The following is a 230686-nucleotide window of genomic DNA, read 5'->3' as shown; positions in this document are numbered from 1 at the left end:
GACGACCGGAAACCACTTGCATTGGATCATCGCCGCGCAAAGCACCTACACGAATGCTTTGCGCGGCCAAGCCGATTTCCTGTTCTGGAAACAGCCACTCATGCCAATCCAGCAATCGTTCAAGTGTCAGCGGCTCGGCGAAATGCTGGGTAGCATCGAGTATTAATTGCGCGAGCCCTTCACTGCGCTTGCTGATGTTGTCGCCATCATTGAGCTCCAACCCCAATCGCCGCGCCAATGAAGAACGAACTGAACCGACATTCAGCTGTTCTCCTTCAATGGCCGATGAGGTGACGATGTTTTGCAACAGTGCATCCAGCTCACTTTGCGCGCTCAGCGAACTGCCCACGGAACTGGCCATGCCCATTAGCCGACCTTGTGCTTGAACGCACTCACGTAACATGGGCGCCAGTCGTTCGGCATTCCAGGTGAACCCCGGCCAATCAGGCTGCTGCCATATCCATTGAGGTGTCATGAACTTGATGCTCTAAGTAGGGGTGAGCCGATTAGATGGGCTATTCGGCTCACATAATGAGCCGAATATGGCGCGTATTCGGCTCACCGTCCACCCGTTACCGTGATTCCCGCCGCAATTTCGGTGCCATCCGATTGTTAAAAAACACCCGAATGGCTAACCTTCGAGCCCTATACGACCCGCCATTCACGGGTCTTTCAGACGAAACGCAGCATCCACATCTGTAACGCGCTCAGGATCAGGCGCATGGTTTCGTCATGCATGGCAGGAGGCGTCGCATGCGCTCATTACTTTTGCTGCTGATCGGGTTGGCTATCGTGCCCGTGATTCTGGCCGCGCCGGATGCCGCGTTGTCGGAACCGGTGGGCGGCTGGCGTTACAACGGTTTGCTGGACCGTAGCGAAAACCCGCAAGTCGCCTATCCCACGCCGCCGATCGACCGGGGTGTGCAGCGCAATCGCACGATGATCGAAGGCCAACTGAAGGCCCTGGGCACCCAGCGCGGGCCGCACACCTTGGCGGTCAACGGCAATCCGCTGAATCTCTATACCGACGAACAAGGGCGTTTCGCCCGACCCTATGCGTTTGGCGCCGGTTCCAACAGCGTCGAAGTGCGCAGCGCCGAAGGCCAGTCTCTCAAGCGTGTTCAATTCTATGAAGCCAACAACCTGCGCACCCCGGCGCGGATTCGCGTGGTGCTGGGTTGGGACGATCCGAAAGCCGAACTCGACCTGCATATTGTCACGCCTGATGGTCAGCATGCCTTCTGGGCGCATTCGGCCTTGACCAATGGCGGCGGCCTCGACCCCGACGGCGTCGATGGCCCGGGTCCGGAAATGTTCACCATGACCGCACCGCTGCGTGGCACCTATCTGGTTTACGTGAACTATTGGGGCAACTTCGGCAGCGGCGGCTATAACTTCGATGAGACCAGCAACCAGAACGAGGTGATTACCTCGCAGATCAACCTGGTGCTCAACGAAAACACCGTCGATGAAAAACGCGAGACGTTCATCGTGCCCCTGCGCGCAATCGGCGACCTGCTGCTGGTCAAGACTTTCAACTACTAAGCATCCCCGCTCCACGGATGAACATCGGGTTTTGTGAACATGAGTGATAGCACTGTTACTCCGGCCGCTGGCGCACCCGCGGCCAAACCTCCCCTGCATTGGCCGACGCTGCTGATCGGGTTGTGCCTGGTCGTTGTCGTGGCCGGTGGGTTGGGGTGGTTCATGCACAAGCCCAAGGCCCCGGCCCCCGTGTTGGCCAGTGACAAACTGGGCATGAGCCGCCCGGATGGCCTATTGGAAACCCACTCCCTGAGCCAGTTGCCCAAGGACTTGCTGGCGGTGCCGTTCCTCAAGGAAACCCTGACCGAAGATTTCGTCTTCTATTACGAAACCCACGCCGATCGCTTGGGCTTGATCGGCAGCTTGCGGCGGATCATCTACGAACACGACCTGAAACTGCAGGACACCTTGATCGAGCAGTTGTTCGATCAGCCTGCCGATGTAGCGTTGTGGCGCGGGGCGGATGGGCGGCTCAAGGATTTCCTGCTGGTGATGGATCGCGGCGGGCTGGCCAAGGTGTTGGAGCCGCTGGCCAAAGTGGCGCTGGACGACTCGCAGCTGAGTAAGGTCGCTGACGTGAAGGTCGGTACCGACGACGTGGCGCTCTATCAACTCAACTACAACGCGAGCAAGGCGCTGCTGTTCGCGTCCCATGGCGACAAACTGGTGGTGTTGTCCAATCCGGCGAAACTCTACGATCCGCAAAGTGGCGCAACGGAAGAATCGGGCAGCGTGTCGACCACGGCCATTGCTGCGCTGCTCAATGGCGACAAACTGTTTCCCGAAGCCTTCGGCCTGGCACCTCGTGAGCCGCAAGTGAAACAACGCCTGTCGGTGAATGCCAGCGTGCTGGCCATGGGTTACCAGCGTTTCATCCCTACCTTCGCCGGCCTGCGTTTTGACATGGACGACAAGGGCTGGCACAGCTTCCTGGCCATGGATGAACTGGAGAATCAGCCAGACTTCGATTTCAAACCGATCTGGCAAGCCATGCCCATGGGCGCCAGCGCTTGCGTGGCGTTGCCGCTGGCGGCCGAACAACAGACACCGCTGCTGGTGAAGCTCGGTGCGCAGGAGAAGGTGGCCCAGGCATTGACCGAACACATGGCCGGCGCGGCAGGCCTGTGCTGGTATGCCGATTCGCGGTTGTACACGCCCTTGCTGGTGGCCAGTCTCAACGATGATGACAGCGGCAAACTCGATGGAGATCTGGGCAGCCTGTTTGGCTCGATGGTCGGTGCCTACGAGAGCAAAGTCGAAGACGGTGCCTTCCCGGTGGTGGAAAAGCAGGAAGGCCAGAGCCATCAGTGGCAACGCCAGGTCAGCTCCAGTTTCGGTCCCTATGCGGCCAAGGAGGCCGAAAACCCCGACGCGATCACCGGCAAGACGTTCATGAAAGTCAGCCTGGCGCGGCATGGCTCGACGTTGCTTTTCTCCCTCGACGACAAGCTAGTGGACAAGGCCCTCGGTACCCTCGACAAACGCTTCCCGCCGATGGCCGACGTGGTACCGAAAGACCTGCTGATGCCGGTCTATTTCGGCCCGGACTCCATGGCCCAACTGATGCAGCAGGAAACCCTCGACAGCCTGCCCCAGGATATGGAACCGGTGTTCTATAACGCCGCGCAAACCTGGCTGATCCCGAAACTGCGCAAGCTCGGCGGCTACGGCAAATACGCCCTGACCTTACCTGAAGGCAGCGAGCCAGACGGCCACTGGCAGTGGCTGCCGCTGGAGTGGAAAGCCCTGTGACGGCATTGATCCGAAGTCTCGGCCTGCTGGCGTTGTTGCTGAGCGCAGGTGCCCGCGCTGTCGAGGCACCGTCGCTCGACCCACAGCAATCCCAGGTGTTTCGTGCCTGGTTCGTGCGCATTGCCCAGGAGCAACTGAGCCAGGGCCCAAGCCCGCGCTGGTATCAGCAAGACTGTGCCGGGCTGGTGCGCTTCGCCGCTAACGAGGCTCTGAAAGTCCATGACGACAAATGGCTGCGCAGCAATGGCCTGTCCAATCGTTACCTGCCGCCGGAACTGCAATTGAGCGACGCCCAGCGCGGTCTTGCCCAGCAATGGCAGCAGGGCGGCGGCAAGGTCGGGCCATACGTCAATGCGATCAAATTGATCCAGTTCAACAGCCATCTGGTCAGCCGCGATGTGTCTCAAGCGCGCCCTGGCGACCTGATGTTTTTCGACCAGGGCGACGACCAGCACCTGATGATCTGGATGGGCCGTTACATCGCTTATCACACCGGCACCAGCACCCCCACCGACAACGGCATGCGTTCGGCAAGCCTGCAGCAACTCATGACATGGAAGGACACCCGATGGATACCCGACGCAGCCAACCCCAACTTCATCGGCGTCTATCGACTGAATTTTCTTTCCCAATGACCGGTGCCCGCATGCTGCGTTTTCTGTCTCTGATGTTGGTATTGGTGCTGCCGTTCTCGGCGGTAAACGCCGAAGACTCGGTCCCGGCCAGCGGCTATGCGCCAGTGGCCGGCGAGAGTTTTTTCCTGCTGGCCGACAGCAGCTTTGCCAGCGATGAACAGGCGATGGTGCGCCTTGAAGCGCCGGGTCGCGACTATCGCCGGTTTCGCATGGAGCCCTACGGCGGCGCCGACGTTCGGGTGTATCGCATCGACAAACCGCTGGACTTCCTCAAGCGCCAGAAGAACCTGCATCGGGTGGTCAGCGATGGCCAGTTCAAGGGTGAAGGCCTGTCCAATACCCTCGCGTACCTGTGGGACAACTGGTATCGCAAATCCCGTCGGGTGATGCAGCGGGCGTTTTCCTACGAGTCGCGTAAACAAGTCACCGAGGAAGTGCCGGAACTGAAGATGGGCAACGCGATGGCCGCGCCAACGCCCTACGATGCGCAGCCGCAATTTGCACTGATACCGGGTTTGCCCGTGGTCAGCCAGTTCCGTTATCCGTTGTGGCAGGCCAAGCCGATCCAGCCACCTGCGGGGGTGAACCTGGCCGGCTCTTCCAGCGAGTTCGTCAGCGTCGCGCCGGGCAACGTGTACATCCCGTTGGGCAATCTGAAACCGGGTCTTTATCTGGTGGAAGCGCTGATCGGCAAGTACCGCGCCACCACCATGGTGTTCGTCTCCAACACCGTGGCGGTGAGCAAGATCGCCGGTGACGAGTTGCTGGTGTGGGCCGCGCGCAAACACGAAGGCAGCTCGGTGCCGAAGGTCAATGTGCTGTGGACCGATGGCCTGGGCGTAATGAGCAGCGGCGCCACCGATACCGATGGCTTGCTGCGCTTGAAACACGTCAGCCCCGAGCGTTCGTTCGTGATCGGCGAAGACGAAGAGGGCGGGGTGTTCGTCTCCGAGAATTTCTACTACGACAGCGAAATCTACGACACCAAACTCTATGCCTTCACCGACCGGCCGCTGTATCGACCGGGGGATTGGGTGTCGCTGAAAATCGTCGGGCGGGAGTTCAAGAACGCGCGGGACTCGGTGCAGCCAAGCGCGGCCGACGTCAATGTGACCGTGCTGGATGCGACCGGCACGGCGCTGCAATCCCTCGATCTGAAGCTCGATTCCAAGGCTGGCACCCAGGGCCGATTCCAGTTGCCCGATAACGCTGTGGCCGGTGGCTATGAACTGCGTTTCAACTACAAGGATCAGGCTTACAGCAGCGCCTTTCGCGTCGCTGAATACATCAAGCCGCACTTCGAGATTTCGCTCAACCTGGCCAAGCAGGATTACCGCACAGGCGAACCGGTCAAGGGCAGCCTGGTGCTGCTGTACCCGGATGGAAAACCGGTGACCAATGCGAAATTGAGCCTGAGCCTGCGCGCCCAACAGCTGTCGATGGTCGACAATGAACTGCAATACCTCGGGCAATTTCCGGTGGAGCTGACCAGCACCGAATTGACCACCGACGCCAAGGGCAGCGCGTCCCTCGACTTGCCGGCAGCGGACAAGCCCAGTCGCTACATGCTCTCGGTGTTTGCCAGCGACGGCGCGGCGTATCGGGTCAAGACCACCAAGGAAATCCTCATCGACCGTGGCGCGGCGAATTTCCGCTTGAGCGCGCCTCAACGCTTCAGCGCGGTGGGTGACAAGGTTGCCTTCAGCTACGCCCGCGAAGGCGAGCAAGCCGATGCCGTTACGCCAGGCAGCTATGGCTGGGTGCGTTTGGAGGACCAGAGCACCGGCGAAGGCAAGCTCGCGGCAACCGACAAAGGTTTCACCCTGGCCTTTGACCGCCCAGGCACCTACAACCTGACGCTCAAGGATGATCATGGCCGGGCGGTCGGCGCCACTGGCCATTCGGTGACCGGCGAAGGTGTCAAAGCTGTACCCTGCACCGTGGAAATCGTCCTCGACAAGCCCGAGTACATCGCAGGCGATGAAGCGCTGGCGCTGATCACTTTCCCCGAGCCAGTGAGTGATGCGCTGTTATCTCTGGAACGCGACAAGGTCGAAGCCACTGCGCTACTTTCCAAGGGCGGCGACTGGCTGACGATGGAAAAACTCAGCGATACCCAATACCGCGCGCGCATCCCGGTGAAAGACGGTTTCGCGCCGAACCTGACCTTCTCGGTGTTGTACACCAAGGGTGGCCAATACAGTTTCCAGAACGCCGGCATCAAGGTGGTAACGCCACAGATCGACGTGGCAATCGCCACCGACAAAGAAACCTACCTGCCGGGTGAAACCGTCTCGGTGGACCTGACCACCCGGTTCGCCGGCAAAGCGATTCCCGCGCACCTGACGGTCAGCGTGGTCGATGAAATGGTCTACGCCCTGCAAGCGGAAGTCGCGCCGAGCATCGACCAGTTCTTCTATCACCCACGGCGCAACAACGTGCGCACCAGTGCCAGTTTGTCGTTCATCAGCTATGACGTTGCCTTGCCGGGCAGCCCCGGTGCGCCGGGCAAGGCCAATCGCAGTGAGCGCGGTGTGAAGGTGCTGGAGCGGCCGCGTCGCGAAGACGTCGACACGGCGGCGTGGCAACCTGAATTGATGACCGATGCCAACGGCAAAACCCGCTTCACCTTCAAGATGCCCGACTCCCTGACCCGCTGGCGCATCACCGCCAAGGCCATCGCCGATGACGGTCAGGTCGGGCAGAAGAAGCAGTTCGTGCGCTCGGAAAAACCGCTGTACCTGAAGTGGAGCGGGCCGACCCGATTCCGCGCCGGTGACAAACCGGACCTCGGTGTGTTCGCCTTCAGTCAGGCCGAGAAACCGGTCAAGGCCGAACTGGTGACCCGTTACGCCGGCAACGAACAGCGCGTGCCTGTAACTCTGAACAGTGGCATCAACTACATCCCGTTGCCGACCTTTGAGCTGGTCAATGGCGAGTGGAGCGCCGAGCTGATGCAGGATGGCAAAACCGCTGATGCCCTGGCGGTGCGCCTGAGCGCAACCGGTGAAGGCTGGCAGATGACTCAAACCCAGAGCCTTGATGTGGGTGAGGGCGATACGCCGCTGACGTTGCCGACAGACGCCAGTGATATCCGCCTGCGTCTGGACGACAGTCCGCAAGCGTTGTTCCGTTCTGCACTCGACGATCTGTTGAGCTACCCCTACGGTGGCGTCGAGCAGACCGCCAGCGGCCTGCTGCCATTGAGCATTGCCTACCCGACGCTGGCGGCGAATCCGCAGATCCGTGATCGCCTGCGTCTGATCATGCAAAACAGTCGCTTGCGTCTGGTACAAATGGCCGGCCCTTCGGCGAGCTTCACCTGGTGGGGCATGGATGGCGAGCCGGATGCATTCCTCACCGCCTACGCCTATTACGCCGACTGGCACGCCAGCCAGGTGCTGGAGCTGAGCCTGCCGCCGGAGCATTGGCAGCGGGTGCTGGAGGTCTACGCCAAACAGGCGAAGAACACGCCGTTGTTGCAGCGGGCGCTGATCCTGTCGTTCGCCAAACAGATGCAGTTGCCGGTCAACACCTTGCTCAGTGGCTTGATGGACGACCTGGCGAAAGCGGGCGAGGGCACCGCCGCGAACCTGATGGAGAACGGCGAAGACAGCCTCGTCATGAGCGATCCGGATTCTGCCTTGGGGTTGGCGGCTGCACGCGTGCTGACGGCATCGTTGGCCAGGCAAGCGAAGGTCGCTTTACCGGACGCGTTCAATCGGCAATTGGCCGACGCGCAGCAACGTCTGGCGGTCAGTTCCCAGCCGTTTGCCGAAGCGCTGAACCTGTCGCTGCAACCCTTCGATCAGGCTCACGCCCAGGCCTTGCTGCAACGTTTGCTGCCGCGGCAATCGACCCTGGAACGTGCGTTGGCGTTGATCTGGCTGCAACGCAGCATCGAGCAGGCATCGCCCACCATTGCATTGGCGCCGGGTGAGGGCTGGAAGAAACAGTACGGGGTTTCTGGTGAGATGTACTGGACGTGGCAGGGGTCTGCGCCAGTGCCGACGGTATTGACGCTGACCGGCGCGCAAGAGCGTCCGCTACGCGCTGCATTGAGTTACCGCAGCCAACAGCCGGCGGTCGATCCGATGGCCGTGACCATCACCCGTCGCCTGTCGCGATTGGTGCCGGGGGATGCGGCTTTCACCTTCAAACTTGAAGCGGTCGGCAACGCGCCACTGTCCAGCGACAACCTCTATCTCGATGAGGTGATCGTCACCAGCCAAGCCGCCAGACCGTTGCGTTACGGGATGCTGGAAGTGCCGCTGCCACCGGGCGCCGATGTCGAGCGCACGACCTGGGGCATCAAACTCATGGGCAAGGCCGGCACCGAGCCGACGTCGCTGGAGAAGGCGCGTTTCGAACCGGGGCAAATGGCTTACGCCATTCCGGTCGATGCCTTGAGTGGTGAACTGCGCCTGCGGCATTTGGTGCGTTTCTCGCAGAAAGGGCAGTTCAACTTGCCGCCGGTGCGTTTCACTCAGGTTTATGCGCCGCAGCATCAGGCGATGGAACAAAAGGCAGCCCTTGGCCAGGTCACGGTTCACTGACGTGCACAGGCGGCTGACAGCTTGGTTGTTGTGTTTGATCCCTGTGCTGGCAACGGCGCAGGACGAACCTTTGCGCCTGGCCTTCAAGGGCGATTTGTTGTCGCTGAGTCGAACGCAGGTGATCACCCGCGAGCCGTTGCCGCAGACGCTGCAGTCGCCATTGGGCAGTGTGTGGAAGTTGTTCGTCTACGCCTGGCTGGTGGACACCGGCGCGCGTGAGCCGGCTTATGAATGCCGGGGCCAGTCGAAGGAAGAGGTTTATTGCTGCACGGCGGGCGGCAGGATCGAGCGTGATCAGGCGTTGGTGAAGTCATGCGGTCTGTATTTCGAACCCGCGCGGTTGGGCATCAGCGATGCCGACTGGCGAGCCTATTGGCAGACGCGGCAAGCGCCGCAATGGCTGCTGGATTTGCCTTCGTTGCAACCGGCTACCCGAGTTTCGGTGGCGGAACTGTTGAAGGTGCTGTCGGTACTGCCGGCACAGGAACAAGCCCGGCGTGTGTTGCTCGATGTGGTGCTCAACGCCGCCGATGGCCATGTCGTCGGCGATCTCGGAAGCCGCCTGCGAGTAAAGACCTGGAGCTGGCTGGCAGATCAGGATGCAACATCGCGCCAGGGCGGGTTCGCCGGTTGGACGGCGGATGGCACAGCGGTCTGGGCCGGAGGACGGGGCACCAGTCAGCGGGTACTGCGGGATTACGCGCAAGCACTGTCTACGGCGATGCCTGTTTCATGGCCTGCGGATGCAGGGCAATGCGTAGAGGTCGACCTGTTCTCCCGCTACCCACTTCGGCGCGTGCTGTCGGAGGGCACCGCGGTGACTTCCGGAGCGTTGCAGGGCGACTACCGTGTTGAATTCGCCAATGGTAATGCGCTGGATATCCACAGCGACGGCGAACTGTTTCTGCTGAACGACAAGCTCGTGGCTCGCCTGGATCGCGAAGAGTACGTTGCCCGTGTGCTCCAGCGCGAAGCCAGTACCGAACCGGTCGAAGCCGCCAAAGCCCTGGCCGTGGCCATCCGCACTTACCTGCTGCAAAACGCCACGCGCAGCGGTGACTGCCTGAGCATCGACGACAGCAGCAGCCGTCAGCGAGTCGCGCCGCGTCCGGCGTCGCCCGAGTCTCGCGACATCGCCGCATGGACCAGCGACCTGGTCCTGGCTGGCAGCACCGTCACCTATCACTCCGATCAACCCGGCCCGGACAAACTGTCCTGGCAGCAAGCCGTCGAACAGGCCCGTGCCGGCCAGCGCTACGACGCCATCCTGCTGCACGCCTACCCACGCGCCAGTCTCAGTCGCTGGGACAACCCGGTCGCGTCCTGCGAAGCGTTGCCCGCCGCACAAGAATGGCTGCAGAAACAACGGCGCGGCTGGCGCCAAAAACTTGAAAGCGAAACCGGCTACAACGAAGTCAGCACCTTCGCCGTATGCCGCCTGGCATTCGGCCGCCCCTATGTCGACCGCGAACGCCAGCGCATCTACGTGCGTGGCGCGCAGACACTGCAAGACCGCCTCGACCTGACCCACGAATACCTGCACCTGGCCTTCGAAGCACACCCCAATGGCCAGGATGAAACCTACATCGAAGGGCTCGCCCGCCACCTCTTGCTGGAATAGACCATGAAACTCCGTTATCCACAGGTCTTGCTGTTGCTCTGTTCGCTGGTGGCGTTGCCATCGGTGATGGCGGCTGACAGCGTCAAACTCGACACCCCCGCAGGCGGCTGGCGCACCGGCGCGCCCGGGGGCGAAGGGGAAAACTTCCGGCAGACCGTCAACTACCCGGCTTCATCGGTGAATACCCCGACAGGGCAGGCCAACACGGCTCGCATCAGCGGGCAGATCAAAGCTACAGCCAAATCCACAGAGCCCGGCCGACTGATCGTCAACGGGGTGAGCATGCCGCTGAAAATCGACCCGGCCGGCCGTTTCGATCGCCCGTTTTCATTCCCCAACGGCAGCAACAGCATCGAGGTTCGCAGCCCCGATGGCCAACAACGTCATCGCACGCAATTGCTCAACAGCAGCGGCGGCGCGACCCCGGCCAAATTGCGCGTTTTGCTGTCCTGGGACAGCGACAACACCGACCTCGACCTGCACCTGATCACCCCCGACGGCGCGCACATCTGGTACGGCGAGCGCGTCGTCCCCAACGGCGCAGCGCTCGACGTCGACGTCACCACCGGCTACGGCCCGGAAATCTTCGCCATGCCTGCGCCGATCAAGGGGCAATATCTGGTCTACGTGAACTACTTCGGCGGCGGTTACAGCAGTGATGAGGAGGGGCAGGAAGACGCGGTGCAAGCGCTGACCACGGCGCAGGTGACGGTGATTACCGAGGAAGGCACGCCGAACGAGAAGATGGAGACGTTCCTGGTGCCGATGCGCGCGGTGGGGGAGTTGACGTTGGTGAAGGCGTTCAGCTATCCGTGAGGGGGAAGTGACAGCGCTGCTGAGACAAATGCAGGTTCTGGGCAGTTAACTTTTTTCAGGCATTAAAAAGCCGGCTTGTGGCCGGCTTCTCGGGGACTGGCTTGGATCATTTTTGGTAAACCGCGCCAGCCTTCAAAACGTACACCCGGATCTTGCGTCCGGCTGTGGGACCTGGTGAGAAAGTCATCTGCCAGGCCAGTGCATCTGAGCCGCAGGGCGGGTCGATGCACAAATGTGGGGCGCAGCATACTCAGGTTTGACGGAAATTCCCAGCGGGAAGTGCCGGGCAGAGCCTTTGGCCACCGGGGTGGGTGGCCGATGGGCGTTCTGGAGCGCTTAAAGAAAGGGCACCGTCGGCCGTCGTTTGTTCAGGGTCGACCACCAGAACACCCAGCCCAGCACCCTGATGTTCTGCTCTTCGATCTGTGCGGCCCTGAAGATTTCATCCGGATATTCGGCGCGGTTGTGGCTGCGCAGTCGCAGGGAGTTGCCCGGTAGTCGGTGCAGGTACTTGATGCGCAGCATGCCGTCGTGTTCGATGGCGTAGATCTCGCCATCGACAATTTGGGTCAGGCCACGGTCAATCGCCAGGGTCGAACCATCCTCGATTTTCTCACCCATGCTATTGCCGCTCATCAGGGTGCAGATGGCGTCGGCGTGGTTGATTTCCAGGGAGTCGAGGTGGCTGCGGGGCAGGCGGATGGATTTCTCGGGATCTTCTATGACATGGGTTTTGTTGGATCCCGGGGCGGTGACAGCTTCTTTGAGGAATGGCAGTTCGACGTCGACAGGCTCTATGACCGTGTAGACACCGCGGATGGTCTGGGCATCGAAGGTGTTGCCGGACTCGTCGAGCAGGCGCAGGTGTTGGGCGTCTTTCGAACCTTCGCCGGTTTTTAGCCAGTCGCTGCTGACGGAGAGTTTTCTGGCGACTTCTTCCATGCAATGGGCAGGCACACCGCGGGTGTACCAGTTATGTACATTTTGCGGAGCCGTATCCAGGAATTCGGCAAATCCGGTGGTCGTGATGTTCGCTGCTTCGAGGAGCGCTTTGAAGCGTGGGCCGCTAGTGTTCTTTTTCATGAACGCGAGTCTACTGGCGGCTAACAAGGGTTTGAATAAACGCCTCGTTCAAATTTTGCGGGAAATTTACGACCGGATGTAAGACGCTCCAGGGGAATTTTAAACAAGCAAAAACCATGGGAAGGTGTGTTTAAACGTAGTGTTTGGTGTGCTTTTCAGGCACCCACAAAAAACCCCGGATCATCCGGGGTTTTTCTTGCCGCTTGCAGCTAAAAGCCTGCAGCCGGGCTTAGCCTTTGTAGGCAGCAACCGACTTGGTGATCGCTTCGCGGGCGGCGTCTGCGCCGGCCCAGCCTTCGATCTTCACCCATTTGCCTTTTTCGAGATCTTTGTAGTTCGCGAAGAAGTGCTCGATCTGCTGGATCAGCAGCGCTGGCAGGTCGGTGTATTCCTTCACGTCGACGTACAGCTGGGACAGCTTGTCGTGTGGGACTGCGATGACTTTGGCATCGCCGCCGCCGTCGTCGGTCATGTTCAGGATGCCGACCGGACGGGCGCGGATCACCGAACCTGGAGCAACCGGGTAAGGGGTTACGACCAGCACGTCGAGGGGGTCACCGTCGTCAGCCAGGGTGTTCGGGATGTAACCGTAGTTGGCCGGGTAGAACATTGGGGTGGCCATGAAACGGTCAACGAACAGGCAATCGCTGTCTTTGTCGATTTCGTATTTGATCGGCGCGTGGTTGGCCGGGATCTCGATCGCGACGTAGATGTCGTTCGGCAGGTCTTTGCCAGCCGGAATCTTGCTGTAGCTCATTGGGCGTTGCCCCCGTTAGTTGACCAAAAACACTTGGCCGGATTGACCAAAAAGTGGCGGCGATTATAGGCATATTCCTGTGTCGACGCCATGGACCAGAAGTCGTATGGCGCTCACTGGTGTGCCTGATAGACAGGGTCATGCGCCTGAAGTTGCTTCAACCTCGCCAGCGGATCCTGGCGATAGAACAGCTTCAACTGCTGGTACACCTGTGGATAAGCCTCGTGCAGCAAATCCGGGGCGCTGAAGAAGTATTCGCTGGTGACGGCGAAGAACTCGGCAGGATTTTCGGCGGCATACGGATCGATGGCGGTTTCGGCATCGGGATTGCGTTCCAGTTGCCGGTCGAGGTCGTCGTAGGCCTCTTGCATGACGTTGGCCCAGTCGCTGACGCGCATATCGGCATGCAGCGGCGGCAGGCCGTTGGCGACGCCGTTGAGCATGTCGAGCTTGTGCGCCAGTTCGTGGATCACCAGGTTGTAGCCTTCCCAGCCTCCGCTGGCCATTACGCCGGGCCAGGCGAGGATGATCGGGCCTTGCTGCCAGGCTTCACCGCTGTGCTCACCGTCCCATTCGTGCTCGACACCGCTGGCATCGCGATGGCGCTGGGGGCTGAGGAAGTCGTCTGGGTAGAGGATGATTTCGTGGAAGCCCTGATACCAGTTCAGGTTGCCGAGGTGCAGCAGCGGCAATTGCGCCTGGGCGGCGAGCAGCAAGCGTTGTTCCTGATGCAGTTCGACACCGGGCAGGGCGCTCAGGTGCTTGTCTTCGAGGAACAGCACGCTGGCTTCGCGCAGCCATTGGTCTTCGGCGGCGCTGATGCCATCGAGAAAACTCAGGTGATGGCGCACCCGTTGCCACATGTCGTCGGCAATCGGGTGTTTTGCCAGGGTGCGCCGGCGACGCCAGGCGCTCAGGGACCACATCGTGTCAGCGCGATTCGGCTTTGGAATTCGAACCGGCAAGGCGGTTACGCACCATGCCAATGATCATCGGCACCAGCGAGAGCAGGATGATGCCGACTACCAGTAGCGACAGGTTCTTCTTGATGAACGGCACGTTGCCGAAGAAGTAACCGAGCGTCACCAGGCCGCCGACCCATAGGATGGTGCCCAGCACGCTGAAGGCAAAGAAACGCGGATAAGGCATTCTCCCCACGCCGGCGACGAACGGTGCAAAAGTACGGATGATCGGCAGGAAGCGCGCCAGGGTCACGGTTTTGCCGCCGTGCTTGTCGTAGAAGTCGTGGGTTTGTTGCAGGTAGTCACGACGGAAGATCTTCGAGTCCGGATTGCTGAACAGCTTTTCACCTGCCGTTCGTCCGATGATGTAGTTGGTGCTGTCGCCCAGGATCGCCGCCAGCATCAGCAGGCCAGCGAGCAGTACCGGATCCATGCCGCCACCGGCCGCCACGGCGCCAGCGATGAACAGCAGGGAGTCGCCCGGCAGGAAGGGCATGACCACAAGGCCGGTTTCACAAAAGATCACCATGAACAGAATGGCGTAGATCCATGCCCCGTAGTTGGTTACAAGCATGTCGAGGTAGACGTCGAGATGCAGGACAATGTCGATCGGGTTGAAATCCATGGAAAGCACCTGTGGTGACGGTCCGACTCAGCAGACCTGTGCGGATGACTTCGCGTAAGACTACAGATAGGGGTAGTTTTTCTTACAAGCCGGGAATATCGGGATTATACGAGGCGAGTGGTGAAAATCGCGTCGAGATTGTAGCGGGGAATGTCATGACAGGGCTGATGTTTGATAACGAACAGGTGGGAGCGAGCCTGCTCACGATGCCGTTACTTCGTTGGACCATTGTAATCCAGTCGATGCCATCGCGAGCAGGGTGCAGGTGATTCAGAGTTCGTCGCTGATCGGCAGCACGTAGTTCTTGAATTCGGTGTCTTCCTTGAATCCGATGGACTCGTAGGTTTTCTGCGCGACTTCGTTGTTGCTGCTGGTGGAAACACGCATGCGCACGGCATTGGTTTCCTTGGCCATTTTTTTTGCGGTGCGGATCAGGTTGTCGGCCACCAACTGGCGGCGGGCGTCTTCGGCGACATAAATATCGTTGAGGATCCACACGCGTTTGAGCGAAAGCGAGGAGAAGCTCGGGTACAGCTGGCAGAAACCCATCAGTTTGTTGCTGTCATCATCGGACAGCGCCAGGTAGATCACCGACTCTTTGCGACGCAGGCGTTTTTCGAGGAACGCCCGGGACGAGTCCGGATACGGCAGGGAACCATAAAACTCGCGATATTTGACGAACAAGGGGGTCAGCAGGTCCAGGTGTTCGAGGGTCGCTTGAATAATCCGCATGGTAGGTCTCGTCTTCAAGTGGCTGTCTTACGTCTCTGACGGCGATGGGAAACCCTTGGCGGCCGCGCAACGATCCTGCCTGAAACTGGTACGAATGTGCAATGCGCAAGCGATTCAGGCATTCGGCGGTCCGAGCAGGAAATTTCCTTTCATGTCGCCTCCCGTGTCCGAGTCCAGTGTCTGAACCTGCGCTTCGTCCTTCAGATTGACCCCTGACAACTGCCGCCGGCAGGCTTCGCGCATCAAATACAGCAAACGGTGTGCCGCCATGCCGTAGCTCAGGCCTTCGAGCCGGACATTGGAGATGCAATTACGGTAGGCATCGGTAAGGCCGACCTTGGGATTGTAGGTGAAATATAATCCCAGGCTGTCCGGGGAGCTGAGACCAGGGCGCTCGCCGATGAGGATCACGGTCATTTTTGCGCCAAGCAACTCACCGATCTCATCGGCGACGGCCACCCGGCCCTGTTCTACGAGTACGACTGGCGCAACAGTCCAGCTGTCGCCGGTCATTTGCTCTTCGAAGCGCGCCAGAAACGGCAGGGTATGGCGATGAACGGCCAATGCCGACAGGCCGTCGGCGACCACGATCACCAGGTCCACGCCTCCCGGATGAGCCGCCGCGTAATCACGCAGGGCCTGCGCCGAGGCATCACTGAGTTTTCGCCCCAGGTCGGGGCGTTGCAGGTACGTGTTGCGATCCGTCGCCGCACTGTGCAGCAAAAGGTACTCGCGATCACGCTCGGCCAATTGCGCGCTGAGGGAGGCATGGTCAAACGGCAAGTGCACCGCATCCCGCGCTTGAGCGTGGGCGTATTGGAAGTCCAGTTGTGCGCGGGTGGGAATGCTGGTGCCGGTGCGGCCCAGGGCAATTCGTGCCGGCGTCAGGCGTCGTAGCTCCAGCCAAGGGTTGTGTGGATCGAAGGGTAATTTATCCATGTCAATGCTCATCCCAGTTGCGCCAAGGCCTGCCGGAAGGCTGGCGGCAGGCTGTCGCCGAAGAGAACCCTGCCATCGGCTTGAGTGAAGATGCCCATTCTCGCCAGCCACTGTTCGAATTCCGGTGCGGGCTTCAACCCCAGGGTCTGTCGGGCGTAGAGCGCATCGTGGAACGAAGTGGTCTGGTAGTTGAGCATGATGTCGTCGGAGCCGGGGATGCCCATGATGAAGTTGATCCCGGCGACGCCCAGCAGGGTCAGCAGGGTGTCCATGTCGTCCTGGTCGGCTTCGGCGTGGTTGGTGTAGCAGATGTCGCAACCCATGGGCACACCGAGCAATTTGCCGCAGAAGTGGTCTTCGAGGCCGGCGCGGATGATCTGTTTGCCGTTGTACAGGTATTCCGGGCCGATGAAGCCGACGACGGTGTTCACCAGAAACGGTTTGAAATGCCGCGCCACGGCGTAGGCCCGGGTTTCGCAGGTTTGCTGATCGACGCCGTGATGGGCGTTGGCTGACAGCGCGCTGCCCTGACCGGTTTCGAAGTACATCAGGTTCTGGCCCAGCGTGCCGCGATTGAGGCTCAAACCTGCGTCGTAACCTTCCTGCAATATATTGAGGTTGATGCCGAAACTGGCGTTGGCCGCTTCGGTGCCGGCGATCGACTGGAACACCAGGTCCAATGGGACACCGCGATTGATCGCTTCGATCGACGTGGTGACATGGGTCAGCACGCACGCCTGGGTCGGGATTTCGTAGCGCTGGATGATCGCGTCGAGCATTTCCAGCATGGCGCAAATCGAGGCGATGCTGTCGGTGGCCGGGTTGATGCCGATCATGGCATCGCCGTTGCCGTGCAGCAGGCCGTCGAGAATGCTTGCGGCGATACCGGCCGGTTCGTCGGTGGGGTGGTTCGGTTGCAGGCGCGTGGACAGTCGCCTACGCAGGCCGAGGGTGCCGCGGAATTTCGTGACCACACGGATTTTCTGCGCCACCAGCACCAGATCCTGCACGCGCATGATCTTCGATACGGCGGCAACCATTTCCGGGGTCAGGCCGGGGGCGAGGGCGCGCAGAACCTGCTCGTCGGCGGCATCGCTGAGCAGCCAATCGCGAAAGCCGCCGACGGTAAGGTGGCTGACGACCGAGAAGGCTTGTTTGTCGTGGGTGTCGATGATCAGGCGGGTGACTTCATCGGACTCATAGGGAATCAAAACATCTTGCAGGAAGTGGGATAGCGGAATGTCGGCCAAAGTCATCTGTGCCGCGACGCGCTCGCCGTCATTGAGGGCCGCGACGCCGGCCAGAAAATCCCCGGAGCGCGCCGGGCTGGCCTTGGCCATCACATCCTTGAGGCTGTCGAAGCGATAGGTCTGGGCGCCGACGGAATGGGCGAATGCGGCCATGGGGCGGAGTCCTCCAATAATTACTGCGATCTGCTTTTCCTGTGGGAGCGGGCTCGCTCGCGAATGCGGTGTGTCATTCAAAATAAATGTCGACTGACACGCTGCCTTCGCGAGCAAGCCCGCTCCCACATGGGAACTGCGTGCACTTCAATATGGCCGGCACCGGGCAGTGAGCCCGGTGCCGGTGCATTTAGATACCTTCGAGCATAGCGTCTGCCGGTGCCTCGGAACGTTGCTTGGCAGTCAACTGGAAGTACAGGTACCCGGCAACCATAAAGCCGAGGAAAACCAGGCCGATCAAGGTGTTGAACCAGGCCATCGCCACCAGGCACACCACCGCCAGGAACAGCGCGATCCCCGGCACGATCGGATAGCCCGGCGCGCGGAAGGTGCGCTCCAGGTTCGGTTCGGTCTTACGCAGCTTGAACAGGCTCAGCATACTGATGATGTACATCACGATGGCGCCGAATACCGACATGGTGATCATCGCCGCCGTCAGGCTCATGCCTTGCAGGTTGACCAGGCCGTCGCTGTAGATCGCCGCGATGCCGATCACGCCGCCGGCCAGAATCGCCCGATGCGGCGTCTGGAAGCGCGAGAGTTTGGCCAGCCCCTTGGGCAGGTAACCGGCGCGAGCCAGGGCGAAGAACTGCCGGGAATAGCCAAGAATGATCCCGTGGAAACTTGCCACCAGACCGAACAGACCGATCCATACCAGCATGTGCATCCAGGTCGAATTATCGCCGACCACGGCTTTCATCGCCTGGGGCAGCGGATCGTTGATGTTCGACAGTTGACGCCAGTCGCCGACGCCGCCGGCCATCACCATCACGCCGATGGCCAGGAACACCAGGGTCAGAATGCCGCTGACATAGGCTCTGGGGATCGTGCGTTTCGGGTCCTTGGCTTCCTCGGCGGCCATGGCCGCGCCTTCGATGGCGAGGAAGAACCAGATCGCAAAGGGGATCGCCGCAAAAATCCCGGGAATCGAGCCCATCGTGAACTCGTTCGAACCCGACCAGCCATTGAGCACGAAGTTGCTGAAGCTGAAGCCCGGGGCGACCACGCCCATGAATACCAGCAACTCAGCGACCGCCAGCACGGTGACCACCAACTCGAAGGTGGCCGCGATGCTGACACCGAGGATATTCAGGCCCATGAACACGAAATAGGCGCCAACGGCGGCGATCTTCGGGTCCAGTTCCGGGTATTGCACGTTGAGGTAGGCGCCGATGGCCATGGCGATTGCCGGTGGCGCAAAGACGAATTCGATCAGGGTGGCGATGCCGGCGATCAACCCGCCTTTCTCACCAAAGGCCCGGCGGCTGTAGGCAAACGGCCCGCCAGCGTGGGGAATCGCCGTCGTCAGTTCGGTGAAGCTGAAGATGAAGCAGGTGTACATCGTCGCCACCATCAACGCGGTGACGAGAAAACCCAGTGTGCCTGCGGTGCCCCAGCCGTAACTCCAGCCGAAGTACTCGCCGGAAATCACCAGGCCGACGGCAATGCCCCATAAATGCAGGGTGCCGAGTGTGGGTTTGAGCTGTGTGGAAGAAATAGTCATAAGTCCTCTCTAATTTTTATTGTTCGATCTTTTGGACTTTCGGGTGCGACGGGTTGGGTGCAATTCCTGAATGACGGGTACGCAAGGCCCGTGCCAGAGCGGCCAGCCTTTTGTGTTGTGTCATTTAAGTCGCTATCGCGAGCAAGCTCGCTCCCACAGGGTTCTGTGTCAGGTCTCAACAGCTGGATTCACCACAAAAACCTGTGGGAGCGGGCTTGCTCGCGAAGGCGGTAGAAAGGGCGACACAGAGTTAACTGTGTCGCCCCCGGTTTTAGAAGAAGCCCAGCGGATTGATGTCGTAGCTCACCAGCAGGTTTTTGGTCTGCTGATAGTGGTCGAGCATCATCTTGTGGGTTTCACGACCGACGCCGGACTTCTTGTACCCGCCGAACGCGGCGTGCGCCGGGTACAGGTGGTAGCAGTTGGTCCACACCCGACCGGCCTTGATGGCGCGGCCCATGCGGTAGGCGCGGTTGATGTCGCGGGTCCAGAGGCCGGCGCCCAGGCCGAACTCGGTGTCGTTGGCGATGGCCAGGGCTTCGGCTTCGTCCTTGAAGGTGGTGATGCTCACCACCGGGCCAAAGATTTCTTCCTGGAACACGCGCATTTTGTTGGTGCCCTTGAGCAGCGTCGGCTGGATGTAGTATCCGCTCGCCAGGTTGCCCTCGAGTTTTTCCACCTTGCCGCCGGTCAGCAACTCGGCGCCTTCGCCCTTGGCGATTTCCAGGTACGAAAGGATTTTGTCGAATTGCTGTTCGGACGCCTGGGCGCCGACCATGGTGTCGGTGTCCAGCGGGTCGCCACGTTTGATTTGCAGGACTTTTTTCATCACGACGGCCATGAACTCGTCGTAGATCGACTCTTGCACCAGCGCCCGGGAAGGGCAGGTGCAGACTTCGCCCTGGTTGAAGAATGCCAGCACCAGGCCTTCGGCGGCCTTCTCGATGAAGGATGGTTCGGCTTTCATGATGTCTTCGAAGAAGATGTTCGGCGACTTGCCACCCAGCTCCACGGTGGACGGAATGATGTTTTCGGCCGCGCATTTCATGATGTGCGAGCCGACCGGGGTCGAGCCGGTGAAGGCAATCTTGGCGATGCGTTTGCTGGTGGCCAGGGCTTCGCCGGCTTCTTTGCCGAAGCCTTGCACGATGTTCAGCACGCCCGGTGGCAGCAGGTCGCCGATCAGTTCGACCAGCACGGTGATGCCCAGCGGGGTTTGCTCGGCGGGTTTGAGCACCACGCAGTTGCCGGCAGCCAGCGCCGGGGCGAGTTTCCAGGCGGCCATCAGGATCGGGAAGTTCCACGGAATGATCTGCCCGACCACGCCCAGCGGTTCATGGATGTGATAGGCCACGGTGTTGCCGTCGATTTCGGCGGCGCTGCCTTCCTGGGCGCGGATGCAACCGGCGAAGTAGCGGAAGTGGTCGGCGGCCAGAGGGATGTCGGCGTTGAGGGTTTCGCGAACGGCTTTGCCGTTGTCCCAGGATTCGGTGATCGCCAGCAGTTCGAGGTTCTGTTCGATGCGGTCGGCGATTTTCAGCAGCACCAGCGAACGTGCCTGGGCGGACGTGGCGCCCCAGGCATCGGCCGCCGCGTGGGCAGCGTCCAGGGCCTTGTCGATGTCTTCGGCCGTGGAGCGGGGGAATTCGGCAATCGGTTGGCCATTCACTGGCGAGGTATTGGTGAAGTACTGACCTTTGACAGGCGCGACGAACTCGCCGCCGATGTAGTTACCGTATTTGGCTTTGAACGAAACGATAGCGCCTTCAGTACCGGGGTGAGCGTAACGCATGGTGGTCTCTCCTTGCTTTTGTGCTTATAGGGAGTCGCGCATGTGCGCTTGCTTTAAGCGTAGAGCAAGGGGCGGGCCAGTGCCTTGCATGTCAGGTAAATCAAGGCCTTGCGAGGTTTTTGTCGGACGGGCGGGTAGCGCCTGTGACGCTTTCGGTACAGCCTGGGTGACACTTTGTACCCTTTGTGGCACAGCTTGTGACCAGCCGGTCTTGCAGGCATTGCAATGCGGGCCGGGCTGGAGGATGCTCGGCATCACCTCATGCACGGGTCGCCGAGCCCCGGGGAGAATAATAAGAAATGCAAGACAACCATTTGAGTCGCCATGCCCAGCAAGTATTGACGGTGACCCAGGGCAAGACCCACCTGCACGGTCCGGGTAGCGATCCGTCCATCGCCCGTTCCTGGCTGCGCTGCCTTGAGGACTATCACCTCGATCCGGCCCTGAGCATCGCGCCGACGGTGCTGGAACATGGTCGTGTCCTGGAAAGCCGCGAGCGCTTGCAGCAAGTGCTGCACATCGCCGGCAATGAAATGACCAGCCTGCATCAACAGCTCTCCGGCGCCGGCCATGCAGTGCTGCTGACCGACGCCCGCGGCGTGATCCTCAACTGCGTCACCGCGCCCGCCGAACGCCAGATCTTCGAGCGCGCCGGCCTTTGGCTCGGGGCCGACTGGAGCGAGGCCTGCGAAGGCACTAACGGTATCGGCACCTGTCTGGTGGAGCGTCAGTCGCTGACCATCCATCAGGACGAACACTTTCGCGGCCGCCACACCGGCCTGACCTGCTCGGCGAGCCCGGTGTTCGATCCCCATGGCGAATTGCTGGCGGTGCTCGACGTGTCGTCGGCGCGGCGCGATGTGTCGCGGCAAAGCCAGTTCCACACCATGGCACTGGTCAATCTGTCGGCGAAGATGATCGAGAGCTGCTACTTCCTGCGCTGCTTCGACAACCAATGGTTGTTGCGTTTTCACTTGCAAGCCGAGTCCGTCGGTTTGTTCAGCGAAGGGCTGCTGGCGTTCGACGGGGAAGGGCGCATTTGCGCCGTCAACCAGAGTGCGCTGAACCTGCTGGGACATATTCGCGGCGGCTTGCTGGGTAAGCCGGTGGAGGCGTTTTTCGATTGCTCGCTCGATGAGTTGCTCGGTCGCGCAAGCACCAATGCCGCCGCCAGTTGGCCGTTGCGCACCCGTGATGGTCGCAAGCTGTTCGCGGTATTGCGCGGTGAGGCACGGCGGCCGCTGCCAACTCCGTTGGTGCCAGCGGCCAAGGTCGCACAAGCACCGCGCCTGTCGGGCATTTGCCTGGATGACGCGACGTTGCAGGCGGACTTCCGCAAAGCCTTGCGCGTCTACGAGCGCGACGTACCGCTGCTGATCAACGGCGAAACCGGGTCCGGCAAGGAGGCCTTTGCCAAAGCGGTGCACCACGCCAGCCAGCGGGCGGAGAAAGCCTTTGTCGCCCTCAATTGCGCGGCCATTCCCGAAAGCCTGATCGAGAGCGAGCTGTTCGGATATCGCGGCGGCAGCTTTACCGGTGCACGCAAGGAGGGTATGCGCGGCAAGTTGCAACAAGCCGATGGCGGGACCTTGTTCCTCGATGAAATCGGTGACATGCCACTGGCCTTGCAGACGCGTTTGCTGAGGGTGCTCGAAGACCGACAAGTGGTACCGATCGGCGGCGAGCCGGAATCGGTGAATGTGCGGATCATCAGTGCCACTCACCGTAAGTTGCTGGATCGTGTGCAGGACGGCAGCTTCCGTGAGGATTTGTATTACCGGCTCAACGGGCTGGAAGTCGCGTTGCCGGCCTTGCGTGATCGTAGCGACAAATCCCGGTTGCTCGACTTTTTGCTGGCCGAGGAGGCGGGCGGAGAAACCGTATTGATCGACGGGCCGGCGCGGGAGGCCTTATTGGGGTTCGCCTGGCCGGGTAACGTGCGGCAGTTGCGTAATGTGCTGCGTACGTTGGCAGCACTGTGTGAGGACGGGCGGATCGGCCTGGAGGATTTGCCGGCGATGATTCGCCAGGCGCGGCCGGTAGTGTCGACGATTGAAGAAGCTTCGGAGCATCCGCTGGAAGATGCCGAGCGGCTGGCGCTACTCACGGCGCTGGAGCAGACGCGCTGGCATATGACGCACACAGCGGAGCAGCTGGGGGTCAGTCGCAATACCCTCTATCGGAAGCTGCGTAAACACGGTATCGCCCGGTAATCCGTGTCGCGGCCACTCGCGAGCAAGCCCGCTCCCACAGGGTACACGCGGTCCCTGTGGGAGAGGGCTTGCTCGCGAAGGCGCCCTCAACTCTGAAACATCAGGTGCGATTTTCCCCTCCCTAAGCTAACCTGCGGCCATGTTTTACGAGGTCGACTATGCACATTCATATTCTTGGTATCTGCGGCACTTTCATGGGGTCAATGGCGGTTCTGGCCAAAGAGCTGGGCCATCACGTGACGGGCTCCGATGCCAACGTCTATCCGCCGATGAGCACTCAACTGGAAGCCCAGGGTATTGAATTGACCCAAGGCTACGACCCGGCGCAACTCGATCCGGCCCCTGATCTGGTGGTGATCGGCAACGCCATGTCCCGGGGCAACCCGGCTGTGGAGTATGTGCTGAACAAAGGCCTGCCCTACGTCTCCGGCCCACAATGGCTGGCCGATCACGTGCTGCAAGGTCGCTGGGTACTGGCGGTTGCCGGTACGCACGGCAAGACCACCACCAGCAGCATGCTGGCCTGGGTGCTGGAACACGCGGGCATGAGTCCGGGCTTCCTGATCGGTGGCGTGCCGCAGAATTTCTCGGTGTCGGCGCGCCTGGGTGGCACGCCGTTCTTCGTCATCGAAGCCGACGAATACGACAGCGCCTTTTTCGACAAACGCTCCAAGTTCGTGCACTACCGCCCGCGCACGGCAATCCTGAACAATCTCGAATTCGATCACGCGGACATCTTCCCGGACCTGCCGGCCATCGAGCGGCAGTTCCATCACTTGGTGCGGACCATTCCGAGCGAAGGCCTGGTGATTCATCCGACCACCGAGCCGGCGCTGCAGCGTGTCATCGAGATGGGCTGCTGGACTCCGGTGCAGACCACGGGTGCCGGCGGCCAGTGGCAGGTCAAGTTGCTCAGCGAAGACGGCTCGGTCTTCGAAGTGATGTTTGAAGGTGTTTCCCAAGGCGTGGTCGAGTGGGACATGACCGGTCAGCACAATGTCGCCAACGCACTGGCTACCCTGGCCGCGGCGCGCCACGTCGGCGTCGTGCCGTCCATGGGCATCGCCGCGTTGAGCGCCTTCAAAAGTGTGAAGCGCCGGATGGAAAAAGTCGCGGAAGTGGGTGGCGTCACCATTTATGACGACTTCGCTCACCACCCGACCGCCATTGCCACCACGCTGGATGGCCTGCGCAAACGCATCGGCGATGCGCCGTTGATCGCGATCATCGAGCCGCGTTCCAACTCCATGAAGCTTGGCGCGCACCGCGACGGATTGCCGGAAAGCGTGGTCGATGCCGATCAGGTGATCTGGTATGCCCCGGCCAACCTCGGCTGGGACCTGGCGGCCACGGCGGCGCTGTGCACCGTGCCGTCGATTGTCAGCGACTCCCTGGAAGGCATCATCGAACGCGTGAAGAGTCAGGCGCAACCAGGCACTCACGTGGTGATCATGAGCAACGGCGGCTTCGGCGGCCTGCACGGCAAACTCGCCGAGGCGCTAAAATGAACAACGGCCCGGACCGCATCATCCTGGCGATGACCGGCGCTTCCGGTGCTCAGTACGGTTTGCGCCTGCTCGACTGCCTGGTGCGGGAAGATCGTGAAGTGCACTTCCTGATTTCCAAGGCAGCGCAATTGGTGATGGCCACCGAAACCGACGTCACGCTGCCGGCCAAGCCGCAGATGATGCAGGCGTTCCTCACCGAATACACGGGGGCTGCCGCCGGGCAGATTCGCGTGTATGGCAAGGAAGACTGGATGTCGCCGGTGGCTTCGGGCTCCGGTTCGCCGGCGGCGATGGTGGTGGTGCCGTGTTCCACCGGCACTCTGTCGGCTATTGCCACCGGTGCCTGCAACAACCTGATCGAGCGTGCCGCCGACGTGACGCTTAAAGAACGTCGGCAGTTGATCCTGGTACCCCGTGAAGCGCCGTATTCGAGCATCCATCTGGAGAACATGCTCAAGTTGTCGAACATGGGCGTGACGATTCTGCCGGCATCGCCGGGCTTCTATCATCAACCGCAAACCATCGATGACCTGATCGACTTTGTCGTGGCGCGGATCCTTAACGTGCTCAATATTCCTCAGGACATGTTGCCGCGCTGGGGCGAGCATCATCTGACCAGCGATGAATAAGCTACTGGTGATGTTGCTGGCGCTGCAATTGGCCGGGTGCGCCACGGCGCGCACCCTCGATGCGGCCAAGCCGGGGGCGCCGGTGGTGTACGCCGGGACTCGCCTGGATTTGTACGCAATGAACGGTGGGTGCTGTGCGATGGACCGATTCGGCGCCGAAGCACCGAGCTATCCGGGTGTTGATCTGCCGGCCAGTGCGTTGCTCGACACGCTGCTGTTGCCGCTGTCGTTGCTGACGGTGATAGGGGTGAGTTTTCAGGCGACGGGTGGATTGTAAGAGGGCGTTGTGGCGAGGGGGCAAGCCCCCTCGCCACAGGTTCGCGGTTTACTTGCCCAGCTTCCTCAGCTCATCCGACTCGACAATCCTGATCCCGTCCTGCTCTTCCAGCGCCAGGCGCCACATCGCGCGAGCCAGTTGACAGGCCTCGATACCATGGTATTTGCCAGGGATCAGCCGAGATAACGGGCCGGCGACTTTCTCGCCCAGTCGCGGCTCGGTGCGATCACCCAGCAACAGCGAAGGGCGGCAGATGGTCAGCTGCGGCCAGTCCTGCGCGCGCAGTGCGTACTCCATCTCGCCTTTGACCCGGTTGTAGAGAATCGAGGATCTGCGATCGGCTCCCAGGGCACTGATCACGATCAGGTGCCGTGCGCCCATCTCCCGTGCGCGTTTGGCAAAGGCCACGACCATGTCCAGGTCCACCGCGCGGAACGCCTGTTCCGAGCCTGCCTGTTTGATGGTGGTGCCCAGGCAACAGTAGGCGATGTCGACACGGCCGTTCAGCTGCGGCAGAAACTCCGCCGGGTCGCCGACGGGGTTTTCAAGGTGCGGGTGCTCGGCCAATGGCCTGCGTGAGGGGGCCAATACCCGTGTAATCGTCGGCTCGTTAAGCAGGCGATCAAGCAGATGTTCACCGGTCAGGCCGGTGGCTCCGGCAAGCAATACGTGCTGAGGCGTCAAGTACATAGTGTTTCTCCCTTGATACTATTCAGCTTAGTTGCTGTTTGCATCCTTGCTTTCAATGGACGCACTTTGCAGCGCTTTTCGTGCCTGCTGTTTGCGCAGGAGTTGCCAATGCGAGAGGACGGTTTTCGGTGCCCAGATCTGTGGTTCGGACGCTTCGAAACCGTCCGCCAGTTCACGTTCGGCGACAGTGGCCTTGGCCAGTTTGAAGGCTTGTTCCAGGTCATCGGTCTGGTTCAGGGCCCGGGCGAACAGAGCATCTCCGAAATAAGTGAAGTTGGCTTCCTCCGAGCAACCGAAGGACACTCGGTCGGCCCGCGAGGCCGTCATGATCAGAGTCCGCTCATCCTTGAGGGCGGGAATGAAACCGCCGGAGTAGCAGGACGAAATCACGATGATCTTGTCGCGGTTTTTCAGGGGGGCGAGAACAGCGGCCAATTCGTCGGCTGGCAGATCGGCCAATTCCATGCGTGGCTGGTCAAGCACCAGTTCGTGTTCGCTGGTGCCGTGGCTGGTCAGGTAGATGAAAATCAGGTCCTCCGGACCGCTGCGTTCGGCCAGCGTCAGGGCAGCCCGGCGCAGGTTTTCCCGGGTAGCCATCGGGCGGTCGGCGAGGTGGTCACGATGGTTCACCAGGCGGATCTGGCCAAGGGTGCCAAATCGGGTGGTGAGCATGTTGGCGACGTAGTCGGATTCGCGCAGAAACACGCTTTGCTTGCCATCACCCCCCAGGCTCAACGAATACAGCTCCACCGCCGGCGTCGAGTGTGGAACGTTGGCCAGCGCTGCGTCGAGCAGGCGGCCCTGGGCCAGCAGGCCGAGCTCCAGGGTGTCGGGCAATAATTTGCCCTCGGTGTCGCGTACGCGCTGGCCGTTGATCCAGGTGCCGCTGAGCACGGTGCCATCGGTCAACACCAATGTGCCGCGCCCTTGGTAACTGTCGTTGTCGAACTGGCCGGTGTAAAAGCTGCCGTCGGACAGGTTCAGGCGGCCCAGGCCGGAAAAACGCCAGTCATTGAACTGGCCGATGTAGTGGCTGCCGTCAGTGCCGATCAACTCGCCCTTGCCGTTCAGCGAGCCTTCCTTGAACTGTCCCAGCCAGACATCGCCGTCGGCGTTTTCGTAGCGGCCTTTGCCGTGCAGTTGATTGTTCTTGAAGCTGCCGACATAGATGTCGCCGTCGGCGCTGTTGAAAGTCCCGTTGCCTTCCAGCTGACCGTCGACGAAGTGCCCGGTGAACTGATTGCCGTTGCCGTCGCCGCGCTGGCCTTCGCCATTGGGTTTGCCGTGGGCGAACTGGCCCTGATAGGAGCTGCCGTCTTCGAGTTCGAGGCGACCCAGGCCGGCGTATTGATCGGCCTTGAACTCTCCACGATAGCTCATGCCGTTTTCTTTGAGGGTGCCTTCGCCGTTGCGCCGGCCGGCCTTGAAGCCGCCGCTGTAGCTGCTGGCGTTGGTGGTCAATGCCCCCTGGCCGTCGAACAGTCCCTGATTGAACTGACCGCGATAGACTTCGCCATTGCTGCCATGCCATTCGCCCTGGCCCTGCCACTGGCCCTTGTCGAATTCGCCGGCGTACCAGCTGCCGTTCGGGTAGTCGATACGCCCCTTGCCTTGCAGCAAGCCATTGACCAGGTCACCGCGATAGCGTCCGCCGTCCGGCAGGCGGGCGTCAGGAGGAAATGGCGATTCGCCGTCGCCGCAAGCGGTGAGCATCAAGGTCAAGGCAAGGAGTGCAAGTGGGCGCATAGCGGATTCCGGGCAATTAGGCGAGGGAGTATGCCGCAGCTATGTGTCCTTAATATAGGGTGAGGTTCCGCGTGAGGGCGCGAAACAGCATGAGCTGCTTCGCATCCGGCAAGGTTTATACGAAGCACAGAGACAGGGGTTCGGCGATGTACGCCGGTTTGTCCGAACCTTCGATTTCCAGGGTGGTGGTGGCCTTGAGCAGCCATTGGCCGGGTTTCTTCTCGATGACTTCGGTCAGGTCGACTTTCAGGCGCACTTTCGAATTGACCTTGACCGGCTGGATGAAGCGCACGCTGTCGAGTCCGTAGTTGACCACCATCTTCAAGCCTTCGGGCATGACGAGGATGTCTTCCATCAGTTTCGGGATCAGCGACAACGACAGGAAGCCGTGAGCGATGGTGCTGCCAAATGGCGTTTGCGCGGCCTTGACCGGGTCGACGTGGATGAACTGAAAATCCCCTGTGGCTTCGGCGAACAGGTTGATGCGGTCCTGATCGATAGTGAGCCATTCGGAACGTCCAAGTTCCTTGCCGACATAATCTTTGAGCTCCGCAACTGGAACATAGGGCATTGAGACTCTCCTTGGGTTCATCGGTTTTATAGTTTTGGCTTGCGGGGATCTGACCTCCCGGCTTACTACTTTAGATCAACATGGCCAAACGCAGCGGTCAACTGACAATGCTTTTGGCGAATGCCGGTCTATAGCGCGAGCATGCTTATAATGCCCGGCCAATGCGGGTGATGGATTTTGCGGGAGAACTTTGATGTTGTTACGGGGCCTGACGTGGCTGGTGCTGTTCCAATTGCTCGGCACTGCGCTCAATCATTTGTTCTTGCCGGTGCTGCCGGGGCCGATTGTGGGGTTGCTGCTGTTGCTGGTGTACCTCATCTTTCGCGGGCAGGTTGGCGAGCCGCTGAACCTGGCGGCCAGTAGCCTGTTGCGTTACCTGCCCCTGTTGCTGGTGCCGCCGGCTGTGGGGGTGATGGTCTACGCCGCTGACATCGCGGCGGATTTCTGGGCCATTGTCGGTGCGCTGGTATTGTCGCTGCTGCTTTCCATGGCCTTCGCCGGGGTGCTGATGCATCGTATGGTCAAGGGGCACGCTCACTCCGAGGACAGCCAATGATCTTCGACTGGCACGGCGCCTGGACGTCGGTGATTCACCATCCCCTGTTTGGTATCGGCATTACGCTTGGCGCCTATCAACTCGTCCTGGCGGCATTCGAGAAAACCCGCTGGATCTTTTTGCAGCCGGTGTTGGTCTCCATGTTGTTGGTGATCGGCGTGCTGGTGGGCTGCGGCCTGACCTATGCCGAGTACCGCAAGAGCACCGAGATTCTCAGCATCCTGCTCGGCCCGGCCACTGTCGCGCTGGCGGTGCCGCTTTATCTCAACCTGCGACGGATTCGGCAGTTGTTCTGGCCGATATTTACTACGCTGGTGATAGGCGGGGTGGTGGCCACGGGGATGGGCGTGTTGCTGGGCTGGTCGTTCGGTGCCGAGCACATGATCCTGATGACCATGGCGCCGAAATCGGTGACTTCGCCTATCGCAATGTTGGTGGCCGAGCAGATCGGTGGTGTCGCGGCGCTGGCAGCAGTGTTCGTCTTGATTACGGGTGTGATCGGCGCGATTTTCGGCCCGGCGTTGTTGACCCGGCTGGGCGTGCATAGCCCGGAAGCCAGGGGTATGGCACTGGGCATGACGGCCCACGCGGTCGGCACGGCAGTGGCGATGCAGGAAAGTGAAGAGTGCGGCGCCTTCGCGGCGCTGGCGATGAGCCTGATGGGTGTGGCCACGGCGGTGCTCCTGCCGTTGGCGGTGTCGATGGTGGTGTAAGGAAATGTCTATGAGTCTGCCGCTTTTTCCGTTGAACACAGTGCTGTTTCCTGGCTGCATCCTCGACTTGCAGATCTTCGAGGCGCGCTATCTGGACATGATCGGCCGCTGCATGAAGCAGGGCGGCGGGTTCGGCGTGGTGTGCATCCTCGAGGGTGAGGAAGTCGGGATCGCCCCGGCGGGTTACGCCTTGGTCGGGTGTGAGGCGCTGATCACCGATTTCAAGCAACAGGACAACGGCCTGCTGGGGATTCGGGTTCAGGGCGGACGGCGTTTCCATGTATTACGAACGGAAGTCCAGCGCGATCAGTTGACCGTCGCCGAGGTCGAGTGGCTGGAAGACGAACCCGAGCAACCCTTGCAGGACGAAGATGCCGACCTGGTTGCGTTGCTCAAGGCCTTGGCTGAGCACCCGATGGTCGAAGCGTTGAACATGGGTACTGAGGCGACCGGGCAACAATCACTGGCCAATCAATTGGCGTACCTGTTGCCTTTCGCGGAACTGGACAAGATTGATCTGCTGCAACTTGATGATCCGCAGCAACGACTGGATGCGATTCAGGCGTTGCTGGATGAGTTGCAGGGGGAGTTGTTTGCCTGAGTGATTTTGGCGAACTTCCGATGGCTTGGCTGTATGTTGTTTTTAATGGCATTGTTTTTGAAGTTTATTGTAGGTTCGCTGGCTGAGTCTGTATTTATTTCTAATAACTAAAAGTGATGGCTTGTATTGAGTGTTCACGCAGTGGCGATTATATTTGCTGCGTCTGCATGAGGCGGGCGTTACATATATAAGGAGCTGTTATTATGAAAAATTTTACTGGTGCTGAGCGTGCTTTGTGGGAGTTGTGTTTTTCTCGAATCATGGTCAACTATGTTTCTGCGCAATCACCGCAGGGCGAAGTTCAGTTTGCCGCGGACTCTGCATTCAATGCGGCCAATGCGTTGATCCTGGTGCGCCGTTCGGGCCTGAATGGTGATCGTGATAATTATGAGCAGCGGCTTTGGGATAGTTATGTAGGGGACGCTATGATCAAGTTTTCGACAGAGGTTCGTTGGAAACGTGAAGACTATGTTGTCATTGCCGGCCGCGTTGCCAAAAATGCCGACACAGCCGTTGCGAAGTATCGCGGCACGGAAGGTTCGGAACTGCCAAGCTTTCCATTCGGGAGCTAAGTCGTAATATGGTTTTCTGGTAGTTGATGGTAAAGCGATTCCTTGAATGACGTGTTGTGGGCTGATGTTCCATTTGCGTCAAGGGACGAATGCAGGCTTCAAAAACTCCATAACACCCTGTGGGAGCAAGCTTGCCCGCGAAGAGGCTCTTTCGGTCGATACTGATATCGCCTGACTCTCCGCCTTCGCGGGCAAGCCCCCCCCCATACACAGGATTCGTTTTTACTTCAGGTCCGACTCAGTCAGCTCAACACAAAGTAATCGCGATCTTCGAACGGGCTAGTTCGACCTGCTGCAACTCGATGATCCGCAGCAGCGACGGAGTGCGATTCAGGCGTTACTGGATGAGTTGCAGGGGGAGTTGTTTACCTGAGCAGCATTTGGCAAACATTGCACACGATTGCCAGCATTGCTGGGTGCCGGTGTTTTGATTAATTTGGGATTGCCTGCATGAAGCGGGTTACTTCAAAATATCAAAAGGATTTAAATGATGACTATTTTCTCCAATGAGCGCGCGGCATGGGAAGCGGCCGCTGTAGGTTACCTGCTCAAACATGCAAGTATGGGGCAATCCTTCGAGGATACTGCAATTGCAGCAGGCCGGCTCGCTGATGCACTGATTCTGGAAATGCGTAAACGTCAACGTGCCTGATTGCAATTAGCTGAACGCGTTCAAAAAGAACCCCGTCATATTGGTCGGGGTTCTTTTGTTATGAGAGGTCGAGATAAATCTGCACTCTTTTTAGTAGGCATACCGCAACATCGTATGGGGCAAATGCCGCAATACGAAGAAGCCGAACAGGGCCACCAACGCCGGTAGCAGCAGCCACCAGACCTTGGGCGGCATTGCGTTCAGTGGTGCCTGACGTTGATTCAGCCAGAGGCTGGCTGCGCAGACGCAGGCCGCCAGCATTGCACCCGCCAATACATCCGTCGGCCAATGCGCGCCGAGGTAAACCCTGGAGAGGGCAATCGCCAAGGCTGGTATGCAACCCAGTAGTAACCAGGTCAATCGCATCCGTGGCGGTTGTCCACGCCCGGCAAGTACGGCGAGGGTTAGAAACAGCGCGAAAGAACCCGAGGCGTGACCACTTGGCATGCTGTAACTGGTCAGTGGATCGCTCAGGACTTCTGGACGTACGCGAGCGAAGAAGTGTTTGGTCGCGGTGTTGGCCAGTGCCGTGCAGAGCAAGGTGCTCGAGGCGAAGATCGCTTGCGACCATTGCCTGGCGATCACCAGTAGCACTACGAGCAAAGCACTGAACGCCAGCATGTTGCGGAATTCGCCGATCAGTGTGAAGACTACGGCTACTTCATCGAGCATCGGATTGCGATGCTCTTGCACCAGTGTCATCACGCCCTGATCGAGCGCGCTCAGATGCGAATAGCCGATAAACAACCCTGCCAGAATCAGAAAACTCATGCCAGTGATGAACATCGTGGCATTGCGATGCCGGCGCAGGCTACTGGTTGCGCTCAAGCCGACCATCACAGCAATGCTGCCGACAACAACTCCGGCCTGGAGCCAGAAGCCTTCGGGCAATGGCAAGCGGATTGCCGCGCCCGTGGCCCAGCCAGGCATCAGATAAGCTAACGACCAACCCGCGCCAGCCAACAGGCTGACAGCGAAGAAGCGCGGGAAAGGCATGTCGCACATTCCGGCCACCATCGGCAGCATTGGCCGCAAGGGGCCGATAAAGCGCCCAACCAGCAGGCTGGCGATGCCGTAGCGCTGGAAGTATGACTCGGCTCCGGCGATCCATTCCGGATGATGGCGCAAGCCCGGCAGGCGCCGGATGTTCTGATGGAAGTGCCGTCCCAGAAAATACGAAATGACGTCACCCAGCACCCCGGCGACGAAACCCAGCAAGAGCGTCTCACTGAGCGTCAGTGCGCCACTGCCTGCCAGTACCGCCACGGCGAACAGCAGCACCGTGCCGGGAACGATCAGCCCGGCAATCGCCAGGCATTCCACAAAGGCCACGATGAATACCGCTGCCGCCAGCCATTGCGGGTTGGCCGCCAACCATCCGGTCACGCTATCGAGCCATGGGCCCATAAAAACCACTCCATCAAATGTTCAATTTTCTACTTGTAGGCGCGAGCCTGCTCGCGATAGCGCACTTTGAGTCAACGGTGATATTGATTGTGCTGACCTCATCGCGAGCAGGCTCGCTCCTACAGGAGATTCCTACAGTTTCAAAATCCGGATCGGTCTCAGGACAGTACAAAATAATCGCGACCTTCGACCTGTCCCCGTCGTAGCGGGTTGCGCGTGCAATAAGCCGCGTAGGTCGCATCGACGAAGCGGTACATCAGGTGTTCATCGCGCCCGTGGGGAATGCCCAGACGCGTGGTCTGGATGATGTGGGCGGGCGTTTGCCCCACGTGTTCTACCAGCAGCACTTCATGGTCGAAGCGTTTGGCGTCCCATACCGGCACTTTCAGGCCCAGCGCCTTGCAGAGCAGGGTTTGCCCGGCACAGAGTTTTTGTGACGGGCGAGGGTGGCCCTGGGAATCGGGATTGTTCAGTAACATCTGCGCCAGGCTGGCCGGCCCGCTCAATTGATCGACCCACGGGTAGGCGGATTTGATCAGTACCGCGTTTCCCGGCCCTTGAGCACTGAAGTTCAGTGAGTCGCCGCCCCGAGCGTAATACATATAGATGTGGCCGCCATCCAGAAACAAAGCCTTACGCTTTTCTGTATAGCCGAGGGATGCGTGGCTGCCCTTTTCCGCGCAGTAGTAGGCCTCGGTCTCGATAATTCGGGCGCTGAGCCACAGGTCGCCCACTCGATGGCGAATGACTTTGCCCAGTAAATCCCGGGCCAGAACTTGCGCGTCACGGTCGAAAAACGCGTCCGGGAGGCCCGTGGGCAGGCTCGCGGCGGACGCTCGAACAGTCAGATTGGACATGATGACCGGCATTTGTCAGGGCTGAATGAGTCGTGATGATAACAATTTGCAGCTTAATCCCGGCTGAACATCGGCAATTTGCCCTCCATTTCGACCATCCGCCCGTCACCGCTGTTAGTCGGTGGGCGCGACAGCTATAATCTGTCGCTTTACTCTTTACCAAGACCTAATCAAAGACCACGCCAGACCATGACTGAGTCCGTTCTTGACTACATGACCCGCCTGGGTCGCGCTGCCCGCGAAGCTTCCCGCGTGATCGGCCGTGCCAGTACCGCGCAGAAAAACCGCGCCCTGCAGGCCGCCGCCAACGCGCTGGACGCTGCCCGCGCCGAGCTGACGGCGGCCAATGAACAGGATTTGGCTGCCGGTCGCGCCAATGGTCTTGAGCCGGCCCTGCTTGAGCGCCTGGCTCTGACCCCGGCGCGTATCGACGGCATGATCGTCGGCCTGCGTCAGGTGGCAGCCCTGCCGGACCCGGTCGGCGCAATCCGTGACATGAGCTTCCGTCCGTCCGGTATTCAGGTCGGCAAGATGCGCGTGCCACTGGGCGTGATCGGAATCATCTACGAGTCGCGACCGAACGTGACCATCGATGCGGCCAGTCTGTGCCTGAAGTCCGGTAACGCGACCATCTTGCGTGGCGGTTCCGAGGCCATTCATTCCAATCGTGCCATCGCCGCCTGCATTCAGCGTGGCCTGGCCGAGGCCGATCTGCCGGCCGCGGTGGTGCAAGTGGTCGAAACCACCGATCGCGCTGCCGTCGGCGCGCTGATCACCATGCCTGAATACGTTGATGTCATCGTGCCGCGTGGCGGTCGAGGCCTGATCGAACGCGTCAGCCGTGATGCCCGTGTCCCGGTGATCAAGCACCTGGACGGCATCTGCCACGTTTACGTGAGTGAACACGCCGATCTGGCCAAGGCACAGCGCATCGCGTTCAATGCCAAGACTTACCGTTATGGCATCTGCGGTGCCATGGAAACGCTGCTGGTCGATCAAACCGTCGCCAGGGAGTTCCTGCCGGCGATGGCGGCACAGTTCCGCGAAAAAGGCGTCGAGCTGCGCGGTTGCGAGCGTACCCGGGCAATCATCGATGCCGTGGCCGCTACCGAAGAAGACTGGAGCACCGAGTACCTGGCGGCGATTTTGTCGATCCGTGTGGTCGACGGACTGGGACAGGCCATCGAGCACATCAATCATTACGGTTCCCATCACACCGATTCGATTGTCAGCGAACACCAGGGCGACACCCGGCGTTTCGTGGCTGAAGTCGACTCCTCGTCGGTGATGATCAATACCCCGACATGCTTCGCAGATGGCTTCGAATACGGATTGGGTGCCGAGATCGGCATTTCTACTGATAAGCTGCACGCCCGCGGCCCGGTGGGCCTCGAGGGACTGACCTGCGAGAAGTACATCGTGGTCGGCGACGGGCAGTTGCGCGGACAGGAGCCGGTCTGACTTGGGCGACTTCGACCCGTCAGCCCCGGTCACCGTCAGCGAGCCAGCCCCTCGCCGCATTGGTGTCCTGGGCGGAACGTTCGACCCGGTGCACATCGGCCATTTGCGCGGTGCGCTGGAAGTCGCCGAAACACTTGCGCTCGATGAGTTGCGCCTGACACCCAGTGCCAGGCCGCCCCATCGGGACAAGCCGCAGGTGTCGGCAAAAGACCGTCTGGCGATGGTCGAGTGCGCGGTGGCCGGTGTGGCGCCGTTGGTGGTGGACGCCCGCGAATTGCAGCGGGACAAACCGTCCTACACCATTGATACCCTGGAACTGATGCGCGCCGAACTGGCCGTATCCGACCAGGTTTTTCTGCTTTTGGGCTGGGACGCTTTTTGCGGCCTGCCCACTTGGCACCGCTGGGAAGAGTTGCTCCAGCATTGCCATATCCTGGTGTTGCAACGCCCGGATGCCGACAGCGAACCGCCGGATGCCTTGCGCAACCTGCTGGCAGCGCGCTCGGTGAGCGACCCGCTGGCCCTCAAAGGGCCGAGCGGACAGATTGCATTCGTCTGGCAGACACCGCTCGCGGTATCCGCCACCCAGATCCGTCAACTGCTGGCCAGCGGTAAGTCGGTACGTTTCCTGGTGCCCGACGCGGTCCTGGCCTACATCGATGCGCACGGACTCTACCGTGCGTCGAACTGAATGGGAGTGCCTCAAGGCACGTGGCAACAACGTGTATTGAAGCGCCCGAACAAACGAGCAAAACGAGTTTTATATGACGAGCAACAACGAAAGCAAAGTAAAACGCAAAGGCACATTCAAGAGTGCCCCGCTGCCGGAAAAGGTCCTCGCCGCCGAGCCGCCTAAAGGCGACGAGCTGGTCAAGATCGCCGTAGCCGCCCTTGAAGACGTCAAGGCCCAGGATGTGCTGGTGATTGATGTTCGCGACAAGCAGAGCATCACTGACTACATGATCATCGCCACCGGTACCTCCAACCGCCAGATCGGCGCGATGCTGGACAAGGTTCGCGAGGCCGTCAAAGCCCTGGGCATCAAGCCGCTGGGTGAAGAAGGCAAGGGCGACAGCGACTGGGTGCTGTTGGACATGGACGACGTGATCGTTCACATGATGACCTCCAACGCCCGTCAGTTCTACGACCTTGAGCGCCTGTGGAAAGGTGCCGAGCAGAGCCGTGCGGCCGATGGCAAGCACCACAGCCCTGAAGTTGGTCACGAGCACTTCAACAAGCTCAACAAAGACCAGGAATAAGGGACCGCCGTGCGACTGCGACTGATCGCCGTCGGTTCACGCATGCCCAAGTGGGTGGAAGAAGGCTGGCATGAATATGCCAAGCGTCTTCCGTCCGAGCTGGCGCTGGAACTGGTGGAAATTCCGCTCAATACCCGTGGCAAGAACGCCGACGTGGCCCGTTTCATCCGTCAGGAAGGCGAAGCCATGCTGGCCAAGGTCGGGCCGAACGAGCGGATTGTCACTCTCGAAGTCCATGGCAAGCCCTGGAGTACCGAGCAACTGGCGGTCGAGCTCGATCGCTGGCGGCTGGACTCGCGCACTGTCAACTTCATGGTCGGTGGCCCCGAAGGGCTGGCGCCGGAAGTCTGTGCCCGGGCTGACCAGCGCTGGTCGTTGTCGCCGCTGACCTTGCCGCACCCGCTGGTGCGGATCCTGATCGGCGAACAGATGTACCGTGCCTGGACCGTGCTGTCCGGTCACCCTTACCACAAGTAGTTCTGCCCTCATGTCCCAGCCGATCCGCATCAAGGACCACGAAAAAGACGCCCGTCTGGTGCGTGGTCGCGTCGTGTTCGGGGCCATTGCAGTGGTGGCGCTGATTGCGGTGCTGATCGCGCGTCTGTATTTCCTGCAGGTGATCCAGTACGAGTACCACTCGACCCTGTCGGAAAACAACCGCGTCCACGTGCAGCCGATTCCGCCGACTCGCGGGCTGATTTTCGACCGCAACGGCGTGGTGATTGCTGATAACCGGCCGAGTTTCAGCCTGAGCATGACCCGCGAGCGTTCCGGCGACTGGCAGCAGGTGCTCGACGTGATCGTCGAAGTGCTGGAACTGACGCCCGAAGACCGGGTGATCTTCGAGAAGCGCATGCGTCAGGGGCGCCGGCCGTTCGAGCCGGTGCCGATCCTGTTTGAGCTGAGCGAAGAGCAGATCGCCCGGATCGCCGTTAACCAGTTCCGCCTGCCGGGCGTGGAAGTGGTCGCGCAGTTGGTTCGTCACTATCCCCAGGGGGCGCACTTTGCTCACTCGGTGGGCTACATGGGGCGGATCAACGAGAAAGAGCTCAAGTCGCTGGACCCGGTCAATTACAGCGGCACCCACCACATCGGCAAAACCGGCATCGAGCGTTTCTACGAGCCTGAACTGCACGGCCAGGTGGGTTACGAGGAAGTCGAGACCAACGCCAGAGGCCGCGTACTGCGCGTGCTCAAGCGTACCGATCCGATTCCCGGCAAGGACATCGTCCTGAGCCTGGACATCAAATTGCAGGAAGCCGCCGAAGCTGCGCTCGGTGGTCGTCGTGGCGCGGTAGTAGCGCTGGACCCGAAAACCGGCGAAGTGCTGGCGATGGTCAGCCAACCGAGTTTCGACCCGAACCTGTTCGTCACCGGCATCAGCTTCAAGGCCTATTCCGAGCTGCGCGACTCCATCGACCGGCCGCTGTTCAACCGCGTGCTGCGTGGCCTGTACCCGCCGGGTTCGACCATCAAGCCCGCGGTGGCGATTGCCGGTCTGGACGCGGGCGTGGTGACGGCGTCGTCGCGAGTGTTCGACCCGGGTTACTACATGCTGCCCAACTACGATCACAAATACCGTAACTGGAATCGCACCGGTGACGGTTTCGTCGATCTCGATACGGCGATCATGCGTTCCAACGACACCTACTTCTATGACCTGGCCCACAAGCTGGGGATCGATCGGCTGTCGGCATACATGACCAAATTCGGCATCGGCCAGAAAGTCTCCCTGGACATGTTCGAAGAGTCGCCGGGGTTGATGCCGTCCCGCGAATGGAAACGTGCGACCCGCCGGCAGGCGTGGTTCCCGGGTGAAACGCTGATTCTGGGGATCGGCCAGGGCTATATGCAGTCGACCCCGTTGCAACTGGCCCAGGCCACCGCCCTGGTCGCCAACAAAGGCGTTTGGAACCGTCCGCACCTGGCCAAGACCATCGAGGGCGTGAAGCCGGTGGATGAGAATCCGATGCCGGACATCATCCTGCGCGACCCCTCGGACTGGGCCAAGGTCAACCACGGCATGCAGCAGGTTATGCATGGTGCCCGTGGTACGGCGCGCAAAGCCTCTATCGGCGCGCAATACCGGATCGCCGGCAAGTCGGGTACAGCCCAGGTGGTCGCGATCAAGCAGGGTGAGAAGTATGACCGTTCCAAGGTTCAGGAGCGCCATCGCGACCACGCCCTGTTCGTCGGTTTTGCGCCGGCCGACGACCCGAAAATCGTGGTGTCGGTGATGGTCGAGAACGGCGAGTCCGGCTCCGGCGTCGCCGCGCCAGTGGTGCGCCAAATCATGGATGCCTGGCTCCTGGACCAGGACGGTCGGTTGAAGCCCGAATACGCCAGCCCTATCAGTGCAGAGGCTACCGCCCGTGATGAATAACTTCGATCGCATGCTCTCCAGTGAGGATGTGATGCGTCGCCGTGCGACGCTGCTGCAACGCCTGCACATCGACGGCCCGTTGCTGATCCTGCTGCTGACCCTGGCGGCCGGCAGCCTGTTCGTACTCTATTCGGCCAGTGGCAAAAGCTGGGATCTGCTGGCCAAACAAGCCACTTCTTTCGGCATCGGCCTGGTGTCGATGATCGTCATCGCCCAGTTCGAGCCACGCTTCATGGCTCGCTGGGTCCCGGTGGGTTATGTGATCGGCGTGCTGTTGCTGGTAGTCGTCGACGTCATGGGTCACAACGCCATGGGTGCTACCCGCTGGATCAACATTCCCGGGGTGATCCGCTTCCAGCCTTCGGAGTTCATGAAGATCCTGATGCCGGCGACCATCGCCTGGTACCTGTCCAAGCGCACCTTGCCGCCGCAACTCAAGCATGTGGGGGTGAGCCTGTTCCTGATCGGCTTGCCATTCATCCTGATCGTGCGTCAGCCCGACCTCGGCACTTCATTGCTGATTCTGGCGGGGGGCGCCTTCGTGCTGTTCATGGGTGGCCTGCGCTGGCGCTGGATCCTCAGCGTGCTCGCTGCCGCCGTGCCGGTGTCCGTGGCCATGTGGTATTTCGTTATGCACGATTACCAGAAGCAGCGCGTCCTCACGTTCCTCGACCCGGAAAGTGACCCGCTAGGCACCGGCTGGAACATCATCCAGTCCAAGGCCGCCATCGGCTCCGGTGGTGTGTTCGGCAAGGGCTGGTTGCTGGGCACCCAGTCGCACCTGGACTTCCTGCCGGAAAGCCATACCGACTTCATCATTGCCGTATTGGGTGAAGAGTTCGGCCTGGTGGGGATCTGCGCGCTGTTGCTGATCTACCTGCTGTTGATCGGCCGCGGCCTGGTGATTACCGCCCAGGCCCAGACATTGTTCGGCAAGTTGCTCGCGGGCAGCCTAACCATGACGTTTTTTGTTTATGTTTTCGTCAACATCGGTATGGTCAGTGGCCTGTTGCCGGTGGTGGGGGTGCCGTTGCCGTTCATTAGCTACGGAGGAACTTCGCTGGTGACGCTACTGTCAGCGTTTGGGGTTTTGATGTCGATCCATACCCATCGCAAGTGGATCGCGCAGGTTTGAATAAGGTGAAATTTTCAATGCAAGTAATGCGTGGCTGGGCGACTCGATACGCGCCATGGGTCAGCCTGGTAAGCATCCTTGGCACCATGCCGGACGCGTTGGCCGGCGACTACGAAGGCTCACCCCAGGTGGCTGAATTCGTCGGTGAAATGACCCGCGACTACGGTTTCGCCGGTGAACAATTGATGGGTGTGTTCCGCGAAGCCGAGCGCAAGCAGTCGATTCTGGACGCCATCTCCAAACCTGCCGAACGGGTCAAGCAGTGGAGCGAGTATCGCCCGATGTTCATCACCGATGCGCGCATAGCCCGGGGTGTGGATTTCTGGCGTCAGCACGAAACGGTGTTGGCTCGTGCCGAGCAGGAATACGGCGTGCCGGCCCAGGTGATTGTCTCGATCATCGGTGTTGAAACCTTTTTCGGCCGTAATACCGGAAATTTCCGGGTGATCGATGCCTTGTCGACCCTGGGTTTCGACTATCCTCCCCGTGCCGAGTTTTTCCGCAAGGAGTTGCGTGAGTTCCTGCTGCTGGCCCGCGAAGAGCAGGTCGATCCGTTGACGCTCAAAGGCTCCTACGCTGGCGCAATGGGATTGCCGCAGTTCATGCCGAGCAGTTTCCGCGCTTATGCAGTGGATTTCGACGGTGATGGCCATATCAACATCTGGACCAATCCGGATGATGCCATTGGCAGTGTTGCCAGTTACTTCAAACGCCATGGCTGGGTCGCCGGCGAACCGGTAGTCAGCCGCGGCGATGTCCGTGGCGATCAGGTCGACGAAGGTTTGACCACCGGTATCGAACCGACGAAAACCGTCGGGGAGTTGCGAGCCCTGGGGTGGTCAAGTCATGATGCGCTGCGCGATGATATGCCGGTTACTGCGTTCCGCCTGGAAGGCGACAATGGCTCCGAGTACTGGATGGGCCTGAAGAATTTTTACGCGATCACGCGATATAACCGCAGCGTGATGTACGCCATGGCCGTACATCAACTGTCTGAACAGCTGGTCCAAGCACGGGGCGTCAAGTAATGCGGGCATTGCCTATCAATAAACCCCTGAAGCTGATGGCATTCGCCGCGTTGGCAATGCTGGTCGCCAGTTGTTCGACCAGCCGTGCGCCGGCCCAGAAGACCAGCAGCACCTCTGTGCGCACGACGCCGGGGCTGGACATCAACCGCGCCCACAAGGATGGCGCGCCATGGTGGGATGTCGATGTTTCGCGTATCCCGGACGCCACGCCGACCCTGCACACCGGCCCGTACAAGGCCGCTCCTTACTCGGTACTGGGCAAAACCTACTTTCCGCTGCAGGAGTCAAAGACCTACGTGCAGTCGGGCACGGCGTCGTGGTACGGCACCAAGTTCCACGGCCAGAACACCGCCAACGGCGAAGTCTATGACCTGTATGGCATGAGCGCTGCCCACAAGACTCTGCCACTGCCAAGTTACGTCCGGGTCACCAACCTGGACAACAACAAGAGCGTGATCCTGCGCGTCAACGACCGTGGGCCGTTCTATTCGGACCGGATCATCGACTTGTCCTACGCGGCCGCCAAGAAGCTCGGTTACGCCGAAACCGGCACCGCGCGGGTCAAGGTCGAAGGCATCGACCCGCAGCAATGGTGGGCTGCCAAGGGCCGTCCGGCACCATTAATGCTCAACGAACCGAAAGTCGCGCAGAATAGCGCGCCGGTGATCACGGCCTCGGCCGGCACCGTCGAGCAATGGACGCCGCCGCCGCAGCAACACGCGGCCGCGGTGGTGCCCGTGCAACTCGATGCAAAAAAAAACGCTTCTGTAGCAGCCTCTGGCCAGTATCTGCAGGTGGGCGCGTTCGCCAACCCGGACGCTGCAGAACTCCTGAGATCGAAGCTCAGCGGGATGGTGAGCGCTCCGGTGTTCATCAGCTCGATCGTGCGCAATCAGCAGACCCTGCATCGGGTGCGCATGGGGCCAATCGGTTCGCCGGGTGAAATCCAGCAAGTGCAGAACAGTGTGCGCCTGGCCAATCTCGGTTCGCCGAGTGTGGTCACGGAGTAATACGTAGAGCTTGATTGACGGTTCGTCTGCGGTATTGGGGGGCGAACCAGGTTGTTGACTCGTTGAAGAACAAAAGCCCGGCAAGGGTGACTGAGTGAGCAACTGAACACGCGATGACTCGTTAGAAAGTCATTTGATTAGTTTTGCCCTTGGGCAAGTTTCCATTAGCGATTTCGAGAGACGGATGAACATCACCACCTTTGCCAAACGCCTGTTCCTGCTAGTCCCGCTGCTTCTCTCACCCGCCGCGTTCGCGGTCGAGATGATGCCTTCGCCACCACAACTGGCCGCCAAGGCCTATGTGCTCATGGATGCCAGCAGCGGCAACGTGCTGGTCGAGAACAACGGTGACCAGCGTCTGCCGCCGGCCAGCCTGACCAAGCTGATGACCGCGTACATCGCGACTCTGGAAATCCGTCGTGGCCAGATCGGCGAAAACGATCCGGTGACCGTCAGCGAAAACGCCTGGCGTACCGGCGGTTCGCGGATGTTCATCAAGGTCGGCTCGCAGGTGACTGTCAGCGACCTGTTGCACGGCATCATCATCCAGTCGGGCAACGACGCCAGCGTTGCGCTCTCCGAGCACATCGCCGGCAGCGAAGACGCGTTCGCCGACATGATGAACAAAACTGTTGGCGACCTGGGCATGACCAACAGCCACTTCATGAACCCGACCGGTCTGCCGAACCCTGAGCACTACTCGTCGGCTCACGACATGGCCGTACTGGCTCGCGCGATCATCCACGAAGACCCGGCTCACTACGCGATCTACTCGCAGAAAGAGTTCTTCTGGAACGGCATCAAGCAACCGAACCGCAACCTGCTGCTGTGGCGCGACAAGACCGTCGACGGCCTGAAAACCGGTCACACAGACGAAGCCGGCTATTGCATGGTGTCTTCGGCCGTACGTGATGGCATGCGTCTGATCGCCGTGGTCTTCGGCACCAACAGCGAAGTGGCCCGTGCCGCCGAAACCCAGAAGCTGCTGACCTACGGTTTCCGCTTCTTCGAAACCCAGACCTTCTATCAGAAGGGCACCGAGCTGGCTCAGGCTCCGGTCTGGAAAGGCTCCACCAACCAGGTCAAGGCTGGCCTGGCGCAAGACCTGACCATGACCTTGCCAAAAGGCCAGCTGAAGAAGCTCGCTGCCAGCATGACCATGAACCCGCAACTGATCGCGCCAATCGCCAAGGGCGACGTGATCGGTAAAGTCGAAGTCAAACTGGACGACAAGGTGGTGCACAGCGCCGATCTGATCGCTCTGGATGGCGTCGAAGAGGGTGGTATCTTCCGCCGCATGTGGGATAGCATCCGTCTATTCTTCTACGGCTTGTTCAACTGATAGTGTGCACCTGCATGGCCCTGCGCTGATCCGGCGCGGGGCTTTGCCGTCGCCACGGCTTACGCTTACGAGGCCGTTACGCCATGACCGATACCGAAGTAAAGGCGCCAAAGATCGAGTTCCCTGCCAATGATTACCCGGTTAAGGTGATCAGCGACACCGGCGTGGGTAACAAGGACAGAATCATCGACATCGTCCGCAAATATGCAACGATCAACGATGAGCGTGTTGATGAGCGCCAGAGCAGCAACGGCAAATACACCACCATTCAGTTGCACATCGTGGCGACCGACCAGGATCAGCTGTACAACATCAACAGCGAACTGCGGGCAACCGGTTTCGTGCACATGGTGCTGTGATGTCCGGGGTGCTGGGCTTTCGCGAGCTCGGCCAGATGGCTTACGAGCCGGTCTGGCATGCCATGCAACGCTTCACCAACGAACGCGGCAACGATGCCGCCGACGAGATCTGGCTGGTGGAACACCCTGCGGTGTTCACCCAGGGCCAGGCCGGCAAGGCCGAGCATCTGCTGCTTCCCGGTGATATTCCGGTGGTGCAGGTCGACCGTGGTGGTCAGGTGACCTACCACGGCCCTGGCCAACTGGTGGCTTATCTGCTGCTGGACGTGCGCAAGCTCGGGTTTGGCGTGCGCGATCTGGTCAGCCGGATGGAGCAATGCCTGATCGAGCTGCTGGCCAGTTACGGTGTCACCGCCGTGGCCAAGCCCGATGCGCCGGGTGTCTACGTCGACGGGGCGAAAATCGCTTCCCTGGGTCTTCGGATCCGCCACGGCTGTTCCTTTCATGGCCTGGCCTTGAACGTGGACATGAACCTGGAACCGTTTCGACGGATTAATCCCTGCGGCTACGCCGGGCTGGCGATGACCCAGCTGAGCGATCACGCAGGATCGATTGAATTTGCCGAGGTAAGTGCCCGGCTGCGCGCGCAGCTCGTCAAACACCTCGACTATGCTGAGCAGACGACCCTGACGGGCGGAATCGACTGATATGACTACTGATGCAGTGCAAACCATGATCCCGACGCTCGATGTCACCGAGCGCCCGGCCCCGCGTCCCAAGGTTGAAGCCGGCGTCAAGCTGCGCGGCGCCGAAAAGGTTGCACGCATCCCGGTGAAGATCATTCCGACCACCGAACTGCCGAAGAAGCCGGACTGGATTCGCGTCCGCATCCCGGTTTCGCCGGAAGTCGACCGCATCAAGGCCCTGTTGCGCAAACACAAGTTGCACAGCGTGTGCGAAGAGGCGTCCTGCCCGAACCTGGGCGAGTGCTTCTCCGGCGGCACCGCGACCTTCATGATCATGGGTGACATCTGCACCCGTCGCTGCCCGTTCTGCGACGTCGGCCACGGCCGTCCGAAGCCGCTGGACGTCAACGAGCCGGAAAGCCTGGCCATTGCCATCGCCGACCTGCGCCTGAAGTACGTGGTGATCACTTCGGTGGACCGCGACGACCTGCGTGACGGCGGTGCCCAGCACTTTGCCGACTGTATCCGCGAAATCCGCAAGCTGTCGCCGAACGTGCAGCTCGAAACCCTGGTCCCGGACTACCGTGGCCGCATGGACATCGCGCTGGAAATCACCGCCGCCGAGCCGCCGGATGTGTTCAACCACAACCTGGAAACCGTGCCACGTCTGTACAAGGCTGCACGCCCAGGTTCGGACTATCAGTGGTCGCTGACCCTGCTGCAACGCTTCAAGCAGATGATGCCGCACATTCCGACCAAGTCCGGCCTGATGCTGGGTCTGGGCGAGACCGACGAAGAAGTCATCGAAGTCATGAAGCGCATGCGCGAGCACGACATCGACATGCTGACCCTGGGCCAGTACCTGCAACCGTCCCGCAGCCACTTGCCGGTCCAGCGCTTCGTGCACCCGGACACCTTCGCCTGGTTCGCCGAGGAAGGTTACAAGATGGGCTTCAAGAACGTCGCTTCCGGTCCATTGGTTCGCTCCTCGTACCACGCCGACGAGCAGGCGAAGCTGGTCAAGGCCGAGCTGATGTCGTCCTGATCGACTGTGAAGCATAAAACGCCCGCAAGGTTTCAAAGCCTTGCGGGCGTTTTTTTGCCTGGCCTACGACAACGGCTGCCTTTTCCTGCAACCTGCGGGGCAACGGTTCCTCTTCTGTTTGTCCCCGTTCCTGACTACTGTGTGCTGATGTTTTCACGCAGGGAGATTCACGGATGACCGCTCGACCGACCCTCACCCTTTGCCCTCATGCTCCCGTCCCGGCACTGCCGTCGGAAGGCATGATCGGCGTTATCGCACCCGCCGGTCCCGCGCCGCTGGACACCGACAAGGCGGTGCAATGGATGCGTGCCCGGGGTTATTCACTGAAAGTGTTTCCCGGGGTCTACGAAAAAAACGGCTACCTGGCCGGCAGTGACGAGGTGCGACTCGACGATCTGCATGCAGCGTTCGCCGACAGCGAGGTGGATGCGATCATCTGCCTGCGCGGTGGTTATGGCACGCCCCGGCTGCTCGACCGCATCGATTTTGATTTGCTGCGTGACAACGCCAAGCCGTTCGTCGGCTACAGCGACATCACTGCGCTGCATTTGGCGATCAGTCGTTATGCCGGCTTCGTGACCTTTCATGGTCCGTTGCTCAATGCCGACCTGCTGGGTGAGAAGCAAATACCTACCGAGTCTTCGTTCTTCAACATGCTGCGAGGGAAGGTGAGGGCGGGAACAGTGCTGGCGCATCCGGTGGCCTACCCGCTGACCACGATCGAGCCAGGCGTGGCTCACGGGCGCTTGCTCGGTGGCAATCTGGCCATGATCGCCGCGACCATGGGCACGCCCTACGAGATCGACGCCGAGGGCGTCATTCTGTTGATCGAGGATATCAACGAGCCGCTGTATCGCATTGACCGGTTGCTCACCCATCTGCGGCTGGCAGGCACGTTGCACAAGCTGCGCGGCGTGTTGGTCGGGGATGTGGCGGGGGTTGAGGTGGCGGCGCTGGACAGGTTGCTCAAGCAGATCTTCGAGCCATTGAAGATTCCGGTGCTGTCCGGGTGGCGCAGCGGCCATTGCGACCCGAACCTGACGTTACCCATGGGGGCGCTGGTCAGGCTGGATGCCGGAAACAAGGAATTGATGCTGGAGCAGGATGTGGTGGCCAGGCGCTAGATTTTTATCGCCTGTCAGTCAGTCTTCGCGGGCAAGCCCGCTCCCACAGTGTCCGCGTCGTACACAAATCATGTGAACGCCCCTGAACCTGTGGGAGCGGGCTTGCCCGCGATGCTTTTAGCGGTTACGCAGTCCTTCGAGCAACTTGTGCGTCGGATACCCATCTGCCGGCCAGCCAAACGACTGTTGGGCGCTGCGGATAGCCTTGCGGGTGTTGGCGCCGATGATCCCGTCGGCGGTGCCGGCGTCATAGTTTTGCGCGCTCAATAGGCTTTGCAGCTCGATCCGCTCGGTACGGCTCAGAGGCAGGTCATCCTTTGGCCACGTACCGCTGATCAAGCCTGCGCCATTGAAGCGTTCGGACAACAGGCTCACGCCCAGGGCATAGGACGACGAATTGTTGTACTTGAGAATCGCACGAAAGTTGTCGAGCACAAGGAACGCGGGGCCGCGGTAGCCAGCCGGCAATAGCAGTGCCGCAGACAGTTGCTCCGAGCCTGCCGGAACCTGGCCACCGTTGGGCAGCGTAACGCCCAATTGGCGCCACTCGGCAACACTCTTGCGAATCGTGCCATCGGCCAGTACGTAGTTGAAGCCGCTCGGCAGCTGAACTTCAAAGCCCCACGGCTGACCTCTCTGCCAGCCGGAGCTTTGCAGGTAATGCGCGGTCGAGGCCAGGGCATCAGCCGAACTGCTCCAGATATCGCGACGGCCGTCGCCGTCGAAATCAACGGCGTGGGTGTTGTAGGTGGTCGGGATGAACTGGGTCTGGCCCATGGCGCCGGCCCAGGAACCGAGCATCTTTTCGGGTTCGATGTCGCCTTGTTGCAGGATTTGCAGGGCCGCGATCAATTGCGCGTGGGCGAAGCCGGGACGGCGGCCTTCGTAGGCCAGGGTCGCCAGCGAGTTGATCACCGACTTGCTGCCCTGGAACTGGCCAAAATTGCTTTCCATGCCCCAAACGGCCACCAGCGCCTGACGATCAACGCCATAACGCTGCTCGATGCCTTGCAGGATGTCGGCGTACTGGTCGATCAGTGACTGGCCTTTGCGTACCCGCAGCGGCGACAACGCGCCATCGAGGTATTCCCACACCGGTTTTGCGAATTCCGGTTGGCTGCGATCGGCACGAATCACACTGGGGTCGAAGCTGACATTGGCGAAAGCGCGATCAAAAAGATCGGCGCGGATACCAGCGGCCAGGGCATCCTTGCGGAAACCCGCCTGCCATTCGGCAAATGTCTGGGTAGGCTGGATGTCGAGGTTCTCACCCGTCGGAACCACCGGCGGAACAACCGCCGGGGCGGTAGCGACAGGAAGTGTCTGAAGCGGCTGAGCGTCGGCTGCGGTCGGTTTTTCCGCACAGGCGACAAGCAAAACAAGGCTGGAGGCAGCGATCAATTGGCGTAAGTGCCAACGATGGGGAAGACAAAAGGGCATGCACGGGTCCAGGGAATACGAATCAGGTACAGACCTTAACATGTTGAAGGGGTGTTCTGCTTTACGCAGCCAGAAAGTAAGAAGCCTCCCAGCTGTCAGACTGGAAGGCTTCGCGGCGGTAGCTGCCTTTGCCCTTGGTGGGGCGTTCCTGGCGGCTGCGGAACAATGGCTGGGCGATGATGGATTTGGCCTTGTTGGGGCCATGCTTTGATGGCTTTTTGCTCATGATGGTGCCTCGCAAGTGAGTGGTTTTTGCGGGGCAAATCATCGGCCGAAGTTGAGGGGCTGTCTAGTCCCGGTGGCTGTCGGAAAAAGCGCCGTTCTTTGTAGGAGCGAGCTTGCTCGCGAAGCACTTGAGGGCGCTGCGTTAAATCAGAAAGTCTGCGTTATCGTTAACGAACATCGCGAGCAAGCTCGCTCCTACAGGGGGCGGTGTTATTCAGCGGGTAGGGTTAAGCGTTGCCCGGCCATCAACAACGTCAGCCGGCTCAGGCTCATCCACGGCGAACCGGCCGCTTGGCCCTTGATCTGCGCGTCGATGCGCTGTGCTTCGAGCAGCAATTGCGCCCAGCGTTGCGCCGAGTAGCGTTGCAGGGCTTTGCTCATCAAGGGTTTTCGTTTGTCCCAGACCGGAGGTTTGGCCTGGCTGAAAGCCTTGTCCAGCGGCGTGCCCTGACTGTATTGCAGCGAAATATTGGCCAGCAGGCGCAACTCTCGGGCCAGGGCCCAGAGAATCACCGGCGGCTCGACGCCTTCACCGCGCAACCCTTCGAGCATGCGCAAGGCATGGGCTGCTTCACCATTGAGAACCGCATCGGTCAGGCCAAAGACGTCGAAGCGCGCACTGTCGGCCACCGCAGCCTGCACGGTTTCAACGGTGATCTGACCCCCTTCGGCCATCAGTTTGAGCTTTTCGATTTCCTGGGCGGCGGCCAGCAAGTTGCCCTCGACCCGTGCCGCAATCAGCTCAACGGCGTCCTGGCTGGCGGAAAGCCCGGCCTGGGACAAGCGTTGGCGGATCCAGCTTGGCAGTTGGGCGACATCGACCGGCCAGATCTGCACGAACTGGGTCTGTTGTCCTTCGACCAGCGCCTTGCCCCACTTGGTTTTCTGAGCGCTGCCATCGAGTTTCGGCAAGCTGATCAGCAGCACGGTGTCGTCGGCCGGGCGCGAGCAGTACTCGATCAGCGCGGCGGCGCCCTTGTCGCCGGGTTTGCCGGACGGCAGGCGCAGTTCCAGCAGGCGCTTTTCGGCGAACAGCGACATGCTGGCGCCGGCTTGCAGCAGCGTCCCCCAGTCGAAACTGGCGTCGGCGGCAAACACCTGGCGTTCATCGAATCCCTGCTGGCGGGCGGCAGCGCGAACAGCGTCGGCCGCCTCCTGGCACAACAACGGGTCATCGCCGCTGATGATATAGACCGGCGCAAGGGCGCCTTGCAGGTGTTTGGCGAGTTGGGCGGGGGCGAGTTTCATAAGAGAGGGCGAACGGGGCGCACAGGCGCCCCGTAAGTCTTACTGCTGTGGCAGTTCGACAGGCGACTGACGCGGGGTATCCGCTTCAGCCTTCTTTGCCGCTTCCAGCGCCGCGGCGTCAGCCTTGGCCTTGGCTTCGGCAGTCTGCTGCAACTGGTCCAGTTGGGTGGGGTTCAGTTGTTCCAGGCGCAGCATCATGCGTTGAACCAACTCCCGGCGGCCTTCTGTGCGGGCCGTTGCGGCTTCCTGGTCGGACCCCACCAGGTTGTTGCCGTCGTGCATATAGATCTTCTGCACTTCAAGCTTGTCGCTCAACAGGGGCAGATCGCCGCGACCACGGATGTCGTAGTTCAACACGGTGGTGACCTGGTACTCACCGGCACGACCGGCACCTGCGTAGCTGAGGATGCGCTGGCTTTCCTGTTCATTGGTCAGTACCAGCTTGTAAGGAGCGCCGGTATAGACGTTGACGCCGCTGCCAATCAGTACCTGACGCAACTGGGTAACGGTTGGGCCATAAGCGTTACGGGCGCTCAGGTCGAGTTCCTTGATCGCCAGTTCATTGGTGCCGGTGCCGCGCAGCTGGAAACCGCAGGCGCTCAGCAGAACCGCGAGGCCCATCACCAGCAGATTGCGTTTGATCATCTTGTTGCTCCCCTTGAAACCATGTGGGCCGATCAAGCGGCCCGAAAGGTTTTACTCGGCGCCAGGCTCACCTGGCGCCTGATCCAATTAGCTGGCGACGATATTGACCAGTTTCCCGGGCACTACGATCACTTTACGAATGGTCAGACCGTCGACGAAGCGCAGCACGTTCTCGTTGGCACGGGCGGCGGCTTCGACTTCTTCACGGCTGGCACTGGCCGGCATTTCGATGTGGCCACGCAGCTTGCCGTTGACCTGAATCACCAGTTGCAGGCTGTCCTGTACCAAAGCGCTGTCATCCACCACCGGCCAACCGGCGTCGATCACAGGATCGGCGTGACCCAGTTGATTCCACAGCTCGTGGCTGATGTGCGGGGTGATCGGAGCCAGCAGCAGAGTCACGGTTTCCAGGCCTTCGTGAATCAGTGCACGATCCTGGTCGGTGCCTTGCGCGGCTTTTTCCAGTACGTTCATCAGCGTCATCACTTGCGCGATGGCGGTGTTGAACTTGTGGTTCTGGCCAACGTCCTGGCTGGCCTGCTTGATGGCCAGGTGGATCGAGCGACGAACGGCTTTCTGCTCGTCGTTCAGGCTGGCGACGTCCAGTTTGCCCGGCAGGCCCTGAGTGACGTGGGCTTGAGCCAGACGCCAGACGCGCTTGAGGAAACGGTGCGAACCTTCGACGCCGGAGTCGGACCATTCCGCGCTCATGTCAGGTGGCGAGGCGAACATCATGAACAGGCGGCAGGTGTCTGCGCCGAACTGGTCGATCATCGACTGTGGGTCGACGCCGTTGTTCTTCGACTTGGCCATCTTCTCGGTGCCACCGATTTCCACCGGCAAGCCGTCGGCTTTCAACTTGGCGCTGATGACCTTGGCCTTGCTGTCACGCTCAAGCTCGACGTCCGCCGGGTTGAACCAGGTGTAAGCGCCATTGGCTTCGCGGCGGTAGTAAGTCTCGGCGATCACCATGCCCTGGGTCAGCAGGTTCTTGAACGGCTCGTTGGAGCTGACCAGGCCTTCGTCGCGCATCAGCTTGTGGAAGAAGCGCGCGTAGAGCAGGTGAAGAATCGCGTGTTCGATACCGCCGATGTACTGATCCACCGGCAGCCAGTGGTCGGCCGCCGATTTTTCCACCAGACCGCCTTCAAAGTGCGGCGAGGCGTAGCGGGCGTAGTACCACGAGGACTCGACGAAGGTGTCCATGGTGTCGGTTTCACGCTTGGCAGGCTGGCCGCATTTAGGGCAGCTGCACTCGTAGAACTCGGGCATGCGCGCCAGTGGTGAACCGGCGCCATCGGGTACGACGTCTTCCGGCAGCACGACAGGCAGTTGATCTTCCGGTACCGGCACGTCACCGCAGGTGCCGCAGTGGATGATCGGGATCGGGCAGCCCCAGTAGCGCTGACGGCTGATGCCCCAGTCGCGCAGGCGGAATTGGGTACGCGAGGCGCCCAGTTCTTTCTTGATCAGTGCGACTTCGATAGCGTCGAAGGCGCCCGCGAAGTCCAGGCCGTCGAACTCGCCGGAATTGATCAGCGTGCCGTACTCGCCGTAGGCGTCTTGCCATGGTGCCGGGTTGCTGTCGCCGGAGCTGGTGCGAACCACGGATTTGACCGGCAGGTTGTATTTGTGGGCGAATTCGAAATCGCGCTCGTCGTGGGCAGGAACCGCCATGACCGCACCGTCGCCGTAATGCATCAGCACGTAGTTGGCGACCCATACCGGTAGCTTTTCACCGGTCAGTGGGTGCTCAACGAACAGGCCGGTCGGCAGGCCTTTTTTCTCTTGAGTCGCAACGTCGGCTTCCGCAACGCTGCCGCCCTTGCATTCAGCGATGAACGCTTGCAGCTCAGGGTTGTTCTGTGCGGCCAGGGTCGCCAGGTGGTGCTCGGCGGCGACGGCGACGTAGGTCGCGCCCATCAGGGTGTCCGGACGGGTGGTGAAGACTTTCAGCGCGCCCGCTTCGCCGATGGAATCGACGTTGTACGGGAACTGCACTTCCATGCCGCGGGACTTGCCGATCCAGTTGCGCTGCATGGTCTTGACCTGTTCAGGCCAGCCAGTCAGTTCGTCCAGGCTCTCCAGCAGTTCATCCGCGTAGGCGGTGATCTTGAAGTAGTACATCGGGATTTCGCGCTTTTCGATCAGCGCGCCGGAACGCCAGCCGCGACCGTCGATCACCTGTTCGTTGGCCAGAACGGTCTGGTCGACCGGATCCCAGTTCACGGTGCCGCTTTTTTTGTAGATCACGCCTTTTTCGAACAGGCGGGTGAACAGCCATTGTTCCCAGCGGTAGTAATCAGGCTTGCAGGTGGTCACTTCACGCGACCAGTCCACCGCCAGGCCCAGGCTGCGCAGCTGGGATTTCATGTAGGCAATGTTTTCGTAGGTCCACTTGGCGGGCGCTACGTTGTTCTTCATCGCGGCGTTTTCCGCCGGCATGCCGAAGGCGTCCCAACCCATGGGTTGCAGAACGTTCTTGCCTTGCATGCGCTGGTAGCGGGAGATCACGTCGCCGATGGTGTAGTTGCGCACGTGCCCCATGTGTAGCTTGCCGCTGGGGTAAGGGAACATCGACAGGCAGTAGTAAGTCTCCTTGCCTGGCTGTTCACTGACTTCAAAGGACTTTTGCTCGTCCCAGAACGACTGGGCGGCGGCTTCGATTTCACGGGGCTGATATTGTTCGTGCATGGCTACTTTTGAACTGAATAGGGGTGGCCTAATCCTCTTCAATGCAACGCTGGACGGTGAACACGCCGCATTGGCGTTTTCGATGTCCAGCCGAGCTGGAAGTGGAGTTACAGGAAGCGCCGTAGCATACATGACCGCGCTCTACCGAGGGAAACCCTGATTGCTGCCGCGCGTCCCGCAAAACCGCCGCGAGGGCCGTTGGTCGCGGCGCTCAGCCGGTTTGTTCATGGAAGCTAAGCTCTAACTGGGGAGTAGGTCTTATCTTCCAATGAGGTGAGGGATGGTTGAGTCACAGCAAAAAGCTACAAAACCGGAGCTGTACGAAAGGCTGATCGATCGTTTGGCCCTGGCCTTGGAAGCGGCAAGAACTGCTGGCCGGTTGCGCGACGTACGCCCTCTGGAACTGGAACTGCGTGGCCTGAGCCCCGCAGAGTTTGCACTGGTCAAGGCGTATCTGGATCGCAGTGAGCGTGAGACGCACGGATGTTTGTCAGAGGCGGTAAAGCAACTCGACGCACCACGTTCGGCCAAGATCATCTGGCTCAAGGACAAGGTTCCCGGCAGAGACGCGGTAAAGGTCCGGTCTTTGCAGTTCAAATAAGACGCAGAGCCGTGCTCAACGGTTTTTTGAAGCATAGTTCTTCTGTATTGATTGTCGCATTGCGCTAACCCACTTAGGCTTCGGGCATCTCCAGGAGATGCTCGATGCCTTTTCGTTACTTTGTAAAACAACTTCTTTTGCCCCCCGGCATTCTATTGCTGCTGCTTTTGCTTGCCTGGTGGTTGCGCCGCTCAAGGCCAAGGCTCGCCGGTGTGTGCTTTGCACTGGGGCTGGGGGGACTTTGGCTGATGAGCCTGCCGGTGGTGGTGCAGTGGAGTGCCAGCCTGCTCGAGCGTGAGCCACCGCTGGCCCGCGACGAATGGGCAGTGCTGGGCCAGCGCGCGGACGCCATCGTCGTCCTTGGTTCCGGACGCGAGCGCGGTGACTTGGCCTGGGGTTCCGACCAACCCACGGGTGTAGGCCTGGAGCGTCAGCGCTTTGCCGCGCGATTGACCAAGGCTTCCGGCCTACCGGTACTGACCAGCGGCGGATTGCATTACGGCACTCCGCCAAGCGAAGCGCAGATGATGGCTGACTCTTTGCGCGACGATTTTGGTGTGACCGTGCGCTGGCAGGAAGGGCGCAGCCGCACGACCTGGGAAAATGCGCAGTTCAGCGCCCAGGTGTTGCTGCCACAGGGCATCAAACGTGTGGTGCTCGTGACTCATGCCGGGCATATGCCACGAGCGGTCTGGAGTTTCCGCAAGGCCGGGTTTGAGGTGGTGCCGGCGCCGGTAGGGTTTCTGAGCGGCGACAATGCGCGGCCACTGGGAGGCTGGATGCCGGAATTCAAGGCGATCTGGCAGAACGGGCAGTTGATGAACGAGGCGGTGGGGCAGATCGGTTATTCGTTGTTTTACTGAAGTGATGTCTGGGCTGGTTGATGAGGTGCCTGGGATGCCGCCTTCGCGAGCAAGCCCGCTCCCACACTGGATCTAAGTCGGTCTCTGTATTTGTGTACGACGCCGATCAAATGTGGGAACGGGCTTGCTCGCGAAGCTTTTAAACGGTTTTAGCCATCCGACTGGCGATCAGCGCCCAGCCAAACAACAACACGCAGAGAATGAGCAATGGCCACGAACGCCATTCCAGGTACGGCGTGAGGTTGTGCATCGGCACCACTTCGCCATACAGGATGCCGCGTTCGAACTGCGGGATCTGATCGGTAATCTGACCGAACGGGTTGATCAGGCCGGACACGCCGTTGTTGGTGGCGCGGATCATCCAGCGGCCGGCCTCCAGCGCACGCATCTGCGCCATCTGCAGGTGTTGCAGCGGACCGATGGAGGTGCCGAACCAGGTGTCGTTGCTGATGGTCAGCAACAGGTCGCTGCGGGCGGCGAGGCTGGCGGCGAATTCCGGGTACACCACCTCATAACAGATGTACGGCGCGATCTGATAACCCTTGGCTTGCAGCAGCGGCTGGTCAGATGGTCCGCGGGCAAAGTCCGACATCGGCAGATCGAAGAAGGCGATCAGCCCGCGCAACAGATCCTCCAGCGGAACATATTCACCAAACGGCACCAGTTTTTGCTTGAGGTAGGTGCCGTCGCCTTCGCCGACAACGGTGATGCCATTGAAGAAGCGCTTCTCGTGGCGGACCTCCATGCGGACCGGGACGCCGGTAATCAGCGCCGATTTACGCTCGGCCGCGAAGCTGCCCATCATGTTCAGGTAGCCCTCGGCGGACTCCTTGAGCACCGGGATCGCCGTTTCCGGCCAGATGAGAAGGTCGACTCGCCTGGAGCTGAAACTCATGTCGCGATACAGCGCCAGTTGCGCGTTGAGCTGCGTCGGGTCCCACTTCATGCTTTGTTCGATGTTGCCCTGAATGGCGGCGACGCTCAGTGGCGGGCCCGACGGGCTGGTCCAGGCGTGGTGCTTGAGCGCGATGCCGGCCAGCCACGGGCCGACCAGCAGCAAAACACCGGCAGCGATGAAGCCTTTGCGCCCCGTGCGAACCAGGCGCATGCCGTTGTAGATCAACGCAGCTGTCAGGGCCAGCGTGAAGGAAATCAGCCACATCCCGCCGATAGGCGCGAGCCCGGCCAGCGGGCCATCGAGCTGGCTGTACCCGGAATACAGCCACGGGAAACCTGTCAGGAACCAGCCGCGGAAGGCTTCCTGGCCGACCCACAGCGCTGCGAAGGCCAGGGCGTCGGCCAGCGGCGCTTCATTTCGGCGTAGCCAGCGCGCCCATATCCAGGCGGGCAGGGCAAAGAACCAGGCAATTGCCGCCGTGAAGAGCAGCATCAGGAAACCGGCCAGCAACACCGAAGCGCCGCCGAAGTGGTGAATGCTGTAGTAGATCCAGCTGGTGCCGGCACCGAACAGGCCGAAACCGAAAAACCAGCCGCGCCCGAGTGCCTGACGTGGGCTCAGCTCGCGCAGGCCGGCATAGAACAGGCCGACGGCGAGCAGTGCCAGGGGCCAGATATCGAACGGCGCCAGGGCCAGTGTGGTGATTGCACCGGCCGCCACGGCCAGCAGGTTACCGGGCCAGCCGGGGCGGGTTGTCCAGCGCATTTCAATCCTTAGCGAGCAATGGGCGTCAGGCGAAGCAAGTGAATCCGACGGCTGTCGGCGTTCAGGATGCGGAAGCGGTACGGGCCGATTTCAGTGATTTCGTTGCGTTTTGGCAAATGCCCGAACGCGCTCATCACCAGGCCGCCAACGGTGTCGAATTCGTCGTCGGAGAACTCGCTGTCGAAAAACTCGTTGAAGTTCTCGATCGGTGTCAGGGCCTTGATCAGGAAATCACCGCTGGGCAGCGGCTTGATGTAGCTGTCTTCTTCGACGTCGTGTTCGTCTTCGATGTCGCCGACGATCTGTTCCAGCACGTCTTCGATGGTCACCAGGCCTGCCACGCCGCCGTACTCGTCAATGACGATGGCCATGTGGTTGTGGTTGGCGCGAAACTCGCGCAGCAGCACGTTAAGGCGCTTGGACTCCGGCACGAAGGTGGCTGGGCGCAGGAGGTCCTTGATGTTGAAGCTGTCGCCGTTCTCCCTGAGGATCAACGGCAGCAAGTCCTTGGCCAGCAACACGCCCATCACGTCATCATGGCTTTCGCCGATCACCGGGTAGCGGGAGTGGGCCGAGTCGACCACGGCAGGCAGGAACTCGCGCGGTGTCTGGGTCGCCTTGATGCTGACCATCTGCGAGCGCGGGACCATGATGTCCCGGACCTGCAAGTCAGCCACCTGGATGGCGCCTTCGACGATGGCCAGCGCTTCACTGTCCAACAGTTTGTTCTGGTGTGCATCGCGCAGCAGCTCCAGCAGCTCCTGGCGGTTTTTCGGCTCGTGGGCAAAAGCCTGGGTGAGCTTACCCAGCCATGACTTCTGCCCGTTGCTCGATCGATCTTCGCTCATAGCGATTACTCTGAATCCTTTGTTGTTTCGGTAGGGAATGCGTCGGTTTCGTCGTCCGCGTACGGATCGGGAAAGCCCAGTTCTGCAAGCAACGTTCGTTCCAGTGCTTCCATTTCTTCGGCTTCTTCGTCATCAATATGGTCGTAACCAAGCAGATGCAAGCAGCCGTGAATCACCAGGTGCGCCCAATGGGCCTTGAGCTCCTTGCCCTGTTCGGCGGCTTCACGCTCGACCACGGCCACGCAGATCACCAGATCGCCCAGCAGCGGGATGTCGAGGAACTCATCCGGCACGTCGGCCGGGAATGACAAGACGTTAGTTGCGTAGTCCTTTTGCCGCCAGGTGTGGTTCAGCTCGCGTCCTTCGGCTTCGTCGACCAGACGAATGGTCATCTCCGAGTCGGCGGTGCGCTGGCGCAGGGCCAGTTCGCACCACTGGCGGAACTCGGCCTCGCCGGGGGCGCAGGCTTCGGTAGCGATTTGCAGGTCAAGCTCAAGCATCGCGGCGGCTATCCTTGGCGGCGGCATCATCGGCCGCCTTGGTTTCGAAGCGCTCGTAGGCTTCGACGATGCGCTGTACCAGTGGATGGCGCACGACGTCCTTGGGCTGGAAGTGGGTGAAGCTGATCCCCGGCACATCCTTGAGCACTTCAATCACGTGGTGCAGGCCGGACTTGGTGCCGCGTGGCAGGTCGACCTGGGTGATGTCCCCGGTGATGACGGCCGTGGAGCCGAAGCCGATCCGGGTCAGGAACATCTTCATTTGCTCGACCGTGGTGTTCTGGCTTTCGTCGAGAATGATGAAGCTGTTGTTCAGCGTGCGGCCGCGCATGTAGGCCAGCGGCGCGACTTCGATCACCTGGCGCTCGATCAGCTTGGCGACGTATTCGAAGCCGAGCATTTCGTAGAGCGCGTCGTAGAGCGGGCGCAGGTACGGGTCGATTTTTTGCGACAGGTCGCCGGGCAGGAAACCGAGTTTTTCACCCGCTTCGACCGCCGGACGAACCAGCAGGATGCGGCGAATCTGCTCGCGCTCCAGTGCATCCACCGCGCAGGCGACAGCCAGGTAGGTCTTGCCGGTACCGGCCGGGCCGATGCCGAAGTTGATATCGTTACCGAGGATTTCCTTCACGTAGCGCAGCTGATTCAAGCCACGGGGGCGAATCATGCCTTTCTTGGTGCGCAGGGCCACGGACGGTTCGGCGGGGGAGTGGTTGTCCAGCTGCTCGACGGCCGATTCCTGCAGGAACAGGTGCACCATGTCCGGCGACAGCTCGGTACCCTTGGTTTCCCGGTACAGGCGGCGCAGGAGGTTTTCCGCGGAGGTGGTGTGTTTGGGTTCGCCGATCAGCTCGAACTGGTTTCCGCGATTGCGGATCTCGATGGTCAGGCGCTGTTCGATCAAGCGCAAATGCTCGTCGAATTGCCCGCACAGATTGGCGAAGCGGCGAGCTTCAAAAGGCTCGAGGATGAAACGATGTGGTTCTATGGGTGCGTTCAAGGTCGTATTTAGCCGCCCTGGGGCAATGGTGATGAGTTCAAGGATAGCGCCAGTGGCGTGGGCGCGAAAGCTCTTAAATAACCAACGTCGTACGCAATCCCTGTGGGAGCGAGCTTGCTCGCGATGACGGCCTGACATTCAACATATGAGTTGTCTGGCCTGACGCTATCGCGAGCAAGCTCGCTCCCACAGTGGAATGCAGTGTTACTGGATCAGCGAGCCCCGCAGCGAGTGCGGCTGCGCGGCATCGATGTGCACGTCCGCGAACTGGCCGATCAGGGTCGGATTGTCGCAGCGGAAGTTGACGATACGATTATTCTCGGTCCGGCCTTGGAGCTCGCTCGGGTCTTTTTTCGAGTAATCGGTCACCAGGATTCGCTGGATCGAGCCGACCATTTGTCGGCTGATCTCGAAACCTTGCTGGTTCAAGCGATGCTGCAGGGCATTCAGGCGTTCTTTCTTCAGCTCTTCCGGCGTGTCGTCGGCCAGATCGGCGGCCGGTGTGCCCGGGCGCTGGCTGTAGACGAAGGAGTAGGAAAAGTCGAAGCCGACGTCGGCAATCAGCTTCATGGTTTGCTCGAAGTCTTTCTCGGTCTCGCCGGGGAAGCCGACGATGAAGTCCGAGCTGATGCAGATTCCCGGCACGGCGGCGCGCAGTTTGCGCAGTTTGGATTTGTATTCAAGCGCGGTGTGGTTGCGTTTCATCGCCGCGAGGATGCGGTCCGAGCCCGATTGCACCGGCAAGTGCAGGTGCTTGACCAGCTCCGGCACGTCGGCGTGGGCCTGGATCAGGCTGTCGGAGAACTCCAGCGGGTGCGACGTGGTGTAGCGGATGCGGTCGATGCCATCGACCGCGGCGACCACGCGGATCAGCTCGGCCAGGTCGGCCAGGCGCCCGTCATGGGTGAGGCCGCGATAGCCGTTGACGTTCTGCCCCAGCAGCGTCACTTCCCGCACGCCGTTTTCGGCCAGGTGAATGATCTCGGCAATCACGTCGTCGAACGGCCGGCTGACCTCTTCACCGCGGGTGTAGGGCACCACGCAGAATGTGCAGTACTTGCTGCAACCTTCCATCACCGACACGTAAGCGCTCGGGCCGTCGATGCGGGGCTCGGGCAAGTGGTCGAACTTTTCGATTTCCGGGAACGAGACGTCGACTTGCGGCAGCTTGCTGATGCGCGCGGCGTCGATCATTTCCGGCAGGCGGTGCAGGGTCTGCGGGCCGAAGACAACGTCGACGTACGGCGCGCGATCGCGAATGGCCGCGCCTTCCTGGCTGGCCACGCAACCGCCGACGGCGATTACCATGTCCGGGTTGGCCAGCTTCAGTTCGCGCCAGCGGCCGAGCTGGGAGTAGACACGATCCTGGGCACGTTCGCGGATCGAGCAGGTGTTGAGCAGGATCACGTCGGCGTCTTCAGCGCGAGCGGTGACTTCCAGGGCCTGATGTTCGCCCAGCAGATCGACCATGCGCGAGCTGTCGTACTCGTTCATCTGACAACCGTGGGTTTCGATGTAAAGCTTCTTGGCCATGGAATAGAGTCATCACGTGATTCAAAGAACCGCGCATTATAGGGAACATGTACCCAGGTTCCTACCGCTGCGCGTCCGATGGCTATGCTATAGTTCGCGCCCTCATTTTTATCCCCCGATGTGTTTCGCCCACCATGACCAAACGTGAAGCTCCAATCTACAAGGTGATTTTCCTCAACCAGGGCCAGGTGTTCGAAATGTACGCCAAGCAGATCTATCAAAGTGATCTGTGGGGCTTTCTGGAAGTGGAAGAGTTCGTCTTTGGCGAGCGCACGCAAGTGGTCGTCGATCCGAGCGAAGAAAAGCTCAAGGCTCAGTTCGAAGGCGTAGTGCGCAGTTTTGTGCCGATGCATTCGATCGTGCGTATCGATGAAGTCGAGCGTATGGGAACACCGAAAATCAGCGAAGCCCGTGGCGCGGTCGGCAATGTCATGCCGTTTCCGATGCCGATGCCTGAGAAGTAAGTCTCAAGACCGGGTCGCCCCCTTCGCGAGCAAGCCCGCTCCCACATTTGATTTGTGTACGACGCAATTCAAATGTGGGAGCGGGCTTGCTCGCGAAGGGGTCAGAAAGGTCGACGCAGAAATCAGGGTAGCGGCGAGAAAGGCGTACGCCCGTCAGCGCTCTGCAATTCCATCAAGTATTTACGGAAGATTTGCCCGAGCACCTGGGTAGCAAGCTCCAGTTCTTCGCGGGGCATCTTTTCGGTGACTTCGTCGGCGGTGTCCAGGGCCTCTTCGGCGCCGTTGACCGCCGCCATCTTCAGCAGGATGTACGCCTGAACGTTATTGGCCGGCACGCCTTCGCCGTGGAAGAACATGGTGCCGAGTTTGAATTGTGCCTGGGCGTGGCCTTGCAGCGAGGCTTTTTCGAAATAGCTCAGGGCTTGATTGAGGTCGCGCGGCGTGTTTTTGCCTTCGTAGTAGAACTCACCCAACTCGTATTGCGCTTGCGCATCCCCTTCTTCCGACGCTTTCTGGCAGGCGGCGAGCGCCTGTTCCAGGTCTTGCGGCTGGGTATTGAGGGTGCAGCGACCCATCGCTGGGATTAACAACGAGTTGCCGCCTGCTTGTGCGTGCGCGAGCAGGGGCTGAAGAAGCAACAGGCAGCCCAGTGCAAGGGTGCGGCCGGTGCGGTTCATGGGAATCGACTTACCTCTGAAGGGCGCGCGGACCCATCGAGGGATCCAATAAGCGCGCATTATGAAATAAGCAGGGCCAACCTTACAAAGTCTTTACTCGTTTTTCTGCTGCACGGGAAATTTATCGCCCACTTTGCGGGGGATTATTAGCAGATGAGTAGGAAAAATCGTGGGAACGTAGGCGAAAGCTGACGCTGGCAAGGGCCAGCGTCAGCATTTGAACGTTACTTCAAGGCCGCGAAGGCGCGCTCGGCGGCGTTCAGGGTCAGCTTCAGTTCAGCTTCGCCGTGGGCGATCGAAGTGAAACCGGCTTCGAATGCGCTCGGTGCCAGATACACGCCACCTTCGAGCATCAGGTGGAAGAAGCGGCCGAACAGGGCTGCGTCGCTGGCCATGACGTCATCGAAGGTGACGATGTCGTCGGCACCACTGAAGTACAGGCCGAACATGCCGCCGGCCTGGGTGGTCACGAACGGAATGCCGGCCGCATCGGCGCGCTGTTGCAGGCCGTCGAGCAGGCGAGTGGTGTAGTCGGTCAGCTCGGCGTGGAAGCCCGGGCGGCTGATCAGACGCAGGGTGGTCAGGCCGGCGGCCATCGCCAGCGGGTTACCGGACAGCGTACCGGCCTGGTACACCGGGCCCAGCGGGGCGATGCGCTGCATGATTTCGCGCTTGCCGCCGAAGCAGCCGACCGGCATGCCGCCACCGATGATCTTGCCGAAGGTGGTCAGGTCCGGCGTCACGCCGTAGTACGCCTGGGCACCGCCGAGGGCGACACGGAAACCGGTCATCACTTCGTCGAAAATCAGCACCACGCCGTGCTTGTCGCACAGGGTCCGCAGGCCTTCGAGGAAGCCCGGAGCAGGCGGTACGCAGTTCATGTTGCCGGCCACTGGCTCGACGATGATGCAGGCCACATCCTGGCCGACTTCGGCGAGCATGGTTTCTACCGCGTCGATGTCGTTGAACGGCAGTGTCAGGGTGTGTTTGGCGAATGCCGCCGGTACACCGGCCGAGCTCGGTACGCCTTGGGTCAGTGCGCCGGAACCGGCCTTGACCAGCAGGCTGTCGGAGTGACCGTGGTAGCAGCCTTCGAACTTGATGATGCTGTCGCGGCCGGTGAAGCCACGGGCCAGGCGAATGGCGCTCATGGTCGCTTCGGTGCCGGAGCTGACCATGCGCACCATTTCCATCGACGGCACGAGGGAGCAGACCAGGTCGGCCATCTGCGTTTCCATCTCGGTCGGAGCGCCGTAGGACAGGCCGTGCTCAAGCTGTTTGCGCACGGCGTCCAGTACGTCCGGGTGGCTGTGGCCGAGAATCATCGGACCCCAGGAACCGACGTAATCCACATAACGCTTGTCGTCTTCGTCGGTGACGTAGGCGCCTTCGGCATGTTTGAAGAACAGCGGTGTGCCGCCGACGCTCTTGAACGCGCGAACCGGCGAGTTCACGCCACCGGGAATGTGTTTCTGGGCATTGGCAAACAGCGTTTCGGAACGAGACATGATCGGGCTCTCAGACTTTTAGTAATTCATTGAATGCGCGGGCTCGGCGGGTTACTTCAGCCGTGCTCTCGGCGCCAAACAGGCCATGCACCACGGCCAGCAGGTCGACACCATGGGCCACCAGCGGCGCGGCGTTTTCCAGGGTGATGCCGCCGATCGCGCAGATCGGCAGGTGCAGTTTGCTGCGTGCCTGGTCGAGCAGGTCGAGACTGCAGGTCGGGGCGCCGGGTTTGGTGTTGGAATTGAAGAAGCGGCCGAACGCGACGTAGCTGGCGCCTTCTTTGACGGCCTGTTCGGCGAGGTCGAGTTGCGCATGGCAGGTCGAACCGATGATTGCATCGCGACCCAGCAGGGCGCGGGTCGGAGACAATGGACCATCAGTTTGACCCAAGTGCACGCCGACATTCAGGCGTGCGGCCAACTCAGCGTCATCATTGATGATCAACCGGGTGTTGTAGCGTTCGCATAAATCACGCAAGGCTTCGGCTTCGCGCAGACGACGGGCTTCGTCACTGCTCTTGTCGCGGTATTGCAGCAAGGTGACGCCGCCTTCCAGCGCCGCCTCCACGTACTTGAGCAGCTTACCCTCCAGCAAATGGCTGTCGGTAATGGCGTACAGGCCACGTAGTTTCATCGGACAAGCCTCACCGCATTACAAATAGAAGTTACGAACAGAAATCCAGTGGCAAGCGGCGCGGCACGAACTGGCCTTTGCCCAACTGCTCGGCATCGCGCAGGGTGCGCCACGTGTAGTTAAGCGCGGTCTGCACGGCGCTGGCGAGGTTTTCACCCTGGGCCAGACGACCGGCCAGGGCACTGGCCAAGGTGCAACCGGAACCGTGATAACTGCCGGGCAAGCGCTGGCAGGTGTAGGTTTCGCGCAAGCCATCGCGGCTGTACAGGCGATTGTGGATTTCGGTTTCGTCGCCATGGCCGCCGGTGATCAGCAGGTGTTTGACGAACGGCAGGAGTTTTTCTGCGCACTCGTCCGCGGTGCCTTCGGGCAGTTCGGCGAGGATGCGGGCTTCGGGAAGGTTGGGGGTCGCAATGATCGAAAGGGGCAGCAGGCGTTCGCGCATGGCGTAGCCGACTTCGTCCTTGCCCAGGCGTCCGCCGCCGCCAGCGCGCAGCACCGGGTCGCAGACCACCGGCAAGTGCGGGTGCGCCGAAAGCAGTTCGACCACGGTGTCGACCATTTCCAGGGAACCGAGCATGCCCAGTTTGACGGCGGCGACTTCGGAGTCGTTGAGCACGGCATTGGCCTGGGCCAGTACCCACTCACGGTCCAGGACGCGGAAGTCAGTGACATTGACGGTGTCTTGCACGGTCAGGGCGGTGACGGCCGGAGCCGCATGGCAACCCTGTGCGAGCAGGGCTTCGATATCTGCCTGCAAGCCGGCGCCACCACTTGGGTCGTGGCCGGAGAGACAGAGGACAACGGGGCGAGAGCTGTAGATATTCATGGTGCGCGAGCTTACCACCAAACAACGTTTTTCGGGTGTAACGACATCCGGTCCGGCCGATAGATTGTGGCGAAGGCGCTCACTGTTCGCAGTGCATTTTTATTATCTGATCAAGTCAACAGCTCTATCTCAATAATCTTCGCTGGAACGCCCGTTCTAGAGCCTTCGTAGGAAAAATTTCAATGGTGTTTAATGGCCATCAACGGCTATGCTAGAGTGGATCCAAACCAATAACAGGTGATACCGGTTTTACGTCTGCTCAAAAGGAATGGGGGGCTTCCTGACAGAACCGGACAGGCCACGCTGGGGCTTCAATGCGCTATTTGCTGATGTTGCTGTTGTGTTTGCCCCTCCTGGCAAACGCCGTCGAGTTCGATGAGTTCACTCAAAGCCTTCCCTTGGGCCGAACCCTGCAGGTCTATGAGGACGCAGGTGGTCAGGCGACCATCGCGGATATCCGTGCGCAAGCGGCGGCCGGCAACTTCAAGCCGCACCACAAAGATACGCTTAACGCCGGGTACTCGCGTTCGGTGTTCTGGCTGAAAATCGACCTGTATTACCGTCCAGCCAATCCGGCGGCGCAAAGGACCTGGCTACTGGAACTGGCCTATCCGCCCCTCGATCATCTCGATCTCTATTTGCCCGATGCGGCCGGCAACTATCAGTTGGTCAGGCAGACCGGCGATGCCTTGCCCTTCGCCAGCCGCGAGATTCGTCAGAACAACTATCTGTTCGACCTGACGTTCAAGCCGGACCAGGCCGAAACCGTATTCATGCGCTTGCAAAGCGAAGGCTCGATCCAGGCGCCGGTAACCTTGTGGTCGAGCACCGCCTACCTCGAAGAGCAGCCCGTGCGCCTCTACGTACTGGGGCTGATCTACGGCGTACTGCTGGGGATGCTGGTCTACAACCTGTTCATCTACCTCAGCGTGCGCGACACCAGTTACCTCTACTACATCTTTTATATCGCCTCGTTCGGCTTGTATCAGCTGTCGGTAAACGGTGCGGCCGTGCAGTATTTCTGGCCGGACAATCCGTGGTGGGCTAACGCTGCGACGCCGTTTTTCATCGGCTGTGCGGGGCTGTTCGGCAGTCAGTTCGCCCGCAGTTTCCTGCAGATGGCTACCCACAGTCGCTGGCTTGACCGCTTGTTGCTGGCGCTGGTTGCCTTCAGTGCGCTGGTGATCGGCCTGTCATTGATGACCAGCTATGCCCTGGCCTTGCGCCTGGCCACGGCCCTGGCGCTGACATTCACCGTGGTGATTTTTGCCGCCGGGATCTTTGCCTGGCTGCGGGGCCTGCGGGTGGCGCGGTATTTCATCATTGCCTGGTCGGCGTTTTTACTCGGTGGCATCGTCAATACGCTGATGGTGCTTGGATACCTGCCGAACGTGTTCCTGACCATGTATTCCAGTCAGATCGGCTCGGCCATCGAAGTGGCGTTGCTGTCCCTGGCGCTGGCCGACCGCATCAACGCTATGCGCGAGCAGCAGGCTCAAACCCTGTTCGACGCCAGCCAGAAGCTTGAAGTCCTCAACCAGCAACTGGCTCACAGTAACAAGCTCAAGGACGAGTTCCTTGCCACCCTGACCCACGAATTGCGCACGCCCATGAATGGTGTGATCGGTTCACTGGAGCTGATGCAGACGGTCGAGATGGACCCGGAACTCGAGTACTACCAGCAGACGGCTTCGGGGTCGGCGCGGGACATGATGCGCATGGTCAACGGCATCCTCACCCTCACTGAATTGCAGGCCGGCAAACTCAAGGCCTCGGCCGACACCTTCAGCTTGCGTGGCGTGGTCGAGGCACTGCGCACGCAGTTCGAGGGCAACGCATCGAGCAAGTCGCTGGACTTCAAGGTCGATGTCGCGCCAGGTGTGCCGGATCGCTTGCTCGGCGACAACGTCAAGATCGCGCAGTGCCTGGAATGCCTGCTGGATAACGCCATCAAGTTCACAAAGGTCGGCGGTCTGGCGCTGCGGGTGACCGGCAAGACCATCGAGCCCGACCGGCTGGCGTTGACCTTTGCGGTGATCGACACGGGCATTGGTTTCACCGATTTAGGGGAGGCCACGATGTATCAACGGTTCTTCCAGCTCGATGGCTCGATGACCCGTGAATACGGTGGCCTGGGGGTTGGCTTGGCGATTTGCCGACAGTTGGTCGAATTGCTCGGTGGGCGGCTGACTCATCGCTCCGAGCCAGGGCGCGGCAGTCGGTTTCAGCTGGATGTGGAAGTCGGGCTGCCGGAGGTCGAACGTCCGGTGACACCGTTGATGACCCGGGATTTTCCGCGCCTGCGCTTGCCTCAGGATTGTGCCGTGCTGTTGGTGGATGACAACGGCATCAGCCAGTTGGTAATGCGCGGCATGTTGCTCAAGCTGGGCTTTCGCGTACGTACGGCCAACAGCGTCGATGTCGCGCTCGATCTGTTGCAGCGCGAAGTGTTTGACGCGGTGCTGGTCGATTGTCAGTTGCCGCTGCCGGACGGTGAGTCGGTGTGCTGCCGGATCCGCGCTTTACCCGGTTATGCCGAGCTGCCGTTGTTCATGATCGCTCTGGGCGGTGACCGAGAACGTTGCCCGACCGGCGCAGTGATTGATCACTTGAGCAAACCGGTGAAATTCGAAGACTTGCAGGCCGCGCTCTACCGCCGTGTGCTCTGCCCGAAACAGGGCGAAAGCGCCGACAGTTAGGCGTATATGACACTTTGATCGGCCGAGGGGCGGTGCTTAACTGAAGTCCCTTGGCCGACCAAAGGAGCCCTGTCATGAACCTGCATCAGTTCGCCGAAACCCACGAAGTCACCAACCAGCCACCGTCACTGGACGGCGCCAACCTGTACCGCATTGACTTGCCGTTGCAGGAATGGTCGCGGCGCTTCGGGGCCGGTTGGGCCGAATCGCGGATCGACGCCTATGGCGCGCTGGCCGGTGGCCCGTTGATGGAAGCCGGGTTCCTGGCCAATCAGAACAAGCCGGTGTTCAACAGCCATGACCGGTTTGGTCATCGCATTGATCTGGTGGAGTTTCATCCGGCCTATCATCAATTAATGCGCACGGCGGTCGAACACGGCCTGACCTCGCTGCCCTGGGCGCACCCGCAGGACGGCGCCCATGTCGCCCGCGCGTCCATGACCTATTTGCACAGCCAGGCCGAGGCCGGCAGTGGATGCCCGCTGACCATGACCTTCGCCAGCGTTCCGGCCATGCGCCTGCAACCGGACCTGGCGAAAAAGTGGCTGCCGAAAATCCTCGCCACCGAATACGACCCGCGCAATGTCGGCATGGTCCACAAGGCTGGAGTCACCATCGGCATGGCCATGACCGAGAAGCAGGGTGGTACCGACGTGCGGGCCAATACCACCAAGGCCTATCCGGTCGGCGCCAGCGGTCCGGGCCAGGCCTATGAACTTGTGGGGCACAAGTGGTTTTGCTCGGCGCCGATGTGTGACGCCTTCCTGACACTGGCGCAGACCGACAAGGGCCTGACCTGTTTCCTGTTGCCGCGCCATCGTCCGGACGACACGCGCAATCAGTTCTATATCCAGCGCTTGAAGAACAAGCTCGGCAACTGCTCCAACGCTTCCAGCGAAGTGGAGTTCCGTGGAGCACTGGCGTGGATGGTCGGTGAAGAGGGCCGTGGCGTTCCGACAATCATCGAAATGGTCGCCATGACCCGCTTCGATTGCATGGTCGGTTCCAGTTCGCTGATGCGTCAGGCGCTGACCCAGGCCAGCCATCACTGCGCTCACCGATCGGTTGGCGGCAAACTGCTCAGCGAACAGCCCTTGATGCAGAACGTGCTGGCGGATCTGGCGCTGGAAAGCGAAGCGGCCCTGGCGTTGAGCCTGCGCATGGGCCGGGCGCTGGATCATCTGGATGATTCGCAGGAAGCCAAATTCGCCCGCCTGGTGACGGCGGTGGGCAAGTACTGGATCTGCAAACGGGCGCCGGCGATGATCAACGAAGCGGCCGAATGCATGGGCGGCGCGGGTTATGTCGAAGACAGCATCCTGCCGCGGCTTTACCGCGAGGCGCCGGTGAATTCGACCTGGGAAGGCTCCGGTAATGTGCAGTGCCTCGACGTGCTGCGTGCCCTGTCGAAAGAACCAGGAGTGCTCGATGCGCTGTTCAGCGAGTTGGGCGATGGCCATGGCGACAAGCGCCTGGCTGCGCACATCCATCAATTGCAGGCGGCCTTCAAGGACACCAGCGACATCCAGTACCGCGCCCGGCAACTGACTGAAGACATTGCCCTGGGGCTGCAGGCCAAGCTGTTGCTGGAAGCCGGGAATGCGGTGGTCAGTGATGCGTTTATTGCCAGTCGCCTGGATGGCGGCGGCCGAGTGTATGGCGCGTTACCACGAGGGCTGGACGTGGAAGCGATTGTCGCGCGCTCGACTCCGCAGGGCTTCTGATCACCACTTGGCCCCATGTGGGAGCGGGCTTGCTCGCGAATGCGGTTTCACATTCAACATTGATGTGGCTGAAAGACCGCTTTCGCGAGCAAGCCCGCTCCCACAGTTGTTCTCTATGCACATCGCCAACATGCCACTGTTCCCGTGAAGCGACGATGCAGGCAAGATGAAGGTCTGCAAGTCAGAACACAGGATGCTGATCGTGACCGAAGCTTTTATTGTCGTTCAAACCGCCGAGCAAGCCGTGGATCGGCTTGCACTCTTGCACAATCGTGCAACCACCGCGCTGAGCCAGGCGCTCAAGCGCTACCTCAAGGATCGCGTCGAGCCCGATGCCGAACAGCGCTCGATGTTCCGCTATCCCGAATTGCGCCTGACCTATCACTGCCAGGGCGAAGTCCCGCAGACCACCCGTGCCTACGCCAAGGTCCAGCTGCCGGGCACCTACAGCGTCACCGTCACCCATCCCTCGGCTTTCCGTAAATACCTGCTGGAACAGCTCGTTCCGCTGATGCACGACTTCACCGTGACCGTGGAAGTCGGAGTCAGCCAGCAGAACATCCCGTATCCGTATGTGGTCGAGCAGGGCGATGAGCTGGCGGGCTCCGGCGTCACCGCCGCCGTACTGGCGCGGGTGTTCCCGAGTACCGACCTGTCGGCGGCGACCGACGGCATTGCCGACGGTCTGTACGACTGGGAAAACACCGACCCGCTGCCCCTGGCGCTGTTCGATGCCGCGCGGGTGGATTTCTCCCTGCGCCGACTGGTGCATTACACCGGCAGCGACTGGCGGCATGTGCAGCCGTGGATTCTGCTGACCAACTATCACCGCTACGTGGATCAGTTCATCGTCCATGGTCTGGAGCAACTGCGCAACGATCCGCGTTTCGTGCGCATGGTGCTGCCGGGCAACGTGATCATCGAAAAGAGCATGGATCACGGCGAAGCCTCGGCGATTGCCGCCGGGGTGGTCTGGCATCGCTACCAGATGCCGGCCTATCACCTGATCGCCAGCGATGGCCACGGCGTGACCCTGGTCAACATCGGTGTCGGCCCGTCCAACGCCAAGAACATCACCGACCACCTGGCCGTGCTGCGCCCGCACTGCTGGCTGATGATCGGTCACTGCGGCGGCCTGCGTCAGTCGCAGACCATTGGCGACTACGTGCTGGCCCACGCCTACATGCGTCGCGACGGAATTCTCGACCGGGTGGTGCCGCCGAACATTCCGATTCCGGCGTTGGCCGAAGTGCAGCTCGCGCTTCAGCAAGCGGCGGCCAACGTCACCGGCGAGAAGGGCGACGAACTGAAGAAACGCCTGCGTACCGGCACCGTGCTGACCTACGACGACCGTAACTGGGAGCTGCGCTGGGCGCAGGAACGGCCGCTGATCAACCTGTCCCGCGCCGTGGCGGTGGACATGGAAAGCGGCACCATTGCCGCGCAGGGTTATCGCTTGCGAGTGCCGTACGGCACGTTGCTGTGCGTCTCGGACAAGCCGCTGCACAGCGAAATCAAGTTGCCGGGCTCGGCCAACGCTTTCTATGAGCGCGCGGTCAGCCAGCACCTGAAGATCGGTATCGAGGCGGTGGATCTGTTGCGCACCGAACTCAACTCGCTGCACTCGCGCAAACTGCGCAGCTTCGACGAGCCGCCGTTCCGCTAACGGTTTGTCATGGTCATTTGGCGGTCAGGGCACTAGCATTAGCAGCCCTGACCGTTAGATGTTGTTTTGCCCATGTCGCGTCCATCTCGTCCACCTTCCCGTCGCCCCGGCGCGAAACCATCCCCATCAGCCCCGCGCCGTGTCGCCAAGGCGCCACCAGCCGAGCCGAAGCTGATCCTGTTCAACAAACCTTTCGATGTGCTGACGCAATTCAGCGACGGCGACGGGCGCGCGACCCTCAAGGATTACATCGATGTACCGGGCATCTATCCGGCCGGACGGCTGGACCGCGACAGCGAAGGCTTGTTGCTGCTGACCAACGACGGCCAGCTTCAGGCGCGGATCGCCGACCCGAAACACAAGCTGGCCAAGACCTATTGGGTGCAGGTCGAGGGCGAGCCGAACACCGAACAGTTGCAGCGCTTGCGCGACGGCGTCGAATTGAATGACGGCATGACCTTGCCCGCCGAGGCACGGCAACTGGACGAGCCTGAGCTGTGGCCGCGCAATCCGCCGGTTCGCTTTCGTAAAAGCGTGCCGACCAGCTGGCTGGAGTTGGTGATTCGCGAAGGGCGCAACCGGCAGGTGCGGCGCATGACCGCTGCGGTCGGGTTGCCGACCTTGCGCCTGGTGCGAGTCAGGATCGGCGACTGGACGATCGAAGGGCTCGATCAGGGACAGTGGAAAGAAGTACCGGCGCGCTTATAAAGTGCCGGATTCGATCAGGCCGATGACCACACTTTTGATCACGAATGCAGCAACACCAAGGCCGAGTACGAAGAACAGAATGAACGAGCCAAAGCGCCCGGCCTTGGACTTCTTCGCCAGATCCCAGACGATGAAACCCATGAAAATGATCAGGATCGTGACCAGTCCGGTCATCATCCACTCTTCGAATACTGCAGGATCCATCGAACATCTCCAGCACAGGCGAGGCTAAAAGGGCGCGGCGAGTATACGCCGCACTGGCTTCGTGCAGTATTGACCTGCGTCGGTGTGTCGCAGTCATTCGTCGCCTGTGCCGGCCCCATCGCGAGCAAGTTCGCTCCCACAAAGTTTTGTGTTGAGCGCAGTATCGTGATCCATACAAAACCTGTGGGAGCGAGCTTGCTCGCGATGGCGTCCTCAGCTGCGCAGATGAGTCAAAGGCAGTTCGGTGCTGTTCAACACCTGATTCAACACAAAACTCGATCGCACGCTGGTCACGCCTTCAATCCGCGTCAGATGCCCCAGCAGCAGTTTCTGGTAGTGATCCATGTCCGGCACCACGACCTTGAGCTGATAGTCGGCATCCATCCCGGTCACCAGGCTGCATTCGAGCACTTGGGGCAGGGTGCGGATGGCCGCTTCGAAATTCTCGAAACGCTCCGGCGTGTGACGGTCCATGCCGATCAGCACGTAAGCGGTCAGGCTCAGGCCGAGCATCTTGCGGTCGAGCAGGGCGACCTGGCGGGAAATGTAGCCGTCGTCTTCCAGTTGCTTGACCCGCCGCGAGCACGGCGAAGGCGAAAGGCCGATGCGCTCGGCCAGCTCCTGGTTGGAGATGCGTGCGTCGCGCTGCAATTCCGCCAGAATACTCAGGTCGTAACGGTCGAGCTTGCTCATCAATCGGTCCTTTGTCGTAACTATTGCGGAGGATTATGTATCTAGGGTTAAAAATTGCGCAAGTGATGTTTAATTCAGCAATCTTCGCAATCCTCTGCCGACGCTCCCGGCCTATTCTTATCACCAGAATCACTGCTCGGACAAACAGTCCAGTGCGGCTCGCCGAATCAGGCCCGCCGCGGTCGCCACCCCCACCGGGGATGTGCCGGCCCCCGAGCTACACACTGTCCAGAAGACGGCGTGAGGTGAGCCGACGCCACAAGTGTCGAGCCAGGACGAAGTTCTCCAAGGGGAGGCCGACGGGTCTCCCCTTTTTCTTGCGTGGAATTTGACCCGCTGGCCTCAATAAATAAGTTGTGTGACAGATAACCTGTCGCAGAACCGGCCAGCGCTTTCCCAGTCTTAAGTACAGGCCCTTACCCGCAATGAGGTAAAGCATGAAATCGCGCATCTGGCGTTTGGCCGGTGTTGGTTTGTTGTGTGTCAGTGTCTCGGTGCAAACGATGGCCGATGAGCCGCAAAACCGTGGCCATGATGGCGGGCAACGCGGCCAGGGTGGTTATCAGGGCGATAACCAGGGCCGTGGTGGCGGTGACCAGCCGCATCCGCAAAACGGCCAGCAGCAGAATCAGCCCCGGGCGCAGAACAAGGACAACCGCCAGAAAGAGCACGGCGGCCAGAATCAACGTCAGGACAATGACCATAGGCAGAGCCGTCCAGCACCGGATTTCAACAGCCAGGTGCGCTCGCCGCCGCCACCGCCGCAGATGCCGGCCACTGACATGCCAATCCAGCCCCGGCCCGACACCGTGCGCCAGACCCAGGAGCCGCAGCGCGGTTACTACCAGGACCAGCCACGTCGCAACGATGACAAACAGCGCTGGAGTGGTTACACCGTCGCACCGTCCTATGACAATCACGGGCAGGGGCGCCCGAGTGGGCGCGGCAACGGCTGGGGGCCTGGCCCCAGGTATCGTCCCGGTCATGTGATCGACCGCTTTCCCGAGCGCGACTACCGCGTGCCTTACCGTGGCATGGATTACTTCTATTCCGGTGGCTACTGGTATCGCCCGCTGGGCCCGCGTTACGTGGTGGTGCAGCCACCGCGCGGGATTCGTGTCAGGTACCTGCCCGATTACGCCGAGCAGGTATGGATCGGCGGGGCGCTGCTGTTCCTGGCGGCCGGTTCCTATTACGCCTATCAGCAAAGCACTCAGGATTACGTCGTGGTCGAACCGCCGGTTGGCCAACCGCAACCACCCGCTGGCAACAGCGGTTATGACGTGGAGGCGTATCCAGCCAACGGGCAGTCGCCGGAGCAGGTCAGTCGGGACGGTTACGAGTGTTATCAATACGCGGTGCAGCAGAGTGGTTTCGATCCACGAACCGCCACCTACCAGCCAGACCCGTCGGTGGTGCAAGCCTACCGACAGGCCCAGGGCAACTGCCTGAGCAGTCGCGGTTATCAGGTGACTTACTGATCCCGCGCGGCTTTCACCACTTCCTGCGGGTCGGCGTGCACCAGCACTTCGGCCCGCGGGTAGGCGGTATGAATGGCGGCGGCAGCCTGATCGCTGATGCCATGGGCAACGGATAGCGTCAGCTCCCCCGGCAGCTCCAGATGCAACTGCACAAACCACTGGTTGCCGGAGATCCGCGTGCGCAGGTCATGGGCACCCAATACGCCGGGGACGCTGCACGCCAATTCCAGCATGTGCTGGCTGACCTCCGGCGGCAGTTCTTCATCCATCAACACCGCGAAGCTCTCCCGGGCGATCTGCACCGCGCTCCACAGAATGTAGACGGCGATTCCCAGGCCGAACCAGGGGTCGACCTGATGCAGTCCAAGCCCGGCCAACACCAGCGCGATCAGAATGCTGCCGTTGAGCAGCATGTCCGAGCGGTAGTGCAGAGAGTCGGCGCGCACCGCGTTGGAGCCGGTGGCCTTGACCACCCGATGTTGAAACATCAACAACGCCAGGGTCAGCACGAGGGAAAACACAATCACGCCGATACTGATCCACGGCGCGCCCACGGGCTCGGGATGCTTCAACCGATCGTAGGCCTGCAACGCGATCAGTACCGCACTGCCGCCGATGAACAACGCCTGGGCCATGCCCGCCAATGACTCGGCCTTGCCGTGCCCGTAGCGATGATCATTGTCGGCCGGGCGCAGGGCGTAATGCACCGCCAGCAGGTTGAGCAATGACGTGACGCCGTCGAGTGTCGAGTCGGTGAGCCCGGCGAGCATGCTCACCGAGCCGCTCAACCACCAGGCGATGGCTTTGGCGACGATCAGGATGCATGCCACCGCCACCGAGGCACGGGTCGCCAGCCGCAGCAGGCGGGCGTGTTCGGAGCTGGAGGTCATAGGGGCCATCGTTCCTTGAAGAGTCCTTTCGCGCGTAGGGATTTACGCGGCGGGTTGCAGGCCGAACATCGCCAGTTGCTGGGCGTTGCCTTTGCTCTGGATCAGGCGTGGATCGTCCAGCGGGAAGCTGCGACCCAGTTCGCTTTCCAGAATAGTCTGCAACTTGCGGTTATCGACTTTGCCGTCGGCGCCGATGGCTTCCTTGAGTTTTTCCGGTGCAACTTGTGCGGTCTCTCCCGGTGCGTAGTAAATCGCGCCGGTGGCGAAGTCCACGGCAAACGCAATCAGGCCGGGGATGATGTAGAACAGCAGGCCCACGGCGTCGAGCGCGGCAATGGCCGGGTCGATCTTGCCTTCGATCTGGCCACGGCGATCCGGGTAGAAGATCGAACCGCAGGCGGTCACTTGAGTCAGCAAGGTTGCGACCAGAACACCGCCAATCAGGCGAAAGGGAGCACGCATATGAAACCTCCTGGGTAATCTCGAAACGAAACGTCGTCGGTATGAATTAAGACCCTGACGAACGCCTTGCAGTTCGCCGTTATACTCGCCGCTCTGTTTGGGAGCCAGCATGATTTCTTTGCCGATCGATGAAGTTTTACCCGCCCTGCGTGAAGCCCTCGCTACACGCCACGAAGCCGTGCTCGAAGCGCCGCCCGGCGCAGGTAAAACCACCCGCGTGCCTTTGGCCTTGCTCAACGAACCGTGGCTGGCCGGGCAGACCATCCTGATGCTTGAACCCCGCCGGTTGGCGGCGCGGGCGGCGGCGGAGCGGCTGGCCAGTGAACTGGGGGAGAAGGTCGGCGAAACCGTGGGCTATCGCATTCGGCTCGACAGCAAGGTCGGTCCCAACACCCGCATTGAAGTGGTCACCGAAGGCATCCTCACCCGGCGTTTGCAGGACGACCCCGCGCTTGAGGGCGTGGGCCTGCTGATCTTCGACGAATTTCACGAACGCAGCCTCGACGCGGATCTGGCGCTGGCCCTGAGCCTCAATGGCCGGGAACTGTTCCGTGACGATCAGCCGCTGAAAATCCTCTTGATGTCCGCCACGCTGGAAGGCGAACGCTTGGCCGGGTTGCTCGACGACGCGCCGATCCTGCGCAGCGAAGGGCGCATGTTCCCGGTGGCGATGCGCTGGGGCCGACCGTTCCAGTCCGGTGAATTCATCGAGCCGCGCTTGGTACAAACCATTCTTGAAGCCTTGAACGACGAAACCGGCAGTGTGTTGGTGTTCCTGCCGGGGCAGGCGGAAATCCGGCGCGTGCATCAGCAACTGGCCGATGCCTTGGGCGAAAACACTCAGGTTCTACTGTGCCCATTGCACGGTGAACTGGACCTCGCCGCGCAACGGGCAGCCATCGATCCGGCACCGGCGGGCAAGCGCAAAGTGGTACTGGCCACCAACATCGCCGAAACCAGCCTGACCATCAATGGCGTGCGCGTGGTGATCGATGCCGGGCTGGCTAGGGTGCCGCGTTTCGACCCCGGCAGCGGCATGACCCGTCTCGACACCCAGCGCATTTCCAAGGCCAGCGCCACCCAGCGCGCGGGCCGGGCCGGGCGCCTGGAGCCGGGCGTGTGTTATCGCTTGTGGTCCCAGGATCAGCACGAGCAACTGGCGGCCTATGGCAGTGCGGAAATTCTTTCGGCGGACCTCGCCGGGCTGGCCTTGCAACTGGGACGTTGGGGCGTAAAACCCGAACAGTTGGTGTGGCTCGACATGCCACCTGCGGCTGCCTATGCACAGGCTCAAGATTTGCTGGAACGCCTCGGAGCGTTGGATGGCGAAACGCTGACCCGTCACGGTCAGGCCATGGCCGAACTGCCGGCGCATCCGCGCATCGCGCATTTGCTGTTGCGCGGCCAGGCGCTGGGACTGGCGGACATGGCCTGCGACGTCGCGGCACTGCTCGGCGAGCGCGATATCTTGCGCGGCGCCGGGGCGGATTTGCACAGCCGACTGGTATTGCTGTCTGGCGAAGAACGCGCCGCACGGGGTGCCCAGGGTGGGGTGCAGCGCGCACGGCAATTGGCGCGGCAGTATCGTGGTTACCTTCGGGGCAAAGCAGCGGAGCCGGTCAGCGATCCAGATCACTCGCGCTGGCTCGGCGCATTGCTGGCGCTGGCCTATCCCGACCGGGTCGCTCAGCAACGGCGCGCCGGTGGTGCGGAATATCGCTTGGCCAACGGACGTGCCGCACTGTTCGCCGAGGCCGATAGCCTGATGAAGCAGCCGTGGCTGGTGATCGCCGATCTGGGCAGTCGCCAGGGCCAGCGTGAGGAGCGGATTTATCTGGCGACGGACTTCGATCCGGCACTCTTCGATTCAGTGCTGGCCGAGCAGGTTCGCTGCGTCGATCAACTGGATTGGGATGAACGTGAAGGCGTACTGCGGGCCGAGCGTCAGCGCAAGGTTGGTGAGCTGATCCTCAGTCGTGAACCGCTGACCGGTCTCGATGAAACCGCCCGCAGCCAGGCGCTGGTCAACCTGGTGCGGCGCAAAGGCCTGGAGCTGTTGCCGTGGACCCCGGAGTTGCGTCAGTGGCAGGCGCGGGTCGCCTTGTTGCGGCAACTGGACCTCGCCGCCAAGGGCGAGAGCGAGTGGCCGGATGTCAGCGACGTGGCATTGCTCAAGAGTTTGGAGCAATGGCTGATGCCGTATCTGGGCAAGGTTTCGCGGCTCAGTCACTTCGCCAACCTGGATCTGTCGAGCATCGTCCACAACCTGCTGCCGTGGCCGCTGCCACAACGCTTGGACGAGCTGGCGCCCCATCATTTGAGCGTGCCGTCAGGCTCGTCGATTCGTCTGGATTACAGCGAACAGCCGCCGATTCTCGCGGTGCGCTTGCAGGAGTTGTTCGGCCTGGCCGAGACCCCGCGCATCGCCGGGGGGCGGCAGGTGGTCAAACTGCATCTGTTGTCCCCGGCGCGGCGGCCGGTGCAGGTGACTCAGGACCTGGCCAACTTCTGGCGCAGCACCTACGCCGAAGTGAAGAAGGATTTGAAGGGGCGCTATCCGAAGCATTACTGGCCGGATGATCCGCTGGTGGCCGAGGCGACTGCGCGGATCAAACCCCGTAAATAACGGTTAACACCGGACTCTGTGGCGAGGGGGCTTGCCCCCGTTGGACTGCGCAGCAGGCCCTGCTTTTCAGATGAAGAGTTAGGGCCGCTGCGCGACCCAGCGGGGGCAAGCCCCCTCGCCACATGAAGTTACTGCGATCTTTCGGATTTTGCGGTGAGCTGTTCGCGGCAATAGTCCGCAAACAACTGCGCCGGTTTGGTCAGTTGCCCACGCTTGAGCCACGCCGCCACCAGTCCCGAACCGGTGACGTCTTCAGCGATGTCCACGCACACCACCTTCTGCCCGTCGTAGGTGCACTCCGAATGCGGTTTGGTCACCAGGATGGAGAACCCGAACCCCTGGCCAACCATGCCCCGCACCATCTCGATCGAAGGCGAGCTGAAGGCGATGCGCGGGGTCAGGCCCAGCTCATCGAACAGGCTGACGAAGTAGGTCCGGCTCGGCTGCACGTCCAGAAGAATCATTGGCTCCAGGCACAGGTCCCGCAGCGACACCTGTGCCTGCTGGGCAAAACGGTGATCGGCTGGCAGCAGCGCGTAAGGTCGTTGCGCCGGCATCAGCGGTTCGGTCTCGATGGTGCCGTCCAGATCGTGCTCGTAAAGGATCGCCAGGTCGAAAGCGCCGGAGGTCAGGCCCTGCACCAGCTCTTGTTGCTCGCCGTCGCGGATGCGGATTTCCACCCCCGGGTACAACGCCGAAAATCCGGCGATCAATTGCGGCAGGTACAGCGGTGCGACGGTTTCGAAGCAGCCGATATCGATCTGCCCGGAGACCACATCGTTGTCGGCCAGGGCGTTCTGTTCGAACTCCTTGGCCATGCGCAGCAGTTCCTGGGCCTTGCGGTAGAAGCGTGCACCACTGGGGGTCAATGACACGCCCTGTGCATGGTGACGAATCAGCAGTTGCACGCCGAAACTGTCTTCCAGCCCTTTGATGGCCGTGGAGATCGAGGGCTGGGCGATGTACAGCTTGCGCGAGGCCTCGGCCACGCTGCCGCACTCGACGGTGGTGATGAAGTATTTCAGTTGACGCAGATTGTAGGCAGCCACAGCGAACCTCGGGGGGAGAACGGATCAGGCATCCTGGCAATTTGCGCGCCACCCCTATCCGCTCGGGTAGCGATTTGTTGTGGTTGAACAATAACCACATGCTGCGCCAGAAGGGAGATTGGCTACGTAGTTTTTTCTTGGCCTGCGAACACATTTTTACTGGTTTTCCACCGCTTGGGCCTGAGCGACTATCCAATACACAAGAATGTCCTCTGGAGCATCTGAACGTGTTCGAGCTTGAGTATTGGCAACGCAAGGCCGCTTCCGTGCGGTTTCCCGACCAGGCCGTGATCGACGGCCAGTGCCGCCCGGCGCAGTCGGGGCAGACTTTCGCCGCGATCAACCCCGCCACCGGCCAATGCCTGGCCAACGTTGCCGCCTGCGGCGAAGAAGACGTGAACTCGGCGGTACACAATGCGCGGCAGGTTTTCGAGGCAGGCACCTGGGCTGCGCGCTCACCGACCGAACGCAAGCAAGTACTGTTGCGCCTGGCCGATTTGATCCTCGAAAACCGTGAAGAGCTAGCGCTGCTCGATTCGCTGAACATGGGCAAGCCCGTTGCCGATGCCTACAACATCGACGTGCCGGGTGCCGCTGGAGTGTTCCGCTGGTACGCCGAAAGCCTCGACAAACTCTACGATCAGGTCGCGCCGAGTGCGCAGAACGTGCTGGCAACCATTACTCGCGAAGCCTTGGGTGTGGTGGCTGCGGTGGTGCCGTGGAATTTCCCTCTGGACATGGCGGCGTGGAAACTCGCCCCAGCCCTGGCCGCCGGTAACTCGGTGATCCTCAAGCCGGCCGAACAGTCGCCGTTTTCCGCCCTGCGCCTGGCTGAGCTGGCGCTGGAAGCCGGTGTACCTGCGGGTGTGCTGAACGTGCTGCCGGGGCTCGGCGAGCAGACCGGCAAGGCCCTCGGCCTGCACCCGGACGTCGATTGCCTGGTGTTCACCGGCTCCACCGAGGTCGGCAAATATTTCATGCAGTACTCGGCGCAATCGAACCTCAAGCAGGTGTGGCTGGAGTGCGGCGGCAAGAGCGCCAACCTGGTGTTTGCCGATTGTCAGGATCTGGACCTGGCGGCCGAGAAAGCCGCGTTCGGTATCTTCTTCAATCAGGGCGAAGTCTGCTCGGCCAACTCGCGGTTGCTGGTGCAACGCTCGATCCATGACGAGTTTGTCGAACGCCTCAAAGCCCAGGCCGAATGCTGGTTGCCGGGCGATCCGCTGGACCCGTCGAGCGCCGCCGGGGCCATCGTCGACAGCCGTCAGACCGCGCGCATCATGAAGTTCATCCAGCAAGCCGAACAGCAAGGCGCGACCAGGATCTGTGGCGGTCGGCAGTCGATCTTCAATGGCTCGGACAACTTCATCCAGCCGACGATTTTCACCGGCGTGACGCCGGACATGCCGCTGTTTCGCGATGAAGTATTCGGCCCGGTTCTGGCCGTCACGGCGTTCGACGACGAGGCCCACGCCTTGCAATTGGCCAACGACAGCATCTACGGTCTGGCGGCTTCGCTGTGGACCGACGACCTCAACCGCGCCCACCGTGTGGCGCGACAATTGCGGGCCGGTACGGTGTCGGTCAACAGCGTCGATGCGCTGGATGTGACCGTGCCTTTTGGCGGTGGCAAGCAGTCGGGTTTCGGCCGCGACCTGTCCCTGCATTCATTCGATAAATACACCCAGTTGAAGACCACCTGGTTTCAATTGCGCTGATAACAAAACGGAGAACTGGCGATGACCACACCACGTGATACCCGCGACTACCAGGCCGCCGACGCTGCGCACCACATCCATGCGTTCGTCGATCAGAAAGCCCTCAACGATGAGGGGCCACGGGTGATGGTCCGTGGCGAGCGCCTGCACCTGTGGGACAACGATGGCCGACGTTACCTCGACGGCATGTCCGGGTTGTGGTGCACCAACCTCGGTTACGGGCGCAAGGACCTGGCCGCCGCGGCGAGCCGGCAGCTGGAACAGCTGCCGTACTACAACATGTTTTTCCACACCACCCACCCGCAGGTGATCGAGCTGTCCGAGCTGCTGTTCAGCCTGCTGCCGGCTCACTACAGCCACGCGATCTACACCAACTCCGGCTCTGAAGCCAACGAGGTGTTGATCCGCACGGTGCGTCGTTACTGGCAGGTGCTCGGCAAACCCGAGAAGAAAATCATGATCGGCCGCTGGAACGGTTACCACGGTTCGACCCTGGCCGCGACGGCGCTGGGCGGCATGAAGTTCATGCACGAAATGGGCGGCATGATTCCGGACATCGAGCACATCGACGAGCCCTACTTCTTCGCCCACGAAGGCAACCTGACCCCGGCCGAATTCGGTCTGCGCGCGGCGCAGCAACTGGAAGCGAAGATCCTCGAACTGGGTGCTGACAAGGTCGCAGGCTTTATCGCCGAACCGTTCCAGGGCGCCGGCGGCATGATCTTCCCGCCGGAAAGCTACTGGCCGGAAATCCAGCGCATCTGCCGCAAGTACGATGTGCTGCTGTGCGCCGATGAGGTGATCGGTGGCTTCGGTCGTACCGGTGAATGGTTCGCCCACGAGTACTTCGGTTTCGAGCCGGACACCCTGTCCATCGCCAAGGGCCTGACCTCGGGCTACATCCCCATGGGCGGCTTGATCCTGTCGAAGAAAATGGCCTCGGTGCTGGTGGAGCAGGGCGGTGTGTTTGCCCACGGCCTGACCTATTCCGGACACCCGGTGGCGGCGGCGGTGGCGATTGCCAACCTCAAGGCCTTGCGCGATGAAGGCGTGGTGACGCGGGTCAAGGACGACATCGGCCCGTACCTGCAGCAGTGTCTGCGCGAAGTGTTCGGCAAGCACCCGCTGGTGGGTGACATCCAGGGCACCGGCATGGTTGCGGCGCTGCAACTGGCCGAAGACAAAACCAGCCGCAAGCGTTTTGCCAATGAGAACGACATTGCGTGGCGCTGCCGCACGATTGGTTTCGAGGAGGGCGTGATCATTCGCTCGACCTTGGGCCGGATGATCATGGCGCCGGCGTTGATTGCCAGCCGTGAGGAGATTGATGAGCTGATCGGCAAGACCCTGAAAGCGGTGGATCGTACGGCGCAGGAGTACGGCCGGATTTGATCTTGTAGCGTTCTCTCGGGCCTCTTCGCGAGCAAGCCCGCTCCCACAGGATTTGTGTCTGCCGCAAGTTTTGGGCACTACACATAACCTGTGGGGGCGGGCTTGCTCGCGAATGCGATGGCCCATTCAACACATTCTTCACCTCTTGCACCCACCTCGGGCATCCCCGCCCACAGCGCCCTTTCGCGGTGCGCGCTAACGAGTTTTTTCATCGTTCGCATCCACATATTTCCTCATTTTCCTAATCCCGCCCTTGGGCCAACATCGATCTCGCCAGCCCACCGAATGCTGCCCGCCGAAGGGTCCCCGAGAGACCACAGGTTGCAGCCGATTCAGGGCTCGCCGTACTGCCCATGACAAAACTAAATCAACAGCTTTGGGAGTGCTCCATGATCAAGTCCTTGCTTACCCGCGTTGCCCATCCACTGGCGGTCACCGCCATCGCCGCGACGGTCGCCACCAGCGCCCAGGCCGGCACCCTGTCCATCGGTCATACCACCTGGGTCGGCTACGGCACCCTGTACCTGGCCCAGGACCTGGGCTACTTCAAGGAAAACGGTTTGACCGTCGAGTTGCCGGTGGTCGAGGAAGCGGCGATGTACATGGCCGCACAAGCTTCCGGTGAGTTGTCCGGCTCGGCGTCGACCATCGACGAGGTGCTCAAGTACCGTCCGCAATTCTGCTTCAAGGCCGTGGCCGCGCTGGACGACAGCCATGGTGGCGACGGCGTGCTGGTGGGCAAGGACGTCAAGAGCCTGCAGGAACTCAAGGGCAAGGCCGTTGCAGTCAACGAAGGTTCGACCTCGCAGTTCTGGCTGTCCTATCTGCTGAAAAAGCACGGCATGAGCATGAGCGACATCACCGTGCAGAACATGACGGCCGACGACGCCGCCACCGCGTTCATCGCCGGTCGCGTACCGGCCGCCGTGACCTGGGAGCCGCACTTGTCGATGGTTCGCGACAAGAAGCAGGGCAAGGTGCTGATCGACAGCAGCAGCACACCGGGGGTGATCGTCGATGTGGTCGCACTGAACTGCAGCGTGATCGAAAAACAGCCGGAAGACGTCAAGGCCCTGGTGGCCGGTTTGTACAAAGCTGTGCAGTACACCAAGGATCATCCACAGGAAGCCTACAAAATCATGGCCAAGGGTGTCGGCGGTTACCTGGCCGATCCGAAGGAAATGGAAGCGGCCGCACAGGGCGTGCGTTTCTACGATCAGGCCATGAGCGAAAAACTGCTGGGCTCGCCGGGTAAACCGGGTGACAGCGCACCGCTGATCAAGCTGGCCAACGAGACCGCCAGCGAGCTGCAAGGCAAGCCCTACAACGTCAGCAATGACGACCTGATCGACAACCGCTTCGTCACCCCGCTCTAGGAGGCTGCATGTTCAAGCGCAATTCATGGCTGAGCCGCTGCATCACGCCCAAGACCGGATTGCCGGTCTCGGTGATCTGGAGCGCGAGCGGCCTGGCCTGGGTGCTGTTGGTCGGCCTGTGGGCCGGGTTGTCCTACGGCGGCGTGGTGCCGGGCATGTTCCTGCCGACGCCGGGCGCGGTGGTCGAGGCCGCCGTGCGGTTAGGCCGCGACGGCACCCTTGGCCAACATGTGTGGGCCAGTGTCGAAGTGGTGATGGTCGGTTTCATCGTGTCGTCCCTGGTGGCGGTGCCCCTGGGCTTGTTGATGGGCAGCTTTCGCATCGTCCAGGCCTTCCTTGAGCCGCTGGTGAATTTCATTCGCTACCTGCCGGTGACCTCGTTCGTGCCGCTGTTCATCCTGTGGATCGGCATCGGTCTGGAGCAGCGGGTGTCGGTGATCATTTTCGGCGTGTTCTTCCAGCAATTGGTGATGATCGCGGACGTGTCCAAAGGCATCTCCAAGGACCTGATCAACGCCTCCTACACCCTTGGCTCGAACCGTCGTGACGCGGTGCTGCATGTGATTGCCCCGGCGTCCCTGCCGGGCGTGCTCGATACCCTGCGGGTGACCATGGGCTGGGCCTGGACTTACCTGGTGGTGGCTGAACTGGTCGCTGCTTCCAGTGGTCTGGGTTACCTGAGCCTCAAGGCTATGCGTGGCTTTCAGGTGGATGTGATTTTCCTCGCCATCGCGATCATCGGCCTGCTGGGCCTGGTCACCGATCAACTGTTCCGTTTCCTTCGTCTGAGGATCACCGCATGGGCTCAGTAACCGCCGCCACTCATCGTTTTGTCGCCCCCCAGGCTGCCCCGGTGAACGCCCCCCGGCTGAAGGTGGACAAGGTCAGCCTGAGTTACAAGAAACCCGATGGCGGTACCTTTACCGCGTTGGAGGAAGTGTCGTTCGAAGTGCCGGACCAGCAATTTGCTGTGCTGGTGGGGCCTTCGGGCTGCGGCAAGTCGAGCCTGCTGTATCTCACCGCCGGCCTGGCCGAACCGACCTCGGGTGAGATTTACGTTGGCGGCCAGCAGGTCGAAGGCCCCGGCGCGGACCGCGGCATGGTGTTCCAGAGCTACACGCTGTTCCCGTGGCTGACGGTGCGCCAGAACGTCGAGTTCGGCCTCAAGCGGCGTGGCATGCCGGCGGCGCAACGCAAGGACATCGTCGATTACTACGTGAACGAAGTGGGTCTGAGCGGTTTTGCCGACAACTACGCCAAACAGTTGTCCGGCGGGATGATGCAACGTGTCGCCATTGCCCGCGCACTGGCCAATGACCCGCAGATCCTGCTGATGGACGAACCCTTCGGCGCTCTCGACAGCCAGACGCGCCTGCAAATGCAGCAGCTGTTGCTGCGGGTGTGGGGCAACAGCAAAAAGACTGTGTTGTTCGTGACCCACGACATCGACGAGGCGATTCTGCTGGGCGACCGGGTGTATGTGATGGGGGCCAGGCCGGGGCGGATCAAGCAGATTCTGGATGTGCCGATCGAGCGTCCACGCAACCTGGACATGGTCATGGAGCGCTCGTTCATCGAGATGAAGCGCGAGATCTTCGGGCTGCTGCATGATGATCTGGAGGAGGTGCATTAAGTCAGGTTTGCACAGACCTTGTGGGAGCGGGCTTGCTCGCGAAAGCGGTGTATCAGACAACATTGATGTCGGATGTACTGGCCTCTTCGCGAGCAAGCCCGCTCCCACAGGTTTTGTGTTGACTCGGAATCAGGGCGCAACCGGCAACAGAAACCGCGCAATCACCGGCAGGTGATCGGAGATGCGCAATGTATCGTCCTGCCGCACCATCGCCTCTACCCGTTTGATCCGCGGGCTGTAGAACAGGTAGTCGACGGTCCGGTCCGGGCCGTTCAGTCCGGGATCGTTCGGGTAGTGGGTCAGCCAGCGCTCGCGGTCGATGCCACTGGCTTCGTTGTTGGTCGGGATCATCGGGTACTTGTCCCACAGCAGGTGCAACACGCTGTCGGCGGAGTAGGGCGCGCGTTGTGCATCGGGCAGGCGCCGATACTGGCCCAGCGGCAACAAGTTGAAATCCCCACCGATCAACCACGGCGTGCCACGGCTTTCGAGTTTATCGAGGGCCCTGGCCACGGCGTTCACCTGGTTTTGCAAGGTGTTGTCCGCTCGATCGGCGCGCTCCAGATGGGTATTGAGCACCGCTATTTGCCCGCCATCACTCAATGGCAAGTAGCTCACCAGCAAAGCGTCTCTGGGTTTGAATTGGCGGCTGACCGGATTGCCCGAGGCGACTGGCAGTTGCAGCCGTTCGGCATGTTCGATCCGATAACGGCTCAGGGTTGCCAGTTGCCGGCCGACACTGCCGAAGATGTGCGGATTCGGCACGAAGTCGGCTTTCCAGTCGAACGCGCTGGTGCCACACGGATACAAGTCGGCGAGCCGCTCCTGCAGCAGCTTGAACTGGTGCTGGTAATCGCTGGCCTTGGCGCCGTCGTCCAGTTCCTGCAACAGCACGATGTCCGGTTGTTCGTCGCGAATCACCCGCGCCACTTCGTCAAGGCTGAAAGCCATGTCTTCCGCTGTGGGACGTTCGTCGGTGCCCGCGGCCAGGTCATTCCAGAATACGTAGCGCTTGCCGGCCAGGTACTGGACGTTCCAGGTCATCACCTTCAACGCCTGCCCGGGGACCAGGGAGGGGGCCTGGGCACTGCAACTGACGGGCAACAATTCTTTGGCATCGGGGCGCCAGGTCAGACTGTAGATCATCGCGGCGATCAGGCCGATCACGATCAGCAGGCCCGGCAGGAAGTAGCGCAGTAGACGGGTCATGGCTCGGCTTATTAGCGTTACAGGATTGTTCCCGAGCATACCCGAGAGCGAGGGTCGCGCCTAAGGTCAGAGCGAGTTGTCATTTCTTTCAGGCAACGGGTTGATCAGCATGAACAGTCGGAACAGCACCACGCTGGTAAACAGCTGCAGGAAACTGTGGGCGCTGTCGATCAGCATGGATACCACCGGGTTCTGAGGTTCGGGGTACGCTGCCAGCGTCACGCCTTTGAGCAGCCACAACGGCCCCATCACACACAGAATGCACAGCAGGATGCGCAAGAAATGCCCTTGGGTCATGCGCAGGCTTTCCTTCATGGCCGCCAGTGGCGCCAGGCCGCGCAACACCAGCAGGTATTCGCCAAACGCCAGGGTCACCATCAGGTAGATACCCGGCAGGAAATACAGCGACAGGCCCAGCAGAATCAGCACGGTATTGAGCGCGGTCAGCAGGGCGAAGCGTGGCCACAGGCCCGCCGCCATCGCCAGCAGGTCGCGGTTGCGCGGCGACTCGCCGCGGCTGCGGGCGTCGAGAAACAGGATCAGCGCAGCGGTGTACAGCGGGTACACCAGCAAGCCGACTATCACGCTGATGCCGGGGAAACTGTCCGGCTCGGTGGAGTGGTCGACCACTTGTTGCAGCAGCGCCTCAAGCATCACCAGCGGCAGGCACAGCTGCACGATCTGGCCCAGATTGCGCTTGAAGAAATACAGCGAGTCACGCAGGACATCTAACGGATTCATCAGTGGGTATCGCAGGTTGGAAGCAGTGGCTCACTTTAACCGATCAAGCGCTCGTAGACGCAAACGTAAACGTTCGGTAAATGTCATTGAAACATCTTGTTTCAGCCTCCATTAAGGTCGGGCACCTTATCCTCATTGGATAAAGGCAACGATTTTCCCGGCAATCTACGAGGTCGCCATGAACAGCGAAGAACAAACCCTGATCGATGGACTGTTTTCCCGGCTGCAAAAGGCCGAAACGGACTCAGCCCCGCGCGACGCCCAGGCCGAGGCGCGGATCAAGGAACACCTGACGCGCCAGCCCGCGGCAGGTTATTTCATGACCCAGGCGATTCTGGTGCAAGAGGCGGCGATCAAGAGCCTCGATGAACAGAACAGGCAACTGACCCAGCAAGTCCAGCAGTTGCAGGCCGAACTGCAACAGGCCAAGGCCCAGGCGACCCCGGCTCCAGCGCCGAGCAGCGGTGGCTTTTTGTCGAGCATCTTTGGCGGCAACTCTCGTGAGCCACAGCCTGCACCCACCCAGAGCTCACCACCCTCGAGCGGTGGCTGGCGCGAGCCGGGACGCTCGTCGTTCGGTTCGCAACCGCCACAGCAGAACTTCGGCGCGCCGCAGAACTTTCCCCAGCAGGGCTATGCACCACAGCAACAGGCTCCGGCAGCGGCCGGCAGCAGTTTCCTCGGTGGTGCGCTGAAAACCGCTGCAGGCGTGGCGGGTGGCGTGATGCTGGCACAAGGCATCAGCAGCCTGTTCCATCACAATCAGCAACCGGAAGTCGTCGAAGTCATCAAGGAAGAGCCGGCCCAGGTCAACGACCAGGGCAACAATGGCTGGGGCGATGACCAGCGCATGGCCGGTAACGACTCCTACAGCAACGATCAGGGCGGGTTCAGCGACGCTGACTACAGCGATGACTCGTTATTCGGCGGCGACGACGATTCCTTCGTCTGATACGCCATTCGTCCGGAGCGCAACCGCGCTCCGGGCCGATTATTCGCGGAACAATCCTCAGGGCTGGCATACTGGGCGACTTTTCGGGCCTGGTGCCTGATTCAGCCCTGAGGAAAGCCGGTGAAAAAAATCGCAGTGTTCGCCGATGTCCAGAACCTCTACTACACCGTGCGTCAGGCTTATGGTTGCCACTTCAACTACGCCGCACTGTGGGCTGACATCAGCAAGCAGGGCGAGATCGTCGAAGCCTACGCCTATGCCATCGACCGTGGCGACAGCAAACAGCAGCAGTTCCAGCAGATCCTGCGCAACCTCGGTTTCACCGTGAAGCTCAAACCCTATATCCAGCGCAGCGATGGCTCAGCCAAGGGCGATTGGGATGTGGGCATCACCCTCGACATCATGGATGCCGCCGACCATGTCGATGAAATCGTCCTGGCCTCCGGCGACGGTGATTTCGACATGCTGCTCGAACGCATTATCAGCAAACACGGCGTACAAGCAGTGGCCTACGGCGTACCGGGGCTGACCGCCAACTCGCTGATACGCGCCGCCAGCCGCTACGTGCCGATCGAAGGCGCGTTGCTGCTCAAGAATTGATTTTTACGGAGTTGAACCAGGTTTGGAACGCATCGCAGTCATCGACTTTGAAACCACCGGGATCTCACCGAGCAGCAGTTGCCGGGCCACGGAAATCGCCGTGGTGATCCTTGAACAGGGGCGCATCGTCGAGCGTTACCAAAGCCTGATGAATGCCGGCGTGCGCGTCCCGGCCTTCATCGAACAACTCACCGGCATCAGCAACGCCATGCTGCGCACCGCCCCGTCGGCCGAGCAGGTGATGAACGAAGTGAATGAATTCGTCGGCTGCACGCCGTTGCTCGCGCACAACGCCGCGTTCGACCAGAAGTTCTGGGACTTCGAACTGGGGCGAATCAAACGCACCCGCCTGCAGAACTTTGCCTGCTCGCTGCTGCTGGCTCGCCGCCTGATGCCCGCCGCGCCGAACCACAAACTCGGCACCCTCACCACGTTCGCCAACCTGCCCCACACCGGCAAGGCCCACCGGGCCATGGCCGATGCCGAGATGGCGGCCAACCTTACGGCACACCTGGCCGAAGAGTTGCGCCAGAAGCACGGCTTGCGCGAGCTGTCCCATGACTTGCTGTGCAAATTGCAGAAAGTGCCGGCGGCGAAGGTAAACGAACACCTCAAGCGCTATCGCTGATTCCGAAAACACCGCAAATCCCCTGTGGGAGCGGGCTTGCTCGCGAAAGCGCCAGTTCAGCCAACATCATTGTTGAATGACACACCGCTTTCGCGAGCAAGCCCGCTCCCACATTGGATATGCTGTGGTCTTGGGGTTACTTGCCGTTCGCCTCCAACTGCCCCAGCGGCACCCGCTTCTCTATCGCGCTCGACAACACAATCGACGTCTTGCTGAACCCGAACGTGGCGATCCGGTTGATCAGCTCTTCCAGCTCCGGCATCGAGCCCACCGCCGCTTGCATGATCACGCAGGGATCGCCGGTCACCCGATGGCATTCGGTCAATTGCGGGATTTTGATCAGGTCGTCGTAGGCTTTCTGGTTGCCGTGCTGGTTCAGACGCAGTTCGATCACGCACTGGATCGGCAGGCCGAGCTTGGCCATGTCGACCTTTGCCTGGTAGCCGGTAATCACACCGCTGGCTTCGAGCTTGGCCACGCGCTCGGCCACGGCCGGGGCGGACAGGTTGACCTTGCGCGCCAGGTCCGCGTAGGACGCGCGACCGTTTTCCAGCAGGGCGCTGAGCAGCATGCGGTCGTACTTATCCATCGGGGGTGACTCCTGAAAATAGCCGACTTTCGAAATCACGGTTTATAGCGCTGAACTCCGTGTTTTGAAAAGTGTACCGGCGCTTTAAACAGGTTTTGTAACTTATTTTCCGGCGCTAGCCTTTCTAGAATAGCCGTTCACTTGTACTTGCCTGTGAGCTGCCTCCATGTCCGGCTTTCGTCGCTTTCCTTTACCCTTGATCGCTGCCTTCTTCGCCTTGTATGTGATTTGGGGCTCGACCTACCTGGTGATCCGCATCGGCGTGGAGTACTGGCCGCCGTTGTTGCTCGCCGGTATCCGTTTCGTCATTGCCGGGACTTTGATGTACGCCTTTCTGCGCTGGCGCGGGGCGCCGGCGCCGACCTGGGCGCAGTGGAAAGCCGCCGGGATCATCGGGATTCTGCTGCTGGCGTGCGGCAACGGCGCTGTGAGTGTGGCCGAGCACACGGGCGTCGCCTCCGGGGTGGCGGCTTTGGCGGTGGCGACGGTGCCACTGTTTACCTTGCTGTGCGGATATTTCTGGGGCGCACGTAATACCCGTCTCGAATGGGCCGGGATTGTGCTCGGCTTGATCGGAATCGCCATGCTCAACCTGGGTTCCAACCTGCAATCGAGTCCATTGGGTGCGGCGTTGCTGATTTTTGCAGCGGCGACCTGGGCGTTTGGTTCTGTTTGGAGCAAACACCTGCCGTTGCCTCAGGGCGCGATGGCCAGCGCTGTGGAAATGCTGGTGGGCGGCGTCGTGTTGCTGATTGCCAGCGCAGTCAGCGGTGAGCACCTGGAAAAGGTGCCACCGATCGAAGGTTGGGCCGCGTTGGCGTATCTGACCGTGTTCGGTTCGATCATCGCCTTCAACGCCTATATGTACCTGTTGAAGCACGTGCGTCCGGCGGCAGCGACCAGTTATGCCTACGTCAACCCGGCGGTGGCGGTGTTGCTGGGGATCGTGTTCGTCGGCGAAACCATTGGCATCGAAGAAGCCCTGGCGATGGCGGTGATCATCAGTGCCGTGGTGTTGATCGGCTTGCCACAATGGCGTCGCACGCCAGAGCGGCCATTGGTGGTGACGGCAGTGCCGACAGAATCCCGTGTGAATTAGGGTAAACTGCGCGGCATTGCATCTTGTTTTGCACACTTGTTTTGAACAACCCGCGCTGAATTTTCCTACGGTATTCCCATGACTTTCGCCACCCTTGGCCTGATCGAACCCTTGCTGCGCTCCCTCGAGACGCTCGGCTACCAGACTCCGACGCCGGTTCAGGCGCAAGCCATTCCGGCGGTGCTGGCCGGTCGCGACCTGATGGCCGCCGCCCAGACTGGCACCGGCAAGACCGCCGGTTTCGCCCTGCCGCTGCTACAACTGCTGGCCATGGAAGGGCCGAAAGTCACCGCCAACTCGGTCCGCGCGCTGATCCTGGTACCGACCCGCGAGCTGGCCGAGCAGGTTCACGAAGCCGTGCGCCAGTACGCCGAAAACCTGCCGCTGCGTACTTACGCGGTGTACGGCGGCGTCAGCATCAACCCGCAAATGATGAAGCTGCGCAGCGGTGTCGATCTGTTGGTGGCGACCCCGGGCCGCTTGCTCGACCTGTTCCGCCAGAACGCGCTGAAGTTCAACCAGTTGCAGACCCTGGTGCTGGACGAAGCCGACCGCATGCTCGACCTGGGCTTCTCCGAAGAATTGGCGAACATCTACAAGACGTTGCCGAAAAAGCGCCAGACCCTGCTGTTCTCCGCGACCTTCTCCGATGACATCCGCCTGCTGGCCGGGCAGATGCTCAACGATCCGCTGACTATCGAAGTCAGCCCGCGCAACGTCGCAGCCAATACGGTCAAGCAATGGATCGTGACGGTGGACAAGAAGCGCAAGCCGGAACTGTTCGTGCACCTGATGCGCAAGGGCAAGTGGAAGCAGGTGCTGGTGTTCGCCAAGACCCGCAACGGCGTGGACGCGCTGGTGGAGAAACTTCAGGGCCTGGGCATCAACGCCGACGGCATCCACGGCGACAAACCCCAGGCGACCCGCCAGCGTGCGCTCGACCGCTTCAAGGCGAGTGAAGTGCAGATCCTGGTCGCTACCGACGTGGCAGCCCGTGGCCTGGACATCGAAGACCTGCCGTTGGTGGTCAACTTCGACTTGCCGATCGTCGCTGAGGATTACATCCACCGCATCGGTCGTACCGGCCGCGCGGGTTCGACCGGCGAGGCGATTTCCCTGGTCTGCGCCGATGAAGTGAATCTGCTGTCGGCCATCGAGATGCTGACCCGCCAGACTTTGAAGCGGCAGAACGAGCCGGACTTCGAGCCCGAGCACCGCGTGCCGGACACCGATGCCAGTGGCCAGGTCGTCAAGAAGCCGAAAAAACCGAAGAAGCCCAAGGCGTCCGGTGGTGGCGGTGGTAAACGCAATCTGGGTCGGTGGGTTGATAGCGGTGAGGTTGCGCCGGCGGAGCCTTCGATCAAGCCTGTGCGCAAGGTGCCGGTGTTCAATACCGGGCCGCGCAAGCGTAAGCCTTGATTTACCCCTGCGTCTGTTAGGCCGCCTTCGCGAGCAAGCCCGCTCCCACACTGGATCTGTGTCGTTCACAAATCCCCTGTGGGAGCGGGCTTGCTCGCGAAGGGCGCACCTCGGTCGTCAGCCCTTGCGCCGCAACCACTCCACCATCCCCAACCCCGCCGCTCGCCCACTGGCGAAACACGCGGTCAGCAGATAGCCGCCGGTCGGCGCTTCCCAATCGAGCATTTCCCCGGCGCAGAACACGCCAGGCAGTTGCTTGAGCATCAAACGCTCATCCATCGCCTCGAACAACACCCCGCCAGCACTGCTGATGGCCTCGTCCAGTGGACGGGTTTTCACCAGTGTCAGTGGCAAAGCCTTGATCGCGTTGGCCAGCAAGGCCATATCGGCAAAGCAGTCGGCGCTGGTCAGTTCACGCAATAGCGCCGCTTTGACCCCATCGATGCCCAACTGACTGTGCAGGTGCTTGGCCATGGAGCGCGATCCCCGGGGTTTGCTCAACGCCGCTGCAACTTTATCCACAGGCCGGCCCGGCAACAGGTCCAGATGAATGGTTGCCGAACCGTGCCGGTTGATTGCCTCGCGGATGGGGGCCGACAGGGCGTAGATCAGACTGCCTTCAATTCCGGTGGCGGTAATCACGCATTCGCCGAGTCGCGGCACGTCATCGTTAAGGCCGATGGCGATGTTTTTCAGCGGCGAGCCGGCGAATTTGCTGACCATCAATTCGCTCCAGGCCTGCACCTCGAAGCCGCAATTACTGGGTTGCAACGGCGCCAGTCCTACGCCGCGTTGCTCCAGTGGCAGCATCCACGCGCCGTCCGAACCCAGGCGCGACCAACTGCCGCCACCGAGGGCGAGCAGGGTGGCGTCGGCTTGCACGGTTGTTTCACCTTCCGGGCTGTCGATACGCAATCCGCCACGCTCGTCCCAGCCGAGCCAGCGGTGGCGGGTGTGGATAACTACGCCACTGTCGCGCAGGCGTTTGAGCCACGCGCGCAGCAGCGGCGCGGCCTTCATGTCGGTGGGGAATACCCGGCCGGAGCTGCCGACGAAGGTCTCGATGCCCAGTTCATGAATCCACTGACACAACGCTTCGGCGCCGAAGCCGCGCAGCAGCGGGGCGATCTGCGGGGCGCGTTCGGCGTAGCGTGAGAGAAATGCCGGGTAGGCTTCGGAGTGCGTGATGTTCATGCCGCCGACGCCGGCCAGGAGGAATTTTCGCCCCACTGAAGGCATACCGTCGTACAGGTCGACCTTGATCCCGGCCTGGCTCAACACTTCGGCCGCCATCAGACCGGCGGGGCCGCCGCCGATGATGGCGACGTGAGGGGAGAGGGCTGGTAAGGATCGAGTCATGGAGTGCGCTGCGGTCTGGCGGGATAAGCCGGGCATTCTACCAGCCCAAATCCATGTGGGAGCGGGCTTGCTCGCGAAAGCGGAGTGTCAGCTGACATCTATGGCGCCTGACACACTGTATTCGCGAGCAAGCCCGCTCCCACATTTGGTTTTTGTTGTTTATAAAAGGTTGGTTAAAAAACAACCAGTGCTCTGTAGCTCAAGCTCCGCATGGGCTGCAGGCCCTTTCACTCAGGTTATCCACAGGCAGCTCCACAGGCATTGTGGGTAAAGCATCCACAGCTCAGTGACAACCTGATGACTGCCATACGCGCTGCGCGCTGTGATGGAGGATGCCGTGACGGCGTGCCAGGGCCTGGCGGTCCTTGCTGTAGCCGCCGCCGATTACACCGACCACCGGAATGTCACGGCCCAGGCAATGGCGCATCACGCTTTCATCGCGGGCGGCGACGCCTTCGTCTGTCAGCTTCAGATAACCCAAGGCGTCGTCCTTATGCACATCGACCCCGGCGTCATACAGCACCAGATCCGGTTGGTAGAGCGGCAGCAAGTAGTTGAGTGCATCGTCCACCACCTTCAGGTAGTCGGCATCGCCCATGCCTTTGGGCAGTGGAATGTCCCAATCACTTTCGGCCTTGCGTGCGGGAAAGTTCTTCTCGCAGTGCAGGGAAACGGTCACCGCTTCCGGGGTGTTATGAAGTATTCGTGCAGTCCCGTCGCCCTGATGCACGTCGCAATCGAAGATCAGCACGCGGTTCACCCGACCACTTTCCAGCAGGTAATGGCTGATCACCGCCAGGTCATTGAAGATGCAGAACCCGGCCGGGTAATCGTAGTGCGCATGGTGGGTGCCGCCCGCGAGGTGGCAGGCCAGACCATGCTCCAGCGCCTGCTCGGCCGCCAGCAACGAACCACCCACCGCCCGCACCGTGCGTCGGGCCAGGGCTTCGGTCCAGGGCAGGCCGAGGCGGCGCTGGTCTTCGCGGGATAATTCGCCACTCATGTAGCGCTCGATATACGAAGGGTCATGGGCGAGGGCGAGAATCTCTGCGGGACACAGGTCCGGGCGCAGCAGATCGGCGTCGCGGGTCAGGCCGCTGCCCACCAGGTGATCGCGCAACAGGCGGAACTTGTCCATGGGGAAGCGGTGATCCGCCGGAAACTCTGGACTGTAGTCTTCGTGATAAATCAGCGGCAGTGGCATGGTCATTTCATGTAGGAATGAGAGACGGATCCTACCAGCGTTGTAGACTGGCGACATTGAAATGGAGGGGCGGGGCACGATGGAGCCAATACTGGAGCTTGAAAGCGCTCGGCTGCTGTTGCGCCAGTGGCGCGACGAAGATTTACCTGACTTTGCGGCGATGTGCGCCGATCCGCAGGTGATGCGCTATTTCCCGGCAGCCTTGAGTCGGCTGGAGAGCGCCTCATTGATCGGGCGAATCCGTGGTCATTTCGCCGAGCACGGTTTCGGCCTATGGGCTCTGGAACGCAAGGACACCGGCCAATTCATCGGTTTTACCGGGCTCGGTGTGGTCGGTTTCGACGCGCCTTTCACCCCGGCCACGGAAATCGGCTGGCGCCTGGCCCGCGAGCACTGGGGGTTGGGTTACGCCAGTGAAGCGGCGTGGACCGCTCTGCGCTGCGGGTTTGACCGCTTGCTGCTGAGCGAAGTCGTGTCCTTTACCGCTGACAGTAATCTGCCGTCGCAGAAAGTCATGCAGGCGATTGGCATGCATCACGATCCGGCCGATGACTTCGATCATCCCAAGCTCTCCGTCGATCATCCCCTGCATCACCACGTGTTGTACCGCATCAGCCGTGAACAATGGCTGCAAACCTTGCATGGATAACCTGACACGGACGTTTACAATGGACCACATGTTGGCCCGGGCCAGAAACTGAATCGACCGCCGCAGCCAAGACTGCGCGGTATTGCGTTGTGTGAGGAGAGTCTGAATGAGCCAAGTGTTGGAAGATCTGGTCGACCTGCTGACGCTGGAGCCGATCGAAGAAAACCTGTTCCGTGGCCGTAGCCAGGACCTGGGTTTTCGTCAGCTGTTCGGTGGTCAGGTGCTCGGTCAGTCGCTGTCGGCGGCCAGTCAGACGGTTGAAGAGGCGCGTCATGTGCATTCGATGCACGGCTATTTCCTGCGCCCAGGCGATGCCGGGTTGCCGGTGGTGTATCAGGTTGACCGGGTGCGTGACGGTGGCAGTTTCAGCACGCGTCGGGTGACGGCGATCCAGAAGGGCCACCCGATATTCACGTGCAGTGCGTCGTTCCAGTACGACGAAGAAGGCTTTCAGCACCAGACCGAAATGCCGCAAGTGGTCGGTCCGGAAAACCTGCCATCGGAACTCGAAATCACCCAGCAGCGCGCGCACCTGATCCCCGAGAAAATGCGCGAAAAACTGCTGTGCCCGAAGCCGATCGAATTTCGCCCGGTGACCGAGAAAGATCCCTACAACCCGCTGCCCTCCGATCCGGTCAAGTACGTCTGGTTCCGCGCCGACGGGGCGCTGGCCGATTCGCCGGCGCTGCATAAATACCTGCTGGCCTATGCATCGGACTTCGGTCTGCTGGTCACCTCGATGCAGCCCCACGGCAAGTCGGTGTGGCACAAGGATATGCAGGTCGCCAGCCTCGATCACGCGCTGTGGTTCCACCAGGATCTGCGTGCCGATGACTGGTTGCTCTATGCGATGGACAGTCCGTGGGCGGGCAATTCCCGTGGCTTCTCCCGTGGCAGCGTGTTCAATCGCGCCGGGCAACTGGTGGCCTCGGTCACCCAGGAAGGCTTGATCCGTCACCGCAAGGATTGGGCATGAGCCTGGCCGACGTGCGTCACTGGGTGTTCGACATGGACGGCACCCTGACGGTGGCCGTGCACGACTTCGCGGCGATTCGCGTGGCATTGGCGATTCCTGCCGAACACGACATCCTGACCCACCTCGCCGCACTGCCGGCCGATGAAGCCGCAGCCAAACATGCGTGGCTGCTGGAGCACGAGCGGGACCTGGCCCTTGGTTCGCAACCGGCGCCGGGCGCGGTGGAACTGGTGCGCGAACTGGCCGGGCGTGGTTATCGCCTGGGCATTCTCACGCGCAACGCCCGGGAGCTGGCGCATGTCACGCTGGAGGCCATTGGCCTGGCCGACTGCTTTGCGCTGGAGGATGTGTTGGGCCGCGATGATGCTCCGCCCAAGCCGCATCCGGGCGGGTTGCTGAAACTGGCCGAAGCATGGAAGGTGCCGGCGAGCGAGATGGTGATGGTCGGTGATTACCGCTTCGATCTCGATTGTGGGCGGGCAGCGGGAGCGCGGACTGTGTTGGTGAATCTGCCGGATAATCCATGGCCGGAATTGACCGATTGGCATGCGGCGGATTGTGTTGAGTTGCGGCAGATGCTTTCGGCTTGAGGGCGTTGTTGTCGGGTGAACCGCTTTCGCGAGCAAGCCCGCTTCCACATTTGATCTCGGGTGCTCACAAATGATGTGTACACCGCAGGTCCAATGTGGGAGCGGGCTTGCTCGCGAAGAGGCCCTTCCAGACACCACAAATACTACTGCCCGAACAATGCCTTCTGCCCCTCTGGCGAGGTAAACATCCCATCCCCGTTATGCCCGACCCCGGGCACTTCAACCAATTGCTGCTTCAACCCTTGCAGTTGCAGCCGCTTCAGATAATCGAAGTAAAAACGCCCGCGCGCCAATCGAGACGGCCCTTGCGCCCTGGCTTCACAGCTTTTATCCAGCGCCGGATGATTCGGGTCGGTGTCCTGCTGCCCCAGCAGATAAACGACTTCACGCTTGAGGTAACTTTCCTGCAACTGTGCTGCGGTTTGTCCTTCGGCGTAAGCCGGTAAATCCGCCAGCCCGTACTTCCAGCGATGGAAATTCGGGCAACCGGCGTGGCTGAATGCCACGGGCCTGCGCTCATCGAAATAAGCGTAGGAGGACGGATTGGCGATCACGTAGCGTACCTGCACGCCGGCAGCATCGAGGTCGGATTGCGCGTGACCGAGCAACGCATAGCGCTGAACCACCTGCGCGCCGCCGGAGTGCCCGGCGATGACGATTTGCTTCACATCCGGAAACTGCTGACGGTCACCCAAGCGGGCGATGATTTCGTCGAGCGCCGCGTAGGAACTCAGCCGAAAGGGTGCCGTGGATTCGCCGCCGGCCATCCATTCATTGCCTTGCCAGCGCAAAACGGTGTCGGCCACCGGATGGACCGCAACGTCGGTTTCATTGAGGAATTGCGGGGCGATCACCAGGGTCGTTGCGCTTTGCCCCGCCAGTTCGGCCGCGTGCTCACCACTCTGCAGATAGGTTTGCGCATTGCGCAAGCGACCGTGGAGGATGATCAGCACCCGTTCGATTTTTGCCGGGGCGGGGCTGATGCCCACCGCGATTTCACCTGACTTCAACAGCAGGCGCCCTGAGCTGAGTTCCTTGACCCCATGCTCGGCGGCCTGGGACGTTGTGCAAGTAAACAGAACAACCAACAACCACTTCTTCATTTACAGATTTTTCGCCGCAAAGGTATCGCACTGGCCAACCTGGCCTTGGGCGAAACCGGTTTTGAACCAGCGCACCCGTTGCGCCGACGTACCATGGGTGAATGAGTCCGGGACCACACGGCCCTGACCCTGTTGCTGCAAACGATCGTCGCCGATGGCGTTCGCGGCGTTCAGTGCTTCTTCGATGTCGCCCGGTTCCAGCCAGTTCAGGCGCTTCTGCGCATTGTTGGCCCAGACGCCGGCCAGGCAATCGGCCTGAAGTTCCTGGCGAACCAGCAAACCACCGTCGCCTTCCATCTGCCGGCCTTGTTGGCGCGCTGCCTGAATTTTCGTGGACACCCCAAGCAGGGTCTGCACATGGTGTCCGACTTCGTGAGCGATCACGTAGGCCTGGGCGAAGTCGCCCGCGGCGGAAAAGCGTTGGGACATTTCCTGGAAGAACGCCATGTCCAGGTAGACCTTCTGGTCGGCCGGGCAATAGAAGGGGCCGGTCGCCGAGGTGGCCAGACCGCAGGCCGAATTCACGCGGTTGCTGAACAGTACCAGGGTCGGGTCCTTATATTGGCGGCCGGCCTGCTGGAATATCGCGCCCCAGGTGTCTTCGGTATCGCCGAGGATCGAGCGCACGAATTCCGCGCTCTCATCATTGGCCGGCGGTGCCTGGCGACTCTGGTTGGTGGCGGGCGCCGATTGCTGCTCCATTTGCCCGGTCAGTTGTCCGAGGATCTGCAGTGGATCCTGGCCGGTGATCCAGCCGATGCCGACAATCAGGAGGATCGCCGTCAGGCTCAAACCCTTGCCACCGCCAAAACGCATGCCGCCGCCGCCACCGCCGACATCATCGCCACGGGAGTCGACCACGTTGTCGCTGCGTCGGCCTTTTTTCCATAGCATGTGGGAATCCTCTTCTGTTCCGGGTAAAGCTCCGTGCGATGAGTGTTGCTGCCAAGTGGGAGCGGCGCCAGTCCGATCGTCCGTCTTTTTTTCGCGTACAGGTTGATTCCCGGCCACCCGTGAAGAGTTGCCGAAAAGGTTTCAGGCTTGTATTGAACACGGATAACCCATCGAATTCCGTTGGGCGATGGGTTTTTATCGTGAGGGCGATCGCCGGTCTTGCGGATTATTCGTCGAATGCATCCCACACCGGCGCAAAGTCAGGGCTGACCTGGCGCTCGCGTTTGGACAGGCTGGCGATCAAGGCACGGTCTTCATCATCCAGTCGAACATCGAGTGCCGCGAGATTGGCCAATTGATTGGGCTCGCTGCTGGCCTTGGGGATCGCGGCCACATTGGGTTGATCGAGCAGCCATTTGAGCGCGACCTGCGTCGGCAGTACGCCGTGTTTCGCGGCGATCCGCCGGATGGCCGGAATGTCGGATACCTTGTTGCGTGCCAGTGGCGTGTAGGCTGTCAGCGCAAGATCCTGTTGACGGGCGTAGTCGAGCAGGGCGTTTTGTCCGAGCAGCACGTGGTACTCGACCTGGATCGCCGACAGCGGCGCCCCCAGTTCTTCGACGACTTTGCGTAGCAGGGGCAGTGGAAAATTCGCCACGCCAATGTTGCGCGCCAGGCCTTGCTCCCTGAACGACACCAGGGTTTCTATGGTGCGCGGCAAATCCCAATCGGTGGTTGGCCAATGGAGCATGAACAGGTCGACGTATTCGCTGCGCAGGGCTTTGAGGCTACGGTCCATGGAGTGACGCATGGCGTCGGGTTGCAGTTGGTCCCACCAGACTTTGGTCGTGACGTGGATCTGCTCGCGGGGTGTCGGACTGTTCGCCAGCGCCTGACCGACCGCGTCTTCGTTGTTGTAGGCCGCTGCCGTGTCGATGTGCCGGTAACCCAGGGCCAGAGCCTGCTCCACTGCTCGGGTGCATTCCTCGCCGAGCATTGGCCAGGTGCCGAGGCCGAGTTTCGGCATGTTCAAACCCTGAGCGTTAATGATGTGCTGCATGGTCGATCTCCTTTTCATAAGCAGTGACGCCTGCGATATGGCGCGCGGCGATGTAGCCGAAGGTCAGCGCCGGGCCGAGATTGATGCCGCCAGCGGGGTAGTGACCGCCCATGATGCTGGCCATGTCGCCGCCCGCCGCGTACAGGCCGGCGATGGGTTGCGCCGCGCCGTCCAGGACCTGGGCATGATGGTTGACCTTGAGCCCGGCGAAGGTACCGAAGCAGCCCGGCTGGACTTTCACGGCATAGAAGGGGCCTTGTTCGATCGGCGCGACGCATGGGTTGGGCTGTTGCAGTGCGTCACCCTGCTTGCGGTTGTAGGGTGTGGAACCACGACCGAATTGCGGGTCCTCGCCGTTGCGCGCGTGGCGGTTGTAGTCCGACACGGTGGTGCGCAAGCCAACCGGGTCGATGCCGCAGGCTGCAGCCAATTCCTCAAGGGTGTTGCCGGTTTTCAGATAGCCGCTGCGGATGAAGGATGACAGCGGCACCGGAAATGGCCGAGAGATGCCCAGGCCATATCGACGCTGAAAGCCATGGGTGCAGATCAGCCACGACGCCACTTCTTCACCCGGTGGGGCGGCGGCGACCATGGCCGTGACGTAGTCGTAGTAGCCGTTGGCTTCATTGACGAAGCGCTGGCCGTTGCTCAGCACCCCGATGATGCCCGGCTTGCCGCGCTCGATGATGTGCGGGAAGTGTCCCGTGCTGCCGTCGCTGTGCGGCACCTGCGAAACCGGTGCCCAGGCGACGGCGGACGCCATGTCGGTATTCACCCGGGCACCGGCACTTTCGCCCAGGCGCAGGCCATCGCCGCAAACGCCGAGGGGCGGCAAGGCCAGATGCTCATGCCCGGTCGGTGTGCGGGGGAACAGGGCCTTGCGGCGGTCGATGTCATTGGCGAAACCACCCGCGGCGAGCACCACGGCCTTGCGTGCATGGATGCGCACCGAGCCTTTGGCGGTGTTGACCACCGCGCCTCGTACCTGGTCATTCTCGCGCAGCAATCGGCTCACGGGCGCTGATTCCCAGAGCAACACACCGAGGTCATCGGCGGATTTCGCCAGGCGCGCCACCAAGGCCACGCCGTTGACCAGTTGCATCGCCCGGCCATGTACGACGAGATCGAACAGGTGGCGGCTGAAGCGCCGCGTAACGTGCCAGGCCGCCGACAGTGAACGGGTCAGGTTGAGGAATGCCGTGAGGTCCGCCCCCGCCATGATCGGCATGCCCATGAACGATGTTTCCCGCATGGTTTTGCGCAGACGCTTGAGCAGTGTGCCGACTTTTCGTGCGTCGTACGGGGCGGCGATCACCGAGCGTCCACCGGTGCCGGCCCCCGGCGTGTCGCCATGAATGTCGGCAATGGCGTTGCCGTCGGCGAACTGCAGCGAGGTGTGCTGCTCGAAGAACGACACCATCCGCGGGCCGGCTTCCAGGAAAGCGTCGATCATCGCCGGATCAAAGCGCTCGCCCAGTTCGTGTTTCAGGTAAGTGCGCGGCAGTTCAACGTCTTCGACGATGCCTGCGCGTCGGGCCAGCGGGTTGCAAGGCACCCAGGCCCAGCCACCGGACCAGGCCGTGGCACCGCCGAACACCGGGTCCTTTTCTACCACTATGACTTTCAGTCCATGCCACGCGGCGGTCACGGCCGCCGACAGTCCCGCCGCACCGGAACCAACGATCAGCACATCGCAGTCGATGTCGGGAAGAAAGTGCGCTTGGGCAGGCATTGTTTGAACTCCGGTGTTTTATTGTTTTGGAATCTTGTTCCAGAAAATATAAGAATCAGGTGAAGCCGAACAAGTCTTGAGGGTGTAAAACGGGCGGTTATCGAACGTTCAGTTCCAGATTTCGCATTCGTTCAGATGTCTTCTAGAATCGAGCAAATTTTGCGTGGAAGCGACCATGGCCGGCAGTCAGATCGAACGTGTTTTCAGTGTGCTCGAAAGTCTCACCAGCGATCCCCGTGGCCTGCCGATGCAGACCCTGGCAGAGCAACTGGATATCCCCAAGAGCGCGACCCATCGCCTGCTGGCCGAGCTGATCCGCCTCGGTTACGTGCGGCAGAATCCGGATAATCTGCGTTATCACCTCTCGACCAAACTGGTGGCGATGGGCTTCCGTTACCTGTCGAGCAGCGGTGCCGACATCGTGCAGCCAGTGCTTGACCGCTTGGCGCAGGAAACCGGCGAACTGGTGCGTCTCGGGGTGATCGACGGTGAGCGTCAGACCTGGATCGCCAAGTCCCAGGGCGCGCGCTCCGGTCTGCGTTACGACCCGGACATGGGCCGCGATGCGCCGTTGTTTTACACCGCCTCGGGGCATGCGTGGCTGGCCTGCATGAGCGATGCCGAAGCCTTGTCGCTGGTGGAGCGGCAGGGCGCACAAGTGCCGGAACATGTGGGGCCGAACGCGCCGCGCTCGAACATCGAATTGCTCGAACGCCTGCGTCTGGCGCGGGACCAGGGCTACGCCTGGGTCGAGGAGAGCTCGGCGGTCGGCACTTCGGCGATTGCGGCAGTGGTGCGCCATCCCGCCGATGGGCGGGTGATCGGCGTGCTCAGCATCGCCGGGCCGAGTGCACGGATGCCGGGGGCGCGGCTGCATGAGCTGGCGCCGTTGTTGCTGGCGTACACCGAGGAGTTGTCGGCGGCGAGTCTGGCCTCGGAGTTGTTCAACTAAGGCCTGTGCAAATCGACTGTGGGAGCGGCGGTGCGGCGATCCGACTTGCTCGCGAATGCGGTGTGTCATGGGATCTGGATGGCGCTGACTCACTGCATTCGCGAGCAAGCCCGCTCCCACATTTTGAACAGTGTTCAGCTTGAGAAGCTGTGCGCTGTTCGAACACTTTCAGGATAGGTCTGTGTAAGAATCTGGAACCAGGTTCTAAATTATTGGAGTTCATCGCTCCAATAACACTCACAAGAGGACCGTATCTTGAATTCGCCACTTCGCATCGCCCTGATCGGTGCTGGCAACATGGGCCAGCAGCACTACCAGCATCTGCAATCCCTGACTGAAGCGACGTTGTGCGCCGTGGCCGATCCGGGACCGCAGGCGGCCAGTCTTGCGGCGCAATGGGGCGTAGCCTGTTTCGCCGATCATCGTCAGATGCTGGAGCAGGCGAAACCGGACGCCGTGATAGTCGCCAACCCGAACACGCTGCACGTCAGCACGGCCCTCGATTGCCTCGCGGCCGGCGTGCCGGTATTGCTGGAAAAACCGGTGGGCGTGCACCTGGATGAAGCCAGGGAGCTGGTGACTGCCTCGAAGGCGAGTGGCGTTCCGGTACTGGTCGGACATCATCGTCGCCACAATCCGCTGATCGTCCGCGCCCACGAGCTTGTCCACAGCGGCGCATTGGGTCGGTTGACCACGGTAACGGCGCTCTGGCAGTTGCGCAAGCCCGACAGCTATTTTGAAACACCCTGGCGCCGCGAGGCCGGCGCGGGGATGCTGTTGACCAACCTGATCCACGACCTCGATCTGCTGCGGCATTTGTGCGGTGAAGTGCGCCAGGTTCAGGCCATCACCAGCAACGCCATTCGCGGGTTTGCCAACGAAGATTGCGCGGCAATACTGCTGCAATTCGACAACGGTGCACTGGGCAGCCTGACCGGCTCCGATGCGGTGGCTGCACCCTGGAGCTGGGAGCTGGATTCGGGGGAGAACCCGGTGTATCCGCGTCATCCTGATCAACCGTGCTACTTGCTGGCCGGGACAGGTGGGGCGCTGAGTATTCCGCAGCTTAAACGCTGGCACTACAACGAAGTCGATGGCGGCTGGCATCAACCGTTGCTGGCAACCCAGGAAAGCTTCAGTGCCGATGAAGCCCTGCGCTTGCAGTTGCAGCACTTCGTGCGAGTTGCGCGCCGGGAGGTCGAGCCGCTGGTGAGTGCCGCCGATGCCGCGCGTACGTTGGCGCTGATTGAAGCCATCCGCGAAGCCGCCGAAACCGGGCGTGCCTGCGCGCCATCCTTGATCGAGGGGTGAGCATGAGCGAGCGTATCTTCTCCCTGGCCAGCCTGACCGTGCTGGAGTTATCACCGCCCGACATGGTCGAGGTCGCCGCGCGGGCCGGTTACAGTCATGTCGGCTTGCGCCTGGTACCGGCAACCCCTGAGGAACACCATTTTGCCTTGGTGGCCGACAGCGAATTGCGGCGCCAAACCCTGGCGCGTCTGCGCGATACCGGTATCGGGGTGCTGGACGTCGAAATTCTGCGTCTCAAGCCGGAGACCGTTGTTACCGACTTCGAGAAAATCCTGGCGGTGGGTGCCCAATTGGGTGCCAGTGAATTGCTGGTGGCCGGCAACGACCCTGATGAACAACGGCTGACGGAACATTTTGCCGAACTCTGTGATCTGGCGGCACTCTACGGGCTGCACCCGCATCTGGAGTTCATGCCCTGGACCGATGCGCGCAATCTTCAACAAGCCGTGCGTATTGTAGAAAACGCCGGGCGGGGAAACGGCGGAGTGCTGGTGGACGCCTTCCACTTCGATCGTTCGGGATCGCGCCTGGAAGATCTGGCCAAAGTTGCTCCCTCACGGTTACGGTATGCACAGTTGTGTGACGTCGCAGGACTACGGCCGACCGATATGGCGGAGATCTTGCGCCAGGCGCGTAACGAACGGCGTTTTCCCGGCGATGGCGATTGTGATCTGCAGGGGTTGTTGGGGATTTTGCCGGCTGACATTCCATTGAGCCTGGAGATTCCCACCGTGCAGTTGCTGGAGCAGGGCGTGAGTGGGTTGGAGCGGGCGCAGATGGCGCTGGATAAAACCCGGGAATTGTTTGCGCGGCTGTAATCGGTGCTGCGCACCTATCGCGGGCAAGCCACGCTCCCACAGGTTCTATGCTGACTGGGTGGAAGCGTGGTTTGCCCGTGATGCTTTTGACTTTATGTAAGGAAACCCAATGACCGTCAGCACCCCGCTTTCCGGCGTCAATCAGCCCTTCAAAGGGATCCTGCTGATCATTGTCGCAACCTTCCTGTTTTCCACCCACGACGCCTTTTCCAAATACCTCTCCGGTTTCTATCCCATTGTCATGGTGGTCTGGGCGCGCTACGTGGTTCACACCTTGTTGATGGCCGGGATTTTCCTGCCGCAGTCCGGGTTGCGGGTGCTGCGTACCAAACGGCCATTGCTGCAGGTGATCCGGGCGCTGTGCCTGCTGGGCACCAGTCTGTTTTTCACCACGGGGCTGATGTACATCCCGCTGGCCGAGGCCACGTCGGTCAACTTCCTCGCTCCGGTACTGGTCACCGCGCTGTCGGTACCGCTGCTTGGCGAACGGGTGACCCGGGGGCAATGGCTGGCGGTGATTTTCGGTTTTAGCGGAGTGCTGATCATCGTTCACCCCGGGGGCGATCTGTTTACCCCGGCGGTGTTGCTGCCGTTCTGCTCGGCGCTGTTTTTCTGCTTCTACCAACTGCTGACCCGCAAGCTCAGTGAGATCGACAGCCCGACCACCAGTAACTTCTTCGCAGGCTTGTGCAACACGCTGGTGATGAGTGCGCTGGTGCCGTTCTTCTGGCAGACGCCGAACCTGGTGCATGGCGCGATGATGCTGGCGCTGGGGGCCTGCGGGATGACGGCTCACCTGTTCCTGACCCAGGCTTTCCGCCTCGCGGCACCGGCACTGCTGGCACCGTTCAGCTATTGCCAGATCATCTTCGCCGGCCTGCTGGGCTGGCTGCTGTTTTCCCATACGCCGACACTGACCACCGTGCTCGGCATCGCCGTGATCTGCTGCAGCGGGTTGGCGGCGGCGTGGCAGCAAAGCCGCAAGTAGAAAGTAACCGGAAAACAACGGTGGGAGCGGGCTTGCTCGCGAAAGCGGAGTGTCAGTCACCATAAATATCGACTGACACTGCGCATTCGCGAGCAAGCCCGCTCCCACAGGGGCATTGCGCTTAACTTTAGTCAGTGACGGTCGGAATCTTGCGCGGTGCCATGAAGTACATCCAGATCAGCGCGATGAAGTACATCGCCGGAATCATGGTGAACAGCACGGTGTAGTTGTTGTTGGTGATGGTCAGGATGTGGCCGACCAGTTGGGTCATGAACATCCCGCCAATCGCCGCACACATGCCACCGAAGCCGAACACCGTACTCATCATGTGCTTGGGCGTGTAGTCCATCACCAGGCTCCAGATGTTCGCGGTCCAGGCCTGGTGCGCGCCGATGGCCAGGGAGATGGCGGCCACCGCGACCCACAGGTTGCTGGAACCGGCCGCCATGATCACGCCGATGATGCAGCAGGCGAACAGGAACATGGACATCAGTCGCGCCTTGATCGGGTTGACGCCGCGACCGATCAGGAACGAGGAGAGGATGCCGCCGCCAACGCTACCGAAGTCGGCAGTGAGGTAGATGATGATCAGCGGGATACCCATCTGGGTGACGTTGATGCCCAGGTTGTATTGCTGGTTGAGGAACGGCGGCAGCCAGTACAGGTAGAACCAGAACACCGGTGCGGTGATCGAGTAGGCGAGGGCGAAGGCCCAGGTGCCGCGCATGCGCAGGATTTTCGAGAACGGCACGCGGGTTTGTTCCGGCTCGACTTCTTTCTGGATGTAGTCCAGCTCCGACTGTTTCACGCTCGGGTGGTCTTCCGGGTTGAAGTACTTCAAACCCCAGAACAACAGCCAGATCCCGCCCAGTGATGCCATGCACAGGAACGCGGCTTGCCAACCCCAGACGTGCAGGATCAGTGGCAGCAGCATCGGCGTGAACATCGCGCCGACGTTGGTCCCGGCGTTGAAAATACCGGTGGCTACCGCACGTTCACCGGCCGGGAACCACAGGCGCGTGGTTTTCACGCAGGCCGGGTAGTTGGCCGCTTCGGTCAGGCCGAGGATGAAGCGGCAGACCATGAAGCCGACCGCCGAAGTGGCCAGGCCGTGGGCACCGGTCGCCAGGCTCCAGAGCAGCACGGCGCAGAAGAACACGCGCTTGACGCCGACCCGGTCGATCAAACGGCCTTGCAGCACGAAACCGATGGCGTAACCGACCTGGAACCAGAAGTTGATGTTGGCGTAGTCCATCGCCGTCCAGCTCATTTCCTTGGCCAGGATAGGCTGCATCACGCCCAGGGCGGCGCGGTCGATGTAGTTCAGGGTGGTGGCGAAAAACACCAGCGCCAGCATGCCCCAACGGGTTTTGCCGACTGCCATGGCGCCGCGAATCTTGTCGCCGATGCCACCTGTGGCGGTGCTCATGGCAGGTGCCATGCGAGAACTTTGAGAAGGAATCATGTGTGCCATCCGTTCAATGACTGACAAGCGGGGCTCGTCGTGACTTCAAGGGCGCGTGATCAATCGGTCTGTCGCGGCGTGCGCGAAAGGGCTGATCGGCTGTGTTCGTCGGCTGACGGGTTATTCAGCGAGCGGCACGGTTGTGCCGGCGGAGCGCGGGGTTCGGATGGACGCCAGGCAAGGCGTAATGACGGTAGAGCGAGTGAGCAAGGCGTTGAATGAGCGCATGAGCGTATACCCGTTTTTTGAAATTTTTATGTGGTGTTCTGGGTCTTGTTGACCGGGGCCGACGATTTCAAGACCGGACCCAATGTGGTGTTGATGTTGCGCAGTGAACAAAAAATCGTCAATTCGCTATCGGCCATTGTGTTCGATAATCGCACGCAAAACTAACTGGGTAGTACACTTTAAATTGCTCAATGCATCGACCAGCTCAATAATCCGTCCACTCTTTTAAAAGCGGCGCAAATTCCCTGTAGCCGAAGCCTCCACCGGGAGCCGAAACATGCAGCGTTCCATTGCCACCGTATCCTTGAGCGGTACCCTGCCGGAAAAACTCGAAGCCATTGCCGCCGCCGGGTTCGACGGCGTCGAGATTTTCGAGAACGACCTTCTCTACTACGACGGTAGTCCACGGGAAATTAAACAGATGTGCGCCGATCTCGGGATCGCCATCACCCTGTTTCAACCGTTCCGTGATTTCGAAGGCTGCCGCCGCGATCGCCTGTCGCGCAACCTGGAACGCGCCGAGCGCAAATTCGACCTGATGCAGGAGCTGGGCACTGACCTGGTGCTGGTGTGCAGCAATGCCTCGGCCGAGTCCATCGGTGATGAACAGGTTCTGGTCGACGACTTGCGACTGCTGGCCGAGCACGCCGGGGCACGTGGCCTGCGCATCGGCTACGAAGCACTGGCCTGGGGCCGGCATGTGAACACCTGGCAACAGGTGTGGAACATCGTGCGTCAGGCCGATCACCCAAGCCTCGGTGTGTTGCTGGACAGCTTTCACACCCTGTCGCTCAAGGGCGATCCAAGTGCTATCGCCGAGATCCCCGGCGACAAGATTTTCTTCGTGCAAATGGCTGACGCGCCGATCCTGGCCATGGACGTGCTGGAGTGGAGCCGGCATTTTCGCTGCTTCCCGGGCCAGGGTGAATTCGACTTGCCGGGCTTCCTCGCGCCGATCATCAAGAGTGGCTACACCGGGCCTCTGTCGCTGGAAATCTTCAACGATGGCTTCCGCGCCGCGCCGCCACGAGCCAACGCCGCCGACGGCTTGCGTTCGTTGCTGTACCTGGAAGAGAAAACCCGCGAGCGTCTGGCCCAGGAAGCCAAGCCTGCGACCAACTCTGAGATTCTGTTCGAAACGCCCAAGGCCAGTGAGTACAACGGCATCGAGTTTCTCGAGTTCGCCGTGGACGAAAGCCTCGGCGCCAAGCTCTCGCATTGGCTTGAGCGACTGGGTTTCGTCAAGGCCGGGCAGCATCGTTCCAAGAGCGTCAGCCTGATGCGCCAGGGCGATATCAATTTGATCCTCAACTCTGAACCTTACTCCTTCGGCCACAGCTTTTTCGAAGCCCACGGCCCTTCGTTGTGCGCTACCGCCGTGCGAGTCAAGGACAGCGCCAGTGCGCTGGCACGAGCCGTGGCTTACAAGGGTCAACCCTATCGCGGGCTGGTGGGCCCCAATGAACTGGAACTGGCGGCGGTGCGTGCGCCGGATGGCAGCCTGATTTATCTGGTGGACCAGGATGCCGACGTCTACGGTACCGACTTCAATCTGCTGGCGGATGCACCGGTCAGCGGTGGCCTCAAGCGCATCGACCACATGGCCATGGCGCTGCCGGCCGACAGCCTCGACAGCTGGGTGCTGTTCTATAAGAGCCTGCTGGATTTCGAGGCAGACGATGAAGTCGTGCTGCCGGATCCTTATGGTCTGGTGAAGAGCCGTGCCTTGCGTAGCCGGGACAGTTCGATCCGCCTGCCACTGAACATTTCCGAGAACCGCAACACCGCGATCTCACACGCGCTGTCGAGTTATCGCGGCTCCGGCGTGCACCACATCGCGTTTGATTGTGATGACATCTTTGCCCAGGTCAGCCGTGCAAAAGAGGCGGGCGTGCCGCTGTTGGATATTCCGCTCAACTACTACGATGACCTGGCGGCGCGGTTCGATTTCGACGACGAGTTCCTCAGTGAGCTGGCCTACTACAATGTGTTGTACGACCGCGACGCCCAGGGCGGTGAACTGTTTCATGTGTACACCGAGCCTTTCGAGGGGCGGTTCTTCTTCGAGATCATCCAGCGTAAAAACGGTTATGCCGGTTACGGCGCGGCCAACGTCGCGGTGCGCCTGGCGGCCATGGCCAAATCCCGTAGTGGCGCATTGCGCCAGGCGAAGTTGTAGGTAATTCGTAAACGCGGGATTAAACGTGGGCCGCGCGGCTTCCTTCACTGTGCCGCGCAGCCCATAATCGCCAGCCTGTGCAGTGATGGCCGTGAGCCCGCAATGACAATGACTTCAGAACTCCCCGCAGCCTCCGTAGAACCTGGTGCCGAGCCGCGCAAGAGTCGCAAGAACAACCCGGAAAAGACCCGCGAAAACATCCTGCAGGAGGCGATTGTCGAATTCGTCCAGCAGGGGCTTTCCGGTGCCCGCGTCGATGCCATCGCCGAGCGTATCCACACCTCCAAGCGCATGATCTATTACTACTTCGGCAGTAAGGAACAGCTCTACGTCGAGGTGCTGGAGAAACTCTACGGCGATATCCGCAACACCGAAAATCGCCTGCACCTGGCAGAGCTGGCGCCGGTCGAAGCCATTCGGCGGCTGGTGGAGTTCACCTTCGATCACCATGATCGCAACGTCGATTTCGTGCGCATCGTCAGTATCGAGAACATTCACAACGCCGAGTACGTGAAGCGCTCCGATGCGATCAAGGCGATGAACAACACTATCCTCGATTCACTGGGCGAGATTCTGCGTCGCGGCGCCGAGCAGGGGCTGTTCCGTACCGGGCTTGATCCGCTGGACGTGCATTTGCTGATCAGTTCGTTCTGCTTCTATCGCGTCTCGAACCGCCACACCTTTGGTGAGATTTTTCAGATCGACCTGCCGGACGAACGTATCAAGCAGCGTCATCGGGAGATGATTTGCGAGTCGGTTCTGCGGTACCTGCAAGCCTGAGGCGAGGTGAGGGGGTTGCCCCCTCACTTCACTCATTCAGTCATTCATGCTCTGGAAGTGCTCAAGCATCCGCTGGGCATCCGGGACTACGCCGCTGAACAACTCGAATGCTTTGACCGCCTGAAACACCGCCATGTTGCCGCCGTCCAGCGTCCGGCAACCGAGGGCGCGGGCATTGCGCAGCAGTTCGGTTTCCAGTGGGAAGTAAACGATCTCCGCCACCCACAATTCGGCTCGCAGCAGCTCCACTGGCACCGGCATGCCCGGCAGTTTTTTCATGCCCATCGGCGTGGTGTTCACCAGGCCGTCAGCCTGTGCCATGGCATCGGGCAGGTCATACCCGGCCACCGCCCGACTGACGCCGAAATGCTGATTGAGGTTGTCAGCCAGATCCTGGGCGCGGCGGATGTCCACGTCAAAAATGCTCAGCTGTTGTACGCCTTCGCTCAACAACGCGTGGGCCACCGCCGCACCTGCGCCGCCGGCGCCCATCTGTACGACACGTTCAACGGCAACGCCTTTCAAACCCCGGCGAAACCCCTCGGCAAAGCCCAGGCAATCGGTGTTGTGGCCGATGCGTTTGCCATCTTTGAGCACCACCGTGTTGACCGCACCGATACCGCGGGCCTCCGGCGAAAGTTCGTCGAGCAGCGGGATGATTGCCTGCTTGCATGGAAAGGTAATGTTCAGCCCGGTGTAGTTCATGCGCTCGGCAGCCATCAACAGGTCGGGCAGGGCGTTGCTGTCGAGCTTCAACTGATCAAGATCAATCAGGCGATACAGGTAGCGCAGCCCCTGGGCATCGCCTTCATGCTCGTGCATGGCCGGTGTGCGGGACGCCTGGATGCCGGCGCCAATCAGCCCGGCCAGTATCACGTGGTTCTGAGTCACGGCGATCACCCCTTCAAACGATGACTGAAGTGTTCCAGCGCCAGGCGATAGCCATGACTGCCAAAACCGGTCATCACCGCCGTTGCAATGGCGGATACGAACGAATGGTGGCGGAACGGCTCGCGGGCGTGCACGTTGGACAGGTGGACTTCGATCACCGGCAGTTCGCTGGCGACCAGGGCGTCGCGGATGGCGACCGAGGTGTGGGTCCACGCGGCAGGATTGATGACGATCCCGGCGCAGCGACCGCGGGCGGCGTGAATCCAGTCGAGCAATTCGCCTTCATGGTTGGTCTGGCGAAACTCCACCGCCAGGCCGAACTCTTCGGCGGCGCGTGCGCACAGGGCCGAAATGTCTGCCAGGGTTTCGTGGCCGTAAGTCGCCGGTTCACGGGTGCCGAGCAGGTTCAGGTTCGGGCCGTTGAGCACCAGAACGATAGGGGACATTGGAATCTCTCCACTTGTTATTTTTGGAATCGGCCGAGTGTTTCAGCCTGTGGAGATAAATTGTACTAACTAGTTAATTTGGTCAATTGAAGTGAAGGTATGCCGGCTGTTTGTGGGCGGTGATCGGACACTTTTGCTGTTCAGCGCGGCAAATGCTCCACCAGAAAATCAATGAACGCCCTCAAGCGCAGCGGTACATGGCGACTTTGCGGGTACAGCAAGGTAAACGGCCGCGATCGCCCGCCATAGGGCTTGAGCACTTCCACCAGCGAGCCGTCGGCCAGTTCCTTTTCAACGATAAACCGGTAGGTCTGAAACAACCCCGCCCCGTGTTTGGCCAGGGTCACACCGCCCAGCACATCGTCGGAGCAACTGAGGTTGCCCTCGGCCAGAATCTCCCGGGGCACGCCTTCATCGTTGAACAGCCAGGCAATGCGTCGGCCGCTGCTGGGCAATTCGTACTGGACGCATTCGTGGTTTTCGAGGTCGTCGAGGGTTTGCGGAGTGCCGGCCCGTTTCAGGTAATCAGGACTGGCGATCATCACCAGGGCGGCATCTTCCAACGGTCGGGCGATCAGGCCGGAATCCGGGATGGCTCGCACGCGAATCGCCATGTCGTAGCCTTCGCCGACGAAGTCGATGTTGCGATTACTGATGTGCGACTCGACCTTCACCGCCGGATAGCGCGCCCGAAATTCGGGCAACAGCGGCAGAACTCGATGATGCGCGTAGGTGGTCGGAATACTGATGCGCAACGCACCGGACGGCACTTGCTGCTGGCCCATCACCTCGCGCTGGGCCTCGACCAGTTGCGCAAGGGCCTGGCGACATTCTTCGTAGTAACGGCGACCACTGTCGGTCAGCTTCACACTACGCGTGGTGCGCGCGAACAGGCGCACACCAAGGCGTTCTTCCATGCGCGACACCGAACGGCTCACGGCAGCGGGGGTGACACCCGCCACCAGCGCCGCGGCAGTAAAACTGCCGGCCTCGGCGGCCAGGCAAAACAGCTCGATGCTGCCCAACTGAAGATCGTCGAATTGTCGCTGCATGATTGATTACACCGGGGATCAGATGAAGAAACTGGACCAGTATTTATCAGTCTTGCGCGCACGAATACAAAAAAACCGTCACGAGGACGGCTTATTTGTGGGTGCGCTTGCCATCAACGCCGGGTCAGCATCACCCCGGATTCCATGTGATGGGTCCACGGGAACTGGTCGAACATCGCGCATCGGCTGATGCGGTGGGTGTCGTGCAGTTGGGCGATGTTGGCTGCCAGGGTCTCCGGGTTGCAGGAGATATACAGGATGTTGTCGAAGCGCCGCGTCAGCTCGCAGGTGTCCGGGTCCATGCCGGCGCGGGGCGGGTCGACAAAGACGCTACCGAACTCGTAGCTCTTGAGGTCGATGCCGTGCAGGCGGCGGAACGGACGCACTTCGTTCAGGGCTTCGGTCAGCTCTTCGGCGGACAAACGCACCAGGGTGACGTTATCTACCGCGTTTTCGCTGAGATTGCTCAAGGCCGCGTTGACCGAGGTCTTGCTGATTTCGGTGGCCAGCACCTTGCGCACGCGTGTGGCGAGGGGCAGGGTGAAGTTGCCGTTGCCGCAGTACAGCTCCAGCAAATCATCGGAGCGATCGCCGAGCGCATCGTATGCCCAGTTGAGCATCTTCTGGTTCACCGTGCCGTTGGGCTGGGTGAACGCGCCTTCAGGCTGGCGATAGCTGAAGGTGCGGCCGCCGACTTCCAGCTTCTCGACCACGTAATCGTGACCGATGACTTCGCGCTTGCCCTTGGAGCGGCCGATGATGCTGACGTTCAGGTCCGTCGCCAGTTTCGACGCCGCTGCATGCCAGTGCTCGTCCAGCGGGCGGTGATAGCACAGGGTGATCATCGCGTCGCCGGCCAGAGTGGTCAGGAACTCCACCTGGAACAGCTTGTGGCTCAGGGGCGCGCTGGCTTGCCACGCTGCCTTCAGTTGCGGCATCAACTGGTTGATGCGCAGGCTGGCAATCGGGAACTCTTCGATCAGGATTGGCGTGCGTTTGTCTTCCTGGGAAAACATCGCGTAGTGACGCTCGCCGGCCTCGCGCCACAGGCGGAACTCGGCGCGCAGGCGGAAGTTTTTCAGCGGCGAATCGAAAACGGCTGGCTCCGGTGCATCGAACGGGGCCAGCAGGTCACGCAGACGCGTGACCTTTTCTTCGAGCTGAACGGCGTAGGCCTGGGAATCAAAAGTCATGCGTTGAACCAACCCAGCTTGATCACGAACAGAATCGACAGGATCACCAGCGCCGGGTTCAGCTCACGGCCACGACCGGACATCAGCTTGATGGCGGTCCAGGAAATGAAACCGAAGGCGATGCCATTGGCGATGGAGTAAGTGAACGGCATTGCCAGCGCGGTGATCACCACCGGCGCGGCGACGGTAATGTCGTCCCAGTCTATTTCGGCCAGGCCGGATGTCATCAGCACGGCGACGAACAGCAGTGCCGGTGCGGTGGCGAACGCCGGAACGCTGGCGGCCAGTGGCGAGAAGAACAGCGCCAGCAGGAACAGGAACGCCACCACGATGGCAGTCAGGCCGGTGCGGCCACCGGCACTCACGCCGGCGGCGGATTCGATGTAACTGGTGGTGGTCGAGGTGCCCAACAGGGAACCGGCCATGGCTGCAGTGCTGTCAGCGATCAGCGCGCGGCCCATTTTCGGCATGTGGCCGTCCTTGCGCATCAAACCGGCGCGCTTGGCCACACCGATCAGGGTGCCGGAGTTGTCGAACAGATCGACGAACAGGAAGGCGAAGATCACGCTGACCAGACCGATGTCCAGTGCACCCTTGATGTCCAGTTGCAGGAAGGTCGGGGCCAGCGATGGCGGCATCGACATCACGCCGCCGAATGGGGTGAAGCCCATCACGATGGAAATGATGGTCACCACCAGAATGCCGATCAGCACCGCGCCGCGCACGGCAAGGGCTTCGAGGGCGACGATCAGGGCAAAACCGAGGGTGGCGAGGATCGGGGCCGGTTGTTTCAGGTCACCGAGGCCGACCATGGTCGCCGGGTTGCTGACCACGATGCCGGCGTTGTGCAGGGCGATCAGTGCCAGGAACAGGCCGATACCGGCAGCAATCGCCGAGCGCAGCGGCAGCGGGATGCTGTTGATGATCCATTCACGGATGCGGAAGATCGACAGCAGGAAGAAGCACACCGCCGAGATGAACACCGCACCCAGCGCCACTTGCCAGGTGTGGCCCATGTGCAGGACCACGGTGTAGGTGAAGAAGGCGTTAAGGCCCATGCCCGGTGCGAGGGCGATCGGGTAGTTGGCGATCAGGCCCATGGTCGTCGAGCCGATGGCAGCTGCCAGACAGGTGGCGACAAACACTGCGCCCTTGTCCATGCCGGTCTCGCCGAGGATGCTCGGGTTGACGAACAGAATGTAGGCCATGGCCAAAAAGGTCGTGATGCCCGCCAGAATCTCGGTCCGCACGTTGGTGTTGTGTGCCTTGAGTTGAAACAGCCTTTCCAGCATGTCTGCTCCCCGTGGCGCGCCGGGCGCCGTGAATGTATCGACCTCAACAGCAAAGCACAGGCAGCAGAACGCGCCTGGAAATTACTGTGGGCCGGAAAAAGCCGCGCATCATACCAGTAGCTTGGGAATATGGCTGCTTTGGCGGTGATCGTCGTCGATGTTTTGCGACAAAGCCAAGTGCGCCATACTGCGCGCTGGTTTTTTGGGGTGGATGGGTCCTGCATGAAAAAGCGTCTGGTTGCCGCCCTCGGAATAGGGGGGGCGTTGTTTCTCGGGGCGCAAACGGCCGTGGCGGCCTCGGCTCCGCCATTGACGCAGTTGAAAGTACTCAAAGTCGCGTCGCCGTCCTGTGGTGTCGAGAACATCGACGAAGGGCAAACCCGGACTCGCTGCGATCACATTGGCCCGAACATCATGGTGTACGTGCTGGAAGTGGGTTATGGGCGGGAGGCCCATGTCGCCCTGGACGGTTTCGAAGTGAATGGCACCCGCACACCAGTTTGTGCGTTCAAGAACGGCAACCTGACCAGCTGCACTCCCGGGGAAAAAACCGTCGGCTATTTGTATGCCCTCGATCTGACGGGCAAGCAGGAAGGCACGCTGACCTTCAGCAATACCTCGATCAACGCGCCCGGCAATACGATGTCGACGCAGCTTTATATCCAGTAACCGCACGTATCGAACAAGGGTCAGAAAGCTGACTACGCTTAAAAGATCATTCCGTGGACAGTACCCGATGACCTTTAGAGCCTTGATTGCCCTCGCCGAGGGCACCGACGACCTGCAAACCGTGACCCTGATCGACGTGCTGCGCCGCGCCAAAATAGAAGTGGTGGTGGCCAGTATCGAAGGGCGGCGCATGCTCACCTGCGCCCGCGGCACTCGCCTGACGTCCGATGCGATGCTGGTGGACTTGCTGGCGCAACCCTTCGACCTGATCGCCTTGCCCGGTGGAGCGGTGGGTTCGCAGCACCTGGCAGCCCACCAACCCCTGCAACAATTGATCAAGGATCAGGCGGCAGCCGGTCGCCTGTTCGCCGGCATCGCCGAAGCGCCCGCCGTGGCGCTGCAGGCCTTTGGCGTATTGCGTCAGCGGCGCATGACCTGCCTGCCCTCGGCCAGCCATCAACTGCTGGGCTGTACCTTCGTCGATCAACCGGTGGTGGTCGACGGCAATTGCATCACCGCCCAGGGCTCGGCCGGCGCATTGGCATTTTCCCTGGCGCTGGTGGAGCAACTCTGCGGTAAAGCCACTCGTATGGCAGTGGCGGGGGAGTTGCTCGTTTAGAGAGTGTCAGACCTTCACCTCTTCTTTCTCTTCATCTTTAGCCACATGCATGCGATCGCGGCTGGCCAGTGTCGGAAACAGTTTGACCCACACCCCGGTCACCACCAGAGTGCCGATCCCGCCCATGACCACCGCTGGCACGGTGCCGAACCAGTGGGCAGTCAGTCCCGATTCGAATTCGCCCAACTGGTTCGAGGCACCGATGAACAGTCCATTGACGGCGCTGACCCGGCCGCGCATTTCGTCCGGGGTTTCCAGTTGAACGAACGAGGCGCGGATCACCATGCTGATCATGTCTGCCGCGCCCAACACCACCAACACCGCCAGGGAAAACCAGAACGAGGTCGACAGGCCGAAGGCGATGGTCGCCACGCCGAAGATGCCCACGGCCGTGAACATCACCCGTCCGACGTTGCGTTCCACGGCAAACCGCGCCAGGAACAGCGACATCAGCAGCGCGCCTACCGCCGGCGCCGAGCGCAGCAGGCCAAGCCCCCACGGGCCGGTCAGCAGAATGTCCTTGGCGAACACCGGCAGCAGCGCTGTGGCGCCACCCAATAGCACCGCAAACAGATCGAGGGAGATCGCCCCGAGAATGTCCGGACGACTGCGGATGAAGCGAATGCCCGCCAGCAGTGAGTCCAGCGTGGCCTTGCCCTTGTTCAGCGGGGTTTGGCGGGCCGGCAGGTTGAGCATCAGCGAACAGGCGATGACATACAAAAGCACCGTCGGGCCATACACCCAGACGCTGCCGAAGGCGTAGAGCAAGCCGCCGAGGGCTGGAGCGACGATGGTTGCCGATTGCTGGGCCGATTGTGCGGCGGCCACTGCACGGGGAAACAACGCGCTGGGCACGATACTGGGCAACAGGGCCTGGGTGGTCGGCATTTCAAAGGAACGAGCGGCACCGAGCAGGAAGGCCAGGATAAAGATCATTTCCCGGGTGACATGGTCGGTGGCGCTGCCGATGGCCAGCGACAGGGCGATCAATGCCTGGAGGGACTGGCAGATCGCCGCGACCTTGCGCCGGTCATAACGGTCGGCGACGTGCCCTGTGTGCAGCATGAACAGTACGCGCGGGGCGAACTCGACCAGGCCGACCAGACCCAGGTCGAGCACATTGCCGGTCAGTTGGTACAGGTTCCAGCCGATGGCCACGGTGAGCATCTGGAAGCCGCTGGCGGTAAATACCCGGGCCAGCCAGAACGCGAGAAAAGGGCGATGGTGACGTAACAACAAGGGCTCTTGGCTGGGCATCTGCGCGAAGATCTGGGGAGAGGGGAGTGGCGAGATTATCACCAACCTGTAACAGGAAGTTGCCGTGACAAAAGATTTAGTTAGCCAGACATCGATTTCAGTAGCACTACCAATCCCTGTGGGAGCGGGCTTGCTCGCGAAGAGGGCGGCACATCCGGCATTGAAGTCGTCTGACACTCCGCCTTCGCGAGCAAGCCCGCTCCCACAGGAAATGTATTTCAGCTCGTGACCAAGGCCGTGAGGCAACTTGTCACGCGGCAAAAGACCACGCGGTTCATCCCCGAAATTGGGACTACTCTTTCAACGTTGATTGATCCAGATCAAAACCCACAAAAGGAATTGATCCGGCGGCCGCAAGGCCAGACTCCCTGCGTTGTGATGCGTGCCAAAAAAAGAACAAACAGAGATTCGCCACACTCCATATCCGTGGGGGCCGTGGGTGCAGGCTTCCAGCCGGCAGCCGTACTACCTGACAGAGGAAGACTTATGTTCGGTTTAGAGGCACTTGATCTCGCCCGAATTCAGTTCGCGTTCACCATCTCGTTCCACATCCTGTTTCCGGCCATCACCATCGGCCTGGCGAGTTACCTGGCGGTACTCGAAGGCCTGTGGCTGAAAACCCATAACGACACCTACCGCGACCTCTACCATTTCTGGTCGAAGATCTTTGCCGTCAACTTCGGCATGGGGGTGGTTTCCGGGCTGGTAATGGCCTATCAGTTCGGCACCAACTGGAGCCGCTTCTCGGACTTCGCCGGTTCCGTGACCGGGCCGTTGCTGACCTATGAAGTGCTCACGGCGTTCTTCCTCGAGGCCGGGTTCCTCGGTGTCATGCTGTTTGGCTGGAACAAGGTCGGGCGTGGCCTGCACTTCTTCGCCACCGTGATGGTGGCCATCGGTACGTTGATCTCCACGTTCTGGATTCTTGCCTCCAATAGCTGGATGCAAACCCCGCAGGGCTTCGAGATCGTCAACGGTCAGGTCATACCCACCGACTGGCTGGCGATTATCTTCAACCCGTCGTTCCCGTATCGCCTGATGCACATGGCCACGGCAGCCTTCGTCGCCACGGCCTTCTTCGTCGGCTCCTCCGCGGCCTGGCATTTGCTGCGCGGCAAGGACAACCCGGCGATCCGCAAAATGCTCTCGATGGCCATGTGGATGGCGTTGATCGTGGCGCCGATCCAGGCGGTCATCGGCGACTTCCACGGTCTCAATACGCTCAAGCATCAGCCGGCGAAAATCGCCGCCATCGAAGGCCACTGGGAAAACAAGGGCGACGAGGCGACGCCGCTGATCCTGTTCGGCTGGCCGGACATGAAGGAGGAGAAGACCAAATTCGCTGTCGAAATCCCGTACCTGGGTAGCCTGATTCTCACGCACTCCCTGGATAAACAGGTGCCGGCGCTCAAGGAGTTCCCGCCTGAAGACCGGCCGAATTCGACCATCGTGTTCTGGTCGTTCCGGATCATGGTGGGGCTGGGCTTGCTGATGATCTTCACCGGATTGTGGAGCCTGTGGCTGCGCAAGCGCGACGCCCTCTACACCTCGCGGCCGTTCCTGTACCTGGCGCTGTGGATGGGGCCGTCCGGCCTGATCGCGATTCTCGCCGGCTGGTTCACCACGGAAATCGGCCGTCAGCCTTGGGTGGTCTATGGTCTGATGCGTACGGCGGATGCGTCGTCCAACCATAGCTTCATGCAGATGAGCATCACCCTGATCCTGTTTGTCGTGGTTTATTTCGCGCTGTTTGGCGCCGGTCTTGGCTACATGATGCGCCTGGTGCGCAAGGGGCCGAAGATCGACGAAGGCAAGGAAACCAACGACGGTGGCCCCGGCCAGAAGCGCACACCGGCCCGGCCGCTGTCCGCCGCCGACGACGATCACGCCGATGCCGGCCAAAGCCTGACCAAGGAGATTTGAATCATGGGTATTGATCTTCCGCTGATCTGGGCCGTGATCATCATCTTCGGCATCATGATGTACGTGGTCATGGACGGTTTCGACCTGGGCATCGGGATTCTCTTCCCGTTCATTCCGGGCAAGACCGATCGCGATGTGATGATGAACACCGTCGCCCCGGTCTGGGACGGCAACGAGACCTGGCTGGTGTTGGGTGGCGCGGCGTTGTTCGGCGCGTTTCCGTTGGCCTATTCGGTGGTGCTCTCGGCGTTGTACCTGCCGCTGATCCTGATGTTGATCGGGTTGATCTTCCGCGGCGTGGCCTTCGAGTTTCGCTTCAAGGCCAGGGACGACAAGCGCCATCTGTGGGACAAGGCGTTCATCGGTGGCTCGGTCACTGCGACGTTCTTCCAGGGCGTTGCGCTTGGCGCGTTCATCGACGGGCTGCCTGTGGTCAATCGGCAGTTCGCCGGTGGTTCACTGGACTGGCTGACACCGTTCACGATGTTCTGTGGTGCGGCGCTGGTCGTGGCGTATGCCTTGCTCGGTTGCACCTGGCTCATCATGAAGACCGAAGGCAAGTTGCAGGAGCAGATGCATGACCTGGCACGGCCATTGGCCTTCGTGCTGCTGGCGGTGATCGGCATTGTCAGCATCTGGACCCCGTTGGCCCACACGGATATCGCCGCACGCTGGTTCACCATGCCGAATCTGTTCTGGTTCATGCCGGTGCCGATCCTGGTACTGGTGACGATGTACGGACTGATCCGCGCCGTGGCCCGCAACGCGCATTACACGCCGTTCCTGCTGACTCTGGTGCTGATCTTCCTCGGTTACAGCGGGTTGGGCATCAGTCTGTGGCCGAACATCATCCCGCCGTCGATCTCGATCTGGGACGCCGCCGCGCCGCCGCAAAGCCAGGGCTTCATGCTGGTGGGCACGCTGTTCATCATCCCGTTCATCCTGGGCTACACCTTCTGGAGCTACTACGTGTTCCGCGGCAAGGTCACCCATGAAGATGGTTACCACTAGTCTGCTGCACAACGAATCTGTGGGAGCGAGCTTGCTCGCGATGGCGTCCTGACAGACGCCATTGATCTACATCGGAGGATTTATCAATGAACGGCAAACATTCCCTGCACGACATTGAAGAAGCCGAAAAAAAGCCGCTGTGGCAGCGGCTCGGCTGGTTGGCCCTGATCTGGGTCGGCAGCGTGGGCGCCTTGTTCATCGTCGCCAGCCTGATGCGTCTGTTCATGAACGCGGCCGGCCTGACCACGCACTGAATATCTCTCCCGTGGCCTCGAGGCACGGATTTACGACCCTCCTGCCGGAGGGTTTTTTTTGCCTGTTACTTGCGCGCCTTGAGGATCACGAACTTCGGATTGGCCGCCACTTGCTCCACACCCCGAAACAATCGCGCCAGCTTGCTGTGGTAACCCAAGTGACGATTGCCGACAATGTACAGTGCGCCGCCTACCACCAGCGCTTCGCGCGCCTGCTGGAACATCCGCCAGGCCAGAAAGTCGCCCACCACCTGTTGCTGGTGAAACGGTGGATTGCACAGCACGACGTCAAGCGATTGCGGTTCCTGGCCGGCCAGGCCATCGCCGGCACGCACGATCATTTCCCGTTCGCCCAACGCTGCGCGCCAGTTTTCGGCGGCCGATTGCACGGCCATGTACGACTCGTCCACCAGTGTGTAGTGGGCCTCGGGGTTTTGCAGGGCGCTGGCGATGGCCAGGACGCCGTTGCCGCAACCGAGATCGGCGACCCGCGCCGAACCGAGGTTTTTCGGCAGGTGTGGCAAAAACGCCCGCGTGCCGATGTCCAGGCCTTCGCGGCAAAACACATTGGCGTGGTTGAGCAGTTCGATGGCCGGTTCGTCGAGTCTGTATCGCGTTGGGTAAGGCGACACCGCTGGGGTTTTGTCTTCAGCGGTGGCAATCAATAGCCGCGCCTTCTTCACCGCCAACGAGGCTTGCACGGGGCCGATGTAACGCTCCAGCAAGTCGCCCGCCGCCCGGGGCAGATGCTTGATCATGGCTGCGGCAACCACTTGGGCGCCAGGTGCCAGTTGACCTTGCAGGCGGATCAGTTGTTCTTCCAGCAGGGCCAGGGTTTTCGGTACACGGATCAGCACACAGTCGAACGGCCCGGCAGGGGTTTCACTGGCGGGTACGCTCGGCACGACATCAAAGGCCAGGCCGTTGCGCACCAGGTTCTTTTCCAGACCCTGGAAAGCCAGGAACGAATCACCGCTGCTGACCACCCGCACCTTGCCCGCCAGGCTGGCCGCCAACGCGCCGAAACTGTCATTGAGCACCAATACCCGGGTGTCCGACGCCGGTTGCTGTTCGGCCAGATGATTGAGCAGGTATTCATCGGCCGCATCGAAAGCTTGCAGCGGTTCATTCTGCTGTTCGGGCTGGCGGATCAGGTCGAGGCTGGCGAAGGGTGTTTCGAGCAAAGGCATGGGGCGGGGCTCTGGGTAATCAACGGATGTCCCGCTGCCCGAAGGCGTTGGAGCGGGCGGAGCCGTCCGAGTGTAATGCGACGTGAAGGTCTACACACCATCACTCAGGAGGGACCGTAAATGGTACGTTTTTTTTGTCTGGATTACTCGCAGGTTTTCCCGCAGCCGGGCGCTTTCAGATGGCTCCGGACCGGGCCGCGGCAATGACGGCCGCAATCTTGTTGTTGACGCCGAGCTTCTCGATAGCCCTCTGCACATGAAAGTTGATTGTGCGTTCACTCAAACTGAGGATCCTGGCAATTTCATAGGCCGTCTTGCCATCGGCTGACAGTTTCAATACTTCGAGTTCCCGCCGTGACAATGGGGGGGGCTGGGGGCGAGCCGGTTTTTTCGGTTGCATCCCGAGCGCCAGCGCGTGCAAATGGCGGCTGATGAACACCGAGAATCCAAGATGCTCGTACAGCTCATAGGCTGAAATCGGGCAGTGGCTTCTGGCCAGGCTGAGAATACTGCGTTGACCGGTTTCCTCATCAAAGATCGCCTGGGACCAGCCATGCTGCAAACCGTGTTGCTGCAGCAACTGCCATAGCCATGGCGTCCTGGAAAAAAGCTCTTCGCTCCAGAGAACCGGCAGCGTTGAATGATTGCAATGCGCCACTATCGGATCTATTTGCGTGGCGTTGTTTTTTTCATATTGAGTGTTCCACTCATGGGGGAAGTTATTCAGGTTCACCGCACTGGTATTGACTCCGACTGAGTTCGAAGTAATTGAAAAGCCACAAAATTTATATCCAAGGTTTCTAGCGAAGTTGAGCGCGATTCGATAGGCGGTTTTGATCTCTTGCGTGTGTGACAATTGCTTGAGTTGTGACTCCTTCCAGATTTCCATACAAGGGTCTCTCCATCACCGTTTCTTCTGGGAGCGATCTTGGATCCAAGATTCGGCACGTCACGAAGTGTAGGATAATTCCTACGGTGATGGTGCGACAATTTTGCTCTTTTAACTGTTGGAAAAGTGTATTTCAGGTTCTTAGGCAATCGATGGGATATAAAATGCCATATGTCATTTTATAATGATGGGTGTGCGCCACATTTGGTAAGCAGTCACTAGTGCAGATTAATGTCACTACAAACTGTCGGTGGTTACGCTGCTTTCTTTGCGGGACACTGGGGTATCTTTCGATTGGAGCCTTCCATGTCCGTCAGTGAAGAAAAATTTACCCGTCAGACCTTGCTTGAGGTTCATCCGCTGACCCAGAGCCTGTTTACCTTGCGTGCCACCCGGGATGCAGGGTTTCGTTTTCGGGCGGGGCAGTTTGCCCGGTTGGGCGTCACCAAGGCTGACGGCAGCACGGTATGGCGCGCCTATTCCATGGTGTCCTCGCCCTTTGACGAGTTCCTCGAGTTCTTTTCCATTGTCGTACCGGGCGGTGAGTTCACCAGCGAGCTGAGCCGACTGGGTGTTGGCGATGCATTGCTGGTCGACCGCCAGGCCTTCGGTTATCTGACGCTGGACCGGTTTGTCGATGGGCGTGATCTGTGGTTGTTATCCACAGGCACGGGTATCGCGCCGTTCCTGTCGATACTCCAGGATTTCGAAGTCTGGGAGCGATTCGAGCGGATCATTCTGGTCTACAGCGTTCGCGAAGCCCGGGAACTGGCGTATCAGGAGCTGATCGCAGGGCTGGCGAAGCGTGATTATCTGGCGGAGTACGCCCATAAACTGCAATTGATCACCACGGTCACTCGTGAGCAGCATCCCGGCTCATTGAACGGGCGGATCACCACGCTGATTGAAAACGGCGAACTGGAGCGGGTCGCGGGTGTTGCGCTGACGCCTGAGCATTCACGGGTCATGCTGTGCGGCAATCCGCAGATGATCGATGATACGCGCAAGCTGCTTAAACAGCGGGACATGCACTTGAGCCTCAGCCGGCGACCTGGTCAGGTGGCGGTGGAAAATTTCTGGTAAAAAAAAGGCGCCTCGAAGGCGCAATGCCTGTCAGTTAAGCCCCGGACATTGTGGGAGCGAGCTTGCTCGCGATAGCGGACCGTCAGTCACCCCTTGTGTGACTGTCCAACCGTCATCGCGAGCAAGCTCGCTCCCACAAGGTTTACGGTGCTTAAACGCTTAACTGACTGGCATTCGCCTCGAAGGCGCTGTTTTTTTGCTAATGCCGTCAAGGCCGGTTGTTCTGGGCCTTGAGCAAGTCGCGGATCTCGCCCAGCAACTCTTCTTCCTTGGTTGGAACCGGCGGCAGGCTAGGGGCCACGGCCTCTTCGCGCTTCAGGCGGTTGATGACCTTGACGCCCATGAAGATCGCGAGAGCGACGATGACGAAGTCGATGATGGTCTGGATGAATTTGCCATAGGCGAGCACCACCGCCGGAATCTCGCCCTCCGCTGCCTTGAGCGTTATGACCAGATCACTGAAGTCCACGCCACCGATCAGCATCCCGATTGGCGGCATGACCAGGTCACCGACAAACGAGGTAACGATCTTGCCGAAGGCCGCACCGATGATGATGCCGACGGCCATGTCGACCACGTTGCCTTTGACCGCGAAGGCCTTGAACTCATTTAGCACGCCCATAGGTTATTTCCTTGTTACAGATGAGGTTGATGAACGCAGTGTAAATCAGCAAATCGCATTCTGCTTGAATCAACTGCCTGCCGTGCTTGCCAGCAATCGACACCGGGTGGTGTAAAAAAATTCACCGATTGATCTCATCTGTGGGCGGCCGGGCCTTGCGCGGTGTTTTGCATGTGATGTTTTTTCAGCGATATGGTTTCGTTTGTGTGAGCAAACCAAGGTTGAGGGAGGCCATCCCTGAAGCGAGACGTTAAAGTTAATCGGGTAGTCAGTGGTCAGGGGCGGTATTGAAATTGATTGCAGTTGTAGCGATATTAACTGTTTCGTTAGTTTGGGGAGGCTAACAAGTAGCGTGCTTCCCTGAATTAATCACTGTGCTCTGTGTGAGTGTTTCAGAGTTGTGCATTAAGTGTGCAAATGAATAAAGTTTGTATAAGTTTTAAGGTTGTCCAGGCGGCATGTTCTTAGAGCTTGTTGATTATATTGGACTAAAAACTTATACAAGGTTTTGTTTGGCGGGTGTTTATCAATATACCTGATTTTTTATGTGGGTATTTGTAATCATAAAAATGGTAGCGAAGTATCCGGCCGTACTCGCGCGCTTGAGCTGAGCTATCATCGCGTTTTTTTCTGGGAGTTCCGATGGCCAAGGCCAAGCGCATGTACGGCTGCACCGAGTGCGGCTCAACCTTCCCCAAATGGGCCGGCCAGTGCGGTGAGTGCGGAGCCTGGAACACGCTCACCGAAACCATGGTGGAAAGCGGCGGGGCAGCCGCCCCCAGCGGTCGTACCGGCTGGGCAGGCCAGCAGGCGCAAATCAAGACCCTGGCCGAAGTCAGTGTCGAAGAAATTCCGCGCTTCTCCACCGCTTCCAGCGAGCTCGACCGGGTTCTGGGTGGTGGTCTGGTGGATGGCTCGGTGGTGCTGATCGGTGGCGACCCCGGCATCGGCAAGTCGACCATTCTGTTGCAAACCTTGTGCAACCTCGCCAAAAGCATGCCGGCGCTGTACGTCACCGGTGAAGAATCCCAGCAGCAAGTGGCCATGCGTGCGCGGCGCCTGGGGTTGCCCCAGGATCAGCTGCGGGTCATGACCGAAACCTGCATCGAAGCCATCATTGCCACGGCCCGACAGGAAAAGCCCAAGGTGATGGTGATCGACTCGATCCAGACGATCTTTACCGAGCAACTGCAATCGGCACCGGGCGGTGTGTCACAGGTGCGTGAGAGCGCAGCCTTGCTGGTGCGTTATGCCAAACAGAGCGGTACGGCGATTTTCCTGGTGGGCCACGTCACTAAGGAAGGCGCGCTGGCTGGCCCTCGGGTGCTGGAACACATGGTCGACACCGTGCTGTATTTCGAAGGCGAGTCCGACGGGCGCCTGCGTCTGCTGCGGGCGGTGAAGAACCGTTTCGGTGCGGTCAATGAGCTGGGTGTGTTCGGCATGACCGATAAGGGCCTGAAGGAAGTCTCCAACCCCTCGGCGATTTTTCTGACCCGCGCCCAGGAGGAAGTCCCGGGTAGCGTGGTGATGGCAACCTGGGAAGGCACGCGGCCGATGCTGGTGGAGGTACAGGCGCTGGTGGACGACAGTCACCTGGCCAATCCGCGTCGGGTTACGCTGGGGCTGGATCAGAACCGGCTGGCGATGTTGCTGGCGGTGCTGCACCGTCACGGTGGCATTCCGACCCACGATCAGGACGTGTTTCTCAACGTGGTCGGCGGGGTCAAGGTGCTGGAAACGGCGTCCGACTTGGCGTTGATGGCGGCGGTGATGTCCAGTTTGCGTAACCGACCGTTGCCCCACGATCTGCTGGTGTTCGGTGAGGTCGGGCTTTCCGGTGAGGTGCGTCCGGTGCCGAGCGGTCAGGAGCGATTGAAGGAGGCCGCCAAACACGGTTTCAAGCGGGCCATCGTGCCCAAGGGCAATGCGCCGAAAGAGGCGCCGGCCGGGTTGCGGATCATTGCCGTCACGCGTCTGGAGCAGGCGTTGGACGCGTTGTTCGAGTAATCTGCAGGGGAAACACAAACCCTGTGGGAGCGGGCTTGCTCGCGAAAGCGGTGTGTCAGTCAACAGAGATGCTGAATGTAACGGCCTCTTCGCGAGCAAGCCCGCTCCCACACTGGATGGATGCCGGGCGGTCAGACTTCGATCAGGGCACCCAGTTCGCGCTCAAGCTCCTGCTGGTCGCCCAGGTTGAGCTCGATCAATCGCCGCAGGCGCTCGATGGACTCCAGACTGATGTGCAGGCAGACAAAGCCGAGTTGGCCATGGTCGTCGTGGGCCAGTTGCACATCCATGGTGATGTCGGTCTCTTCGCTCAGATGAATGTCGACCAGAAAATCCTGCTGCGGATTGCCCTGCCAGTGTTCGGGTCGTTCAATCAGCAAGCCCTTGAGCGACAGGTCAATCAACTTCACCGGCCAAGTGGACTCCCCCTGACTCAGCTCGGTTCGGGCATCGAACGCAATACGTTTGAAGCGGCGACGTTCGGCAGGGTACTCGCTCATGGCGCGATCCTCGGAAATGTACGCTGACTATAGACCCGCATGATCAAAGGCTGCCAGCACGTGCAGGTGTCCAGACCAATGTCGGGCTATGGTCATTGCCGTCAGGAGAGCTAAACTCGGGATTGCTGTCTTTCTTGTCCACTCTGGCTGGAATAATAAAATGAAAAATAATAATAGCCCGCTACGCCATTTGCCTTGGCTGGTGCTGGCAATCGTAGGTGCGTGTGCGCTGGGTGTCGTGGCATTACGCCGAGGCGAGGCAATCAACGCCTTGTGGATTGTGGTCGCTGCTGTGGCCATCTATCTGGTCGCCTACCGCTACTACAGTCTGTTCATCGCTAACAATGTCATGCAACTCGATGCGCGACGGGCTACTCCCGCTGTGCTCAACAATGACGGCCTGGACTACGTGCCGACCAACAAGCACATTCTTTTTGGTCACCACTTCGCGGCCATTGCCGGCGCGGGGCCTTTGGTCGGCCCGGTGTTGGCGGCGCAGATGGGCTACCTGCCCGGCACGCTGTGGCTGATCGCCGGCGTGGTGCTGGCCGGTGCGGTGCAGGACTTCATGGTCCTGTTCATGTCCACCCGCCGCAACGGTCGTTCCCTGGGCGACATGGTCCGTGAAGAAATGGGCCGCATCCCCGGCACCATCGCACTGTTCGGCTGCTTCCTGATCATGATCATCATCCTCGCGGTGCTGGCGCTGATCGTGGTGAAGGCCCTGGCCGAAAGCCCTTGGGGCATTTTCACGGTGATGGCGACCATTCCGATCGCGATGTTCATGGGCATCTACATGCGCTACATCCGCCCGGGTCGCATTGGTGAAATCTCGGTGATCGGCGTATTGCTGCTGCTGGGCTCGATCTGGCTGGGCGGGCAGATCGCTGCGGATCCGGTGTGGGCCAAGGCCTTCAGCTTTACCGGTATCCAGATCACCTGGATGCTGATCGGTTACGGTTTTGTGGCGGCGGTATTGCCGGTGTGGTTGATCCTGGCGCCTCGTGACTATCTGTCTACCTTCCTGAAAATCGGCACCATCGTTGCCCTGGCCATCGGCATCCTGGTGACCATGCCCGAGCTGAAAATGCCGGCCCTGACCCAGTTCGTCGACGGCACCGGCCCGGTATGGAAGGGCGGTCTGTTCCCGTTCCTGTTCATCACTATCGCCTGTGGCGCGGTGTCGGGTTTCCACGCGCTGATTTCCTCCGGCACCACGCCGAAGCTGCTGGATAACGAAACCAACGCTCGCTACATCGGTTACGGCGGCATGCTGATGGAATCGTTCGTGGCGATCATGGCCATGGTTGCCGCTTCCGTGATCGAGCCTGGCGTGTACTTCGCCATGAACAGCCCAGCGGCCGTGGTCGGCGGTGATGTGGTGGCCGTTGCGACAGCCGTCAGCAACTGGGGCTTTGCGATTACCCCGGAAGCACTGCAAGCGGTGGCCCACGACATTGGTGAAACCACCATCCTGGCCCGTGCCGGTGGTGCGCCGACCCTGGCGGTCGGGATCGCGCAGATCCTGCACAGTGTTCTGCCGGGCGAGAACACCATGGCGTTCTGGTACCACTTCGCGATCCTGTTCGAAGCGCTGTTCATCCTCACCGCAGTCGACGCCGGTACCCGTGCCGGGCGCTTCATGCTCCAGGACTTGCTCGGCTCCTTCGTCCCGGCGCTCAAACGCACCGAATCCTGGACCGCCAACCTGATCGCCACCGCCGGCTGCGTGGCGATGTGGGGCTGGTTGCTGTACCAGGGTGTGATCGATCCATTGGGCGGCATCAATACCCTGTGGCCACTGTTCGGTATCTCCAACCAGATGCTGGCCGGTATCGCGCTGATGCTCGGCACCGTGGTACTGATCAAGATGAAACGCCAGCGTTATGTTTGGGTCACCATGTTGCCGGCGGTATGGCTGTTGATCTGCACCACGACGGCGGGCTTCATCAAGCTGTTCGACGCCAACCCGGCGATCGGCTTTCTGGCCCTTGCGAAGAAATACAGCGATGCCTTGGCCAACGGCCAGATCCTCGCCCCGGCCAAGGACATCACCCAGATGCAGCACGTGATCTTCAACGCCTACACCAACGCAACGCTGACTGCGCTGTTCCTGTTCGTGGTATTCAGCATCCTGTTCTATGCACTCAAGGTCGGCATTGCTGCCTGGGGTAAAAAGGAACGTACGGACAAAGAATCGCCATTCCAGGCGCTGCCGGATGCGTAACCAGAGGATTGCAGCATGTTCAATGACTTGAGTCGCCTCGGTAAATACCTCGGTCAGGCCGCGCGCCTGATGGTCGGCATGCCCGACTACGACAACTACGTCGAGCATATGCAGACCAAGCACCCGGACAAACCGGTGATGAGCTATGAGATGTTCTTTCGGGAGCGTCAGGAAGCCCGTTACGGTGGCAAGGGTGGGCCGAAGTGCTGTTGATCCGGTTGTCGGATTAACAGCCATACCTGTGGGAGCGAGCTTGCTCGCGATGGCGGACTGTCAATCAACAGTGATGTTGAATGTTAAGCCTCTATCGCGAGTAAGCTCGCTCCCACATTTGTTTTGTGTTGTTTTTTCACTGTGTGAAAAAGGAGATCCAGTTTGTCCTCTCCCATCCCGGTCACAATCCTCAGCGGCTTCCTCGGCGCCGGCAAGACCACTTTGTTGCGTCACCTGCTCAAGGCCGAGCACGGCCTGAAAATCGCCGTGATCGAGAATGAATTCAGCGATGCCGGTATCGATACCCAGTTGTTGGGCGATGAGCCGGTACAAGTGATGACACTGTCCAACGGCTGCGTTTGCTGCACCATCCACACGGACCTGACCAAAGCGCTTTATCTGTTGCTCGAGCGTCTGGACCAGGGCGACATCGCCTTCGACCGCCTGGTGATCGAATGCACCGGCCTGGCCGACCCGGCGCCCGTGGCACAAACCTTTTTCATCGACGAAGAGTTGCGCGAGCGCTATATCCTCGACGGCATCATCACCCTGGTCGACGCTGCACATGCCGACTTGCACCTGACCCAGACCATCGCCCAGGCGCAGATCGGTTTCGCCGACCGCTTGCTGGTGAGCAAGCGTGACCTGGTGGACGAAGCAAAATTCACCGCGTTGAGCGAGCGCCTGACCCGTATCAACCGACGCGCCCCGATCCGGGTGGTTGACCATGGAAAGATCGACCTGGCCGAATTGCTCGACGTGCGCGGCTTCAACCTCAACGCCGACCTCGGTGGCGGCGTGAGTTTGCGCCCGGTCAGCCAGGTCCCGTCCATCGACCGCATTTCCAGCCTGGTGCTGCGCACTGAAAAAGCGCTGGATATCGACAAGCTCAGCGAGTTCATGAACGAGTTGCTGGAGGAGCATGGCAAGCAGTTGCTGCGCTACAAAGGCGTGTTGAACATCCTCGGCGAATCGCGGCGCATGGTGTTTCAGGGGGTGCTGAAACTTTATGGTTTCGACTGGGATACCGAGTGGGCTGAAGACGAAGTGCGCGAGAGCGTGATCGTGTTCATTGCCGATGACTTGCCGGAGGAAAAGATTCGCGAGGGATTTGCGCGGGTGGCGGCGGTCTGAAGTTTTATGGCGTCTGTGAGGACGCCATCGCGGGCAAGCCCGGCTCCCACAGGTTTCTGGTTGAACACAAAGTCTGTGCTTGGCCTCGAACACTGTGGGAGCGGGCTTGCCCGTGATGCGATCTAGCCGGCAACACAATGTTCACGGGGTGTATTGAGCAGTGTCTGCTCCAGATGATCCAGATGCCGGTTTATCAGCATGACCGCTGTCGCAGCATTTCCACGTTCAACAGCATCAACAATCGCCAAATGCTCCTGCCACGCGCAAAAACTGTGCGTCTGCTCCTCACACTGCGCAATCGCCAATGACGTCAGCGGCACCAGACTGCCAAGAAAATGCGCCAGCGGTGCATTTCCAGCCATTTCGGCCAACTGCAAATGAAACTCTCCCGACAAACGAATCGCCTGGCCACGCTCGGCGCATTGACGCTCGTTATCGACCAGTGTCCGCAGGCGCTTCAAGTCTTGCGCGCATGGCCGCTGACACGCCAGCCGTACCAGCATGATCTCGGCCAAACGCCGGGCATGCAGTGTCTGCCGGGTCTGTTCGGCATCAAGTTCGGCGACGCGGGGACGATGGTTGACTCGAAGGATGATGATTTGCTGGTGGGACAGTCGCGTCAGCACATCACGCATGTCGCTGCGCCTTGCACCGAACATCTGCGCCAGGCTTTCTTCGGTAAAGCGACTGGCTGAATGGATGCGCTGCTCGAAAATGGCATCGAGGACCCGCGAATACAGATCATCCACCGAAGGGCGGACGGGCAGGGTAGCGAGCGTTTGTGGCGAAGCGAAGCTGTTCATGGCCAATCTCCAGATCGAAGAGGTTTCAACTGCCGAGGTTGTCTTCCGGGATGTTCAGTTCGATGCCCATGCGCTGGCCTTCGCGCAAAATGTGCCGACGCATCTCGGCGCTGGCCTGGGCGCTGTTCTTGCTGCGGATCGCCCGCACCACGGCTTCGTTTTCTTCAAGGCGTTCAGCCAGATGCTCCGGGGAGTTGCGCAACACTTCGGCGCTTTGCTTGAGGGCATTGCTGGTTTGCTGGACCACGCTCTGGAAGATCGGGTTTGACGTCAGCGTGAACAGCTCTTCGTGGAACGCGATGTAGGCGCTTACGCCGGCTTCACTGTCATTGGCCTCCAGGGCTTCACGCATGTCCATCAGGGTCAGGCGCAGTTGCCCGACTTCCTTGCTGCTGATCGACTGCGCCACGAGGCCGACGATGAATGGCTCCAGGGTGTAGCGCAGTTGCAGCACGTCTTCCAGGCTCGCGGCGGCCACCGCGCTGTCGTAGGGCTGCTCATCGCTGAGACTGGCCTCAAGTACGACGACGCCTTTGCCCGGCATCGAACGCACCAGGCCAAGGGTTTCCAGGACGATGACCGCTTCACGCAGGCTTGGGCGGCTGATACCCAGTTGTTCGGCCAGCTCGCGTTGCCCCGGCAGCATTTCGCCGGAGCGCCACTGACCACGGGCCAGTGCGGCCCGAAGTTTTTCTACGACTGAATTGACGACCGTTGAGGTGGTAATCACTGTGTGCTCCATGGATAAAGGCAGGGGAACCCGCCATCTGGCGGGCTCCCACATGATTCAAAACTCCTGCTGATGCGCCGGCGCGACCGGTTTTTTCGGCTGGAAGGTATAACCCATCTGGCCGGAAAGCACCTTGTTCGCACGCTGGATATCGATGTCCTTCTCCCAGCGGGCGATGGCCACGGTGGCGACACAATTGCCGATCAGGTTGGTCAGCGCGCGGCCGATGCCCATGAACCAGTCCACCGCGAGCACCAACACCAGACCGACCACCGGAATCGCCGGGATCGCCGTCAAGGTTGCCGCCAGAATCACCAGTGCCGATCCGGGAATCCCGTGGGCACCTTTGGAGGTGATCAGCGACACCAGCAAAATGGTCAGCAGGTCAGTCATGGCCAACGGCGTGCCGGTGGCGTTGGCGATGAACACGATGGCCAGGGTCAGGTAGATCGAGAAACCGTCGAGGTTGAACGAGTAACCCGTTGGAATCACCAGCCCCACCGTCGAACTGCCGATGCCCAGATGTTCAAGCTTGCGCATGATTTGTGGCAGCACGGCGTCGGACGAAGCGGTGCCCATGACGATCAGCAACTCTTCGCGCAGGTACTTGAGCAATGGCCACATCTTCAAGCCGGAGAGGCGCATCACCAGGCCGAGAATCAGGGCCACGAAGGCCACACAGGTCAGGTAGAAGAGGCCGACCAGGCTGCCCAGGTGTTGCAGCGAGTCCAGGCCATATTTACTGGTGGTGAAGGCGATCGCGCCGAATACGCCGATCGGTGCCAGTCGCACGATCATGCCCATGATGCGGAAAATCACGTGGCTGAGTTCATTGATCAGCCGCGAAATACCCGATGCCGCCTCGCCCACCAGATTCAGTGCACTGCCGAACAGCACGGAGAACAGCAGGACCTGCAGGATGTTGTTATCGGCAAAGGCACCGATCACCGACGTCGGAATCAGGTCCATCAGGAACTGTGTGGTGGTGTGCATGTGCTGGCCGCGCTGGGCAATGTCGCCCATGTCGGCTGCGGAAAGCTGCTCCAGGTGAATGTTCGCGCCGCTGCCGATGCCGGTGCTGAAGGCGAACACCAGACCGATCACCAGGGCGATGGTGGTCAGCACTTCAAAGTAGATCACCGATTTGAGGCCGATACGGCCGACCTTCTTCAGGTCGCCGGCACCGCTGATGCCGCTGACCACTACGCAAAACACAATCAAGCCAATGAGCATTTTGATCAGCTTGATAAAACCGTCACCGAGCGGTTTGAGCTGAGCGGAGTATTCGGGAAGGGTCAGCCCACAGACGATGCCGAGCACCAGTCCGAGAACCACTTGGAGGAAGATTGAACGCGAGCACCATCTGAGCATGGGAGGAATCCTGGTCGGCGTCCTGGCTGCCGTGTGCGGAGCACATCAGATTCAGGACTTAATTATTGTGGTCTTACCGGTATGTCCAGTGCAGGCTCAGTCTATGGTGTGTTTTTGGCCATCCGCAAGCAAAAAATCGAAAATTGGCATGACCGGTCTTACCAGTTGTTCGCCGGGCCCCGATCTTGAGCGGTTTTGCGAACAAAAAAAATCGGCAATGGATGCCGATTTTTTTGTCCGGGGTGCTCCACCTGATGTCAGCCTCATGGGTTTACTTTCAAGGTGTTTTTCAGGACTTTGTATGAGGTACTTTTCTTTCAAGAATGCTCAGAATGAAAGTTATTTTTGAGCGTTCCTCCGTGCGGGCCAGGTAAACATAAGGCGAGCCTCTAAAAGTTTGGCCACCCACATATTTATTATCTTCAGTTACAAGCGAAACAGGTATGTGAGTGGGAGTAATATTATCCAGGGTTATCGGTCTGTTTTTGTGGTCAATAAGGGTGAAGGTTGTCGGATCGTCATCGTCTGAATCTACCGCGCCCAAAACATTAAGCCAACTTTCGCTTATAAGCTTGTTGTAATACTCTCCCGAGTTTTTTATGGACAGTACATAGCCATTGGCCGTGTACCGAAAATGCAGCTTCAGTGGGTGGACCGAACCGCCTTGCTCGTTGGGGCGGATGCCGAGCAGGCGAGAGTGATCAAGGGTTTGCGGTTTGCCGGTAAAGAATCCTCCGCTGAACATATGTACAGTGGCCAGTGCCGGTTTTTCATGAAGCAGTTCAAGAAAGTTAAGTTTGTGATCGAACATTCTAAGCGTAGCGTTAAAGGACTTTTCAATAGAGTTGCTCATTATGAAGCCTGCTATTTGAGTGTGAAGGGTTGTGCTTTGATGCAGGGTTCAGATTAAGCATTTTTGATAGTGTTTTGGTGTTGTGTGTGTTGCAGGAAGTTGGAGGGGGAAGTGTCTGGTGATGAACTTTGATCGCTGCTAACAACGGTTGTCGATTTGTTGGTTCGCACTGTTTGTGAATGTCGCAAGCAAAAAAAACCGGCCATCTCTGGCCGGTTTCTTATGACTGCGGTTTAGCGGGGCTGATTAAGCACCGTATACCGGCAGCTTCTTGCAGATAGCCTTGACCTTCTCACGAACGGTATCGATCACCGCTTCGTTGTTCAGGTCAGCCAGGATGTCGCAGATCCAGCCGGCCAGTTCCTTGCACTCAGCTTCCTTGAAGCCACGAGTGGTCACAGCCGGAGTGCCGAAGCGCAGGCCGGAGGTGACGAACGGGGAGCGTGGGTCGTTTGGCACGGAGTTCTTGTTCACGGTGATGAACGCTTTGCCCAGAGCGGCATCGGCGTCTTTACCGGAAATTTCCTGCTTGATCAGCGACAGCAGGAACAGGTGGTTCTGAGTACCGCCCGACACTACGTCGAAGCCGCGCTCGATGAACACGCCGGCCATGGCCTGGGCGTTCTTCACCACTTGTTGCTGGTAAGCCTTGAACTCAGGCTGCAGCGCTTCCTTGAAGCAGATCGCCTTGGCCGCGATCACGTGCTCCAGTGGGCCGCCCTGGGCGCCCGGGAATACCGCGGAGTTCAGCTTCTTCTCGATGTCGGCGTTGGCGCGAGCCAGGATCAGGCCGCCACGTGGACCGCGCAGGGTCTTGTGGGTGGTGGTGGTCACCACGTCAGCGAATGGAACCGGGTTCGGGTAGACGCCAGCGGCAACCAGGCCGGCCACGTGGGCCATGTCGACGAACAGGTAGGCGCCTACCTTGTCGGCGATTGCACGGAAGCGCGGGAAGTCGAGGATCTGCGAGTAGGCAGAGAAACCGGCCACGATCATTTTTGGCTTGTGCTCAACGGCCAGGCGTTCGACTTCGTCGTAGTCGATCAGACCGTTGGCGTCGATGCCGTACTGGATGGCGTTGTACAGCTTGCCGGAGGACGAAACGCTGGCACCGTGAGTCAGGTGACCACCGTGGGCCAGGCTCATGCCCAGGATGGTGTCGCCGGCCGACAGCAGGGCCAGGTAAACGGCGCTGTTGGCTTGCGAGCCTGCGTGCGGCTGAACGTTGGCGTAGTCGGCGCCGAACAGCTCTTTGGCGCGGTCGATAGCCAGCTGCTCGACGATGTCTACGTACTCGCAACCACCGTAGTAGCGCTTGCCCGGGTAACCTTCGGCGTACTTGTTGGTCAGTACCGAGCCTTGAGCTTCCATCACCGCAGGGCTGGTGTAGTTTTCCGAAGCGATCAGCTCAATGTGCTCTTCCTGGCGCTGAGCTTCTTGCTCCATGGCGGCAAAGAGATCGGCGTCGTACTTGGCAATAGTCAAATCACGGCTGAACATGGCGGTCCTCAAGGATCGGGGGCGGAAAAGGGGGGCATTCTAACCTAATGGGTTTTAGATGGCATATGAAACGGCATCATGTCGCAGACAAGTGGTGTTCATGCGGGGATTAGCGGTGATCGTGCCGGCCTCTTCGCGAGCAAGCCCGCTCCCACAGGGCTCTCGGGTGTACACAAAGTGTGCGAACGCTGTAGATCCACTGTGGGAGCGGGCTTGCTCGCGATGAGGCCAGTTGCCGCGCCGCAAATCTCAATCGAACATGAACAGGGCATCATTGCTGAACTGCCCTTCGAACCGGCCCGCCGGCATCGGCCGACCGAACAGATAACCCTGTACCTCGTCGCAACCGTGCTCCCTCAGGAAATCCAGCTGCTCATGGGTCTCCACGCCTTCGGCGATCACCGCCAGGTTGAGGCTGTGGGCCATGGCAATGATTGCCCGGGCGATTTGTGCATCCTGCTCGCCGCTGGGCAGGCCATCGACAAAGGTGCGGTCGATCTTCAGAACGTCGATCGGGAACTGCTTGAGGTAGTTGAGCGATGAGTAACCGGTACCGAAATCGTCGACCGCAATGCTCAGGCCGAGATTTTTCAGGCCGTCGAGGATCTGCATCGCCTCGCTGACTTCGCGCATCAGGATACTTTCGGTCAGTTCCAGTTCCAGGCACGCCGGCGGCAGGCCGGTTTCCTTGAGGATGGTGGCGATACGCGTACCGAGCTGGCCGTCGGAGAACTGTCGCGCCGAGATGTTCACCGACACCTTCGGCACCCGTACCCTGGCCTGATGCCAGGCCTTGAGTTGACGGCAGGCTTCGCTGATCACCCAGTCGCCGACATCCACCACCAGCCCGAGCTCTTCGAGCACCGGAATGAAATCCCCCGGCGGCACCAGCCCGCGGCGTGGATGACGCCAGCGCAACAGTGCCTCGGCACCGGTCAGGCGCTTGCCGTCACCGCTGAACTGCGGCTGGTAATACAGCACGAATTCGTTCTGTTCCAGGGCATGGCGCAAGTCGCTTTCCAGCTCCAGACGTTCCAGCGCGCTGGCGTTCATGTCCGCCTGATAGAACTGGAAGTTGTTCTTGCCACGCTCCTTGGCGTGGTACATCGCAGTGTCGGCATTCTTCATCAACTGGCTGAGTTCGTTGCCGTCCTGCGGACTCAGGGCGATGCCGATACTGGCTGTGACGAAGAACTCGCGGCCTTCGAGCACGAATGGTTTCACCAGGCTGGCGAGAATCTGTTCGGCCACATGGATCGCCCGGTTCAGGGCGATTTCACGGTTGGCTCGCGGTTGCAGGAGCAAGGTGAATTCGTCACCGCCCATGCGCGCCACGGTGTCGTCATCGTCGACGCAACCGAGCAGGCGCGTGGCCATTTCCTTGAGCATGCGGTCGCCGGCGGCGTGGCCCAGGGAGTCGTTGATCGGCTTGAAACGGTCGAGGTCGAGGAACATCAGCACCACCCACGACTTCTGCCGTTCGGCCGATTGCAGTGCCGTGTGCAGGCGATCCTGGAACAGTGAACGGTTGGGCAGGTGGGTCAGGGCGTCGTAGTAGGCGAGGCGGTGAATCCGTTGCTCGCTGGCCTTGCGCTCGCTGATGTCGCTGAAGAAACACACATAACTGGCCAGGTCGCCTTCGTCGTCGAGTACGGCGGTGATCCCGACCCAGGCCGGGTAGTGCTCGCCGTTGCGACGCTTGAGCCAGACTTCGCCTTCCCAGGTGCTGTGCTGGCCCAATTGCTTGAGCACGTAACGCAGATGGGCTTCTTGCTGGTCGTCGACGGTCAGCATGTTCGGCAGTTGGTCGAGGACCTGCTCCACGGCGTAACCGCTGACACGACTGAAGGCTTCGTTGGCCTGGACGATGTAGCCGGCCGGGTCGGTGATCAGGATCGCCGAGGTCGAGTGTTCGAATACCGTGGCGGCCATGCGCAGATCTTTTTCGGCCCGGCGTTGCTGACTGATGTCGCGGCCGACGCCGAGCACGCCTTCGAACGTGCCGTGTTCGTCCCAGACCAATACCAGGCGCAGTTCGATCGGGATCTTGCGCCCGTCGGCCCGCAGGCAGTCGAACAGGAACAGTTGGGTTTGCACCTGGCTGCGCAACAGCGCCAGTTGGTCCGGTTGATCCAGCGCTTTGCTGACCCGGTCCATCAGGTGGTAGATGCCGGTCAGCTGTTGCGGGTTGGCGATGGTCGATTGCCAGCCATTCTGGAAAATCCACTCGGCGTCGTAGCCCAGCACTGCTAGTACCGAAGGGCTGACGTAATTGAGGTTAAGGCGGCTGTCGGTGGAGAAGATCACGTCGCTGATGCTTTCGGCAAGCATGCGGTAGCGCTGCTCGCTGTCGCGCAGCGATTCGCTGGCTTCGATCTGGTCGGTGATGTCCTTGGCCACGCCGATGATCCGCGTGACCTGGTCGTCCTTGTCCCGCGCCAGTGCCTGCTCGCGAATCTCGAAGCGTCGCCACTGGCCGTCCCGATGGCGGAAACGCAACTGGCACTGCATCAACTGGCGATAACCGGCCTGGCGCTGGATCTGGCGAGAGCGGTGGTAATAGTCGGCGTCTTCGGGATGCAGGAGGATTTCCCAGAAGTATTCGCCCATCTGGTGCAGTTCGGTGCGGTTGTAACCCAGGGTCTGGCCCAGATGGTGGTTGCTGTAGATCATGCGCTGGCTGATCACATCCTGCACATACAGATGATCCGGCACGGTGCGCACCACGTCCGACCAGAACCCTTCGCGCTCCTGCAGCGACAGCTCGATGAGCTTGCGACTGGTGATGTCAGTGATGCTCAGGATCACTGCATTATAGTCGTCCGGGGTTTGCGGCAGGCACAGCACCAGCCACAGGTGCTGGACGCGGCCGCTGGCGTCCTGCAGCTTGATTTCCAGCTCAAGCTGTTGCTGTTGGTTGAGCATCGCGTCGAGCATCTGGTTGCCGATGGCGGTGCCGTCCTGCGGATTACCGTCGATCAGCAATTTCCAGGCTTGGTCGGCGCTATCGACATTAAGCAGTTGCAACGCCACCTGGTTGACCTCGGTGATCCGCAGTTCCTTGAGCAATGGCCGGCGTTGCTCCGGGATCGCCAGCCACGCTTGCAGTTGCTCACTGCCCTGCAGTTGTGCCTTGTCGAAAAAGACCTTGAGCCCGGACATATCGAGGACGCACAAGGCCACGCCGGTGCCTTCGAAAATGTCCTGGTAACGCCGGCGGCCTTCATTCAACTGGCGCTGACGCCGGCGCGTGTTCAGCAAGGCGAGGAACGGCAGCATGGAAAACGCCAGGCCCAGCAGACATTTGCCGATGAACGCCGGCAGCAGCTCTTCCAGCACGCGCTGACGGTCGAACAGGCCGCGCAATTGCCAATCGCTGCTGCTCAACGGAACCGTCAGCACGCTGTTGGCGACATCGTCGTCGGTCAGCGTGCCCGGGTTGACCGAGGGCAGCGCTTCGTCGCGACTGATGATCTGATGATTGATGCGGTTCTCCACCAGCCACAACGGGCGGCCACCGGCCTCGCGTTGCTTGGTCAGGGACGAAAAGAAGGTGGGCGTCAGGCGCAGGACCCAATAGCCTCGGGAACTGCCGCTGGCCTGATGCAACAGTAAATGCACAACGGAACCGTCGGTGGCGTTGCTGAAGTAGTGCGCCTGGGCGTGGCTGCGGCGTACCAGTTCACCCAGGTAGTTGTTGTCATCGCTGTCGGGAGCGCTGTCACTGATGACTCTTCCCGAGGGGCTGAGCAACGCCAGGCTGCGGAGATCAGGCAGTGACTGTTGCAGCTTGCGCAACAGGGCCTGCAGTTCATCGGCGCCTTGCGGTTGCTCGACGATCGGCAACAGGTTGAGGGCGATCTGCGCGTTGAGCGTCATGTTCAGGCTGACCTGCGCGGCCAGATCGGCGGTGTAGTCGATGGTGTACTGACGCTGGTTCTTCTGGGTTTCGCGCAACTGGTCGAGCAACTGCCAGAACAGCAGGGCCAGCAGCAATAATACGAGTGTCGCCAAGGTGCCCTTCAAAGTCCCGCGCAGGGGGGAGCCGAGCACTGTGGCCGGCGCACTGGAAATCGGAGGCGGAGGGACAATGGACAAGCTGTAATCCTGCGGTTTGGCTGGACTGGCGCGACATGCACTATAAGCCGGACGCCCGAAGGGCGGCTAGCATGCCTTGAGTTGTGGCGAAGTGCCAGCCCCTGTCCGTCGGCTGGACTGCCACCGGTCATTAAGGTAGCTTTGCGGGTTACGCGGGAGCGTTCCAGCTCCTAGACTCAGACTTTTTTCAGCGCGCACGTCTTGATCTCCTCAAGCGGGCGACGCGCACAGTCTGGCCGGGCATTGCCTGCGCTCCAATCATTCATCAGTCACTGACCCTAGGTTCTCCATGGCTCAATACGTATTCACCATGCATCGGCTGGGCAAAGTTGTTCCGCCGAAGCGGGAAATCCTGAAAAACATTTCTCTGTCGTTCTTCCCCGGCGCCAAGATCGGCGTGCTCGGCCTCAACGGTTCGGGTAAATCCACGCTGCTGAAAATCATGGCTGGCGTCGACACCGAGTTCGAGGGCGAAGCCCGTCCGATGCCGGAGCTGAACATCGGCTACCTGCCCCAGGAACCACAACTGGATCCGACCAAGACCGTGCGTGAAGTGGTCGAGGAAGCGGTCAGCGTGATCAAGGACGCCCAGGCACGCCTGGACGAGGTCTACGCCGCCTACGCCGATCCGGATGCCGACTTCGACAAACTGGCTGCCGAACAGGCCAAGCTAGAAGCGATCCTGCAGGCCAGCGACGGCCATAACCTGGAGCGTCAGCTGGAAGTCGCCGCCGATGCACTGCGTCTGCCGGCGTGGGATGCCAAGGTTGAAGTCCTCTCCGGTGGTGAAAAACGCCGCGTGGCCCTGTGCCGTCTGCTGCTGTCGGCACCGGACATGCTGCTGCTCGACGAACCGACCAACCACCTGGACGCCGATTCCGTCGCCTGGCTGGAGCACTTCCTGCACGACTTCCCGGGCACCGTGGTCGCGATCACGCACGACCGTTACTTCCTGGACAACGTTGCCGGCTGGATTCTGGAACTCGACCGCGGCGCGGGCATTCCTTACGAGGGTAACTATTCGGGTTGGCTCGAAGCCAAGTCCGATCGTCTGGCTGCCGAATCCAAGCAGCAGTCGGCTCACGAAAAAGCCATGAAGGAAGAACTGGAGTGGGTGCGCAAAGGCGCCAAGGCCCGCCAGTCGAAATCCAAGGCTCGTCTGCAACGCTTCGAAGAAATGCAGTCGCAGGAATTCCAGAAGCGCAGCGAAACCAACGAGATCTACATCCCGGCCGGTCCACGCCTGGGCGACAAGGTCATCGAATTCAAGAACGTCACCAAGGGCTATGGCGACCGCGTGCTGATCGACAACCTGTCGTTCTCCATGCCTAAAGGCGCCATCGTCGGCGTTATCGGCGGTAACGGTGCCGGTAAGTCGACCCTGTTCCGCATGCTGATGGGCAAGGAAACGCCGGATTCGGGCAGTATCGAAGTCGGTGAAACCGTGCAGCTGGCTTGTGTGGATCAGAGCCGTGAGGACCTGGACGGCAGCAAGACCGTGTTCCAGCAGATCTCCGACGGTTCCGACCAGATCCGCATCGGCAACTACGAGATCCCGTCGCGTACCTATGTCGGTCGCTTCAACTTCAAGGGCGGCGATCAGCAGAAGTTCGTCAAGGACCTGTCCGGTGGTGAGCGCGGTCGCTTGCACCTGGCCCTGACCCTGAAAGAGGGCGGCAACGTCCTGCTGCTCGACGAACCGTCCAACGACCTCGACGTCGAAACCCTGCGCTCCCTGGAAGAGGCCTTGCTGGACTTCCCGGGCGCCGCCATTGTGATCTCCCACGACCGGTGGTTCCTTGACCGCGTCGCGACGCACATCCTGGCGTACGAAGACGACTCGCAAGCGGTGTTCTTCGAAGGTAACTACAGCGAATACGAAGCTGATCGCAAAAAGCGTCTCGGCGAAGCAGCTGCCCAGCCGCATCGTGTACGCCACAAGAAACTGGCCTGATTTCGGGTTGGTTGCATAAAGAGCGGAGCCTTCAGGCTCCGTTTTTTTTTGCGCGTTTTTTCAGTGATACCGCGGCGCATTCATCGCGAGCAAGCTCGCTCCCACAGGGTTTTGTGAAAGGCACAAATCTCAATTCAGCAGAAGATCCCCTGTGGGAGCGGGCTTGCTCGCGAAGGCGGTGTTACTGATGGTGCATTGCTCGAATGGTGAATCCCTATTCAGGTGCAGAATGAGTCCAAAAAACGGACTTATTTATATCCTGTGCACCATTTAATTTCATGAATGCGACATTCTGCTCTGTTCCTGTGCGTGAATCGTTTGTTACAGTCCGGCTCAATCTCCTCCAACGACAATAAATTTGCCGAGACTTTTCCATGATCGAATCCGTCGAATCCTTCCTTGCGCGCCTGAAAAAACGCGACCCGGACCAACCCGAATTTCACCAGGCTGTCGAAGAAGTCCTGCGTACCCTGTGGCCGTTTCTTGAAGCCAATCCGCATTACCTGACCTCCGGCATCCTGGAGCGCATCTGCGAGCCGGAGCGGGCGGTGGTGTTTCGCGTGTCGTGGGTCGACGATCAGGGCAAGGTCCAGGTCAATCGTGGTTTCCGCATCCAGATGAACAGCGCGATCGGCCCGTACAAGGGTGGTCTGCGTTTCCACCCGTCGGTGAACATGGGCGTCCTGAAATTCCTCGCGTTCGAGCAAACCTTCAAAAACTCCTTGACCTCGCTGCCCATGGGCGGCGGCAAGGGCGGGTCGGACTTTGATCCGAAAGGTAAAAGTGATGCGGAAGTCATGCGCTTCTGCCAGGCCTTCATGAGCGAGCTGTACCGCCACATCGGCGCCGACGTTGACGTACCGGCCGGTGATATCGGTGTCGGCGCGCGGGAAATCGGTTTCCTGTTCGGCCAGTACAAGCGCCTGAGCAACCAGTTCACCAGCGTGCTGACCGGCAAAGGCCCAAGTTACGGCGGCAGCCTGATTCGCCCGGAAGCCACCGGTTTCGGTTGCGTGTACTTCGCCGAGGAAATGCTCAAGCGTCGCGGCCTGGCCGTGGAAGGTAAACGCGTAGCGATCTCCGGCTCCGGCAACGTCGCGCAATACGCGGCGCGCAAGGTCATGGACCTGGGCGGCAAAGTGATTTCGCTGTCCGACTCCGAAGGCACTCTGTATTGCGAAAGCGGTTTGACCGAGGAGCAATGGCTGGCGGTGCTGGAACTGAAGAACGTACAGCGCGGGCGTATCCGTGAACTGGCCGGCCGTTTTAGCCTGGAGTTCCGCGCAGGTGAGCTTCCGTGGAGCCTGAGCTGCGACATCGCGCTGCCGTGCGCGACGCAAAACGAACTGGATGCCGAAGCCGCTCGCACCTTGCTGCGCAACGGCTGCATCTGCGTGGCCGAAGGCGCGAACATGCCGACCACCCTTGAGGCGGTGGACCTGTTCATCGAGGCGAACATTCTGTTTGCGCCGGGCAAGGCATCCAACGCCGGCGGCGTGGCGGTGAGCGGGCTGGAAATGTCACAGAACGCCATGCGCCTGGCGTGGACCGGTGGCGAGGTGGATAGCAAACTGCACGCGATCATGCAGTCGATTCACCACGCTTGCGTGCATTACGGCGAAGAGAATGGCCGGGTCAACTACGTCAAGGGCGCGAACATCGCCGGCTTCGTCAAAGTCGCCGATGCCATGCTGGCCCAAGGCGTCGTCTAAGTCGGTTCGATACGGATCACTTCAATCAGTTGATCCCCGGCGGGGCGCTGCCACAGCACTTCGTCGTTGAGTCGTGCGCCGAGCAGCGCCCGACCCAGCGGTGAGCTCCAATTGATCAGGCCGTGGGCGGCATCGGCCTGATCTTCGCCCACCAGTTGTACCCGGCGTTCGGTGGCGTGTTCATCGGCGTAGGTCACCCAACTGCCGATCTGCACTTTCTCGGTCGAAGTCGCGGCGGGTACCACCTGAGCGCTGCCCAGGCGCTGCTTGAAGTAACGCAAATCACGTTCGAGATCCGCCAGGCGCTGCTTGTCGGCCTGTTCGCCTTTTGCCGATTGTTCGGCGTGCAGGGATTGCAGTTCGGCGACTTTTCCCTGCAACAAGTTCAGGCCTTGTGGCGTGACGTAATTGGTCTGCGCGCTGACCTGCCGTTCGACTGGCTGATCGGCTTGCGCGGCGGCACTATCTTCATTGACGAAGGCACGGCTCATGGAATTCTCCCGGTATAGGATTTGGGCCATGGTCGCAGGCATTTGGTTTCACTGGATGTCTGAAAGCGACTTACGGCGAGTGATAGGCCCGGGCGGCGTCCTGATCCTTCTCCGCATACCACCACATCTCACTCTCCCAAGCCGATACGCGACCCATAGATAAAGTCTAGAAGTGGATTCGTCGGGTGGTTGTGAAAGGTGTGTAGGCGTTTTGACGAATACCACTTAACCCCTGTGGGAGCGGGCTTGCTCGCGAAAGGGGCGTGTCAGCCAGCATCAATGTTGAGTGCTATATCGCATTCGCGAGCAAGCCCGCTCCCACAGGGTAAGTGGTGTGTCAGGTCAGTAGTGATACCACTTCAGCTCAAGCATCGCTTCGTTCTCGGCCGTCGCCAAATGGCTGAACTCGCGCCGGGCGCTCAAGCGCAGTCCGAGATTGCGGGATATTTCCCATTGCTGGTTCAGGCTCAGGCTACGGCGCACTTCACCATTGGTGAAAAAGTCGCCCTTGGCTTCCAGGCTCAAATTGCCCAGCGGGTTTTTCCACAGCACGCCACTGTTGAACCCGGCGGCCGGGGCAATGAAAGCGGCGAAATCGTTGTTGTGCTCGATGCGCACAGTGCCCAGGGCAAATCCGAGCAGGTCATCGCCCAGTTGCCAGGTGCCACCGCCACCGCCGTTGACGTGGCTGACCAGAGTTTGGTCATCGTGCTTGCCCGGCACTCGCTCCAGACCACCGGTGACTTGCCATGAAAGCGGTTGCAGCAGCTCGTTACGCGGGGTCAGGGAGCGAATCGTTGCCAGGTCCAGTTGTTGCACTTGCCATTCATTGCTTTCGTACTGGCGCAGTTTCAATTGCAGGATTTCGATCTGCGCGCCAAGGGGAAAGCTTTCGTTGTTGTCGTTGAGGTCGTGATAAGCCATGCGCAAGCCGTACTCGCCAAAGGCTTTATCTCCACGGCTGCCGAGGCCGAGCTGCCAGGTGCGGGACTCGTGACCGTCTTCAGGCAGGCCCGGTTGCGGGATATCCAGCTCCGGCGCCGGGTTCTGGTTGATGGCCCGCAGCAGTTCGAAGCTGCGCTGGGCGCGTGCCGGGTCGCGTTCCTGGCCATTGGCGCGGTAACGCTCCAGACGATAGGCCGCATCGATGATCAGTGCCTGACGGTCGCGGGCTTGCGCCTTGAACGCCGGGTCCTGCAATTGTTTCTGATCGGCGCTGACTTTCAGCACCCACTGTTGCTCTTCAGGGTCCAACGGCTCGGCGCGGCTGAGCAACTCGCGCTCCCGGGACGGACGATACTGGATCGATTCCACCAATCCGGCATCTTTCACGGCTTTGACGGTGTCGGTCGGGATGGCGGTGAGTGGGAATTGCTCGGTCAGGCGCAGGCCCGGTCGGGCCACTTGCAGCAGTTCCAGCAAGCGGTATGAGCAGTTTTCGTCGAAGAAGAAATAGTCGAACTTGATCTGCTTCAGCTCCCAGACGTGCTCGACCATGCGCGCGGTTTCCTGTTGGGTCAGGTTCAGGCGGTACTCCCACAGGTCGCGGTTTTCCAGGCTGCGGTATTCCGAGAGCTTTTCCTGATAGGGCACCATCGCGAACAGGCCGGGATAGCCGCCCATCAGGCCTTTCCAGGCATAGATGATGCTGTTGTCCGAGCCCTCGATGTAGGCGCCGAAGTTGATCGCGTAACTGAGCAGCGAAGTCTTGTCGCTCTTCACCTCGGCCTGGTCGATGCGCAACAGGGTATGGCCGAACATCGAGGACGGGCTGTTCAGGTAAGCCGCCGGGAAGATCATCACCGCGCTGTCGGGCGAGACATCCTTGAACCATTGCTTGAACCCGGCGCAGTCCGGCGTCGGCAGTCCGGCCAGGCCGAGTTGGTCTTTCAGCCAGCGGGTGCGGGCCGGGTAGACGCATTGAGCGTGTGTTTCACCGGCACTGGCCGGGGCGTACAAGGCTTGTACAGTCGCCGCCAGTTCATGGTCCGGATGTTCATTGCCGTCAGCGGCGAGGAAGAACTTGCGGTCACTGACATAGCTGCGCCAGCCGCCGAGCTTGGCGGTTTCGTAATGGCCCAGGGATATCCAGAAAGGGTCGTTGGCCAGTTGCTGCAAACGTTGTGGTTCGATGTGAGGCGCGGCGGATAGCGGGGCGCAGACACACAGCGCCAGCCAGGCAAGGCGTTTGAGCATAGAAGGCAACTTAAACAGGAAAAAATAAAGACCCAACGAGGTGGATGCCGTTTGCCTGTAGGCGCTGGCTTGCCAGCGATGGTTTCAAAGGCGCTGTGTTTATCCAGTAAACACGCGTGATCGTTAACGACCATCGCTGGCAAGCCAGCTCCTACAGTCAGCGACATTACCCAAAGAGGGGCAGGTCCAAAAAACAAAACCCGCTTCCCGAAAGAAGCGGGGCGGGTCGAGCTTAAGCCTGAGTCGCGTACTTGGCCAGACGAGGGTCGGCTTTGAGCACGGCCAGGGTATTGGTATGCACGTCTTCTGCGGTCACGTCAGCCTTGCTGAAGATCTGCTGGAAGTGCTCGTGAGTGACGGCGGCGAAGTGCGCACGGTCTTCCGGCGCCACGCCCAGTACCACGGCATAGGTGGTCAGCGCTTCGCCCTGACCCTTGGCCATGTCTTCGGACAGCTCGTTCATCATGCCATTCATGGCAAACCAGGATTTGCCGCCATAGGTCAGCGACGCATTGGTTGCGCAACCGTTGGTGCCGGAGGTCATGCCGAAGGTTGCGTTGCCGGAGGTGCCGTTGGTGGTGGATGCCAGGAAGTGAGCTGGAGTACCACGCTGGCCTTCGAACAGCATGTTGCCCCAACCGCAATCCGGACCGCCAGGCGCTTGCGCCATGGCATTGATGGATACAGCGGTGAAGAGAGTACCAAGAAGAATCCGTTTCATAGCTTTGTTCTCTTTGTGTGCGTACCAATAGACAAGGGAGTCTGGCCCCGGCTCTGCATGCAAACTGCCTGCGCGACGATCATGCTGCGTTGAAAGCAGGCTCGGAATGCTCATGTAGGCCCCTACACTCCGCGTCCTCGCCTGCTTTCGCCTTGCCTGATCGCCGCTCGGCGAGTTTTCCTGCAGACCCTTCCGGTGCCAGTGGGCCGGTCATTAGTCCAGCCGCGCAGTTTGGAGTTTAGGCACGATCACAGGGTTCCGTGATTTTTTGCAAAACATTCATGGAAAACGGCGGCGCAAGCCCGGCCCGCCTGGGGTTGGCCGGTTGACGGTGATCAGGTCTGCGGCGCTCCTTGCCAGTCGGGCATGGGCGGCGCCAGAATGCTGCCATCTGCCCCGCCTGATTGTTAAGGAAGCCCGATGCCTGATCCTGTTGCTGCCAGCTTGCGTCTAGCGCCCGAAGCGCTGACCCGTCCGTTTTCCGCTGAACAGTTCAGCTTCTCTACCACCAATGATCTGGAGCCCTTTCGCGGTGTGCTTGGCCAGGAACGTGCGGTCGAAGCCTTGCAGTTCGGTGTGGCCATGCCACGCCCCGGTTACAACGTATTCGTCATGGGCGAGCCCGGTACTGGCCGGTTCTCGTTCGTCAAACGCTACCTCAAGGCCGAAGGCAAGCGCCTGCAGACCCCGGCGGACTGGGTCTACGTCAACAACTTCGATGAACCGCGCGAACCACGTGCCCTGGAGTTGCCGTCGGGCACTGCCGGTAACTTCATTGGTGATATCAACGGTTTGATCGACAACCTGCTGGCGACATTTCCGGCAGTATTCGAGCATCCGTCCTACCAGCAGAAGAAAAGCAGTATCGACCGCGCCTTCAACCAGCGCTACGACAAGGCCCTGGACGTCATCGAGCGTCTGGCGCTGGAAAAGGAAGTTGCGCTGTACCGCGACGCCAGCAACATCGCCTTCACCCCGATGAGCGACGGCAAGGCGTTGGACGAAGCTGAGTTCGCCCAGTTGCCGGAAGCCGAGCGCGAGCGCTTTCACGAGGATATTTCGGCACTGGAGGAGCGCCTGAACGAAGAGCTCGCCAGCCTGCCGCAATGGAAACGCGAGTCGAGCAACCAGCTGCGTCATCTGAACGAAGAAACCATTACCCTGGCCTTGCAGCCATTGTTGTCGCCATTGTCGGAGAAGTACGCCGAGAACGCGGCGGTATGCGGTTATCTGCAGGCGATGCAGGTGTACTTGCTCAAGTCCGTGGTTGAGCAGCTGGTAGACGATAGCAAGACCGACGCTGTCGCCCGCAAGTTGCTGGAAGAACAATACGCGCCGAGCCTGGTGGTCGGTCACTCGGCCAGCGGCGGTGCGCCGGTGGTGTTCGAGCCGCACCCGACCTACGAAAACCTTTTTGGCCGGATCGAATACAGCACCGATCAGGGTGCGCTTTACACCACCTACCGCCAACTGCGGCCGGGTGCCTTGCACCGGGCCAATGGCGGTTTCCTGATCCTTGAAGCGGACAAAATGCTCAGCGAGCCGTTCGTGTGGGATGCACTGAAACGCGCCCTGCAATCACGCAAACTGAAAATGGAATCACCGCTGGGTGAACTGGGCCGCCTGGCCACCGTGACCCTGACTCCGCAACACATTCCGTTGCAGGTCAAAGTCGTCATCATCGGTGCCCGTCAGCTGTATTACACGCTGCAAGACCTCGATCCGGACTTCCAGGAGATGTTCCGCGTCCTGGTGGATTTCGACGAAGACATCCCGATGGTCGACGAGAGCCTGGAGCAGTTCGCCCAGTTGCTCAAGACCCGTACTTCCGAAGAAGGCATGGCACCGCTGACCGCCGATGCGGTGGCACGCCTGGCGACTTACAGCGCACGTCTTGCGGAGCACCAGGGGCGCCTGTCGGCGCGAATCGGCGACTTGTTCCAACTGGTCAGCGAGGCGGACTTCATCCGCCATCTGGCCGGCGATGAAAGGACCGACTCCGGGCACATCGAACGCGCGCTCAAGGCCAAGGCTACCCGCACCGGTCGTGTGTCAGCGCGGATTCTCGATGACATGCTGGCCGGGATCATCCTGATCGACACCGCGGGCGCGGCGGTCGGCAAGTGCAATGGCTTGACGGTGCTGGAAGTCGGCGACTCGGCCTTTGGTATACCGGCGCGGATCTCCGCCACGGTGTATCCGGGCGGCAGCGGTATCGTCGACATCGAGCGCGAGGTCAACCTCGGTCAGCCGATTCACTCCAAAGGCGTGATGATCCTTACCGGTTATCTGGGCAGCCGTTACGCTCAGGAGTTTCCGCTGGCGATTTCCGCGAGCATCGCCCTGGAGCAATCCTACGGTTATGTCGATGGCGACAGTGCTTCCCTGGGCGAGGCCTGCACCCTCATTTCGGCCTTGTCGAAAACCCCGCTCAAGCAGTGCTTTGCCATCACCGGTTCGATCAACCAGTTCGGCGAAGTGCAGGCGGTCGGCGGAGTCAACGAGAAGATCGAGGGCTTCTTCCGTTTGTGCGAAGCCCGCGGGTTGACCGGCGAGCAGGGGGCAATCATTCCTCACGCCAACGTCGCCACCCTGATGCTCGATGAGAAGGTACTGGCGGCGGTGCGTGCGGGTCAGTTCCATGTCTACGCGGTCCGTCAGGCCGATGAAGCATTGAGTCTGCTGGTCGGCGAGCCGGCCGGCGAACCGGACGAGAGTGGCGAGTTCCCTGAAGGCAGCGTGAACGCGCGGGTCGTGGAGCGCCTGAGGGTTATCGCGGAAATGATCAGCGAAGATGATCTCAAGGAAGCCGAGAAGGAGTTGGCGCAAGAGGCTTTGGCGGAAACCAAGCCGGCCTGATGCAGTAACCCATGTGGGAGCGGGCTTGCTCGCGAATGCGGTGAATCAGCCAACATAAATGTTGAATGTTTTGACGCTTTTGCGAGCAAGCCCGCTCCCACATTTGTTTGTGTGAACCCTGGAAAGCGTCGTCGAACTGACGTCAATATTCACACTATGACCATTCGGCGCCTTTCGGTCTTGCCTCGGCCTGCAAGGCAGACTTTTCTTCTATTCTCTGCTCAAGGATATCGACGTAATCACAGGATCGAGACAGCCTTCCCATGGGGGCTGAATACCGGATCTACCGAGGGTCGCCGCCATGTCGCGCAACCTCTGCCTCACCCGTCAATGCCTGGGCCTTGTGACCCGTATCGAATGTGCCATCCGTCCATTGGCGGGAGATACGGGCATGTGGACTCTGCTGTTCGCCGCCGGAATGGCCGGTGAACAACCTTCGGCCATCAAGGCCCAAGGCCCGTTCCACGGTCCGTTCGTCGCTGAATCAATCCTCGAAACCATCGTTGAAAGCCTGACCCTGCACGGCTACGAGTTGGCCGACGATCCGCAAATCTGGTGCCTGCACCTGCAAGCCCAACTGCGGGAAATCAACGGTGGTCGCTGCCGGAACATGGGCGGCTTCGAGTTTCACCCCGAGCACTGAGTGGCACTATTGATCAAGGCGCGTCATGTCGGCCTTGTCGAGTTTGACTTCGAAACCATATTGCACGGTGGTGAGATCAGTGCGCTGATAGGTTTCCAGGCGCGTAGGCTGTCCGTAGAAGTAATGCACGGCAAACTGCGCCGCCCCCTGTGCGCTCGCGCCATGACTGACCGATAGAATCTCCTTCAAGTAACTACCGCTGTCGTCCTTGGCGAAAAAGCGCCAGTCCTGGGCGGGAAATACCTTCAGGTCCACCACCAGTGCATTGTCTTTGAGCGCGAGGCCCTTGGGCAGTTGACGGGCTTCGACGGTTTGCTTGTCGACCGTGGCCAGGAACAACGGCATCGAGCCCACCGCATAGGCCGGGGTTTGTGGAAACAGATTCAGATCGTAAGTGATGGTGCCGCGCAGGGGATCGATCTGGTACGCCTCTGACGGCAGTTCGATCGGCTCGTCGCGATTGCCACGAGTGTCTTCGGTAAAGAAGCTCACCGGACTTTCACCGGGGTTGAACGATGTGCCGAGCAGCTCATCGTTGAAGGTACGCAGGTGAGTGAATTCGATTCGCGCAGCGCTGGGGTCGTCGACCGACTGACTGATGCTGACGTTCTTTTTCAGTTGATCCTCACTCAGCGTTGCCCCTTTCAGCCAGCCCGCCGCCTGGTCGTCATAGACCACCACGGACAGGATCAAGGGCTGGATGGACTTGTCCGTGGTATAGGCATCGAAGCGCCGGATCGGCAGGTCGAGGTCCTTTCGGGTGACCGTGACGGCGGAAAAATCCAGCATGCTGACTTCGAGAGTTTCGATCGTCCCGTTGAAGTACACCTTCGAATAATGTCGAGCCTGCTGTTTCTCAAAGTTGCGTTGTTCTTCATCGAGCTGTTTTTCCAGGGACTCGCTCCAGCTCTTTTGCTGCTGCATCTTGGCCAGTTGCTGCTGATAGAAGGCAATTTGTACCGAGGTTTCGTTGATTGAACCGGCGCGCGCGATGAATTGCCCGGTGCTGTCCCTGGCCTGGACGATCAGCGGGTTGAGCGGTGTTTCACTGACTTCGGGGGCCAGCGGCGTGCTGTTGTTGTATTCGATTTCCGCGTAGTTGTTCGTCAATGTGAGGAGGGTGACGCTCAGGTTGTCATTGGTGCGGGTCTGGCCTACGTCCTTTTTCGTCAGGTCGAAGCTGTAGAGGCGGCGTGGCGCGATGACTTCGACTTTGCTTTGCAGGCTCACCGGTTGCGGTTGCTGCTTTCTGTCAATGTCGAGGCCTTCGATGAAGGGGTAGGCCACGGTCAGGTCATCGGGGTTGGTCAGGTTGGAGCTCGATGGGCTGAGCTGAATGCCGGGGTCGGTTTCCGACCATTCCGGCTGGAAGGGAATCACTCGTTTGTTGCTTAGCGTGACCGACTGCCATTCCAGGCCATGGGGAAACAAAAACGCGGCAGGAACGCTGAACGTGAAGGGAAACACTGGCTGCAGATCGATCAGATAGTCGGAACTGGAGTCCTTTTGCAGCACGAACAACCCGTTGATGTAGGTGTCGACCAGGGCCTGCGGGCTCGGGTAGTGCTTGAGCATGGCGAGGGCGTCTTCGCCGTATTCGGTTTCCACCGACTTGCTGTCGAGCTTGAGTTGCGCGCGTTCGAGCAGCAGCAGTGAGCCGCCCAGTTCCGACACGGCATCCTTGAGCTTCGGATCCTGAATGGCGTCCAGCGACTTTTCGAACTGCGCGGTTTTTTCTTCGAGGCTGACCTGGCGTTTTTCTTCGCTGGGTGAGCAGCCGCTCAGCAGCAGCGCCAGGCAAATTCCGGCACTCATCAAAGGCAATTGCACATCCATTTCCAGTCTTCCTGTCCGACATCACTGAGCAGTCAATGATTTGGACACTAGCAGAAAAACTTTGATACACAGGCGCAGGTGACGGATTTTTCGACGGTTTCTGGCTGCTTCTGGGTATGGACGGGTGGCTGGTATACTCGCCGCCATTTCCAGTCCAACGTGTGAGATTCAATGGAACGCTTTATCGAAAATGCAATGTACGCCTCGCGCTGGCTGCTGGCGCCGATCTATTTCGGCCTGTCCCTCGGACTGCTGGCGCTGGCACTGAAATTCTTCCAGGAAGTCTTCCACGTCATCCCGAACGTGTTTTCGATGGCCGAATCGGACTTGATCCTGGTACTGCTGTCGCTGATCGACATGGCCCTGGTGGGCGGTTTGCTGGTGATGGTGATGATTTCCGGCTACGAAAACTTCGTCTCGCAACTGGACATCGACGACAGCAAGGAAAAGCTCAACTGGCTGGGCACCATGGACTCTTCGTCGCTGAAGATGAAGGTGGCCGCATCGATCGTGGCGATCTCGTCCATTCACCTGCTGCGCATCTTCATGGACGCCAAGAACGTCGATCCCGAGCATTTGCAGTGGTACGTGATCATCCACATGACCTTCGTGGTCTCGGCCTTCGCCATGGGTTACCTGGATAAAGTCACCAAGCACTGATTTACCCTTCTGCTGTAGGAGCGAGCCCGCTCGCGATGGACTCAAGATCGCCGCGGGGTGTCAGGTTTCCCGCGTCATCGTTGGCAAGCATCGCGAGCGAGCTCGCTCCTACAGAGGGGCGTGATGAAACAGACGGGCGGCGTCGCTTGTGGCTTGTGCTTTGATGCGCCGAGGCCTATCCCTGTAAGTATGTTGGTTCGCCACTGCGTGAGGTGCGCTCATGACCCTGAATGAGTTGAATGCGTATGCCGTCGCCGGGAAGGTCGATGAGCTGAACCTGATCTCGATGGAGGGGGGCATCTACCTGCTGGAGGCGCGGATGCATGGCGCGGCGTATCCATTGAGCGATACCCACGGACACACGATGAGCCTGCGTTCGGTGGAGCATGCCCGTGATGTGCTGCACTCCTTTCCCAAGTTGCACTTCAACCTTGTGCACACGGTCGTGCACGACGAAATGTGCGGTCTGGTTGCCGATGTTGAGGAAAACCTGAAGGTGCCGATCGCCTGAGGTCCCTCATCAAAGGCATGACATCTGTGCTAGTCTGCTGGCCCTTTTGGTTCCGGGCGCTCCGGGACGCGCTGTGCACGCATGGCAAGTTCCCGAGCCGTCCGCACAGCGGAGCAGTGTCATGTCCGAAGTAAATCTGTCCACCGACGAAACCCGCGTCAGCTACGGTATTGGCCGTCAGCTGGGCGACCAACTGCGCGACAACCCGCCACCGGGCGTAAGCCTGGACGCGATCCTGGCTGGTCTGACCGACGCATTCGCCGGCAAACCAAGCCGTGTGGGTCAGGAAGAAATGTCCGCCAGCTTCAAAGTCATCCGCGAAATCATGCAGGCCGAAGCTGCAGCCAAGGCTGAAGCGGCTGCTGGCGAAGGCCTGGCCTTCCTGGCTGAAAACGCCAAGCGTGAAGGCATCACGACTCTGGCTTCCGGCCTGCAGTTCGAAGTCCTGACCGCTGGCGAAGGCGCCAAGCCATCCCGTGAAGACTCCGTGCGTACTCATTACCACGGCACCCTGATCGACGGCACAGTGTTCGACAGCTCCTACGAGCGCGGCCAGCCTGCGGAATTCCCGGTTGGCGGCGTAATCGCCGGCTGGACCGAAGCCCTGCAACTGATGAACGCCGGTAGCAAATGGCGCCTGTACGTGCCGAGCGAGCTGGCATACGGCGCTCAAGGCGTTGGCAGCATTCCGCCGCACAGCGTACTGGTATTCGACGTCGAACTGCTCGACGTACTGTAATACCTGGCCTGTCGCTATGACGGGCTAATGTGGGAGCGGGCTTGCTCGCGAAGGCGTTTATTCAGTCGACAAACAAGTTGCCTGACACACCGCTTTCGCGAGCAAGCCCGCTCCCACAGTTTTTTTACGGTGTCTCATACTTCGATCTTGTGGTGCAGTTCACTGTGCGGGCGCAACGCCCGGGCATAGCAGAACAGAAACAGATTACGCACCAGTTCCTTGAGCACCACCGGCTCGCTGGAACTCAGGCCATTGAGGTCAAGATCACCTTGGTCCTGCAGTTCGCTCAAGGCTTCTTCTTCAAGCACTGCACAGACTTCCCCGGTTTCCCGATGCAGGATCCTGAGGTAAGGGTGTGGGCGGTCCAGCCAGGCATCGATCAGATAAGTCATGGTTCTCATCTCCATTGAAGGTTTGATGAGAATAATTCTTATTCATCAAATAGCAAGGGCCTATTGGCGGTTTACGCTTTTTTCCGGGTAAAGATTGCGTCAGGTCAAAAGGACTGGCGTTTGGCTATTGCGAGGAATTACTGGGCGAAGCAGGGGAGGGGGGCGCCATCCCGCGGCAGGCGCGGGATGGATAACAGCAGGCTCAGACTTTTCTGACGAACTCGGACTTGAGTTTCATCGGGCCGATGCCGTCGATCTTGCAGTCGATGTCGTGATCGCCATCGCACAGGCGGATGTTCTTGACCTTGGTGCCGACCTTGACCACCAAAGACGTACCCTTGACCTTGAGGTCCTTGATCACGGTGATGGTGTCGCCGTCTTGCAGGACGTTGCCGACCGAATCCTTTTTCACTGTGTCATCGGACACTGCTTCGGCTTCACCGCTGGCGGACCATTCGTGGGCGCACTCGGGGCAGATCAGCTGGGCGCCGTCTTCATAGGTGTATTCGGAATTGCATTTTGGGCAGGGTGGCAACGTGCTCACTAAGGCTCCTTGGATTCAGGATCGCTAAAAAGCGCACATTGTATAGGGTTTTAGCCGGGAGGGGTGCAGAGCAGGAAAACCTGTGGGGAACAAACCTGTGGGAGCGAGCTTGCTCGCGATGGCGTCCTTTCAGTCAACAACAATGTTGAATGTAAGTGCCTAATCGCGAGCAAGCTCGCTCCCACAGGGGGCTTGCAGTGTTGTCAGTGCGTACGCGCGACCGCGAACTCGCTCAGTTCAACCAGTGCATCGCGGTACTCGCTGGCAGGCAGCGCTTCGAGACACTGGATTGCGCGTGCCACATAGTCGCGTGCCAGTTGCGCGGTGTACTCCAGCGAGCCCGAGGCTTCCACGGCTTCGCGGATGCTTTCCAGGTCTTCGATTCCGCCTTTCTGGATCGCCTTGCGCACCAGGGTGGCCTGTTCCGGCGTACCTTCGCGCATGGTGTAGATCAGTGGCAGGGTCGGCTTGCCTTCGGCCAGATCGTCACCGACGTTCTTGCCCAGGGTTTCGGCGTCGCCTTTGTAGTCGAGCAGGTCGTCGACCAGTTGGAAGGCCACGCCCAGGTGATCACCGAATGTACGCAGGGCTTCGGCCTGTTCCGGCGTGGCCTGGCACAGGGCGGCGGCGCTGTGGGTCGAGGCTTCGAAGAGCATCGCGGTCTTGCCGCGGATGACTTCCATGTAGGTTTCTTCGGTGGTGCTGACGTCCCGGACCTTCGACAGCTGCAATACTTCGCCTTCGGCGATGATGCGCGTGGCTTGCGAAAGGATCTTCATCACCGGCATCGAGCCAAGTTCGACCATCATTTCGAATGAGCGCGAATACAGGAAGTCACCGACCAGTACGCTTGGCGCGTTGCCCCACATGGCGTTGGCGGTCGAGCGGCCACGGCGCATGCCGGACATGTCGACCACATCGTCATGCAGCAGGGTGGCGGTGTGCAGGAACTCGATGGTCGCGGCCAGCAGACGCAGGTCATCGCCTTCGCGGCCCAGGGCCTTGCCACACAGCAACACCAGTAAAGGACGCAGGCGTTTGCCGCCGGCCGAGGTAATGTAATCGCCGATTTTCGATACCAGCGGCACTCGGGAAGTCAGCTGCTTCTTGATGATGCCGTCGACGGCGCTAAAATCGTCCGCCACCGCGCGGTAGAAAGCTTGGGGTTGCATCAGCGACAGTCGCTCCAGAAGGGTTGCGCGGCATGCTAGGACCCACGCTTGCAGGTGTCAAGGCGCGATGGACGGCCTCTTGCAAGGCTAGCGTGGCTTGCGTACAATCGCGCACCCTGAACTTCCTGGGCAGCACCTGCCTTACGCAATTGCAAGCGGGCCTCCAGCCCCATGCAGCCATGCCAGCCAATACCTCTTCTTATAAAGAGCTGGGTGAGCAGGATTATCGGAGAAATACCATGTCTTATGCAGTAATCGTTACTGGCGGCAAGCAGTACAAAGTCGCCCCAGGTGAATACCTGAAGATCGAAAAACTGGAAATCGCTACCGGCGAATCCGTTACCTTTGATCGCGTTCTGTTGGTTGCCAACGGTGACGACGTGAATATCGGCGCTCCAGTTGTTGCTGGCGCTACCGTTGTGGCTGAAGTGATCTCCCAAGGTCGTCACGATAAAGTCCGCATCATCAAGTTCCGTCGCCGTAAGCACCACATGAAGCGTATGGGCCACCGCCAGTGGTACACCGAGATCAAAATCACCGGTATTCAGGCTTAATTACAGCCTAATTCCTCACTAGGAGAATTGAACTCATGGCACACAAAAAAGCTGGTGGTAGTACCCGTAACGGTCGCGACTCAGAAGCCAAACGCCTTGGCGTGAAGATGTATGGCGGCCAGGCTATCAAAGCAGGCAACATCATCGTGCGTCAGCGCGGCACCCAATTCCACGCTGGCTACGGCGTTGGCATGGGTAAAGATCACACCCTCTTCGCTAAAGTCGAAGGCGTGATCAAGTTCGAAGTAAAAGGCGCCTTCGGTCGTCGTTACGTGAGCGTAGTCGCAGCTTAATTGCGCGATCGCTGGAAAAGCCCTGTCTCGCGACGGGGCTTTTTCGTTTGTGGGGTGAGTCTCTTGCAAAGCTGTTTGTATGGGCTGTCGGCGTACGATGTAGGTATCGTGGTTCAGGGTCGCTGCGCTCATTTTTGCAAGAGTCTTATGTCTTGATTGTTTTTCGGCTCGTCCGTATGGCGAGAGGCGTTTGTTATGAAGTTTGTTGATGAAGTATCGATTCGCGTAAAGGCTGGTGATGGCGGCAATGGCGCCATGAGTTTCCGTCGGGAAAAATTTATCGAGAACGGTGGCCCGAACGGCGGTGATGGCGGTGACGGCGGTTCCATCTACATGATGGCCGACGAAAACCTCAACACCCTGGTGGACTACCGTTACACCCGGCACTTCGATGCCGAGCGTGGCTCCAACGGCGGCAGCACCGACTGCACCGGCAAGAAGGGTGAAGACCTGATCCTGCGTGTTCCGGTCGGCACCACGGTGATCGACTCCGCGACTCAGGAAGTCATCGGCGACCTGACCAAGGCCGGTCAGAAATTGATGGTGGTGCAGGGCGGCTGGCACGGTCTGGGCAATACCCGTTTCAAATCCAGTACCAACCGTGCGCCGCGCCAGACCACTCCGGGCAAGCCGGGCGAGCAGCGCGACCTGAAGCTGGAAATGAAAGTACTGGCTGACGTGGGTCTGCTGGGTTTGCCGAACGCCGGTAAAAGTACCTTTATCCGTTCGGTTTCGGCTGCCAAGCCGAAAGTTGCCGACTACCCGTTCACCACGCTGGTGCCGAACCTGGGTGTGGTCAGCGTCGATCGCTGGAAGAGCTTCGTCATTGCCGATATTCCGGGTTTGATCGAAGGCGCTTCCGAAGGTGCTGGTCTGGGCATTCGCTTCCTCAAGCACTTGGCGCGTACGCGTCTGCTGCTGCACCTCGTGGATATGGCGCCGCTGGATGATGCCAGCGCACCGGATGCCGCTGAAGTGATCGTCAATGAGCTGATCAAGTTCAGCCCATCCCTGGCGGAGCGTGATCGCTGGTTGGTCCTGAACAAGTGCGATCAGATCCTTGATGAAGAGCATGATGCTCGCGTCAAGGAAATCGTTGATCGCCTGGAATGGACTGGTCCGGTCTACGTGATCTCGGCCATCTCCAAACTCGGTACCGAGCGTCTGTGCCACGACATCATGCGTTACATGGAAGATCGTGCCGATCGTCTGGCCAATGACCCGGCCTACAAGGAAGAGTTGGCCGATCTCGATCAGCGCATCGAAGACGAAGCTCGCGCGCAACTGCAGGCGCTGGATGACAAGCGTGCCCTGCGTCGCAGCGGCGTGAAGTCGGTCCACGACATCGGCGACGATGACTGGGACGAAGAAGATGTGGATGACGAAGACGGTCCGGAAATCATTTACGTGCGTGACTGATTCGTTGCGATAAACTTAAGCGCCGCTCAATCGAGCGGCGTTTTGGTATCTGGAAATCGATTGTTGGCCACGAGTAACCACGAATAACGTCACGGGCAGTGCTAGGTCGCGCTGCCCTCAAGCTAAGGTTGAAGATGATGCGGAGCAAGGTGACAGGTGCGCAGCGTTGGGTCGTGAAGATCGGCAGCGCTTTGCTGACGGCGGACGGCAAAGGCCTGGATCGCGCGGCAATGGGTGTCTGGGTTGAGCAGATGGTGGCCTTGCATGAGGCGGGCGTCGAGCTGGTGCTGGTGTCCTCCGGGGCGGTGGCGGCCGGCATGAGCCGTTTGGGCTGGACCTCGCGACCCAGTGCGATGCACGAACTTCAGGCTGCCGCCGCAATCGGCCAGATGGGGTTGGTGCAGGCCTGGGAGTCGAGCTTCGCCAAGCATGGCCGGCATACCGCGCAGATTCTCCTGACTCACGACGACTTGTCCGACCGCAAGCGCTACCTGAACGCCCGCAGCACCTTGCGTGCGCTGGTCGAACTGAAGGTTATCCCGGTGATCAACGAGAATGACACCGTGGTCACCGACGAAATCCGTTTTGGCGACAATGACACCCTGGCGGCGCTGGTGGCGAACCTGGTCGAGGCGGACTTGCTGGTGATCCTGACGGATCGCGACGGCATGTTCGATGCTGATCCGCGCAACAATCCGGATGCCCAGCTGATTTACGAGGCGCGCGCCGATGATCCGGCGCTCGACGCGGTGGCGGGTGGCACCGGTGGTGCGCTGGGGCGTGGTGGTATGCAGACCAAATTGCGTGCTGCGCGTCTGGCGGCCCGTTCCGGTGCTCACACCATCATCGTTGGCGGGCGGCTTGAGCGTGTGCTGGATCGCCTCAAGGCGGGCGAGCGCATCGGCACCCTGCTGTCGCCGGAGCGCGGCATGTTGGCGGCGCGCAAGCAGTGGCTGGCCGGTCATCTGCAAACCCGTGGCACCCTGGTGCTGGATGCGGGTGCGGTGACTGCATTGTCTCAGGGCAACAAGAGCTTGCTGCCGGTTGGGGTCAAATTGGTGCAGGGCAGCTTCCGTCGCGGCGAGATGGTGGTTTGCGTGGCGCCGGACGGTCGCGAGATTGCCCGTGGCCTGGCCAACTACAGTGCGCTGGAGGCGCAAAAAATCATCGGTCAGTCGTCTGAGGCGATTGTCGGTCTGTTGGGTTACATGGCGGAACCGGAGCTGGTTCACCGCGATAACCTGATCCTGGTCTGAAGGAATACCTGAATGCGCGTGGCAAAAGGATTGTTGGGATTGCTGTTGGCGATGCCGCTGCTGGCGTCGGCCGAAGAGATCGGTCAGGTGTCGACGGTGTTCAAGTTCGTCGGGCCGAATGACCGGATCGTGGTCGAGGCCTTTGATGATCCCAAGGTCGATGGCGTGACCTGCTATCTGTCGCGCGCCAAGACCGGCGGGGTGAAGGGTGGTCTTGGTTTGGCCGAGGATCGTGCCGAAGCGTCTATCGCTTGCCGGCAGGTCGGACCGATCAGCTTCAAGGGTGAGCTCAAGGATGGTGACGAGGTGTTCAAGGAGCGCACGTCTCTGGTGTTCAAGACCATGCAGGTGGTGCGCTTCCTCGACAAAAAGCGCAATACGCTGGTGTACCTGGTGTACAGCGATCGCCTGATCGAGGGCAGTCCGCAGAATGCGGTGACGGCGATTCCGATTTTGCCTTGGGCGCACGCTCAGTAACCTTACGCAAAACGAAATGTGGGAGCGGGCTTGCTCGCGAAGAGGGAGTGTCAGTAGACGCACATGTCATCTGATACACCGCATTCGCGAGCAAGCCCGCTCCCACATTTTTTTGTGTCGCGTTCAACAAATCGCAGGCAATAAAAAACCGACCCTGAGGTCGGTTTTTTAATGAACGAGTCGCTTAGGCAGCAGCGGCAACGTTCAGGGCCTTCACGTGGCCATTCAGGCGGCTCTTATGACGAGCGGCCTTGTTCTTGTGGATGATGCCTTTATCGGCCATACGGTCGATAACTGGCACAGCCAGAACGTAAGCAGCTTGAGCTTTGGCAGCGTCTTTTGCGTCGATGGCCTTAACTACATTCTTGATGTAGGTACGAACCATGGAACGCAGGCTGGCGTTGTGGCTGCGACGCTTCTCAGCCTGTTTTGCACGTTTTTTGGCGGAAGGTGAGTTGGCCACCGTCGAGCTCCTCGAAAGACTTTTTAGGAAATAGCAAACAAAATAGGCCGCGAATCATGCCGATGAGTTGAGGTCTTGTCAAGGGCGGTTGAGACGTTCCGCTAAGTGGTAGGTGCTACACCTCTGGATATTTCTTTCCAGCGTGCGACCTGTAAACTCGCGAGCTTTGGCTCTGTGCTGTTGCGGCGCGGAGTATCGCATAAGTGGGCGCGTAGTTCGCCTGCTGTTTATCGACAGGCACAAACTCTTTCAATGAATCTGCTCAAATCGTTGGCCGCCGTCAGCTCTATCACGATGCTTTCCCGGGTTTTGGGATTTGTTCGTGACACCCTTATTGCGCGTGCATTCGGCGCGGGAATGGCGACAGACGCCTTCTTCATCGCCTTCAAACTGCCCAATCTGTTGCGGCGGATTTTTGCCGAAGGGGCGTTTTCCCAGGCATTCGTACCGATTCTTGCCGAATATAAAAGTCAGAAAGGGGATGAGGCGACGCGAACCTTCATTGCCTATGTTTCCGGCCTGCTGACGCTGGTGCTGGCACTCGTCACGGCATTGGGCATGATTGCCGCCCCGTGGGTCATCTGGGTGACCGCGCCGGGTTTCATCGATACGCCCGAGAAGTTCGAGCTGACCACGAGCCTGTTGCGGGTGACCTTTCCTTACATATTGCTGATTTCCCTGTCGTCGCTGGCGGGTGCGATCCTCAACACCTGGAACCGTTTTTCGGTCCCGGCATTCGTGCCGACGCTGCTCAACGTCAGCATGATTATTTTTGCGTTGTTCCTGACACCGTACTTCGATCCTCCCGTAATGGCGCTCGGTTGGGCGGTGCTGGTGGGTGGACTGGCACAGTTGCTCTATCAACTGCCGCACCTGAAAAAGATCGGCATGCTGGTGTTGCCGCGCCTGAACCTGCGCGACAGCGGCGTCTGGCGGGTGATGAAGCAGATGTTGCCGGCGATTCTCGGGGTATCGGTGAGCCAGATCTCGCTGATCATCAATACGATTTTCGCTTCGTTCCTGGTCGCAGGTTCCGTGTCCTGGATGTACTACGCCGACCGTTTGATGGAGTTGCCATCCGGCGTGTTGGGCGTGGCGCTGGGGACGATTCTGCTGCCGACTCTGGCCAAGACTTACGCCAGCAAGGATCGCCACGAATACTCGCGCATCCTCGATTGGGGCCTGCGTCTATGCTTCGTGCTGGTATTGCCTTGCGCCTTCGCGCTGGGGATTCTGGCCGAGCCGTTGACGGTTTCGCTGTTCCAGTACGGCCAGTTTGATGCCCATGATGCGGCCATGACTCAGCGCGCGTTGATCGCCTATTCCGTCGGTTTGCTCGGAATTATCGTGATCAAAGTGCTCGCACCGGGCTTTTATGCGCAACAAAACATCCGCACGCCGGTAAAAATCGCAATTTTCACGTTGGTCGTCACTCAGTTGTTCAACCTGTTGCTGATCGGTCCGCTGGCTCACGCGGGCCTGGCGCTCGCCATCAGCGCTGGCGCCTGCCTCAATGCAGGGCTGCTCTTCTATCAGCTGCGTAAACAGCAGATGTACCAGCCGCAACCGGGCTGGGCAAAGTTCGGCTTCAAGCTGGTGGTTGCGGTAGCGGTGATGTCTGGCGTGTTGCTGGCAGGGATGCATTTCATGCCGGCCTGGGGCGAGGGGCAGATGCTTGAGCGTTTCCTGCGTCTGGGTGCCTTGGTAGTTGCCGGTGTGGTGGCTTATTTCGGCATGTTAGTGTTGATGGGCTTCCGTTTGCGCGACTTCAATCGCAAGGCGCTGGGCTGAGGTTCTGGCCTTGATAAACACGGGCGAGCCGGCGGTTTTGTCGGCTCGATCACTTTGGGTTACGGTGTTGCCTGTCGTCGGCCGCCGGGTGTGGTTATAATCGACCACTTTATGAGCAAGAAGCGCGTTATGCAGCTGGTTCGAGGCCTCCACAATCTGCGCCCCCGGCATCGGGGCTGTGTCGCCACTATTGGCAACTTTGACGGTGTACACCGCGGCCACCAGGCTATCCTGGCGCGCCTGCGTGAGCGTGCGCTCGAGTTGGGCGTGCCCAGCTGCGTGGTGATTTTCGAGCCGCAACCGCGAGAGTTCTTCGCTCCGGACACCGCGCCGGCCCGTCTGGCCCGCCTGCGGGACAAGCTGCAATTGCTGGCTGCCGAAGGCGTCGACCGTGTTCTGTGCCTGGCTTTCAACCAGCGCCTGAGCAAGCTCAGTGCCAGTGAGTTCGTCGATACCATTCTGGTCGACGGTCTTGGCGTCCAGCACCTGGAGGTCGGGGATGACTTCCGTTTCGGCTGTGACCGCGCGGGAGATTTCGATTTCCTGCAGCAGGCCGGCATCGTTCAGGGTTTTACCGTCGAGGCGGCGCAAACCGTTGAGCTGGACGGTATTCGCGTCAGCAGCACTCAGGTCCGCAATGCCCTGGCCGCAGCTGATTTTGCCTTGGCCGAGCGACTGCTGGGTCGGCCGTTCCAGATTACCGGGCGGGTACTCCACGGCCAGAAGCTGGCTCGCCAGTTGGGTACGCCCACGGCCAACATACAACTCAAGCGCCGTCGCGTTCCGCTTTCCGGGGTTTACCTGGTCAACGTCGACATCGACGGCAAGACCTGGCCAGGCGTCGCCAACATCGGCGTGCGGCCAACGGTACAAGGTGATGGCAAGGCCCACCTCGAAATACATCTTTTAGATTTTGCCGGCGATCTGTATGACCGGCGTTTAACGGTGGTTTTCCACCACAAGCTGCGTGAAGAGCAGCGTTTCGCCTCTCTGGAGGCGTTGAAAACGGCGATCAACGCGGATGTCGCCGCCGCCCGTGCACTAGCCGCACCTAGCGCCCATCGCTAATGAAGAGCCTTAAATGACCGACTATAAAGCCACGCTAAACCTTCCGGACACCGCCTTCCCAATGAAGGCCGGCCTGCCACAGCGCGAACCGCAGATCCTGCAGCGCTGGGACAGTATTGGCCTGTACGGAAAGTTGCGCGAGATTGGCAAGGATCGTCCGAAGTTCGTATTGCACGACGGCCCTCCGTACGCCAACGGCTCGATTCACATCGGTCATGCGCTGAACAAGATTCTCAAGGACATGATCATCCGCTCGAAGACCCTGTCGGGCTTCGACGCGCCTTATGTTCCGGGCTGGGACTGCCACGGCCTGCCGATCGAGCACAAGGTCGAAGTGACCCACGGCAAGAACCTGGGCGCGGACAAGACCCGCGAACTGTGCCGGGCCTACGCCACCGAACAGATCGAAGGGCAGAAGTCCGAGTTCATCCGCCTGGGTGTGCTGGGTGACTTCGCCAACCCGTACAAGACCATGGACTTCAAGAACGAGGCCGGTGAAATCCGTGCCTTGGCCGAAATCGTCAAGGGCGGTTTCGTGTTCAAGGGCTTGAAGCCTGTGAACTGGTGCTTCGACTGTGGTTCGGCCCTGGCCGAAGCGGAAGTCGAGTACGAAAACAAGAAGTCCTCAACCATCGACGTGGCCTTCCCGATTGCCGATGAAGCCAAACTGGCTGCCGCTTTCGGTCTGCCGTCGCTGGCCAAGCCTGCCTCGATCGTGATCTGGACCACCACCCCGTGGACCATTCCGGCCAACCAGGCGCTGAACGTTCACCCGGAGTTCAACTACGCCCTGGTCGACGTCGGCGACAAACTGCTGGTGCTGGCTGAAGAGCTGGTCGAGTCGTGCCTGGCGCGCTACTCGCTGGAAGGCTCGGTCGTTGCGACCACCACCGGTAAAGCGCTGGAACTGATCAACTTCCGTCACCCGTTCTACGACCGTCTGTCGCCGGTTTACCTGGCCGACTACGTTGAACTGGGCGCCGGCACCGGTGTGGTTCACTCATCTCCGGCCTACGGCGTGGACGACTTCGTGACCTGCAAGAAGTACGGCATGGTCAACGATGACATCCTCAATCCGGTCCAAAGCAACGGCGTTTACGTTCCGTCGCTGGAATTCTTCGGCGGCCAGTTCATCTGGAAGGCCAACCCGGCCATCGTCGACAAACTGACCGAAGTCGGTGCGTTGCTGCACACCACCGTCATCGAACACAGCTACATGCACTGCTGGCGCCACAAGACCCCGCTGATCTACCGCGCCACCGCGCAGTGGTTCATCGGCATGGACAAGCAGCCGACCACCGGCGACACCCTGCGCCAGCGTTCGCTCAAGGCCATCGAAGACACCAAGTTCGTCCCGGCCTGGGGCCAGGCGCGTCTGCACTCGATGATCGCCAACCGTCCGGACTGGTGCATCTCCCGTCAGCGCAACTGGGGCGTGCCGATCCCGTTCTTCCTGAACAAGGAAAGCGGCGAGCTGCACCCACGAACCGTCGAGCTGATGGAAGAAGTTGCCAAGCGTGTTGAAGTCGAAGGCATCGAGGCCTGGTTCAAGCTGGACGCCGCCGAACTGCTGGGCGATGAAGCGCCGCAGTACGACAAGATCAGCGACACCCTCGACGTCTGGTTCGACTCGGGTACTACGCACTGGCACGTTCTGCGCGGTTCGCACCCGATGGGTCACGAAACCGGCCCGCGCGCCGACCTGTACCTGGAAGGTTCGGACCAACACCGTGGCTGGTTCCACTCGTCGCTGCTGACCGGTTGCGCCATCGATAACCACGCACCGTATCGCGAACTGCTGACTCACGGCTTCACGGTCGACGAGTCCGGCCGCAAGATGTCCAAGTCCCTGGGCAACGTGATCGCGCCACAGAAAGTCAACGACACCCTGGGCGCCGACATCATGCGGCTGTGGGTAGCCTCGACCGATTACTCGGGTGAAATGGCGGTTTCCGAGCAGATCCTGCAACGCAGTGCGGACGCCTACCGGCGTATCCGTAACACTGCACGCTTCCTGCTTTCGAACCTGACCGGCTTCAACCCGGCCACCGACCTGCTGCCGGCCGAAGAAATGCTGGCTCTGGACCGTTGGGCCGTGGACCGTACCCTGCTGTTGCAACGCGAACTGCAAGAGCACTACGGCGAATACCGCTTCTGGAACGTGTACTCGAAGATCCACAACTTCTGCGTGCAGGAACTGGGCGGTTTCTACCTCGATATCATCAAGGATCGTCAGTACACCACTGGCGCCGACAGCAAGGCCCGTCGTTCCTGCCAGACTGCGCTATTCCACATCTCCGAGGCGCTGGTGCGCTGGATCGCGCCGATCCTGGCGTTCACCGCCGACGAACTGTGGCAGTACCTGCCGGGCGAGCGTAACGAGTCTGTCATGCTCAACACCTGGTACGAAGGCCTGAGCGAACTGCCGGAAGGCATCGAGCTGGATCGCGCTTACTGGGACCGGATCATGGCGGTCAAGGTCGCGGTCAACAAGGAAATGGAAATCCAGCGTGCAGCCAAGGCTGTCGGTGGCAACCTGCAGGCCGAAGTGACGCTGTTCGCCGAAGACGCGCTCACCGCCGACCTGGCCAGGTTGAGCAACGAACTGCGCTTTGTACTGATCACTTCGACCGCCAGTGTTGCGCCATTGGTGCAAGCACCGGCCGATGCCGTGGTCACTGAAGTCAGCGGCCTGAAGCTGAAAATCGTCAAGTCGGGCCACGCCAAGTGCGCTCGTTGCTGGCACTGCCGTGAAGACGTCGGTGTGAACCCGGAGCATCCGGAAATCTGCGGCCGTTGCGTCGACAACATCAGCGGCGCTGGCGAGGTCCGTCACTATGCCTAATGCCGTTGGCCGTTTCGGACGGCTGAGCTGGCTCTGGTTGAGTTTGCTGGTCCTGGTCATCGACCAGGCCAGCAAGTTCTACTTCGAAGGCAAGCTCCAGATGTACCAGCAGATCGTAATCATCCCCGATTACTTCAGCTGGACCCTGGCCTACAACACTGGCGCGGCATTCAGCTTCCTGGCTGACAGCTCCGGCTGGCAGCGCTGGCTATTCGCGTTGATCGCTGTCGTGGTCAGTGCGGTGCTGGTGGTGTGGCTCAAGCGTCTGGGGCGCAACGAGACCTGGCTGGCGGTTGCGCTGGCACTGGTGCTCGGCGGCGCGCTGGGCAATCTGTATGACCGCATTGCCCTGGGCCATGTGATCGATTTCATTCTGGTGCATTGGCAGAATCGCTGGTATTTCCCGGCGTTCAACTTTGCCGACAGCGCAATCACGGTTGGTGCTGTCATGCTGGCACTGGATATGTTCAAAAGTAAAAAGACCGGAGAAACCGTTCATGACTGAACAGGTATTGGCTGAGCAACGCATCGGCCAGAACACGGAAGTCACCTTGCATTTCGCATTGCGCCTGGAGAACGGCGACACGGTGGACAGCACCTTCGATAAAGCCCCGGCGACCTTCAAGGTCGGTGACGGCAACCTGTTGCCAGGTTTCGAAGCGGCGCTGTTCGGTTTCAAGGCCGGTGACAAGCGCACGCTGAGCATCGAGCCCGAAAACGCTTTCGGCCAGCCCAACCCGCAAAACGTGCAGATCATCCCGCGTTCACAGTTCCAGGACATGGAGCTGTCGCCAGGTTTGCTGGTGATCTTCAACGATGCGGCCAATACTGAACTGCCGGGCGTGGTCAAAGAGTTCGATGACGCGCAAGTGACCATCGACTTCAACCACCCGCTGGCGGGCAAGACGTTGACCTTTGACGTAGAGATCATCTCCGTCAAAGCGCTGTAAGGCATTACGGGGCAGCTTCTGTTGCCACCGGACCCTGTGGGAGCGAGCTTGCTCGCGATGAGTGCCTGACATTCAATTTTGATATTGACTGACACTCCGCCATCGCGAGCAAGCTCGCTCCCACAGTTTGTTTTTCATTGTTTTCGCGCGCAAGACACGAGGCACAGCATGCAAATCAAACTCGCCAACCCCCGTGGCTTCTGCGCCGGTGTGGACCGGGCGATCGAAATCGTCAACCGCGCCCTGGAAGTCTTCGGGCCGCCGATCTATGTACGCCACGAAGTGGTCCACAACAAATTTGTCGTCGAAGACCTGCGCTCCCGTGGTGCGATCTTCGTCGAAGAGCTGGATCAGGTGCCGGACGACGTCATCGTGATCTTCAGTGCCCACGGCGTTTCCCAGGCCGTGCGCAGCGAAGCGGCTGGCCGTGGGTTGAAAGTGTTCGACGCCACGTGCCCGCTGGTGACCAAAGTCCACATCGAAGTGGCGCGCTACAGCCGTGACGGCCGAGAGTGCATTCTCATCGGCCACGCCGGTCACCCGGAAGTCGAAGGCACCATGGGCCAGTACGATGCTGGCAATGGCGGCGCGATCTACCTGGTCGAAGACGAGAAGGATGTCGCGGCTTTGCAGGTGAAAAACCCTGAAGCGCTCGCCTTCGTGACCCAGACCACATTGTCGATGGACGATACCAGTCGCGTTATCGACGCTCTGCGTGCGCGCTTCCCGGCCATCGGTGGACCGCGCAAGGACGACATTTGCTACGCCACGCAAAACCGTCAGGACGCGGTCAAGCAACTGGCCGACGAATGTGATGTGGTGCTGGTGGTCGGCAGTCCGAACAGCTCGAACTCCAATCGCTTGCGCGAATTGGCAGAGCGCATGTCCACTCCGGCCTACCTGATCGACGGTGCCGAAGACCTGCAAAAGAGCTGGTTCGACGGCGTCGAGCGTATCGGCATCACCGCTGGCGCATCCGCCCCGGAAGTCCTGGTGCGCGGCGTGATCCAGCAGTTGCAGGCCTGGGGTGCCACCGGAGCCGATGAATTGGCAGGTCGCGAGGAGAACATCACGTTCTCTATGCCTAAAGAACTGCGCGTTCGTTCGTTGCTCTGAATTTATTCCCTTTTTCGCATAACGGCTGTCCAACCTTGTCGTTGCGCAGGCTGACGCGACCGGTCCGTGCCAACACCACTTGATGTTGGCTTACCGGTTCGCGAACGGTGCAAATGTATAACGTCCCTCCAATCAGTGACTCGCCCTGACCTCTGAATCGTATGGAACTTTCGACCGGACCGTTCCCCACAATCGACACGCGTGCGCCGCTCTGGCGTTCGGCCAGCAGTGGATTGTCGCTGTCCATCTCCCCCTTGCCGCTGATATCCAGAATCATCCGCCAGCCTTGGCTCCAGTCGCCATTGATGCCGTGAATCACCACGGCCTCGTTGCGGACGATGGCTTCGCTCCGGGCGGTGCGAATACTGCTGAAAAGGGCCTGCGCCGCTTGCTGTCTCTGGTTCGACTCGATCAGCGTTGCGAACGCCGGGCTGACCAACTGCAGAACAATTCCTGTAATTGCCAGTCCCATGAGCAGTTCGATCAGACTGAAGCCTTGTTGCCGCATGACATCTCCCTCCGTGGTGTGCTGTAGCCCGCGCAATCCCTGCACGAGAAATGGCAACGCAAACGCACCGCATCGCTCGAATGTTGTGCTGCGCAAGAGCAGGTATAGCCGAAGGAAGCAGAAGGCCCCGATGGATCATCCTACAAAAGGTTTCACGCTGATCGAGTTGCTGGTCGCGATCGCGATCCTTCTGATTCTGCTGACTCTGGCTGTCCCGGCGTTTACCCGCTCGATGCAAACAACGAGGGCGGATACTGAAATCGCTGACCTGCGACGAGCCCTGAATTTTGCCCGGCTTGAAGCCATCGATCGGGGCAATGCCACACGGGTGCGACCGACGGCCGGTGGGGATGTCTGGAGTGGGGAACTGACGGTTTACGACGGTACTGGCGCTTTGGCCAATGTATTGCGGGTTGTTCCGGCGATGAGCGGCGGTGCAACACTGGCGCTAACCTCTGACGTCACTGCCATCGATTTCAACAGTATGGGCGGATTGTCATCACCGTCCTCAGAGGTGGTGATCAGCTATGGGCGGGGCGCACAAAGCAGGACGCTGACCGTGTGTTTGAACGGACGAATTCTATTGGGTGGAAATTGCGGATGAGGGCAGGGAGGCAAGGCGCGCAGGAGGGCATGACGCTGGTCGAAATCCTGGTGGCGTTAGTCATTCTGGGAGTGAGCCTGCTGGGGGCTGCGGCGTTTCAGCTCAATGCGCTGAAGTACACGGACAGTGCGCGCATGACCAGTCAGGCCAGTTTTATCGCCTACGACCTGATGGACCGCATTCGCGCCAACGCCGCAGCGGATTACACCATTGCGCCGCCGGCCTCGGGCAATCCGGACGTTACCCGGGATCAGGACCTGTTTGATTTCAACGCCAACATCGTCAGTTCACTCGGAGCCTCCGCGACGGGCAGTGTGACCGTCAACCGGCAGGTGTACACCATCACTATTACCTGGGACGACTCACGGGCCGCGAATACTGCCGATTCGCGACGCAGCTTCATCCTGAGCAGCCGCGCGGCCATTGATCCGATGGTGATCCCGTGAGGCGCCGCAGCAGGGGTTTTAGCCTGGTCGAGTTGCTGATCGCCATGGCGTTGAGCCTGATCGTGGTGCTGGGCGTGGTGCAGGTTTTCATCGCGGCCAAGAACACCTATCTCAGCCAGAATGCGGCCGCGAACATGCAGGAGGACGCACGTTTCGTTTTGAGCAAAATGATTCAGGAGATTCGCATGGTCGGGATGTTCGGTTGCCTGGAAAGGATCACTGATTCCAGCAAGAAAGGTGATTTCCATGCCAATCGTGTAACGCCGATCCGTTGGGACAATGGCAGTCGCAGTTTGACGCTGGTTACGGCGGATGTCGGCAGCAACGGCGACAAGCCGGACTGGACCGTGCTTTCCGATTGTAGAACCAATTCGACGGCCTACAGTGAAGGTCGGACGCCAGTGGCAGGGCAACTGGCATTTCCGATCCGGCGGCTGATTTACAGCTTCAACAACAACCAACTGTTGATGAAAGGCGGGACCGCAGCGCCCCAGGTATTGGTGGACAACGTCAGCGCTTTCGACGTGAGCTTCGGCCTGGCCAGCACAGCCACTGATCTGGCTGCTTCGCGCTACAGCAGCAACCCGCCGAACCCCGCGCTGATTCGTAGCGTTCGCCTGAGCCTGACCCTCACCGATCCGAACCACCGCGTGAGCGATCAAACCTTCAACGTGGTTGCCGCTCTGCGCAACCGCTTGCCATGAGAGGGTGCCAATGAATCGGTCTCCCATGACGTGTTACACCCAGCGCGGCATGGCCCTATTGGTCAGCCTGGTGTTCTTGCTCTTGCTGACGTTGATTGGCCTTTCATCGATGCAAAGTGCCACCCTGCAGGAAAAAATGGCCGGTAGCGTCGCCTTGCGCAACCAGTCGTTTCAGCGTGCCGAAGCCGCATTGCGGGTGGGCGAGAGTACAGTGCAACGGGACAGTTATGCGCTACCTGTTTGTAGCGGCATCGTTCAATGTGCGCCACCGTCCGAGTCTTCGACTATTACCGCTGCCGGTTTCAACGCTTCTTCCGGAGTGACCTGGATTGCATCGGGCAACGGCTTTTATGGTGTGCAAAATATTGGTGACAGCCAAGATGCGGTGAATGTGCCAATCAATACCCCGGCGATGTTGTATCGGGTAACGGCAGTCGGCATCGCGGGGCATTCGCGCAGTGTGGTGGAGAGCATCTATGCGAAGTACTGAGCGACCTGTCAGGTTATGGCCACAACTGTTTGGTGCCGTCGTCGCGCTTAACCTGTCGGTGTCGGCGCACGCTGCCACATCAGCGGATTCGCCAGCGCTGAACCGGCCCACCTGTCTGGCCAATGGCAACTGGTACGGTTTTTACCATGGCAATCAGGGGTTGAAGGCCGTCTGCCTGAAGCTGCCCGCTGCGATCAGCGTTAAGATGCTCGACAGCAACGCCGATGGAGTGGTCGACAACAGCGACACGCTATCCGATGGCGTGATCTTTATCGGGGAACATTCGACCCAGGACGCCAGCGACAATGGCGGGGCCGTGAACGATTCCACTGGCGACGGTACTGCGGGGATGGAGAAATCCGGCGGCAGCCGTCGCATCATGTGGCGACAAATACAGTGAGTGAGAATTGAGGCATGCGTAGTTCCAACCGCGGTTTTACCCTGATCGAAATCATGATCGTGATTGCGATCATCGGTATTGTCATGACCATTGCTGCCCCGAGTTTCACCGAATACCTGAACAAGGGCCGTCGCGCAGAAGTAGCCGGTCTGCTCTCGGAGCAGGCGCAGCTCCTGGAGCGCTTCTACTCGCAGAAAAATGCCTACACCGATGCGACGGGCCTCAGTGCCGGCAATGATTACTACAGCATCACACCGACCCTGACCGACCAGACTTTTCTGCTGACGGCGGTGCGCAAGGCTGACTCGAGCATGGCCACTGACAAGTGCGGTGATCTGACCATCACCAACACCGGTGTGCTCGGTATGGTCAACGCGAAATCCGGCCTGACCAGCAAAGACTGCTGGGGGCGCTGAGTTTCTATTTCGGGTGCCTTTTGTACCCTCTGTCTATTTAACGATTGGATCAGAACATGACCAGGCAACAGCAAGTGGTGATTGTTGGCGGTGGGGTGATTGGATTGCTGACGGCCTTCAATCTCGCCTCCGAAGTGCAAAGCGTTGTGCTGCTGGATCGCTCGAGCGTCGGCCAGGAATCGTCCTGGGCCGGCGGCGGCATCGTTTCGCCGCTTTACCCGTGGCGATACAGCCCGGCGGTCACCGCGTTGGCTCACTGGTCCCAGGACTTTTATCCACAGCTGGGCGAGCGCTTGTTTGCCGCCACTGGCGTTGATCCTGAAGTGCACACCACCGGTCTGTACTGGCTGGATCTGGATGACGAGGCTGAAGCGCTGGCTTGGGCTGTCCGGGAAAATCGCCCGCTTAGCGCGGTGGATATTTCGGCAGCACACGACGCCGTGCCGGTGCTGGGCAGCGGTTTTTCCCGGGCGATCTACATGGCCGACGTCGCCAATGTGCGTAATCCGCGTCTGGTGAAGTCACTCAAGGCTGCATTGCTGGCGTTGCCGAACGTGACGATCCATGAGCAGTGCGAAGTCAGCGGGTTTGTTCGTGAGGGCAATAAAGTGGTCGGCGTGCAGACCTCCACAGGTACTGTTCCGGGCGATCAAGTCGTCCTGACGGCGGGGGCCTGGAGCGGTGATTTGCTCAAGCTTCTTGATCTGACGCTGCCGGTCGAGCCGGTGAAAGGGCAGATGATTCTCTACAAGTGTGCGGCGGACTTCCTGCCGAGCATGGTCCTGGCCAAGGGCCGTTATGCGATTCCCCGGCGCGACGGGCACATATTGATCGGCAGTACGCTGGAGCATGAAGGCTTTGACAAGACGCCGACCGGGTCGGCACTGGAAAGCCTGAAGGCGTCCGCGGTGGAATTGATCCCGGCGCTGGCCGATGCCGAAGTGGTGGGGCATTGGGCCGGATTGCGCCCGGGATCACCCGAGGGCATTCCCTACATCGGCCCGGTGCCGGGTTTTGATGGGCTCTGGCTCAACTGCGGGCATTACCGAAACGGGCTGGTGCTGGCGCCAGCGTCATGCCAGCTGTTTGCCGATGTAATGCTGGGCCGTGCGCCGATTATCGATCCGGCGCCTTATGCGCCTGCCGGGCGGCTCTGACTGCTGGATCGCAGTCGTTTACCCGGTCGCTATCGCGAGCAAGTTCGCTCCTGCAATGGTTCTGAGGTGTTCGCAGTTGTTGTGTTCACCAATGACCCTGTGGGAGCGAGCTTGCTCGCGATAAGGGCCTCAATCCAATCCAAACTTCTTGAGCCTATAGCGCATCGACCTGAATGACAGGTTCAACCGCTGAGCCGCCGCCGTGCGGTTCCAGCGGGTTTCCTCCAGGGCCTGGAGCAGTAGTTGGCGTTCGATGTTTTCCAGGTAGGCTTCCAGATTGTCGATCCGGGTCAGGTCCGGCACGCCACCCTCAGCCCCATAGTTGCCTTCAGCCAGGCGCAGGTCGCCGGCTTCGATCTGTTTGTTCTCACATAAGGTGTGCGCCCGTTCGAGCATGTTTTCCAGTTCCCGCACATTGCCCGGGAAGCGATAGCTCTTCAGCGCATCGAGGGCTTGGGGGTGGAGTCTCGCCGCAGGTTGACCGGTATCGGCGGCCAGACGCTTGAGAATGTGGCTGGCTAGCATTTCGATGTCATCACGGCGCTCGCGCAAGGGCGGCACCCGGAGTTCGATCACGTTCAAACGGTAGTAAAGATCATGACGAAATCGTCCGGCGGCGACTTCGGCGCCAAGGTCCTTGTGCGTGGCGCAGAGAATGCGCACATCCACCGCCACTTCCTGCTGCCCGCCGACGCAGCGTACGGATTTCTCCTGAATCGCGCGCAGCAATTTGACTTGCATGGACAGCGGCAGGTCGGCGACTTCATCGAGCAGCAGGGTGCCGCCGTGGGCTGTCTGGAACAGGCCGGGCTTGTCTTCGATGGCGCCGCTGAAGCTGCCTTTGCGATGGCCGAAAAACTCGCTCTCCAACAGTTCCGAGGGAATCGCCGCGCAGTTGATCGCAATGAACGGCTGATTGGCGCGAGGGCTTTGATCGTGGATCAGGCGCGCGACCAACTCCTTGCCGCTGCCGGACTCTCCGCTGATGTATACCGTCGCATGGCTGCCGGCCAGTTTGGTGATGTGTTCGCGCAGGTTGCGCATGGGCAATGAGTCGCCCAGCAAGCGACGATCGATGCCGACCCCGCGGGCAGGAACCAGCAGGGCGCTGGTGACCAGCTCACGCAGACGCGTAAGGTCCACCGGTTTGGTCAGGAAGTCGAATGCCCCGGCCTTGAGCACATTGATCGCGTTTTCGAGACTGTCATAGGCGGTGATCATCGCCACCTGGACCCGGGGGTGGCGTTGCTGGATGTGCTGCACCAGCTCCAGGCCGGTACCGTCCGGCAACTGCATGTCGGTCAGGCATAGATCGAAGGTTTCGCGTTTGAGCAGGGATTGCGCTTCGCCGACGTTGCGGGCGTTGAACGTCTCCAGCTTCATCCTTCCCAGGGTGATTTCCAGGAGTTCGCGAATGTCCGGTTCGTCATCGACAATCAAGACTTTTTGTCGTGGTTTGGTGTTCAACGTAGGTTCCGTCCGTGAGCAAAGGTCATGCAAAAGCAGCCGCTTTCCTGGCGTGCCTTGAAGTTTAGGCGGGACGGAATGCTTTCGCCCGGCTGGCCGGACAGATAAAGCCCCAGGCCCCTGATATGGCGGGCTGGGGCTTTATTTTCGAGTATTTCCAGTGATTTCAGCTCGAGCCGTAGCGGCGACATTTGCTCGCGGTGCTGCAGGTGCAGGACGTTTTCGATTACCCGGTTCATTCGCAGAGAGAGGTCTTGAATAATCTGTGTCAGACGTCGATCTGCGCCTTTCAGTTCCTTGGGTGCGCGCGATAGTCCTTAATCGGCCGCTATTTCGGGTGACGTGTCAGCGGCCGCTGGAATCCTTGTCTTGCTCGAGGTGAGCCTGGCTGCAATACCATCGTTGGTCGAGGCTCAGCGCGCGGTCGCGGGGCAGGTGGACGCCACAATGGGCGCAACGGACCATGGGCGCCGCGTCCCGCTCGGCAGGGGGCCTGGGGGTGGAAGCCTGACCCTTGAACTTGCGCCAGAACCACACTGCAGCGGCAATCAGGGCAATCCAGAACAATAAACGAAGCATGGTGAGCTGCTTTTTGATTGATGAAGCGGCAGTTTAGCCAAGGACCTGACAGGCGCACAGTGTAATAAAACGCCGAAATAAAAAAGGGAGACTCGAAAGTCTCCCTTTTTGCACAACCCGGGGTGTCAGTCGAACACGCCGAAGGTCATGTAGCTGAACCACGAGCGGTCACTGTTGTTGCCTTCCGCTTCGTGATTTTCTTCTTCGATCACGTCGCCATTGTCGTCTTTAGGCTTGAGCTCGCTCGGGATGGCGTCCTTGGCGTCCTGGAACTGCCTCTGTACGTCCTGGTTGGCGCGGGTTTCGCCTGGTGGCAGCGGCGGACGGGACTCGATCAGGCCCAGGGTCGCCTTGCTCAGCCACGAACGGTTGTCCGCTTCGGCGACGGTCGGTACGAACTGGCCGTCCACCAGCGTCGGGTGGTTCGGGTAGTTGAGCTTCAGGGTTTCCAGGCTGGTGGCAGCCAGTTCGTCCAGGTGCAGGCGCTGGTAGGCCTCGGTCATCACCGCCAGGCCGTCGCCGACCGAAGGGGTTTCCTGGAAGTTTTCCACCACGTAACGACCGCGGTTCGCGGCGGCGACATAGGCCTGACGGGTCAGGTAGTAGTCGGCCACGTGAATTTCGTAGGCCGCCAGCAGGTTGCGCAGATAGATCATGCGCTGCTTGGCATCCGGTGCGTAACGGCTGTTCGGGAAGCGGCTGGTCAGCTGGGCGAACTCGTTATAGGAGTCGCGGGCGGCGCCCGGGTCACGCTTGGTCATGTCCAGCGGCAGGAAACGCGCCAGCAGGCCGACGTCCTGGTCGAAAGAAGTCAGGCCTTTGAGGTAGTAGGCATAATCGACGTTCGGATGCTGTGGGTGCAGACGAATGAAGCGTTCCGCAGCGGACTTGGCCGCTTCTGGCTCGGTGTTCTTGTAGTTGGCGTAGATGAGTTCGAGTTGCGCCTGATCGGCATAGCGACCGAACGGATAACGCGATTCCAGAGCCTTCAGCTTGGCGATGGCACTGGTGTAGCTACTGTTGTCCAGGTCATTTTGAGCCTGTTGGTACAGCTCGACTTCACTGAGGTTTTCGTCTACGACTTCCTTCGATGAGCAAGCAGCGGTCAATGCGAGGATGGCGATCAGCAGCAGGTGTTTCACTTGCATGGCGGCTTGCGTCCCTATGACGGCCGCTGTCTTGGGCGTGGCCGTCCTGTTATGATGAGTGCCCCGTTGAATAGCCTCGGGGCAAAAGACGCCGTATTTAACCACAAGCGCGCAGCCGAAACCAAAGGCTGTGCCGACGCCTAGTCTGAGCATGTCCGATAAAATTGAACTTCGCGCAGAGGTGCCGTCCGAATTGGGCGGCCAACGCCTCGATCAAGTCGCCGCACAATTATTCGCTGAGCACTCGCGCTCGCGCCTTTCCGCCTGGATCAAAGACGGCCGCCTGACTGTGGATGGGGCGGTTATCCGCCCGCGAGACATCGTCCACGGCGGCGCCATCCTTGAGCTGACTGCCGAGCAGGAAGCTCAGGGCGAATGGGTCGCTCAAGACATAGCCCTGGATATCGTCTATGAAGACGACGACATCCTGGTGATCAACAAGCCTGCGGGCCTGGTGGTGCACCCGGCTGCCGGTCATGCCGACGGCACCTTGCTCAACGCCTTGCTGCACCACGTGCCGGACATCATCAATGTGCCCCGCGCCGGTATCGTGCATCGCCTGGACAAGGACACCACCGGTCTGATGGTGGTGGCCAAGACCATTCAAGCGCAGACGCAGCTGGTTACACAGTTGCAGAGTCGCAGCGTCAGCCGGATCTACGAGTGCATCGTGATCGGTGTGGTGACAGCCGGTGGCAAGATCAACGCGCCGATCGGTCGTCACGGCCAGCAACGCCAGCGCATGGCCGTGATGGAGGGTGGCAAGCAAGCCGTCAGCCATTACCGCGTGCTCGAACGCTTCCGCTCCCACACCCATGTGCGGGTGAAGCTGGAAACCGGTCGTACGCACCAGATTCGCGTGCACATGGCGCACATCAACTATCCGTTGGTCGGAGATCCTGCCTATGGCGGTCGTTTCCGTATTCCGCCGGCCGCCAACCCAACCATGGTCGAGTCGCTGAAAAACTTTCCGCGTCAGGCGCTGCATGCGCGTTTCCTGGAACTGGATCATCCGACCACCGGTCAGCGCATGAGCTGGGAATCCCCATTGCCGGAAGATTTCGTCTGGTTGCTGACCCTGCTCAAGCAAGACCGTGAGGCGTTCATCGGATGAGTGACTGGCTGATTCCTGACTGGCCCGCGCCGGCCGGGGTCAAAGCCTGTGTGACCACCCGAGCGGGCGGCGTCAGTCTGGCGCCGTTCGACAGCCTCAATCTCGGCGATCACGTCGACGACAGCCCTGAAGCTGTTGCCGAGAATCGCCGTCGTCTGACCGATCATTTCTCCATTCAACCGGCCTGGCTGCAGCAGGTTCACGGGATTGTCGTGGCCCATGCCGATCCAGGCCGGGTGGACACTGCCGATGCCAGTTGGACATCAACGCCGGGCGTCGCCTGCGCGGCGATGACCGCCGATTGCCTGCCTGCGCTGTTTTGCGACCGTGCCGGTACTCGCGTCGCGGCAGCTCATGCCGGTTGGCGCGGGTTGGCGGCGGGTGTGCTGGAAGCTACGCTCGACAGTCTGGCGGTACCGCCTGCCGAGGTATTGGTGTGGCTCGGTCCGGCTATTGGCCCACAAGCCTTTGAAGTCGGCCCGGAAGTGCGCGAAACCTTCGTGCAGCAACTGCCTCAAGCCGCAGAAGCCTTCGTGCCAAGTCAAAACCCCGGCAAGTTCATGGCTGACATCTATATGCTGGCGCGTTTGCGTCTGGCGGCTCGCGGTGTAACGGCTGTCTATGGTGGCGGTTTCTGCACCGTGACCGATCCTCGCTTCTTTTCTTACCGTCGTGCGCCCCGCACTGGCCGATTCGCCTCACTGATCTGGCTGTAGCGCCCTGTCTCACGAATACTGTTCCTCTTTGACGGCGTCTGTTGCCGTCATGCTGCGTTGCCGCTCCTCGCCATAGCGGGCTATGACTCGTCGCGGCGCCTTGCCTGACGACAACAGCCACTCGCCAAAGAGGAACGTATTCGTAAGGCAGGGCGCGACCGCTAGACTTGCCTGACCTGCATCAACGTCCCGACGCTTGAAACTCCCAGAATCGACCACATCTATTGTGGTATCTGGCAGGTTTCTTCATTCAGGATGTTTTATAGGTCCGGCCTGCTCAAAAGGAAGGTGACCCATGCGTATAGACCGTTTAACCAGCAAATTGCAGTTAGCGTTGTCCGATGCCCAATCCCTGGCAGTCGGCCTCGATCATCCGGCCATCGAGCCGGCGCACTTGATGCAAGCCTTGCTCGAACAGCAGGGTGGCTCGATCAAGCCCCTGTTGATGCAGGTGGGCTTCGACGTCAACAGTCTGCGTAAAGAGCTGACCAAAGAGCTCGACCAGCTACCGAAAATCCAGAACCCGACCGGCGACGTGAACATGTCGCAGGATCTGGCGCGCCTGCTCAACCAGGCCGACCGTCTGGCCCAGCAGAAGGGCGACCAGTTCATCTCCAGCGAGCTGGTGCTGCTCGCCGCCATGGACGAGAACAGCAAGCTCGGCAAGCTGTTGCTCGGCCAGGGCGTGAGCAAGAAAGCCCTGGAAAATGCGATCAACAACCTGCGTGGCGGCGAAGCGGTAAACGACGCCAACCACGAAGAATCGCGTCAGGCGCTGGATAAATACACCGTCGACCTGACCAAGCGCGCCGAAGACGGCAAGCTCGATCCGGTGATCGGCCGTGACGATGAAATTCGCCGGACCATCCAGGTGCTGCAACGTCGTACCAAGAACAACCCGGTGCTGATCGGTGAGCCTGGCGTGGGTAAAACCGCCATCGCCGAAGGCCTGGCCCAGCGCATCATCAATGGCGAAGTGCCGGATGGCCTCAAGGGCAAGCGCTTGTTGTCCCTGGACATGGGGGCGCTGATTGCCGGTGCCAAGTATCGCGGTGAGTTTGAAGAACGCCTGAAATCCCTGCTCAATGAGCTGTCGAAGCAGGAAGGGCAGATCATCCTGTTCATCGACGAACTGCACACCATGGTCGGCGCCGGCAAGGGCGAAGGTTCGATGGATGCGGGCAACATGCTCAAGCCGGCCCTGGCCCGCGGTGAGCTGCACTGTGTGGGCGCCACCACGCTCAACGAGTACCGCCAATACATTGAGAAGGACGCCGCTCTCGAGCGACGTTTCCAGAAAGTGCTGGTGGACGAGCCGAGCGAAGAAGACACCATCGCCATCCTGCGTGGCCTCAAGGAGCGTTATGAGGTTCACCACAAGGTGGCGATTACCGACGGCGCGATCATTGCCGCGGCCAAGCTCAGCCATCGCTACATCACTGACCGGCAGTTGCCGGACAAGGCCATCGACCTGATCGATGAAGCCGCCAGCCGCATCCGCATGGAGATCGACTCCAAGCCGGAAGTGCTGGACCGTCTGGAGCGTCGCCTTATTCAGCTGAAGGTGGAATCCCAGGCGCTGAAGAAAGAAAGCGACGACGCGGCGAAGAAACGTCTGGAAAAACTGCAGGAAGAAATCGCACGTCTAGAGCGTGAGTACTCGGATCTCGAAGAAATCTGGAACTCGGAAAAAGCTGAGGTCCAGGGTTCTGCGCAGATCCAGCAGAAAATCGAGCAGTCCCGTCAGGAGCTGGAAACGGCCCGCCGCAAAGGCGATCTGAATCGTATGGCGGAGTTGCAGTACGGCGTGATCCCGGACCTGGAACGCAGCCTGCAAATGGTCGACCAGCATGGCAAACCCGAAAACCAGCTGCTGCGCAGCAAGGTGACTGAGGAAGAGATCGCCGAAGTGGTTTCGAAGTGGACCGGTATTCCAGTGTCGAAAATGCTCGAAGGCGAGCGCGAAAAACTGATGAAGATGGAAAGCCTGTTGCACCAGCGTGTGATCGGCCAGGACGAAGCGGTCGTTGCGGTTTCCAATGCGGTGCGGCGTTCTCGCGCCGGGTTGTCCGACCCGAACCGGCCAAGCGGCTCGTTCATGTTCCTCGGCCCGACCGGTGTCGGTAAAACCGAGCTGTGCAAGGCCCTGGCCGAATTCCTCTTTGATACCGAAGAGGCGATGGTGCGGATCGACATGTCCGAGTTCATGGAGAAACATTCCGTGGCTCGCTTGATCGGTGCGCCACCAGGCTATGTGGGGTATGAAGAGGGCGGTTACCTGACCGAGGCCGTACGTCGCAAGCCGTACTCGGTGATCCTCATGGACGAAGTCGAGAAGGCGCACCCGGATGTGTTCAACATCTTGCTGCAAGTGCTCGAAGACGGTCGTCTGACCGACAGCCATGGCCGCACGGTGGATTTCAAGAACACCGTGATTGTCATGACTTCCAACCTGGGGTCGGTGCAGATCCAGGAACTGGTCGGTGATCGTGAGGCGCAGCGTGCAGCGGTGATGGATGCGATTTCCAGCCACTTCCGGCCGGAGTTCATCAACCGGGTCGACGAAGTGGTGATCTTCGAGCCGTTGGCGCGGGATCAGATCGCCGGCATTACCGAGATCCAGCTGGGCCGCCTGCGCAGCCGTCTGACCGAGCGGGAGCTGAAGCTTGAGCTCAGCCCTGAAGCCATGGACAAACTGATCGCGGTCGGTTACGACCCGGTGTACGGCGCACGGCCGCTCAAGCGCGCTATCCAGCGCTGGATCGAGAACCCGCTGGCGCAGTTGATACTGTCCGGTCGATTCATGCCGGGCGACACGGCTCATGGTGTGGTGGAAAACGACGAAATCGTCTTCGTCTGATCCAGATCGGCAACAAAATTGAAAAGGCCTCGCATTGTGAGGCCTTTTTTTCGTTAGGCTGTTGAACTCAAAGGAAAAGGCTTGTAAAGTGCGCCCCGCAGTAAGTCACCCGCCAGGGTTTCGGCTCACAAGGCAGGAATCCAAAATAAGTTGCAAATCATTAACTTGAAAGCAATTTAGGGGGTTGACAGAGGTGCTGAAGATTGTAGAATAGCGCGCCTCAGACACACGAACGCAGCGATGCGAACGGGTTGAAGAGAACGCAGTAAAGCTTCAAAGTTGTAAATTGAAATGTGTAGTTCCGTGATAGCTCAGTCGGTAGAGCAAATGACTGTTAATCATTGGGTCCCAGGTTCGAGTCCTGGTCACGGAGCCAATTTCAAACCGGGGTATAGCGCAGTCCGGTAGCGCGCCTGCTTTGGGAGCAGGATGTCAGGAGTTCGAATCCCCTTACCCCGACCATTTTTGGGTCGTTAGCTCAGTTGGTAGAGCAGTTGGCTTTTAACCAATTGGTCGTAGGTTCGAATCCCACACGACCCACCATTTTTGAAACCAGGTTAAAAACTGGAATCGAATCTTAAGATCAGACGCCAAAAGCTCTGTTCGCAGAAGGCGCCTCCCGAAGGTGCCTTTTTTTTACCGGGGTATAGCGCAGTCCGGTAGCGCGCCTGCTTTGGGAGCAGGATGTCAGGAGTTCGAATCCCCTTACCCCGACCATATTAAAAATCCTCGTATCGAAAGATACGGGGATTTTTTTTGTCCGCAGGAAACTCAAGAACGCCGCAAAACCAGTGTGGGAGCGGGCTTGCTCGCGAAGGCAGTGTGTCAGTCGACATAAATGCTGAATGACATGGCCTCTTCGCGAGCAAGCCCGCTCCCACAAGGGGTTGTTTTAGTGCAACTTCAGGCGCGGCTCGGTGCCGCGACCGATCTTGCTGCCGAGCATCAGCATCGCTGTGCGGAACGGCCCGTACAGCGCCATCTGGTGCATGCGGTACAGCGACACGTAGAACATCCGCGCCAGCCAGCCTTCGAGCATCACGCTGCCGGTGAGGTTGCCCATCAAGTTACCCACAGCCGAAAAACGCGACAGCGAGATCAGCGAGCCGTAGTCGGTGTACTTGTACTCCGGCAACGCCTTGCCTTCGATGCGCAGTTTCAACGATTTGGCCAGCAGCGAAGCCTGTTGGTGAGCGGCCTGGGCGCGTGGCGGCACATTGCGGTCGCTACCCGGTTGCGGGCAGGCGGCGCAATCACCGAACGCGAAGATGTTTTCGTCACGGGTGGTTTGCAGGGTCGGCAGCACTTGCAGCTGATTGATGCGGTTGGTTTCCAGGCCATCGATGTCCTTGAGGAAACCCGGTGCGCGAATCCCCGCGGCCCAGACTTTCAGACTGGCCTTGATTTCGTTGCCGTCGGCGGTGATCAGGCTGTCGGCCGTCACTTCGCTGACAGCGGCATTGGTCATGACGTTGACCCCGAGTTTCTCCAGGGTTTTATGCACAGGCCCGCCAATGCGCTCCGGCAACGCCGGCAGCACCCGTGGACCGGCTTCGATCAGGGTGATGTGCATGTTTTCCGGCTTGATCCGGTCCAGGCCATAGGCTGCCAATTCGTGGGCGGCGTTGTGCAGTTCGGCGGCCAGTTCGACCCCGGTGGCACCGGCGCCGACGATGGCCACGCTGATTTGCTCGATCGTGTCGGTCTGACCGGCGTGCGCGCGCAAATAGTGATTGAGCAGTTGCTGGTGGAAACGCTCGGCCTGTTTGCGGGTGTCGAGGAACAGGCAGTGTTGCGCCGCACCCTGGGTGCCAAAATCGTTGGTGGTGCTGCCGACGGAGATCACCAGCGAGTCGTAAGGCACTTCGCGGGCTGGCACCAGCTCCAGACCGGCTTCGTCATAAGTGGCAGCCAGCTGGATTTTTTTCTTCGCGCGATCGAGCCCGCTCATGCGCCCCAGCTGGAACTCGAAGTGGTTCCATTTGGCCTGGGCGACATAGTTGAGTTCGTCTTCGGAAGAGTTCAGGGAACCGGCCGCCACTTCGTGCAACAACGGTTTCCAGATGTGGGTCAGGTTCGCGTCGACCAGCATCACGCTGGCCGTACCGCGCTTGCCCAGAGTCTTACCCAGACGGGTAGCCAACTCCAGACCGCCGGCGCCGCCGCCGACAATGACAATACGATGGGACATAAGGATAACTCGCAAGGCTAAAAGAAATCGGTGCAATTACCCGAGCGAGCGCAAGGCAGCTCATAGCGTCAAGTAACTGATAAGTCGGCTCAACAGGCCCAGACCAATGGTCACTGCCAATACCAGCACAAGGAGCATCCACGGCCGGAAAGGCCGGCGCTCGACTTGGTGTTGGGACAACTGCAGGTACTCTTCGACATGCTTTTGGTCGTCGGGGTTCAGGCGGCTGGTCATATCGGGCCTCGTCAGGAGTAGACGTTGCTGAATGTGTAGAAGCTACAGTGTTTTACCCAGGGTTGAACGCAGCATAGCCGCTGTCCGGAATGGGTTCGATGCTAACGATGTCGTCCAGGCGAATGATGCCACTTTGTAACACCCGGGCAGTGATTCCGCCATGTCCGCGCACGGCCTGAAAGGTGCCGATGCCCATGTTGCTTTCCAGGCGCGCGCAGGGCTGGCACCAGCCGGTGGTTTCGAACGTTGCCTGGCCGATCCGGAAGCGGCGGCCCTTGAGGCTGAACAGATTGATGCCACTGATAACGAGATTGCGTCGCAGATCTTCAGGTCGGACCGGATGATCCTGTGCTCGCCCCATCAGTGAACTGATCACCGCCAGGTGCTCCCACTGAATCAGCGTTACCTGCCGCGCATTGCGCACGCCGGGGCGGGCGTGGTCGCCGGTCAGGCCGGCCTCCAGGCGCGCTTCCACGGCATCGAGTTCAAGCATCGCCGAACGTGATTGCGGGCGCACGCCGATCCAGCGTACACGACCCTGTTGTGGCACCTCGGCGATCAACTCCTGCAGCGGGCTCACAGACTGATCCCGACGTCGAACACAATGCTGCGCCCCAGGTTGCTGCGCAAGAAGTCCGGCGCATCCGGGTGAGCGAACAGCACGCGGGCGAATGTCGGCCCAACCAAGGACAGCGAGCGCCAGCCCTGGCGCAGGTATTCGGTCGGCGGCGGGAAATGGCTGTTGAGGTCCAGTATTTCGCGTTTGAGGCTGGCGAAGGCAATGATGTCCAGCTCACCCAGATCCATGCCGCGCTCTTTGTAGTTGTGCGCTTTTTTGCGCAAGGTCGGCGCCAATCGCAGCAAGAACTCGTTGGCGGGGATACGTCGTGGCTTGGCCTCGCGGCGCACCAGTTGGCTCAGGGAAAACGCGCTGCGTCGGCGTTGCAGTTCGTCGCGCCATTCATCGTTGAGGCGCCGGCCCTCGTCGAGCACGAAGAACACCTCGAAACTGGCATCGCGAAACAACACATCCGGCGGCTCCCCGGCGGGGGCGAACTCATCGGCGCGATAGGGAATGTTCAAGCCTTGCAGCAGGCGCTGGCAGACCCAACGCTCACGCTCCCACTTGCGGGCATTGGACAGGAACGCGTTGGCTTGCTCGGCCGCGATGGTCAGCAGGCGTAAGTAATCTGAGTCATCCATAGGCCCAAGCTTAGCGTTCAAATGTGATCGCAAAGAAGACAATTTGTCGGAGAGGGTCAATGCCTCTCGTTCACATGCCCGTTTCAGGGCTCTGCACAAAATGGATAGTGATCTGCGCGCACTGGATATTGCCACGCATCGGGCGGCTCTACCCTCGGCTGTACGGACGTAAGCCGTGTTACCGCCGCTCTAAAAAAACAACAACAAGAGATATATGCCATGCGCAAGATCGACGTACATGAGGTTATCGACAACGCTCGCTTCAACCGCTTTCACTGGATGGTGCTGTTCTGGTGTGCCCTGATCATCATCTTCGACGGTTACGATCTGGTGATCTACGGCGTGGTCTTGCCGATGCTGATGAAAGAGTGGGGGCTCAGTCCTCTGCAAGCCGGTGCACTGGGCAGTTATGCACTGTTCGGCATGATGTTCGGTGCGCTGTTCTTCGGTCCGCTGTCGGACAGGATCGGTCGCAAAAAAGCCATCACGATCTGCGTGATGCTCTTCAGTGGCTTCACCGTGCTCAATGGTTTCGCCCGAAACCCCACCGAGTTCGGCCTCTGTCGCTTCATTGCCGGGCTCGGCATTGGCGGCGTGATGCCTAACGTCGTGGCACTGATGAACGAGTACGCGCCGAAAAAAATCCGCAGCACTCTGGTCGCGATCATGTTCAGCGGTTACTCGGTGGGCGGCATGCTGTCCGCCGGACTGGGCATTGTGCTGATCCCGAGTTTCGGCTGGCAGTCGGTGTTTTACGTGGCGGTCCTGCCGTTGCTGTTGTTGCCGCTGATCATGTATTTCCTGCCCGAATCGGTGGGCTTCATGTTGCGTCAGGGGCGTAATGAAGAGGCGCGCAATATTCTTCAGCGCATCGATCCGGCCTACATCGCGCAAACCTCTGATCAATTGCACATGGCCGAAGTGAAAGGCACGGGCACCCCGGTGTTGCAGTTGTTCCGTGAAGGCCGTGCGCTGCGCACGCTGATGCTGTGGCTGGCGTTTTTCTGCTGCCTGTTGATGGTGTACGCGCTGAGTTCCTGGCTGCCGAAACTGATGGCCAACGCCGGTTACAGCCTGGGTTCGAGCCTGTCGTTCCTGCTGGTGTTGAACTTCGGGGCGATCTTCGGCGCGGTCGGTGGCGGGGTGCTGGGCGACAAACTCAATCTGCCGAGAGTGCTGGCAGTGTTTTTCGCCATGGCGGCGGTATCGATCACGCTGTTGGGCTTCAACAGCCCGATGCCGGTGTTGTACTTGCTGATCGCCATTGCGGGTGCCACCACCATTGGCTCGCAGATTCTTTTGTACGCCTGTGCCGCGCAGTTTTACTCCATGACGATTCGGTCTACCGGTCTGGGCTGGGCGTCGGGCATTGGGCGCAACGGGGCCATCGTCGGTCCGCTGCTGGGTGGTGCCTTGCTCGGGATCAGCTTGCCCCTGCAACTGAACTTCATGGCGTTTGCCTTGCCCGGTGCGGTGGCGGCCCTGGCCATGACCGTGTTCGCCATCAGCAGCCGACGTAGCGCTGCTGGCGTCAACCCAGCGTTGTCAGCGACCGGTGCCTGAATCATGAAAGCGTTTTTCCAGGACTTCTCGATGTCAGCCGCCGTGGCTGGATTCATTGCCACGGTGATTTCCTATGCCGGCCCGTTGGTGATCATCTTTCAGGCGGCAGAAGCGGCACATCTTTCGCGGGAAGTGTTGTCGTCCTGGATCTGGGCGATCTCCATCGGCAGTGCCGTGCTCGGTATCGGTTTGAGCTTGCGCTACCGCGTTCCCGTGATCATTGCCTGGTCGGCGCCGGGCTCGGCGTTGCTGGTGACGCTGTTGCCGGACATCTCCATGGCAGAGGCGGTGGGGGCGTATCTGGTCAGCAGCCTGATCATTTTCGTGGTTGGCATCTCGGGCGCTTTCGACCGGATCATCAGCAAACTGCCCGCCGCCATCGCGGCGGCGATGCTGGCGGGGATCCTGTTCAGTTTCGGCACTGGCTTGTTCGTGTCGATGCAGCGCAAGCCGTTGCTGGTCCTGGCGATGTTTGCCTGCTACCTGATCTGCAAGCATGTGATGCCGCGTTATGCGGTGATGATGGTGCTGCTGATGGGCTGTTCGATTGCCGCGTTCACCGGTGAGTTGCACCGTGAAGCGCTGGTGATCGGCCTGGCCACGCCGGTGTGGATCACGCCCGAGTTCAGCCTGGGCGCGATCCTGAACATCGCCTTGCCGCTGGTGATGGTGGCGCTGACCGGTCAGTTCGTGCCCGGCATGGCGGTGCTGCGCGCCAGCGGTTATCCGACGCCGGCGAGCCCGATCATCGCCAGTAGCGCGCTGGGCACGGCGTTGCTGGCGCCGTTTGGTTGCCACGGACTGAATCTGGCGGCGATCACCGCGGCGATCTGCACCGGTCGCGAAGCCCACGAAGACCCTCGCAAACGCTACGTGGCCGGGGTCGTCGGCGGCTTGTGCTACCTGCTGCTGGGGATCTGCGGCGCCACGCTGGTCTCGCTGTTTTCAGCGTTCCCCAAAGAGTTGATCGCGGCGCTGGCCGGGCTGGCCTTGTTCGCTGCCATTGCCGGCGCGTTGACCGGCGCGATGGCGGTACCGAGCGATCGCGAAGCCGCGTTGGTGACCTTTCTGGTCACGGCTTCGGGCATGTCGTTGTTCGGTTTGTCCGCGGCGTTCTGGGGGCTGATTTTCGGCATGGTCACCCATGTGCTGTTGAGCGCCCGTCGTCCCGTTCCCCTTCGCAAATCCACTGCAACTGAAGTCCTTCAACCAGTCGATCAATAACAATAAGAGAAAAACGATGAAACAGATTCTCCCAACAACCGGTTCTGCGTTGTCCCTGGCTGTCGTCTCGGGTTTTTCCACGGGTGCGATGGCAGCTGAAACCGGCTTTATCGAAGACACCAGCGCGACGTTGCAGGCGCGCAATTACTACTTCAGCCGCGACTATTCCGACATCGTCGGTGCCAACCAGCAATCGAAGGCTGAAGAGTGGGCCCAGGGTTTCATCCTCAACGTGAAGTCCGGATACACCCAGGGCACCGTCGGGTTTGGGGTGGACGTTATCGGCTTGCTCGGTCTCAAGCTCGACAGCGCTCCGGACCGGACCAATACCGGTTTGTTGCCGGTGCAGGACGATGGCCGCGCGGCAGACAACTACAGCCGTCTGGAAGGCGCGTTGAAGATGCGCTACTCCAAAACCGAGCTGAAAGTCGGTGAGTTGCAACCCAACCTGCCGGTATTGGCATTCAGCGATATTCGCCTGCTGCCACCCAGTTATCAGGGCGCAAGCATCACCTCCAACGAGATCAATGGCCTTACGCTGCAGGGTGGTCACTTGAGTTCAACCAGCCTGCGCAACGAGGCTGGCGACGAAAAGATGCAGGCGATGCTGGGTCACGTGCCGCAGCGTCAGGTCAGCAGTGACGGTTTCAATTTTGCCGGCGCTGACTATGTCTTCAACGACAAGCGCAGCTCGGTCAGCGCCTGGTACGGGCAACTGGAAGATATCTACAACCAGCGTTTTCTGGGCTTAAAGCACAGTGAGCCAGTGGGCGACTGGATCCTCGGCGCCAACCTCGGTTACTACGATTCGCGCGAAGACGGCAAAAAACTGCTGGGCAATATCGACAACCAGGCGTTCTTCTCGTTGCTGTCGGCCAAGCGTGGCGGCCATACGTTTTACGTCGGCTATCAGGGCATGTTCGGCGACAGCGCATTTCCACGGGTATTTGCCAACATCTCGCCGCTGGGCAACGAAGTGCCGACCTATGAGTTCGCCTTCACCGATGAACGTTCCTGGCAGGCGCGTTACGACTACGACTTCGCGGCGCTCGGCGTACCGGGGCTGACCAGTACCGTGCGCTACATCAGCGGCAACAATGTCGATACCGGCAAGGGCTATGAGGGCAAGGATCGCGAACGTGACCTGGACCTCGGCTATGTGTTGCAGAGCGGCAGCCTCAAAGGTTTGGGCATTCGCGTGCGCAATGCGATGGCGCGTTCAAACTACCGCAGTGATATCGACGAGAACCGCTTGATCCTCAGCTACACGTGGACCTTGCTGTGAGCCCGGTGATCACAGGTTGCTGGTGCAATCACCCATGACGTTGTAGGTCACACGGTGGGTCTGGCCTTGATGATCGACATACACCATGGTCGCCGGTACGACCCCGCACGCTGTCGCGGTGTTCGACACAGAAACCACGCTGGCGATGTCCAGTGGCTGCGCCGGGTTGTACAGGACTGTGAGGGGCTCGTTGTCAGCGGCCATGGCCGAGGTGGCGATGACGGTCAGCAACAAGCTGATCAACGTTTTCATGTTGGCGTGCTCCGTGTCGGTTTTGATGTCTGAATTTTAGTCTTTGCCACCGACGGATAAAGGGGCGAACGGCGGATGCAGCCTTACATAAAACGTAACAGTCATCGCCCGAGGGGGGCTTATGGATGTGCTTAACAACTTGCGCGTATTCATCCGGGTGGTGGACTGCGCCAGTTTCACCGGGGCTGCCGATGCGCTGGATCTGTCGACCGCGCAGGTATCCCGATTGGTGGCGGATCTGGAGGAACATGTACAGGCGCGGCTGCTGCAACGCACCACGCGGCGCTTGAGCCTGACCGACGCCGGCGAGCGCTTCCTGCTGCGCAGCCGGCAAATCGTCGAAGCCATGGATGAGGCGACGGCCGAGGCCCGTGGCGCTCATATCAATCCGGCCGGACGCCTGCGGGTGCACAGCATGAACGGCCTGGGTGTGCTGCTCACGCCGTTGATCGCCCGCTACAGCGAGCTTTATCCCGATGTAGTGTTCGAGCTGACCTTGTCGCAGCGCAATCCCGATCCGCTGGAGGAGGGGCACGATGTGGTGATTTCGATCGCTCCGGAACTTGCCGATTCGCAAATGGTTGCGCAAGCCATCGGGCAGATCTACAGCGTGCCCTGTGCCTCCCCGGCCTATCTGCGACGCCGGGGTGTGCCGCAGCAGCCGCTGGCGCTGAGCGATCATCAATGCCTGCGCATGCTCGACCCGCTGTACGGCGATCAATGGCTTTTCCAGGACCAGGACGGCGAGCACGCCGTCAGCCCGGCCAAGACCTTTCAGTGCAATGTTGCCGAGTCGATGGTCAAGGCTTCGGAGGCGGGCATGGGCATCAGCCTGCTGCCGTTCTACACCGCGACGCGGCCCTTGAGCGACGGTACTTTGCTGCGTGTGTTACCTGCATGGCGTCTGCGCGAACGCAATGTGTATGCGCTGTATCCTTCGCGACGCTTTCTCGATGCCAAGGTCCGCACCTGGGTGGACTTTCTCAAGTCTGAGCTACCGAAGCTGTTCGCCGAACATGACGCGGTGATGAACGATCCGCGGCATTGGGCTTGAAGTCGAAGGGCATGCGGGCGGCAGTGTAGACTGAGTGCCTGTTGTTCTTCGCCTGGGAGGCGCACGTAGCCATGATCGGTGCAGAGTTGCTGTCATCGCAAACCCTTGCGGTCGGCTGGCTGATCTATGTGCCGGTGTTGATCTGGGCGATCTGTCGCGCGCCGTGGGTTGAACTGTTCACCGACAGCCGTCGTCAGCATCTGCTGTTTGGAACGGTGTTTGCGCTGTTTCTGTTGTGGCTGGTGCGGCGCGACTTTGATACCGGCGTGTCTTACCACTTCATCGGCATGACCGCAGTGACGCTACTGCTGGACTGGCCGCTGGCGCTGGTGGGGGGGCTGGTGGCGCAAACGGGGCTGGTGTTGCTCGGGCGACAGGACTTGGCGGCGGTCGGGGTCAATGGCGCGCTGTTGATCGCGTTGCCGGTGCTGGTCACCGAGTGCTGCGCCATTCTGGTGGAGAGGGCGCAGCCACGAAATCCCTTCGTGTATATCTTCGTTTCCGGATTTTTTGCCGCCGCGCTGTCGGCGTTGCTGTGTCTGCTGCTGGCGCTTTGGTTGTTATGGTTCGACGAGCGTTTTGCCATGCCGTACTGGCTGGAAGATTTTGTCGGATATCTATGGCTGATCATTTTTCCCGAAGCGTTTATCAACGGCATGATCGTCAGTGCGCTGGTCGTGTTTTGTCCGGAGTGGCTTGAGACGTTCAACCGCACGCGCTACCTCTCGGCTCCCTGGAAGGACGACGATCCCAAGTCCTGATCTGCATCAAAACCTGGAATCGCCCACTCGATGGATCAATGGCGCGGGTCGAAGTCACCGCTGAACATCTCGTCCTCGGCATCGGGAGCCACTGGAATCTTGTGTTCTTCGGACGCCCAGGCACCCAGGTCGATCAGTTTGCAGCGGTCGGAACAGAATGGCCGGAATTTGCTCTCGGCGGTCCATTCCACGGGGGCGCCACAGGTTGGGCATTCGACGGTTGTTGGTTGGCTCATGACTGGCCTCCACGCAAAGAAAGGTAAAAATGATGCAGGCGTTCGACCTCGCTGTGCAGCCAGGCAAGGTCGCGGTCGTTGACCACGACGTCGTCGGCATGGCTCACGCGATCCTGGCGACTGGACTGGGCCTTGAGGATCGCCTGGACCTGCTGCTCGCTGGTCTGGTCACGTTGCAGGGTACGTTCGATCTGCAATTGTTCGGGGGCATCGATCACCAGCACCCGTTGGGTCATGGCGTATTGCCCGGACTCGATCAGCAGCGGCGAAACCAGAATCGCATAAGGCGATTTTGCCAGCGCCAGGTGGTGAGCGATTTCTTCGCCGATCAGCGGATGCAGGAGGGCCTCCAGCCAGCGGCGTTCTTCTGGCACTTCGAAGATCAATTTGCGTAGCGCGGCGCGGTCCAGTTGCCCGTCGGCCTGCAGCACGCCGGGGCCGAAGTGTTCGGCGATTTGTGCCAGTGCCGGGCGACCGGGTTCAACGACCCAGCGAGCGGCATGATCGGCGTCGACCACATGCACGCCAAGATCGATGAAGTGTTGGGCGGCCGCACTTTTGCCGCTGCCGATGCCGCCGGTCAGGCCGAGAATCCAGGGTTTTTCCACAGGGCTATTCATTTCAAACCGACAAACTGCCAATAGAGGTCGGTTATTTGACCACCCCAGAGCAACGCAATCCAGCCGGCAATGGCCAGATAGGGACCGAAAGGGATCGGCGTCGAGGTTTTTGCATTGCGCCAGCGCAGCAGCATCAGCCCGATAATGGCCCCCACCAGCGAGGACAGCAGGATGGTCAGCGGCAAAATCTGCCAGCCACCCCAGGCGCCCAGCATCGCCAGTAACTTGAAATCACCGTAGCCCATGCCGTCCTTGCCCGTGATCAGCTTGAACAGCCAGAACACCGACCACAGCAGGCTGTAACCGGCTATCGCCCCCCAAAGCGCCTCGTGCAACGACACGAACAGGCCGAAACTGTTGACGATCAACCCCAGCCATATCAACGGCAGCACCAGTACGTCCGGCAATATCTGATGCTCGGCGTCGATCAGGCTCATCGCCAGCAAACCCCAGCTCAGGACCAGCATCAGGCAGGCGGGCCAACCGAAGCCGAAGTGCCAGGCAACAAATGCCGACAACAGGCCGCAGGCCAGTTCGGTCAACGGATAGCGCGGGCTGATCGCGGCCGCACAGGCTGAGCAGCGGCCGCGCAAAAACACATAACTGAGCAGCGGGATGTTTTCCCAGGCGCGGATGCGGTGACCGCAGTGCGGGCACTGGGAGTGGGGCAGCAACAGGTTGTAGGTCGGCAGCGGCGTTTCGCCTGGCAGCCCGAGAATGTCATGGGCCTGCTCGCGCCAGTCGCGTTCGAGCATTTTTGGCAGGCGCCAGATCACGACATTGAGGAAGCTGCCGACCAGCAGGCCGGTGATGCCTGCGAGAAGGACAAAGGCCAGCGCAGATTGAGTCAGGATTTCATTCAAGGGCATGTCAGATCGCTGAGCCAAGTTGGAAGATGGGCAGGTACATGGCAACTACCAGTCCACCGACGATAACACCCAGCACCACCATGATGAACGGCTCCATCAGGCTGGTGAGGTTATCGACCATGTTATCGACGTTGTCTTCGTAGAACCCCGCGACTTTGTCGAGCATAGCGTCCAGGGTGCCGGACTCTTCGCCAATTGCAGTCATTTGTATCGCCATGTTCGGAAAGACGCCGCAGGTGCGCATGGCGAAATGCAATTGCATGCCGGTCGAGATGTCCTGCCGGATGCGCAATACCGCGCGCTTGAACACGCTATTGCCGGTCGCACCGGCCACTGATTCCAGAGCCTCCACCAGCGGCACGCCGGCAGCGAAAGTGGTCGACAAAGTACGGGCGAACCGGGCCACGGCGGACTTGTGCATCAGGGTGCCCACCAGCGGCAGTTTCAGCAGCCAGGTGTCCATCCGGTCACGCAAGGCCGGGGATGTCCTGAGGGCGTGGCGTACGCCGAAGGTCATCGTGATCAGCGTGACAAGGACCACCCACCACCAGGCTTGCATGAATTGCGAGAGGCCAATGACCATCACGGTGAAGGCCGGCAGTTCGGCGCCAAAGCCTTTGAACACCGATTCGAACTGCGGCACGACATTGACCAGCAGGATCCCGGTGACAATCGCCGCGACGAACACCACCACCAGCGGGTAGGTCATGGCTTTCCTGATCCTGGCCTTGAGGCTTTCGCTTTTTTCCTTGTAGGTCGCGACCCGCTCCAAAAGGGTGTCGAGGGCACCGGCCTGCTCGCCGGCATCCACCAGGTTGCAATACAGCTCATCGAAATACCGGGGCTTCTTGCGCAGGGCGGCGGCGAAACTGCTGCCTGCCGCAACTTCCTGTTTCAGTTCGTCCACCAGCTTGCGCATGGCCGGATTGTCGAAGCCCTCGCCGATGATGTCGAAGGACTGCAACAACGGCACGCCGGCCTTCATCATTGTCGCCATTTGCCGGGTGAACAGGGCAATGTCCTGGGCCTTGATACGCTTGCCCATGCTGAAAACCGAATGGTTTTTTTTGCGAACCTTGCCCGGACTGATGCCTTGCTTACGCAGTTTCGCCTTGATCAGCGCCGGGTTCTGAGCGCTGAGTTCGCCGGTCACTTTTGTGCCTTTGCGGTCGATGCCTTCCCACGCATACACGCTGATTTTCGCTGCCTTGACCGCCATGTTCAGTCCTGGGTATTCCGATTGAATTGCTCTTATAGCCTAGTCAAAGGATGGGGCCAAACCCGCAAGGGTGATGTGACAAAAAACGTCAGATAGTACTGATCTTGGTAGTAAGTAAGGGCTTTGCGAACACCACGCCCCCGGCCAACAGGGGCTTCTGGCCTTGGCACAGGCTGTGCTGCCATGGGGCAGGTCATGAGCCTTCGACTCATGCATGGAGCTTGTACATGAACTATCAGAAAGGTTTTACCCTGATCGAGTTGCTCGTCGTGGTAGCGATCATCGGGATCCTGGCAACCCTGGGCCTGCCGATGTATTCCAAGTACCAGGCGCGGGCCAAGGTCACGGCGGCGATGGCCGAGCTGACTGCAATGAAGGTGCCGTTCGAGGATGTGATCAGCCAGGGGGAAACGCCGACAATTGCCAACGTGGCGCCCGCTGGCAAGACATCGACCAACCATTGCGCCCTGTCTGTGACGGCTACAACGCCGGGGGCGGGATCAATCGTTTGTACGTTGCACAATGCCCCGGGGGTGGTCCAGGGCAAAACCGTCACCCTGACACGGGACGAAGCCAAAGGCTGGTCATGCAAGAGCAGCGTTACCGAGGACTACTTGCCTAAAGGGTGTTCCGGTTCTGCGGCATGAATTGCTGAATCAAGTCCCCGCTTTTGCGGGGATTTTCCTGTTTGTCGACCCGTCGTCAAATGTTGCAGATAAAGCTCAGAAATTTCAGCATCTTAGGAACTTTCCATAAACCCGCAACTTGCATGCAGTGTTTGTGCTTCTCGTGCATTTTGCATGATTTCGAAAGTTGGCTGGTTTTGTAACTTATTGATTAATAAGGTTTTAGTTCCTTCTCCAAAGTTGGCACAGCGTTCGCAATATCCTTGGTAACCCTGCCGACAAGACATCCGGCAGACTTTCCGAAAAACAGGAGTTACTCGTATGAAGAAGTTCGCTATCACTGCCGCTGCTGCTACCGCGCTGACCCTGACCATGGCCAACGCCGCGTTTGCTCAAACCACCCAGGCAACCCAGTCGCCAATGGTGCTGGCTGCCGGTGAAATGACCGAAGTGAAAGAAGATACTTCCGATACCTGGATCACCACCAAAGTCAAGGCTGACCTGATGACTGAAAAAGGCATTCCAGGTAGTGACATCAAAGTTGAAACCAACAAAGGCGTGGTATCGCTGTCGTCGACCACCGCCGTGACCGATTCGCAAAAAGAAGCGGCTGTGGCCATCACCAAGAAAATCAAAGGCGTCAAGGCGGTCTCCGCTGACGGCCTCAAAGCCGAGTAAGGCAGGCTTCTCGCCTGGACCGGGAGAAGGCGCGACAGACGGGCAGAGTCATACGTCTGTTGCAACCTGAGTGTTCATGCGAAGGGCCATAAGGATGTGGCCGTCACAGGCCCCGCGCATTTATTGCCGGGGCCTGTTCTATATGTAACGCTGAAAACCCAATGTGGGAGCGGGCTTGCTCGCGAAAGCGGTGTGTCATTCAACCAATAAGTTGACTGATCTATCGCCTTCGCGAGCAAGCCCGCTCCCACATTGGATAGTGCTAATCAATTGCCGCGTTTACTGGTGATCTGCTTCAACCGATTACCTTCGAACCGCAAGTATTGATACATCCCGCCATTCGGTCCGTAGGTCCACTCCTCGACCTGAAACTCCTCGCGTCGATCGGCACTGCGCTTGTACCCCAGCAAGTCGCGGCTGACCGGCTCACCGCATTTCTGCACGACCTCACTCGAGCGGTCGCCGACGCTGATCAACTGGCTGCCACAGCGCAGGGTATCGGCCGCCCAGGCCTGACTGACGGAGAGCGCCAGAGCCAGGCCTGCCAGCTGCCGATGCATCACTCGGCATCCAGATGCATCGGCGTCACCACGCGGCCGTCGCTTTGCGCCTCGCCCAGATTGGCATCGATGAAGTACACCCGGTCATCTTCCAACTGGGCCTTGTCGACCAGATAATCTTTGATGCTGCTGGCGCGTTCCTGGCCCAGTTGACGCAACAGTACGTCGCTGGCACTCCAGAACTTGATCACCTCGGCACGCATTTTCGCGGTGCGTTCTTCCTTGCCCAGGTCCTTCCATTCGGCAGGGGGCTGGGTTTTCAGGCGGGTGCGGTAGATACCTTCGAGCAGCGGGCCCTTTTCTCCGTCCGGCACTTCCAGCAACGAAGCCTGGGCCGGGACCTTGTCACCGCGGCGCTGGAGCATTTTGTAGTAGTTGTACTGGTATTCACGCTCCAGGCGTTGTTCGGCGATCAGCGGGCCATCGCTGCTCTGGGCGGCGGTGCCTTCGATTTCCAGGCGCAGGGCCGGGCGTTCCTTGAGCGCCTTGGACAGTTTGTCGAGGGCGCCTTCGGCGTCCTTGCTCAATTCGCTGGAACCGGCTGCGAATGAAACGCTGCCCAGGTCTTCCGAACCACCACCGTTGACCAAGCCGCCAATGAGTTTGAACGGTGCTGCCGCGGCCTTGACGATCAGGTTGCGCAGGGTCTGCCAGATAATCGGCATGACGCTGAACTGAGGGTTGTTCAGGTCGCCAGTGACCGGCAGTTCGATGGAGATCTTGCCGTCGACGTCCTTGAGCAAGGCAATGGCCAGTTTCAGTGGCAGGCTCACGGCATCCGGGCTGTCGACTTTTTCACCCAGTTGCAGTTGTTCGACCACCACTTTGTTTTCAGCTTTGAGCTGACCCTTGGTGATCTGGTAGTGCAGGTCGAGATTGAGCCGGCCCTTGCGGATACGGTAGCCGGCGAACTTGCCGGAGTAGGGCGTCAGCGTGGTCAGTTCCACGCGTTTGAAGCTGGTGGCGATGTCGAGGCTGGCCATCGGGTCGAACGGATTGACCGAGCCCTTGATGGTCACCGGTGCGTAGCGATCGACCTTGCCCTTGACGTCGACACTGGCCGGTTTCGGCCGGCGGCTGTCGATGGTGCCGATCTGCCCGTTGAGTTGCTGGATGGCGGTGGCGAAGTTCGGGGTCAGGCTGAAGTCGGCGAAGTTGGCCGAACCGTCATTGATGAAAATGCCGCCGATGTGGATGCCCAACGGTTTTTCGTTGCTGGCCGGTTTGTTCGCCGCCGGTTTTGCCCCGGAATCCGCTGGCTGTGGAATCAGCAGGTCATCGATGTTGGTGGTGCGATCATCGTTGATCATGAACCGCGCATAGGGCTGGAACAGGTTGATCTTGTCGATCGACAGGCTGTCCCCATGCTGATAGTTCAGGCCATCGACCACGACCTGCTGCCACTTGAGGAAGTCGCGGGTTTTCAAGGTGTCCAGGGTGTGCAACTGATCGACCTGGGCACGGCCGGTGACGCCGAAGGCCAAGGGCTCGGTGCTTTTCAGGTCTACCGCCAGATCGCTGCCGAGCATGCCGCTGCGCAGTTCCAGGCGAATGAACGGCGTGATGTAGGACTGGGCAACCCGCAGGTCGATGTCCTTGGTCTGTACCTTCAGCCTGGCGCTGACCGGGGCCAGGTTGACCTCGCCGTCGGCCATGATCTTGCCTTGCTTGCCTACACCGGTATCGAGCTTGAGGGTAAAGGGGGAACCGTTGAGGCTGTCGAAATTTTGCAGGTCGAGGTTCAGCGGACTCAGTTCCAGGGCGACGGCGGGTTGTGCCTTGCGGTCAGCCAGATGCACCTTGTAGTCGCGCAGTTGCACATCCTTGAGCAGCACCTGCCAGGGTTTGTCTGGCACGGCCGGTTCAGGTTTCGGTGAGTCTGCCGCCGCCGGAGTGCTGGTCGGTTCGGCATCCGCCATGGCTTTGGCAGAGTGTTTGGCCGGCTGGCTGGCGAACAGTTTCTGCCAGTCGAGTTGGCCGTCCGATTCCAGCGCGGCCCAGGTTTCCAGTTTGTGGCTGCGGATCTTGCCCACCACCACTTGCTGCTTGGCCAGGTCCACGGTGGTTTCGCTGACGTCCAGGCGCTCGAGCTTTACCAGCGGCCGGCCATCCGGAGCCTTGATCGCGAAGGGGGCGATGCTGACCGCTACATTGCTCAGTAGCAGCTCGGTTTCCTTGGCCAGGTTGAGTTTGTAGTCGGTGCTGATGCTCATGACGCCGTTTTCGAGATCCAGTGGCACGGCATCGCGCACATAGGGCCAAAAGGCTTTCATCTTGCCGTCAGTGATTTTCAGCTTACCTTCGGAGGCGATCGGGATCAGGCTGAAGTTGCCGGTCCAGTCGATCTGTCCGCCATTGGGGCCGATGGCCACCAGGGTCATGTCTGCGCTGTCATCGGGCAGGGTACTGAGGTTCTTCAGTTCGAAATCGAGTGTGTCGTAGAGAAACTCGATGGGCTCGCTGGGCCGGGCATCTTCAAAATGCACGGCGCCGCCCGCCAGTTTGATCCGCTCGATGCGCAGTGGAAACGGCTTGGCATCCGGGTCGGCCGGCGTGGGTTCGCTCTCTGGCAGTTTGAACAGCCCGAGCAGATTGAGTTTGCCGTCCTTGCTGAACAGGATTTCGGTCTTGGGCTTGGTCAGTTCGACATCAGACAGGTGCACCGCCTTGGTCCACAGGCTGTCGAATTGCAGATTGGCGTACAGGTGCTCGAAACCGACCTGCTCCTTGCCGGGTTCGCCGATGTTCAAGCCCCAAAGGGTCAGTTCAAGGCTGAATGGATTGAATTCGATCCGCTGGATGGTCGCGGGTGTAGTGGCGTAGTTGGCCAGTTGCTGGTTGGCAACGCGCAACGCGACACCCGGTAAAATCAGAAAACCCAGCAAGCTGTAGAGGGCCAGAGCAGTCAACAAGGCGCCGATGGCGCGAATCAATCCTTTGTGCATGTGCGGCTTCATCTGTCTGAATCGGATAGCCTTGGAGTATGGCACGCGTTTCCGGTTCCGAAGTGATTGGCCTGTTCATGAATTTTCAGATTTCTCCGACGACGGTCAGAGCTGCAGGATCAGGGTTTTCAGCGGTGGCTGTTGATCCATTGACGGAAAATCGGCGCCCGGTTTCATCACGGTCCATTCACGCACCGGCCGCCCGGCCTTCTCTGCACAACGCAAAACCTGTTCGCGCCAGTCGTCCATGCTGACTTTCGCCAGGTTGTTGCAGCAGATCAGCACGCCGTTGTCGGCGGTGGTCAGCAAGGCCGGTTTGAGCAGGCTCTGGTAGTCGCGCAGCAGGTCGACGGTGCCGAATGCACTCTTGGCCCAGGCCGGAGGGTCCAGCAGCACCAGATCGTACTGGCGCTGTTCCAGGCGCTGATAGCTCGGAAGTTTTTGTCCGCGGCGCTGGCTGATCGGCAGGCCGGCCAGTTGGCGAATGGCCGGGAAGTAGTCGGACTGGATAAATTCCATGGTCGGCAACTGCGGGTTGAGCTGCCCGTTCTCCCGACCGACCGCCAGGTTGCCTTCGGCGAAGTCCAGGTTGCACACCTCACGCGCGCCACCGGCGGCGGCACTGAGGCCGACACCACAGGTGTAGGCAAACAGGTTCAGCACGCTTTTGTTCTTGCTGTGATCCTTGACCCAGCCGCGGGTGTTGCGCAGGTCGAGGAACAGCAGCGGGTCCTGTCCGGCATGGCGACCGCGCACCCGATAGTTCAGGCCCCATTCGTGGCCGACCAGGTCTTGCAGGGCGGCTTCGTCGGCGCGGTAGACGATGTCATCGCGATCGATGCGCGAGTTGCCACGGGAGCGGTCGTTGTAGACCAGCAGGGTTTCAAAACCCAGGTGTTGATTGATCGCTTCGTGCAGTTGCAGCAGCGTCTCGCGCTCCAGCGCCTGGTGGAAACTTTGCACCAACAGCTGCGGGCCGTAGCGGTCGATGGTCAGGCCACCGGCGCCTTCCTGGCTACCGTGGAAGAGGCGATAGCAATCGGTGCCCTGCAGGTGCAGTTCGGCGAGCAGGTCCTGGCGTTGATCGAGGGCGGCGCGCAGCGCCTGATTCAAGGAAGACATGCTGGGCGCCTTGCAGGAGGGAATTGGGCGCGGGAGTTTAACAGTTTTGGCGCGGGACCGAGGCGCTGCCTTCGCGAGCAAGCCCGCTCCCACATTGGATTTTCTGTGAACGTAAAACTTGCGATCGACATAGATCCAGTGTGGGAGCGGGCTTGCTCGCGAAGCTTTTGACTTTGTTCTTTCTAAGTAATCCCCATCCGCCGCTTGGCCCGCTGCACCGACCCATTACGCACTGCCCAGCGCAGCATCGGCGCACTGCGATTGACGCTGGCGCGGATCAGCTTGCGTTGCAGCGGGTTCTGGCTGGCGCCGAGCATGTCGCTGGCCCAGTCCGGCAGCAGGTCGATCCCGGCCTGCATCATCAGACCACCGAAAGGCTTGGCCAAGCGACTGGGAGAGGGGGCGTTCAGCAACAGGCGCAGGACTTCCCGACTGCGTTCGTCGCACAGCAACTGAGGGCGCATACGCTCAAGATAGTCGGCAATTTCCTGCCGCGTACGGGGCACATCCCTGGCTCCGAGCCGCTCGGCAACCAAGGCGATTTCAGCGTAGTAGCGATCCTGATCGACCGGGGACAGGTGCGGGTTGCGATAGCGCAAATGCGCGGCGAGGAAGTTGCTGACTTCCGCCACATGCACCCACGTCAGCAGTTCGGGATCGCTGGCGGCGTAGGCACGTCCGTCCGGCGCTGTACCGGTGATCTGCAAATGGATGGTGCGGACTTTTTCGATCAGCCAGTCGGCATCCTGTCGAGAGCCGAACGTGGTGCCGGATATGAACTGCCCGGTGCGGCGCAGGCGGCCGAGCATGTCTTCACGAAAGTTCGAATGGTCCCAGACCCCGGCCAATGCCAGCGGGTGCAGGGCCTGCAGCATCAGGGCACTGATGCCACCGATCAGCATGCTGCTGAAATCGCCATGGACTTGCCAGCTCACCGAGTCTGGCCCGAACAGCCCGGGGTCGCCCTTGGGGTTTTCCAGGTCGAGTTTGCCCAAAGACAAACCGGTCAGGCTCATGATCTGGGTTTCGATGCGGGTGCGGATGAATTCCATGGCCACTCTGTAATTTTCTGTAGGAGCGAGCCTGCTCGCGATGGACGTTAACGATAACGCGTGTTTCCTGAATAAACGCGGTATGTCGGAGTTCATCGCGAGCGAGCTCGCTCCTACAGAAGACAGAACGTTATTGATTCAGGCGTTTATCGATCAAGCCTTGTACCACGCTTGGATCGGCCAAGGTCGAAGTGTCGCCCAGATTGTCCAGTTCGTTGCAGGCAATCTTACGCAGAATGCGCCGCATGATCTTGCCTGAGCGGGTTTTCGGCAAGGCCGGCGCCCATTGGATCAAGTCCGGTTTGGCGAAACTGCCGATTTCCTTGCTGACCAGGGCCAGCAATTCTGTCTTCAGTTCATCGTTGGTTTCGATGCCGTTCATGGGTGTGACGAAGACATAGATGCCTTGGCCCTTGATGTCGTGGGGATAACCGACCGCAGCGGCCTCGGCGATGCTCTCGTGCAGCACCAGGGCGCTTTCCACTTCGGCGGTGCCGATACGGTGGCCGGACACGTTGATCACATCGTCGATGCGCCCGGTGATCCAGTAGTCGCCATCTTCATCGCGCCGCGCGCCGTCACCGGTGAAGTAGTAGCCGGGGTAGGGCTTGAAGTAGGTGTCGACCATGCGTTGCGGGTCGCGATAGACACTGCGGATCTGTGCAGGCCAGCTGGACTTTATGGCCAGTACGCCGCTGCCGGCGCCCTTGATTTCCTTGCCTTGCTCGTCGAGCAGCACCGGTTGCACGCCGAACATCGGTTGTGTCGCACAACCGGGCTTGATCCGCTGGGCACTGACCAGCGGGCTGAGCATGATGCCGCCGGTTTCGGTCTGCCACCAGGTGTCGACGATCGGGCAACGCTCTTCGCCGACCTCATGGAAATACCATTCCCAGGCTTCCGGGTTGATCGGTTCGCCAACCGTGCCGAGTAGCCTGACGCTGGCGCGGGATGTTTGCTTCAACGGTTCCGGGCCTTCGCGCATCAGTGCGCGCAGGGCCGTCGGGGCAGTGTAGAAAATGTTCACCTTGTGCTTGTCGATCACCTGCCAGAAGCGCGAGGTACTCGGGTAGTTCGGCACGCCTTCGAAAATCAGCGTGGTCGCGCCGTTGGCCAGCGGACCGTAGACGATGTAGCTGTGGCCAGTGACCCAGCCTACGTCGGCGGTGCACCAGAAGACTTCGCCGTCGCGGTAGTCCAGCACGTACTTGAAGGTCATCGCTGCTTGCAGCAGGTAGCCACCGGTGGTGTGCAGCACGCCTTTGGGTTTGCCGGTGCTGCCGGAGGTGTAGAGGATGAACAACGGGTCTTCGGCGTCCATCGGCTCGGGCGGGCAATCGGCGCTGGCTTCGCGCAGGGCCTGCTGGTACTTGATGTCCCGTCCTTCGACCCAGTTCACCAGCCCCTCGGTGCGCTCGACCACCAGCACGCTGCTCACGTCCGGGCAGCTTTGCAGCGCCTTGTCGACGTTCTGCTTGAGTGACACGACCTTGCCACCGCGCACGCCTTCGTCGGCAGTGATCACAGTGCGGCAATCGGCGTCGAGAATGCGGTCGCGCAACGAGTCCGGGGAGAAGCCGCCGAACACTACCGAGTGCACTGCACCAATACGGGTACAGGCCAGCATGGCGTAGGCCGCCTCGGGAATCATCGGCATGTAGATGCACACGCGGTCGCCTTTTCTCACGCCACGGTTTTTCAGCACATTGGCCAGGCGGCAGACGTTTTCATGCAGTTTTTTGTAGGTGATCGATGTCGAGTCGGCAGGGTCGTCGCCTTCCCAGATGATGGCGACCTGATCGCCGCGTTTCTCCAGGTGCCGGTCGATACAGTTGTAGCTGACGTTCAATTGCGCACCGGCAAACCAGCTGGCTTCACCGGTTTTCAGGTTGTAGCGCTGGACGGTTTCCCAGGGCGCGCTCCAGTCGAGAAAACGCGTGGCCTGTTCGGCCCAGAAGGTGCTGGGGTGTTCGACGGATTGGCGGTACAGGCGCTGATAGTCGTCTTGACTCAATTGTGCGGCCCGGCGGACGGCATCGGCTTTGGGGAACGTGCTGATATCGAACATGACGGTTCCTTATGCTTGTTTTGCGACAAGGATAAAGATGCGCCGAGAGGTCGATGGGTTCAAGTCATACACAAAACAACTGTGGGAGCGGGCTTGCTCGCGAAAGCGGTCTGACATTCACCATCATCGTTGAATGTCAGACCGCTTTCGCGAGCAAGCCCGCTCCCACAGGGGGTAGCAGGTTTGTTCAGTTTATCCGCGGTGACGACCACGGAAGTAATTGATCAGCCCTTGGGTCGAGGCGTCCTCGGCCGGGGTTTCTTCGCTGCCGACCAGGCGGTTGTAGACGCCTTTGCCCAGCTCCTTGCCCAGTTCCACGCCCCACTGGTCGAAGGCGTTGATGCCCCAGATCACGCTTTGCACGAAGACTTTGTGTTCGTACATCGCCACCAGAGCGCCGAGGCGACGCGGGCTGATGCGCTCGACCACCAGGGTGTTGCTCGGACGGTTGCCCGGGATGACTTTGTGCGGTGCAAGCTTTTGCACTTCGGCTTCGCTCATGCCTTTGTCACGCAGTTCGGTTTCGGCCTCGGCAAGGGTCTTGCCGAGCATCAGCGCCTGGCTCTGGGACAGGCAGTTGGCGTACAGCCACTGGTGGTGGTCGGACACTGGGTTGAAGCTGACGATCGGCACGATGAAATCGGCCGGGATCAATTGGGTGCCCTGGTGCAGCAACTGGTGGTAGGCGTGCTGACCGTTGCAGCCGACGCCGCCCCAGATTACCGGCCCGGTGTCTGTGGACACGGGCTTGCCGTCCTGGCGCACGCTCTTGCCGTTGGATTCCATGTCCAGCTGTTGCAAGTGCTTGGTGATGTTACGCAGGTAGTGATCGTACGGCAGGATCGCGTGGCTCTGCGCGCCCCAGAAGTTGCCGTACCACACGCCGAGCAAGGCCAGCAGCACTGGCATGTTCTGTTCGAACGGCGCGGTCAGGAAGTGCTGGTCCATGGTGTAGGCACCGGACAGCAGCTCCTTGAAGTTGGACATGCCGATGGCCAGGGCAATCGGTAGACCAATGGCCGACCACAGCGAGTAACGCCCGCCAACCCAGTCCCACATCGGGAAGATGTTCTCTTCGCGGATGCCGAACGCTACCGCGGCGGCGTTGTTGCTCGATACCGCGATGAAGTGGCGATACAGCTCTGCTTCCGAACCACCCTGGGCCAGATACCAGGCACGGGCAGCCTGGGCGTTCTTCAGGGTTTCGAGGGTGTTGAAGGATTTCGACGAGACGATGAACAGCGTGGTCTCGGCGCGAAGCTTCATGGTCAGTTCGTGGAACTCGCTGCCGTCGATGTTTGCCAGGTAATGGCAACGCACGCCTTTCTGGGCATAGGACAGCAAGGCTTCGGATACCAGTTCCGGGCCGAGGAAGGAGCCGCCGATGCCGATGTTCACCACGTCAGTGATCGGCTTCTCGGTGTAACCGCGCCACAGACCGTCGTGGATACGGCCGACGAGGTCGGTGATCTGGTTCAGTACCTTGTGCACTTCCGGCATCACGTTGACGCCATTGACCGACAGCTTGTCGCCAACCGGGCGGCGCAGTGCCGTGTGCAGGGCCGGACGACCTTCGGAAGAGTTGACGATTTCGCCATCGAACAGCGACTTGATCGCGCCCTTGAGGTCGACTTCGTTGGCCAGGCCCACGAGCAGATTGCGGGTCTCGGCGTTGATCAGGTTTTTCGAGTAGTCGAGAAACAGGCCGCAGCTGCTGAGGGTGAATTGAGTAAAGCGCTGCGGATCGGCATTGAAGGCTTCGCGCATGCTGAAATCCTGCATGGCTTGGCGGTGGTCATTCAACGCTTGCCAGGCGGGCAGAGCGGTAACGTCGTGAGGAGTGCGGTAATACGCCATCGCTGCGGGTTTCCTTATTACTTGAACGGCCTTTTGAACACTAAAAATCCCGGAGCGCTGTGGGTGGGCGTTCCGGTCAACTGCGTCGACACGATTTCATGGCGCAGGGCGACTACAGTAAACCCCGCGCAATGATCTGTCTTGACTTTGTCTGACCTGTTTCCGGTACTTTTTAACATCGAAGTTAGGAAAGGACCGACAAACGGAAGAGGCAAGACTCGTATCAGGCAACCTGGACCGGAATGGCATTGCTGGTGTGACTCAGTTCATTGCCCGGTGCCATGTAGAGCATGCGTGGCTTGAAGTTGAGCAGTTCAGCTTCGCTGTAATGAGCGTAAGCGCAGATGATCACGCGATCACCGACCTTGGCCTTGTGGGCAGCGGCGCCGTTGACCGAGATCATGCGCGAACCTTCTTCGCCACGGATGGCGTAGGTGGTGAAGCGCTCGCCGTTGTCGACGTTGTAGATCTGGATCTGCTCGTACTCACGAATGCCGGACAGGTCCAGCCATTCACCGTCGATGGCGCAGGAGCCTTCGTAATCGAGTACAGCGTGGGTGACTTCGGCGCGATGCAGCTTGGCTTTGAGCATGATGGCGTGCATGAGTATTTCCCAGGTCGGAATCGAACGGCGAGCAGTTTGCCCGATGGCTTGAGAGGCAGCAATAAGGTGTGGAAACTGCCGCAGATCGAATGTGGGAGCGGGCTTGCTCGCGAAGGCGTTGCGTCAGTCGAGGTATGTGTCAGCTGACAGACCGTATTCGCGAGCAAGCCCGCTCCCACAGGGTATTGCAGTGTTTAGATTGGCGCGTCGAGGTTCAGGTGCAGGTTGTCGATCAACCGCGTCGTACCGAGGAACGCCGCCACCAGAATCACCAGGTCACGATCCTGCGCCGTCGCCGGGCGCAAGGTCAGGGCATGGCGGATTTCCAGATAGTCAGGACGCAGGCCGGCTGCTTCGAGCTGTTTGATCTGGGTGCCGATCAGCGCCGGGTAGTCGCGTTCGCCCTGCTTGATCGCTTCGCCGATCGCATTCAGCGTGCGATAAACCACCGGTGCCAGAGCGCGTTGCTCTTCACTGAGGAAGCCGTTGCGCGACGACAGCGCCAGGCCATCGGTTGCGCGAACAGTGGGCTCACCGATGATCTGGATCGGCATGTTCAGGTCATGAACCAGCGCGCGAATCACCGCCAGTTGCTGGAAGTCTTTCTCGCCGAAAATCGCCAGGTCCGGCTGGACCATGTTGAACAGCTTGCTGACCACAGTCGCCACGCCTTCGAAATGCCCCGGACGGCTGGCGCCGCACAGACCTTCGGACAATTGCGGGACACTGACGCGGGTCTGGCCGGCCATGCCGTCGGGATACATTTCGTCAACGGTGGGGGCAAACAGCAAATGGCAACCGGCCTGGAGCAGTTTTTCCTGGTCGGCGGCGAGGGTGCGCGGGTACTTGTCGAGGTCTTCGCCAGCACCGAATTGCAGCGGGTTGACGAAAACGCTCGCCACCACGAAGTCCGCCCGTTGGGAGGCTTTGGTCACCAGTGCCACGTGGCCACTGTGCAGGTTGCCCATGGTTGGCACAAAGGCGATGCGTTTGCCTTCGCCACGGGCTCGGGCCACGGCGGCCCGCAGTTCGCGTACGGTTTTTACGGTGTTCATGCAGAGAATCCGTGTTCGATCCCAGGGAAAGTTGCCGCCTTGACTTCAGTCACGTAGGCATTCAATGCAGCGTCAATGCTGGTCTGGCCAGTCATGAAGTTTTTCACGAATTTCGGCACGCGACCGGTAATGGACAGGCCCAGCATGTCGTGCAGAACCAGCACCTGGCCGTCGGTGCGATTGCCGGCGCCAATACCGATCACCGGAATCTTCACCGCCTGGGTGATTTCTTCCGCCAGTTCGCTCGGGACGCACTCGAGCAGCAGCATTGCCGCGCCAGCCTGCTCCAGGGCGATCGCGTCGGCGCGCATCTGACGCGCCTGGTTTTCATTGCGACCCTGGACCTTGTAGCCGCCAAGGATGTTCACCGACTGTGGCGTCAGGCCCATGTGCGCGCAGACAGGGATGCCGCGCTCGGCCAGCAGGCGGATCGAGTCGGCCAGCCACAACGCTCCTTCGACCTTGACCATGTGCGCGCCGGCCTGCATCAACAGGGCGCTGTTGGTCATGGCTTGCTCGGTGGTGGCGTAGGCCATGAAAGGCAGGTCGGCGAGGATCAGGGCATCGCTGTTACCGCGTTTGACGGCGGCCACGTGGTAAGCCATTTCCGAAGTGGTGACAGGCAAGGTGCTGTCGTGGCCCTGCAGAACCATGCCGAGGGAGTCGCCCACCAACAGCACTTCGACGCCGGCCTGATTGCAGGCGTGGGCGAAGGTCGCGTCGTAGCAGGTCAGCATGGTGATTTTTTCACCTTTTTGCTTCAGACCTTGCAGGGTGGTCAGGGTGATGGCTGGCATGAAAAGTTCCTCATTCAGGCGCTGTGAAAACTACTGCGAGTAACGCGCGTGATTCTTCGTTGAATACAGGCGCACGCTCTTTCGTCGTGCTTTTAAGGCCTGGATTGCGCCCTTGAACGCCGTGTAGGCGGCAGCGGGACGCCTATAGTCGTGAGGAGAACGAGGGAAGTCAATTGCGTGTGTTACCGCATTGTTACGGGTGGGGTGTTACCGGGGTAACTGATGCGATTCAGCAGCAGATCTTGTGCGCGACACAAAACCAATGTGGGAGCGGGCTTGCTCGCGAAGGGCGCATCAGATTCAACATTAATGTTGATTGATACACCGCTTTTGCGAGCAAGCCCGCTCCCACAGGGTATTTGTGTCACGTCGGGAGGAGGCGTTCCAGGCCGACGAACGGGCATGCCTTGAGCAGTTCGGCCAAGTTCCGGCCATCGGCCAAGTGCAGATCCGCAGGTGCCAGTTCCGCCAGCGGGTACAACACGAAGGCCCGTTCCTGCATGTGGTAATGGGGAACCTTGAGGCGCGGTTCGTCGATCAGGCGATCACCGAACAGCAGGATGTCGAGGTCTAGCGTGCGTGGCCCCCAGCGCTCAAGACGCTCGCGACCCTGGCCGTTTTCGATGGCCTGCAAGGCATCCAGAAGATCCAGCGGCGCCAGTGTGCTGTCGAGAGCGGCGACTGCATTGGTGTAACGCGGTTGGCCGGGCAGAAGCGAGTCACTTTGGTAAAACGCAGAAACCCCGACCAACTCCGATTGCGGCAACTGCGCCAGCGCTTCGACGGCACTGCGCAATTGTTCGGCGGGGTCAGCCAGATTGCTGCCCATGCCGATGTAGATGCGTTCCATGGATTACTCGCCCGTGGTGCTCGAAGCGCCGGCAGCGCGTTTGCGCTTGGAACCACCGCTGCGGCGACGCTTGCGCGGGGCGCCGGTGCCTTCGTCCTTGCCGCTGAGGTCGCGAATCATGTCGCGACGCTCGCTTTCGTTGGCGTCCTGATAGTCCGTCCACCATTCGCCCAGGCCATCGGTCTGCTCGCCGGCGCTTTCACGTAGCAGCAGGAAGTCGTAGCCGGCGCGGAAGCGCGGATTGTCCAGCAACAGATCGGCACGCTTGCCGCTGCGGCGGGGCAGGCGTTCCTGCATGTCCCAGATTTCGCGGATCGGCATGGTGAAGCGTTTCGGAATCGCAATGCGCTGGCACTGCTCGGCAATGAGTTCGTGCGCCGCTTCCTGCATCGCCGGAATCGGCGGCATGCCACGCTCCTGCAGGCGCAGGACGCGGGCCGGCAGGGCAGGCCAGAGCAGGGCTGCAAACAGGAACGCCGGGGTCACCGGTTTGTTCTGCTTGATCCGCAGGTCGGTATTGATCAGGGCTTCGCTGATCAGGGTGTGGGTGTACGTCGGGTTGTATTCCAGTGCTTCGGCGCTGGCCGGGAACAGTGGATCGAACAACTGCAGGTCGACCAGCATTTCAAACGTGTCGGCGGCATGGCCGGAGAGGAACAGCTTGAGCACTTCTTCGAACAGACGAGCCGACGGGATCTCGCGCAGCATCGGCGCCAGGCCGCGGATAGGCAGGGCGCTGTGTTTTTCGATGCCGAAGTTCAGCTTGGCGGCGAAACGCACGGCCCGCAGCATCCGTACCGGGTCTTCCTGGTAGCGTTGCGTCGGATCGCCGATCAGGCGGATCAGGTGATTGCGGATGTCGTGTACGCCGTTGGCGTAGTCGAGGATGCGTTCGCTGACCGGATCGTAATACAAGGCATTGATGGTGAAGTCGCGACGTTGCGCGTCCTCTTCCAGGGTGCCGTAAACGTTATCGCGCAAGATGCGCCCGCTTTCGTTGCGCGAAGACTGGTTGCTGTCTTCCTCGTCTTCGTTTTGCGGGTGATTGGCGCGGAAGGTCGCGACTTCGATGATTTCGCGGCCGAAGTGGATGTGCACCAGTTTGAACCGGCGCCCGATGATTCGCGCGTTACGGAATTCGGCCCGTACCTGCTCGGGTGTGGCGCTGGTGGCAACGTCGAAATCTTTCGGGGTGATACCCAGCAGCATGTCGCGCACGCAACCGCCAACCAGATAAGCCTGATAACCGGCGTTCTGCAGGCGTTCAACGATATTCACCGCGTAACGGCTGAATTGCGCCTTCTGCAGCGAGTGTTGGCCGCTGTTGAGCACTTCAGGCGTGCTGCGAATGTGTTGCGTAGGACGCTTGGGAGAACGGAATGACTGGAACAGCTTCTTCAGCATGGGATGCACTGTTTGAAGGAATATTCGGCCATAACAGAAGAATGACCGCATGATGGGCGGGGATTCTAGCATTTAGTCGGGGGATGGTGTAGGAGACAGCAGATATGAGATGTAGGAGCGGGTATGGGGGGATCGCAGAAACCACAAGGGGAGCCGAAGCTCCCCAAGAAGTAGTTGCATGCTCTATTTTTATTTTTGGTTTCGGGCTTCTTGTTTTTGTTGAGTGCCCTCGCCATGAAGCTTTCCTTCATGACCCTCCCAATCGGGAGCCAAGAGCAAACGGATTGCTTTGGTCGCTGAATTGCAGTGATCTTTCGATCCAACCAGTACAGGCTCTGTCTTAAGACAGTTTTTTGTTGTTCTCGGCCTGGTCGTGGGGCAAGCCCCAAATACAACGCCTCTCCAAAAGAATCAGTTAGCTGCGCCTCTCGCCGTCTTGTTTTTATTGTGCGTGAGTCGATTCGTCTTATTTTTATTGTCTTGTGCATTGCTTGTTATTGTTCTTGTACCAAACATATAGCAGGGTGCGTGCCAACTTTTGCGAAACCCAATAAAACAAGGGGTTAGGCCGGTCGGCAGGCATTTCGAGGGCCAAAAAAAGCCGGGGCTTCGTTACCGTAAGCCCCGGCTTCTGTTACGTGAAAAAACTGAGGTAACAGTTTTTTCACAAAGTCATGTGTTACCCGCACATGAGACAGGTACGGTTCAGCTTTCGCTGGTCACCCCGGTCTTGCGACGTGGGATGCCCAGGCGTTGACGGCGCTCCCACAGGCATTTGCGGCTGACCCCGAGCTTGCGGGCCAGCTCGGTTTCGGTCATGTGGTCCTGATGTTCGAGGACGAAATGCTGGAAGTAGTCTTCCAGGGAGAGATCTTCGGTCGGTTCGTGGTTGCTGTTACTGGCGTTGCCCTGTTGTGGCGCCAGGCCAATGAATTCGTCGTCTTCCAGGTCGCCCAGTTCGATGTCGATACCCAACAGCTCGGCGGAGATTTCCGGGCTTTCGCATAGGATAACGGCGCGCTCGACGGCGTTTTCCAGTTCACGAACGTTGCCCGGCCAGGAGTAGTGACGAATGGCTTGCTCGGCATCCGCGGCGAATTTCAGGTCGGTGCGGTTGATCCGCGCACTTTGCCGCGCCAGGAACGCATTGGCGATTTCGTTGACGTCCGCACCGCGTTCGCGCAGGGCTGGCAGCTTCAGCGCGATAACGTGGAGGCGGTAATACAAGTCTTCACGGAACTGGCCGATCTTCGCCAGGCTCTTGAGGTCGCGGTGAGTCGCGGCGATCAGGCGCACATCGACTTTTTGCGACTGCACCGAGCCCACGCGACGAATCTCGCCTTCCTGCAATACGCGCAGCAGGCGAGCCTGGGCTTCCAGTGGCAGTTCGCCGATTTCGTCGAGGAACAAGGTGCCGCCGTCCGCCGCTTCCACCAGGCCGGCGCGCCCGGCGCTGGCGCCGGTGAATGCGCCTTTTTCGTGGCCGAACAGTTCGGACTCGATCAGGCTTTCCGGAATGGCCGCGCAGTTCACCGAAATCATCGGCGCCTTGGCACGTTTGGACAGGTTGTGCAGGGCGCGCGCCACCAGTTCCTTACCGGTACCCGATTCGCCCTGGATCAGAACGTTGGAGTCGGTCGGTGCCACTTTGCGGATCTTGACGTACAGGTCCTGCATCGGTGGGCACGAGCCGATAATGCCGATCTCACCGTTGCTGTTGTCGGTACCGGATTTCGCCGCACCGTTGGCGGCTTTGCCGGCAACCGCTTCACCGCCGGCTTGTACCGTTTGTCGGTCACGCAGGATTCGTGCGGCCGCTTGCAGCATTTCGTCATGGTCGAATGGCTTGGCAATGTAGTCCACCGCGCCCATTTTCATCGAGTCGACCGCCGAGCGCAGGCTGGCATAGCTGGTCATGATCAGCACCGGCGTGCCCTGGGCGAGCTTGATCAACTCCGTGCCAGGCGCGCCCGGCAGGCGCAGGTCACTGATGATCAGGTCGAACGAGGGAATGGTGAAGCGTTCTTGTGCTTCCTGCACTGATCCGGCTTCGCTGACCTGGTACTGGTTACGTTCCAGCAGGCGGCGCAAGGCGGAGCGGATAATGGTTTCGTCTTCGACGATCAAAATGTGCGGCATTGATTCGATACTCTCGACGGTCTCAGTTCACAGCGGACGTCGCTTCGACATGACGCGGCAAGGTAACCCTGATTCGGGTACCGCGTTGGCTTTGAACATCAGCCGGGCTGTCGATGGTGATTTGTCCATAATGCTCTTCAACGATGGAATAGACCAGTGCAAGGCCCAGACCGGTGCCTTCGCCAGGGTCCTTGGTGGTGAAGAAAGGTTCGAACAATCGGTCCATGATGCTCGACGGAATACCGCTGCCTTCGTCCTCCACGATCAGATCGACCGTGTGTTCGCCGGCTTCGCTCTTGACCCGTACCGCGCTGCCGGGAGGCGAGGCGTCACGGGCGTTTGAAAGCAGGTTGATCAATACCTGGGCCAACCGTTGCGGGTCGCCTTCGACCCAGTGTTCGGGGTCGCACAGGTTGTAGAACTGCACTTCGAAATTGCGTCGGTTCAGGGCCAGCAGGCCGATGGCATCCTGAGCCACTTCGGCCAGACAGACGGGCTCGTCGTTGTGCTGATGGCTGCCGGCATGGGCAAAGCTCATCAACGACTGGACGATGCGCGACACGCGTTTGGTCTGCTCGAGGATCTGGCCGCTGATTTCCTTCAGCTCGCCGTCTTCTTCACGTTCTTCGCGCAGGTTTTGCGCCAGGCACGCGATACCGGTGATCGGGTTGCCGATTTCATGGGCCACGCCGGCCGCCAGTCGACCGATGCTGGCCAGGCGCTCGGAGTGCACCAGTTTGTCCTCGAGCATCTGGGTTTCGGTCAAGTCTTCCACCAGCAACACCAGGCCACTGTTGCCTGGCGCGAGGGGTTCGTCGATCGCCGCTTTGTGCAGGTTCAACCAGCGTGTCTGGCCGTCGAGGGCCAGGTGCTGTTTGTGCAAGTGCTCGTCCGGCAGATTGATGAAGCCTTGCAGCAGGTCTTTCCATGGGTCGGCAATGGTACTCAGGCGCGAACCGACCACGCGCTGCGCGGCGATGCCGGTGAGTTCCTCCATGGCCTTGTTCCACATGAGGATCTCCTGATCCTTGGCCAGTGAGCAAACGCCCATCGGCAATTCCTGAAGGGTCTGGCGGTGATAGCGGCGCAGGGCATCGAGCTCGGCGGCCAGGCCGGTCAGGCGCGAGTGGTAATCCTCGAGGCGGCTTTCGATGAAGTGAATGTCTTCGGTGACGTAGTTTTCGCCGCCAGCCTTGTACGGCAGGAACGTTTCGACCATGTCCTGGGCCACGCTCGGGCCCATCAGGCCGGAGAGATTGGCTTCGATGCGGTCACGCAAGCGACGCAGGGCATAGGGGCGGCGCTCGTCGAAAGGCAGATAGAGGTCGCGCAGTGCCTGTTCCACTTCTTTCTGCGCCGCTTTTGCACCCAGTGGCTTGGCCAGTTGCGTGGCGAACTCCTGGGGCGAGGCGGCGTGCAGTTCCCGGCGTTGCGGGCGGCGAACGTTATCCACAGCGCAGGCTTCGGCAGCGCTGGCCTCTTCGGTGCTGGCGTTGGTGAACAGCGAGATCAGCGTGAACATCAGCACGTTGGCCGCCAGCGAGGCAATCGCCGCCATGTGCCAGCTGGTGTCGTCCAGCACGTAGATCATGTTCAGCAGTGGAATGTAGAAGCCTTGCAGGTTGCCAACCAGCGGTAACAGCATGGTCACCAGCCACACCAGGATCCCCGCCAGCAAGCCGGCGATGAAGCCGCGACGGTTGGCGGTCGGCCAATACAGGACCGAGAGCACGCCCGGCAGGAACTGCAACGTGGCGACGAAAGCGACAATGCCGAGGTTGGCCAGGTCCTGCTCGGCTCCGAGCATCAGGTAGAAACCGTAGCCGGCCATGATGATCGCGACGATCAGCGCCCGGCGAGTCCACTTCAGCCAACGGTAGATGTTGCCTTCGGCCGGTGGTTGATACAGCGGCAGGACCAGGTGGTTCAAGGCCATCCCGGACAGCGCCAGCGTGGTGACGATGATCAGGCCACTGGCGGCGGACAGCCCGCCGACATAGGCCAGCAACGCCAAAGCCTTGCTGTTGGCGGCGATACCGATTCCCAGGGTGAAGTATTCCGGGTTGGTGGTGGCGCCCAGTTTCAGGCCAGCCCAGAGAATCAGCGGCACCGCCAGGCTCATTAGCAACAGGAACAGCGGAAGGCCCCAGCTCGCACTCACCAGCGAACGCGGGTTGAGGTTTTCGGTAAAGGTCATGTGATACATGTGCGGCATCACGATCGCCGAGGCGAAGAACACCAGCAGCAGCGTACGCCACGGGCCTTCCTGCAACGGTGTGTGCAGGGCGGCGAGCGCGGTCTGGTTTTGCAGCAGCCACAGTTCAAGCTGTTGCGGGCCGTCGAACACGCCGTAAAGCGCATACAGCCCGACACCGCCGAGGGCGATCAGCTTGATCACCGACTCGAAGGCAATCGCGAATACCAGGCCTTCATGCTTTTCGCGGGTGGCGATGTGACGGGAGCCGAAGAAAATCGTGAACAGCGTAATCAGTGCGCAGAAGCTCAGGGCCACGCGATGCTGTACCGGCTCTCGGGTGAGGATGCTGATGGAGTCGGCGACCGCCTGAATTTGCAAGGCCAGCAGCGGCAGTACGCCGACCAGCATGAAAATCGTGGTCAGCGCACCGGCCCAGGTACTGCGGAAGCGGAAGGCAAACAGGTCCGCCAGCGACGACAGTTGATAGGTGCGGGTGATCTTCAGGATCGGGTAGAGCAGCACTGGCGCCAGCAGGAATGCCCCGGAAACGCCCAGGTAGCTGGACAGAAAACCGTAGCCGTATTGATAGGCCAGGCCCACGGTGCCGTAAAACGCCCAGGCACTGGCGTAGACGCCCAGTGACAGGGTGTAGGTCAGCGGGTGGCGAATGATCGCCCGGGGAATCATGCCCCGTTCGCTGATCCAGGCCACACCGAACAGCACCGCCAGGTATGCGGCGCTGATCAGGATCATCTGGGTCAGGCTAAAGCTCATCGGCATCTTTTTGGCTCTGCAGGATGAAGGTCACGACGATCAGAATCAGCCAGAGCAGATAAGGGCGATACCAGGCGCCAGTGGCGTCGATCCACCAATCCATGATGGCCGGGGAAAACAGGTAAATCCCCACTACCAAAAGCAGGACCAAGCGATAGATGTACATCCCGGCCTCTCTTTTTTATGCGCGTGCCCGAAAACGTGCGGCGATGGTAACGGATGGGTGCGCCACTGCAAGTGCGATCACAATAGCTGTGCCTCGGGCAGGCTCAGTGTGCGCGGGATCAGCGAGGCATCCCAGTGGGCAATACCCCAATTCAGCACTTCCCGTGGCGTGGCGTACGTCAGTTCGGTTCCCGGGTTCTGTCCCAGCGCCCGAAGCGCCCGCAGCAGTAGGGGCGTTGCCTGATCCTCGGTTAGCGGCGGCGAACGGTAGGATTTACCGAGCTTGTTGCCATCAGGCTGGGTAATCAGCGGGATATGCAGATAACGCGGTTGAGGCAGGCCGAGCAGTTCTTGCAGGTAGAGCTGGCGGGGCGTGGAGTCCAGCAAGTCGGCACCGCGAACGATATCGGTGATGCCCTGCCAGGCGTCGTCCAGGACCACCGCCAATTGATAAGCGTAGAGCCCGTCACGGCGGCGGATCACGAAATCGCCGACTTCCCGCCCCAGATGCTGTCGGTATTGGCCCTGCACCCGGTCAATGAAATGGTATTCCAGTTCGGGTACGCGCAGGCGGATGGCCGCATCGTCGGTGCCGTGGCCGGCATTGCGGCACAAGCCCGGATAAATTCCGTGATACGGCTCCAGCTGTTTACGCGAGCAGGTGCAGGCGTAGGCCAGGCCTTGATTGAACAGGCGATTGAGCACCTCGGCGTAGGCATCGTGCCGCTCGCTTTGGCGAACCAGGTCGCCATCCCACTCAAAGCCATAGCTTTCCAGTGCCTTGAGTATGGCCGCCTGGGCGCCGGGTTCCTCGCGGGGTGGATCGAGGTCCTCCATGCGCATCAGCCAGCGTCCGCCCACCGAGCGCGCGTCAAGGTAGGAGGCCAGCGCGGCGACCAGCGAGCCGAAGTGCAGATGGCCGCTGGGCGTCGGGGCGAAACGCCCGATGTAGGTGGGGGAGGTGGTGGCGGTCATCAGGGCAAGGCAACTTATTCCAGGCTGTCGTCAGATTCCTGCAGGAGCGAGCTTGCTCGCGATTGCCGTCAACGATAACGCCGGGAGCCTGGTACCCCGCGGCGTTCTCAGGTTCATCGCGAGCAAGCTTGCTCCTACAGTGATGGCGATTTTAATCGCAACGGGCATCAGCGAATTTTGGAAACAAAAACGGAGCGTTCGCACGCTCCGTTCTTCGTTCAAGTCGCAATTATTTGCCGACTTGCTTTTCCTTGATTTCCGCCAGGGTCTTGCAGTCGATGCACAGATCGGCGGTAGGGCGTGCTTCGAGGCGCTTGACACCAATCTCGATGCCGCAGGATTCACACCAGCCGTACTCTTCGTCTTCGATCAACTGAAGGGTCTTGTCGATCTTCTTGATCAACTTGCGTTCACGATCGCGGGCACGCAGTTCGAGGGCGAATTCCTCTTCCTGGCTGGCACGGTCTGCCGGATCAGGAAAGTTGGCCGCTTCGTCCTTCATGTGGTCCACGGTCTTGTCGACACCTTCCATCAGCTCTTTCTTCCACTGATTCAGGACCTTGGTGAAGTGCTTGCGCATGGGCTCGCCCATGTACTCTTCGCCGGTTTTCTGAACATAGGGCTCGAAGCCGCTGATCGTCTGGTTTTGCTGCTTTGCTTGGGTGGACATGAAATAGACCGCCTCTACTCTTGTAATCCATCTGCGCAGGATTGCTCCATCACCGACACCTGCCGGCCCTGCGGCTGCAAGCGGGCGAACTTACCAGATCAACTCGGGCCGCGCTACTCCCGGATGTCGAGCTCGCGGCACAGGGTGCTTGCAATTGATGACAAACCGTTGTCTGGTGGCTCTGGAACCCTGCTCAATTATTGATTTTAGTCAAACCTTGCGCGCGCGCCTGCGTCGTTTGTGATCGGGCTTACAAGGCCTCTGACCGCTTTAGGTTCTCGCTCGTTCCTGCGCTTGGGTAGAATCGGTTTTTTTTCCGTTGAAGGAAAGCCAATGGCTCAGCCCTACAGTGCCCGCAGTCGCGCGATCGAACCTTTCCATGTCATGGCGCTGTTGGCGCGGGCCAATGAATTGCAGGCCGCCGGCCACGATGTGATCCACCTGGAAATCGGCGAGCCGGACTTCACTACTGCCGAACCGATCATCCAGGCCGGCCAGGCTGCGCTGACAGCGGGAAAGACCCGTTACACCGCCGCACGCGGCATTCCAGAGCTGCGCGAGGCCATTTCGGGCTTCTATCAGCAGCGTTATGGTTTGAACATCGATCCGCGGCGCATCCTCATCACGCCTGGCGGCTCCGGCGCGTTGCTGCTGGCCAGCGCTTTGCTGGTCGACCCCGGTAAACACTGGTTGCTGGCGGATCCGGGCTACCCGTGTAACCGGCATTTCCTGCGGCTGGTCGAAGGCGCGGCACAACTGGTGCCGGTCGGTCCGGAGGTGCGCTATCAATTGACGCCGGACCTGATCGAGCGTCATTGGGACCACGACAGCGTCGGCGCATTGGTGGCGTCGCCAGCCAATCCAACTGGCACGATCCTGACCCGCGACGAGCTGGCGAAGCTGTCTGTCGCGATCAAGGAGCGCCACGGTCATCTGGTGGTCGACGAGATTTATCACGGCCTGACCTACGGCACCGATGCGGCCAGCGTGCTGGAAGTCGACGACAGTGCATTCGTTCTGAACAGCTTTTCGAAGTACTTCGGGATGACCGGTTGGCGGCTCGGCTGGCTGGTGGCCCCCGACGCGGCCGTCGGTGAGCTGGAAAAGCTCGCCCAGAACCTCTACATCAGTGCTCCAAGCATGGCGCAGTACGCTGCGTTGGCCTGTTTCGAGCCGGCAACCATCAGCATTCTCGAAGAGCGTCGCGCCGAATTTGGCCGGCGTCGGGATTACCTGCTACCGGCCTTGCGTGAACTGGGCTTCGGTATTGCCGTGGAGCCGGAAGGGGCTTTCTATTTGTACGCCGATATCAGCAAGTTCGGCGGCGATGCCTTCGCGTTCTGTAAACATTTTCTTGAAACCGAACATGTGGCATTTACCCCGGGGCTGGATTTCGGGCGTTATCAGGCCGGGCATCATGTGCGGTTCGCCTATACGCAAAATCTCGCGCGTTTGCAGGAGGCGGTCGAGCGCATTGCCCGTGGGTTGCGGAGCTGGCAAGGCTGATGCGTTTTAATCCTCCCCTCGAAGAAGGGCGCCTGATCCGACGTTACAAGCGTTTTCTCGCCGATATCGAAACCGTTGGCGGCGAATTGCTCACCATTCACTGCCCGAACACTGGCTCGATGCTCAATTGTCAGGTCGAAGGCGGGCAGGTCTGGTTCAGTCGCTCCAACGACCCGAAACGCAAGTTGCCTGGCACCTGGGAGGTCGGTGAAACCCCGCAAGGGCGGCTGTTTTGCGTGAATACCGCCCGAGCCAATGGTTTGATCGAAGAAGCGCTGCGGGCGGGCGTCATCACCGAGCTGAACGGTTTTACCGGGCTCAAGCGTGAAGTGGCCTATGGTCAGGAAAACAGTCGTATCGATTTCCGCCTTGATTACCCCGAAGGGCCGGCCTACGTCGAAGTTAAAAGCGTGACCCTGGGCTTCGACGGTACGGCGGTGGCGGCGTTTCCCGATGCGGTCACCCAGCGTGGCGCCAAGCACTTGCGGGAGCTGGCCCACCTGGCCAGGGACGGTGTTCGCGCGGTGCAGTTGTACTGCGTTTGCCTGACCGATATCGAGGCCGTGCGCCCGGCGCAGGAAATCGATGCCGCTTATGCGCAAGCCTTGCGTGAGGCGATTGCCTGTGGTGTCGAGGTGTTGGCTTACGGTGTGCGGTTGAGCCACGAAGAAATGCTGGTCGACCGACGTCTGGACGTGTTGCCAAGTGGCTAAAGGCTGATCCAGATCCCTTGTTCATCCTCGTGGCAGACCACGCTGGTCAAGGCTTGCCCCGCGCAAGGGCCGGCGACGCATTCACCGTCTTCGATCAGGAACAGTGCGCCATGGGTGGCGCACTGGATCAGGCTGTTGCTGGGGTCGAGAAACTGGTCGGGATGCCACTCCAGGGCAACGCCCCGGTGCGGGCAGCGATTGATGTAGACGTAAACCTGTCCGCTGCGGCGCACGGCAAAAAACTTTTGGTCATCGATGTCGAACCCGCGGCTGCTGTCATTGACCAACTCGGCGCCTGCGCAAAGCAACTTCATGTCTATCCTCGATCCCGCAACTCGTGACCGGATATGTCCGAGCTGGGCGGTTAAATGCTATCAAATGGCGCTCTTGCCCGCCGGGGACAAGTGCCTGTCGTCGAGGATACTTGGCCTGATCATTCGATGCCCGGGAAACCTTCAAGGAAAGCTGCTTATGCGCCTGACCACTGGCATCGTCGTGATCTGCATGGAGCATCCATCGCGGCATCCTGTCAGTACTTTTCCACAGGCAAAAAAAGACCCGGCAAGAGCCGGGTCAAATAACCGTGATTAGCCTGATGAGGAGATAATCCGAGAGTCCGAACCAAGGGCTTTTCAGAATATCGACCAGTCTCGCGACCAGTTGTGATAATCATATCGATTCTCATTACCAAGTCAACCGCTGTTTTTCGATTTCCTTGCGATTTGCCGGATTTGTGTCTGCAGGCCCCGCAATCATTGGGTTCCAGGTTGCAAAACTTCAGAAATAGTTGTCGGATCAATTCTTGTTGCGTTTAGAGATGGCTTCCAGTTGTTTGTTCAGGGCTTCCTTGCGCTCGGCAGGAATATCATTCCAGTGAACGTCCATCAGGGCGCCTTCAATTGCGTACAACAACACCTTGGACGCCCGAAAACCGCGCGTGCGCACGGCCCGATAAGCATCCACCGCCCCGAGGCGACGCAAGTCCGAAGCGCTATGGATGCCCACGGCATGCAGCCATTGCGCTGACGTCTTGCCAAGATTCTTCAGGTGTTGCAGTTCATCATTCATCAAGCCTCCTTGCGATGGCCGAATGGAGAGCGTGGGCAATCTTCTGAGGAGTGTAGCCATCAGTAGGAAAAGCGTGATTGTTTGCTCGTTTACGACGCAAATGCTTCTAAGAAACGAGCATTGGCAGTGCATGAACAAGTCTATGAGCGCAGTAGAGAGAGGCGGGGAAGAATCTGGAAACAAAGGGCGAACATCCCCACCGTCCAGCGCAACGAGAGGCGCCGGACGTGTCAGTCAGCGACGATGATCAGCGGGTGCGATAGCGCAATCGCGTGCCGAAGTTCATCGACATCAGGATTTCGTCGGCACTGAGTTCCACTGGAAAGTACGTACCGGAGATTTGCGCGTGGGCCAGGCTCGCGCCTTCCAGGTTCGCTTTGCGAAAATCGATGCCGCGCAAGTCGGCGGAACGGAAGTAGGCGTCGCTGAAATCCACGCCGTCGGCATTCAGTTCGCGCAGGTCCAGCCCCCGAAAATCTCCACCCACCATGTCGATGGGGCCATCCTTGGGGCGTTCACTGTTGAAGCCTTTGATGTCGTCTTTGTGCAGCAGGGCATATAGCGGTGTGTCGAGAAGTTTTGGCTGGCTCATGTCGCATCACCTGATGTTTTTATGACGCCAGTATAGTGCCACTATTTGACGGTCGTGAAGCCAGCGAGGGCCTCACGACTGAAATAGTTCTTACAGCCCTGGCAGGCGCTGGCGAATTTGCTCCACAACGGTATCGAGCGTCCCGCTTTCATTGGTCTGGACGCGTTTGCTGCAGAGGATTTCCGCGGGTGTCAGCGCTTCACGGCTGTCTTGCTGGGCGGCGATAACAGCCAGGGTGGCGTCGGACGGGTCTTTCTTGTCTGCCTGGCGCATGGCCAGCCAGCTTTCGATTACAGCCTGTGGCGCATTGCAGTCGAGGATCAGGAAGGGTGCACCCGTGGCCTCGGCCACCTTCGCTGCACTGTCACGCTGATCACGCTTGAGGTAAGTGGCGTCGACCACCACCGGGAACCCCGCACGCAGAATGACGTCGGCGATTTCGTGGAGGCGGGCATAGGTCGCCGCGCTGGCGTCGGCGCTATAGATGCCGGCCTGTACGTCATTCTCGACGGTTTGCTCGCCGAACAGGCGCTTGCGCTCGACATCGGAACGCAGGCGAATCGCGCCCAGGGCTTCGACCAGGCGCATGGCTACATGGCTCTTGCCGACAGCGGAAACACCGTGGGTAATGGCCATGAAGCGTGAAGGAATGGTGCTGTAGCTTTCGGCCAGGTTGGCGTAGTTGCGGTACTGGCGCAGGGTCGTGGCGCGCTGCACCGCAGTGGCGTCGGCCGGCATGCTGAACAGGGCAACCTTGGCGCGAACCAGTGCGCGGTAGGCTTTATAGAAGTTCAGCAGTTCGAGACCGCGATAGTCACCGGTCAGCTCCAGGTACTGGCTGATGAAGCGACGCGCCAGGCACTTCAGGCCGCGATCTTCCAGGTCCATCGCCAGGAAACCGGTGTCGGCATAAACGTCGGTAAAGCGAAACGGTTCGTTGAATTCGATGCAGTCGAAGATCACGACCTTGCCGTCGATCACGGTTGCATTGCCCAGATGGATATCACCGTGGCATTCACGAATGAAACCTTCGGCCTTGCGCTGGGCGAGCAGCGGTTTGAGGCGCTCGAAGCTGCTTTCGGCCCAGGCTTGCAGGGCGTCGAGTTGCAACAGGTCGGCTTTGTCGCTGAGGAACGGACGGATCTGTTCGAAATTCTGCCGCACCGGCGCCATGACGCTGTCCGGGGTACCGGCTTCGTGCCCGGCCGGCACTTTCGGAGCGCTGAGGTGGAAGCGGGCGATTTGCTCGGCCATCTCGTCGATGTGCGCGGTGGTCAGTTCGCCATTGGCTTGCAGGGTGCTGAGCAAGCCGTTTTGCGGGAACTGACGCATCTTCAGTACATATTCGATGGCTGGGCCTTCACCGCCCAGTTGCGGAGCCTCGGCGCTGCCGGTGACGGGCAGCACTTCGAGGTACAAATCGTCGGTCAGACGCTGGTTCAGGCGCAGTTCTTCAGCGCAAAAGTGTCCGCGAGCCTCAAGGCTGGTGAAGTCGAGAAAACCGAAATTGACCGGCTTCTTCACTTTATAGGCGTAGGGGCCGGTAAGCAGTACCCAGGAAATATGGGTCTCGATGACCTGGAATCCCTCTACTGGATGCGGGTAGAGGGCAGGGTTTTGCAGGGCAGCGATCAGGGACTGGCTCACAGGCGATCCTTCAGAGTCTGGGAAATTCAAGGCCGTCATTATGGCCGCAAGTCCGCTTGACGCAAACCTCGGAGCGCTCCTGTTGAGGATGAATAAAGTGCGTATAATCCGCCGCCATGACTCGTACTCGAACTCCCCGTACCCCGAAAAAACCACCCTCCAGGGGCCTGCGCCCGTGGATGGGCTGGGCCATTAAACTCAGTCTGGTCGCCCTTGTGGTGCTGGCCGGATTCGCCGTTTACCTTGATGCGATCGTCCAGGAGAAGTTTTCCGGCAAGCGCTGGACCATCCCGGCCAAGGTTTACGCGCGCCCGCTCGAGCTGTTCGTCGGACAGAAGCTGAGCCGGGATGATTTCCTGACCGAGCTCGATGCCTTGGGTTATCGCCGTGAAAGCGTGGCCAACGGTCCGGGGGCGGCGTCGGTCAACGGCAATACCGTTGATCTGAATACCCGTGGCTTCCAGTTCTATGAAGGCATGGAGCAAGCGCAACCTGTGCGGGTGCGTTTCTCCGGCGATTACGTGGCCGAGTTGGCGGGGGCTAAAGGCTCGAAGCTGTCGGTGGTGCGCCTGGAGCCGCTGCTGATCGGCGGCCTGTACCCGAAAAACCTCGAAGACCGGATTCTGATCAAGATCGATCAGGTGCCACCGTACTTGCTTGAAACGCTGGTGGCGGTCGAGGATCGCGATTTTTATCATCACTTTGGTGTTTCGCCGAAGTCGATCGCCCGTGCAATCTGGGTCAACGGTTCGTCCGGGCGCATGCGTCAGGGCGGCAGTACCCTGACGCAGCAGTTGGTCAAGAACTTCTACCTGACCAACGAGCGCAGCCTGAGCCGCAAACTCACCGAAGCGATGATGGCGCTGCTGCTTGAACTTCACTACGACAAGCGCGAAATCCTTGAGGCTTACCTCAACGAAGTGTTTGTCGGGCAGGACGGTCAGCGTGCGGTGCACGGTTTCGGTCTGGCCAGCCAGTTCTTCTTCAGCCAGCCGCTGGCCGAGCTCAAGCTGCATCAGGTCGCGCTGCTGGTGGGCATGGTCAAGGGGCCTTCCTCCTATAACCCCCGTCGTAATCCGGAGCGTGCCCTCGAGCGGCGCAACCTGGTACTCGATGTGCTGCAAGAGCAGGGTGTCGCGACCGCCGAGCAGGTTGAGGCGGCGAAGAAAATGCCGCTGGGCGTGACCAAGCGCGGCAGTCTGGCGGACAGCTCGTTCCCCGGCTTCCTCGATCTGGTCAAGCGTCAGTTGCGCGAAGACTATCGCGACGAAGACTTGACCGAAGAAGGGCTGCGTATCTTCACCAGTTTCGACCCGATCCTGCAGATGAAGGCTGAGGCCTCGGTCAACGACACCTTCAAGCGTCTGGCAGGACGCAAGGGTTCCGATGACGTCGAAGCGGCAATGGTCGTGACCAACCCGGAGACCGGGGAAGTGCAGGCCATGATCGGCAGTCGCCAGGCCAGTTTTGCCGGGTTCAACCGGGCGCTGGATGCTGTACGGCCGATCGGCTCGCTGATCAAGCCGGCTGTTTATCTGACCGCACTGGAGAAACCGAGCCAGTACACATTGACCAGTTGGCTGTCGGACGAGTCCTTCTCGGTCAAAGGCGCGGATGGTCAGGTCTGGAAGCCGCAGAACTACGATCGCCGTTCTCACGGTACGGTGTTCCTCTATCAAGGCCTGGCGCATTCCTACAACCTGTCGACCGCGCGTCTTGGTTTGGCAGTCGGTGTGCCGAACGTATTGAAGACAGTGGCGCGCCTGGGTGTGACGCGTGAATTCCCGGCCTTCCCGTCGATGTTGCTCGGGGCCGGCGGCATGACGCCAATCGAAGTGGCGACCATGTACCAGACCCTCGCCAACGGCGGCTTCAATACGCCGATGCGCGGGATTCGTAGCGTGCTGACTGCCGAGGGCGAGCCACTCAAGCGTTATCCGTTCCAGATTCAGCAGCGTTTTGATCCGGCCTCCATTTACCTGATCCAGAGCGCCATGCAGCGGGTGATGCGTGAGGGTACCGGCAGCTCGGTTTATAACGCGTTGCCAAGGACCCTGACCCTGGCGGGCAAGACCGGTACCAGTAACGATTCGCGAGACAGTTGGTTTGCCGGTTTCAGCCAGGACTTGCTGGCGGTGGTCTGGCTGGGTCGCGACGACAATGGCAAGACGCCATTCACCGGCGCCACCGGGGCCTTGCAGGTCTGGACCAGCTTTATGCGCAAGGCCGACCCGTTGCCGCTGGACATGCCGCAGCCGGATAATATCGTTCAGGCCTGGGTGGACTCGCGAACCGGGCAAGGTTCTGACGCCGGTTGCCCTGGTGCCGTGCAGATGCCGTATATTCGCGGCAGCGAACCGCCTCCCGGTGCCGCTTGCGGTGGTGAAAACCCTGCCGAGACGGTGATGGACTGGGTCAAGGGCTGGATGAATTAAGCAAAGAGGGTTTCAAGTGAACAAGTGGTTGATTCCAGCGGTTGCCGCCGTAGCTTTGCTCAGCGGTTGCTCTAGCGTACAACGTGGCTCGATTCCGGTCGTGGATTCCGGCACCGCCGTGTCCAACAGTGAGCGGATCTCGGCCAATGGCGGTTTCCGCCAGACGACCGTCAAGCGCCCTGCGCAAGGTCAGTCGCAGACCCAGGCGATTCCGCAAGGTGACAGCGGCGTAGTGGTGATGGTGCCAGGCGCGGCAACGACTTCGACGCCGATCAGCACCACGCCGATTACCCCGGGTCCGATCACGCCGGGGCCGATCACGCCGGGGCCGATTGACACGTCGCCGGTCCAATCGGCGCCGATCAATCAGGGCAGCTACAGCATGCCGTCGTCGCCAAGCGGGATTCCGTCGGCCAGTTCGGGCGGACTTTCTGCCGACGAGCAACTGGACGGCCCGGTATTGGCTTTGCTGACTACCGCTCAACAGCAACAGGCGAGCGGTGATCTCAATGGTGCCTCCTCCAGCCTCGAACGCGCCCAGCGCGTTGCTCCGCGTGAGCCGCAGGTGCTTTACCGCCTGGCCCAGGTGCGCATGGCTCAGGGCGATGCCGCCCAAGCCGAGCAGTTCGCTCGCCGTGGGCTGACCTTTGCCAATGGCCGTCCAGCCCTTCAAGCCAGCTTGTGGGAGCTGATTGCCCAGGCGCGCGCGAAGCAGGGTGACTCTCAGGGCGCGGCATTGGCTCGTCAGAAGGCCAAGGTAACGCTGTGATGGATGCGCGATTTCTGAAAATCGCCGATCAACTGTTGTTGATCGAGCGCGAGTTGCGGGTACAACGGTGGTGGGATGAAGCCCCGCCCTCTGCCGAAGCGCTTTCCAGTGTCGAGCCGTTTTCGGTCGACACACTGGAATTCGAGCAATGGCTGCAATGGATCTTCCTGCCACGCATGAAGATGATCCTCGAACAGGATTTGCCGCTACCCAATGCTTCGGGCATTCAGGAAATGGCTGAAATGGTCTTTGCCGGGCGCAATGTCCAGGGTAGGGATCGGCAGTTACAGGTGCTGCTCAAAGAATTCGATCAACTGATCACCGCGTCCCGCTGAGCCAGAAGCTGCCAGTGTCCGCTGGCAGTTGTTCACAATATCCCTCTATTTTGTCGGCCGTTTCAGGGTAAGTGCATTCGCGTGCCAATTTTTTGCCAAAAGTTGCGCAATCAAAGCTAACACGGGGTGGATTTACGGGTTTTTTCTTGCGTTCTCATGTGCTTAGTAGAATAAAGCACATAGACGACTTGACTTGCGAAGGCCGAAACAGAAGAATCCAAAGTCCGCTGTACAGGGACTGCCAGAAGCAGACCCTCTCAGCAGATCATGAGGCGCATATCCGCGTCGACCTGTTACACCCGCAACGCGTTACCTCGCGCTGGGTGGGAAAGCCCCGCAACACTTGGGACGATCCCAATACTTGCTCAGTCAGTGCTGACGTAGTCGGCGACCACCGTCGCTCATGCTCTGCCGAGAAGTAAACCTATTAAGACCCGTCCCATTTTTCGTGGGCGGTATTCTGGCGTTTTAGAGGTGAGCAACGTGGAGCTTTTATCTGGCGGTGAGATGCTCGTCCGCTTCTTGCGTGACGAAGGCGTCAAATATATCTACGGGTACCCGGGTGGTGCTCTTCTTCATGTCTACGATGCCCTGTTCAAAGAACCGGAAGTGACCCACATCCTGGTTCGTCACGAGCAAGCGGCTACCCATATGGCTGACGGCTACGCCCGTGCCACCGGTAAAGCCGGCGTGGTACTGGTGACTTCCGGTCCTGGCGCAACAAACGCCATCACCGGTATCGCCACCGCCTACATGGACTCCATTCCGATGGTGATCATTTCCGGCCAGGTGCCTAGCACCATGGTTGGCACCGATGCGTTCCAGGAAACCGACATGATCGGTATCTCCCGGCCGATCGTGAAGCACAGCTTCATGATCAAGCACGCGTCGGAAATCCCGGAAGTCATGAAGAAGGCGTTCTACCTGGCGCAATCCGGTCGTCCTGGCCCGGTCGTTGTCGATATCCCGAAAGACATGACCAACCCGGCCGAGAAGTTCGAATACGTCTTCCCGAAAAAAGCCAAGCTGCGTTCCTACAGCCCGGCTGTTCGCGGTCACTCCGGTCAAATCCGCAAGGCGGCAGAAATGCTCCTGGCGGCCAAGCGTCCTGTGTTGTACTCGGGCGGCGGCGTGATTCTGGGTGGTGGTTCCGCACCACTGACCGAACTGGCGAAGATGCTCAACCTGCCAGTGACCAATACCCTGATGGGCCTCGGTGGCTACCCTGGCACCGACCGTCAGTTCATCGGCATGCTCGGCATGCACGGCAGCTACACCGCCAACCTGGCGATGCACCATGCTGACGTGATCCTCGCTGTCGGCGCACGTTTCGACGACCGTGTCATCAATGGCGCGTCGAAGTTCTGCCCGAACGCCAAGATCATTCACATCGACATCGACCCGGCTTCGATCTCCAAGACCATCAAGGCCGACGTGCCTATCGTGGGGCCGGTTGAGAGTGTCCTGACCGAAATGGTCGCGATCCTCAAGGAAATCGGCGAGACCCCGAACAAGGAGTCCGTTGCCAGCTGGTGGAAGCAGGTTGACGAGTGGCGCGGTGATCGCGGCCTGTTCCCGTATGACAAGGGCGACGGCAGCAAGATCAAGCCTCAGACCGTGATCGAAACCCTGTGCGAAGTGACCAATGGCGATGCCTTTGTGACCTCCGACGTGGGTCAGCACCAGATGTTTGCTGCGCAGTACTACAAGTTCAACAAGCCGAACCGCTGGATCAACTCCGGTGGCCTGGGCACCATGGGCTTCGGTTTCCCGGCGGCCATGGGCATTCAGTTGAGCTATCCGGATGCCGACGTCGCCTGTGTGACGGGCGAAGGCAGTATCCAGATGAACATCCAGGAGCTGTCCACCTGTCTGCAATACGGTTTGCCGGTAAAAATCGTCATTCTGAACAACGGCGTTCTGGGTATGGTTCGTCAGTGGCAGGACATGAGCTATGGCAGCCGTCACTCGCACTCCTACATGGAGTCGTTGCCTGACTTCGTCAAGCTGGCTGAAGCCTATGGTCACGTTGGCGTGCGCATCACTGAATCGAAAGATTTGAAGTCGAAGATGGAAGAAGCGTTCGCCATGAAAGATCGCCTGGTGGTGATCGATATTTCGGTCGATACCAGCGAGCACGTCTACCCGATGCAGATCAAAGACGGCTCCATGCGCGATATGTGGCTGAGCAAGACGGAGCGTACCTAATCATGCGGCACATTATTTCCTTGCTTCTGGAAAACGAACCCGGTGCTCTGTCTCGTGTGGTTGGCCTGTTCTCGCAGCGCAACTACAACATCGAAAGCCTGACTGTGGCACCAACCGAAGACCCGACCCTGTCGCGTCTGACGCTGACCACGGTCGGTCACGATGAAATCATCGAGCAGATCACCAAGAACCTGAACAAGCTGATCGAAGTGGTAAAACTGGTCGACCTGTCGGAGAGTGCTCACATCGAGCGCGAACTGATGCTGGTCAAGGTCAAGGCCACCGGCGCCCAGCGCGCCGAGATCAAGCGCACTACCGATATTTACCGTGGGCAGATCGTCGATGTCAGCGCCAGCGTGTATACCGTTCAACTGACCGGTACCAGCGACAAGCTCGACAGCTTCATTCAGTCCATTGGCACCGCCTCGATTCTGGAGACCGTCCGTAGTGGCGTGACCGGCATTGCCCGCGGCGACAAAGTACTCAGCATCTAAACCAAATTAGCGAACGGCCTGAACGGCCTGATATAGGGGAAATTCATGAAAGTTTTCTACGATAAAGACTGCGACCTGTCGATCATCCAGGGCAAGAAAGTTGCCATCATCGGTTACGGTTCCCAGGGCCACGCTCAAGCGTGCAACCTGAAAGACTCCGGCGTTGACGTGACTGTCGGCCTGCGTAAAGGTTCGGCTACCGTTGCCAAGGCTGAAGCCCACGGCCTGAAAGTGACCGACGTTGCTTCTGCTGTTGCAGCTGCCGACCTGGTCATGATCCTGACCCCGGACGAATTCCAGTCCTCCCTGTACAAGAACGAAATCGAGCCGAACATCAAGAAAGGCGCCACCCTGGCCTTCTCCCACGGCTTCGCGATCCACTACAACCAGGTTGTGCCGCGCGCTGACCTCGACGTGATCATGATCGCGCCGAAGGCTCCAGGCCACACCGTACGTTCCGAGTTCGTGAAGGGCGGCGGTATCCCTGATCTGATCGCTATCTACCAGGACGCCTCGGGCAACGCCAAGAACGTCGCCCTGTCCTACGCTGCCGGCGTTGGCGGCGGTCGTACCGGCATCATCGAAACCACCTTCAAGGACGAGACTGAAACCGACCTGTTCGGCGAACAGGCCGTTCTGTGCGGCGGTACCGTTGAGCTGGTCAAGGCCGGTTTCGAAACCCTGGTTGAAGCTGGCTACGCGCCGGAAATGGCCTACTTCGAGTGCCTGCACGAACTGAAGCTGATCGTTGACCTCATGTACGAAGGCGGTATCGCCAACATGAACTACTCGATCTCCAACAACGCCGAATACGGCGAGTACGTGACCGGCCCTGAAGTCATCAACGCCGAATCCCGTCAGGCCATGCGCAACGCCCTGAAACGTATTCAGGACGGCGAATACGCCAAGATGTTCATCAGCGAAGGCGCTACCGGCTATCCTTCGATGACCGCCAAGCGTCGTAACAACGCCGCTCACGGTATCGAAATCATCGGCGAGCAACTGCGCTCCATGATGCCGTGGATCGGTGCCAACAAGATCGTCGACAAAGCTAAAAACTAAGTCACGCGCTTGTACGAAAAACGCGGCTTAGGCCGCGTTTTTTCGTTTGGGGGGCCGGTTCTGGTATAAAGCTGCATCGTTTGTGGCCGAACCGTCGTCCCAGACACCTGTCCAAACTTTCCACCCGTTGCAAGGTAATGTCCATGAGCGAACGCCCCGAAGAGCCAAACCAGGCTTCTGACGCCGAAAGCCTGCTGCCCATCGATGAACATGTCGAGGAAGGGCATGACGCCGAAGGTCGTAAAGTCCGGCATCGTGGTATCTATCTTCTGCCGAATCTGTTCACCACTGCGAATCTGTTCGCAGGGTTCTATTCCATCATCAACTCAATGAGCGCCCAGGCGGCCTTGAGTGCCGGTGACTCGGCCAATGCGAGCAAGTATTTCGCGTTCGCGGCCATCGCGATCTTCGTCGCAATGGTGCTCGATGGTCTTGATGGGCGCGTGGCCCGCATGACCAATACCCAGAGCGCCTTCGGTGCCGAGTACGACTCGCTGTCGGACATGGTTGCCTTTGGTGTTGCCCCGGCATTGCTGGCCTTCGGTTGGGCCTTGGGTGACATGGGCAAGGTTGGCTGGATGGTCGCCTTCATCTATGTGGCGGGCGCGGCCTTGCGCCTTGCGCGCTTCAACACTCAGGTCGGTACCGCGGACAAGCGCTACTTCATCGGTCTGGCCAGTCCTGCCGCTGCGGGTGTGGTTGCAGGTATCGTCTGGGCGTTCAGTGACTACGGCATTCAGGGTTCCAAGATGTCCTTCCTGGTTGCGCTGATGGTTGCGGCGGCCGGCATGCTGATGGTCAGCAACATCAAGTACAACAGCTTCAAGGAGCTGGACCTGAAGGGGCGAGTGCCTTTCGTGGCGATTCTCGCCGTGGTGCTGGTGTTCGCAGTGGTGTTCAGTGACCCTCCGCGTATCCTGCTGCTGGTGTTTCTCGCCTATGCAGCCTCCGGCCCGGTTCAATATCTGTTACGTCTTCGCCGTAACAAGAGCGCGTAATTTCCCTCATACTCCGCAGTCTATGGGTGCATCTGTCCTCCAAAGCTGCGGAGTAACCATGCTGATTAAAGTCCCCAGAGCGTCCGACTGCCACGAGTCGGACGTCACGCCTGAATCCCTCTATCTTTCTCGACGCAAAGTGCTCGGCGCCACGGTTGCGGGCTTCGCTCTGGGCAGCCTGCCGCAATGGGCCAGCGCTGGCGATGCTGTGCGTTATCCGGATGTCGAGCCCGGCAAGGCGCCTTCCTGGTTCAGCGAAAAACTTCCGGCTACCCAGTGGGGGGCGATCAGCGTCAAAGATGAGGCGATCACGCCGTTCAAGGATGCGACCCACTACAACAACTTCTACGAGTTCGGCACAGACAAAGGTGATCCGGCCGCCAATGCCGGCACGCTGAAGACGGAGCCGTGGTCGGTAGTGGTGGACGGGGAGGTGGGCAAGCCTGGGCGGTATGCGCTGGAGGACCTCATGAAGCCGTATCGGTTGGAGGAGCGAATCTACCGGCTGCGTTGCGTGGAAGCCTGGTCGATGGTCATTCCCTGGATCGGTTTTCCGCTCTCGGCCTTGCTCAAGGAAGTCGAGCCGACCTCGAAAGCCAGATTCATCCGCTTCGAAACCTTGCAGGATCCCAAAAGCATGCCGGGGCAGCGCTCCGGTTTTGCCTTGATCGACTGGCCCTATGTGGAAGGGTTGCGACTGGATGAGGCCATGAATCCGTTGGCGATTCTCGCAGTGGGGATGTAC

General features: G+C 60.1%; 212 protein-coding genes, 4 tRNA genes and 2 pseudogenes (2 of these 218 cut by a window edge). 116 read left to right on the top strand and 102 right to left on the bottom strand.

Annotated features, from left to right (window positions below; all coding sequences use genetic code 11):
• On the bottom strand, positions 1-475 hold the start of the coding sequence (locus PspS34_RS24805) for a Fic family protein (protein ID WP_154862103.1). Its footprint begins 677 nt before the window's first position; only the first 475 of its 1152 coding nucleotides appear in the window; it begins with the start codon at positions 473-475; the stop codon falls past the left edge of the window.
• A 278-nt stretch (positions 476-753) separates the two neighbouring features.
• On the opposite strand from PspS34_RS24805, the gene PspS34_RS24800 reads away from it, so the two are divergent.
• Genes PspS34_RS24800 through PspS34_RS24775 form a run of 6 tightly spaced genes read left to right on the top strand, consistent with a single transcriptional unit; the run spans position 754 to position 10925 of the window.
• Positions 754-1545 (top strand): DUF2135 domain-containing protein, encoded by a 792-nt coding sequence (locus PspS34_RS24800; RefSeq protein ID WP_150813885.1) that lies wholly within the window; start codon positions 754-756, stop codon positions 1543-1545.
• A gap of 39 nt (positions 1546-1584) precedes the next feature.
• A complete protein-coding gene (locus PspS34_RS24795) occupies positions 1585-3297 on the top strand; it encodes a DUF2138 domain-containing protein (protein ID WP_154862104.1) in 1713 nt (570 codons plus the stop codon).
• Positions 3294-3932: a DUF1175 family protein gene (locus PspS34_RS24790; protein ID WP_057713137.1), complete on the top strand. Its 639-nt coding sequence runs from the start codon at positions 3294-3296 to the stop codon at positions 3930-3932. Before PspS34_RS24795 ends, PspS34_RS24790 begins: the two co-directional genes overlap by 4 nt.
• A complete protein-coding gene (locus tag PspS34_RS24785) occupies positions 3929-8488 on the top strand; it encodes an alpha-2-macroglobulin (protein WP_154862105.1) in 4560 nt (1519 codons plus the stop codon). Before PspS34_RS24790 ends, PspS34_RS24785 begins: the two co-directional genes overlap by 4 nt.
• A 1-nt stretch (position 8489) precedes the next feature.
• The gene (locus tag PspS34_RS24780; protein WP_154862106.1) at positions 8490-10109 is read left to right on the top strand and encodes a DUF2300 domain-containing protein; all 1620 of its coding nucleotides are present in this window, start codon (positions 8490-8492) and stop codon (positions 10107-10109) included.
• Positions 10110-10112: 3 nt separating this feature from the next.
• Positions 10113-10925, top strand: a complete 813-nt coding sequence (locus tag PspS34_RS24775; RefSeq protein ID WP_154862107.1) for a DUF2135 domain-containing protein — start codon at positions 10113-10115, stop codon at positions 10923-10925.
• Between the two features lie 336 nt (positions 10926-11261).
• Here the strand turns inward: PspS34_RS24775 and PspS34_RS24770 are convergent, their stop codons facing one another.
• The 9 genes from PspS34_RS24770 to PspS34_RS24730 form a co-directional block, all read right to left on the bottom strand.
• Positions 11262-12008, bottom strand: a complete 747-nt coding sequence (locus tag PspS34_RS24770) for a S24 family peptidase (protein WP_057713140.1) — start codon at positions 12006-12008, stop codon at positions 11262-11264.
• Positions 12009-12237: 229 nt separating this feature from the next.
• The gene (gene ppa / locus PspS34_RS24765) at positions 12238-12765 is read right to left on the bottom strand and encodes an inorganic diphosphatase (protein WP_007990564.1); all 528 of its coding nucleotides are present in this window, start codon (positions 12763-12765) and stop codon (positions 12238-12240) included.
• A gap of 113 nt (positions 12766-12878) precedes the next feature.
• A complete protein-coding gene (locus PspS34_RS24760) occupies positions 12879-13691 on the bottom strand; it encodes a zinc-dependent peptidase (RefSeq protein ID WP_154862108.1) in 813 nt (270 codons plus the stop codon).
• 4 nt (positions 13692-13695) lie between these two features.
• Complete coding sequence (locus PspS34_RS24755) at positions 13696-14352, bottom strand: DedA family protein (RefSeq protein ID WP_090451611.1); 657 nt, start codon at positions 14350-14352, stop codon at positions 13696-13698.
• Positions 14353-14622: 270 nt separating this feature from the next.
• A complete protein-coding gene (locus PspS34_RS24750; RefSeq protein WP_007990572.1) occupies positions 14623-15084 on the bottom strand; it encodes a GNAT family N-acetyltransferase in 462 nt (153 codons plus the stop codon).
• 114 nt (positions 15085-15198) lie between these two features.
• The gene (gene eutC, locus PspS34_RS24745) at positions 15199-16023 is read right to left on the bottom strand and encodes an ethanolamine ammonia-lyase subunit EutC (RefSeq protein WP_154862109.1); all 825 of its coding nucleotides are present in this window, start codon (positions 16021-16023) and stop codon (positions 15199-15201) included.
• Between the two features lie 8 nt (positions 16024-16031).
• Positions 16032-17426 (bottom strand): ethanolamine ammonia-lyase subunit EutB, encoded by a 1395-nt coding sequence (locus PspS34_RS24740; protein WP_154862110.1) that lies wholly within the window; start codon positions 17424-17426, stop codon positions 16032-16034.
• A 190-nt stretch (positions 17427-17616) separates the two neighbouring features.
• On the bottom strand, positions 17617-18990 hold the full coding sequence (gene eat / locus PspS34_RS24735) for an ethanolamine permease (RefSeq protein WP_057713144.1): 1374 nt from the start codon (positions 18988-18990) through the stop codon (positions 17617-17619).
• Between the two features lie 271 nt (positions 18991-19261).
• Complete coding sequence (locus PspS34_RS24730; RefSeq protein ID WP_034148108.1) at positions 19262-20782, bottom strand: aldehyde dehydrogenase family protein; 1521 nt, start codon at positions 20780-20782, stop codon at positions 19262-19264.
• 299 nt (positions 20783-21081) lie between these two features.
• Between PspS34_RS24730 and PspS34_RS24725 the strand changes: the two genes are divergently transcribed.
• From PspS34_RS24725 to PspS34_RS24710, 4 genes are all read left to right on the top strand, one after another.
• Complete coding sequence (locus PspS34_RS24725) at positions 21082-22995, top strand: sigma-54-dependent Fis family transcriptional regulator (protein ID WP_150813910.1); 1914 nt, start codon at positions 21082-21084, stop codon at positions 22993-22995.
• A gap of 158 nt (positions 22996-23153) precedes the next feature.
• Positions 23154-24503, top strand: coding sequence for a UDP-N-acetylmuramate:L-alanyl-gamma-D-glutamyl-meso-diaminopimelate ligase (mpl, locus tag PspS34_RS24720; RefSeq protein ID WP_150813911.1), 1350 nt, complete (start codon positions 23154-23156; stop codon positions 24501-24503).
• Positions 24500-25132 (top strand): flavin prenyltransferase UbiX, encoded by a 633-nt coding sequence (ubiX, locus tag PspS34_RS24715; protein WP_154862112.1) that lies wholly within the window; start codon positions 24500-24502, stop codon positions 25130-25132. Before mpl ends, ubiX begins: the two co-directional genes overlap by 4 nt.
• Positions 25125-25409 carry a YceK/YidQ family lipoprotein gene (locus tag PspS34_RS24710; RefSeq protein ID WP_150813912.1) on the top strand — a complete coding sequence of 95 codons (285 nt, stop codon included), beginning with the start codon at positions 25125-25127 and terminating at the stop codon, positions 25407-25409. The genes ubiX and PspS34_RS24710 overlap by 8 nt, the downstream gene beginning before the upstream one ends.
• Before the next feature lie 48 nt (positions 25410-25457).
• Here the strand turns inward: PspS34_RS24710 and PspS34_RS24705 are convergent, their stop codons facing one another.
• The 3 genes from PspS34_RS24705 to PspS34_RS24695 all read right to left on the bottom strand — a co-directional run bounded on the left by PspS34_RS24705 (position 25458) and on the right by PspS34_RS24695 (position 28416).
• On the bottom strand, positions 25458-26099 hold the full coding sequence (locus PspS34_RS24705; RefSeq protein ID WP_057713149.1) for an oxidoreductase: 642 nt from the start codon (positions 26097-26099) through the stop codon (positions 25458-25460).
• Positions 26100-26126: 27 nt separating this feature from the next.
• Positions 26127-27845 (bottom strand): C13 family peptidase, encoded by a 1719-nt coding sequence (locus tag PspS34_RS24700; protein WP_154862113.1) that lies wholly within the window; start codon positions 27843-27845, stop codon positions 26127-26129.
• 115 nt (positions 27846-27960) lie between these two features.
• Entirely contained in the window at positions 27961-28416 is a 456-nt protein-coding gene (locus PspS34_RS24695) for a MaoC family dehydratase (protein WP_046041672.1), read from the bottom strand.
• A 193-nt stretch (positions 28417-28609) separates the two neighbouring features.
• On the opposite strand from PspS34_RS24695, the gene PspS34_RS24690 reads away from it, so the two are divergent.
• The 5 genes from PspS34_RS24690 to PspS34_RS24665 all read left to right on the top strand — a co-directional run bounded on the left by PspS34_RS24690 (position 28610) and on the right by PspS34_RS24665 (position 31510).
• The gene (locus tag PspS34_RS24690; protein WP_154862114.1) at positions 28610-28972 is read left to right on the top strand and encodes a CidA/LrgA family protein; all 363 of its coding nucleotides are present in this window, start codon (positions 28610-28612) and stop codon (positions 28970-28972) included.
• Positions 28969-29685: an LrgB family protein gene (locus tag PspS34_RS24685; RefSeq protein ID WP_057713153.1), complete on the top strand. Its 717-nt coding sequence runs from the start codon at positions 28969-28971 to the stop codon at positions 29683-29685. Before PspS34_RS24690 ends, PspS34_RS24685 begins: the two co-directional genes overlap by 4 nt.
• A 10-nt stretch (positions 29686-29695) precedes the next feature.
• Positions 29696-30286 carry an LON peptidase substrate-binding domain-containing protein gene (locus PspS34_RS24680; RefSeq protein WP_046041675.1) on the top strand — a complete coding sequence of 197 codons (591 nt, stop codon included), beginning with the start codon at positions 29696-29698 and terminating at the stop codon, positions 30284-30286.
• 203 nt (positions 30287-30489) lie between these two features.
• Positions 30490-30858, top strand: coding sequence for a hypothetical protein (locus PspS34_RS24675; protein ID WP_154862115.1), 369 nt, complete (start codon positions 30490-30492; stop codon positions 30856-30858).
• A gap of 487 nt (positions 30859-31345) precedes the next feature.
• Positions 31346-31510, top strand: a complete 165-nt coding sequence (locus PspS34_RS24665; protein WP_159390344.1) for a hypothetical protein — start codon at positions 31346-31348, stop codon at positions 31508-31510.
• Between the two features lie 90 nt (positions 31511-31600).
• Here PspS34_RS24665 and PspS34_RS24660 read toward each other — a convergent pair whose 3' ends face one another.
• Complete coding sequence (locus tag PspS34_RS24660) at positions 31601-32917, bottom strand: bifunctional DedA family/phosphatase PAP2 family protein (protein ID WP_154862116.1); 1317 nt, start codon at positions 32915-32917, stop codon at positions 31601-31603.
• 158 nt (positions 32918-33075) lie between these two features.
• The gene (locus PspS34_RS24655; protein ID WP_150814341.1) at positions 33076-33774 is read right to left on the bottom strand and encodes a DNA-3-methyladenine glycosylase; all 699 of its coding nucleotides are present in this window, start codon (positions 33772-33774) and stop codon (positions 33076-33078) included.
• Positions 33775-33963: 189 nt separating this feature from the next.
• On the opposite strand from PspS34_RS24655, the gene PspS34_RS24650 reads away from it, so the two are divergent.
• The 13 genes from PspS34_RS24650 (at position 33964) to PspS34_RS24590 (ending at position 46546) form a co-directional block, all read left to right on the top strand.
• Entirely contained in the window at positions 33964-35235 is a 1272-nt protein-coding gene (locus tag PspS34_RS24650; protein WP_102670774.1) for a glutamate-5-semialdehyde dehydrogenase, read from the top strand.
• A 1-nt stretch (position 35236) separates the two neighbouring features.
• Entirely contained in the window at positions 35237-35926 is a 690-nt protein-coding gene (gene nadD / locus PspS34_RS24645) for a nicotinate-nucleotide adenylyltransferase (protein WP_007975898.1), read from the top strand.
• A gap of 73 nt (positions 35927-35999) precedes the next feature.
• Complete coding sequence (rsfS, locus tag PspS34_RS24640; RefSeq protein ID WP_007975896.1) at positions 36000-36494, top strand: ribosome silencing factor; 495 nt, start codon at positions 36000-36002, stop codon at positions 36492-36494.
• Positions 36495-36503: 9 nt separating this feature from the next.
• Entirely contained in the window at positions 36504-36971 is a 468-nt protein-coding gene (gene rlmH / locus PspS34_RS24635; RefSeq protein WP_008052376.1) for a 23S rRNA (pseudouridine(1915)-N(3))-methyltransferase RlmH, read from the top strand.
• A 10-nt stretch (positions 36972-36981) separates the two neighbouring features.
• Positions 36982-38877, top strand: coding sequence for a penicillin-binding protein 2 (gene mrdA / locus PspS34_RS24630; RefSeq protein ID WP_102670775.1), 1896 nt, complete (start codon positions 36982-36984; stop codon positions 38875-38877).
• A gap of 31 nt (positions 38878-38908) precedes the next feature.
• Positions 38909-40012, top strand: coding sequence for a rod shape-determining protein RodA (gene rodA / locus PspS34_RS24625; protein ID WP_057716556.1), 1104 nt, complete (start codon positions 38909-38911; stop codon positions 40010-40012).
• Between the two features lie 17 nt (positions 40013-40029).
• Entirely contained in the window at positions 40030-41040 is a 1011-nt protein-coding gene (gene mltB, locus PspS34_RS24620) for a lytic murein transglycosylase B (protein ID WP_150814339.1), read from the top strand.
• On the top strand, positions 41040-42050 hold the full coding sequence (locus tag PspS34_RS24615; protein WP_154862117.1) for a septal ring lytic transglycosylase RlpA family protein: 1011 nt from the start codon (positions 41040-41042) through the stop codon (positions 42048-42050). Before mltB ends, PspS34_RS24615 begins: the two co-directional genes overlap by 1 nt.
• Positions 42051-42234: 184 nt before the next feature.
• Positions 42235-43392 (top strand): D-alanyl-D-alanine carboxypeptidase family protein, encoded by a 1158-nt coding sequence (locus PspS34_RS24610; protein WP_056728857.1) that lies wholly within the window; start codon positions 42235-42237, stop codon positions 43390-43392.
• Between the two features lie 83 nt (positions 43393-43475).
• Complete coding sequence (locus tag PspS34_RS24605; protein WP_008052383.1) at positions 43476-43751, top strand: DUF493 domain-containing protein; 276 nt, start codon at positions 43476-43478, stop codon at positions 43749-43751.
• Positions 43751-44398: a lipoyl(octanoyl) transferase LipB gene (gene lipB / locus PspS34_RS24600; protein ID WP_046041686.1), complete on the top strand. Its 648-nt coding sequence runs from the start codon at positions 43751-43753 to the stop codon at positions 44396-44398. The genes PspS34_RS24605 and lipB overlap by 1 nt, the downstream gene beginning before the upstream one ends.
• A 25-nt stretch (positions 44399-44423) precedes the next feature.
• Positions 44424-45422, top strand: coding sequence for a lipoyl synthase (lipA, locus tag PspS34_RS24595; RefSeq protein ID WP_162130289.1), 999 nt, complete (start codon positions 44424-44426; stop codon positions 45420-45422).
• Between the two features lie 173 nt (positions 45423-45595).
• Positions 45596-46546 carry an LD-carboxypeptidase gene (locus PspS34_RS24590; RefSeq protein ID WP_057713161.1) on the top strand — a complete coding sequence of 317 codons (951 nt, stop codon included), beginning with the start codon at positions 45596-45598 and terminating at the stop codon, positions 46544-46546.
• A gap of 117 nt (positions 46547-46663) precedes the next feature.
• Here the strand turns inward: PspS34_RS24590 and PspS34_RS24585 are convergent, their stop codons facing one another.
• The 5 genes from PspS34_RS24585 to leuS all read right to left on the bottom strand — a co-directional run bounded on the left by PspS34_RS24585 (position 46664) and on the right by leuS (position 52798).
• Positions 46664-47986 carry a lytic murein transglycosylase gene (locus tag PspS34_RS24585; protein WP_090451593.1) on the bottom strand — a complete coding sequence of 441 codons (1323 nt, stop codon included), beginning with the start codon at positions 47984-47986 and terminating at the stop codon, positions 46664-46666.
• A gap of 61 nt (positions 47987-48047) precedes the next feature.
• Complete coding sequence (gene arfA, locus PspS34_RS24580; protein WP_003228536.1) at positions 48048-48212, bottom strand: alternative ribosome rescue factor ArfA; 165 nt, start codon at positions 48210-48212, stop codon at positions 48048-48050.
• Between the two features lie 209 nt (positions 48213-48421).
• Positions 48422-49459 carry a DNA polymerase III subunit delta gene (holA, locus tag PspS34_RS24575; protein WP_150814337.1) on the bottom strand — a complete coding sequence of 346 codons (1038 nt, stop codon included), beginning with the start codon at positions 49457-49459 and terminating at the stop codon, positions 48422-48424.
• Positions 49460-49498: 39 nt separating this feature from the next.
• The gene (gene lptE / locus PspS34_RS24570) at positions 49499-50104 is read right to left on the bottom strand and encodes an LPS assembly lipoprotein LptE (protein WP_154862119.1); all 606 of its coding nucleotides are present in this window, start codon (positions 50102-50104) and stop codon (positions 49499-49501) included.
• Positions 50105-50191: 87 nt separating this feature from the next.
• Positions 50192-52798 (bottom strand): leucine--tRNA ligase, encoded by a 2607-nt coding sequence (gene leuS, locus PspS34_RS24565; protein WP_150814335.1) that lies wholly within the window; start codon positions 52796-52798, stop codon positions 50192-50194.
• 280 nt (positions 52799-53078) lie between these two features.
• On the opposite strand from leuS, the gene PspS34_RS24560 reads away from it, so the two are divergent.
• The gene (locus tag PspS34_RS24560) at positions 53079-53399 is read left to right on the top strand and encodes a hypothetical protein (protein ID WP_008052397.1); all 321 of its coding nucleotides are present in this window, start codon (positions 53079-53081) and stop codon (positions 53397-53399) included.
• Positions 53400-53503: 104 nt separating this feature from the next.
• Entirely contained in the window at positions 53504-54262 is a 759-nt protein-coding gene (locus PspS34_RS24555; RefSeq protein ID WP_154862120.1) for a YdcF family protein, read from the top strand.
• Between the two features lie 139 nt (positions 54263-54401).
• Here the strand turns inward: PspS34_RS24555 and lnt are convergent, their stop codons facing one another.
• The 5 genes from lnt to miaB form a co-directional block, all read right to left on the bottom strand.
• Complete coding sequence (gene lnt, locus PspS34_RS24550; protein WP_154862121.1) at positions 54402-55925, bottom strand: apolipoprotein N-acyltransferase; 1524 nt, start codon at positions 55923-55925, stop codon at positions 54402-54404.
• An 8-nt stretch (positions 55926-55933) separates the two neighbouring features.
• A complete protein-coding gene (locus PspS34_RS24545; RefSeq protein ID WP_046028710.1) occupies positions 55934-56773 on the bottom strand; it encodes an HlyC/CorC family transporter in 840 nt (279 codons plus the stop codon).
• 5 nt (positions 56774-56778) lie between these two features.
• Positions 56779-57273: an rRNA maturation RNase YbeY gene (ybeY, locus tag PspS34_RS24540; protein ID WP_154862122.1), complete on the bottom strand. Its 495-nt coding sequence runs from the start codon at positions 57271-57273 to the stop codon at positions 56779-56781.
• Positions 57266-58273 carry a PhoH family protein gene (locus tag PspS34_RS24535; protein ID WP_008022966.1) on the bottom strand — a complete coding sequence of 336 codons (1008 nt, stop codon included), beginning with the start codon at positions 58271-58273 and terminating at the stop codon, positions 57266-57268. The genes ybeY and PspS34_RS24535 overlap by 8 nt, the downstream gene beginning before the upstream one ends.
• Positions 58274-58477: 204 nt before the next feature.
• Complete coding sequence (miaB, locus tag PspS34_RS24530; RefSeq protein WP_154862123.1) at positions 58478-59806, bottom strand: tRNA (N6-isopentenyl adenosine(37)-C2)-methylthiotransferase MiaB; 1329 nt, start codon at positions 59804-59806, stop codon at positions 58478-58480.
• Positions 59807-59940: 134 nt separating this feature from the next.
• Between miaB and PspS34_RS24525 the strand changes: the two genes are divergently transcribed.
• Positions 59941-60270 (top strand): DUF1820 family protein, encoded by a 330-nt coding sequence (locus tag PspS34_RS24525; RefSeq protein ID WP_008052403.1) that lies wholly within the window; start codon positions 59941-59943, stop codon positions 60268-60270.
• Between the two features lie 122 nt (positions 60271-60392).
• Here PspS34_RS24525 and PspS34_RS24520 read toward each other — a convergent pair whose 3' ends face one another.
• The 4 genes from PspS34_RS24520 to PspS34_RS24505 form a co-directional block, all read right to left on the bottom strand.
• Complete coding sequence (locus PspS34_RS24520) at positions 60393-60947, bottom strand: tetratricopeptide repeat protein (RefSeq protein WP_102670792.1); 555 nt, start codon at positions 60945-60947, stop codon at positions 60393-60395.
• Between the two features lie 224 nt (positions 60948-61171).
• Positions 61172-62455 carry a glutamate-1-semialdehyde 2,1-aminomutase gene (hemL, locus tag PspS34_RS24515; RefSeq protein WP_154862125.1) on the bottom strand — a complete coding sequence of 428 codons (1284 nt, stop codon included), beginning with the start codon at positions 62453-62455 and terminating at the stop codon, positions 61172-61174.
• A 10-nt stretch (positions 62456-62465) separates the two neighbouring features.
• A complete protein-coding gene (thiE, locus tag PspS34_RS24510; protein WP_150814330.1) occupies positions 62466-63089 on the bottom strand; it encodes a thiamine phosphate synthase in 624 nt (207 codons plus the stop codon).
• A gap of 31 nt (positions 63090-63120) precedes the next feature.
• Complete coding sequence (locus PspS34_RS24505) at positions 63121-63918, bottom strand: hydroxymethylpyrimidine/phosphomethylpyrimidine kinase (protein WP_008052407.1); 798 nt, start codon at positions 63916-63918, stop codon at positions 63121-63123.
• Positions 63919-64232: 314 nt separating this feature from the next.
• Between PspS34_RS24505 and PspS34_RS24500 the strand changes: the two genes are divergently transcribed.
• From PspS34_RS24500 to PspS34_RS24485, 4 genes are all read left to right on the top strand, one after another.
• Complete coding sequence (locus PspS34_RS24500) at positions 64233-66617, top strand: hybrid sensor histidine kinase/response regulator (RefSeq protein ID WP_154862126.1); 2385 nt, start codon at positions 64233-64235, stop codon at positions 66615-66617.
• 74 nt (positions 66618-66691) lie between these two features.
• Positions 66692-68341, top strand: coding sequence for an acyl-CoA dehydrogenase family protein (locus tag PspS34_RS24495; RefSeq protein ID WP_159390343.1), 1650 nt, complete (start codon positions 66692-66694; stop codon positions 68339-68341).
• Positions 68342-68507: 166 nt separating this feature from the next.
• A complete protein-coding gene (amn, locus tag PspS34_RS24490; protein WP_173677927.1) occupies positions 68508-70007 on the top strand; it encodes an AMP nucleosidase in 1500 nt (499 codons plus the stop codon).
• Between the two features lie 72 nt (positions 70008-70079).
• On the top strand, positions 70080-70715 hold the full coding sequence (locus PspS34_RS24485) for a pseudouridine synthase (protein WP_102670798.1): 636 nt from the start codon (positions 70080-70082) through the stop codon (positions 70713-70715).
• Here the strand turns inward: PspS34_RS24485 and PspS34_RS24480 are convergent.
• Entirely contained in the window at positions 70710-70919 is a 210-nt protein-coding gene (locus PspS34_RS24480) for a DUF2788 domain-containing protein (protein WP_008022976.1), read from the bottom strand. The genes PspS34_RS24485 and PspS34_RS24480 overlap by 6 nt on opposite strands.
• 213 nt (positions 70920-71132) lie before the next feature.
• A complete protein-coding gene (locus PspS34_RS24475; protein WP_007937367.1) occupies positions 71133-71612 on the bottom strand; it encodes an Lrp/AsnC family transcriptional regulator in 480 nt (159 codons plus the stop codon).
• A 437-nt stretch (positions 71613-72049) separates the two neighbouring features.
• On the opposite strand from PspS34_RS24475, the gene PspS34_RS24470 reads away from it, so the two are divergent.
• Positions 72050-73093, top strand: coding sequence for a DUF6515 family protein (locus PspS34_RS24470; RefSeq protein ID WP_154862128.1), 1044 nt, complete (start codon positions 72050-72052; stop codon positions 73091-73093).
• Here PspS34_RS24470 and PspS34_RS24465 read toward each other — a convergent pair.
• Together PspS34_RS24465 and PspS34_RS24460 are read right to left on the bottom strand one after the other, a co-directional pair.
• The gene (locus tag PspS34_RS24465) at positions 73087-73983 is read right to left on the bottom strand and encodes a cation diffusion facilitator family transporter (protein WP_154862129.1); all 897 of its coding nucleotides are present in this window, start codon (positions 73981-73983) and stop codon (positions 73087-73089) included. The genes PspS34_RS24470 and PspS34_RS24465 overlap by 7 nt on opposite strands.
• A gap of 42 nt (positions 73984-74025) precedes the next feature.
• Positions 74026-74445 carry a hypothetical protein gene (locus PspS34_RS24460; RefSeq protein WP_057713177.1) on the bottom strand — a complete coding sequence of 140 codons (420 nt, stop codon included), beginning with the start codon at positions 74443-74445 and terminating at the stop codon, positions 74026-74028.
• Between the two features lie 109 nt (positions 74446-74554).
• Between PspS34_RS24460 and hrpB the strand changes: the two genes are divergently transcribed.
• The gene (gene hrpB, locus PspS34_RS24455) at positions 74555-77071 is read left to right on the top strand and encodes an ATP-dependent helicase HrpB (protein ID WP_154862130.1); all 2517 of its coding nucleotides are present in this window, start codon (positions 74555-74557) and stop codon (positions 77069-77071) included.
• 128 nt (positions 77072-77199) lie between these two features.
• Here the strand turns inward: hrpB and PspS34_RS24450 are convergent, their stop codons facing one another.
• On the bottom strand, positions 77200-78120 hold the full coding sequence (locus PspS34_RS24450) for a LysR family transcriptional regulator (protein WP_057713179.1): 921 nt from the start codon (positions 78118-78120) through the stop codon (positions 77200-77202).
• 227 nt (positions 78121-78347) lie between these two features.
• On the opposite strand from PspS34_RS24450, the gene PspS34_RS24445 reads away from it, so the two are divergent.
• The 5 genes from PspS34_RS24445 (at position 78348) to PspS34_RS24425 (ending at position 84239) form a co-directional block, all read left to right on the top strand.
• Positions 78348-79838, top strand: coding sequence for an aldehyde dehydrogenase (locus PspS34_RS24445; protein WP_154862132.1), 1491 nt, complete (start codon positions 78348-78350; stop codon positions 79836-79838).
• A 21-nt stretch (positions 79839-79859) separates the two neighbouring features.
• Positions 79860-81230 carry an aspartate aminotransferase family protein gene (locus PspS34_RS24440; RefSeq protein WP_150814314.1) on the top strand — a complete coding sequence of 457 codons (1371 nt, stop codon included), beginning with the start codon at positions 79860-79862 and terminating at the stop codon, positions 81228-81230.
• A 389-nt stretch (positions 81231-81619) separates the two neighbouring features.
• Positions 81620-82606, top strand: coding sequence for an ABC transporter substrate-binding protein (locus PspS34_RS24435; protein ID WP_150672692.1), 987 nt, complete (start codon positions 81620-81622; stop codon positions 82604-82606).
• A gap of 8 nt (positions 82607-82614) precedes the next feature.
• On the top strand, positions 82615-83418 hold the full coding sequence (locus PspS34_RS24430; RefSeq protein ID WP_007990681.1) for an ABC transporter permease: 804 nt from the start codon (positions 82615-82617) through the stop codon (positions 83416-83418).
• Positions 83406-84239 carry an ABC transporter ATP-binding protein gene (locus PspS34_RS24425; RefSeq protein WP_090451570.1) on the top strand — a complete coding sequence of 278 codons (834 nt, stop codon included), beginning with the start codon at positions 83406-83408 and terminating at the stop codon, positions 84237-84239. Before PspS34_RS24430 ends, PspS34_RS24425 begins: the two co-directional genes overlap by 13 nt.
• Positions 84240-84368: 129 nt before the next feature.
• On the opposite strand, the gene PspS34_RS24420 is transcribed toward PspS34_RS24425, so the two are convergent.
• Both PspS34_RS24420 and PspS34_RS24415 read right to left on the bottom strand, forming a co-directional pair.
• Positions 84369-85448, bottom strand: coding sequence for an endonuclease/exonuclease/phosphatase family protein (locus PspS34_RS24420; protein WP_154862133.1), 1080 nt, complete (start codon positions 85446-85448; stop codon positions 84369-84371).
• Positions 85449-85514: 66 nt separating this feature from the next.
• Positions 85515-86189 (bottom strand): YciC family protein, encoded by a 675-nt coding sequence (locus PspS34_RS24415; RefSeq protein WP_154862134.1) that lies wholly within the window; start codon positions 86187-86189, stop codon positions 85515-85517.
• Positions 86190-86367: 178 nt separating this feature from the next.
• Between PspS34_RS24415 and PspS34_RS24410 the strand changes: the two genes are divergently transcribed.
• The 4 genes and pseudogenes from PspS34_RS24410 to PspS34_RS28735 form a co-directional block, all read left to right on the top strand.
• Positions 86368-87141, top strand: coding sequence for a DUF2076 domain-containing protein (locus PspS34_RS24410; protein ID WP_154862135.1), 774 nt, complete (start codon positions 86368-86370; stop codon positions 87139-87141).
• 120 nt (positions 87142-87261) lie between these two features.
• Positions 87262-87741 carry an NYN domain-containing protein gene (locus PspS34_RS24405; RefSeq protein ID WP_007990686.1) on the top strand — a complete coding sequence of 160 codons (480 nt, stop codon included), beginning with the start codon at positions 87262-87264 and terminating at the stop codon, positions 87739-87741.
• Positions 87742-87763: 22 nt separating this feature from the next.
• Entirely contained in the window at positions 87764-88369 is a 606-nt protein-coding gene (locus PspS34_RS24400) for a 3'-5' exonuclease (protein ID WP_150813529.1), read from the top strand.
• Positions 88370-88393: 24 nt separating this feature from the next.
• A pseudogene (locus tag PspS34_RS28735) lies at positions 88394-88480 on the top strand (metal ABC transporter ATP-binding protein); the annotation flags it as partial.
• Between the two features lie 25 nt (positions 88481-88505).
• Here PspS34_RS28735 and PspS34_RS24395 read toward each other — a convergent pair.
• Entirely contained in the window at positions 88506-88958 is a 453-nt protein-coding gene (locus PspS34_RS24395; protein WP_102670812.1) for an Lrp/AsnC family transcriptional regulator, read from the bottom strand.
• Between the two features lie 166 nt (positions 88959-89124).
• Here PspS34_RS24395 and yedA point away from each other — a divergent pair, with 166 nt between their 5' ends.
• Both yedA and PspS34_RS24385 read left to right on the top strand, forming a co-directional pair.
• Complete coding sequence (gene yedA / locus PspS34_RS24390; protein WP_154862136.1) at positions 89125-90057, top strand: drug/metabolite exporter YedA; 933 nt, start codon at positions 89125-89127, stop codon at positions 90055-90057.
• A 78-nt stretch (positions 90058-90135) separates the two neighbouring features.
• Complete coding sequence (locus PspS34_RS24385; RefSeq protein ID WP_154862137.1) at positions 90136-91476, top strand: DEAD/DEAH box helicase; 1341 nt, start codon at positions 90136-90138, stop codon at positions 91474-91476.
• A 117-nt stretch (positions 91477-91593) separates the two neighbouring features.
• On the opposite strand, the gene PspS34_RS24380 is transcribed toward PspS34_RS24385, so the two are convergent.
• Together PspS34_RS24380 and PspS34_RS24375 are read right to left on the bottom strand one after the other, a co-directional pair.
• Positions 91594-92835, bottom strand: a complete 1242-nt coding sequence (locus PspS34_RS24380; RefSeq protein ID WP_178122802.1) for a TIGR03862 family flavoprotein — start codon at positions 92833-92835, stop codon at positions 91594-91596.
• Positions 92836-93118: 283 nt separating this feature from the next.
• The gene (locus tag PspS34_RS24375; protein ID WP_154862139.1) at positions 93119-94039 is read right to left on the bottom strand and encodes a histone deacetylase; all 921 of its coding nucleotides are present in this window, start codon (positions 94037-94039) and stop codon (positions 93119-93121) included.
• Positions 94040-94118: 79 nt separating this feature from the next.
• On the opposite strand from PspS34_RS24375, the gene PspS34_RS24370 reads away from it, so the two are divergent.
• The 3 genes from PspS34_RS24370 to PspS34_RS24360 all read left to right on the top strand — a co-directional run bounded on the left by PspS34_RS24370 (position 94119) and on the right by PspS34_RS24360 (position 96254).
• Complete coding sequence (locus tag PspS34_RS24370; RefSeq protein ID WP_150813523.1) at positions 94119-94688, top strand: GNAT family N-acetyltransferase; 570 nt, start codon at positions 94119-94121, stop codon at positions 94686-94688.
• Between the two features lie 106 nt (positions 94689-94794).
• Positions 94795-95664 (top strand): acyl-CoA thioesterase II, encoded by an 870-nt coding sequence (gene tesB / locus PspS34_RS24365; RefSeq protein ID WP_090451550.1) that lies wholly within the window; start codon positions 94795-94797, stop codon positions 95662-95664.
• Positions 95661-96254 (top strand): HAD family hydrolase, encoded by a 594-nt coding sequence (locus PspS34_RS24360; RefSeq protein WP_008052432.1) that lies wholly within the window; start codon positions 95661-95663, stop codon positions 96252-96254. The genes tesB and PspS34_RS24360 overlap by 4 nt, the downstream gene beginning before the upstream one ends.
• A 143-nt stretch (positions 96255-96397) precedes the next feature.
• Here the strand turns inward: PspS34_RS24360 and PspS34_RS24355 are convergent, their stop codons facing one another.
• From PspS34_RS24355 to PspS34_RS24340, 4 genes are all read right to left on the bottom strand, one after another.
• Positions 96398-97357: an alpha/beta fold hydrolase gene (locus PspS34_RS24355; protein WP_154862140.1), complete on the bottom strand. Its 960-nt coding sequence runs from the start codon at positions 97355-97357 to the stop codon at positions 96398-96400.
• Positions 97358-98251, bottom strand: coding sequence for a neutral zinc metallopeptidase (locus PspS34_RS24350; protein WP_154862141.1), 894 nt, complete (start codon positions 98249-98251; stop codon positions 97358-97360). It lies immediately after the preceding gene.
• 226 nt (positions 98252-98477) lie between these two features.
• A complete protein-coding gene (locus tag PspS34_RS24345) occupies positions 98478-99311 on the bottom strand; it encodes an aldo/keto reductase (RefSeq protein ID WP_154862142.1) in 834 nt (277 codons plus the stop codon).
• The gene (locus tag PspS34_RS24340; RefSeq protein WP_154862143.1) at positions 99295-101043 is read right to left on the bottom strand and encodes an FAD-dependent oxidoreductase; all 1749 of its coding nucleotides are present in this window, start codon (positions 101041-101043) and stop codon (positions 99295-99297) included. Before PspS34_RS24340 ends, PspS34_RS24345 begins: the two co-directional genes overlap by 17 nt.
• Before the next feature lie 175 nt (positions 101044-101218).
• On the opposite strand from PspS34_RS24340, the gene PspS34_RS24335 reads away from it, so the two are divergent.
• The 4 genes from PspS34_RS24335 to PspS34_RS24320 all read left to right on the top strand — a co-directional run bounded on the left by PspS34_RS24335 (position 101219) and on the right by PspS34_RS24320 (position 105112).
• Positions 101219-101995, top strand: coding sequence for an IclR family transcriptional regulator (locus PspS34_RS24335; protein WP_154862144.1), 777 nt, complete (start codon positions 101219-101221; stop codon positions 101993-101995).
• Positions 101996-102250: 255 nt separating this feature from the next.
• Positions 102251-103306: a Gfo/Idh/MocA family oxidoreductase gene (locus tag PspS34_RS24330; RefSeq protein WP_154862145.1), complete on the top strand. Its 1056-nt coding sequence runs from the start codon at positions 102251-102253 to the stop codon at positions 103304-103306.
• Positions 103307-103308: 2 nt separating this feature from the next.
• Positions 103309-104124: a sugar phosphate isomerase/epimerase gene (locus PspS34_RS24325; protein WP_154862146.1), complete on the top strand. Its 816-nt coding sequence runs from the start codon at positions 103309-103311 to the stop codon at positions 104122-104124.
• Between the two features lie 109 nt (positions 104125-104233).
• Positions 104234-105112 (top strand): DMT family transporter, encoded by an 879-nt coding sequence (locus tag PspS34_RS24320; protein WP_057713203.1) that lies wholly within the window; start codon positions 104234-104236, stop codon positions 105110-105112.
• Between the two features lie 127 nt (positions 105113-105239).
• Here PspS34_RS24320 and PspS34_RS24315 read toward each other — a convergent pair whose 3' ends face one another.
• Positions 105240-106577: an MFS transporter gene (locus PspS34_RS24315; RefSeq protein ID WP_154862147.1), complete on the bottom strand. Its 1338-nt coding sequence runs from the start codon at positions 106575-106577 to the stop codon at positions 105240-105242.
• A gap of 505 nt (positions 106578-107082) precedes the next feature.
• Here PspS34_RS24315 and quiC point away from each other — a divergent pair.
• Positions 107083-108984: a 3-dehydroshikimate dehydratase QuiC gene (gene quiC / locus PspS34_RS24310; protein ID WP_057713205.1), complete on the top strand. Its 1902-nt coding sequence runs from the start codon at positions 107083-107085 to the stop codon at positions 108982-108984.
• Positions 108985-109086: 102 nt separating this feature from the next.
• Positions 109087-109764 (top strand): TetR family transcriptional regulator, encoded by a 678-nt coding sequence (locus PspS34_RS24305; protein WP_057713206.1) that lies wholly within the window; start codon positions 109087-109089, stop codon positions 109762-109764.
• A 36-nt stretch (positions 109765-109800) separates the two neighbouring features.
• Here the strand turns inward: PspS34_RS24305 and PspS34_RS24300 are convergent, their stop codons facing one another.
• From PspS34_RS24300 to PspS34_RS24280, 5 genes are all read right to left on the bottom strand, one after another.
• Entirely contained in the window at positions 109801-110655 is an 855-nt protein-coding gene (locus tag PspS34_RS24300; RefSeq protein ID WP_057716559.1) for a shikimate dehydrogenase, read from the bottom strand.
• A 5-nt stretch (positions 110656-110660) separates the two neighbouring features.
• Positions 110661-111101 carry a type II 3-dehydroquinate dehydratase gene (aroQ, locus tag PspS34_RS24295; protein WP_154862148.1) on the bottom strand — a complete coding sequence of 147 codons (441 nt, stop codon included), beginning with the start codon at positions 111099-111101 and terminating at the stop codon, positions 110661-110663.
• Between the two features lie 140 nt (positions 111102-111241).
• Positions 111242-112153 carry a LysR family transcriptional regulator gene (locus tag PspS34_RS24290; RefSeq protein ID WP_154862149.1) on the bottom strand — a complete coding sequence of 304 codons (912 nt, stop codon included), beginning with the start codon at positions 112151-112153 and terminating at the stop codon, positions 111242-111244.
• 113 nt (positions 112154-112266) lie between these two features.
• A complete protein-coding gene (trmA, locus tag PspS34_RS24285) occupies positions 112267-113346 on the bottom strand; it encodes a tRNA (uridine(54)-C5)-methyltransferase TrmA (RefSeq protein ID WP_154862150.1) in 1080 nt (359 codons plus the stop codon).
• On the bottom strand, positions 113343-114638 hold the full coding sequence (locus tag PspS34_RS24280; protein ID WP_154862151.1) for an NCS2 family permease: 1296 nt from the start codon (positions 114636-114638) through the stop codon (positions 113343-113345). The genes trmA and PspS34_RS24280 overlap by 4 nt, the downstream gene beginning before the upstream one ends.
• Positions 114639-114860: 222 nt before the next feature.
• On the opposite strand from PspS34_RS24280, the gene PspS34_RS24275 reads away from it, so the two are divergent.
• Both PspS34_RS24275 and PspS34_RS24270 read left to right on the top strand, forming a co-directional pair.
• On the top strand, positions 114861-115307 hold the full coding sequence (locus PspS34_RS24275; protein WP_159390342.1) for a DUF4879 domain-containing protein: 447 nt from the start codon (positions 114861-114863) through the stop codon (positions 115305-115307).
• 67 nt (positions 115308-115374) lie between these two features.
• On the top strand, positions 115375-115926 hold the full coding sequence (locus tag PspS34_RS24270; protein ID WP_154862152.1) for a DJ-1 family glyoxalase III: 552 nt from the start codon (positions 115375-115377) through the stop codon (positions 115924-115926).
• 6 nt (positions 115927-115932) lie between these two features.
• Here the strand turns inward: PspS34_RS24270 and PspS34_RS24265 are convergent, their stop codons facing one another.
• Complete coding sequence (locus tag PspS34_RS24265) at positions 115933-117183, bottom strand: MFS transporter (protein WP_154862153.1); 1251 nt, start codon at positions 117181-117183, stop codon at positions 115933-115935.
• A 486-nt stretch (positions 117184-117669) separates the two neighbouring features.
• Here PspS34_RS24265 and PspS34_RS24260 point away from each other — a divergent pair, with 486 nt between their 5' ends.
• The 3 genes from PspS34_RS24260 (at position 117670) to PspS34_RS24250 (ending at position 120371) form a co-directional block, all read left to right on the top strand.
• Positions 117670-119106: a cytochrome ubiquinol oxidase subunit I gene (locus PspS34_RS24260; RefSeq protein ID WP_154862154.1), complete on the top strand. Its 1437-nt coding sequence runs from the start codon at positions 117670-117672 to the stop codon at positions 119104-119106.
• 3 nt (positions 119107-119109) lie between these two features.
• The gene (cydB, locus tag PspS34_RS24255; RefSeq protein ID WP_056728750.1) at positions 119110-120117 is read left to right on the top strand and encodes a cytochrome d ubiquinol oxidase subunit II; all 1008 of its coding nucleotides are present in this window, start codon (positions 119110-119112) and stop codon (positions 120115-120117) included.
• An 86-nt stretch (positions 120118-120203) separates the two neighbouring features.
• Positions 120204-120371, top strand: coding sequence for a DUF2474 domain-containing protein (locus PspS34_RS24250; RefSeq protein ID WP_015096916.1), 168 nt, complete (start codon positions 120204-120206; stop codon positions 120369-120371).
• Between the two features lie 65 nt (positions 120372-120436).
• On the opposite strand, the gene PspS34_RS24245 is transcribed toward PspS34_RS24250, so the two are convergent.
• Both PspS34_RS24245 and PspS34_RS24240 read right to left on the bottom strand, forming a co-directional pair.
• A complete protein-coding gene (locus PspS34_RS24245) occupies positions 120437-121561 on the bottom strand; it encodes a methyltransferase (protein WP_154947949.1) in 1125 nt (374 codons plus the stop codon).
• A 175-nt stretch (positions 121562-121736) separates the two neighbouring features.
• Positions 121737-122450 carry an autoinducer binding domain-containing protein gene (locus tag PspS34_RS24240; RefSeq protein ID WP_154862156.1) on the bottom strand — a complete coding sequence of 238 codons (714 nt, stop codon included), beginning with the start codon at positions 122448-122450 and terminating at the stop codon, positions 121737-121739.
• A 306-nt stretch (positions 122451-122756) separates the two neighbouring features.
• Here PspS34_RS24240 and PspS34_RS24235 point away from each other — a divergent pair, with 306 nt between their 5' ends.
• Positions 122757-123533 carry a ferredoxin--NADP reductase gene (locus PspS34_RS24235; RefSeq protein ID WP_154862157.1) on the top strand — a complete coding sequence of 259 codons (777 nt, stop codon included), beginning with the start codon at positions 122757-122759 and terminating at the stop codon, positions 123531-123533.
• Positions 123534-123741: 208 nt separating this feature from the next.
• On the opposite strand, the gene mscL is transcribed toward PspS34_RS24235, so the two are convergent.
• Entirely contained in the window at positions 123742-124155 is a 414-nt protein-coding gene (gene mscL / locus PspS34_RS24230; protein ID WP_150813502.1) for a large-conductance mechanosensitive channel protein MscL, read from the bottom strand.
• A gap of 642 nt (positions 124156-124797) precedes the next feature.
• Here mscL and radA point away from each other — a divergent pair.
• The gene (gene radA / locus PspS34_RS24225; protein ID WP_154862158.1) at positions 124798-126165 is read left to right on the top strand and encodes a DNA repair protein RadA; all 1368 of its coding nucleotides are present in this window, start codon (positions 124798-124800) and stop codon (positions 126163-126165) included.
• A gap of 131 nt (positions 126166-126296) precedes the next feature.
• Here the strand turns inward: radA and PspS34_RS24220 are convergent, their stop codons facing one another.
• Positions 126297-126665 carry a PilZ domain-containing protein gene (locus PspS34_RS24220; RefSeq protein WP_154862159.1) on the bottom strand — a complete coding sequence of 123 codons (369 nt, stop codon included), beginning with the start codon at positions 126663-126665 and terminating at the stop codon, positions 126297-126299.
• A 160-nt stretch (positions 126666-126825) separates the two neighbouring features.
• Here PspS34_RS24220 and PspS34_RS24215 point away from each other — a divergent pair, with 160 nt between their 5' ends.
• The 3 genes from PspS34_RS24215 to yjiA all read left to right on the top strand — a co-directional run bounded on the left by PspS34_RS24215 (position 126826) and on the right by yjiA (position 130239).
• Positions 126826-128892, top strand: a complete 2067-nt coding sequence (locus PspS34_RS24215) for a carbon starvation CstA family protein (RefSeq protein WP_090451508.1) — start codon at positions 126826-126828, stop codon at positions 128890-128892.
• Positions 128893-128907: 15 nt separating this feature from the next.
• A complete protein-coding gene (locus PspS34_RS24210; protein WP_007895266.1) occupies positions 128908-129105 on the top strand; it encodes a YbdD/YjiX family protein in 198 nt (65 codons plus the stop codon).
• Positions 129106-129267: 162 nt separating this feature from the next.
• Complete coding sequence (gene yjiA, locus PspS34_RS24205; protein WP_154862160.1) at positions 129268-130239, top strand: GTPase; 972 nt, start codon at positions 129268-129270, stop codon at positions 130237-130239.
• Positions 130240-130361: 122 nt separating this feature from the next.
• On the opposite strand, the gene PspS34_RS24200 is transcribed toward yjiA, so the two are convergent.
• From PspS34_RS24200 to PspS34_RS24175, 6 genes are all read right to left on the bottom strand, one after another.
• Positions 130362-131042: a GntR family transcriptional regulator gene (locus PspS34_RS24200; protein WP_150813499.1), complete on the bottom strand. Its 681-nt coding sequence runs from the start codon at positions 131040-131042 to the stop codon at positions 130362-130364.
• Positions 131043-131067: 25 nt separating this feature from the next.
• Positions 131068-131772, bottom strand: a complete 705-nt coding sequence (locus tag PspS34_RS24195; protein ID WP_150813498.1) for a FadR/GntR family transcriptional regulator — start codon at positions 131770-131772, stop codon at positions 131068-131070.
• 57 nt (positions 131773-131829) lie between these two features.
• Positions 131830-133143 (bottom strand): C4-dicarboxylate transporter DctA, encoded by a 1314-nt coding sequence (locus PspS34_RS24190; protein ID WP_057713223.1) that lies wholly within the window; start codon positions 133141-133143, stop codon positions 131830-131832.
• Between the two features lie 289 nt (positions 133144-133432).
• Positions 133433-133996, bottom strand: a complete 564-nt coding sequence (locus PspS34_RS24185) for a hypothetical protein (protein ID WP_223509043.1) — start codon at positions 133994-133996, stop codon at positions 133433-133435.
• 246 nt (positions 133997-134242) lie between these two features.
• Positions 134243-135496, bottom strand: coding sequence for a serine hydroxymethyltransferase (glyA, locus tag PspS34_RS24180; RefSeq protein WP_150813496.1), 1254 nt, complete (start codon positions 135494-135496; stop codon positions 134243-134245).
• Positions 135497-135745: 249 nt separating this feature from the next.
• A complete protein-coding gene (locus PspS34_RS24175) occupies positions 135746-139594 on the bottom strand; it encodes an EAL domain-containing protein (RefSeq protein WP_154862162.1) in 3849 nt (1282 codons plus the stop codon).
• Positions 139595-139883: 289 nt separating this feature from the next.
• Here PspS34_RS24175 and ettA point away from each other — a divergent pair, with 289 nt between their 5' ends.
• Together ettA and gdhA are read left to right on the top strand one after the other, a co-directional pair.
• The gene (gene ettA / locus PspS34_RS24170) at positions 139884-141548 is read left to right on the top strand and encodes an energy-dependent translational throttle protein EttA (protein ID WP_090451500.1); all 1665 of its coding nucleotides are present in this window, start codon (positions 139884-139886) and stop codon (positions 141546-141548) included.
• 374 nt (positions 141549-141922) lie between these two features.
• A complete protein-coding gene (gene gdhA / locus PspS34_RS24165; protein ID WP_154862163.1) occupies positions 141923-143260 on the top strand; it encodes an NADP-specific glutamate dehydrogenase in 1338 nt (445 codons plus the stop codon).
• Here gdhA and PspS34_RS24160 read toward each other — a convergent pair.
• From PspS34_RS24160 to PspS34_RS24150, 3 genes are all read right to left on the bottom strand, one after another.
• Positions 143257-143751, bottom strand: coding sequence for a GreA/GreB family elongation factor (locus PspS34_RS24160; protein WP_057713229.1), 495 nt, complete (start codon positions 143749-143751; stop codon positions 143257-143259). The two genes, gdhA and PspS34_RS24160, sit on opposite strands and share 4 nt — an antisense overlap.
• A 342-nt stretch (positions 143752-144093) precedes the next feature.
• Positions 144094-145947 (bottom strand): DUF4105 domain-containing protein, encoded by a 1854-nt coding sequence (locus PspS34_RS24155; protein ID WP_154862164.1) that lies wholly within the window; start codon positions 145945-145947, stop codon positions 144094-144096.
• Between the two features lie 232 nt (positions 145948-146179).
• Entirely contained in the window at positions 146180-146668 is a 489-nt protein-coding gene (locus tag PspS34_RS24150; protein ID WP_007970900.1) for a DUF3015 domain-containing protein, read from the bottom strand.
• A gap of 420 nt (positions 146669-147088) precedes the next feature.
• Here PspS34_RS24150 and PspS34_RS24145 point away from each other — a divergent pair, with 420 nt between their 5' ends.
• Together PspS34_RS24145 and PspS34_RS24140 are read left to right on the top strand one after the other, a co-directional pair.
• A complete protein-coding gene (locus tag PspS34_RS24145; RefSeq protein WP_154862165.1) occupies positions 147089-149527 on the top strand; it encodes an AAA family ATPase in 2439 nt (812 codons plus the stop codon).
• A 301-nt stretch (positions 149528-149828) separates the two neighbouring features.
• Complete coding sequence (locus PspS34_RS24140) at positions 149829-150170, top strand: hypothetical protein (RefSeq protein ID WP_154862166.1); 342 nt, start codon at positions 149829-149831, stop codon at positions 150168-150170.
• A 6-nt stretch (positions 150171-150176) separates the two neighbouring features.
• On the opposite strand, the gene PspS34_RS24135 is transcribed toward PspS34_RS24140, so the two are convergent.
• Positions 150177-152006, bottom strand: coding sequence for a hypothetical protein (locus PspS34_RS24135; RefSeq protein WP_154862167.1), 1830 nt, complete (start codon positions 152004-152006; stop codon positions 150177-150179).
• Between the two features lie 171 nt (positions 152007-152177).
• Between PspS34_RS24135 and PspS34_RS24130 the strand changes: the two genes are divergently transcribed.
• The 3 genes from PspS34_RS24130 (at position 152178) to PspS34_RS24120 (ending at position 153916) form a co-directional block, all read left to right on the top strand.
• On the top strand, positions 152178-152666 hold the full coding sequence (locus tag PspS34_RS24130) for a TIGR00645 family protein (RefSeq protein WP_007970904.1): 489 nt from the start codon (positions 152178-152180) through the stop codon (positions 152664-152666).
• Between the two features lie 220 nt (positions 152667-152886).
• Positions 152887-153177: a DUF6482 family protein gene (locus tag PspS34_RS24125; protein WP_154862168.1), complete on the top strand. Its 291-nt coding sequence runs from the start codon at positions 152887-152889 to the stop codon at positions 153175-153177.
• A 121-nt stretch (positions 153178-153298) separates the two neighbouring features.
• A complete protein-coding gene (locus PspS34_RS24120; protein WP_008022510.1) occupies positions 153299-153916 on the top strand; it encodes an FKBP-type peptidyl-prolyl cis-trans isomerase in 618 nt (205 codons plus the stop codon).
• 134 nt (positions 153917-154050) lie between these two features.
• On the opposite strand, the gene PspS34_RS24115 is transcribed toward PspS34_RS24120, so the two are convergent.
• From PspS34_RS24115 to PspS34_RS24105, 3 genes are all read right to left on the bottom strand, one after another.
• Positions 154051-154308 (bottom strand): hypothetical protein, encoded by a 258-nt coding sequence (locus PspS34_RS24115; RefSeq protein WP_154862169.1) that lies wholly within the window; start codon positions 154306-154308, stop codon positions 154051-154053.
• A gap of 202 nt (positions 154309-154510) precedes the next feature.
• The gene (locus tag PspS34_RS24110; RefSeq protein ID WP_008154270.1) at positions 154511-154852 is read right to left on the bottom strand and encodes a zinc ribbon domain-containing protein YjdM; all 342 of its coding nucleotides are present in this window, start codon (positions 154850-154852) and stop codon (positions 154511-154513) included.
• Between the two features lie 203 nt (positions 154853-155055).
• Positions 155056-156024 carry a polyprenyl synthetase family protein gene (locus PspS34_RS24105; RefSeq protein WP_154862171.1) on the bottom strand — a complete coding sequence of 323 codons (969 nt, stop codon included), beginning with the start codon at positions 156022-156024 and terminating at the stop codon, positions 155056-155058.
• 239 nt (positions 156025-156263) lie between these two features.
• Between PspS34_RS24105 and rplU the strand changes: the two genes are divergently transcribed.
• The 5 genes from rplU (at position 156264) to PspS34_RS24080 (ending at position 160023) form a co-directional block, all read left to right on the top strand.
• A complete protein-coding gene (rplU, locus tag PspS34_RS24100; RefSeq protein ID WP_003176051.1) occupies positions 156264-156578 on the top strand; it encodes a 50S ribosomal protein L21 in 315 nt (104 codons plus the stop codon).
• A 35-nt stretch (positions 156579-156613) separates the two neighbouring features.
• A complete protein-coding gene (gene rpmA / locus PspS34_RS24095) occupies positions 156614-156871 on the top strand; it encodes a 50S ribosomal protein L27 (protein WP_003281574.1) in 258 nt (85 codons plus the stop codon).
• A gap of 195 nt (positions 156872-157066) precedes the next feature.
• A complete protein-coding gene (gene cgtA / locus PspS34_RS24090; RefSeq protein WP_008052064.1) occupies positions 157067-158290 on the top strand; it encodes an Obg family GTPase CgtA in 1224 nt (407 codons plus the stop codon).
• Positions 158291-158427: 137 nt separating this feature from the next.
• Positions 158428-159546, top strand: coding sequence for a glutamate 5-kinase (gene proB, locus PspS34_RS24085; protein ID WP_057713234.1), 1119 nt, complete (start codon positions 158428-158430; stop codon positions 159544-159546).
• A gap of 12 nt (positions 159547-159558) precedes the next feature.
• Positions 159559-160023, top strand: coding sequence for a CreA family protein (locus tag PspS34_RS24080; RefSeq protein WP_008022496.1), 465 nt, complete (start codon positions 159559-159561; stop codon positions 160021-160023).
• A 184-nt stretch (positions 160024-160207) separates the two neighbouring features.
• On the opposite strand, the gene rpsT is transcribed toward PspS34_RS24080, so the two are convergent.
• Positions 160208-160486: a 30S ribosomal protein S20 gene (gene rpsT, locus PspS34_RS24075; RefSeq protein WP_007970922.1), complete on the bottom strand. Its 279-nt coding sequence runs from the start codon at positions 160484-160486 to the stop codon at positions 160208-160210.
• Positions 160487-160738: 252 nt separating this feature from the next.
• On the opposite strand from rpsT, the gene murJ reads away from it, so the two are divergent.
• The 6 genes from murJ to ispH all read left to right on the top strand — a co-directional run bounded on the left by murJ (position 160739) and on the right by ispH (position 168256).
• Positions 160739-162277 (top strand): murein biosynthesis integral membrane protein MurJ, encoded by a 1539-nt coding sequence (gene murJ, locus PspS34_RS24070; protein ID WP_057713236.1) that lies wholly within the window; start codon positions 160739-160741, stop codon positions 162275-162277.
• Between the two features lie 129 nt (positions 162278-162406).
• A complete protein-coding gene (gene ribF, locus PspS34_RS24065) occupies positions 162407-163345 on the top strand; it encodes a bifunctional riboflavin kinase/FAD synthetase (RefSeq protein ID WP_173677972.1) in 939 nt (312 codons plus the stop codon).
• A 13-nt stretch (positions 163346-163358) separates the two neighbouring features.
• Positions 163359-166190: an isoleucine--tRNA ligase gene (gene ileS, locus PspS34_RS24060; protein WP_154862172.1), complete on the top strand. Its 2832-nt coding sequence runs from the start codon at positions 163359-163361 to the stop codon at positions 166188-166190.
• Positions 166183-166695: a signal peptidase II gene (gene lspA, locus PspS34_RS24055; protein WP_007970932.1), complete on the top strand. Its 513-nt coding sequence runs from the start codon at positions 166183-166185 to the stop codon at positions 166693-166695. The genes ileS and lspA overlap by 8 nt, the downstream gene beginning before the upstream one ends.
• Before the next feature lie 7 nt (positions 166696-166702).
• Complete coding sequence (gene fkpB / locus PspS34_RS24050; RefSeq protein ID WP_172435403.1) at positions 166703-167140, top strand: FKBP-type peptidyl-prolyl cis-trans isomerase; 438 nt, start codon at positions 166703-166705, stop codon at positions 167138-167140.
• Positions 167141-167308: 168 nt separating this feature from the next.
• Positions 167309-168256, top strand: coding sequence for a 4-hydroxy-3-methylbut-2-enyl diphosphate reductase (ispH, locus tag PspS34_RS24045; protein WP_090451485.1), 948 nt, complete (start codon positions 167309-167311; stop codon positions 168254-168256).
• On the opposite strand, the gene PspS34_RS24040 is transcribed toward ispH, so the two are convergent.
• Complete coding sequence (locus PspS34_RS24040; RefSeq protein ID WP_154862173.1) at positions 168225-168764, bottom strand: GspH/FimT family pseudopilin; 540 nt, start codon at positions 168762-168764, stop codon at positions 168225-168227. The two genes, ispH and PspS34_RS24040, sit on opposite strands and share 32 nt — an antisense overlap.
• A gap of 130 nt (positions 168765-168894) precedes the next feature.
• On the opposite strand from PspS34_RS24040, the gene PspS34_RS24035 reads away from it, so the two are divergent.
• From PspS34_RS24035 to thiO, 7 genes are read left to right on the top strand one after another with little or no spacing between them, the layout of a single operon-like run.
• Complete coding sequence (locus tag PspS34_RS24035; RefSeq protein WP_154862174.1) at positions 168895-169368, top strand: GspH/FimT family protein; 474 nt, start codon at positions 168895-168897, stop codon at positions 169366-169368.
• Complete coding sequence (gene pilV, locus PspS34_RS24030) at positions 169365-169814, top strand: type IV pilus modification protein PilV (RefSeq protein ID WP_159390341.1); 450 nt, start codon at positions 169365-169367, stop codon at positions 169812-169814. Before PspS34_RS24035 ends, pilV begins: the two co-directional genes overlap by 4 nt.
• Complete coding sequence (locus PspS34_RS24025; RefSeq protein ID WP_154862176.1) at positions 169811-170518, top strand: prepilin-type N-terminal cleavage/methylation domain-containing protein; 708 nt, start codon at positions 169811-169813, stop codon at positions 170516-170518. The genes pilV and PspS34_RS24025 overlap by 4 nt, the downstream gene beginning before the upstream one ends.
• Positions 170519-170528: 10 nt before the next feature.
• Positions 170529-171008 (top strand): PilX N-terminal domain-containing pilus assembly protein, encoded by a 480-nt coding sequence (locus PspS34_RS24020; RefSeq protein ID WP_150813483.1) that lies wholly within the window; start codon positions 170529-170531, stop codon positions 171006-171008.
• A complete protein-coding gene (locus tag PspS34_RS24015) occupies positions 170995-171408 on the top strand; it encodes a hypothetical protein (RefSeq protein WP_154862177.1) in 414 nt (137 codons plus the stop codon). Before PspS34_RS24020 ends, PspS34_RS24015 begins: the two co-directional genes overlap by 14 nt.
• 14 nt (positions 171409-171422) lie before the next feature.
• Positions 171423-171824, top strand: a complete 402-nt coding sequence (locus PspS34_RS24010) for a type IV pilin protein (protein ID WP_150813481.1) — start codon at positions 171423-171425, stop codon at positions 171822-171824.
• A gap of 56 nt (positions 171825-171880) precedes the next feature.
• Positions 171881-172981, top strand: a complete 1101-nt coding sequence (gene thiO, locus PspS34_RS24005; protein WP_090451471.1) for a glycine oxidase ThiO — start codon at positions 171881-171883, stop codon at positions 172979-172981.
• Between the two features lie 129 nt (positions 172982-173110).
• Here thiO and PspS34_RS24000 read toward each other — a convergent pair whose 3' ends face one another.
• The 4 genes and pseudogenes from PspS34_RS24000 to PspS34_RS23985 all read right to left on the bottom strand — a co-directional run bounded on the left by PspS34_RS24000 (position 173111) and on the right by PspS34_RS23985 (position 176175).
• Positions 173111-174448, bottom strand: a complete 1338-nt coding sequence (locus tag PspS34_RS24000; protein WP_154862178.1) for a sigma-54 dependent transcriptional regulator — start codon at positions 174446-174448, stop codon at positions 173111-173113.
• A pseudogene (locus PspS34_RS23995) lies at positions 174445-174747 on the bottom strand (hypothetical protein); the annotation flags it as partial. The gene PspS34_RS24000 and the pseudogene PspS34_RS23995, both read right to left, overlap by 4 nt.
• 46 nt (positions 174748-174793) lie before the next feature.
• Positions 174794-175027, bottom strand: coding sequence for a PP0621 family protein (locus PspS34_RS23990; protein ID WP_057713250.1), 234 nt, complete (start codon positions 175025-175027; stop codon positions 174794-174796).
• A gap of 125 nt (positions 175028-175152) precedes the next feature.
• Positions 175153-176175, bottom strand: a complete 1023-nt coding sequence (locus tag PspS34_RS23985) for an outer membrane protein assembly factor BamD (protein WP_150813478.1) — start codon at positions 176173-176175, stop codon at positions 175153-175155.
• Positions 176176-176326: 151 nt separating this feature from the next.
• Between PspS34_RS23985 and rluD the strand changes: the two genes are divergently transcribed.
• From rluD to PspS34_RS23950, 7 genes are all read left to right on the top strand, one after another.
• Complete coding sequence (rluD, locus tag PspS34_RS23980) at positions 176327-177289, top strand: 23S rRNA pseudouridine(1911/1915/1917) synthase RluD (RefSeq protein ID WP_008052092.1); 963 nt, start codon at positions 176327-176329, stop codon at positions 177287-177289.
• Complete coding sequence (gene pgeF / locus PspS34_RS23975) at positions 177286-178005, top strand: peptidoglycan editing factor PgeF (protein WP_150813477.1); 720 nt, start codon at positions 177286-177288, stop codon at positions 178003-178005. Before rluD ends, pgeF begins: the two co-directional genes overlap by 4 nt.
• Positions 178006-178300: 295 nt before the next feature.
• Positions 178301-180865 carry an ATP-dependent chaperone ClpB gene (clpB, locus tag PspS34_RS23970; RefSeq protein ID WP_057713253.1) on the top strand — a complete coding sequence of 855 codons (2565 nt, stop codon included), beginning with the start codon at positions 178301-178303 and terminating at the stop codon, positions 180863-180865.
• Between the two features lie 300 nt (positions 180866-181165).
• Positions 181166-181241, top strand: a tRNA-Asn gene (locus PspS34_RS23965).
• Between the two features lie 9 nt (positions 181242-181250).
• Positions 181251-181327 (top strand) — tRNA-Pro (locus PspS34_RS23960).
• 5 nt (positions 181328-181332) lie between these two features.
• Positions 181333-181408, top strand: a tRNA-Lys gene (locus PspS34_RS23955).
• A gap of 97 nt (positions 181409-181505) precedes the next feature.
• Positions 181506-181582 (top strand) — tRNA-Pro (locus PspS34_RS23950).
• Between the two features lie 175 nt (positions 181583-181757).
• Here the strand turns inward: PspS34_RS23950 and PspS34_RS23945 are convergent.
• From PspS34_RS23945 to PspS34_RS23930, 4 genes are read right to left on the bottom strand one after another with little or no spacing between them, the layout of a single operon-like run.
• Positions 181758-183056, bottom strand: a complete 1299-nt coding sequence (locus PspS34_RS23945; RefSeq protein WP_090451465.1) for an NAD(P)/FAD-dependent oxidoreductase — start codon at positions 183054-183056, stop codon at positions 181758-181760.
• A 60-nt stretch (positions 183057-183116) separates the two neighbouring features.
• A complete protein-coding gene (locus tag PspS34_RS23940) occupies positions 183117-183290 on the bottom strand; it encodes a DUF3094 domain-containing protein (protein WP_007970531.1) in 174 nt (57 codons plus the stop codon).
• 52 nt (positions 183291-183342) lie between these two features.
• A complete protein-coding gene (locus PspS34_RS23935) occupies positions 183343-183870 on the bottom strand; it encodes an MOSC domain-containing protein (RefSeq protein WP_154862180.1) in 528 nt (175 codons plus the stop codon).
• The gene (locus PspS34_RS23930) at positions 183867-184493 is read right to left on the bottom strand and encodes a DUF1780 domain-containing protein (RefSeq protein WP_150813475.1); all 627 of its coding nucleotides are present in this window, start codon (positions 184491-184493) and stop codon (positions 183867-183869) included. Before PspS34_RS23930 ends, PspS34_RS23935 begins: the two co-directional genes overlap by 4 nt.
• A 219-nt stretch (positions 184494-184712) precedes the next feature.
• On the opposite strand from PspS34_RS23930, the gene PspS34_RS23925 reads away from it, so the two are divergent.
• From PspS34_RS23925 to PspS34_RS23915, 3 genes are read left to right on the top strand one after another with little or no spacing between them, the layout of a single operon-like run.
• Complete coding sequence (locus PspS34_RS23925; protein WP_154862181.1) at positions 184713-186056, top strand: aromatic acid/H+ symport family MFS transporter; 1344 nt, start codon at positions 184713-184715, stop codon at positions 186054-186056.
• 3 nt (positions 186057-186059) lie between these two features.
• Complete coding sequence (locus PspS34_RS23920) at positions 186060-187280, top strand: benzoate/H(+) symporter BenE family transporter (RefSeq protein WP_154862182.1); 1221 nt, start codon at positions 186060-186062, stop codon at positions 187278-187280.
• A 16-nt stretch (positions 187281-187296) separates the two neighbouring features.
• Positions 187297-188565, top strand: coding sequence for an OprD family porin (locus tag PspS34_RS23915; protein ID WP_154862183.1), 1269 nt, complete (start codon positions 187297-187299; stop codon positions 188563-188565).
• 9 nt (positions 188566-188574) lie between these two features.
• Here the strand turns inward: PspS34_RS23915 and PspS34_RS23910 are convergent, their stop codons facing one another.
• Positions 188575-188817 carry a DUF2790 domain-containing protein gene (locus PspS34_RS23910; protein ID WP_150813471.1) on the bottom strand — a complete coding sequence of 81 codons (243 nt, stop codon included), beginning with the start codon at positions 188815-188817 and terminating at the stop codon, positions 188575-188577.
• Positions 188818-188938: 121 nt separating this feature from the next.
• Here PspS34_RS23910 and PspS34_RS23905 point away from each other — a divergent pair, with 121 nt between their 5' ends.
• Positions 188939-189871 (top strand): LysR family transcriptional regulator, encoded by a 933-nt coding sequence (locus PspS34_RS23905; RefSeq protein ID WP_057713260.1) that lies wholly within the window; start codon positions 188939-188941, stop codon positions 189869-189871.
• Between the two features lie 71 nt (positions 189872-189942).
• The gene (locus PspS34_RS23900) at positions 189943-190632 is read left to right on the top strand and encodes an energy-coupling factor ABC transporter permease (protein WP_007990394.1); all 690 of its coding nucleotides are present in this window, start codon (positions 189943-189945) and stop codon (positions 190630-190632) included.
• Between the two features lie 35 nt (positions 190633-190667).
• On the opposite strand, the gene yacG is transcribed toward PspS34_RS23900, so the two are convergent.
• From yacG to PspS34_RS23880, 4 genes are read right to left on the bottom strand one after another with little or no spacing between them, the layout of a single operon-like run.
• Entirely contained in the window at positions 190668-190868 is a 201-nt protein-coding gene (yacG, locus tag PspS34_RS23895; RefSeq protein ID WP_007970539.1) for a DNA gyrase inhibitor YacG, read from the bottom strand.
• Positions 190865-191488: a dephospho-CoA kinase gene (coaE, locus tag PspS34_RS23890; RefSeq protein ID WP_046041800.1), complete on the bottom strand. Its 624-nt coding sequence runs from the start codon at positions 191486-191488 to the stop codon at positions 190865-190867. Before coaE ends, yacG begins: the two co-directional genes overlap by 4 nt.
• Positions 191485-192357, bottom strand: a complete 873-nt coding sequence (locus PspS34_RS23885) for an A24 family peptidase (RefSeq protein WP_102672244.1) — start codon at positions 192355-192357, stop codon at positions 191485-191487. Before PspS34_RS23885 ends, coaE begins: the two co-directional genes overlap by 4 nt.
• 1 nt (position 192358) lies before the next feature.
• On the bottom strand, positions 192359-193576 hold the full coding sequence (locus PspS34_RS23880) for a type II secretion system F family protein (RefSeq protein ID WP_154862184.1): 1218 nt from the start codon (positions 193574-193576) through the stop codon (positions 192359-192361).
• Positions 193577-193803: 227 nt separating this feature from the next.
• On the opposite strand from PspS34_RS23880, the gene PspS34_RS23875 reads away from it, so the two are divergent.
• Positions 193804-194223 (top strand): pilin, encoded by a 420-nt coding sequence (locus tag PspS34_RS23875; protein ID WP_057713264.1) that lies wholly within the window; start codon positions 193804-193806, stop codon positions 194221-194223.
• A gap of 300 nt (positions 194224-194523) precedes the next feature.
• Positions 194524-194880: a BON domain-containing protein gene (locus tag PspS34_RS23870; RefSeq protein WP_057713265.1), complete on the top strand. Its 357-nt coding sequence runs from the start codon at positions 194524-194526 to the stop codon at positions 194878-194880.
• A 266-nt stretch (positions 194881-195146) separates the two neighbouring features.
• On the opposite strand, the gene PspS34_RS23865 is transcribed toward PspS34_RS23870, so the two are convergent.
• From PspS34_RS23865 to dksA, 16 genes are all read right to left on the bottom strand, one after another.
• On the bottom strand, positions 195147-195440 hold the full coding sequence (locus tag PspS34_RS23865) for a DUF2845 domain-containing protein (RefSeq protein ID WP_173677975.1): 294 nt from the start codon (positions 195438-195440) through the stop codon (positions 195147-195149).
• Positions 195440-198397 (bottom strand): DUF748 domain-containing protein, encoded by a 2958-nt coding sequence (locus tag PspS34_RS23860; RefSeq protein WP_154862185.1) that lies wholly within the window; start codon positions 198395-198397, stop codon positions 195440-195442. The genes PspS34_RS23865 and PspS34_RS23860 overlap by 1 nt, the downstream gene beginning before the upstream one ends.
• Before the next feature lie 93 nt (positions 198398-198490).
• Positions 198491-199507 carry a class I SAM-dependent methyltransferase gene (locus PspS34_RS23855; RefSeq protein WP_150813467.1) on the bottom strand — a complete coding sequence of 339 codons (1017 nt, stop codon included), beginning with the start codon at positions 199505-199507 and terminating at the stop codon, positions 198491-198493.
• A 182-nt stretch (positions 199508-199689) separates the two neighbouring features.
• On the bottom strand, positions 199690-200559 hold the full coding sequence (locus tag PspS34_RS23850) for an oxygenase MpaB family protein (protein WP_154862186.1): 870 nt from the start codon (positions 200557-200559) through the stop codon (positions 199690-199692).
• 130 nt (positions 200560-200689) lie between these two features.
• Positions 200690-202627, bottom strand: coding sequence for an acetate--CoA ligase (gene acs, locus PspS34_RS23845; RefSeq protein WP_150813465.1), 1938 nt, complete (start codon positions 202625-202627; stop codon positions 200690-200692).
• 192 nt (positions 202628-202819) lie between these two features.
• A complete protein-coding gene (gene pgi / locus PspS34_RS23840; protein WP_150813464.1) occupies positions 202820-204484 on the bottom strand; it encodes a glucose-6-phosphate isomerase in 1665 nt (554 codons plus the stop codon).
• Between the two features lie 223 nt (positions 204485-204707).
• Positions 204708-205088 (bottom strand): aspartate 1-decarboxylase, encoded by a 381-nt coding sequence (panD, locus tag PspS34_RS23835; RefSeq protein ID WP_003228271.1) that lies wholly within the window; start codon positions 205086-205088, stop codon positions 204708-204710.
• A gap of 194 nt (positions 205089-205282) precedes the next feature.
• Positions 205283-206143, bottom strand: coding sequence for a pantoate--beta-alanine ligase (panC, locus tag PspS34_RS23830; protein ID WP_154862187.1), 861 nt, complete (start codon positions 206141-206143; stop codon positions 205283-205285).
• Entirely contained in the window at positions 206140-206940 is an 801-nt protein-coding gene (panB, locus tag PspS34_RS23825; RefSeq protein ID WP_057713273.1) for a 3-methyl-2-oxobutanoate hydroxymethyltransferase, read from the bottom strand. Before panB ends, panC begins: the two co-directional genes overlap by 4 nt.
• Before the next feature lie 364 nt (positions 206941-207304).
• Positions 207305-207790: a 2-amino-4-hydroxy-6-hydroxymethyldihydropteridine diphosphokinase gene (gene folK, locus PspS34_RS23820; RefSeq protein WP_150813462.1), complete on the bottom strand. Its 486-nt coding sequence runs from the start codon at positions 207788-207790 to the stop codon at positions 207305-207307.
• A gap of 3 nt (positions 207791-207793) precedes the next feature.
• A complete protein-coding gene (locus PspS34_RS23815) occupies positions 207794-209194 on the bottom strand; it encodes a polynucleotide adenylyltransferase PcnB (protein WP_056728631.1) in 1401 nt (466 codons plus the stop codon).
• Between the two features lie 705 nt (positions 209195-209899).
• Positions 209900-211333, bottom strand: coding sequence for a sigma-54 dependent transcriptional regulator (locus tag PspS34_RS23810; RefSeq protein WP_150813460.1), 1434 nt, complete (start codon positions 211331-211333; stop codon positions 209900-209902).
• A 22-nt stretch (positions 211334-211355) separates the two neighbouring features.
• Complete coding sequence (locus tag PspS34_RS23805) at positions 211356-214310, bottom strand: sensor histidine kinase (RefSeq protein ID WP_167362842.1); 2955 nt, start codon at positions 214308-214310, stop codon at positions 211356-211358.
• The gene (locus PspS34_RS23800; RefSeq protein ID WP_003176118.1) at positions 214294-214470 is read right to left on the bottom strand and encodes a hypothetical protein; all 177 of its coding nucleotides are present in this window, start codon (positions 214468-214470) and stop codon (positions 214294-214296) included. Before PspS34_RS23800 ends, PspS34_RS23805 begins: the two co-directional genes overlap by 17 nt.
• A gap of 77 nt (positions 214471-214547) precedes the next feature.
• Positions 214548-215444, bottom strand: coding sequence for a tRNA glutamyl-Q(34) synthetase GluQRS (gene gluQRS, locus PspS34_RS23795; protein ID WP_154862188.1), 897 nt, complete (start codon positions 215442-215444; stop codon positions 214548-214550).
• 229 nt (positions 215445-215673) lie between these two features.
• Positions 215674-216114 carry an RNA polymerase-binding protein DksA gene (gene dksA, locus PspS34_RS23790; protein ID WP_008053890.1) on the bottom strand — a complete coding sequence of 147 codons (441 nt, stop codon included), beginning with the start codon at positions 216112-216114 and terminating at the stop codon, positions 215674-215676.
• A gap of 333 nt (positions 216115-216447) precedes the next feature.
• Between dksA and PspS34_RS23785 the strand changes: the two genes are divergently transcribed.
• Entirely contained in the window at positions 216448-217620 is a 1173-nt protein-coding gene (locus tag PspS34_RS23785) for a pyridoxal phosphate-dependent aminotransferase (RefSeq protein ID WP_150813456.1), read from the top strand.
• Positions 217620-218333 (top strand): DNA/RNA nuclease SfsA, encoded by a 714-nt coding sequence (sfsA, locus tag PspS34_RS23780; protein WP_154862189.1) that lies wholly within the window; start codon positions 217620-217622, stop codon positions 218331-218333. Before PspS34_RS23785 ends, sfsA begins: the two co-directional genes overlap by 1 nt.
• On the opposite strand, the gene PspS34_RS23775 is transcribed toward sfsA, so the two are convergent.
• From PspS34_RS23775 to PspS34_RS23760, 4 genes are all read right to left on the bottom strand, one after another.
• On the bottom strand, positions 218330-218647 hold the full coding sequence (locus tag PspS34_RS23775; RefSeq protein WP_150813454.1) for a Rieske 2Fe-2S domain-containing protein: 318 nt from the start codon (positions 218645-218647) through the stop codon (positions 218330-218332). The genes sfsA and PspS34_RS23775 overlap by 4 nt on opposite strands.
• Positions 218648-219128: 481 nt before the next feature.
• On the bottom strand, positions 219129-219401 hold the full coding sequence (locus tag PspS34_RS23770; protein WP_154862190.1) for a TfoX/Sxy family protein: 273 nt from the start codon (positions 219399-219401) through the stop codon (positions 219129-219131).
• Positions 219402-219648: 247 nt separating this feature from the next.
• Positions 219649-219993: a pentapeptide repeat-containing protein gene (locus tag PspS34_RS23765; protein WP_008053898.1), complete on the bottom strand. Its 345-nt coding sequence runs from the start codon at positions 219991-219993 to the stop codon at positions 219649-219651.
• A gap of 90 nt (positions 219994-220083) precedes the next feature.
• A complete protein-coding gene (locus PspS34_RS23760; RefSeq protein ID WP_057713282.1) occupies positions 220084-221640 on the bottom strand; it encodes a bifunctional aminoglycoside phosphotransferase/ATP-binding protein in 1557 nt (518 codons plus the stop codon).
• Positions 221641-221756: 116 nt separating this feature from the next.
• Between PspS34_RS23760 and mrcB the strand changes: the two genes are divergently transcribed.
• The 8 genes from mrcB to msrP form a co-directional block, all read left to right on the top strand.
• Positions 221757-224075: a penicillin-binding protein 1B gene (mrcB, locus tag PspS34_RS23755; RefSeq protein WP_150813452.1), complete on the top strand. Its 2319-nt coding sequence runs from the start codon at positions 221757-221759 to the stop codon at positions 224073-224075.
• Between the two features lie 16 nt (positions 224076-224091).
• Complete coding sequence (locus PspS34_RS23750) at positions 224092-224844, top strand: tetratricopeptide repeat protein (RefSeq protein WP_154862191.1); 753 nt, start codon at positions 224092-224094, stop codon at positions 224842-224844.
• Positions 224844-225179 carry a YqcC family protein gene (locus PspS34_RS23745; RefSeq protein WP_154862192.1) on the top strand — a complete coding sequence of 112 codons (336 nt, stop codon included), beginning with the start codon at positions 224844-224846 and terminating at the stop codon, positions 225177-225179. Before PspS34_RS23750 ends, PspS34_RS23745 begins: the two co-directional genes overlap by 1 nt.
• A gap of 483 nt (positions 225180-225662) precedes the next feature.
• Positions 225663-227387 (top strand): acetolactate synthase 3 large subunit, encoded by a 1725-nt coding sequence (locus PspS34_RS23740; protein WP_057716561.1) that lies wholly within the window; start codon positions 225663-225665, stop codon positions 227385-227387.
• Between the two features lie 2 nt (positions 227388-227389).
• Positions 227390-227881, top strand: coding sequence for an acetolactate synthase small subunit (gene ilvN, locus PspS34_RS23735; RefSeq protein ID WP_003205610.1), 492 nt, complete (start codon positions 227390-227392; stop codon positions 227879-227881).
• Positions 227882-227926: 45 nt separating this feature from the next.
• Positions 227927-228943, top strand: coding sequence for a ketol-acid reductoisomerase (ilvC, locus tag PspS34_RS23730; protein ID WP_003228216.1), 1017 nt, complete (start codon positions 227927-227929; stop codon positions 228941-228943).
• Between the two features lie 143 nt (positions 228944-229086).
• Positions 229087-229941, top strand: coding sequence for a CDP-diacylglycerol--serine O-phosphatidyltransferase (pssA, locus tag PspS34_RS23725; protein ID WP_007971084.1), 855 nt, complete (start codon positions 229087-229089; stop codon positions 229939-229941).
• 58 nt (positions 229942-229999) lie between these two features.
• Positions 230000-230686 carry the 5' portion of a protein-methionine-sulfoxide reductase catalytic subunit MsrP gene (msrP, locus tag PspS34_RS23720; protein WP_154862193.1) on the top strand. The gene runs 327 nt beyond the window's last position, so only the first 687 of its 1014 coding nucleotides appear in the window; it begins with the start codon at positions 230000-230002; the stop codon falls past the right edge of the window.

This window comes from Pseudomonas sp. S34 (assembly GCF_009866745.1).
GTDB classification, from domain to species: domain Bacteria; phylum Pseudomonadota; class Gammaproteobacteria; order Pseudomonadales; family Pseudomonadaceae; genus Aquipseudomonas; species Aquipseudomonas jessenii.
This window is presented reverse-complemented; position numbering and strand designations above follow the sequence as displayed.

Coding starts and splice junctions, on each gene's coding strand:
- PspS34_RS24800 (WP_150813885.1), top strand. CDS start 754: ATGCGCTCATTACTTTTGCTGCTGATCGGGTTGGCTATCGTGCCCGTG.
- PspS34_RS24795 (WP_154862104.1), top strand. CDS start 1,585: ATGAGTGATAGCACTGTTACTCCGGCCGCTGGCGCACCCGCGGCCAAA.
- PspS34_RS24785 (WP_154862105.1), top strand. CDS start 3,929: ATGACCGGTGCCCGCATGCTGCGTTTTCTGTCTCTGATGTTGGTATTG.
- PspS34_RS24775 (WP_154862107.1), top strand. CDS start 10,113: ATGAAACTCCGTTATCCACAGGTCTTGCTGTTGCTCTGTTCGCTGGTG.
- PspS34_RS24770 (WP_057713140.1), bottom strand. CDS start 12,008: ATGAAAAAGAACACTAGCGGCCCACGCTTCAAAGCGCTCCTCGAAGCA.
- ppa (WP_007990564.1), bottom strand. CDS start 12,765: ATGAGCTACAGCAAGATTCCGGCTGGCAAAGACCTGCCGAACGACATC.
- PspS34_RS24760 (WP_154862108.1), bottom strand. CDS start 13,691: ATGTGGTCCCTGAGCGCCTGGCGTCGCCGGCGCACCCTGGCAAAACAC.
- PspS34_RS24755 (WP_090451611.1), bottom strand. CDS start 14,352: ATGGATTTCAACCCGATCGACATTGTCCTGCATCTCGACGTCTACCTC.
- PspS34_RS24750 (WP_007990572.1), bottom strand. CDS start 15,084: ATGCGGATTATTCAAGCGACCCTCGAACACCTGGACCTGCTGACCCCC.
- eutC (WP_154862109.1), bottom strand. CDS start 16,023: ATGGATAAATTACCCTTCGATCCACACAACCCTTGGCTGGAGCTACGA.
- PspS34_RS24740 (WP_154862110.1), bottom strand. CDS start 17,426: ATGGCCGCATTCGCCCATTCCGTCGGCGCCCAGACCTATCGCTTCGAC.
- eat (WP_057713144.1), bottom strand. CDS start 18,990: ATGACTATTTCTTCCACACAGCTCAAACCCACACTCGGCACCCTGCAT.
- PspS34_RS24730 (WP_034148108.1), bottom strand. CDS start 20,782: ATGCGTTACGCTCACCCCGGTACTGAAGGCGCTATCGTTTCGTTCAAA.
- PspS34_RS24725 (WP_150813910.1), top strand. CDS start 21,082: ATGCAAGACAACCATTTGAGTCGCCATGCCCAGCAAGTATTGACGGTG.
- mpl (WP_150813911.1), top strand. CDS start 23,154: ATGCACATTCATATTCTTGGTATCTGCGGCACTTTCATGGGGTCAATG.
- ubiX (WP_154862112.1), top strand. CDS start 24,500: ATGAACAACGGCCCGGACCGCATCATCCTGGCGATGACCGGCGCTTCC.
- PspS34_RS24710 (WP_150813912.1), top strand. CDS start 25,125: ATGAATAAGCTACTGGTGATGTTGCTGGCGCTGCAATTGGCCGGGTGC.
- PspS34_RS24705 (WP_057713149.1), bottom strand. CDS start 26,099: ATGTACTTGACGCCTCAGCACGTATTGCTTGCCGGAGCCACCGGCCTG.
- PspS34_RS24700 (WP_154862113.1), bottom strand. CDS start 27,845: ATGCGCCCACTTGCACTCCTTGCCTTGACCTTGATGCTCACCGCTTGC.
- PspS34_RS24695 (WP_046041672.1), bottom strand. CDS start 28,416: ATGCCCTATGTTCCAGTTGCGGAGCTCAAAGATTATGTCGGCAAGGAA.
- PspS34_RS24690 (WP_154862114.1), top strand. CDS start 28,610: ATGTTGTTACGGGGCCTGACGTGGCTGGTGCTGTTCCAATTGCTCGGC.
- PspS34_RS24685 (WP_057713153.1), top strand. CDS start 28,969: ATGATCTTCGACTGGCACGGCGCCTGGACGTCGGTGATTCACCATCCC.
- PspS34_RS24680 (WP_046041675.1), top strand. CDS start 29,696: ATGAGTCTGCCGCTTTTTCCGTTGAACACAGTGCTGTTTCCTGGCTGC.
- PspS34_RS24675 (WP_154862115.1), top strand. CDS start 30,490: ATGAAAAATTTTACTGGTGCTGAGCGTGCTTTGTGGGAGTTGTGTTTT.
- PspS34_RS24665 (WP_159390344.1), top strand. CDS start 31,346: ATGATGACTATTTTCTCCAATGAGCGCGCGGCATGGGAAGCGGCCGCT.
- PspS34_RS24660 (WP_154862116.1), bottom strand. CDS start 32,917: ATGGGCCCATGGCTCGATAGCGTGACCGGATGGTTGGCGGCCAACCCG.
- PspS34_RS24655 (WP_150814341.1), bottom strand. CDS start 33,774: ATGTCCAATCTGACTGTTCGAGCGTCCGCCGCGAGCCTGCCCACGGGC.
- PspS34_RS24650 (WP_102670774.1), top strand. CDS start 33,964: ATGACTGAGTCCGTTCTTGACTACATGACCCGCCTGGGTCGCGCTGCC.
- rsfS (WP_007975896.1), top strand. CDS start 36,000: ATGACGAGCAACAACGAAAGCAAAGTAAAACGCAAAGGCACATTCAAG.
- mrdA (WP_102670775.1), top strand. CDS start 36,982: ATGTCCCAGCCGATCCGCATCAAGGACCACGAAAAAGACGCCCGTCTG.
- rodA (WP_057716556.1), top strand. CDS start 38,909: ATGCGTCGCCGTGCGACGCTGCTGCAACGCCTGCACATCGACGGCCCG.
- mltB (WP_150814339.1), top strand. CDS start 40,030: ATGCAAGTAATGCGTGGCTGGGCGACTCGATACGCGCCATGGGTCAGC.
- PspS34_RS24615 (WP_154862117.1), top strand. CDS start 41,040: ATGCGGGCATTGCCTATCAATAAACCCCTGAAGCTGATGGCATTCGCC.
- PspS34_RS24610 (WP_056728857.1), top strand. CDS start 42,235: ATGAACATCACCACCTTTGCCAAACGCCTGTTCCTGCTAGTCCCGCTG.
- PspS34_RS24605 (WP_008052383.1), top strand. CDS start 43,476: ATGACCGATACCGAAGTAAAGGCGCCAAAGATCGAGTTCCCTGCCAAT.
- lipB (WP_046041686.1), top strand. CDS start 43,751: ATGTCCGGGGTGCTGGGCTTTCGCGAGCTCGGCCAGATGGCTTACGAG.
- lipA (WP_162130289.1), top strand. CDS start 44,424: ATGATCCCGACGCTCGATGTCACCGAGCGCCCGGCCCCGCGTCCCAAG.
- PspS34_RS24590 (WP_057713161.1), top strand. CDS start 45,596: ATGACCGCTCGACCGACCCTCACCCTTTGCCCTCATGCTCCCGTCCCG.
- PspS34_RS24585 (WP_090451593.1), bottom strand. CDS start 47,986: ATGCCCTTTTGTCTTCCCCATCGTTGGCACTTACGCCAATTGATCGCT.
- arfA (WP_003228536.1), bottom strand. CDS start 48,212: ATGAGCAAAAAGCCATCAAAGCATGGCCCCAACAAGGCCAAATCCATC.
- holA (WP_150814337.1), bottom strand. CDS start 49,459: ATGAAACTCGCCCCCGCCCAACTCGCCAAACACCTGCAAGGCGCCCTT.
- lptE (WP_154862119.1), bottom strand. CDS start 50,104: ATGATCAAACGCAATCTGCTGGTGATGGGCCTCGCGGTTCTGCTGAGC.
- leuS (WP_150814335.1), bottom strand. CDS start 52,798: ATGCACGAACAATATCAGCCCCGTGAAATCGAAGCCGCCGCCCAGTCG.
- PspS34_RS24560 (WP_008052397.1), top strand. CDS start 53,079: ATGGTTGAGTCACAGCAAAAAGCTACAAAACCGGAGCTGTACGAAAGG.
- PspS34_RS24555 (WP_154862120.1), top strand. CDS start 53,504: ATGCCTTTTCGTTACTTTGTAAAACAACTTCTTTTGCCCCCCGGCATT.
- lnt (WP_154862121.1), bottom strand. CDS start 55,925: ATGCGCTGGACAACCCGCCCCGGCTGGCCCGGTAACCTGCTGGCCGTG.
- PspS34_RS24545 (WP_046028710.1), bottom strand. CDS start 56,773: ATGAGCGAAGATCGATCGAGCAACGGGCAGAAGTCATGGCTGGGTAAG.
- ybeY (WP_154862122.1), bottom strand. CDS start 57,273: ATGCTTGAGCTTGACCTGCAAATCGCTACCGAAGCCTGCGCCCCCGGC.
- miaB (WP_154862123.1), bottom strand. CDS start 59,806: ATGGCCAAGAAGCTTTACATCGAAACCCACGGTTGTCAGATGAACGAG.
- PspS34_RS24525 (WP_008052403.1), top strand. CDS start 59,941: ATGACCAAACGTGAAGCTCCAATCTACAAGGTGATTTTCCTCAACCAG.
- PspS34_RS24520 (WP_102670792.1), bottom strand. CDS start 60,947: ATGAACCGCACCGGCCGCACCCTTGCACTGGGCTGCCTGTTGCTTCTT.
- hemL (WP_154862125.1), bottom strand. CDS start 62,455: ATGTCTCGTTCCGAAACGCTGTTTGCCAATGCCCAGAAACACATTCCC.
- thiE (WP_150814330.1), bottom strand. CDS start 63,089: ATGAAACTACGTGGCCTGTACGCCATTACCGACAGCCATTTGCTGGAG.
- PspS34_RS24505 (WP_008052407.1), bottom strand. CDS start 63,918: ATGAATATCTACAGCTCTCGCCCCGTTGTCCTCTGTCTCTCCGGCCAC.
- PspS34_RS24500 (WP_154862126.1), top strand. CDS start 64,233: ATGCGCTATTTGCTGATGTTGCTGTTGTGTTTGCCCCTCCTGGCAAAC.
- PspS34_RS24495 (WP_159390343.1), top strand. CDS start 66,692: ATGAACCTGCATCAGTTCGCCGAAACCCACGAAGTCACCAACCAGCCA.
- amn (WP_173677927.1), top strand. CDS start 68,508: ATGAAGGTCTGCAAGTCAGAACACAGGATGCTGATCGTGACCGAAGCT.
- PspS34_RS24485 (WP_102670798.1), top strand. CDS start 70,080: ATGTCGCGTCCATCTCGTCCACCTTCCCGTCGCCCCGGCGCGAAACCA.
- PspS34_RS24480 (WP_008022976.1), bottom strand. CDS start 70,919: ATGGATCCTGCAGTATTCGAAGAGTGGATGATGACCGGACTGGTCACG.
- PspS34_RS24475 (WP_007937367.1), bottom strand. CDS start 71,612: ATGAGCAAGCTCGACCGTTACGACCTGAGTATTCTGGCGGAATTGCAG.
- PspS34_RS24470 (WP_154862128.1), top strand. CDS start 72,050: ATGAAATCGCGCATCTGGCGTTTGGCCGGTGTTGGTTTGTTGTGTGTC.
- PspS34_RS24465 (WP_154862129.1), bottom strand. CDS start 73,983: ATGACCTCCAGCTCCGAACACGCCCGCCTGCTGCGGCTGGCGACCCGT.
- PspS34_RS24460 (WP_057713177.1), bottom strand. CDS start 74,445: ATGCGTGCTCCCTTTCGCCTGATTGGCGGTGTTCTGGTCGCAACCTTG.
- hrpB (WP_154862130.1), top strand. CDS start 74,555: ATGATTTCTTTGCCGATCGATGAAGTTTTACCCGCCCTGCGTGAAGCC.
- PspS34_RS24440 (WP_150814314.1), top strand. CDS start 79,860: ATGACCACACCACGTGATACCCGCGACTACCAGGCCGCCGACGCTGCG.
- PspS34_RS24435 (WP_150672692.1), top strand. CDS start 81,620: ATGATCAAGTCCTTGCTTACCCGCGTTGCCCATCCACTGGCGGTCACC.
- PspS34_RS24430 (WP_007990681.1), top strand. CDS start 82,615: ATGTTCAAGCGCAATTCATGGCTGAGCCGCTGCATCACGCCCAAGACC.
- PspS34_RS24425 (WP_090451570.1), top strand. CDS start 83,406: ATGGGCTCAGTAACCGCCGCCACTCATCGTTTTGTCGCCCCCCAGGCT.
- PspS34_RS24420 (WP_154862133.1), bottom strand. CDS start 85,448: ATGACCCGTCTACTGCGCTACTTCCTGCCGGGCCTGCTGATCGTGATC.
- PspS34_RS24415 (WP_154862134.1), bottom strand. CDS start 86,189: ATGAATCCGTTAGATGTCCTGCGTGACTCGCTGTATTTCTTCAAGCGC.
- PspS34_RS24410 (WP_154862135.1), top strand. CDS start 86,368: ATGAACAGCGAAGAACAAACCCTGATCGATGGACTGTTTTCCCGGCTG.
- PspS34_RS24395 (WP_102670812.1), bottom strand. CDS start 88,958: ATGGATAAGTACGACCGCATGCTGCTCAGCGCCCTGCTGGAAAACGGT.
- yedA (WP_154862136.1), top strand. CDS start 89,125: ATGTCCGGCTTTCGTCGCTTTCCTTTACCCTTGATCGCTGCCTTCTTC.
- PspS34_RS24385 (WP_154862137.1), top strand. CDS start 90,136: ATGACTTTCGCCACCCTTGGCCTGATCGAACCCTTGCTGCGCTCCCTC.
- PspS34_RS24380 (WP_178122802.1), bottom strand. CDS start 92,835: ATGACTCGATCCTTACCAGCCCTCTCCCCTCACGTCGCCATCATCGGC.
- PspS34_RS24375 (WP_154862139.1), bottom strand. CDS start 94,039: ATGCCACTGCCGCTGATTTATCACGAAGACTACAGTCCAGAGTTTCCG.
- PspS34_RS24370 (WP_150813523.1), top strand. CDS start 94,119: ATGGAGCCAATACTGGAGCTTGAAAGCGCTCGGCTGCTGTTGCGCCAG.
- tesB (WP_090451550.1), top strand. CDS start 94,795: ATGAGCCAAGTGTTGGAAGATCTGGTCGACCTGCTGACGCTGGAGCCG.
- PspS34_RS24360 (WP_008052432.1), top strand. CDS start 95,661: ATGAGCCTGGCCGACGTGCGTCACTGGGTGTTCGACATGGACGGCACC.
- PspS34_RS24355 (WP_154862140.1), bottom strand. CDS start 97,357: ATGAAGAAGTGGTTGTTGGTTGTTCTGTTTACTTGCACAACGTCCCAG.
- PspS34_RS24350 (WP_154862141.1), bottom strand. CDS start 98,251: ATGCTATGGAAAAAAGGCCGACGCAGCGACAACGTGGTCGACTCCCGT.
- PspS34_RS24345 (WP_154862142.1), bottom strand. CDS start 99,311: ATGCAGCACATCATTAACGCTCAGGGTTTGAACATGCCGAAACTCGGC.
- PspS34_RS24340 (WP_154862143.1), bottom strand. CDS start 101,043: ATGCCTGCCCAAGCGCACTTTCTTCCCGACATCGACTGCGATGTGCTG.
- PspS34_RS24335 (WP_154862144.1), top strand. CDS start 101,219: ATGGCCGGCAGTCAGATCGAACGTGTTTTCAGTGTGCTCGAAAGTCTC.
- PspS34_RS24325 (WP_154862146.1), top strand. CDS start 103,309: ATGAGCGAGCGTATCTTCTCCCTGGCCAGCCTGACCGTGCTGGAGTTA.
- PspS34_RS24320 (WP_057713203.1), top strand. CDS start 104,234: ATGACCGTCAGCACCCCGCTTTCCGGCGTCAATCAGCCCTTCAAAGGG.
- PspS34_RS24315 (WP_154862147.1), bottom strand. CDS start 106,577: ATGATTCCTTCTCAAAGTTCTCGCATGGCACCTGCCATGAGCACCGCC.
- quiC (WP_057713205.1), top strand. CDS start 107,083: ATGCAGCGTTCCATTGCCACCGTATCCTTGAGCGGTACCCTGCCGGAA.
- PspS34_RS24305 (WP_057713206.1), top strand. CDS start 109,087: ATGACAATGACTTCAGAACTCCCCGCAGCCTCCGTAGAACCTGGTGCC.
- aroQ (WP_154862148.1), bottom strand. CDS start 111,101: ATGTCCCCTATCGTTCTGGTGCTCAACGGCCCGAACCTGAACCTGCTC.
- PspS34_RS24290 (WP_154862149.1), bottom strand. CDS start 112,153: ATGCAGCGACAATTCGACGATCTTCAGTTGGGCAGCATCGAGCTGTTT.
- trmA (WP_154862150.1), bottom strand. CDS start 113,346: ATGACTTTTGATTCCCAGGCCTACGCCGTTCAGCTCGAAGAAAAGGTC.
- PspS34_RS24280 (WP_154862151.1), bottom strand. CDS start 114,638: ATGCTGGAAAGGCTGTTTCAACTCAAGGCACACAACACCAACGTGCGG.
- PspS34_RS24275 (WP_159390342.1), top strand. CDS start 114,861: ATGAAAAAGCGTCTGGTTGCCGCCCTCGGAATAGGGGGGGCGTTGTTT.
- PspS34_RS24270 (WP_154862152.1), top strand. CDS start 115,375: ATGACCTTTAGAGCCTTGATTGCCCTCGCCGAGGGCACCGACGACCTG.
- PspS34_RS24265 (WP_154862153.1), bottom strand. CDS start 117,183: ATGCCCAGCCAAGAGCCCTTGTTGTTACGTCACCATCGCCCTTTTCTC.
- PspS34_RS24260 (WP_154862154.1), top strand. CDS start 117,670: ATGTTCGGTTTAGAGGCACTTGATCTCGCCCGAATTCAGTTCGCGTTC.
- cydB (WP_056728750.1), top strand. CDS start 119,110: ATGGGTATTGATCTTCCGCTGATCTGGGCCGTGATCATCATCTTCGGC.
- PspS34_RS24250 (WP_015096916.1), top strand. CDS start 120,204: ATGAACGGCAAACATTCCCTGCACGACATTGAAGAAGCCGAAAAAAAG.
- PspS34_RS24245 (WP_154947949.1), bottom strand. CDS start 121,561: ATGCCTTTGCTCGAAACACCCTTCGCCAGCCTCGACCTGATCCGCCAG.
- PspS34_RS24240 (WP_154862156.1), bottom strand. CDS start 122,450: ATGGAAATCTGGAAGGAGTCACAACTCAAGCAATTGTCACACACGCAA.
- PspS34_RS24235 (WP_154862157.1), top strand. CDS start 122,757: ATGTCCGTCAGTGAAGAAAAATTTACCCGTCAGACCTTGCTTGAGGTT.
- mscL (WP_150813502.1), bottom strand. CDS start 124,155: ATGGGCGTGCTAAATGAGTTCAAGGCCTTCGCGGTCAAAGGCAACGTG.
- radA (WP_154862158.1), top strand. CDS start 124,798: ATGGCCAAGGCCAAGCGCATGTACGGCTGCACCGAGTGCGGCTCAACC.
- PspS34_RS24220 (WP_154862159.1), bottom strand. CDS start 126,665: ATGAGCGAGTACCCTGCCGAACGTCGCCGCTTCAAACGTATTGCGTTC.
- PspS34_RS24215 (WP_090451508.1), top strand. CDS start 126,826: ATGAAAAATAATAATAGCCCGCTACGCCATTTGCCTTGGCTGGTGCTG.
- PspS34_RS24210 (WP_007895266.1), top strand. CDS start 128,908: ATGTTCAATGACTTGAGTCGCCTCGGTAAATACCTCGGTCAGGCCGCG.
- PspS34_RS24200 (WP_150813499.1), bottom strand. CDS start 131,042: ATGAACAGCTTCGCTTCGCCACAAACGCTCGCTACCCTGCCCGTCCGC.
- PspS34_RS24190 (WP_057713223.1), bottom strand. CDS start 133,143: ATGCTCAGATGGTGCTCGCGTTCAATCTTCCTCCAAGTGGTTCTCGGA.
- PspS34_RS24185 (WP_223509043.1), bottom strand. CDS start 133,996: ATGAGCAACTCTATTGAAAAGTCCTTTAACGCTACGCTTAGAATGTTC.
- glyA (WP_150813496.1), bottom strand. CDS start 135,496: ATGTTCAGCCGTGATTTGACTATTGCCAAGTACGACGCCGATCTCTTT.
- ettA (WP_090451500.1), top strand. CDS start 139,884: ATGGCTCAATACGTATTCACCATGCATCGGCTGGGCAAAGTTGTTCCG.
- gdhA (WP_154862163.1), top strand. CDS start 141,923: ATGATCGAATCCGTCGAATCCTTCCTTGCGCGCCTGAAAAAACGCGAC.
- PspS34_RS24160 (WP_057713229.1), bottom strand. CDS start 143,751: ATGAGCCGTGCCTTCGTCAATGAAGATAGTGCCGCCGCGCAAGCCGAT.
- PspS34_RS24155 (WP_154862164.1), bottom strand. CDS start 145,947: ATGCTCAAACGCCTTGCCTGGCTGGCGCTGTGTGTCTGCGCCCCGCTA.
- PspS34_RS24150 (WP_007970900.1), bottom strand. CDS start 146,668: ATGAAACGGATTCTTCTTGGTACTCTCTTCACCGCTGTATCCATCAAT.
- PspS34_RS24145 (WP_154862165.1), top strand. CDS start 147,089: ATGCCTGATCCTGTTGCTGCCAGCTTGCGTCTAGCGCCCGAAGCGCTG.
- PspS34_RS24140 (WP_154862166.1), top strand. CDS start 149,829: ATGTCGCGCAACCTCTGCCTCACCCGTCAATGCCTGGGCCTTGTGACC.
- PspS34_RS24135 (WP_154862167.1), bottom strand. CDS start 152,006: ATGGATGTGCAATTGCCTTTGATGAGTGCCGGAATTTGCCTGGCGCTG.
- PspS34_RS24130 (WP_007970904.1), top strand. CDS start 152,178: ATGGAACGCTTTATCGAAAATGCAATGTACGCCTCGCGCTGGCTGCTG.
- PspS34_RS24125 (WP_154862168.1), top strand. CDS start 152,887: ATGACCCTGAATGAGTTGAATGCGTATGCCGTCGCCGGGAAGGTCGAT.
- PspS34_RS24120 (WP_008022510.1), top strand. CDS start 153,299: ATGTCCGAAGTAAATCTGTCCACCGACGAAACCCGCGTCAGCTACGGT.
- PspS34_RS24115 (WP_154862169.1), bottom strand. CDS start 154,308: ATGACTTATCTGATCGATGCCTGGCTGGACCGCCCACACCCTTACCTC.
- PspS34_RS24105 (WP_154862171.1), bottom strand. CDS start 156,024: ATGCAACCCCAAGCTTTCTACCGCGCGGTGGCGGACGATTTTAGCGCC.
- rplU (WP_003176051.1), top strand. CDS start 156,264: ATGTCTTATGCAGTAATCGTTACTGGCGGCAAGCAGTACAAAGTCGCC.
- rpmA (WP_003281574.1), top strand. CDS start 156,614: ATGGCACACAAAAAAGCTGGTGGTAGTACCCGTAACGGTCGCGACTCA.
- cgtA (WP_008052064.1), top strand. CDS start 157,067: ATGAAGTTTGTTGATGAAGTATCGATTCGCGTAAAGGCTGGTGATGGC.
- proB (WP_057713234.1), top strand. CDS start 158,428: ATGCGGAGCAAGGTGACAGGTGCGCAGCGTTGGGTCGTGAAGATCGGC.
- PspS34_RS24080 (WP_008022496.1), top strand. CDS start 159,559: ATGCGCGTGGCAAAAGGATTGTTGGGATTGCTGTTGGCGATGCCGCTG.
- murJ (WP_057713236.1), top strand. CDS start 160,739: ATGAATCTGCTCAAATCGTTGGCCGCCGTCAGCTCTATCACGATGCTT.
- ribF (WP_173677972.1), top strand. CDS start 162,407: ATGCAGCTGGTTCGAGGCCTCCACAATCTGCGCCCCCGGCATCGGGGC.
- ileS (WP_154862172.1), top strand. CDS start 163,359: ATGACCGACTATAAAGCCACGCTAAACCTTCCGGACACCGCCTTCCCA.
- lspA (WP_007970932.1), top strand. CDS start 166,183: ATGCCTAATGCCGTTGGCCGTTTCGGACGGCTGAGCTGGCTCTGGTTG.
- ispH (WP_090451485.1), top strand. CDS start 167,309: ATGCAAATCAAACTCGCCAACCCCCGTGGCTTCTGCGCCGGTGTGGAC.
- PspS34_RS24040 (WP_154862173.1), bottom strand. CDS start 168,764: ATGCGGCAACAAGGCTTCAGTCTGATCGAACTGCTCATGGGACTGGCA.
- PspS34_RS24035 (WP_154862174.1), top strand. CDS start 168,895: ATGGATCATCCTACAAAAGGTTTCACGCTGATCGAGTTGCTGGTCGCG.
- pilV (WP_159390341.1), top strand. CDS start 169,365: ATGAGGGCAGGGAGGCAAGGCGCGCAGGAGGGCATGACGCTGGTCGAA.
- PspS34_RS24020 (WP_150813483.1), top strand. CDS start 170,529: ATGAATCGGTCTCCCATGACGTGTTACACCCAGCGCGGCATGGCCCTA.
- PspS34_RS24015 (WP_154862177.1), top strand. CDS start 170,995: ATGCGAAGTACTGAGCGACCTGTCAGGTTATGGCCACAACTGTTTGGT.
- PspS34_RS24010 (WP_150813481.1), top strand. CDS start 171,423: ATGCGTAGTTCCAACCGCGGTTTTACCCTGATCGAAATCATGATCGTG.
- thiO (WP_090451471.1), top strand. CDS start 171,881: ATGACCAGGCAACAGCAAGTGGTGATTGTTGGCGGTGGGGTGATTGGA.
- PspS34_RS23990 (WP_057713250.1), bottom strand. CDS start 175,027: ATGCTTCGTTTATTGTTCTGGATTGCCCTGATTGCCGCTGCAGTGTGG.
- PspS34_RS23985 (WP_150813478.1), bottom strand. CDS start 176,175: ATGCAAGTGAAACACCTGCTGCTGATCGCCATCCTCGCATTGACCGCT.
- rluD (WP_008052092.1), top strand. CDS start 176,327: ATGTCCGATAAAATTGAACTTCGCGCAGAGGTGCCGTCCGAATTGGGC.
- pgeF (WP_150813477.1), top strand. CDS start 177,286: ATGAGTGACTGGCTGATTCCTGACTGGCCCGCGCCGGCCGGGGTCAAA.
- clpB (WP_057713253.1), top strand. CDS start 178,301: ATGCGTATAGACCGTTTAACCAGCAAATTGCAGTTAGCGTTGTCCGAT.
- PspS34_RS23945 (WP_090451465.1), bottom strand. CDS start 183,056: ATGTCCCATCGTATTGTCATTGTCGGCGGCGGCGCCGGCGGTCTGGAG.
- PspS34_RS23940 (WP_007970531.1), bottom strand. CDS start 183,290: ATGACCAGCCGCCTGAACCCCGACGACCAAAAGCATGTCGAAGAGTAC.
- PspS34_RS23930 (WP_150813475.1), bottom strand. CDS start 184,493: ATGGATGACTCAGATTACTTACGCCTGCTGACCATCGCGGCCGAGCAA.
- PspS34_RS23925 (WP_154862181.1), top strand. CDS start 184,713: ATGCGCAAGATCGACGTACATGAGGTTATCGACAACGCTCGCTTCAAC.
- PspS34_RS23920 (WP_154862182.1), top strand. CDS start 186,060: ATGAAAGCGTTTTTCCAGGACTTCTCGATGTCAGCCGCCGTGGCTGGA.
- PspS34_RS23915 (WP_154862183.1), top strand. CDS start 187,297: ATGAAACAGATTCTCCCAACAACCGGTTCTGCGTTGTCCCTGGCTGTC.
- PspS34_RS23910 (WP_150813471.1), bottom strand. CDS start 188,817: ATGAAAACGTTGATCAGCTTGTTGCTGACCGTCATCGCCACCTCGGCC.
- PspS34_RS23905 (WP_057713260.1), top strand. CDS start 188,939: ATGGATGTGCTTAACAACTTGCGCGTATTCATCCGGGTGGTGGACTGC.
- PspS34_RS23900 (WP_007990394.1), top strand. CDS start 189,943: ATGATCGGTGCAGAGTTGCTGTCATCGCAAACCCTTGCGGTCGGCTGG.
- yacG (WP_007970539.1), bottom strand. CDS start 190,868: ATGAGCCAACCAACAACCGTCGAATGCCCAACCTGTGGCGCCCCCGTG.
- coaE (WP_046041800.1), bottom strand. CDS start 191,488: ATGAATAGCCCTGTGGAAAAACCCTGGATTCTCGGCCTGACCGGCGGC.
- PspS34_RS23885 (WP_102672244.1), bottom strand. CDS start 192,357: ATGCCCTTGAATGAAATCCTGACTCAATCTGCGCTGGCCTTTGTCCTT.
- PspS34_RS23880 (WP_154862184.1), bottom strand. CDS start 193,576: ATGGCGGTCAAGGCAGCGAAAATCAGCGTGTATGCGTGGGAAGGCATC.
- PspS34_RS23875 (WP_057713264.1), top strand. CDS start 193,804: ATGAACTATCAGAAAGGTTTTACCCTGATCGAGTTGCTCGTCGTGGTA.
- PspS34_RS23870 (WP_057713265.1), top strand. CDS start 194,524: ATGAAGAAGTTCGCTATCACTGCCGCTGCTGCTACCGCGCTGACCCTG.
- PspS34_RS23865 (WP_173677975.1), bottom strand. CDS start 195,440: ATGCATCGGCAGCTGGCAGGCCTGGCTCTGGCGCTCTCCGTCAGTCAG.
- PspS34_RS23860 (WP_154862185.1), bottom strand. CDS start 198,397: ATGAAGCCGCACATGCACAAAGGATTGATTCGCGCCATCGGCGCCTTG.
- PspS34_RS23855 (WP_150813467.1), bottom strand. CDS start 199,507: ATGTCTTCCTTGAATCAGGCGCTGCGCGCCGCCCTCGATCAACGCCAG.
- PspS34_RS23850 (WP_154862186.1), bottom strand. CDS start 200,559: ATGGAATTCATCCGCACCCGCATCGAAACCCAGATCATGAGCCTGACC.
- acs (WP_150813465.1), bottom strand. CDS start 202,627: ATGTTCGATATCAGCACGTTCCCCAAAGCCGATGCCGTCCGCCGGGCC.
- pgi (WP_150813464.1), bottom strand. CDS start 204,484: ATGGCGTATTACCGCACTCCTCACGACGTTACCGCTCTGCCCGCCTGG.
- panD (WP_003228271.1), bottom strand. CDS start 205,088: ATGCACGCCATCATGCTCAAAGCCAAGCTGCATCGCGCCGAAGTCACC.
- panC (WP_154862187.1), bottom strand. CDS start 206,143: ATGAACACCGTAAAAACCGTACGCGAACTGCGGGCCGCCGTGGCCCGA.
- panB (WP_057713273.1), bottom strand. CDS start 206,940: ATGCCAGCCATCACCCTGACCACCCTGCAAGGTCTGAAGCAAAAAGGT.
- folK (WP_150813462.1), bottom strand. CDS start 207,790: ATGGAACGCATCTACATCGGCATGGGCAGCAATCTGGCTGACCCCGCC.
- PspS34_RS23815 (WP_056728631.1), bottom strand. CDS start 209,194: ATGCTGAAGAAGCTGTTCCAGTCATTCCGTTCTCCCAAGCGTCCTACG.
- PspS34_RS23810 (WP_150813460.1), bottom strand. CDS start 211,333: ATGCCGCACATTTTGATCGTCGAAGACGAAACCATTATCCGCTCCGCC.
- PspS34_RS23805 (WP_167362842.1), bottom strand. CDS start 214,310: ATGCCGATGAGCTTTAGCCTGACCCAGATGATCCTGATCAGCGCCGCA.
- PspS34_RS23800 (WP_003176118.1), bottom strand. CDS start 214,470: ATGTACATCTATCGCTTGGTCCTGCTTTTGGTAGTGGGGATTTACCTG.
- gluQRS (WP_154862188.1), bottom strand. CDS start 215,444: ATGACCGCCACCACCTCCCCCACCTACATCGGGCGTTTCGCCCCGACG.
- dksA (WP_008053890.1), bottom strand. CDS start 216,114: ATGTCCACCCAAGCAAAGCAGCAAAACCAGACGATCAGCGGCTTCGAG.
- PspS34_RS23785 (WP_150813456.1), top strand. CDS start 216,448: ATGGCTCAGCCCTACAGTGCCCGCAGTCGCGCGATCGAACCTTTCCAT.
- sfsA (WP_154862189.1), top strand. CDS start 217,620: ATGCGTTTTAATCCTCCCCTCGAAGAAGGGCGCCTGATCCGACGTTAC.
- PspS34_RS23775 (WP_150813454.1), bottom strand. CDS start 218,647: ATGAAGTTGCTTTGCGCAGGCGCCGAGTTGGTCAATGACAGCAGCCGC.
- PspS34_RS23770 (WP_154862190.1), bottom strand. CDS start 219,401: ATGAATGATGAACTGCAACACCTGAAGAATCTTGGCAAGACGTCAGCG.
- PspS34_RS23765 (WP_008053898.1), bottom strand. CDS start 219,993: ATGAGCCAGCCAAAACTTCTCGACACACCGCTATATGCCCTGCTGCAC.
- mrcB (WP_150813452.1), top strand. CDS start 221,757: ATGACTCGTACTCGAACTCCCCGTACCCCGAAAAAACCACCCTCCAGG.
- PspS34_RS23745 (WP_154862192.1), top strand. CDS start 224,844: ATGGATGCGCGATTTCTGAAAATCGCCGATCAACTGTTGTTGATCGAG.
- ilvN (WP_003205610.1), top strand. CDS start 227,390: ATGCGGCACATTATTTCCTTGCTTCTGGAAAACGAACCCGGTGCTCTG.
- ilvC (WP_003228216.1), top strand. CDS start 227,927: ATGAAAGTTTTCTACGATAAAGACTGCGACCTGTCGATCATCCAGGGC.
- pssA (WP_007971084.1), top strand. CDS start 229,087: ATGAGCGAACGCCCCGAAGAGCCAAACCAGGCTTCTGACGCCGAAAGC.